The following is a 230,686-nucleotide window of genomic DNA, read 5'->3' as shown; positions in this document are numbered from 1 at the left end:
ATCGATTATTGGTGATGCGCTGGCGCGGCATCCGCAGGTACGCAAAATCTCCTTCACCGGCGGCACCGTCACCGGGCGTTATCTGGCGCACGTGGCGGCGGAAAAACTGATTCCCGCCTCGCTGGAGCTGGGCGGCAAATCCCCCACCATCGTGCTGGAGGATGCCGATATTGAACTGGCTGCGCGTGGCATCTGCTATGGCATTTTCAGTTCCGGCGGCCAGGCGTGCATCGCTGGTTCACGCTTGTTTATCCAGCAACAGGTCTATCCAGTGTTGATGGCGCGCCTGCTGGAACTGACGCGCGCGCTGCGCATCGGTCACCCCTTCGCCGCCGGTACGCATATCGGCCCGCTGATTAGCGCGCAGCATCGCCAGAGCGTAATGGAGTATGTGCAGCTGGCGCAGCGGGAGGGGGGCACGCTGTTGTGCGGCGGTGAGATCCCAGCCGATCCGACGCTGGCGGCGGGCAGTTATTTTCAGCCAACCATTATCGAAGGCCTCAATAACCAGACCCGCGTCTGTCAGGAGGAGATCTTCGGCCCGGTGCTGGTAGCGATGCCGTTTAGCGATGAGGCGGATTTAATTCGTCAGGCCAATGATTCGATCTACGGGCTGGCGGCGGGGATCTGGACGCGTGATACGGGGCGTGCCCTGCGCCTGAGCGAGCAGCTTGAGGCAGGTACGGTATGGATCAACACCTATAAAGTTTTTTCCGTCTCGACGCCGTTTGGCGGTTTTAAACAGAGCGGGCTGGGCCGCGAAAAAGGTATCCAGGGTTTGAAAGCCTGGATGCAGCAAAAAAGCATTTATCTGGCGACAGGTAATGGCATGAACCACTGGTGCGACTAACAGGAAAGGTGTGCAATGAGCGAGATGATTACCGTGGGCGAAGCCATCGCCAGAACCCTTGAGCAGTATCAGGTTGGTGCCCTGTATGGCGTGATTTCTATCCACAACCTGCCGATCGCTGATGCCATCGGCCAGCGCGAACAGATCCGCTTTGTTCCGGCTCGCGGCGAGGCGGGCGCGGTGACAATGGCAGACGCGCATGGGCGTTTTTCCGGCCTCGGCGTGGCGCTGACCAGCACCGGTGCCGGAGCGGGTAACGCGGTGGGCGCGCTGGTGGAGGCGATGAACGCAAGCACGCCGCTGCTGCATTTGACCGGCCAAGTGGAAAAAGCCTGGCTGGATGCTGATACCGGCTTTATCCATGAAACCCGCGATCAGCTGAGCTTTCTGAAGGCTGCCTCGAAACGCGCCTGGCGCGTCAGCAGCGCCAACCAGGCGGTAGCGATCCTGCATAAAGCGATTCAGGAGGCGCAGACGCCGCCCTGCGGCCCGGTTTCCGTTGAGATCCCGATCGATATTCAGAGCAGCCTGATTCCAGCCGCGCTGGTTACCACACCGGTAGCGCCGCTGTCGGGTATGACGCCGGATGCGGCGAAGGTGGACGCGCTGTGGCGTCAGCTAAAAGCGGCAAAGCAGCCGCTGTTGTGGCTGGGTGGCGGTGCGCTGAAGGCAGCAGACGCGGTGAAGAAGCTGGCTGATGCGGGGATGACGGTGATCTCCAGCACCCACGGACGCGGTATTCTGCCGGATACGCATCCCGCCAGCCTGCGAGCCTTTCATAACTCCCCCTCGACAGAGGCGCTGATCGCCCGTTGCGATCTGACGCTGGTGGCGGGATCGCGCCTGCGCAGCAACGAAACCCGTTCCTGGACATTGGGGTTACCGACGCCGCGTATTCAGATTGATATCGATGCGGCGGCGGCGAGCCGCAACTATTTGATGGACGAAACGCTGATTGCCGATTGTGCGGTGCTGTTGGGCGCGCTGGCGGAAAAAGTGCAGGGGCGAGAATGGGGCGATACGCGCTGGGATGCTCAGGTGCAGCAGGCGGTGGTGCAGGCGGAGCAGGGGCTGCGCGAACAGTGTGGCGTCTACGCGCAGCTTAGCGATGCCATCGATCGGGCGCTACCGGCGGATGGCATTCTGGTGCGTGATATTACCGTGTCGGGCAGCCTGTGGGGTAGCCGCTTGTTCCGTGCCAGCGGCCCGCTGTTGAATATTCATTCGCTGGCGGGAGCGATTGGCATGGGGCTGCCGATGGCTATCGGCACCGCCGTTGCTAACCCGCAGCGGAAGGTGGTAGGACTGGTGGGCGATGGTGGCCTGAGCCTTAACCTCGGCGAGCTGGCGACGCTGGCGCAGGAGCAGGCTAACGTGACGCTGCTGGTGATGAATGATGGCGGCTATGGTGTGATGCGCGGCATCCAGGATAAATATTTTGGTGGCCGACAGTATTATAACGAACTGCATACGCCCGATTTTACCCAGCTGGCACAAGCGGTGGGTCTACAGGCGTGGCGGGTAGAGGAAGCGGCAGCGTTTCAGGCGGTGATGACCGAGGCTCTGGCGACATCCGGGCCATCGGTAGTGGAAATCCGTATGGATAAGATCGGCGCGTTGCGTTTTGCCGGGCCGCCGCAAAAAACGCTGTACTGATGCGCAAAAAGCAGGGAGGCGCGTAGCCTCCCGGTAAGTTTATTTATCGGCGGCAATGCGCGCTTTAATGTGTTCGGCACGTGATTCTGATGACGGGTGCGAATCAAACATGCTGCTCTGTTGGCTGCCTTCCAGCTTTGCCAGCTTTTCGAAGCTGGTGACCAGACCGTTCGGATCGATGTTGCGTTTTTTCAGCAGATCGTATGAATAGTCATCCGCCTGTGACTCTTGTGTCTGAGAGAACTGTGCGTTGATCAGCTTTTCGCCGAGATCGCCCAGCTGGGACTGCGATAACGTTGCGGCAATACCGCCCGCTGAGGCCGCAGCGGTGCGTGCAGCGGTAGTGGCGTAAGCCAGCTGCATCGCCTTACGCGAGTGGCCCAGCGCGACGTGGCCCATTTCATGGCCCAGCACCGCTTCAACTTCATTATCGCTCATCATATCCATCAGGCCGCTGTAAACGCGGATGCAGCCGTTCGCCATCGCCCAGGCGTTAACATCTTTAGTGACGTAAACCTTGTAGTTGGCTGGCGTGCCGTTGATGTTGTTGCCCAGCGCCGCGGCGATTTTATCCAGGCGCTGCTGATATTTGCTACCGGCCTGGGCGATCTGCGCTTCGCTATCCATTTTCTGACAGGATTGCTCGCTCAGGGCTTTTACCTGTTCATCGCTTAGCGTTGCGGCCTGGAAAGCCTGTGCGCCAGACTGCATCAGCGCTGCGCTGTCAAAATTCTGGCAGCCGGAAAGTAACGTCGCGACGGAAAGCGCGACAAAACAAGCTCGGATTTTCATTCCTTTCTTATCCTTTAACAGTAACAGGGCAGTAAAAACAGACGTCTGATAAAAATACACGAGGCGATTTTTTCAGTCGCACCCTTTATAACGCTTTCGGTAAATAAAGCCCAGAGGACAAGGGATAATGCCCCGTTATCCGCCGATATTTTGCTGTTTACACCATGTACTTTTACCCCGCTTTTCATGTACATTGTTCGGCGACTTTCCTTTGGCTTTGCCTGATAACTCATTCATTACAATAGGTTAAGGACGGCGAAGCATCATAATCCGACCTGGAGTAAAACATGTCTTCTCGTAAAGAGCTTGCCAACGCTATTCGCGCTTTGAGTATGGATGCTGTGCAGAAAGCGAAATCTGGTCATCCGGGCGCTCCAATGGGTATGGCGGATATCGCTGAAGTACTGTGGCGTGATTATATGAACCATAATCCGTCCAACCCTCTGTGGGCCGATCGCGATCGCTTCGTCCTCTCCAACGGCCACGGTTCTATGCTGATCTATAGCCTGCTGCACCTCACCGGCTACGATCTGCCAATGTCCGAACTGCAAAACTTCCGTCAGCTGCACTCCAAAACGCCGGGCCACCCGGAATATGGCTATACCGCGGGCGTGGAAACCACTACCGGCCCGCTGGGGCAGGGTATTGCTAATGCGGTAGGTATGGCGATTGCTGAGCGTACGCTGGCCGCGCAGTTTAACCGTCCGGGTCATGACATCGTCGATCACCATACTTATGTCTTTATGGGCGACGGCTGCATGATGGAAGGCATCTCTCATGAAGTGTGCTCGCTCGCCGGTACGCTGAAGCTTGGCAAGCTGATGGCGTTTTACGATGACAACGGCATCTCCATTGATGGTCATGTAGAAGAGTGGTTCAGCGATGATACCGGCGCGCGCTTTGAAGCCTACGGCTGGCACGTGGTGCGCGGCGTAGACGGTCACGATGCGCAGGCCATTAAGAAAGCGATTGAAGAAGCGAAAGCGGTCACCGATAAGCCTTCTCTGCTGATGTGCAAAACGGTTATCGGCTTTGGCTCACCGAATAAGGCCGGTACGCACGATTCACACGGCGCACCGCTGGGTGAAGATGAAGTGGCTCTGACCCGCAAACAGCTGGGCTGGGAATATGCGCCGTTCGTTATTCCGCAGGAAATTTACGCCGAGTGGGATGCGAAAGAAGCGGGTAAGGTAAAAGAAGCTGCATGGCAGGAGAAATTTAACGCATATGCTCAGGCTTTCCCGGAGCTGGCGGCTGAATTCACCCGCCGCATGAGCAATGAACTGCCGGCAAACTGGCAGGAAGAGTCACAGAAATTTATCGAACAGTTACAGGCTAACCCGCAAAAAATTGCCAGCCGCAAAGCGTCGCAGAACGCTATCGAAGCCTTTGGCAAGCTGCTGCCGGAATACCTCGGCGGTTCCGCCGATCTGGCACCGAGCAACCTGACCATGTGGTCCGGTTCAAAAGGTATCAATCAGGACGCAGCAGGTAACTACATTCACTACGGCGTACGCGAATTCGGTATGACCGCTATCGCCAACGGTATCGCGCTGCACGGCGGTTTCCTGCCTTACACCGCAACCTTCCTGATGTTTGTAGAATATGCGCGTAACGCGGTGCGTATGGCGGCGCTGATGAAAGTGCGCCAGGTCATGGTCTATACCCATGACTCTATCGGCCTGGGTGAAGATGGCCCAACGCATCAGCCCGTTGAGCAAATGGCCAGCCTGCGCGTTACGCCGAACATGAGCACCTGGCGTCCGTGCGATCAGGTTGAGTCAGCCGTTGCCTGGAAATACGCTATTGAGCGTAAAGATGGCCCGACTGCCCTGATCTTCTCCCGTCAGAATCTTGAACAGCAGCCGCGTACCGCAGAGCAGTTAGCAAACGTCGCACGCGGCGCCTACGTGCTGAAAGATTGTGCAGGCCAGCCGCAGCTGATCCTGATCGCTACCGGCTCTGAAGTTGAGCTGGCGGTAGCCGCCTGCGAACGCCTGAGTGCGGAAGGCTATCGCGTTCGCGTGGTTTCCATGCCGTCAACCGATGTGTTTGACAAACAGGATGAAGCTTACCGTGAAGCGGTGCTGCCGAAAGCGGTCAGCGCGCGCGTAGCAATCGAGGCGGGTATTGCCGATTACTGGTACAAATATACCGGCCTGAACGGTGCGATTATCGGCATGACTACCTTTGGTGAATCAGCACCTGCCGATCAGTTGTTTAAACAGTTTGGTTTTACCGTGGATAACGTGGTAGCTAAAGCGAAAGCTATTCTGTAAATGGCATGGGATTCGTCGGGGCTACCGACGAATCCCTGATCCGTTAATGGCGTCCTGCCTGTTATTTATGGCAGGCACCATCATCAGCGTATTTATTAACTAATACGATGTGAATTAATATCCTGGCGGGATAGCTAATTACTCAGAATTATAATTTTTCCTGCACGTTATCTAACACCTGCTGAATCATGGTTAATTTTTCTACGCCGCTCTCTTTGTTAGCGCTTTTATTCTCCGACATCTCTTTTTTAGCCCCTCCCGGTTTTGATACCCCATAAAAGCGACCGTTTTTATTAATTGAAAGATCGTCACTTTCAATTGTGCCATCCATCAGGCCATTAGCATTAATTTCTACAATGGCGCTGGCGCACAGACCTTTAACCTTGCCGTCTACGACCACTTTAGCGGCATAGATTTCGCCCTCTACGGTACCTTGTCCCAGTACGTATACCGTTTTTTCCGCCATAATCTTACCGTCGATAGAGCCATTAATTTTCATATCGCCGGAGGCTTTAATTTCACCGTTAATATGACAGCTCGAAGGTATTATGGTGGCCTCGCGATCAACCACTATTGCTGCTGACACCGACTCTTTATTCGTAGGGGCTGGCGGTGGTTCCGGATAAATAATGCTTTCCGGTTTTTCAGGTTCATAATTATTTTCCGGGAAATTATCTTTTCGTTTAAACATAGTCAGTCCTTTGTCTGATTTCAGAGTGCGAATAAAAAATAAAGTAATGAAAAAGGCAATAACCGTTAGCGCTATTATTACCAGCCAGGTTAATAGCTCCCACGCATTTGCCCATTCAAGGCAATAGGCCAGCAGCGCCACAGCCCAGGACAACCAGATGCCCCAAAGCAGGTTATAGTTCATAACGTCCTTTTAAAAGAACCAGGAAAGGTCAATACCAAGCCGTCCAGGTGTTTCTCTTTTACCTACAGATAACCTTCGCTCTCAGGTTTCGGGTGCCCGGTTTTACCAGATAGTCCCGCGTTACCTGCGAAATAGTGCAGCGTTTTTCATCCTACGCTGCGGACTAAAGATAAAAAGAAACCATAAAGGCAAATTACCTTACTATGACGGAAGTCTGCAACTGTGCCGACAGTACCAAATTTTATGCAAAATTGTGATCTATGTCAGAATTTTGTTTTAAGGGTTGATCGCTGTCATTTTAATTATTCCTTGTAACGAATATTCTGGCTGAAGCGTTTCAGTAAAACGATTACCTCTTCACTTGTACAGCGCAATCACAGATTTTTTCCTCTGTACAAATCGAAGCGGCTGGCTCAGGCTATTGGCACGTTTTTATCAGGTTGTGACGCAGGAGAATTATGGCCCTTCGCGTAGCGATTAACGGCTTTGGACGCATTGGACGCAGCGTATTGCGTGCGCTGTATGAAACCGGGCGTCGGGCAGAAATGAACGTCGTCGCCATTAACGAGCTGGCGGAGTCCGCTGGTATGGCACACTTGTTGAAATATGACACCAGCCACGGTCGTTTTGCCTGGGAGGTGCGTCAGGAGCGCGATCTGATGTGGGTGGGCGAAGATACAATTCGTTTGCTGCATCAGAAAAATATCGCCGATTTGCCGTGGCGGGAGCTAAATGTCGACGTGGTGCTCGACTGTACCGGCCTGTGGGGTAATCGGGCAGATGGCGAAGCGCACCTACAGGCGGGAGCGAAAAAAGTGCTGTTTTCTCATCCTGGCGGCAGCGATCTTGATGCAACCATCGTCTTCGGTGTGAACGAGAGAGCGCTTAAGCAGACCGATCGCATTGTTTCCAACGCCTCCTGCACCACAAACTGTATTATTCCGATTATCAAGCTGCTGGATGACGCGTTTGGCATTGAATCCGGTGCCATTACCACCATCCACTCCGCGATGCACGATCAGCAGGTTATTGACGCTTATCACAGCGATCTGCGCCGTACGCGCGCCGCCAGCCAGTCTATTATTCCAGTAGATACGCGGCTGTCAGCGGGCATTGGACGTATTCTGCCGCAGTTTGCCGATCGCTTCGAAGCGATCGCCGTACGCGTGCCAACGATTAACGTGACGGCGATGGATTTGAGCGTCAGCGTGCGTGCAGCAGTAACGGCCAGTGAGGTGAACGCCGTGCTGCAAAATGCCTCAGTAGGGGCTTTTAGTGGTATAGTTGACTATACGGAAATACCGTTAGTCTCGATCGATTTTAATCACGATCCGCATAGTGCCATAGTGGACGGCACGCAAACGCGGGTCAGCGGTCACCACCTGATTAAGACTTTAGTCTGGTGTGACAACGAGTGGGGCTTCGCTAACCGGATGCTTGATACATCCCTGGCGATGGCCGCATGCGGTTTCAGGTAAGACGCGGATGCGTCTGACAAAACTTATGAGAATCAACGAGAGGGTTCACCATGTCTGTAATTAAGATGACCGATCTGGATCTTGCTGGTAAACGCGTTCTGATCCGCGCCGATCTCAACGTGCCGGTAAAAGAAGGGAAAGTGACGTCAGATGCGCGTATCCGCGCTTCACTGCCGACCATCGAAGCTGCCCTGAAACAGGGTGCTAAAGTGATGGTGACGTCACACCTGGGACGTCCGACCGAAGGCGAATATAACGAAGAATTTTCGCTGCTGCCGGTAGTTAATTACCTGAAAGAAAAACTGAATGGCACCAGCGTAACGCTGGCGAAAGATTATCTCGACGGCGTGGAAGTGGGCGCTGGCGAACTGGTTGTGCTGGAAAATGTCCGTTTCAACAAGGGCGAAAAGAAAGACGACGAAACCCTCTCTAAAAAATATGCTGCACTGTGTGATGTCTTTGTGATGGACGCCTTCGGCACCGCACACCGTGCGCAGGCTTCTACTCACGGCGTGGGTAAATTTGCCCCGATCGCCTGTGCTGGTCCGCTGCTTTCCGCCGAGCTGGAAGCGCTGGGTAAAGTAATGAACAACCCGGCTCGCCCGCTGGTGGCGGTCGTTGGCGGTTCTAAAGTTTCCACCAAGTTCGACGTGCTTAACTCACTGGTGAAAATTGCTGACACCGTAATCGTTGGTGGCGGTATCGCTAACACCTTCGTTGCTATCGACAACAACGTAGGTAAATCTCTTTACGAACCTGACTTCGTTGAAGCAGCGAAAGGTCTGCGCGATCAGTTTGGTATTCCGGTACCGACCGACTCCCGCGTTGGCACGGAATTTTCTGAAACTGCTGTCGCTACGGTGAAAAAGGTTAACGAAGTCGCCGATAACGAAGAGATTATGGACTTCGGTGACGAAACGGCGCAGGCGATGGCGAAATTGCTGAAAGAAGCGAAAACCATCCTGTGGAACGGCCCGGTAGGCGTGTTCGAGTTCCCGAACTTCCGTAAAGGCACCGAAATCATCGCTAACGCCATCGCTGATAGCGAAGCGTTCTCTGTAGCAGGCGGCGGCGATACGCTGGCAGCGATCGATCTGTTCGGCATTGAAGATAAAATTTCTTATATCTCTACCGGCGGCGGCGCATTCCTGGAATTCGTCGAAGGCAAAAAACTGCCGGCAGTTGCTATGCTGGAAGAGCGCGCTAAACAGTAAGTTTTAAGGCGGGGCGCAAGCCCTGCCAGAACGTTTGCCCAGCTTACGATATGGGCGAGAATCCGTAACACGGCCGACGAAACAGGACAAAACAGATGTCTAAAATTTTTGATTTCGTAAAACCAGGCGTTGTCACCGGTGATGACGTACAGAAAGTGTTCCAGGTAGCGAAAGAAAACAAATTCGCGCTGCCAGCAGTTAACTGCGTGGGCACCGATTCCATTAATGCTGTACTGGAAGCGGCCGCTAAAGTTAAAGCGCCGGTTATCGTTCAGTTCTCTAACGGCGGTGCCGCGTTTATTGCCGGTAAAGGTTTTAAATCTGATGAGCCGCAGGCTGCCGCTATCGCCGGTGCCATCGCTGGTGCGCATCATGTACATCTGATGGCTGAAAAATATGGCGTGCCGGTTATCCTGCACACCGACCACTGCGCGAAAAAACTGCTGCCGTGGATCGACGGCCTGCTGGACGCGGGTGAAAAACACTTCGCTCAGACTGGCAAACCGCTGTTCTCTTCCCACATGATTGACCTTTCTGAAGAGTCTCTGGAAGAAAACATCGAAATCAGCAGCAAATACCTGGCGCGCATGGCGAAAATGGGCATGACGCTGGAAATCGAACTGGGCGTAACCGGTGGCGAAGAAGATGGCGTGGATAACTCCCATCTTGACAGCTCTGCGCTTTACACCCAGCCGGAAGACGTTGATTACGCTTACACCAAACTGAGCGAAGTCAGCCATCGTTTCACCATTGCCGCTTCCTTCGGTAACGTGCACGGTGTTTACAAACCGGGCAACGTGGTTCTGACGCCGAAAATCCTGAAAAACTCTCAGGAATATGTTTGCCAGAAACACAACCTGCCGCACAACGCCCTGAACTTCGTGTTCCACGGCGGTTCCGGTTCTTCTGCCGAAGAGATCAAAGAGTCTATCGAATACGGCGTAATCAAAATGAATATCGATACCGACACCCAATGGGCGACCTGGGACGGTATTCTGCAGTATTACAAAAAGAACGAAGGCTACCTGCAGGCACAGCTGGGTAACCCGGAAGGCGACGATAAGCCGAACAAGAAATTCTACGATCCGCGCGTCTGGCTGCGTGCTGCTCAGTCCTCTATGGTAACGCGCTTAGAACAGGCGTTCAAAGAGCTGAACAACATCAACACGCTGTAATCAGCACGCTGTACAAAAAAGGCCCTGCGGGGCCTTTTTTTATGTCAATTTGGTTGAAAATGTAATCTTTATCACCGCTTCTTTGGCGAAGCGCGAAAACATTGTTTACCCTTTGTTAATGGTTCGTCAGTTCGCACTGGCGGTTTGGCTTACTTTATTGGGGAACCAACAACAGGGTGGATAAATGGAAGATTTGAATGTGGTTAACGGTATTAATAGCGCGGGTGGGTGGCTGGTGCATAACCAGGCGTTGCTGCTCAGCTATGCGGTCAATATTGTCGCCGCCATTGCCATCATTATTGTCGGGATGATTATTGCGCGCGTGATCGCCAACGGCATCAACCGCCTGCTACAGGCGCGACATATCGACGCCACCGTGGCTGATTTTCTTTCGGCGCTGGTACGCTACGGCATTATCGCCTTTACGCTGATTGCCGCACTGGGACGGGTTGGGGTTCAGACCGCCTCGGTTATTGCGGTACTGGGTGCCGCAGGCCTCGCCGTTGGCCTTGCGTTGCAGGGCTCGCTCTCTAACCTGGCAGCAGGCGTGCTGTTGGTCACCTTTCGCCCGTTCCGTACCGGTGAGTTCGTCGATCTTGGCGGCGTAATGGGAACGGTACTGCATGTACAGATCTTCTCTACCACGTTACGTACCGGCGACGGCAAAATCGTTGTGGTGCCGAACGGTAAGATTATCGCAGGCAACATTGTTAACTTCTCGCGTGAGCCGGTGCGTCGTAATGAGTTTGTCATTGGCGTTGCCTACGACGCCGATGTGGATCAGGTAATCGCCCTGCTGCGTGAAGTTGTGGATGCCGATGCGCGTGTGTTACAGGATCGCGGCGTACAGATCGGCCTGAACGAACTGGCGGCATCATCGCTTAACTTTATCGTGCGCTGCTGGAGCAACAGCAGCGATCTGCAGGATGTATACTGGGATCTGATGAAAAACTTTAAGCGCACGCTGGACGCGCACGGCATCGGTATTCCTTATCCGCAGATGGATGTCCATCTGCATCAGGCTGATGCAGAGGCGGCACCGACCGGAAACGTACCGGTCAGAGCTGAATAAGCGTAAGCGGGCGGGGGAAACCTCGCCCTTCTTCATTAGCGCCGCTGATGATCCATTAATTCTTTCCATTTCACCCCGCCTGGCTGCCGCTATACACTTCTCCACCATTATCTTTGGGGGAGAGAATTTTAATGCTGTCCGTTTATTTTCAGGGACTTGCTTTAGGTATTGCACTGATACTGCCGTTGGGCCCGCAGAATGCTTTCGTACTGAATCAGGGAATCCGCCGCCAGTACCATATGATGGCCGCTGCTATTTGTACGCTTAGCGATATTATTTTGATCTGCGCTGGCGTGTTCGGCGGCAGCGCGCTGCTTAATCAGTCTCCGCTACTGTTAAACCTGGTGACCTGGGGAGGCGTTGCTTTCCTGCTCTGGTATGGCTGGGGAGCGCTACGGGCTGCGTTTAGCGCCAATGTTGAACTGGCCAGCGCCGAGATTAAACAGCAAAGCCGCTGGCGTATTCTTGCCACGCTGATAGCCGTTACCTGGCTTAATCCGCACGTTTATCTGGATACCTTTGTCGTGCTGGGTAGTCTGGGAGGCCAGCTCCCGCAGGAGGCGCGCCGCTGGTTTGCGCTGGGCACCGTCAGCGCCTCTGTGTTTTGGTTCTTTAGCCTGGCGCTGCTGGCTGCCTGGCTGTCACCCCGGCTAAGCACCGTGGGCGCGCAGCGCGTGATTAATCTGTTGGTTGGTCTGGTGATGTGGGGCATCGCGCTGAAGCTGGCTTTACAGGCTATCTCCGGCTTCCATTAAGGCAACAGAACGTAAACGGGGCGGCAAAAAAGGAAACTTTTGCCAGAATAAAAACTCAGAGCAACACGCATGTTATCGGGCGTGAACTTATGTCAGGCTGACATTATTGTCAGGGCAGCGGTTTATACGACGCCCCGTTTATTGGTTTTGTCTCCAAGGAGGATCCTCCGTGAAATTGAAAGCACTGGCTCTGGCCGCAATGATGGGTTTAGGTTCTGCTCCCTTAATGGCGCAGGCTGATGAGCTGCCTAACGGGCCGCACATTGTGACTTCCGGTCAGGCCAGCGTTGACGCGCGCCCCGATATTGCCACGCTGGCAATTGAAGTTAACGTTTCTTCAAAAGATGCCGCTGAAGCGAAAAAACAGGCGGATACGCGCGTCGCGCAATATTTCGATTTCCTGAATAAAAACGGGATTGAGAAAAAAGATATCGATGCGGCCAATCTGCGCACCCAGCCGGAATATGATTACACCAAAGAAGGGAAGGCGGTACTGAAGGGATACCGTGCGGTACGCCAGGTACAGGTCACGCTGCGTCAGCTCGATAAGCTGAACGATCTGCTGGACGGTGCACTGAAATCGGGCCTGAATGAAATCCGCTCCGTTGAACTGGGCGTAGCTAATCCTGACGACTATAAGGCAAAAGCGCGTCAGGCGGCGATTGAAAACGCTACCCAACAGGCGGCAGCGTTGGCGCAGGGATTTAACGCTAAGCTGGGGCCGGTTTACAGCGTGCGTTACCACGTTGCCAACTATCAGCCGATGCCGATGGCGCGTATGTACAAGGCGGCGGACGCTGCACCGATGGCTTCAGCCGCGCAGACCTATGAACAGCAGAGCATTCACTTCGACGATCAGGTTGATGTGGTGTTTGAACTACAGCGCAACTGATCGAATAGCCCGGTGCGGCAATATTAGGTTCTCGCGCTTTCAAAATTTCAGGCGACGTAAGTCGCCTTTTTTACTGGCGTAGATTCAGTCTGGAAGCGTTTCTTCTTCCTGACGCAGCACGCGATGACCGTGCGCCAGCAGGGCGTCGGTGACGCGGCGCATCAGGCGGCTTTCCGGCGCAAAGCGATGCCAGTAGAGCATACGACGCTGATAAAGGCCGGGCGTTAGATCGATCAGCTCGCCGCTGGCAAGCTCCTTCTCAATTTGCAGGTGTGGGATCATGCAGCAGGTCGATCCCTGACGCGCCAGCTGCACAAACGCTTCAGAAGAATTAACGATATGGCAGGGTACGCTGCCCGGAGAGAGATCGAAATTCTGTTGCAGAAATGCCTGGTGCATATCGTCCAGATGGTCGAACGCCACCGCAGGCGCTTTCAGCAGCGCGGAACGGGTGACGCCATTGGGAAAGTAACGCGCGGCGAACTCCCGTGAGCCAACAAACAGGTAATCCAGCGCGCCGAGCCGATCGACCAGGCAGCTGGGCAGCGGCTGGGGTTGAATACTCACCGCGCCAACCACCTCGCCCCGGCGTAAACGCTCCTGGGTGCGGGTTTCATCCTCTACCTGTAAGTTCAGACGAACCGGTGAATCAGCCAGCACGTCTTTCAGTGCGGGCAGTAGCCAGGTTGCCAGGCTATCGGCGTTTACCGCCAGCGACAGCAGAAGCGGCGTGGTGCCGCCGTTTTCATCGCCAAGCCATTCATCTTCCAGCAATTCTACCTGATGTAGCAGGGCGAGCAGCTTTTGTCCCTGCTCGGTAGGGCGCGGTGGTATGGTACGCACCAGCAGCGGCTGACCGAACATATTCTCCAGCTGCTTGATACGTTGTGAAACTGCCGACTGGGTAATACATAATTTTTGCGCCGCGCGCTCAAAGCCGCGTTCACGGATCACAGCATCCAGGGCCTGAAGCGTTCGATAATCGGGTCTTTTCATTGTTATGTTGCTCTCATCCAGGAATGCCAGGGCACTATGCCATAAAATTACCGGGTTGCCCCTTATGTTGCGCTTGCTAATCTGTGGGCCACTTTGCAAAGCCATTAATCGTCACGTAGCGAATGCGCACTTTCACAGGTGCTTGTTTTATACTACGCGCACACCACTAGCACAGGTTTTAAACATACCATGACGCAGGATGAACTGAAAAAAGCAGTAGGCTGGGCCGCGCTGGACTATGTCACGCCGGGCACCATTGTTGGCGTGGGAACGGGTTCCACCGCCGCTCACTTTATTGATGCGCTCGGCTCCATCAAACATCAGATTGAGGGCGCGGTTTCCAGCTCTGAAGCTTCTACACAGAAGTTAAAGAGCCTGGGGATCCACGTTTTCGATCTCAACGAAGTGGATTCGCTGGCGGTCTATGTGGACGGCGCGGATGAAATTAACCCGCAGATGCAGATGATTAAAGGCGGCGGCGCGGCGCTGACGCGTGAGAAAATCGTCGCAGCAGTGGCGGATAAATTTATCTGTATCGCCGATGCTTCCAAGCAGGTGGATGTGCTGGGCCGCTTTCCGCTGCCGGTTGAAGTGATCCCGATGGCGCGTTCTTACGTGGCGCGTGAACTGGTGAAACTGGGCGGTCAGCCGGAGTATCGTCAGAACGTCATTACCGATAATGGCAACATTATTCTTGACGTGCATAATCTCAGCATCGTTAACCCTGCCGAGCTGGAGCGCACCATCAACGCGTTGCCCGGCGTGGTGACCGTTGGCCTGTTTGCCGCGCGCGGCGCGGATGTGGCGCTGATTGGCGGTGCGGATGGCGTAAAAACCATCACTAAATGATCTTTCTGGCGCGTTAGCGCGCCAGTTATTTCTCAGCGAAAATCATCTTTTCTTAGCTGGATGTAATTTAGTGACTTATGTCACATAAAGATCCCCCGGCGCGCTATCATACTGCCTGGCTTTATATTCGTACCATAATCTGTTGTATCCGTCTCACTCTCCATGCAGCCATGCTGATATGCAGGCAATCGGCTGTGTTGCCGCTCGCGTAGATTTTGTTATTTTGGCAGAAGGCTGGCTTATTACAGCCCCATCTGAAGTCCGTAAAATAGGGTCGGGAAATGGCAAAAGTATCACTGGAGAAAGACAAAATTAAGTTTCTGCTGGTGGAGGGCGTCCACCAGAGCGCGCTGGATAATCTGCGCGCGGCAGGTTACACCAATATTGAATATCATAAAGGCGCGCTCGACAGCGATGCGCTGAAAGATGCCATCCGTGATGCGCATTTTATCGGTATTCGATCCCGTACTCAGCTGACTGAAGAAATTTTTGCTGCGGCAGAGAAACTGGCGGCTGTAGGCTGCTTCTGTATCGGCACCAACCAGGTCGATCTGGACGCGGCGGCAAAACGCGGCGTACCGGTGTTTAACGCGCCTTTTTCCAATACCCGTTCAGTGGCGGAGCTGGTCATTGGCGAGCTGCTGCTGCTGATGCGCGGCGTACCTGAAGCGAATGCAAAAGCGCATCGCAGCGTCTGGAATAAACAGGCGGCGGGCAGCTATGAAGCGCGTGGCAAACGTCTGGGCATTATCGGCTATGGCCATATTGGTATGCAGCTGGGCGTGCTGGCGGAAAGCCTCGGAATGCACGTTTTCTTTTATGATATCGAAAACAAGCTGCCGCTGGGCAACGCAACCCAGGTAGCGCATCTTTCCGATCTGCTGAACATGAGCGATGTGGTCAGCCTGCATGTGCCGGAAACGCCTTCTACGCAAAATATGATGGGCGCGCAAGAACTGGCGCTAATGAAACCCGGATCGCTGCTGATTAACGCCTCACGCGGCACCGTAGTGGATATTCCGGCGCTCTGCCAGGCGCTGGGCAGCAAACATCTTGCTGGTGCAGCAATTGACGTCTTCCCGGAAGAGCCTGCTACGAATAGCGATCCTTTTATCTCTCCGCTCTGCGAGTTTGATAACGTGCTGCTGACACCGCATATCGGCGGTTCCACACAGGAAGCGCAGGAAAATATCGGTATTGAGGTGGCTGGAAAACTGGCGAAATATTCCGATAACGGCTCTACGCTGTCGGCGGTTAACTTCCCGGAAGTGTCGCTGCCAATGCATGGCGAACAGGTAAGCCGCCTGCTGCATATCCATGAAAACCGTCCCGGCGTGCTGACGGCAATTAACCAGATTTTCGCCGAGCAGGGCATCAACATTGCCGCGCAGTATCTGCAAACCACGCCGGTTATGGGTTATGTGGTCATTGATATTGATGCGGAGAAGGATGTGGCGCACAGGGCGCTGGCGTTGATGAAGGCGATTCCGGGCACGATTCGGGCGCGTCTGCTCTACTGATTGACGAAAAGGTTTTTTATTCTGCCAACGCCATCCTGCCTGCGGGGTGGCGTTTTATATTTCCCACTGCCAGAAGTGCGAAGGCGTCAGAATAGCCGGTAACGGGATATCCCATTCGGCGCTCGGCAGCTTTTCTACCCGCTGGCAGTCATGCGCCAGGCCAATCGGTAAAAAGCGATGCTCCTGCCAGTTTTGCAAGGTGCGATCGTAGAAACCGCCGCCCATGCCGAGCCGTTGCCCGTGACGATCGAACGCCACCAGAGGAACAAACATCACGTCCAGCTCGTCGAGAGGAATAATGTGCCTGACATCCAGCGGTGGCTCCGGGATGTGTACCCGGTTCGGTGATAAAATAGTTTCCGGCGTATAGCGCACAAAAATTAAATTACCCGGCGAGAAGGGGTGCAAAACGGGCAGGTAGACCTGCTTTTGCTGCTGCCAGAGTCGGGCAATCAGCGGGCGAGTATTAAGTTCACCATCAACGGAGAGAAATAACGCAATATGCTGCGCCCGATCTACCGGCTCAATATGCAGTGCGTGTTCAGCAATGCTGTCTGCCGCCAGCGTTTGCTGAGCGGTGCTTAAACCGCGTCGTAACCGGCGCACATGGTTACGAATTTCCTGACGATCACTTTGAGATAAAGCCATGGGGATTCCTGCGCCTGCGGATATGGTGCGACTATAACACACCAGGGGCGAGGGTTTTCAAGACGCCGACCGGGTCGGTATTGAGAAAACAGATATTAACTTAAGGATAAAGAAAGGAATCTCCGAGATGCCGCCGTAGGCTGTAACCCTTGAACCCTTGGTTCAAGGTGAATGTGTCGTCGTAACCATCAGGCTTCCCGGACGGGCCGGGCATGCACACAGGTTGCGGAGCGCCACATTCTGTGGTTTTGAAATATCGGCTCAGGGGACTGGCCCACTTGCAAACATCTCAGAGAAATTGTACTTCACCGCCACTGTATCTTGTATTACAGCAGGCCGTAAAGTTTTATTCGAACTTTGCGCCCTGGCGCTCAGTTATGCGACCTTGTTCAAGCAACGCCTGTTCAATAGTCTGCTGCAGCATACGAATGCGTTGTTCCATGTTAGCAGCGTAGTCGCGGGTTTTCACCTTTTCCTGCGCCAGCTCATGACAAATATTCAACGCAGCGATAAACACCAGCTGCTCTGTATTTGTGACTCTAGTGCGAACTTTCAGATCTTGCAACCGCTGATTAAGATCTTCTGCAGCTGCGTTCAGAGCATCTTGCTGTTCAGGCGGACAATTCACGCGCAATGAACGTCCAAAAATCTGAATATCTACCGGTTGTGCAGACATGCCACCTTCCTGACTGATTACTGCGCCCGCATCGCTCTGAACCTGCTCTGGCTCAGAAGGGGCGCCACTATATCTACCCTTGTATGAAGAAACAAGCCCTTTCTGGAAACCTCAAGGCACCTGGTGGTAGCATAACACGAACTTAATCCGCCAACGATGATGAATGCGTATGTCTACAGATAACACACAGCCGGGCTATCAGGCGCTGGCATCCGCCCTTAATCAGCAGGGCGTGGGAATGACACCGGCTGAAATGCACGGCTTGATCAGCGGCATTGTCTGCGGTGGCAATAGAGATTACAGCTGGAAAACGCTGGTACACGATCTGACCAACGAAGGCCTGGCCTTTTCTCAGTCTCTGGCGCAGCCGTTACAGATGTTGCATGCGCATATTCAGGATACGCTGGAAGAAGAAGGCTTTCTGTTCCAGCTAATGCTGCCTGAAGAGGAGGAGAGCAGTGTTTTTGACCGTGCCGATGCGCTGGCCGGTTGGGTGAACCATTTCCTGCTGGGGCTGGGCGTCACGCAGCCGAAACTTGATAAAGTGAAGGGTGAGGCGGGCGAAGCGATCGACGACCTGCGCACCATCGCCCAGCTTGGCTATGATAAAGAGGACGATCAGGAAGAGCTGGAGCAGTCGCTGGAAGAGGTGGTTGAGTATGTTCGTGTTGCCGCGCTGCTGTGCTACGAAACATTCAACCCGTCGGTAATGCCTACCGCGCCGGAAGTGAAAAAGCCGACGCTGCACTGATCGTTTTACTGGTGCCGCGTAACGGCCTCACTCAGGGAGAAGATACGGATGATAACGCTGGATACTTTTTTGCAGCGCCGCCAGGCGTTGCTGGCGCGTATGGCTTCAGGCAGTGCGGCGCTGATTTTCGCTGCGCCAGAGACGACGCGTAGCGCGGATACGGAATACCCTTTCCGCCAGAACAGTGATTTCTGGTACTTCACCGGCTTTAATGAGCCTGAAGCGCTGCTGATCCTGATTAAGAGCGATGAAACCCACAACCACAGCGTGCTGTTTAACCGCGTGCGCGATAAGCAGGCGGAAACCTGGTTTGGGCGTCGTCTCGGTCAGGAAGCGGCCCCTGAAAAGCTGGGCGTCGATCGGGCGCTGCCGTGGGATGCGTTAGATGAGCAGCTACATCAGCTGTTGAACGGTTTGGCTGTGGTTTATCATGCGCAGGGTGAATATGCGTTTGCTGACCGTATCCTGTTCAGTGCGCTGGATAAGCTGCGTCGCGGCTTCCGGCAAAATCTTCAGGCACCGGATACGCTCACCGACTGGCGTCCCTGGGTACATGAGATGCGCTTATTCAAAGGGCCGGAAGAGCAGGAGATCCTGCGCCGCGCCGGGAAAGTTAGCGCGATGGCGCATACGCGAGCCATGCAGGTCTGCTGTCCGGGTATGTTTGAATACCAGCTGGCCGGAGAAATCCATCATGAGTTTACCCGCCACGGCGCGCAGCATCCTTCCTATAACACTATCGTTGGCGGCGGTGAAAACGGCTGCATTCTTCACTACACCGAAAACGAGAGCGAACTGCGCGACGGCGATTTAGTGCTGATCGATGCTGGCTGCGAGCTTGACGGCTACGCGGGCGATATCACCCGTACCTTCCCGGTCAACGGTAAATTTACCGCGCCGCAGCGGGCGATTTACGACATCGTGCTGGCTTCACTTTATAAGGCGCTCGAGCTGTTTCGTCCCGGCACCAGCATCCGTGACGTTAACGAAGAAGTCGTGCGGATTATGGTCACCGGCCTCGTTAAGCTGGGTATTTTGCAGGGCGAGGTTGAACTGTTAATTGCGGAGAATGCGCATCGGCAGTTTTATATGCATGGCCTGAGCCACTGGCTGGGGCTGGACGTGCATGACGTCGGGCACTACGGTACGCCGGATCGGGGGCGCATCCTTGAGCCGGGCATGGTCTTGACCGTTGAGCCAGGCCTGTATATCGCGCCGGATGCTAAAGTCCCGGTGGAATATCGGGGTATCGGTATTCGTATTGAGGATGACATATTGATCACCGAGCAGGGCAACGAGAATCTTACCGATAGCGTGGTAAAAGATGCTGACGCAATCGAAGCGCTGATGGCGGCAGCGCGTCAGGCATGAGCGTAATCGTAGCGGGTGGCGGCATGGCTGGCGCAACTTTGGCGCTGGCGATTTCGCATCTGACTCAGGGTGCCTTGCCGGTCACGGTTATTGAGGCGGTAGCGCCGGGCGACCGGGCGCATCCCGGTTATGACGGGCGAGCAATCGCGCTGGCGGAAGGCACCTGTCGGCAGTTGACGGCAATCAATCTGTGGCCCGCGCTGGCGCAATGCGCCACGCCAATTACGCATGTACACGTTAGCGATCGTGGTCATGCCGGTTTCGTTAATATTGATGCCAGCGACTATGGCGTAAGCGCGCTGGGCAATGTGGTAGAACTGCACGAAGTGGGCAACCGCCTGTATCAGCTGTTGCGTAAAGCGCCCGGCGTGACTTTGCGCTGCCCTGAACGCGTTAGCAAGGTAGAACAACGTCAGGATGGTGTAAGCGTTACCCTGAACAGTGGAGAACGGCTGGAAGGGCAGCTGCTGGTAGCGGCAGACGGCTCGCGTTCACGTACCGCCGCGGCCTGTGGCGTTCAGTGGCGCAGCGAGGATTACCAACAGCTTGCCGTTATCGCCAATGTTACCACGCAAATTGCGCATCAGGGCCGGGCGTTCGAGCGGTTTACGCAGAACGGCCCGCTGGCGCTGTTGCCGATGTCTGACGGGCGTAGCTCGCTGGTCTGGTGCCATCCTCCAGAAGAAAAAGCGCGTATTGATGCCTGGAGCGATGCGGAGTTTTTAGCTGCGTTACAGCAGGCTTTCGGCTGGCGTTTGGGGCGTTTCACTCAGGTAGGACAGCGTCACAGCTATCCTTTAACGCTGCAAAAGGCCAGTCAAACAGTGGCGCACCGGCTGGCGCTGGTGGGTAACGCGGCGCAAACGCTGCATCCTATCGCCGGACAAGGCTTTAATCTTGGTATGCGCGATGTGATGTCGCTGGCTGAAACGTTGGCATCCGCCTGGCGTCAGCAGCAGGATCCCGGCAGCTTTGCCGTGCTGCAACGCTATAACCAACGGCGAATGCCGGATCGCAATGCCACGATCGGCATCACCGATGGACTGGTGCGTATCTTCGCCAATCGCTATCTGCCGCTGGTTGTTGGACGTAATCTTGGCCTGATGACAATGGACAATTTACCCTGGCTGCGTAACCGCCTGGCGGAGCGAACGCTGGGCTGGGTAGCGCGCTGAAAAGAGGATTTCAATGCAAACTTATGACGTGGTAATCGCTGGCGGCGGTATGGTCGGGCTGGCCGTTGCCTGCGGATTGCAGGGCTGTGGGCTGCGTGTCGCAGTGCTGGAAAAATCGGCCCCGAAAGCCTTTAATGCCAGCGAGCCGCATGGCCTGCGTGTTTCTGCGATCAACGCAGCCAGTGAACGCCTGTTACAGCATCTTGATGTCTGGTCGTCGATCCTGGCTCTACGCGCCAGTAGCTATCATGGTATGGAGGTATGGGATCGCGATAGCTTTGGACGCATTGAATTTGATGAGCCGCAGGGCATCAGTCATTTAGGTTACATTATCGAAAATCAGGTGATTCATCAGGCGCTGTGGCAGCGTGCGCAGCAGCTGAGCGATATTACCTTGCTGGCACCCGCTGAGCTACAGCAGGTCGCCTTTGGCGATAACGAAGCCTTTATCACTTTGCAGGATGGCAGCATGATGAGTGCTCGCCTGCTAATTGGCGCAGACGGTGCCCATTCCTGGCTGCGTAACAAAGCGGATATCCCGTTAACCTTTTGGGATTATGAACATCACGCGCTGGTAGCGAATATCCGCACCGCCCAGCCACATCAGGCGGTGGCGCGTCAGGTATTTCACGGCGAAGGGATTCTGGCTTTTTTGCCGCTCAGCGATCTGCATCTCTGTTCTATCGTCTGGTCCGTGTCACCTCAGGAAGCTACCCGTCTGCGCGATATGCCCGCTGCGTTATTTAATCAGCAGCTTTCAGTTGCCTTTGATATGCGTCTTGGCCTGTGCGAAGTGGAAAGTGAACGGCAGACCTTTCCACTGACGGCACGCTATGCGCGCCAGTTTGCTGCTCATCGGCTGGCGCTGGTTGGCGATGCGGCGCATACCATCCATCCGCTGGCCGGACAGGGCGTAAACCTGGGCTTTATGGATGCAGCTGAACTGACCGGAGAAATCCGTCGCCTGCATCAACAGGGTAAAGATATTGGTCAGCATCTTTATCTGCGTCGTTACGAACGCAGCCGCAAGCAAAGCGCGGCAATGATGCTGGCTGGGATGCAGGGATTCCGCGAGCTGTTTGCCGGCAATAATCCGGCAAAAAAACTGTTGCGCGATGTTGGCCTGCGGTTAGCCGATACTTTGCCGGGCGTTAAGCCGCGTCTGTTAAAACAGGCGATGGGGCTTCACGATTTACCTGAATGGCTAAGATAATGTCTGTTATTTAAAGGGCCGGAAGGCCCTTTTTTAATGGCTCAAATCCAGCATGATTATCGGAAAATAAAGAGAATTTCGTTCTTTCGTCTGGTTTTATCGTGATAACACAGGTGCAAAATTCATCGTAATAGCCTGTATATAGTATAAAAGTCTGAGTTTATCAGAAGCGCCAGATACTGACCTTTGGCACATTATAAGCCCCGACCTGGCGTTAGGATAAAGATATATCCGGTTTGTCCAGGTTATTACAGGGTCATATCAGGTATATTTAAAACTGCCTGCCGGTTTTTTACTGACTCTGACCCCGTTACTGGTACCACCTTTAGGGAATCGTGACGCTAACGTCCGTATGACGCATATAAGCTGACGTACAGCAAAGCGAAAGTGCTTTTATAAAAATCAGGGACTGCGGGAGTAAAGCCATGAACAGTTTCGAAATAGAAGAACAACTGGTTAAAAATGGATTTACCAGTAAGGATCTTGCCGTGATGCGGGAATATTTGAAGCGCGATGGTACAACCTACCTGAAGCTTCTGCATAAGCTCAGAAGCCGATTTACCGTGATGCTTATAATTACCTTGTTAATTCTGTCCGGCGTCATTTATACAATAAATTTCCAGAATGGAGAGATGATCTTCAGTTATCTCATCGCATTGATGGTTGTTGCGGTTGTATTTTGTTTTGCGAAGCAGGTAAAGCTCGGCTACAAGGCATTTATGTATAAAATAAAAGAGTAGATAAAATTATTGCTAAAATTTGAAATTATAACTAACTAAAGTTTATTAATTCACAAAGTTGAGTGTACGCTCTCACTGGATTATGCAACAGCTGTAAGCACGTTGTTTGGTTTACCTCACAACAGTCGGGGTTGTTACAGTTTGTTCGGTAGTAAACACGCCTACAATGTAACTGTTATTTATCTTTTTGTTCATATGGCAGGCAACGACTGCTCACAGCAATACTTTCTCCCAAACCAAACCAAACCAAACCAAACCAAACCAAACCAAACCAAACGTGAAACTCCGCTTGCACTACCAAAGTGCATCTGCACGCTTTCTGTTCGCTCGTTTGAAAAATTCTAATTTTACCCTCGTCTTCGCATTAGTTTTAGTTATGTTGGAGGCGATTCGTTGTCAGGCAAATTTTTCGTTATTTAGTGAATGACTGGTATTTAACCTGCGTTGTTACGTTTCTGTTGCTTGTTATGTGTCTTACTACGCATTTTTTTAGTGAAAAGTTCTGCACAATCCTCTGAGTCCTGAACGTCACCCGGCATGATTCGCCTTCGTTTAGCTTATGGTTAATCCTGCCGTTCAGTGGTAACGTCAGGGCAAAGACAACGTTTGCGTCGGACGTTTTAGCGACATTTAGCGTCTACTCAACCCGTTAACGCACAGGAATGTTATGAAGCAGACTCCTTTGTATGAACAGCATCAGGCCTGCGGTGCCCGCATGGTCGATTTCCACGGCTGGATGATGCCGCTGCATTACGGATCGCAGATGGATGAACACCATGCGGTACGTAACGATGCCGGTATGTTTGATGTTTCCCATATGACTATTGTCGATCTGCACGGCGAGCGTACCCGCGAGTTTCTACGCATCCTGCTGGCTAACGACGTCGCGCGTCTGACGCAGCCGGGCAAAGCGCTTTACAGTGCAATGCTGAACGCCTCCGGCGGCGTGATTGACGATCTGATCGTTTACTTTATGAGCGAAAACTGGTTTCGTCTGGTGGTTAACTCCGCCACGCGCGATAAGGATCTGGCATGGATTAACGAACATGCGCTTCCCTTCAGCGTTACGTTACAGGAACGGAATGACTTAGCGCTGATTGCCGTACAGGGGCCTGAAGCACAGCAAAAGGCACAGACGGCGTTTAGCGAGGCACAGCGTCAGGCCGTTAGCGGCATGAAGCCATTCTTTGGCGTTGAAGCCGATGGCTGGTTTATCGCCACTACCGGTTATACCGGTGAAAGCGGTTATGAAATTGCGTTACCCAACGATCAGGCTGCCGATCTGTGGCAGCGCCTGCTGGCGGCGGGGGTAAAACCGGCCGGACTGGGCGCCCGCGATACGCTGCGGCTGGAATCGGGAATGAACCTGTATGGGCAGGAGATGGATGAAGGCGTTTCGCCGCTGGCGGCGAATATGGGCTGGACTATCTGCTGGGAACCCAACGATCGACAGTTTATCGGCCGCGAGGCGCTGGAACTTCAGCGTGAAAAAGGCACCGATAAGCTGGTTGGCCTGATTATGACGGAGAAAGGCGTATTGCGTAACGAGTTGCCGGTTCACTTTACCGATGCGCAGGGCAATCTCCAGCAGGGGATCATTACCAGTGGTTCCTTTTCGCCGACGCTGGGTTGCAGCATCGCGCTGGCCCGTGTTCCGGCAGGCATCGGCGACCACGCCATTGTCCAGATTCGCAACCGGGAAATGCCGGTTAAAGTCACCAAACCTATTTTCGTTCGCGCCGGTAAGCCGGTCGCTCAGTAACTATTTCAGGAGATTGTAGCGATGAGCAATGTGCCAAGTGATTTAAAATACCGTGAAAGTCATGAGTGGGTGCGTAAGGAAGCTGACGGCACCTGGACCGTAGGCATTACTGAGCATGCGCAGGAGCTGCTGGGCGATATGGTGTTTGTTGACCTGCCTGAGGTGGGTGCCAGCGTTACCGCAGGTGATGACTGCGCGGTGGCGGAATCCGTAAAAGCAGCCTCCGATATCTATGCGCCGCTAAGCGGCGAAATCGTGGCGGTAAATGAAGAGCTGGAAGGCGCGCCGGAGCTGGTTAACAGTGACTCCTACGGTGCCGGCTGGCTGTTCCGCATTAAGGCCAGCGATGAATCCGAACTGGATCAGATGCTGGATGCAGAAGGCTACCAGGCCACGATCGACGAATAATCTCAACGGGCTATCTGCGCTGTTGCCTCGCGTGGATAGCTCTCCGGTGAGGCCAGCTGCGTCTGGCCCATTATCTCCATGTTGACTGCCGTAGCCAGCCCCTCAGGATTAACGATTCATGACTCAGACTCTCAGCCAGCTTGAACATACTGGCGCCTTTATTGAACGCCATATCGGTCCTTCTCCGGAGCAGCAGGAAAGCATGCTGCAAACTATCGGCGCTGCTTCGCTTAATGAATTAATTACCAGCATTGTACCGGCAGATATTCAGCTGCCGGGGCCGCCCGCTGTCGGTGATGCGTTGCCGGAACATCAGGCGCTGGCGGAGCTAAAAGCGATCGCCAGCCGTAATCAGCGCTTTAAATCTTATATCGGCATGGGCTATACGCCGGTGCTGATGCCGCCGGTCATTCTGCGTAACCTGCTGGAAAATCCAGGCTGGTATACCGCCTATACCCCTTATCAGCCGGAAGTGTCGCAGGGACGCCTGGAGGCGCTGCTCAACTTCCAGCAGCTGACGCTGGATTTAACCGGGCTGGATATTGCCTCCGCCTCGCTGCTGGATGAAGCAACGGCGGCGGCAGAAGCGATGTCAATGGCGAAGCGCGTAACCAGGCTGAAAAACGCCAATAAGTTTTTTGTCGCTGACGATGTGCATCCGCAGACGCTGGATGTAGTAAAAACCCGTGCGGAGACCTTCGGTTTCGAGCTGCTGATTGATAAAGCGGAGCGGGTGCTGGATCACGAAGGCGTTTTCGGCGTGCTGCTGCAACAGGTTGGCACCACCGGCGAGCTTCATGATTACAGCGCACTGATCGGTGAACTGAAGGCGCGTAAGGTCATTGTCAGCGTGGCGGCTGATTTTATGGCGCTGGTGCTGCTGACCGCGCCGGGCAAACAGGGGGCGGATATCGTCTTTGGCTCAGCCCAGCGTTTTGGGGTACCGATGGGCTACGGCGGCCCGCACGCCGCTTTCTTTGCCGCCCGTGATGAGCACAAACGCTCAATGCCGGGGCGCATTATCGGCGTGTCACGCGATGCAGCAGGCAATACCGCGCTGCGTATGGCGATGCAAACGCGTGAGCAACATATCCGCCGTGAAAAAGCGAACTCCAACATCTGTACGTCGCAGGTACTGCTGGCAAATATCGCCGGTTTCTATGCGGTGTATCACGGCCCGACAGGGCTGAAGCGCATCGCCAGCCGTATTCACCGCCTTACCGATATTCTTGCGGCGGGCCTGAAGCAGGGCGGCCTGACGCTACGCCACCAAAGTTGGTTCGATACCCTGACGGTTGAAGTCAGTGATAAAGCGGCGGTGCTGGCACGTGCGCTGAGCTTCGGCGTTAATCTGCGAACCGATATTCATCAGGCGGTGGGCATTACGCTGGATGAAACGACCAGCCGTGAAGATGTCGCCACGCTGTTCGCTATTCTGCTCGGCGACGATCACGGCCTGGATATCGATACGCTGGATAACAGCGTAGCGGGCAACAGCACTTCAGTGCCGCCTGCGCTGCTGCGCCAGCAGCCAATCCTGACGCATCCGGTATTTAATCGTTATCACAGTGAAACTGAGATGATGCGTTATATGCACAGCCTGGAGAAAAAAGATCTGGCGCTGAATCAGGCGATGATCCCGCTCGGCTCCTGCACAATGAAGCTGAACGCCGCCGCAGAGATGATTCCCATTACCTGGCCGGAGTTTGCCGAGCTGCATCCGTTTTGTCCGGCAGAGCAGGCGGCGGGCTACCTGCAAATGATTGGTCAGCTGTCGCAGTGGCTGGTGCAGCTCACCGGATATGACGCGCTCTGCATGCAGCCTAACTCCGGCGCGCAGGGGGAATATGCCGGACTGCTGGCGATTCGCCGTTACCATGAGAGCCGCAACGAGGGCGAGCGCAATATCTGTCTGATCCCCAGCTCCGCTCACGGTACTAACCCGGCTTCGGCGCAGATGGCAGGAATGGCGGTAGTGGTGGTCGCCTGTGACAAGCAGGGCAATATCGATCTGCACGATCTGCGGCAGAAAGCGGAGCAGGCGGGCAGCGCGCTTTCCTGCATTATGGTGACCTATCCTTCCACGCACGGCGTGTATGAAGAGACGATCCGTGAAGTTTGCCAGATCGTGCATCAGTATGGTGGTCAGGTTTACCTGGACGGCGCAAACATGAATGCGCAGGTTGGCATTACCACTCCAGGCTATATCGGCGCGGATGTATCACATCTCAACCTGCATAAAACCTTCTGTATTCCGCACGGCGGCGGTGGGCCGGGTATGGGGCCGATCGGTGTGAAAGCGCATCTGGCACCGTTTGTGCCGGGTCATAGCGTGGTGCAAATTGATGGCGTACTGACACAGCAGGGTGCCGTTTCAGCCGCACCTTTCGGCAGCGCCTCGATTCTGCCGATCAGCTGGATGTATATTCGCATGATGGGCGCGGAAGGGCTGAAGCAGGCCAGTGCCGTCGCTATCCTGAATGCAAACTATATCGCCAACCGTCTGCAATCGGCCTATCCGGTGCTTTATACCGGGCGCGATAACCGCGTGGCGCATGAATGTATCCTCGATTTGCGTCCGCTGAAGGAGCAAACTGGCATCAGCGAGCTGGATATCGCCAAACGACTGATCGATTATGGTTTCCATGCGCCGACGATGTCGTTCCCGGTAGCGGGCACGCTGATGGTTGAGCCGACGGAGTCGGAAAGTAAGATCGAGCTGGATCGCTTTATTGAGGCAATGCTGGCGATTCGCGCTGAGATCGATCGCGTCGCCAGCGGTGAATGGCCGCTGGAGGATAACCCGCTGGTGAACGCGCCGCATACGCAGCAAGAGCTGGCAGGCGATTGGTCGCATCCCTACAGTCGTGAGCTGGCGGTATTCCCGGCTGGCAGCGAAAACAAATACTGGCCGACGGTGAAGCGTCTGGATGATGTTTATGGCGATCGTAACCTGTTCTGTTCCTGCGTGCCGATGAGCGAATATCAGTAGCTATGCTACGAGAAACAGGCGTAGCCGAATAACATACGGCAGGTATAAATAAAAAGGGTTTGGTAACAAACCCTTTTTTCGTTAGCGCTTTTTTATTGTTCCTGCAATTCCAGTTCAGCGACTACGGGTAAATGATCGCTGGCCGCTGCCCAGTTAAAGTCATTTGTTACAGAGGGAACGGTAAGGTTTTTAACGTTCCATTTTTGACCTTTAAAGGTAAAAATGTGGTCAAGATCAAGTGCTGGATTAACGGCAGGCCAGGTGCGGGTATCTGTGCCATTTTTAACCACCGGGTTCCAGAAGTAATTAATTTCTTTAATCGGCTGTTCTTCAGCTGTGGAATTAAAGTCGCCAGCAAGTATTTTTATCGCAGAAGCGATATTAGTGAAATCAGAAGGCGCATCACCAATACTCAGATCGAGTAAATAGCGTGCCTGATTAATACGGACCTCCGGGTTTTTTTGCCAGTCCAGGTGCGCCGTCATAACAATAATCGGTGAATCGAAACCGGGTTTAGTGATTTGCGACAGAAGGACCACGCGCTGTTCTGCTGTTCCCGAAGGCAGATTAATTACCTGAGATTTATCGATCTTATATTTCGACAGCAATCCAACGCCATATTCTCCGCCATCGAAATCCAATGCCTTACCAAAGGCATAAAACAGGTGGTTTGCTTCAGCAATTTTGGCGAGTTGATTAATATTTCCGCTGCGATGTGTCTGATTATCAATCTCCGTCACGGCTATCACATCGGCATCTATTTTCTTTATTGCCTGATTCAGCTGGGTAAAATCCGTAACGTCATCTGACGCTTCGTTTTTGCCAATATTATAAGCGGCAACCTTTAGCGTTGGTTGATTATGCGTATATATTTTGTTCGCTGTGCCGCCTTTATTAACCGCAAGTATCTCCGATCCGGTCAGCGGTGTGCTGGCGTAAAGAGGAGAAGAAGTGATAATACAGCAAGCGAACAATAGCGGTGAATTTTTCAATTTCATATTTTTTGCCAGTTAAAAACAAACGATTTCATGTGGATCTTGTCATATTGGGAAAAATATTTTGTGACATAGCTTACAAACTTAATTTTAATGGTTAAAAAAGTAGGAGGGCGTAGAAAGAACAGAGAGTTATAACGGGTTAATTGTTGAATTTAAGTAGCTTACAAAATAATAATTAATTGATGGTTAGTTTTTTATTTAATTACGAGGGGCGATACGTTATTTTATTGTAACTTAATAAGGGCGTGCTTATTAATAAAGGCCGGATTGCGCCGGCCTGTCCGTTTACAGCTGCTCGCCGTTGCTGGCGATAACCCGCTGATACCAGCCAAAACTCTTCTTCTTCGAGCGTGCCATCGTGCCGCTGCCGTCATCATTTTTATCAACGTGAATAAAGCCGTAGCGTTTGTTGTACTGGCCGGTGGTGAAAGAGACGCAGTCAATACAACCCCACGGCGTATAGCCCATCAGCTCTACGCCATCTTCCAGCACCGCTTTTTTCATTTGCTCGATATGCGCGCGCAGATAATCGATGCGGTAATCGTCCTCAATCATGCCGTTAGCGTTCGGCTTATCGATAGCGCCAAAGCCATTTTCCACGATAAACAGCGGCTTCTGGTAACGCTCATAGAGCGCGTTCATTGAGTAACGCAGGCCAACCGGATCGATCTGCCAGCCCCAGTCGGAAGCCTTGACGTGCGGATTCGGCACGCTGCCTTCAAAACCGGTAATTGAGGCGCCTTCACCTTCAGCGTTGGCCTGCACCGCGTTGCTCATGTAATAGCTGAAGCCAATATAGTCGCAGCAGCCGTTGCGCAGCGTCTCTTCATCGCCCGCTTCCATCTCGATCTGATAGCCTTTACGCGCCCATTCCTGTAACACGTAGGCAGGATAGTAGCCGCGCATTTGCACATCGCTGAAGACATAGCGACGATGCATCGCTTCATGGGCGAACATCACATCGTCCGGATGGCAGGAGAAGGGATAAACCGGCACCATCGCAATCATGCAGCCAATCTGGAAATCGGGATTGATGCGGCGGCCCAGCGCCACCACCTGCGCACTGGCAACAAACTGATGATGCATTACCTGATACATCGTCTGCTCAGGATGTTCATGCTCGGTGAAGATCACGCCGGAACAGCAGTAGCCAAATAGCGGGTAGTTCCAGGTGCGCTGGTTATTGATCTCGTTAAAGGTCATCCAGTATTTCACTTTGTGCTGGTAGCGGCGCATGACCACTTCGCTGAAGCGCACAAAGCAATCGACCACTTTACGGTTCAGCCAGCCGCCATACTGTTTTACCAGGTGCCACGGCATTTCAAAGTGGGAAAGGGTGATCACCGGCTCAATGCCGTGCTTCAGCAGCTCATCGAACAGATCGTCATAAAATTGCAGGCCCGCTTCGTTCGGCTCCAGTTCATCACCATGAGGAAAAATGCGTGTCCAGGCGATAGAGGTGCGGAAGCATTTGAAGCCCATTTCGGCAAACAGCGCAATGTCTTCTTTATAGCGATGATAAAAATCGACCGCCTCATGGTTGGGATAGTTATAGCCGGGCTGCACGCCGTCGGTAATCACGCGGTCAACGCCATGTGCGCCGCCGGAAAGCACGTCACAAATGCTGATGCCTTTGCCGTCCTGATCCCAGCCGCCTTCGACCTGATGCGCGGCCACTGCGCCGCCCCACAGAAAATCTTTCGGTAACTGCTGCTGTTTTGACATAAAGCGATCCTTACTGATACGTAAAATAATGGTGTAATTAACATGCCGTGACGACGAAAATTAATATCGTTGGCACTGCGATAAGCACGTAATTCTAGCGGTTCAGCTATGAAGATTGACCGGAGTGTAGCAAAGCGCAGAGGAATGTCACGTTATAACGAAACGTGACAACGGTAATTTGTTACTTATAAAAAACAGGCTGTTTTATTTGGCTAAACGGCTGGCCAGTTTGCGGCCAATACTTTCGATAATATAAATGGTGGGCACCTGCGTGGTAATATCTAACCCGCCGTTCATGCGAATTAACGGCATATGATAAGAAATATTAAAATCGGCCAGCTTCGCCAGTGAACTGTTTTCGCTGTTGGTAATAGTAATAATTTTACAGCAGTGCAGGCTGAACTGGCTTGCCAGTCGCAGAATTTCTTCGGTTTCGCCGGAGACGGAAAGAATAATCGCTACCGCATCCTTATACATATCGCTACTGACTGGATAATAAGGATCGTCAATATAGTTACTGAATTTACCAACGTTAGAGAAAAATCGTGCGCCATATTTTCCTAACGTGCCCGAGGTGCTGGCACCGACAAAAATAATACGCTGCGCGGCAATAATATGCTCTACCGCCTGGCTAATCAGATGCTCAAACTCATCGTTATTAATGCTTTTGAAAAAGCTGATCATCTCATTAACGCCGTAATTAATTGGGCTCTGCTGCTCCTGTTCTAAATATAATTTAAAGCGGATGCGGAATTCAGAATAGCCATCACACTGCATTTTTCGGCAAAACCGCAGCACTGAGGTTGTGGAAACGCCCGCCGCGTCAGCCAGCTCGCGAATAGTCATATACATGACTTTATCACCGCTTTTGAGCACGGTGTTATACACCTGCATCTCGGTGTCATTGAGCGTTGAGATTATGCTGTGAGTAAACATGCTGTATCCGCGTCTGCTATTACCGTGCCTACTTTAGCAGATTTTCCTTTACCCGCCGATGGCTACACGCTGCTACCCATCGACATAAATTTATTTCAGCTTACAGGTGTACACTGAAATGGTTCTCAGCTACGCTGTGGATGTCTATGATTTGATGAAACCTGACAGCAGGATTTCCTTGCTTGCACAATGTATTACGTCGTTCCGGGAGCATTAAGGTGACAAAGAAAAACGGATTAGCGCAGGGATATACTCTGGCAGAGGAGATCGCCAACAGCCTCAGTCACGGCATAGGTTGCATCTTCGGTATTGTGGGCCTGGTGCTGCTCTTGAGCCAGGCGATTACGGCTAACGCTGGCACGCTGGCGATAGTGAGTTACAGCCTGTATGGCGGCAGCATGATCCTGCTGTTTCTCGCCTCGACGCTCTATCACGCTATCCCCTGGCCACGGGCTAAATTCTGGCTGAAAAAGCTGGATCACTGTGCGATCTACTTACTTATTGCAGGCACCTATACGCCGTTTCTGCTGGTGGGGCTTGATTCGCCGCTGGCACACGGCCTGATGGTGGTGGTCTGGTGCCTGGCGCTGGCGGGTATTATTTTCAAGCTGGTTTTCGCTCATCGTTTTAAGGCGTTGTCGTTGATCACTTATCTGTTGATGGGCTGGCTATCGCTGATCGTTATCTATCAACTGGCGATTAAGCTCGACCAAGGCGGCGTCTGGCTGCTGGCGGCGGGTGGGCTGATCTATACGCTGGGCGTAATCTTCTATGCGATAAAACGGATCCCCTATAATCATGCTATCTGGCACGGCTTTGTGCTGGGCGGCAGCATTTGTCACTTTTTGGCGATCTACTTTTACGTGCGGTAAAAAGGCGGCTTTACGCCGCCTGAGATATTTTATTCTGCCAGCGAGTAGGGCAGCGGCTGAATCGCCAGCTGTCCGCCTTCATCGCCCTGTACGCGCAGCACGCTTTCCGGCTCCAGATCGTTATTCAGCACCGCCTGTATCCAGGCATCGCCCGATTCTAACTGTACGGCGGCCAGAATGGTGCCGGTGCGCCGCCAGTTCTCGCCCATTTTTAGCTCCAGCGCGTCACCGGCCTCCGGGGTCCGGCCCGCTTTGCCAGCCAGCCAGTAAAGGGCGCGCTTATTGGCACCACGGAATTTAGCTCGCGCCACCATCTCTTGCCCGGTATAACAACCTTTTTTGAAGCTGATCGCTTCCAGCGCCTGCAAATTGGTCGCCTGCGGAATCAGCTGCGCGCTGGTTTTCTCATCCAGTACCGGCAGACCCGCTTCGATATCCAGCGCCAGCCATTGCTGACTGCCGTTAAGCTGGGCATCATCCGCCAGCGCCTGCTTCAGTTCCGCCGCTTTTTCGGCGGTGGTGATAAGCAGGAAGCGTTCGGCAGGAGAATCAAACCACAACAGCGTTGATTCGCCATCCTGCACCACCGGCGTTTGCGCATCGGGCAGGGCGGCGAAGCGGTTAGTCAGCGCGGCTCTGGCCTGGAAGCCCGCTACGCCCAGCAGAATCGCCTGATCATCGGCAGCGATGGTTACCTTAGAGAAAACGGCATATTTTTTCAGTTCATTGATTTGCGTATCGCGCAGGTTGCGGCGTACCAGATAGGCATAGCCTTCGCCGCGATGGAACAGACGCAGATTGCTCCACATTTTCCCTTTGGCATCGCAGTGCGCGCAGGGAAGATGTTTCTCTTTTGGCAGCGCCGTAACATCCAGCGTGAGCTGGCCTTGCAGATACGTTGTGCTGTCCGCACCTTCAACCGCAACCAGCGCCCAGTCTTCCAGCGAAATTAACGTCAGCGGCAGCCGTGAAGAGGCAACGGGCTGACGCGGTGGGAAAATAAAGTCAGGCATAGAGCGATCCTGAAAAGTCAGTTGAAAAAGTGACTTCATATTAAAAGAGCGGCCTGGCTTTGCAACCAGTTTCCCGATGCTGACGCACAAAACGCGCGCTAAAGTTGCAGGCTGTCGTTGCGCTCTGCGTGAAGGCGCGCAAGATAAGGAATTTGCTTTCAACAGGCCAGAGAAAAAGCGCTACACTAGCCATCATGTTTGAAATAACCGATGACAGAACACATGGATATCAACGATAAATCCCGTATTCACTGGGCTTGCCGCCGCGGTATGTTAGAGCTGGACATCGCCATCATGCCTTTCTTTAAATATGAATATGATTCGCTGAGTGATGAAGACAAAGCGCTGTTTATTCGTTTGCTGAAAAGTGACGATCCCGATCTGTTTAACTGGCTGATGAATCACGGTGAGCCAGCCGACGCCGAGCTGAAACGCATGGTGCAGTTGATTCAGACGCGCAACCGGCAGCGTGGCCCGGAACGTGGCGCGGTGGCAATCTGATCTGCGTCCTTCGGCGCGGGCGCGGCAGATAACGCTGATGCTGTATGGCCTGCTTATTGTCGGGCTGTTACCGTTTTATCACGGAACGCGGATGCCGTTTGCTGTAGGGCTGTTGTTCCTGCTGCTGGGTGAACTATGGCATCGCCTGCGCCTGCAACGTCGCTTCGGCGGCGTGCTGACGGCAGAAGAAAGCCGCCGCTGGCGCTGGCAGGATCGGGAATACTGGATTGCGCGTCCACCTTTCGTGCTGCCGTTTGGCGTGCTGTTTTCGCTGCGTGCAGAGCAGGGAAAGGGCGTTTCGCTATGGGTGATGCGGGATAGTATGCCGGAAGGAAACTGGCGTGCCTTGCGCCGTTTGCTGAAGGGGTATCAGTAACAGCGCATCGCAGCCATCTTGATTCATTCGCGTCGGGCGCGCGGCGTTTTAGTCGGTAGCGCGGTTTGCCGTAAAACGTGCCAGCCGTAGTGAACGCGGGTTATCTGTTACAGCAGCGCGGCAGTTTCGGTCAATATCTGTTCACACCACTGGGCGATGCGCTCATCGCTCACGTCAAACTGATTGACATCGTCCAGCGCCAGGCCAACAAACTGTTTACCGTCGGCGGTAAGCGGTTTCGGGCTGGTGAATTCGTAGCCTTCGATGGGCCAGTAGCCGACAAACTGCACGCCCATGGGTGCCAGTAGCTCGTGCAGCATGCCAAGGGCGTCCAGGAACCACTCGCCATAGCCGAGCTGATCGCCCATGCCATACAGCGCAACCACTTTGCCGCGCAGGTTAAGTTCCGGAAGCTCCTGCCAGATGGCTTCCCAGTCTTCCTGTAGCTCACCAAAATCCCAGGTGGGGATGCCGAGGATCAGCATATCGTACTGCTCCATCAGCTTCGGTGAATCATCTTTCAGGTTATGCAGCGTAACCAGATCCTCGCCGATAAAATCGCGAATTTTCTCGGCTGCCATCTCGGTATAACAGGTGCTGGAACCGTAAAAAAGGCCAATCTTCATACGGAACATCTACTCATTTAAATCAACAGATGGGCGCAATTGTATCAGAAGGTGGCGGCTTTCAGGCATAATGCGCATAAATTGACACCCTTGTGCAAAGAGGGAAAGGTGCCGGATAACGAACTTATTGAACAGTTTCTTGATGCGCTGTGGATCGAACGTAACCTGGCGCAAAATACGCTGACCTCTTATCGCCGGGATTTGCAATCGCTGGCTGGCTGGCTGGCGCACCATCAGCGCACGTTGCTACAGGCTGAGGCCGTGGATTTACAGGCTTTTCTTGCCGATCGCGTTGAGGGTGGTTATAAAGCCACCAGCTCAGCACGTCTGTTGAGTGCAATGCGGCGGCTTTTTCAGTATCTCTATCGGGAAAAGCTGCGTAATGACGATCCCAGCGCGCTGCTCTCTTCACCTAAACTGCCCCAGCGGTTGCCGAAAGATCTGTCGGAAGCCCAGGTAGATCGCCTGCTACAGGCACCCAGCGTTGAACAGCCTATTGAGCTGCGTGATAAGGCGATGCTGGAGCTGCTTTACGCTACCGGCCTGCGCGTATCGGAGCTGGTTGGCCTGACGGTCAGCGATGTCAGCCTGCGCCAGGGCGTTGTGCGCGTTATCGGTAAAGGCAATAAAGAGCGGCTGGTGCCGCTGGGTGAAGAGGCGATACACTGGCTGGAACAGTATATGGAACACGGGCGTCCGTGGTTGCTGAACGGACGGGTTATTGACGTGCTGTTTCCCAGCAGCCGGGCGCAGCAGATGACGCGGCAAACTTTCTGGCATCGCATTAAGCATTATGCCGTGCTGGCGGGAATTGATAGCGAAAAGCTCTCTCCGCACGTGCTTCGGCACGCCTTTGCTACGCATTTGTTGAACCACGGCGCGGATTTACGTGTCGTACAGATGCTGCTGGGACACAGCGATCTTTCCACCACGCAGATTTACACGCATGTCGCTACCGAGCGTCTGCGTCAGTTACATCAACAGCACCACCCGCGCGCCTGAAGGCGGCGGAGTAAAAAGGGAACAGGATGAAAAAAACTTTTGCCATCGTCGCTATGCTGGCTGCCACTTTCGCGGGCGCAGCCCAGGCGGATGACGCTGCGATTCAGCAATCTTTACGTAAGCTGGGTATAGATAAAACTGAAATTTATCCTTCGCCACTGCCAGGGATGAAAACCATACTTTCTGACAGCGGCGTGCTGTATGTCAGCGAAGATGGAAAGCACTTTATTCAGGGGCCGCTTTATGATGTTGGCGGTGCGCGTCCGGTTAACGTGACGAATCAGCTGTTGCAGAAAAAAGTTGATGCGCTAAGCAAAGATATGATCGTCTATAAAGCGCCGAAAGAGCAGTATGTCATTACTGTCTTCACCGATACCACCTGTGGCTATTGCCGTAAGCTGCATCAGGAGATGTCAGATTACAACGCGCTGGGCATCACCGTGCGCTATCTGGCCTTCCCGCGTGAAGGGATGAATGGACAGTGGCAAAAGAGATGAAATCCATCTGGTGTGCAAAAGATCGGAATAAAGCCTTTGATGCGGCGATGAAAGGCGATGCAGTTTCTCCGGCCGATTGTAAAACCGATCTGGCGCAGCATTACCAGCTGGGCATCCTGTTCGGTATTCAGGGCACTCCGGCCATTCTACTGGAAAATGGTCTGATGATTCCGGGTTATCAGGGGCCGCAGGAAATGAAGCAGCTTCTTGATAAACAAAAAAGCGGTAACTAATTAGCAGTGAATAAACCGATGCAACTTCGCCGCCGAGAAGCGGTAAACGATCCGGCGTTATCGCCGGATCTCCATCCGCTGCTGCGTCGTCTTTACGCCCAGCGTGGCATAAGCAATCAACGCGAGCTGGAGCGCGGCGCGAAATATCTTCATCCGTGGCAAGGTTTGAGCGGTATGCAGCAGGCGGTTGAGCTGCTACATCAGGCGCTGCGTGATGAAAAACAGATTATGATCGTCGGTGATTTTGATGCCGACGGTGCGACCAGTACCGCGCTGACCGTTTTGGCGCTACGCAGCATGGGCGGGCGCAATGTGCAGTATCTGGTGCCGAACCGTTTTGACGATGGTTATGGCCTTAGTCCGGAAGTGGTAGAGCAGGCTGCCGCACGCGGCGCGGAGCTTATTCTGACGGTGGATAACGGTATCTCTTCCCATGCGGGCGTTGAACGTGCGCATCAAAAGGGGATTCCGGTGCTGGTGACCGATCACCATCTGCCGGGGGAAACGTTGCCAGCGGCAGAAGCGATTGTTAATCCGAATCTCAATGACAGCACTTTCCCTTCACGTGCGCTGGCGGGCGTGGGCGTTGCTTTTTATCTGATGCTGGCGCTGCGGGCGCATCTGCGTACGCTGGGCTGGTTCGATAACGGGCTGGCTATCCCTAACCTTGCCGAACTGCTTGATTTGGTGGCGTTGGGCACGGTAGCCGATGTGGTGCCGCTGGACGCTAACAACCGTATTTTAGTCTGGCAGGGGATGGGGCGAATTCGCGCCGGGAAATGTCGTCCAGGTATCCGTGCGCTGCTGGAGGTGGCTAACCGCGATGCGCGTCAGCTGGCCGCCAGCGATCTTGGTTTTGCGCTGGGGCCGCGTCTGAACGCCGCCGGACGTCTGGATGATATGTCGGTAGGCGTGGCGCTGTTGTTGACGGATGATCTGGCGCAGGCGCGAATGTTAGCCAGCGAACTGGATGCGTTGAATCAGACGCGTAAAGAGATTGAGCAAGGGATGCAGGCGGAAGCGCTGGCGCTCTGTAATCAGCTGGAACGCAGTAGCGATACGCTGCCGCTGGGCCTTGCGTTTTATCATCCTGAATGGCATCAGGGCGTGGTAGGTATTCTGGCTTCACGCCTGAAGGAGCGTTTTCATCGTCCGGTTATCGCCTTTGCGCCTGCTGGCGACGGTACGCTAAAAGGTTCAGGACGTTCGGTAGCGGGGCTGCATTTGCGAGACGCGCTCGAACGCCTTGATACGCTGAATCCGGGGCTGATTATTAAGTTTGGCGGTCACGCGATGGCGGCTGGCCTGTCGCTGGAAGAAGCTAAATTTGAACAATTCAGTAGGTTGTTTAGCGATCTGGTGGGCGAGTGGCTGGATGCGGATGCGTTGCAGGGCGTTATCTGGTCTGATGGTGAGCTGTCGGCACCTGATTTGACGCTGCCGGTGGCTGAGATGCTACGTGATGGTGGTCCGTGGGGGCAATCTTTTCCTGAGCCGGTGTTTGATGGCAAGTTTAAGCTGTTGCAGCAGCGGCTGGTGGGTGAGCGTCATTTGAAGGTGATGGTGGAGCCGTTAGGCGGCGGGCCTTTGCTGGATGGGATTGCGTTTAACGTTGATACACGTTTGTGGCCTGACGCCAGCGTTCGGCACGTTGAGCTGGCTTATAAGCTGGACGTGAATGAGTTTCGCGGTAACCGTAGCGTGCAGTTGCTGATTGAGCATATCTGGCCGCTGTAGGTTTGTCTGGTTATAAGCGGAACCTGCTGCTGGTCGGTTAAGCGTGGTGGCTTAATGAGGGAATTATCCGCTGCTGGTTGGCCAGGTATGGTGGTTCGCTAAAGGATTATCCGCTGCCGGGCGCAAGAGGGGCTGTCCGTTCGGCGGGACGGTATAAACCCATCCATGGGGCCTCCGCCCGCGCCCTCCATGGCGCGGGAGGCCCGCCTCATCGTCCAGCCCCTCTTGCTCCCCTTGCTATTGCGCTCGCGTAACCTGACCTTTTCGGAAAATCCGGGAAAACGTTCTTAATCATGTCAGGAAAGTGAGCGTATTTGCTGATGTCGGGGAGGCGGGAAAGTATTTGCACGATGTTGGGAAGAGGGAAAGTATCCGCCTGATGTCGGGGGAAACGGGAAAGTATTTGCACGGTGTCAGAGAAGCGGGGAAGTATGCGCACGATGCCAGGGAGGGGGCGGGCGGAACGCGGAGTAAAGCCTCCGCGTCATGGATGACGCGGCGGAGTCTCCAGGGATGGATTGACGACGTCTTTACGTAGCGTCCGCCCGCCTCCTCTCGTTTCCGAACGCTAAACTCGCTTCCCGGAACTGCCTACTCAACCCACTTCCCGCCCCGAACCTCCAGCCCGCCTCTCAAAACCGCCCCCAAAACACAACCCTGCCGCATACAAAGCATCCGACAAAACTACAATCTCCTTGCCTTTTCAGTTAAACTGCCCGGTCATACCCATCGACACTTCCTAAAAAAGATTCGAAAGCCATGTTTGAAATTAATCCGGTGAAAAACCGTATTCAGGACCTCACTGAGCGCAGCGACGTTCTTAGGGGGTATCTTTGACTACGATGCCAAGAAAGAACGCCTCGAAGAAGTAAACGCCGAGCTGGAACAACCTGACGTCTGGAATGAACCTGAGCGCGCGCAGGCGCTGGGTAAAGAGCGATCTGCGCTCGAAGCTGTTGTCGACACGCTCGACCAGATGACCCAGGGCCTCGAAGATGTGGCGGGCCTGCTGGAACTGGCCGTTGAAGCAGAGGACGAAGAAACCTTCAACGAAGCCATCGCCGAACTTGACGTCTTAGAAAAAAAACTGGGCGAACTGGAATTCCGCCGCATGTTCTCCGGCGAATATGACAGCGCCGACTGCTACATCGACATCCAGGCGGGATCGGGTGGCACCGAAGCTCAGGACTGGGCCAGTATGCTGCTGCGTATGTACCTGCGCTGGGCGGAAGACAAAGGCTTCAAAACCGAAGTCATCGAAGTCTCCGATGGCGAAGTGGCGGGTATCAAATCCGCAACCATCCGCATCGCAGGCGACTACGCTTTCGGCTGGTTGCGTACCGAAACCGGCGTACATCGCCTGGTACGAAAAAGCCCGTTCGACTCCGGCGGCCGTCGCCACACCTCCTTCAGTTCCGCTTTCGTCTACCCGGAAGTGGATGATGATATCGATATCGAAATCAACCCGGCAGACCTGCGTATTGACGTCTATCGCGCATCTGGCGCGGGCGGTCAGCACGTAAACCGTACCGAATCGGCGGTGCGTATTACCCACATTCCGACCGGCACCGTCACCCAGTGCCAGAATGACCGCTCTCAGCACAAAAACAAAGACCAGGCCATGAAGCAGATGAAAGCCAAGCTTTATGAACTGGAAATGCAAAAGAAAAACGCTGAAAAACAGGCGCTGGAAGACAACAAGTCTGATATTGGCTGGGGCAGCCAGATCCGTTCTTACGTACTGGATGATTCACGCATCAAGGATCTGCGCACCGGCGTAGAAACGCGTAACACCCAGGCAGTGCTGGATGGCGATCTGGATCGTTTCATTGAAGCAAGTTTGAAAGCAGGACTATAAACATGTCTGAACAACAACCGCAGGGCGCTGATGCCGCGCTTGAACTTAACAATGAACTAAAAGCGCGTCGTGAAAAACTTAGCGCGCTGCGTGAACATGGCGTTGCGTTTCCGAACGATTTCCGCCGTGACAGCATCTCTGAGCAGCTGCATGCGCAGTACGACGACAAAGAAAACGAAGAGCTGGAAGCGCTGAACATCGAAGTCAGCGTGGCGGGACGTATGATGACGCGCCGCATCATGGGCAAAGCCTCATTTGTCACGCTTCAGGACGTAGGCGGACGCATCCAGCTGTATGTGGCGCGTGATGACCTGGCGGAAGGCGTTTACAACGAACAGTTCAAAAAATGGGACCTGGGCGATATCCTTGGCGCGCGCGGGAAACTGTTCAAAACCAAAACCGGTGAGCTCTCCATTCACTGCACCGAGCTGCGTCTGCTGACCAAAGCGCTGCGCCCGCTGCCGGACAAATTTCACGGCCTGGCCGATCAGGAAACCCGCTACCGCCAGCGCTATCTTGATCTGATTGCCAACGAAGACTCACGTAAAACCTTCCGCATTCGCTCCCAAATTATGGCGGGTATCCGTCAGTTCATGGTGGGCCGCGACTTTATGGAAGTAGAAACCCCGATGATGCAGGTGATCCCAGGAGGTGCATCTGCGCGTCCGTTTATCACCCATCATAACGCGCTGGATATCGACATGTATCTGCGCATTGCGCCGGAGCTCTACCTCAAGCGCCTGGTCGTGGGCGGTTTCGATCGCGTCTTCGAGATCAACCGCAACTTCCGTAACGAAGGTATCTCGCCGCGCCATAACCCAGAGTTCACCATGATGGAACTCTATATGGCTTATGCGGATTACAAAGATCTCATTGAACTGACCGAAAGCCTGTTCCGCACCCTGGCGCAGCAGGTGCTGGGGACTACCGAAGTGCCTTACGGCGAACATCTCTTCGATTTCGGCAAGCCGTTCGCTAAGCTGACGATGAAAGAAGCGATCCAGAAATATCGCCCGGAAACTAACCTGGCCGATCTGGATGACTTTGATAAAGCGGTTGCTATTGCGCAATCTATCGGCATCAAGGTAGAGAAAAGCTGGGGTCTGGGCCGCGTCGTTACTGAAATCTTTGAAGAAACGGCAGAAAGCCACCTGATTCAGCCGACCTTCATCACCGAATATCCGGCGGAAGTCTCTCCGCTGGCGCGTCGTAACGATATCAACCCGGAAATCACCGATCGCTTTGAATTCTTTATCGGCGGGCGTGAAATCGGTAATGGCTTCTCCGAGCTGAACGATGCGGAAGATCAGGCCGATCGTTTCCGTCAGCAGGTAGAAGCGAAAGATGCTGGTGATGACGAAGCGATGTTCTTTGATGAAGATTACGTGACCGCGCTGGAGCACGGCCTGCCGCCGACCGCTGGCCTGGGTATCGGTATTGACCGCCTGGTAATGCTGTTTACCAACAGCCACACCATCCGCGACGTCATTCTGTTCCCGGCGCTGCGTCCGTCTGGCAAGTAAGCTTTTTTCCTGTAGAAAGGGGCGCGCTGGCGTCCCTTTTTTATTCCTGCCATGCTGCCTTCCCGCGATCTCCCTGCGCCAGATTTATCTGCTTTACCGAAAGTAATCACCGTGGATTATTGCGTCTGACGCAAAATTCCCTTGCTGTTGCTGGGGTGTTTGCCGGGATAACACTGTGCTCTAATAGCCGCCACGACGCGACATATTAAACAGAACGACATAATGCGTCGTCCAGGTCGCTACTCAACAGCGGCCCGTTCTGGAGTCTGCAATCATCGTTTTTTGGAGAGTGTTATGCCTGTTTCACTATTGGCGCTGGCGCTGAGCGCCTTTGCCATCGGCACCACCGAGTTCGTTATTATGGGATTACTGCCGGAGGTGGCGGGCGATCTGCACGTTTCCATTCCCTCCGCGGGCTGGCTGATAAGCGGCTATGCGCTGGGCGTGGCGATTGGCGCGCCGGTCATGGCACTGCTGACGGCGAAGCTGCCGCGCAAGCGTACGCTGATGCTGCTGATGACCATCTTTATCATTGGCAATATCCTGTGTGCGCTGGCTTACAGCTACAACCTGCTGATGCTGGCGCGCGTGATCACCGCACTCTGTCACGGCGCTTTCTTCGGTATCGGCTCGGTGGTGGCCGCCAGCCTGGTCGCACCCAATCGTCAGGCTTCCGCCGTTGCGCTGATGTTTACCGGCCTGACGCTGGCGAACGTGCTGGGCGTGCCGCTCGGTACCTGGTTCGGTCAGCTGTTTGGCTGGCGCGCAACCTTCTGGGGCGTGGCGATCATCGGCGTACTGGCCTTTATCGCGCTGACTGTCAGCCTGCCGGGCAACAAAGATGAAAAGCCGGTACACCTTGCCAGTGAAATCAGCGCGCTGGCGAACGGCAAGCTATGGCTCTCGTTGCTGATGACCGTCTGCTTTGCGGCGGCGATGTTTGCGCTGTTCAGCTATATTGCGCCACTGCTGTTGCAGGTTACCGGCGTCAGCAATCGTGGTGTTAGCTGGACGCTGTTCCTGATCGGCGCTGGTTTAACCGTTGGCAATATTATCGGCGGCAAACTGGCGGACTGGAAAGTCTCTTTCAGCCTGATTCTCAGCTTTGCGTTGATAGCCATTTTCTCGCTGGCGTTCAGCTGGACCAGCCACGGCCTCTGGCTGGCTGAAATCACGCTGTTCCTGTGGGCGATGGCCACTTTCGCCACCGTACCAGGCCTGCAAATCAACGTGGTGCGTCATGGTAAAGAGGCTCCTAACCTGGTCTCGACGCTGAATATCTCCGCGTTTAACGTTGGCAATGCGCTCGGTGCCTGGGTTGGCGGTGCGGTCATTGACGGTGGCTATGGCCTGACGTCGGTGCCGGTTGCTGCCGCGGTGCTGGCCGCGCTGGGGCTGATCGTCTGCCTGATCACCTTCCGCCGCGCCGGAGGTCAGACGCAGCCGGTGCGCGCCTAAGCGAGCAGGGCGTTGAGGCGCGTCGCGAAATGCGCCGCCTCACGCTGTAAATGCTGGCTGAACGCGCTAACCAGCGAAGAGGCCGGACGATGCAGCGGGCGGATCAGGCTGACGGTAAAAGGCACCTCAACGCTAAAGCGCCGCATCACCACGCCGCTGGCGGCATAATCCAACGCCGTCAGCGGATTCACTACCGATATTCCCGCTCCCGCCCGCACCATCGCACAGACCGACGCCGCGCTGTGCGTCTCCACCACCATCCGGCGCTGGATGCCCTGCTCATGAAACAGCGCGTCCAGCAGCTGACGATAGCTGTCGGTACGTGAGAGGCTGATATAGTTTTCCCCGGCAAAATCCTGCGGCGTCAGCTGCCGTCGCGCCGTTAGCGGATGCCGGGCGGGTAAAACACACACTTCATTTAGCGTCAGTAGCTCGATGCGCTCGGTTCCGGCGGGCGTAATCCCGGTTTCGGTCAGGCCGAGATCGTGGCGCTGCGCCGACAGCCACTCTTCCAGCAGCGGCGACTCCTGCGGGATGATATTCAGGCTGAGATCGGGATAACGCTGTAAAAACGGCTGGCAGAGCGGCGGCAGCAGCGACTGGGAAAAAACCGGCAGGCAGGCAATGGAAAGCTCGCCCTGACGAAACTGCCGTAATCCTTCCGCCGCGTTGATAATGCGATCGAGGCCGTACCAGGAGCGCTGTACCTCTTCAAACAGGCTCAGCCCCTGCACGGTAGGATGCAAGCGCCCGCGCACTCGCTCGAACAGTTGCAGGCCGGTCAGCTTTTCAAAGCGCGCCAGTTCGCGGCTGACGGTGGGCTGCGATGTATGCAGCAACTCGGCGGCGGCGGTCAGGTTGCCGCTGGTCATCACCGCATGGAATATCTCAATGTGCCGATGGGTAATCTGCGCCATCGCCTTCTCCAGTAGCGAAAGCTATATCATATTTGCATAGACTCCGCAGAAACAGATATTTTTCAGCGGAAAATGGCTGTGGCGTAATAGCGTAAAGTTTAAGGAGAACCGTTATGCCACGTCCGCTAAATAATCCTGAGAGCGCCCTGAATACCGCTAATCTTCTCTCACTTGCTGCGCGTTACGACGGGCCATTCTGGGCCTACGATGCTGAGATTATTCGCCAGCGTATTGCTCAGCTAAGGCAGTTTGACGTGGTGCGTTTTGCGCAGAAGGCCTGTTCCAATATTCATATTCTGCGACTGATGCGTGCAGAGGGCGTTAAGGTTGATTCCGTTTCGCTGGGTGAAATTGAGCGGGCGCTGGCGGCTGGCTATCAGCCGGGTGGAGATGAGATCGTTTTTACCGCCGATCTGCTTGACAGGCCAACGCTGGCGCGCGTTACCGAACTGCGGATTCCGGTTAACGCCGGTTCAGTGGATATGCTGCATCAGTTGGGGGCCTGTTCGCCCGGTCATCCGGTCTGGCTGCGGGTTAATCCCGGTTTTGGTCACGGACACAGCCAGAAAACCAACACCGGCGGTGAAAACAGCAAGCATGGTATCTGGCATGAGGATCTGTCGCAGGCGGTGCAGGCGATTCAGCAGCATGGGCTGACGCTGGTGGGCATCCATATGCATATTGGCTCCGGCGTGGACTATGCGCATCTGGAGCAGGTGTGCGAAGCGATGGTGGAGCGCGTTATCGCGCTGGATCAGGATATCAGCGCCATTTCCGCAGGCGGCGGGCTTTCTGTTCCCTATCGTTATGGCGAAGAGGCGATCGATACTCAACATTACTACAGCCTGTGGCACCGTGCCCGCGAGCGCATCGCCGCGCATCTCGCGCATCCGGTAAAGCTGGAGATCGAGCCGGGGCGCTTTTTGGTAGCGGAAGCGGGCGTGCTGGTGACTCAGGTACGCGCGGTAAAAAATATGGGCAGCCGTCACTTTGTGCTGGTGGATGCGGGCTTTAGCGATTTAATGCGTCCGGCAATGTATGGCAGCTATCACCATATCTCTTTGCTGGCCGATGATGCCGGACAGCGCGAGCTGCGTGAGACGGTGGTGGCGGGGCCGCTGTGCGAATCGGGCGATGTTTTTACCCAGCTGGAAGGCGGCAAGGTGGAAACGCGCCAGCTTCCTGCGGTCAGCGCAGGCGATTATCTGGTGCTGCATGATACCGGCGCTTATGGTGCCTCGATGTCTTCCAACTATAACAGTCGACCGCTGATCCCGGAGGTGCTGTTCGACGGCGGAGAGGCGCGGGAAATTCGCCGTCGGCAGACCATTCAGGAGCTGCTGGCGCTGGAGTTGTAATCGCTGTCTGCTGACTAATCTCTGCGACGCGCTGGTCGCAGAGCCCTTCATACCTTGTCCTCACATCCTTATGCGCCGTCCCTAATCCTCTGCTTCCTGTCTGTTGTGCCAGCTGTCACTAAACAAGCGTCGGTGTCATCAATCAATTCGGTTAAATATTATTTGGCCCAACTGCTGCTGGTGCAGTAGTGAGAAATAAATTTATCCATGACAGGTTTATCTAATTAAAGGAATTAATTATGAGTAACATCAGGAAGGCATTGCTGTTCCCTTTATTATTTATGTTTAGCCCGCTGAGCTACGCGGTGGTCGCCGGTGGGATTGTTTCGATTCAACACACATGGCCTGCTAATTCAACGTTTAATAAGCTTACTTTCTTTCAGCAGGTAAATAACGATGGTGGAAAGGATTCTCACTATTATTGGGCGAACCAGTTCTTTTTGAAACAGGGAGACGGTGGTTATATTGGTTTACAGAATCGGGGGAATGGCGTTCATGCCTTTAATTTCTCTATCTGGAAAGCAAAAGGCTGGAAAAGCAACACCTGCCAATATTTCGATCATGAAGGCTCCGGCGTGCAGTGTCAGGTTGTTGTACCGTGGAAAACCGGGCATGTATATAAAATAGACGTCACAAAAAGCGGAAACCTGGTTACCGGTATGGTTACCGATATGATGGACGGCACCACCACCACCGTTGGCGTTATTGAAGTACCAGCTACTTTTGGCAAACTATATTCATCCTCCGGCTTTGTTGAAGAGTATTCACAGGGCAACGGCCAGCTTTCTTCCTGTTATGCGATGGGCGCACAAAGCTCCGTCTTTATGAATCCAATAGGCGATGACAGAACAAAAGCGAAACAGAGTAGCTATACCTACGGCAACTGTAAGGATGCTTATGTGGTGCAAGCCGCCTGTAATAGCGAGGCCTGCATCAATACGGTCAGCCATCTCGATTCAATGGCGTCGCCAAACGTGCCTAAAATAACCATCGTTAACGGCAGTGAACTGAAAGAGAAAACCATTTCTGATGCGCTGAGCAAAGTTAATTTAGCCGCTATTCGCTCTCAGGACGGGATCTGGTCACCGCGAATCTATTTTCCACAGCCCGCAGCGCTTAAGTGGAAATCTATTTTTATCGATCACCGCGCCAGCTATGACTCATCCATTTACGTGAATGGTGGAATCACGAAAGTGAGTAAGGGACAACAGCTAATGTATATGTCTGACGGTAGCCGTTGGAAACTTATCGAACAAAAATAAACAGCCCTGATAGCCAGTAAACTTCTTATACCGTCAATGCGCCTGCGATAAACAGTGGATTGACGGTATTATTTTATCCCGCTAAATGTGCCTGTTTGCATATCGAACTATTGTGCCGTATAGCCGCCTTCGGCCAGATGAAAACTGCCGGTAATAAACGAGGCGTCATCGGATAACAGGAACAATACCAGTGCGGCTACTTCGTCAGGGCGTCCGAGCCGCCCGATGGGATGCTGGCTTACCAGCCCGCGGTACTGCGCTTTCTCCAGCGGTGAAATCAACGGCGTATCAATATAGCCCGGCCCCACAGCGTTAATGCGGATACCCTGTGAAGCATATTCCAGTGCCGCAGACTTGGTCAGACCGATAACGCCATGCTTGGCGGCGACATAGCCTGAAAAGTTAGGGCGACTGACGGTGCCAAGAATTGAAGCCACGTTCACAATCGATCCGCCGCCTGAGCGGAGCAGGGCCGGAATCTGGTATTTCAGGCCATAAAATACGCCGTTAAGGTTAACACCGATTACGCTGTGCCAGTCGTCCAGGCTGTAGTTCGCCAGCGGCGCATTGCCGCCGCCGATGCCGGCATTGTTAACCGCATAATGCAGCGCACCAAACTGCTCCAGCGCGAACGCGACAGAATCGGCAACTGACTGCGCATCGCTGACATCCTGGCGAACCGCAACGGCGATACCGCCAGCCTCGGTGATTTCTGCTGTCACTCTGGTGGCGTTCTCTTCATTTAAATCTGCGACTATCACATGGGCACCTTCTGCTGCCAGCTGGCACGCAATCGCCGCGCCAATGCCGGAACCCGCACCGGTTACCATCGCAACTTTATTCTTAAATCTCTTTGTCATAAATCGATCCCACATTACGGTTGGCTTGCCAGGCACCATCCCACGCGCCCGGGTTTATGATACTTGAAGCAAAATTTCAACGTCCAGAACGGCCAACCGTAACATAGCGTCTCGCCACAGTTTGCATAGCGTGTCATTAGTGGCTGTATGCGAACAGCATTAACGTCGGTGAAAGTTGCGTATTGATTATCCTGGAGCGCTAACCGAATGCCTGCGAACCAGCGTTGGGTTAAAGGTATGGGTCACCTCCGGCAGCGGCCGATTATTCGCCAGCGCCAGCGCCAGTTCCGCCGCCTGCTGTGCCATAGTGACAATTGGATAGCGAACGGTTGTCAGCCGCGGGCGCACGTAGCGCGATACCAGGACATCATCGAAACCGATTAACGACATCTCCTCCGGCACGCGGATACCGTTATCACTTAATACCGCCAGCGCGCCCGCTGCCATCGAATCGTTGTAGCAGGCCACCGCGGTAAAGTTCTTGCCGCGTCCCAGCAGTTCGGTCATCGCCTGCTCGCCGCCAATCTCATCCGGCTCGCCGAAGGCGACCAGGCGATCGTTACACGGCAGATTATGCTCACGCAGCGCATCGTAATAGCCCTGAAGACGCTCTTCCGCGTCGGAAATGGTGTGGGTAGAGCTGATCCAGGCGATCTGGTCGTGACCTTGCTGAATCAGATGGCGCGTTGCCAGCCAGGCACCATAGCGGTCGTCCAGCGCGATACAGCGATGCTGCCAGCCGGGGAGGGAGCGGTTTATCAGCACCATGCCCGGCATCTGCTGCATCAGCTTTTCCAGCTCTTCGTCAGGGATCTTCTTGGCATGCACAACCAGGGCCGCGCAGCGGTGGCGCATGAGCTGTTCAATTGCCTGCCGCTCTTTTTCTTCATTATGATAACCGTTGCCGATCAGCAGGAAGTTGCCGGTCTGCCAGGCGATTTCATCAACCGCCTTTACCATTGCGCCAAAAAAGGGATCGGAGACGTCACCCACTACCAGCCCCAGCGTTTCCGTTGATTGCTGCGCCAGCGCTCGTGCGTTAGCGTTAGGGTGATACTGTAGCGCTTCCATCGCGCTAAAAACCGCCTGACGGGACGTTTCACTGGCTTTGGGAGAGTGATTAATAACGCGTGAAACGGTAGCAACAGATACACCCGCCAGTCTGGCGACATCCTTTATCGTAGCCATGAATAGAGCACCTTCCAGGGTAAACGTTTACATATAGGCAAAGTGTTGCGGAAAAGTCCTGCAACTTCAACCAGACAGAATGCCATACTCGTCGCAAAGCGCGCTGAATATTACCCTTTTCATCTGCGTTCCCGGCACGTTACCATAGCCGACTGTTTTTTGACTGCCTGCCCGATCTTCTGCCATGACCATAAAAAAAGTACCGCACCTGGCCCACTGGGGCGCTTTCAGCGCCGTAACGGAGCAGGGACGTCTGATCGATTGTGAACCTTTCTTTGCCGACAGCGATCCGTCGCCGATGCTGCAAAGTATTCCCCAGCTGGTCTATTCCGATAAGCGCATTCGTCAGCCGATGGTGCGTCGGTCATGGCTGAAAAAGCGTGAGAGCAGCGATCGCAGCCTGCGTGGGCGGGAAGATTTCGTCGCCGTGGATTGGGAAACCGCGCTCGATCTGATAGCGGAAGAGAACCGGCGCGTGCGCGATCGCTATGGTGCCAGCGGTATTTTTACCGGCTCTTATGGCTGGTCATCGGCGGGGCGCGTAAACCATGCCCGTAGCCTGGTGCGGCGCTTCTATTTCAGCGGTGGCGGCGGGGTGGATCAGCTGGGTAACTACAGCTGGGGCGCAGCGCAGTTCTTTCTGCCATACGTGATTGGCAGCTATATGCCGCTGACGGGCCGAGTGACCGACTGGCCAAGCGTAATTGACCATGCTGAAGTAGTACTGGCCTTCGGCGGCCTGGCGCTGAAAAATGCCCAGGTAGCCTCCGGCGGGGCAGGCGAGCACACGCTTAAACCGGCGCTGACGCAGCTGGCGGCGAAGGGAACTCGGATCATTAATGTCAGCCCCATGCGCGACGATTGTCCCGATTTTCTGCAAGCCGACTGGATCGCTATTCGCCCCAATACCGACGTGGCGCTGATGCTGGCGCTGGGCTACGAGATCGAGCGGCTGGGCGCGGCGGATAATGATTTTTTACAGAGCCACTGCGTCGGCTATCCGCAGCTGCGAGCTTACCTGCTGGGAGAAAGCGACGGCGTGGCGAAAACGCCCGCCTGGGCCAGCGCGATCACCGGTATTCCTGCGGCACGCATCGTTGAACTGGCGCGCCAGCTGATGGGGAAACGCAGTTTTATCACCTGTTCTTATGCGGTACAGCGCGCCCATCGCGGCGAACAGCCCTACTGGATGATGATTGCGCTCTCCGCCATGCTGGGGCAGCCGGGCCTGCCAGGGGCAGGCTTCTCTTTTGGGCATGGCTCGATGAACAGCGTCGGCAACCCGCGCATCGATACGCCCGCGCCGCAGCTGCCCGCCTGCGCTAATCCCGCCGGGCTGGCGATCCCGGTGGCGCGCATCTGCGATATGCTGCTGAACCCCGGTGCGGAATACCACTTTCAGGGTGAAACGCATCGCTATCCCGATATCCACCTGATGCACTGGGCGGGCGGCAACCCCTTCCATCATCATCAACAGCTTAACCGGCTGGTTGAGGGCTGGCAGCGCCCGGATACGGTGATTGTGCAGGATATCGTCTGGACACCGGCGGCTCAGATGGCGGATATCGTGCTGCCGGTGACCACCACGCTGGAGCGTAACGATATCGGCGGCTCGTCCCGCGATCGCTTTGTCTTTGCGATGCATCAGGCGATTGCGCCGCAGCATCAGGCGCGTAACGATTTCGATATCTTTGCTGACCTGGCGGAGCGGCTTGGTTATCGCGACCGCTTCACCGAAAATCGCAACGAGATGCAGTGGATCGCCCATCTTTATCAACGGTGCGCTGCCGCTCATCAGCGTCAGGGCGTGACATGGCCCGACTTTGAAACGTTTTGGCAGCGCGGCTATGTGGAAGTGCCAACAGGCAAAGATGATTACGTTTACATGGCTGATTTTCGCGCCGACGCGCAGGCCAATCCCATCGCCACCGCCAGCGGTAAAATAGAGCTGTTTTGCCAGACGATTGCTGATTATCAACTGGAGGATATGGCCGGACATCCGGAATGGCGCACGCCGCAGGAGTGGCTGGGCAGCGAGCTGGCCAGCGAGTTTCCGCTGCATTTGATTAGCATACAGCCCGCCGACCGCCTGCACAGTCAGCTGGACGCCACGGCAAACGTGCAAAATAACAAAACCGCCGGGCATGAAACGCTGTGGATGCATCCTGACGATGCCGCTGCGCGCGGCATTCATCATGGCGATGTCATTGAGGTCTATAACCAACGCGGCAGAATGCTGTCAGGCGTGCAGCTTAATGAGGGCCTGACGCCTGGCGTGGTGGTGACCTCAACCGGGGCCTGGTTCGATCCTGGCTTCGGTGAACGGTGGCAGCCGAGAGATCGTGCCGGGAATCCCAATGTTCTGACGCTCGATATCGGTACCTCATTGTTAACCCAGGGGCCGAACGCCATGTCCTGTCTGGTCGAGGTCAGATCGTGGCAATCATTGCAAAATGAGCGATAAATCACATAGCTGGTTACATTTTGCGGGTAACTGTTGCGAATGATTGATAGCGGCGCGGCGGTGCCCCTTGCTACATTCTTAGTCCCAGAGGTATTGATGGGTGAGCATCAACAAATTTTATTGATTACACCAACCTGCGCAGATGCGCAGGTTTTTTTTGCCTGACGTAAGGTCATGGACATGCCCCGCATACAGAAGTTTCTTGGTAAAGACCAAATAAAAGCGCCTTTTAATCCTTTTCGTTTTCGTCTGATCTGCCTGGGCGTATTAGCCTGTTTAGGCGTTCTGCTGGCCCGTGTCGCCGATCTACAACTGATTAATCATCCCATGCTGGAGCGTGAAGCGGATCAGCGATCGCTACGCACGGTAACCATTCCTACTAACCGTGGCACCCTGCTGGATCGTAACGGCGAAACCCTGGCGCTTAGCGTGCCTTCACGTGACATTATTGCCGATCCGCAGCGCGTGCTGGAAGCGAACCCGGTTTTTACCAGCGCCAAGTGGGAGTATCTCGCCAACGCGCTGAACGAGCGTCCGGAGCAGATAGCGCAGCAGATTACCGCCAATCCGCATCGACGTTTCCTCTACCTGGGACGAAAAATTGAGCTGGGTATCGCGAAAGATATCAGCCAGCTTCATTTGAAGGGCATCAGTACGGTCTATAACGACAGCCGTTTTTATCCAATGAGCGAGGCGGCGGCACCGTTGATCGGTATCGTCGGTGCCGATAATACCGGCCTGAACGGGCTGGAAAAGGGCTATGACAAAGTATTACAGGGGCAGCCGGGCATAGAGAAATATCGTCAGGATCGTGAAGGCAACATTATTGCCATGATCGACTATCAGCCGCCGAAACAGCCGCCAACGGTACAGCTCAGCATCGATAAGTTCGATCAATACACGCTCTACAGCAAGCTGCGCGACGGTGTTCTGCTGAATAAGGCAGACTCCGGCGCGGCAGTGCTGGTAAAAATCGATACCGGGGAGATCCTCGGCATGGCCTCTTATCCCTCTTTCAATCCAAATAACTATGCTGACGTCTCGCCTGCGCAGATGCGCAACGTGGCGATCAACGACAGCTTTGAGCCCGGTTCAACGGTGAAGCCACTGGTGGTGATGGAAGGGCTGGAGCGCGGGCTGGTGCGCCCCGACTCGGTACTGGATACCACGCCTTATCGCGTGAATGGTCACCTGATTCGTGACGTAGGCCACTGGCCACGCCTGACGATGACCGGCATTCTGCAAAAATCGAGCGACATCGGCGTATCGCATATTGCGCTGGCGATGCCCGCAGAGGCGCTGGTGAATACCTATCACGCTTTCGGCCTTGGCAAACCTACCGGGCTTGGCCTGACCGGGGAGAGCGTCGGTTATTTTCCGCTGCACCGTCAGCGCTGGGCGGATATCGAACGCGCCACTTTCTCCTTTGGCTACGGTCTGCGCGTTACGCCGCTACAGATAGCGCGTGAATACGCCACGCTGGGCAGCTTTGGTATTTATCGCCCGCTCTCTATTACTAAAGTGACGCCGCCGGTAATGGGGAAACAGGTGGCGAACCCGGAAACGGTTAAAACGGTGGTGCATATGCTGGAAAGCGACGTGCTGCCCGGCGGCACCGGTATTCGTGCGGCGGTGCCGGGCTATCGGCTGGCGACAAAAACCGGGACCGCAGAGAAAATGGGCAGCAGCGGGAAATATGATGGTGGTTACGTCAACTATACGGCCGGCATCGCGCCAGCCAGTAATCCGCAGGTAGCGCTGGTAGTAATGATTAACCATCCTACCGCGGGCGATCACTTCGGTGGATCGGTCGCTGCGCCAGTCTTCGGTAATATTATGGGACCGGTGCTGAAACATATGAATATTGCGCCCGATGCGCTGGTTAGCGGCGTGCATTAACCTGTTATGACGGCTATATAAGAGAGACGCTTTTATGTAGCCGTTTGATCATTAAATTTACGCTATGGTTTTTATCCCGTTCTTCCTGCTCTCCAACACGTTATTTATCTGCTCAACGTCCGGTCATTTATTGCAATACCGATCAATTAAATCAGAATTATTAAAAAATTCATCTATTAATCAATAAACTATTTTTTCGCAGCGGCAAGTAATCTGCCGCACCACGAGGCATAAATTTTTCATTGGTTAGCGTTGAGTTCAACCTTTCTTTGCTGCATGGTTATAGCCAGATTTTAACTGCTAAGGAGTTGGCATGTTTTTCAACCTGTTTCGTCTTCTGTTTCGACTGCTGTGGCGCGTGCAGCTACGCGGCGATCTCTCCGGGCTGCATAAAGAGAAGGTGTTAATTACGCCCAACCACGCCTCTTTTTTGGATGGCATACTGCTGGCGCTGTTCCTGCCGGTCAGGCCGGTATTCGCCGTTTATTCTGATATTAGTGATAAATGGTTTATGCGCCTGGTTAAGCCGCTGGTGGATTTTGTACCACTCGATCCCACCCGGCCTATGTCGATTAAATACCTGGTGCGCATCCTTAATGAAGGACGTCCGGTGGTAATTTTTCCGGAAGGACGAATTACCGTTACCGGCTCGCTGATGAAAATCTACAGCGGTGCCGGATTTGTAGCGGCAAAATCGCAGGCGACGGTAGTACCGATGCGTATTGAAGGCGCGGAATTTACGCCGTTCGGCCGTCTCGGCGGCGTGTTTAAGCGTCGTCTGTTTCCGCGTATTACCCTGACAGTGCTGCCGCCTACGCTGGTTCCGATGCCCGATGCGCCACGCGCACGCGATCGTCGGGAGCTGGCGGGTGAGCATCTGCATCATATTATGATGGAAGCGCGTATGGCAGTGCGTCCGCGCGAGACACTGTTTGAGGCGCTGGTTAATGCCCGCACGCGTTACGGCTGGTTTAAACCCTGTATTGAAGACGTGAGTTTCGCCCCTGACAGCTACACCGGGCTGCTGAAAAAATCGCTGGGCGTAGGGCGTATTCTGGAGCGCCATACGCAGCGTGGCGAATATGTCGGCCTGCTGCTGCCCAATACCACGGTAACCGCCGCCGCTATCTTCGGCGCTACCCTGCGCGCACGCATTCCGGCGATGCTGAACTACACCGCAGGCGTTAGCGGCCTGACCAGCGCCGTCACCGCCGCGCAGATCAAAACCGTATTCACCTCGCGGCAGTTTCTGGATAAAGGTAACCTTTGGCACCTGCCGCAGGGGATTCCGCAGGTGCAGTGGATCTATCTGGAAGATCTGAAAGACAGCCTGGACGCGAAGGATAAGCTGTGGATTCTGGCGCATCTGCTGGTGCCGCGTTGTGCGATGCTGCCGCAGCAGGCGGAAGATGCGGCGATGGTGCTGTTTACTTCCGGTTCCGAAGGCAACCCTAAAGGGGTGGTGCACTCCCATAAAAGCCTGCTGGCAAACGTTGAGCAGATTCGCACGGTAGCAGATTTTACGCCGCGCGATCGTTTTATGGCCTCGCTGCCGCTGTTTCACGCCTTTGGCCTGACGGTTGGGCTGTTCACGCCATTAATCACCGGCGCGCAGGTCTTCCTTTATCCCAGCCCGCTGCATTACCGCATCGTGCCGGAACTGGTATATGACCGTAACTGCACCGTGCTGTTTGGTACTTCAACTTTCCTCGGTAACTATGCCCGTTTCGCTAATCCTTACGATTTTGCTCGCCTGCGCTATGTGGTGGCCGGCGCGGAAAAATTACAGGAAGGCGTTCGGCAGATTTATCAGGATCGCTTTGGTATCCGCGTGCTGGAAGGGTACGGCGTGACCGAATGTGCGCCTGTGGTGGCGATCAACGTGCCGATGGCGGCGAGGCCGCATACCGTTGGGCGTCTGCTGCCGGGTATGGATTCGCGTTTGATGTCTGTGCCCGGTATCGAGCAGGGCGGGCGCTTACAGCTGCGCGGGCCTAACATTATGAAAGGCTACCTGCGCGTGGAGCGTCCCGGCGAGCTGGAGCCGCCGATGGCGGATAACGGCGAAGGTGTGATGGAGCCTGGCTGGTATGACACCGGCGATATTGTCAGCTTTGATGAAGGCGGCTTCTGTCAGATTCAGGGACGGGCAAAACGCTTCGCTAAAATTGCCGGGGAGATGGTTTCGCTGGAGGCGGTAGAGCAGATCGCGCTGAAGGCGTCGCCGGAGAAACAGCATGCCGCCGTGATCAAACCGGACGGCAACCGAGGCGAAGCGCTGGTGCTGTTTACTACCGATAACGAGCTGCAACGCGATCGCCTACAGCAGGCGGCGCGTGAGCTGGGCGCGGCGGAACTGGCGGTGCCGCGTGATATTCGTTTTCTGAAGCAGCTGCCGCTGCTGGGCAGCGGGAAACCCGATTTCGTCACGTTGAAAAAAATGGTGGATGAATGAATATGACCGGTAACGGCTCACCCCTGATGTCGCGCGGTATGGTGGCGGTTATCGTCGCTCAGTTCTTCTCCGCCTTTGGCGATAACGCGCTTCTGTTTGCCACGCTGGCGGTGCTAAAAAACCAGCACTATCCCGACTGGAGTCAGCCGGTATTGCAGATGGTTTTCGTCGCCACCTATATCCTGCTGGCACCTTTTGTCGGACAGATGGCCGATAGCTTTGCCAAAGGGCGCGTCATGATGCTGGCAAACGGCCTGAAGCTGCTGGGCGCGCTGACCATCTGTGTCGGGCTCGATCCTTTTGTCGGCTACGCACTGGTGGGTATTGGTGCCGCCGCCTATTCACCGGCGAAGTATGGCATTCTCGGTGAGATCGCCGATGGCGAGCAGCTGGTTAAGGCTAACGGCCTGATGGAGGCGTCCACTATCGCCGCCATTCTGCTCGGTTCGGTTGCGGGCGGCGTGCTGGCTGACTGGAGCCTGCTGGCGGCGCTTGGTGCCTGCGTTGTCACCTATGCGCTGGCGGTGATTGCTAATATTTCTATTCCGAAGCTGGCGGCGGCGCGTCCAGGCCAGAGCTGGCATCCGCTGGCAATGGTGCGCAGCTTTTTCCACGCTGCGCTGCTGCTGTGGCGTAACGGTGAAACCCGCTTTTCACTGGTCGGTACCAGTCTGTTCTGGGGGGCAGGCGTGACGCTGCGCTTCCTGCTGGTGCTGTGGGTGCCGGTGGCGCTGGGCATAACCGACAATAAAACGCCGACGCTGCTGAATGCGATGGTGGCCGTTGGGATTGTGATCGGCGCGGCGGCGGCGGCTAAGCTGGTGACGCTGAAAACCGTTGGGCGCTGTATGCCTGCCGGTGTGCTGATCGGTATCGTGGTGGCGATCTTTGCCCTGCAACATACGCAGATCAATGCCTATATGCTGCTGGTGGCAATTGGTGTGCTGGGCGGTTTCTTTGTGGTGCCGCTTAATGCGCTGTTGCAGGAACGTGGCAAGCAGACGGTGGGCGCAGGTAACGCTATTGCGGTGCAGAACCTCGGTGAAAACAGCGCCATGCTGCTGATGCTGGGGCTCTATTCGCTGGCGATTAAGCTGGGTGCGCCACCGGTAGCCACGGGTGTGGGCTTCGGCGTGCTGTTTGCGTTGGCGATTGCCATTCTTTGGGGCTGGCAGCTGATGCAAAAACGCCGCTGAGAAAAGGGATAACCTAAGCGCGGGTAACTATGCCCGCGCGATATACCTGCCGCCGCCAGTTTCTGGCGGCGGTTCTGTTTTAAGGCGCCGGATAAGTATAGCGGCGATGAATCGCTTCCAGCTTTTCCAGTATCTCGCTGCTCAGCGTTAGCTGATAGCTATCGATATTACTTTGCAGTTGTTCAAGCGTGGTTGCGCCCAACAGGGTGCTGGCAACGAAGGGCTGCTGACGTACAAAGGCCAGCGCCATCTGCGCCGGATCGAGTCCGTGCTGGCGTGCCAGATCGACATACTCAGCGATAGCCTGTTGCGCCTGCTCGCCGCTGTAGCGGGTAAAGCGGCTGAACAGCGTATTGCGGGCGTTAGCGGGGCGTGCGCCGTTAAGGTATTTACCGCTTAGTGTCCCGAAGGCGAGGCTGGAATAGGCCAGCAGCTCAACACCTTCATGCTGGCTGATTTCCGCCAGGCCTACCTCAAAGCTGCGGTTCAGCAGACTGTAGGGGTTCTGGATTGAAACGATGCGCGGCAGCTCATGTTTTTCCGCCAGTTGCAGATAACGCATCACGCCCCACGGGGTTTCATTTGAGACGCCGATATAGCGGATTTTCCCGGCGCGTACCTGCTCCGTCAGCGCTTCCAGCGTTTCCAGCAGCGTAACCGGCACGCTGGTATCGGTATATTGATAACCTAACTTCCCGAAACAGTTGGTCTGGCGCTGCGGCCAGTGAATCTGATAAAGGTCGATATAGTCGGTATTCAGACGCTTCAGGCTGTCTTCCACGGCGATACGAATATTTTTGCGATCCAGCACCTGAGCGGGGCGGATACCGGAATCGCTACCGCGTGAGGGGCCGGCGATTTTTGTTGCCAGCACGATTTTATCGCGGTTGCCGCGCGCTTTTAACCAGCTACCGATATAACGCTCGGTCAACCCCTGCGTTGCCGGATGCGGTGGAACCGGATACATCTCCGCGGTATCGATAAAATTGATACCGCAATGAATGGCCAGATCTAACTGTGCATGGGCGTCGGCTTCGCTATTTTGCTCACCAAACGTCATGGTTCCCAGGCCCAGCTGGCTGACTTCCAGCGTACTATGAGGGATACGGTGATAGTGCATTTGCCGGCTTCCTTTTATCGTTATGAAAAGAATCTTGGCGGCGCCGTTGGCACAAAAAAAGCGCGGCGCGCTGTTGCGACTATAGCGGGCGCCGAAGAGAGGGGAAAGAGCAGAATGATACTATTAGGGCGATAAGCGCCGCGCTGGGCGCTTACGGTTAACTAACGTTCAATGATAGAGGAGATCTCATCGCCGTTAATTTGCAGTTCATTGCCAGCCTGATCCGTATACTTAACCAGCCCGGTTTCTTTATCAATTTGCGGTTTGCCATCGGTCATGATCATATGACCATCTTTCGTCGCCATAACATAATTGCTGCTGCAACCGCTTAATACCATCACCATTGCTGCGGTAGCCGCGCCAGTTATCCATCTCATTGCCAGTTTTCTCCCGCCTGTTTAACTCAACTAAACAGTGTAGTAATAAAACATTGGCAGCCCGGCATTAATCGCACAATTCCGAAAAGTTAACTACTGAATAACCATCCGGCCTGGGCCGGATGGTAAAGGGAGGTGCTACTGCGCTGATTTTTTACTGCGGATCAGGTTGAGGCACTCTACCGCCATTGAGAAGAACATGGCGAAATAGATGTAGCCTTTTGGCACATGAATATCAAAGCTTTCCAGAATCAGCGTAAAGCCCACCAGAATCAGGAAGGAGAGCGCCAGCATTTTTACCGACGGATGGCTGTCAACAAACTCACCGATGGCTTTTGCCGCGAACATCATCACGCCCACGGCGATCACCACTGCGGCCATCATAATAATCAGGTGATCGGACAGACCAACGGCGGTAATAACCGAATCGAGACTGAAGATAATATCCAGCACCATAATCTGGGCGATAGCGCCGACGAAAGAGTGAACGTTGGTCTTATGCTCCTCTTCATTTCCCTCAATACTTTCATGGATCTCAATACTTGATTTCCACAGCAGGAACAGCCCACCTCCCAGCAAAATTAAATCGCGGGCGGAAAACGGGTGATCGAGCAGGGTGAACAGCGGCTGGGTTAACTTAACTATCCAGGCGATAGAGGCAAGCAGGGCAAGACGCATCAGCATCGCGCCCATCAGGCCGAGACGGCGTGCGCTGTTTTGCTGATTTTTCGGCAGTTTGGCAACCACCAGCGAAAGGAAAATAATATTATCGATGCCCAGCACCACTTCGAGAATGGTCAGGGTGCCGAGAGCCAGCCAGGCATTGGGATCTGCAATCCAGTCGAGCATTGTAACATCGCATCCTAAACGAAAAGTAAACGGTGATTATACGCACCGCCTTTAGCCTGGGAAAATGTTAAAGCAAAAAATGACGCGCCAGCAGCGGGGCAGTGAAGCTTTTCTTCAGATAAAAGCCGCGCGGCAGCGTCATGATCGGCTCACCGTGCTCACCAATACCTTCGGTCAGGGCTTTGCTGTTGGCCGCCTTTGGCCGGATTTGCAGCACCTCGCCATGGCGGGCGGTGATGCGCTCTACCTGGCCCAGCACGATCATATCCATGAGTTCTTCCCAGTCGCGCCGTAGCAGATCTTCCTCTTCCGGTGTCGGGCTCCAGAGGAGCGGGGCACCGACGCGCCGCGCCGCCAGCGGGATGGAGCGATCGCCTTCTACCGGCATCCACAGCACCCGCGCCAGCTTATGACGCACGTGGCTGCTCTCCCAGGTGACGCCGCTGTTGCCGGTGAGCGGTGCGACGCAGACAAAGGTGGTTTCTAACGGTCGCCCCTGCGCATCAACCGGAATGGTTTTTAGCTCCACGCCAAGGTGGACAAAATCACGCTCCGGCTTGCTGCCTGCGCTGGCGCCGAGGTGCATCTCCAGCAGCATGCCTACCCAGCCTTTATCACGCCGCAGATCGGCAGGTATGGCGATACCCGCCTGTTGCGCCAGCTCACCCAGCGTATAGCCTGCCAGCGACTGCGCGCGCGCCAGCAGCGTCGCTTCATCTTGCGGCGGTGTGACTAAGAATTGAAGCTCCATTCCGGCATCCATAAATTGCTCAAAAAATAACCACACCCATTTTGCACATTTAGCGCGGTGGTGCAGAGGAAACGGCGCAAAAATAATAGCATGATTAGCCTTGATTTTTTATCAGACCTGCCGATACACAGCCTGGTGTTCATGGGCGTTTTACCCACATTGTCACCGACAATGAACAGGATCTTACAGGTAGTTATCCACAGAAATATGGGATAACTCACCCATTTTGCCAATACTGGTTTCATTTACAGCCTTGACGGAGCCGATTTTTACTGGGTCAGCGCATTTTGTGCGTAACTTTATGGCATATTCTGTGGATAAAAACGCCGCTGATTGATCTTTCACCAGCAAAGGATCTTTCCGCTAAGTAGAAGCTGTTAACGATAACCGGAAAGGTTGATATGATGGGCTATTACTTTTATAAACAACCAATTAAGCTAAGGATCTTTGAACCTGGTCACAGATGTTTTTACGGTTTTTCCCGCTGGTTTACCATGTTCTGCACAAAGCTATCCACAGAAAAAGTGAATAAAATCGGTTGTTTTACCCAGTTCCTGTTTATAACTATGATGAAATCTGTGAGTTATCCCAATGTTATGCGTTATGCACAGCCACAAGCAGTGGTTTACCGCCTGTAAGGAGTATGAAACAATCAGACTATCTGAATTTCAGTTTGAGGTAGTCCCGTGATCGACGATGATGGCTACCGCCCAAATGTTGGTATTGTTATTTGTAACAGGCAGGGACAGGTATTGTGGGCCCGGCGCTTCGGACAGCACTCCTGGCAGTTTCCTCAGGGCGGTATCAATCCTGGAGAAACCGCAGAGCAGGCGATGTACCGTGAGCTCTTTGAAGAAGTGGGACTACACCGTAAAGATGTTCGCCTGCTTGCCTCTACCCGTAACTGGTTACGCTATAAGTTACCAAAACGTTTGGTGCGTTGGGACACGAAGCCGGTGTGTATCGGCCAGAAACAGAAGTGGTTTCTTCTGCAGTTGATAAGCAATGACGCCGATATCAACATGCAAACCAGCAGCACGCCGGAGTTTGACGGCTGGCGCTGGGTCAGCTTTTGGTATCCGGTCCGCCAGGTCGTCTCTTTCAAACGTGATGTTTATCGCCGCGTAATGAAAGAGTTTGCCAGCGTCGTGATGCCCATGCAGGAGAGTGCAACGCAGCGCAATACGCCTGCTTATCGACGAAAGAGAGGTTAAGCCACGCTGATGATGCTGACTCAGTTGCGTGAGATTGTAGAGAAAGTGGCTGGCGCGCCGCGCCTTGATGAGGCGCTGGAAATCCTGGTGAATGAAATCTGCTTCGCTATGGAAACCGAAGTGTGCTCCATTTATCTCGCCGATCACGAGCGTCGTTGCTATTACCTGATGGCGACGCGTGGGCTGAAAAAGCCGCGCGGCAAGATCGTCACGCTGGCTTTCGATCAGGGCGTCGTCGGGCTGGTTGGGCGGCTGGCGGAGCCGATTAACCTTGCTGATGCTCAGAGTCATCCCAGCTTTAAATATATCCCCTCGGTAAAGGAGGAGCGTTTCCGTTCCTTCCTCGGTGTCCCTATTATTACGCGCCGTCAGCTGCTTGGCGTGCTGGTTGTGCAGCAGCGCGAGCATCGCCAGTTCGACGAAAGCGAAGAATCCTTCCTGGTTACTCTTGCCACGCAGATGGCGACGTTGATCACCCAGTCCCAGCTTAGCCAGCTGTTCGGGCAGTTTCGTCAGAAGCGCGTGCGTGCGCTGGCGGCCGCTCCAGGCGTTGCGGTGGCTCCCGGCTGGGTGGATAACTCCCAGCCTTCGCTGGAACATGTTTTTGCCGCTTCAACGCTCGATGTCGGACGCGAACGCGAGCGGCTGTCGCTGGCGATGAGCGAGGCGAGCAACGAATTTCGCCGCTTCAGTAAACGTTTTAGCGCCAGCGTACAGAAAGAGAGCGCGGCGATCTTCGATCTTTACTCCCACCTGTTAAGCGATGCCCGCCTCAAGCAGGATCTTTTTGCCGAGATCGAGAGCGGATCGGTAGCGGAATGGGCAGTGAAGAAAGTGATCGAAAAATTTGCCGCCCAGTTTGCCAGCTTACAGGACAGCTATCTGCGCGAGCGTGCGGGCGATTTACGCGTGCTTGGTCAGCGGCTGCTGTTTCACCTTGATGATACGTTACAGGGCACCAATGCCTGGCCGGAGCGCTTTGTACTGGTGGCCGATGAGCTAACGGCGACTACGCTGGCGGAGCTGCCGCAGGAGCGTCTGGCGGGCGTGGTAGTGCGCGATGGCGCGGCGAACTCGCACGCGGCGATCCTGGTGCGGGCAATGGGGATCCCGACGGTGATGGGAGCCGATATCCTGCCGGATCTGCTCAACAAGCGGCTGCTGATCGTTGATGGCTATCGCGGCGAGCTGTTGATCGATCCTGAGCCGGTATTGATCCAGGAGTATCAGCGTCTGGTCAGCGAAGAAAACGCGCTGAGCAGGCTGGCAGAGGATGATGTAGAACAGCCGGTCGAATTAAAAAGCGGCGAGCGCATCCAGATAATGCTTAACGCGGGCCTTAGTGCCGAACATGAGCGGGCGATGGATAGCTGGGTGGATGGCATCGGCCTTTACCGCACCGAAATCCCGTTTATGCTGCAAAACGGCTTCCCCTCCGAAGAGGAGCAGGTGGCACAGTATCAGGGCATGCTACAGCTGTTTCTCAATAAGCCGGTAACGCTGCGCACGCTTGATATCGGTGCGGATAAACAGCTGCCCTATATGCCGATCAGCGAAGAGAACCCTTGTCTGGGCTGGCGCGGTATCCGCCTGACGCTCGATCAGCCGGAGATCTTTCTGGTGCAGGTGCGCGCCATGCTGCGTGCCAACGCCGCCAGCGGCAACCTCGGTATTCTGCTGCCGATGATCACAAGCATTGATGAGGTTGATGAGGCGCGGCGCCTGATCGATCGTGCGGCGCTGGAAGTGGAGGAGATGCTGGGCTACGCCATCCCCAGGCCGCGTATCGGCATTATGATAGAAGTGCCGTCGATGCTGTTTATGATCCCGCATCTGGCCTCTCGCGTCGATTTTGTCTCGGTTGGCACTAACGATCTTACCCAGTATCTGCTGGCAGTCGATCGCAACAACACCCGCGTGGCAAACCTGTATGACTCACTGCATCCGGCGATGCTGAAGGCATTGAAAGCGATCGCGGAAGCGGCGCGCGAGGCGAAGATCGATCTTTGCCTGTGCGGTGAAATGGCGGGCGATCCGATGTGCGTGGTGGTGCTGGTTGGGTTGGGCTATCACCATCTCAGCATGAACGGTAAAAATGTGCCGCGCGTGAAGTACCTGCTGCGCCATATTGATAGCGCAGAAGCGCAGGCGCTGAGCGAACGTAGCTTACAGGCGCAAACGGCTACCGAGGTGCGTAACCAAATCGCCGCCTTTATGGAGCGGCGCGGTTTAGGCGGCCTGATTCGCGGCGGTCTCTGAAGCGGTTTATCCGCGTTTACATTTCCATAGATCTGTCAGAAAACGGCTATGCTATCATGCCCGGCCGGTTTTTCCTGGCTGAGTAGCGCTGCGCTTTACGCGGCGCGCATGGAGTGAACTATCCAGCGTCCAGCCCGTGGACGGATGACTTAAATGGTGAAAGATGAATAGCTATCTGGCTTTCCCCCAATTCGATCCGGTGATCTTCTCCATCGGCCCCATCTCCCTGCACTGGTACGGTTTGATGTATCTGGTGGGGTTTGTTTTTGCGATGTGGCTGGCGGTACGTCGTGCCAATAAACCCGGCAGCGGCTGGAAAAAAGAGGAAGTAGAAAACCTGCTCTACGCGGGCTTTCTCGGCGTCTTTCTCGGTGGCCGTATCGGCTATGTGCTGTTTTATAACCTGCCGCTGTTTCTGGATAATCCGCTCTATCTGTTTAAGGTCTGGGATGGCGGCATGTCGTTCCACGGCGGCTTGATTGGCGTTATCGTGGTGATGTTGGTGTTTGCGCGTCGTACCAAACGCCATTTTTTCCAGGTGTCAGATTTTATCGCTCCGCTGATCCCATTTGGGCTGGGTGCCGGTCGTCTGGGTAACTTTATCAACGGCGAACTCTGGGGCCGCGTGGCACCCGATTTCTCCTGGGCGATGCTGTTTCCCGGTTCGCGTAGCGAAGATGTGGCGCTGGTGGCAACGCATCCTGAGTGGCAATCGCTGCTGGCAACCTATGGAGTTCTGCCGCGTCATCCTTCACAGCTGTATGAACTGCTGCTGGAAGGCGTGGTGCTGTTCATTATCCTGAACCTCTTTATTCGTAAACCGCGTCCGATGGGCAGCGTTTCCGGTCTGTTTTTAATCGGCTACGGTGCGTTCCGTATTATTGTGGAATTCTTCCGTCAGCCCGATGCCCAGCTGGGCCTGTTTGGTGGCATCAGCATGGGACAAATTTTGTCGGTTCCGATGATTCTGGCCGGCGTGATTATGATGATTTGGGCGTATCGTCGTCGTCCACAGTTACAAACAGGTGAACAAAAATGAAGCAGTATCTGGCGTTAATGGAAAAAGTGCTGAACGAGGGCACGCCGAAAAACGATCGTACCGGTACCGGCACGCTGTCGATTTTTGGTCACCAGATGCGCTTCAATTTGCAGGATGGTTTTCCGCTGGTTACCACCAAGCGCTGCCATTTACGCTCCATCATTCATGAGCTGCTGTGGTTCCTGAAAGGCGATACTAACATCGCCTACCTTAAGGAAAATAACGTCTCGATCTGGGATGAATGGGCCGATGAAAATGGCGATCTGGGGCCAGTATATGGCAAACAGTGGCGCAGCTGGGGAGCGGCGGATGGGCGTCAGATTGACCAGTTGGCAACGGTACTGAAGCAGCTGAAAAACGATCCCGATTCGCGCCGTATTATCGTTTCCGCCTGGAACGTCGGCGAGCTGGATGAGATGGCGCTGGCACCGTGCCATGCCTTTTTCCAGTTCTACGTGGCGGACGGCAAACTCTCTTGCCAGCTTTATCAGCGCTCCTGCGATGTGTTTCTCGGTCTGCCATTTAACATTGCCAGCTACGCGCTACTGGTGCATATGATGGCGCAGCAGTGCGATCTGGAGCCGGGTGATTTTGTCTGGACTGGCGGTGATACTCACCTCTACAGCAACCACCTGGAACAGGCGCGCTTACAGCTGACGCGTGAGCCGCGCCCGCAGCCGAAACTGGTGATCAAGCGCAAGCCCGCCTCGCTGTTTGATTACCGCTTCGAGGATTTTGAGATTGAAGGTTACGATCCGCATCCTGCCATTAAGGCTCCGGTAGCGGTATAACTCTGGCACGCCAGCCGCGTCATCCGCGCCGCTGGCGTTCTTCCTTTGCAGCTGTGCCTGCGCCTCTTGTCTGATTTTACCTTCCAGTTCCAGCTATCACGCTCTGCGATCGCTTCCGTGTCTTTAACCCGATGACTTACTCCAGGGTCAGCCAGCGCGCCGGAGCAGCTTTGCGAGCCTTATCGCATTCGCTATTAAGCGTTTTGTAACGGCGAAAAAATGTGGGAAGCCGCCACGCAAAGGAAGCCACAGGAGATAGCACGCTGAGATTAGTTCGGCACAATGTCGGTATGAAAAAGGACAAGTTTCAGGGATTTACCCTGCTGGAAGTGCTGATAACGCTAACCATTGTTGGGCTGCTAAGTATAGCGGCGCTCACTGGCTGGCAGCAGTGGCAGCAGCAGCAACGTATGCGTGATACGGCGTTACAGCTACAACAGTTTTTGCACAGTATGCGCGTTTGGGCTGGCTGGCATAACCAGGATCGCCCGTTATGGCTACTGGCAGGCGATCGCTGGTGTCTGGGCAGCGGAGCGGTGCCGCCGTCAGGCTGTCGCGCTGGGCAGCGAATGCAGCTGCTGGCGCCACATTCGCAGGTTCACATTTTCGCGATCGAAGGCAAACCGGGCTTCTATGGTCGACGTAATGTCGCCAGAGCCGGGCATATTCTCTTTGGTGAAGGCACATTGCGCTGGCGCATCATTATTTCCGCCCGCGGGCGAATCCGGCTGTGTAAGGCCAGCACATGCCTGTAAAAAGCGCTGGATTTAGCCTGCCGGAGATGCTGGTTGCGATGGCGTTGAGCGGCATACTGATGCTGGGTGCGTTGCGCCTGCTGCCGCAGCTACAGCGGCAGAATTTACAGCTGCAAAACCAGGTATATCTGCAAGAGGAGCTCCAGCAGATGGTGAACGTGCTGGAGAAAGCCGTGCGTCGCGCAGGCTATTGTCACGGCAGCTGTGAAGGCCCATCGCTGATTATACGCCCGCACTGCCTGCTGGTCAGATGGGACGAAAACAGCAATGGCCGCTGGGAAGGGCCGGAAAAGGAGGAAAGTGAATGGTACGGATACCGCTTGCGCAAACAGCGGCTGGAAATGCAGCGCGGCGTTGCCAGCTGCGAAGGCGGTGGATGGGAGAGCCTGTCCGACCCGACAACGCTCATTATCCATACGCTGGAAATGACCCAGGGCGATACACAGCTGGTGCTGACGCTTGGCGGTGCAGCGTTGCCATTTCCGCATGCGCCCGTTACGCTGCACAGCCTGATCAGCACCCACAATCAGCCCTGAGCCAGCGCGGCGGCATGGCGATAGCGATGGTTGTGCTGGTACTGCTGCTGGGTTCCGCATTGCTGCATGCCACGCGCCAGCAGCTTGACGCGTCACTGTCGCTGGTTGCGGATGAAAGAGGCTATCTGATTGATTATCATCAGGCTTTATCGGCGCTGGCCTGGGGAGAACGTCTTGACTGGCGGTTGCACAACGGCTGGCAATGTCAGCTGCAATCCCACTTTGGCTGGCGAGCCTGCCTGCTGATGCTGGACAATGACGAAGCACTATTGCGTGGATCGGCGCTGAGAGAGCCGGACGAGGCGCTGGCGCTGTGGCAGTGGTTACGGCGTAATGGAAAGACGCGTTGGCTACCGGTGGCACACGGCTGGCTTGATTTTTGCCCGCTTGCTACCGCTGAGGCCTGTACGCCCGATGCACGCTGAACAGGGTTTTAGCCTTACAGAAACGCTGCTGGCGATGCTGCTGTTAGCCATGAGTTTAACTGCGCTGTTGCATTATCAGCACAGGCTGACGGAGGGCTTTTATCGGCAATGGCAGCAGCGCGAGGCGTGGCGCGTTGCCGCCCGGCGTCTACAGGGCGACACGCCAGCGGGTTGGCAGAGCAGCCTGCAACAACAGCCCGGCCCGGAAGGTTGTCAGCTCTGGCAGACAAAGGTCTCACGTCCCGGCGTGCCTGCCGTGAAGCTGAGCCTGCTGCGCTGTAATGAGTGATTTCTGCGCTTTTTAAGCGTCGCGGTTGCATTAGTGAATGTAAGGGGTAGAGTGTCCCCGCGCTAACGCGCAGTAGCAGCACTGAACAGGAGCCAACATGTTTACGGTTTATCACTCCAACCAGCTCGATATTTTGAAGTCGCTGGCGGCGTATCTGATTGAGAACGAACCGTTACGCGATCCTTTTCAGTCTGAAGTGGTGCTGGTGCAAAGTCCCGGTATGGCGCAGTGGCTGCAAATGCAGCTGGCGCAGCAGTTCGGCATCGCTGCCAACATCGCCTTTCCGCTGCCAGCCACCTTTATCTGGGATATGTTTGTACGCGTACTGCCCGGCATTCCTAAAGAGAGCGCTTTTAATAAAGCCAGCATGAGCTGGAAGCTAATGACGCTGCTGCCGGGCCTGCTGCGGGAAGAGGCGTTTCGCCCGTTACAGCACTACCTCAACGACGACGATGATAAACGCAAGCTGTTCCAGCTTGCCTCACGTGTCGCCGATCTCTATGACCAGTATCTGGTTTACCGTCCGGAGTGGTTAAACAGCTGGCAGCAGGGCAAAATTATTGAAGGGCTGGGCGAAGCGCAGCAGTGGCAGGCACCGCTCTGGGCCAGGCTGGTGGAATATACCCGCGAACTGGGGCAGCCGGAATGGCATCGTGCCAACCTCTACGCCCGTTTCATTCAGAAGCTGGAAAACAGCAGTGAACGTCCGGCGGGCCTGCCCGATCGCGTCTTTATTTGCGGTATTTCGGCGCTGCCACCGGTTTATCTGCAGGCACTACAGGCACTGGGTAAACATATCGATATTCATCTGCTGTTTACTAATCCCTGTCGCCACTACTGGGGCGATATCCAGGATTACGCTTTCCTGGCGAAGCTGCAAAGTCGCCGTCGACGCCATCACCAACAACAGCAAGAAATCGCGCTGTTTCGCGATCCAGAGCAGGCGTCCTCGCTGTTTAACGATGCGGGCGAACAGCAGCTGACTAACCCGCTGCTCGCCTCATGGGGCAAACTGGGGCGCGATAACCTTTATCTGCTGGCGCAGATGGAGGCGCGTGAAATTGACGCCTTTGTTGAGGTGCCTGACGATACGCTGCTGCATGCGATGCAGCATGATCTGCTGGAGCTGGAGGATAACGCGGTCATTGGCCTGAGCGCCGAAGAGCTGAACAGCAGCCATAAAAAACGACGCCTCGATCCGCAGGATCGTTCCATTGTGGTGCATGTCTGCCACAGCCCGCAGCGCGAAGTTGAAGTGTTGCAGGATCGGCTACTGGCGATGATGGAAGCAGATCCGACGCTGACGCCGCGTGACATTATCGTTATGGTGGCCGATATCGATGCCTATACGCCCTATATCCAGGCGGTATTTGGCAATGCGCCCGCGGATCGCTACCTGCCTTTTGCTATATCAGATCGGCGCGCCAGCTTTGCCCATCCGGCAATTATGGCGTTTATCAACCTGCTTGGGTTGCCGGAAAGCCGCTTTGCCTGCGAAGAGGTGCTGGCGTTGCTGGAGGTTCCGGCGCTGGCGGCCCGCTTTGCCATTGATGAAGAGGGACTGCGTCGTCTGCGCATGTGGGTTGAGGAATCAGGTATTCGCTGGGGGCTGGATGATGACAACGTGCGAGAGCTGGAACTGCCGCCCACCGGCCAGCATACCTGGCGCTTCGGAATCACTCGTATGCTGCTCGGCTACGCGATGGAAAGCGAGCATGGGCACTGGGACGGTATTCTGCCTTACGATGAATCAAGCGGCCTGATCGCTGAGCTGGCGGGGAATCTGGCGGAGCTGCTGATGCAGCTTAACCACTGGCGTCAGATCCTCGCCCAGCCGCGAGCGCTCACTGACTGGCAGCCGCTGTGCCGTGAAATGTTACAGGTATTCTTTGCCGCTGACGTAAATACCGATGCGGCGCTGATGATAATTGAAGAGCAGTGGCAGCAGGTCATGGCCTACGGGTTACAGGCGCGCTACGACGATGCCGTACCGGCGACGCTGTTGCGTGATGAGCTGGCTGCACGGCTCGATCAGCAGCGGATCAGCCAGCGTTTTCTGGCGGGGCCGGTTAATTTTTGCACCCTGATGCCAATGCGTTCGGTGCCGTTTCGCGTGGTGTGTCTGCTGGGGATGAATGACGGCATTTATCCGCGTACGCTGCCGCCGCTGGGCTTCGATCTGATGGCGCAGCAGCCGCAAAAAGGCGATCGCAGTCGCCGCGATGATGACCGTTTTCTGTTTCTGGAAGCCCTGCTGTCGGCGCAGCAACACCTCTATATCAGCTATATCGGGCGATCGATTCAGGATAATACGGAACGATATCCCTCCGTGCTGGTCACTGAACTGGTGGACTACATTGCACAAAGCTTTCATCTGCCGGAGGATGAAGAACAGGATGTGGACAGTAGCGCTCAGCGAGTGTTGGCGCATCTGCACTGCCTGCACAGCCGTATGCCGTTCGATCCGCAGAACTTTGCGCCGCAGTCTGAATATCGCAGCTTCGCCCATGAATGGCTTCCGGCAGCACGCGGCAGCGGTGAACCCCATCCGCCGTTTATGCAGCCGTTGCCGCCGCTTGCCCTTAGTGAACTGAGCTTTGAGCAGCTGTTACGCTTCTGGCGTCATCCGGTGCGTGCCTTTTTTACTCTGCGTCTTGGCGTCAGCTTCGCGCTGGAGCAGACCGAACTGCCGGATGCCGAGCCGTTTGTGCTGGATGCGCTCGATCGCTACCAGATTAACGCGCAGTTGCTGAACGCGCTGATTGAAGAAGAGGATACGCAGCGGCTGTTTCATCATCATCGGGCGGCAGGCGTTTTGCCTTACGGTGCCTTTGGCGAACTGTTCTGGCAAACGCAACAGGAGGAGATGACGCCGCTGGCTGAACAGGTCAGGGAGCTACGCGATGAGAGCCGCAGCCTGGAGATCGATCTGACGGCGGCGGGTGTTCGGCTAAACGGCTGGCTACCGCAGGTACAACAGAGCGGATTGCTGCGCTGGCGTCCGGGCGTACTGAATTTTGCCGATGGTCTGGCGCTGTGGCTGGAGCATCTGACATGGTGCGCTATGGGCGGGCAGGGTCAGAGCCATATGCTGGGGCGTAAAGAGAGCCGATGGAGCTTTGACGCTATTGCACCGGAGCAGGCGCAAACCTGGCTGGCTGGTTATGTGGAAGGCTACCGCGACGGCATGTGCGCGCCGTTGTTGCTATTGCCGAAAACCGGCGGTGCCTGGCTGGAGGCAAGCTACGATGCCAAAAACGATCTGATGCTGATGGATGAGGCGACACAGGCTAAAGCAAAGGCGAAGCTGCTTACTGCATGGCAGGGTAACTACCAGCAGGAAGGCGAGGGGAGCGATCCCTATCTGCAACGGCTATTCCGTACGCTGGAAGCGCCCCAGCTGGATGCCATTTGTGCCGCCGCTGAACAGTGGCTGCTGCCGCTGTTGCGCTTTAACCGCAGCGATACGCGGAAAAACGATGAGTAGCCGGGCCGTCAGTGAGGGGAGGTAATACTGCGGTCCGGTAATAGTGAGCGTTAACCCGTTAATTTGTGATAGTTGCTTTGACCAGCGGAATGCGCGTTGGAAAAGGAAAGGATAAAACTCAAGGGGTATACATGCGAAAGTACGCTGTCTGGACAGCCAGTCTGCTATTGATGTTCACGATTTCCGGCCAGGTCGCCAGAGCCGAGCAGGGCTGGCAGCCGATCGAACAAACGATCAATAAAAGCGACAAAGATCCTCGTCACTATCAGGCTATCCGGCTGGATAATGCCATGACGGTATTACTGGTTTCCGATCCGCAGGCTACCAAATCACTGGCGGCGTTGACGTTGCCCATTGGTTCGCTGGACGATCCCGATAAGCAGCTTGGGTTAGCTCACTATCTTGAGCATATGGTCTTGATGGGCTCGAAACGCTATCCGCAGCCTGATAACCTGGCGGAATTCCTGAAAAAGCACGGCGGCAGCCATAACGCCAGCACCGCTTCTTATCGCACCGCTTACTATCTGGAAGTGGAAAATGACGCGCTGGCACCCGCCGTTGATCGCCTGGCGGACGCGATAGCGGAACCGCTGCTCGATCCGGTTAATGCCGATCGGGAACGCAATGCGGTTAATGCGGAAATGACCATGGCGCGTTCGCGTGACGGTCACCGTATCGGGCAGGTTGGGGCTGAGACCCTGAATCCGGCTCACCCCGCCGCTCGTTTTTCTGGTGGCAACCTGGAAACGCTAAGTGATAAACCTGACAGTAAACTGCACGGCGCGCTGAGTGCGTTTTATCAACAGCACTACTCGGCGAACCTGATGAAAGCGGTAATTTACAGTAACAAACCGCTACCTGAACTGGCTGCCATCGCTGCGCAAACTTTTGGTCGGGTAAAGAACCATCAGGCCAGCGTACCGGTTATTAACGTGCCGGTAGTTACTGATAAGCAAAAAGGCATCATTATTCACTATGTGCCTGCGCAGCCGCGCAAACAGCTGCGGGTTGAGTTTCGCATTGATAACAACAGCGATAGGTTCCGCAGTAAAACCGATACTCTTATCAGCTATCTCATTGGGAACCGCAGCAAAAATACCCTTTCGGACTGGCTGCAAAGTCAGGGGCTGGCTGACTCGGTAGATGCCGGTGCCGATCCGATGATCGTACGTAACGGCGGCGTATTCGCGATAAACGTCTCATTGACGGATAAAGGTCTGGCCCAGCGCGATCGCGTAGTGGCGGCAATTTTCAGCTATCTCGATCTGCTGCGTCAGCAGGGCATCGATAAACGCTATTTCGATGAAATGGCGCACGTGCTGGAAATTGATTACCGTTATCCCTCCATTACCCGCGATATGGATTATATCGAATGGCTGGTCGATACCATGCTGCGCGTGCCGATAGAGCATACGCTGGATGCGCCTTATCTTGCCGATCGCTACGATCCGGCGGAGATTCGCACGCGGCTGTCTGGTATGACGCCACAGAATGCGCGTATCTGGTATATCAGTCCCGACGAGCCGCATAACAAGACGGCCTATTTTGTTAATGCGCCTTACCAGGTGGATAAAATCAGCGCCGATCTGTTCCAGCGCTGGCAGCAGACCGCCGCGACTATTTCGCTGACGTTACCCACGCTGAATCCCTATATTCCCGATGATTTCAGCCTGATTCCAGCGTCAGATAAGCCGTTCACGCATCCACAGCAGCTGATAAACAAGCCCGGCCTGCGTGTGTTTTATATGCCGAGCCGCTATTACGCCAGCGAACCCAAAGCCAACATTACGCTGGCGCTGCGCAATAAGGCGGCGATGAATAGCGCACGTAATCAGGTGCTGTTCGCCCTGAATGATTATCTGGCGGGCGTGGCGCTGGATGAACTTAGCTCGCAGGCGGCGGTTGGCGGAATCAGCTTCTCAACCAGCCAAAATGATGGCGTCACTGTCTCTGCCAGTGGTTTTACTCAGCATTTGCCAAAGTTGCTGACGACGCTGCTGGATGGCTATGCCAGCTATACGCCAACGGAAGATCTACTGGAGCAGGCGAAATCCTGGTATAAAGAGCGGCTTGACGCGGCGGAAAAAGGCAAAGCTTTTGAACTGGCAATACAGCCGGTGCAGATGTTGTCACAGCTGCCCTATACCGAGCGCAGCGAGCGGCGTAAGCTGCTGGCCTCCATTAGTTTGCAGGAGCTAATCGATTACCGTCGCATGCTATTGGAACAGGCAACGCCGGAGATGCTGGTAGTAGGCAATATGACACCGCAGCAGGTGGAAACGCTGGCGCGTGAGGTCAAACGGCAGCTTAACTGCCAGGGAGATAGCTGGTGGCATAACGAGTACGTTACGGTGAAACAGCCGCTGCGTGCGAACCTGCAAAAAACGGGCAGCAGTAGCGATTCCGCGCTGGCCGCAGTGTATGTGCCGACGGGCTACAGCGAATATCAAAGCATCGCCAACAGCGTGCTGTTAAGCCAGATTATCCAGCCCTGGTTCTATAACCAGCTACGTACACAGGAACAGCTCGGTTACGCCCTGTTTACCTTCCAGATCCCGGTAGGGCGTCAATGGGGCATCGGCTTCCTGCTGCAAAGTAACAGCAAACAGCCTGCACTGCTGCTGCAACGCTATGAAGCTTTTTATCCTGAGGCCGAGCGGCGTCTGCGCGCAATAAACCAGCAGGATTTTGCTCAGTACCAGGCCGCGTTGATTAATGAACTACAGCAGCGTCCGCAAACGCTTGATGAAGAGGCGGGACGTTACAGCAAAGATTTTGACCGGGAAAACTACGCCTTTGATTCGCGTGACAAGGTCATTGAACAGATTAAAGCGCTGACGCCACAGAGCCTGGCGGATTATTTCCACCGGGCGGTGATTGCTAAGCAGGGCCTGGCGATGCTGTCACAGGTTTCCGGCAACCAGCATGATAAAGCTGACTACGCAACACCGCAGGGCTGGAAAACCTGGCCGAACGTCAGCAGCCTGCAACAATCGTTGCCGGTGACAAGCGAGAAAAAATGAGTGATACCAACCCGCAGCGGCTCGATCCGCTGACGCTGCCGCTCCGTCAGGAGCGGCTTATTGAGGCATCAGCAGGAACGGGGAAAACTTTTACTATTGGCATCCTTTATCTGAGGCTGTTGCTTGGCCTTGGGCAGGAACATGCCTTTCATCGTCCGCTCTCGGTTGAAGAAATCCTGGTGGTAACCTTTACCGAAGCGGCAACCGCTGAACTGCGCGGTCGTATCCGACAGAATATTCATGAGCTACGGCTGGCCTGCGTGCGCGGTAGCAGCAGTAATCCGATGCTGGCAGCGCTGCTGAACGAAATTAACGATCCCGCTGACGCCGCTGCGCTGCTGCTGGCGGCTGAGCGCCAGATGGATGAGGCGGCGATTTTTACTATTCACGGCTTTTGTCAGCGCATGCTGAATATGAACGCCTTTGAATCAGGCATGCTGTTTGAACAACAGTTGATTGAAGACGAGTCTGCGCTGCGCCGCCAGGCCGCAGCCGATTTCTGGCGGCGTCACTGTTATCCGCTGCCACTGGCGATTGCGAAAGTTATTGCGCAGGAGTGGGCCGGGCCGGAGCAACTGTTGGCGACTCTGACGCCCTGGCTGCATGGCGAATCGCCCGCGTTAAAATATGCGCCCAACGGTGAAGAAACCCTGGCGCAACGCCATGAGAAAATTGTGGCACGCATCGACGCGCTGAAGGCGCAGTGGCGTATGGCGGCAGGCGAATTGCGCGAGCTGATTGAAAAATCGGGCGTAGACAAGCGTAGTTATAGTAGCAAGCACTTACCTAACTGGCTGGATAACATCGCCGTCTGGGTTGCTGAAGAAACGCAGAGCTATACGGTGCCTAAGGATTTAGCGCGCTTTCGACAGAGTGTGCTGCTGGAGAAAACCAAAAAAGGCGAGCCGCCGCGCCATGCGTTGTTTGAGGCGGTTGACACCTTTCTCTCTGAGCCGTTGTCGCTACGCGACCTGGTCATTGCCCGGGCGCTGGAAGAAATTCGTCTGGCAACGCGCCGTGAGAAGAAACTACGTGCATTGCTGGGTTTTGACGATCTGCTGAGCCGCCTTGATGAAGCGCTACACCAGCCGGAGGGTGATATGCTGGCAGAGGCGATTCGTTCCCGCTATCCGGTTGCGCTGATTGATGAATTCCAGGATACCGATCCGCAGCAGTATCGTATCTTCCGCCGCCTTTACATGAGGCAGCCGGAAAACGCCCTGCTGTTGATTGGCGATCCCAAACAGGCGATATATGCGTTTCGCGGCGCTGATATCTTTACCTATATGCGGGCGCGTGGTGAAGTTAGCGCACACTATACTCTGGATACCAACTGGCGCTCATCGCCAGCGATGGTAGCCAGCGTAAACCAGCTTTTTTCCCGGCTGGATAACCCCTTTTTGTTTAATCAAATTCCCTTTATTGAGGTGAATGCCGCACCGCCTAATGAAACGCGTGCCTTTCAGCTTGACGGTGCGCAACAGCCTGCGCTGCGCTTCTGGCTGCGGCCCGGTGATGGCGTAGGGGTTAGTGAGTACCAACAATGGATGGCAAACCAGTGTGCCGCTGAGATTCTGCACTGGTTACAGGCGGGGCTGCGTGGTGAAGCGCTGATTGGCAAACAGGGCGAGCGCAGGCCGGTCAGCGCCGCCGATATTACCGTACTGGTGCGTAGTCGTAATGAGGCGGCGGTCATACGCGACGCGCTGAACCGACTTAATATTCCCTCGGTTTACCTTTCTAATCGCGACAGCGTTTTTACCACCCCCGAAGCACGCGAGCTACTGTGGCTGTTGCAGGCGGTACTGGCACCGGAACTGGAACGTACGCTGCGCAGCGCGCTGGCGACCAGTATCCTTGGGCTGGATGCTGCCACCATTGACGCCATGAGCCAGAATGAAGAGCGCTGGGATGCGCTGGTAGAAGAGTTTGCTGCCTATCGTCTGCGCTGGCAGCAGCGCGGCGTGCTGCCGATGCTGCGTGAACTCATGAAACAGCGACATATCGCGGAAAATCTGCTGGCATCGGAGAGCGGCGAGCGGAGGTTGACCGATCTGCTGCATCTGGGCGAGCTGTTACAGGAGGCTTCTGCGCAGCTGGACAGCGAACATGCGCTGGTGCGCTGGCTGGCGCAACAAATTGCGCAGCCTAATCATCAGGCAGCCAGCCAGCAGCTACGTCTGGAGAGCGATCGTCACCTGGTACAAATCGTGACGATCCATAAATCGAAAGGGCTGGAATATCCGCTGGTATGGCTGCCTTTTGCCGCAAATTTCCGTGAAGCGACGCAGGGGCTGTATCACGATCGTAAAACGTTTCAGACGTTGCTGGATCTCAGTGATGATGAAGAGAGCCTTGAATTAGCCGAGCAGGAAAGGCTGGCGGAGGATTTACGTCTGCTTTACGTGGCGCTGACCCGCTCTGTTTATCATTGCAGCATCGGTATTGCTCCGCTGATTAAGGGGAACCGTAAAAAAGAGGGTAACAGCGATCTCCATAAAAGTGCCATCGGCTATCTGATTCAGCGTGGAGAGGCGCTAAGTGCCAGTGCATTACAGCAGGCGCTGTATGCGTTAAGTAATGATGCGATAGCGGTAACCATGCCGGAAGGAGTGGAAGAAGGCAGCTGGCAGCCGGAGGGCGAAGGCCTGCCGGAGCTAACCAGCCCGGTCATTTCGCGTCCGTTACAGGATAACTGGCGCGTAACCAGCTACTCCGGTCTGCAACAGCACGGGCCGTCAGTGGCGCTCGATTTAACGCCGCGTTTTGATATTGATGCCGCAGGCGAGACGGCGGACGTTGCTGCACCTGCGTTAACACCGCACACTTTCCCACGCGGCGCTTCGCCGGGTACTTTTTTGCACGGCCTGTTTGAAACGATCGATTTCAGCCAGCCGCCGGATGAAATATGGCTGGCGGAACAGCTCCAGCTGGCAGGTTTTGGCGAGCAGTGGCTACCAATGCTTTGCGACTGGATCCAGCGCGTACTGCAAACGCCGCTGCATCAGAACGGCGTTAGCCTCGCACAGCTGGCGCCAGGGCGTTATCTGGTTGAGCTGGAATTTTATCTGCCGATGCATCAGCTGCTAACTGCGCCAGCGCTCGATGCGGTAATGCGCCAGCACGATCCGCTGTCGGCGCGCGCACCGGAGCTGAATTTTCAGCAGGTACAGGGCATGTTAAAAGGCTTCATCGATTTAGTCTTTTGCTGGCAGGATAAATATTATCTGCTCGATTATAAATCGAACTGGCTGGGCGAAGAGAGCGCGGCCTATACGCCGCAGGCGATGGGCGAGGCGATGATCAGCCACCGCTACGATTTGCAGTATCAGCTTTATACGCTGGCGCTGCACCGCTATTTGCGTCATCGTGTCGCAGATTACGATTATGAACGTCACTTTGGTGGCGTATTTTATCTGTTTTTACGTGGAATGGACGGTAGCGCCAGTGAAAACGGTGTGTTTCATCATCGTCCTTCCGCTGATTTTGTCATGGCGCTGGATAGCCTGTTTAGTGGAGACAAGGTGGAGGCGAAATGAGAAAAATGAGCGAGTTGTTGCGCGAAGCGGTAGAAAAACGTCTGATACGCGCGCTGGATTTACAGTTCGCCCATATGCTGGCGGATGATACGCAGCCCGCCTTAATGCTGGCAGCGGCCTGTGTCAGTGCCGAAGCGGGAGAAGGGCATGTCTGTTTGCCGCTCGATCATTTTCGCGATGGGCGGCTGTTTGACGGCCGTCAGTCGGAGCTGGCGGCGGAGATCTGGCAGGCAGCAGGAGAACCGGAAGACTGGGAGCGTTTGCTAAAGCAAAGCCATGCGGTAAGCGATGGCTCAAAACCGACGCCGCTGGTGCTGGCGCAGCAGCGGCTCTACCTGCACCGTATGTGGCGTGGCGAAGGCAGCGTGGCGCGCTTTATTGCTGCCGAACAGCCTGCGCCCGCGTTTGATCATGCCGATGTGCAGCGGGTGTTAAACGAGCTGTTTGGCGATCGTCCTGACGACTGGCAGAAAATCGCCGCCGCCGTAGCGATTACGCGCCATATCTCCGTCATTTCCGGTGGACCGGGCACAGGAAAAACCACTACCGTTGCTAAGCTGCTGGCGGCACTGATCCGGCTTTCGCAGCAAAAAATGCGTATCCGGCTGACAGCGCCTACTGGCAAAGCGGCGGCACGCCTGACGGAGTCGCTGGGCAAAGCATTGCACAGCCTGGGATTAAGTGAAGCGGAGCGCGCCGCGTTTCCCGAAGAGGCGACAACGCTGCATCGCCTGCTGGGAGCGCAGCCGAATAGCCAGCGCCTGCGTTACCATGCGGGTAATCCGCTGCACCTTGATGTGCTGGTGGTGGATGAAGCTTCGATGGTGGATCTACCGATGATGGCTAATCTGATCGCCGCTTTACCGCCGCATGCCCGCGTTATTTTTCTCGGCGATCGCGATCAGCTGGCTTCGGTAGAGGCGGGCGCGGTGCTGGGTGATATTTGCCGCTGTGCCGAAGCGGGCTACAGCGTGGCACGAGCCAGGCAGCTGCATCAGCTAACCGGCTGTGAGCTGGATGGTGCGGATGGCGAAGGGATGCCCAACGTGCGCGACAGCATTTGTCTGCTGCGAAAAAGCTATCGTTTCGATGCCCGCTCCGGCATTGGACAACTGGCGCAGGCGGTTAACGCCGGGGATGCACATGCGGCGGACAAGGTATTCCGTGCCGGTTTCGAGGATATTCGCCATAGCGAGCTGAGCAGCGCTGAACATTATCAGCTGCTGCTGGAGCAGGGCGTAGCGGGTTATGAAGAATATCTCTCTTTGCTCCAGCACGGTGCGGCGCCGGAAGCGGTGCTGGCCGCTTTCTCCCGCTACCGGCTACTGTGTGCGTTACGCGAGGGGCCGTTTGGCGTTGCGGGGCTCAATGAGCGTATCGAACGTTTATTGCTGAAGCTGCGGCGAATTCGCCGCCCGCTGGCGCAGAGCCGCTGGTATATCGGCCGTCCGGTAATGATCGCACGTAACGACAGTGCGCTGGGGCTGTTTAACGGCGATATCGGCGTGGCGATGAATGATGCCAGCCATACGCTGAAAGTCTATTTTCCGCTGCCGGATGGTTCGATTAAGGCGGTGCAGCCAAGTCGCCTGCCGCCACACGATACCGCCTGGGCAATGACGGTGCACAAATCACAGGGCTCTGAATTTGACCATACCGCGCTGGTATTGCCAAATCATTATCTGCCGGTGCTGACACGCGAGCTGGTTTACACCGCTATTACGCGTGCGCGCCGTCAGCTGACGCTTTATACCGATCGGCAAATCTTTGCGCGTGCGGTAGCGGTGCGTACGCAGCGGCGCAGCGGTTTAGTAGAACGGTTAAGTACGCCTGATTTTTAATGCTTTTGTGGCTCTGGCACGGAGCGCCAGAGCGTCAGGTCAGATCGGCCATCAGCACTTTTGAACGGCGCTGATAGTTATACATCTGCTTTTTGCTTTCCGGCAGCAGTTCAATATCCACCGGCGTGAAGCCGCGCTCCTGAAACCAGTGAATGCTGCGGGTGGTCAATACAAACAGTTTTTTCAGCCCCAGCTGACGTGCCTGTAACGCGATGCGCTGTAGCAGCGTTTCACCGCGCGATGAGCTGCGATAGTCGGGATGTACCGCTACACAGGCCATTTCGCCAATTTGTTCGTCGGGGAAAGGGTAAAGCGCCGCGCAAGCGATAGTCAGATTGTCGCGTTCGATAATCGTGAATTTATCGATCTCTATTTCCAGCTGCTCGCGCGAACGGCGTACCAGAATGCCCTGCTGTTCCAGCGGGCGAATCAGCTCCAGTATGCCGCCGATATCATTGATGGTGGCGCGGCGAATCTGTTCCGCTGATTCCATCACGATTTGCGTACCGATGCCGTCGCGCGAGAAGAGCTCCTGCAACAGGGCGCCATCTTCCTGATAACTGATAAGGTGACTGCGCCGCACGCCGCTACGGCAGGCTTTTACCGCGCCGCGCAGAAAGCGCACCGTGCCGGAAAGATAATCGCCCCGCTGCTCCAGCGTTTCAATACGCGCCTGCGCATCGTTGGGGAACAGCTCGGAAATAATATTGCCTTCATCATCGGTTGCGCCCTGTTCTGAGCAAAAACCGATCATTTTTTCCGCCTTGAGCTTAATCGCCAGCTGGGTTGCCACCTCTTCTGAGGTGAGATTAAAGCTTTCGCCGGTCACCGAGACGGCTACCGGGCCGATAAGTACGATGGCATTATTATCAAGCTGGCGGTGAATCGCCTCTTCATCAATGCGGCGAATGCGTCCGCTGTGGCAATAATCGATGCCGTCATCGACGCCCAGCGGCTGTGAGATAACGAAGTTGCCGCTAACGACATTAATATGCGCACCCTGTAGCGGCGTATTGCTCAGGCTCATGGAAAGACGTGCGGTGATATCGAGCTGTAGCTGACCAGCCGCCTGCTTCACCAGTTCCAGCGATTGCGCATCGGTAACACGTGTATGTTTGTGATAAACCGGCTCCAGCTGATGCTCCGCCAGGCTGGCATCAATCTGTGGCCGGGCACCGTAAACCACCACCAGCCGGATACCGAGGCTGTGCAGCAGTCCAATATCGTTCACAATGCCGGAGAAGTTTTCATGCTCAATGGCTTCGCCGCCAAGCATAATGACAAATGTCTTTCCCCGGTGGGCGTTGATCCAGGGAACGGAATGACGGAAACCCTGAACCAGTGCAGTGCTACGTTCCTTCACGGCAGACCCTCTTTGCATGAATATTCGGTTTTTTTGTATTTTTATTCTTTTGCTGCGAAGAGTGCAAGCGGCTTTTACCGCAATTTAACACCTTATACAATCTGCCGATAAGGTTAACAGGCTGCATTTTATGGCTTTTTCCGGGTGACAGTGCAAAAGTGAATAGGTTAAAGTTTTCGCCACATTTTTTTTCCCTGGCTTTTTTTTAGACAGAACACAGTATCTGGAGCGGCATGTCCGAGATAAAACCCGTTATCAGCCGTCGTCGGCTGTTGCAAGGCGCTGGAGCGATGTGGTTACTGAGCGTCAGTCGGGTAGGGCTGGCGGCCAATAGTCATATTGTGGCGGTGCGTATCTGGCCCTCTTCCAGCTATTCTCGCCTGACGATTGAATCCAGCGTGCCCCTGAAATATAAGCAGTTTGCGCTCAGCCATCCCGATCGGGTGGTGATTGATATTGAGCACCTGCAGCTGAATCACGTGCTGAAAGGCGTTGGGCAACTGGTACAGAAAAACGATCCCTTTATTAAAACGGCGCGTGTCGGTCAGTTCGATCGCAACACGGTACGCATCGTGTTGGAACTGAAACAAAATGTAGCGCCGCGCCTGTTTACGCTCTCTCCGGTTGCCGGTTTTAAACATCGTCTGGTCATCGATCTTTATGGTGCCTACGACAGTCAGGACGATCCGCTGCTGGCGCTGCTGAAAGATTACAACCAGGGCGATCTGGGGCGCACGCAGCCTGCGGAAGCGCCGTTGCCTGGCAGAGCAGGGCGCGATCGCCCCATCGTTATCATGATCGATCCGGGCCATGGCGGTGAGGATCCCGGCGCGCATGGTCTGCATAAAACCAAAGAGAAGGATATCGTGCTGCAAATCGGGCGTCGTCTGAAGGCGCTAATCGATAAACAGCCGAATATGCGTGCTTACATGACGCGCAATGAAGATGTCTTTATTCCGCTTAAGGTACGTGTGGCAAAAGCACGTAAACAGCGGGCGGATCTGTTTGTCTCGATACATGCTGACGCCTTTACCAGCCGTGCGGCGCGTGGCTCTTCGGTGTTTGCGCTTTCAACCAAAGGGGCTACCTCGGCGGCGGCGCGTTTTCTCGCCCAGACGCAGAATGAATCTGACTTAATTGGCGGCGTCAGCAAAAGCGGCGATCGCTATCTTGATCATACGATGTTCGATATGGTGCAGCGTCAGACTATCAGCGACAGCCTGAAATTCGGCAAAGAGGTGCTGACGCGGATAGGGAAAATTAACCATCTGCACAAGAACAGCGTCGATCAGGCGGGATTTGCGGTATTAAAAGCGCCAGATATCCCCTCGATACTGGTAGAGACCGCGTTTATCAGTAATCCGGCAGAGGAGCGCAAGTTGCGTACTGCCCGCTATCAGCAGCAGGTAGCAGAGGCGATTTTGAGCGGGATTAAGGCTTATTTCTCAAAAGGGGCGGCGCTGGCGCATCATAAATAGTTTACCGGGCCGGAGAGGAGGCTTACCATTCGCTCCGGTTCGCTTTAATAAACGCCAGATACAAAAAAACACCCTGAAGGGTGTTTTAATGATTGGTTGCGGGAGCCGGATTTGAACCGACGACCTTCGGGTTATGAGCCCGACGAGCTACCAGGCTGCTCCATCCCGCGTCCGGATGTTGTCGCTTCCGTCACGACAAGCTTACTGTGTACTGCTTAATTGGTTGCGGGAGCCGGATTTGAACCGACGACCTTCGGGTTATGAGCCCGACGAGCTACCAGGCTGCTCCATCCCGCGTCCGTGGATGCGCACTATACTCTTACCGATTTATGATGCAACCCTTTTTTGGGTATTAGTTAGGAAGTTTCTACTGTCTGTTGAATATTTCCCCGAACTGTTGTTTTCTTAAACAATATCGATGACTCTTTTTCTGACAACGCATTTCATTCTCATAACCCCTTTGCTATCTTGCCCGGCAGGCAGCTGAGGTGAGAAGAGAATGAAAGGACGTTGGGCAACGTATGTGACAACCGGCGCGCTGTTGGCGCTGCTGGCAGGATGTTCCTCTAAGCCGACCGATCGCGGTCAGCAATATATAGATGGTAAAATCGATCAGCCACTGACGCTGGTGAATCAGCCGAACGCTAAAGGGCGTCCGGTAAACGGTAAAGATTTTGGCGATCAGGTCAGTGAAATCCGCTTCGCCTCTTCTTCTTTATATCGCAAGCAAAGTGATACCTACAGCGCGATTGAAAACTGGCTGCTCTCCGGCGGAGACACGCGCCAGCTACGGCTGTTTGGTCTCGATGCGTATCAAATGGAAGGCGTGGATAACTACGGTAACGTACAGTTTACCGGTTATTACACGCCGGTGATTGAGGCGCGCTATACGCGACAGGGCGAATTTCAGTATCCACTTTACCGCATGCCACCGCGCAGTAAAGGGCGCAAGCTGCCGAGCCGGGCGCAAATCTACGGCGGCGCGCTGGACGATCGCTATATCATCGGCTACAGCAATTCGCTGATGGATAACTTTATTATGGACGTGCAGGGCAGCGGCTACGTTGACTACGGCGATGGGCGTCCGCTAATGTTTTTCGGTTATGCGGGTAAAAACGGCTGGGCCTATCACAGCGTGGGCAAAGAGCTGATCGATCGCGGTGAAGTGAAACGGGAAGATATGTCGATGCAGGCGATTCGCGCCTGGGCTGACAGACACAGCCCGCAGGAAGTGCGCGAACTGCTGGAAACCAATAACTCTTTCGTTTTCTTCAAACCGGAAAACTTTACGCCGGTACGTGGTGCCAGCGCGGTGCCGCTGATTGCCAAAGCAGCGGTGGCGGCGGATCGTTCGCTTATCCCGCCGGGAACGGTGCTGTTGGCGGAGGTGCCGCTGCTGAATCAGGACGGCAAATTTACCGGCAAGTATGAAATGCGTCTGATGGTGGCGCTGGATGTGGGTGGCGCAATTAAAGGCCAGCACTTCGATATCTATCAGGGCATCGGTCCGGAAGCGGGCCATATGGCAGGGTTCTTTAATCATTATGGGCGTGTCTGGGTATTGCGCGCTGCGCCCGGTACGGGCAGCACGCTGTTCAGTAATGCGCAAAATGGCCATAATGGTGCGATGCTGGTTAACGCCAGCCAGTAAACTTCTCGTCGCGGGCCGCTCTGGCCCGCCGACAGTAAATCAACAAAGGTTAATTGATGAGAGTTCTCTCTGACGCCTGGCGGCAGCGCTTTGGCGGAACGGCGCGTCTCTACGGTCAGGACGCATTGCAGCTTTTTGCCGACGCGCATATTTGCGTTATTGGTATTGGCGGCGTTGGCTCATGGGCAGCGGAAGCGCTGGCGCGTACCGGCATCGGCACCATTACGCTGATCGATATGGACGATGTCTGCGTCACTAATACCAACCGGCAGATTCATGCGTTGCAGGGTAACGTCGGCAAGGCGAAGACGGAAGTGATGGCGGAGCGCATGCTGGCGATCAATCCGGAATGCACGGTGCACTGCGTGGATGATTTTATTACGCCCGATAATACCGCCGAGCTAATGGGCGCAGGCTACAGCTATGTAATCGACGCCATTGACAGCGTACGACCTAAGGCGGCGCTGCTCGCCTGGTGTCGGCGTAATAAGATCCCGGTAGTGACCACCGGTGGTGCAGGTGGGCAGATCGATCCGGGGCAGATCCAGGTTGCCGATCTGGCGAAGACCATTCAGGATCCGCTGGCGGCTAAGCTGCGTGAACGCCTGAAGCATGACTTTGGCGTAGTAAAGAACAGCAAAGGCAAACTGGGTATTGATTGCGTGTTCTCTACCGAAGCGCTGGTTTATCCGCAGCCGGACGGCAGCGTGTGCGCTTCACGCAGCACGGCGGAAGGACCAAAACGGATGGACTGCGCCTCCGGCTTCGGGGCCGCTACCATGGTAACGGCCACCTTTGGCTTTATGGCGGTGTCGCACGTGCTTAAGAAGATGATGGCGAAGGCGGCACGTCAGCGCTAGCCGCTGCGCGCACCGCCTGCGCCAGTGCATCCAGCCCGCTGCTGCGTGAGGCGCTGAGCTGCTCGCGCAGACCCAGCTCATCAAACAGCCGTAGCGGGTCCTGTGCCAGCAGCACATCAGCAGGCTGCCGCTCCACCGCGGTGAGCAATACCGCCAGCAGGCCGCGCACAATGCGGCCTTCACTGTCGCCATAGAAATGCAGCGTGCCGTCGCTCAGGCGCTGATGTCCAAGCCAGACGCGGTTTTCACAGCCGCTCAGCTCAATTTCAGCGCTTTTTAACGCCTCCGGCAGCGGCGGCAGCTGTTTCCCCAGCAGAATCAACTGGCGATAGCGCTCTTCCCAGCCGTGACAGGCGGCAAACTTCTCTTTCAGCGACGTTACGGTAATCAGTTCAGCAAAGGGATGCGGGGCGATAAGCGTCATAATCGTTACTCGGCCAGTAGAGTGACAGCATTCTGGATGGCGCGCACCAGCGCATCGACATCCTGTAAATTGTTATAGGGCGCAAAAGAGGCACGCAGCGTGCCGCTGACGCCCAGCGCCGCCATTAACGGCTGGGCGCAGTGCTGACCGGCGCGCACCGCTACGCCACTTTCTGCCAGCAGCGTGACGATATCGCTGTGGTGCAAACCGGTGATATCAAAAGAGAGCAGACTGGATGCGCCACAGCGGAAGCTACGGAAGCCGGGAATCTGCTGTAACTGTTCCTCCGCCAGCGTCGCCAGGCTACCGCTCCAGCGTTCCGCCGCCTGCATATCGATATTTTCCAGCCACTCCAGCGCCGCGCTCAGGCCGATAACGCCCGCCACGTTCGGTGTGCCCGCCTCGAATCGCCAGGGAACCGGCTGCGGCGTAAAGCCAGAGAAATCGACCTGGCTCAGCATCTTGCCGCCGCCCTGCCAGGGCGACATCGCTTCCAGCAGCTCCGCTTTACCATACAGCGCACCAATACCCATCGGGCCGTAGAGTTTGTGAGCGGAAAAGGCATAGAAATCGATATCCAGCGCCTGCACGTCAGGCGGACAGTGCACCACGCCCTGTGCGCCATCTACCATTACTTTTGCGCCTGCGGCATGAGCAAGGCGTATCGCCTGCGCCAGATCGGGCAGGCCGCCGGTGACGTTAGACATTTGCCCCAGCGCCAGCAGGCGCGTTTTTTCATTCAGCAGGGCGGGGAGCTGGGCCATATCGGGCAGCCGATCCGCGCCCAGCGGCCATTTCACCACGCGCGCACCGCTCTGTTGGGCCACCATCAGCCAGGGGACCAGGTTGGCATGATGCTCCGTTTCGCTGACCAGAATTTCATCGCCTGGTTGTAACAGAGGACGTAACGCGCTTTGGGCTACCAGATTAATCGCTTCGGTCGTGCCGCGCGTCCAGATGATGTTGTGTGCATCAGGCGCGTTGATCAGCCGGGCAACCTGGGTGCGGGCGCTTTCGTAGCGTTCGGTGAGTTTACGCGCGGCGGCATACTGGCTGCGGTGAACGGTGCCGGCGCTCAGGCTGTAATAATGCTGCGTTGCGTCAATGACCGCCTGCGGCTTTAGCGCGGTGGCGGCGCTGTCCAGATAGACGCCCGCATCGGCCAGCGCCGGAAACTGCTGGCGAAACTGTGCAGGATTAAATAGGGTCATGCTGTTCTCATTCGATAAGTGTATGGCTTTAGCGCCCCAGGAGCAGAACGAAATTCGGCTAAGCTGCTGGCGATACAGCAAAAACCCGTTATGCTCAATAGGCAAGGTTTAAACTGTTTACCCTCTGCCGCGTCATACTATCCGCTGCAAAAGAGACGTTAATGACCCAGGCGGAGGGGTTATCGCATTTGATCTGCAAGGAGATGAAAATGAAAAAACTCGCCGCAGTACTGACCGCTTGCGCCATGACTTTTACTTTAGCAGCCTGCTCCAGCAATTACGTGATGCACACCAATGACGGTCGCACCATTGTTGCCGATGGTAAGCCTATGGTAGATGACGATACCGGTATGATCAGCTATAAAGACGCCTATGGCAATGAACAGCAGATTAACCGCGCTGATGTGAAAGAAATGGTTGAGATGGGACAGTAAATCACAGCCAAAAAAAAGCACCGCAGTTTGCGGTGCTGTTAAAATCACTATGGACAGACAGGGTAAATCTACAGGAATAAATGGTAGCTGCGCTACCCGATCCGAAAAGCGTCAGATCAAATTGCAAACACAACATCACGACCACAAGCCAAAAGCCCTCCGAACTCAGCAGTTCCCTGCTTATTCTGAAAACTTTTCGTTCCGGCTCAGGAAGTGCGGCAACTATAGGTATTTGCTGGAGCTTACTCAACGGACAATTTATAATGGCTCGGATAAAAAAATCTAATACGTAAACCATCCTTAAGCGGTTGCGTCAAACTATTTCAGTCAAGACCTGGATACCATGTCAAAACGTCTTCCACCACTTAATGCCTTGCGCGTTTTTGATGCTGCAGCGCGTCATCTCAGCTTTACCAAAGCGGCTGAGGAGCTGTTTGTTACGCAGGCCGCTGTCAGCCATCAGATCAAATCTTTGGAAGATTTTCTTGGTCTGAAGCTCTTTCGGCGGCGAAATCGTTCGCTTCTGTTGACTGAAGAAGGCCAAAGCTACTATCTCGATATCAAAGAGATTTTTTCTGCGCTCAATGATGCTACGCGCAAGCTACAGGCGCGCAGCGCTAAGGGAGCATTAACCGTGAGTTTGCTGCCGAGCTTTGCTATTCAGTGGCTGGTGCCGCGCCTTTCCAGCTTTAACTCAGCTTATCCGGGGATCGATGTGCGTATCCAGGCGGTAGACCGTGAGGAAGAGAAGCTGGCTGACGACGTGGACGTGGCGATTTTCTATGGGCGCGGCAACTGGCCGGGGTTGCGCGTAGAAAAATTGTACGCTGAATATTTGTTGCCGGTCTGCTCACCTCAGTTACTGACCGGAGATAAGCCGTTGAAAACGCCCGCCGATCTTGAGCATGTCACTCTGCTGCATGATGCGTCGCGGCGCGACTGGCAATCCTATACCCGTCAGCTAGGCTTGCAGCACATTAACGTGCAGCAGGGGCCGATTTTCAGCCATAGTGCGATGGTATTACAGGCAGCGATTCACGGGCAGGGCGTGGCGCTGGCTAACAACGTGATGGCGCAAAGTGAAATCGAAGCGGGCCGCCTGGTTTGCCCTTTCAATGATGTGTTGGTAAGTAAAAACGCTTTTTATCTGGTTTGTCATGACAGCCAGGCAGAACTGGGTAAAATAGCCGCCTTTCGACAGTGGATCCTGGCAAAAGCCGCAAGCGAACAAGAAAAATTCCGCTTCCGCTACGCCAGCTAACCTATTTGACCGCGACGGAGTGACCCGGCGCGTTATGCTAACGAGGATCGTTCGATGTCCAGTCGTGCAATGTTAATTTTTTCAGCCATCAGCGGTTTCTTCTTTGTCGCTTTTGGCGCATTTGGTGCGCACGTACTTAGCCAGTCTCTTGGCCCGACTGAAATGGCCTGGATTCATACCGGGCTGGATTACCAGGCCTGGCATACGCTGGCGATTATCGGCCTTGCTGCCGCGATGCTGCGTCGTGCGAATATCTGGTTTTACTGGAGCAGCGCTTTTCTCGCCCTCGGCGTCGTGCTGTTCAGCGGCAGCCTTTTTTGTCTGGCGCTCTCCCATTTGAAAATGTGGGTGTTTATTACCCCGGTCGGCGGCACCTGCTTCCTGATCGGCTGGATTTTAATGTTAATTGGCGCACTGCGTCTGAAGAGAAAGGCAGATCGCCATGAATAAAGTGTTGTTGTATTGCCGTTCCGGGTTTGAGAAAGAGTGTGCGGCAGAGATTACCGATAAGGCGGCGCAGCGCGAAGTGTATGGCTTTGCCAGGGTAAAAGAGAACGCGGGTTATGTACTGTTCGAATGTTATGAGGCGACGGATGCCGATAAGCTGGCTCGCGAACTGCCCTTTAGCGAACTGATTTTTGCCCGGCAGATGGTGGTGGTAGGCGAGCTGCTGCGCGATTTGCCACCTGAAGACCGTATTGCGCCCGTCGTGGCGATGCTGAACGGCGCGGTAGAGAAGGGCGGCGAGCTGCGCGTCGAGGTACCGGATACCAATGAAGCCAAAGAGCTGCTGAAATTTTGCCGTAAGTTTACCGTTCCGCTACGTGCGGCGCTGCGCCAGCAAAATATCCTGCTGAACTATGAGAGCGCGAAACGGCCCGTAGTGCACGTTTTCTTTATCGCTTCCGGCCACTGTTACGTAGGGTATTCGTATCCTGACAATAATTCGCCATTCTTTATGGGCATCCCGCGTCTTAAATTTCCGGCTGATGCGCCAAGCCGCTCCACGCTGAAACTGGAAGAGGCGTTTCACGTCTTTATTCCTGCTGATGAGTGGGATGAACGGCTGGCGAGCGGTATGTATGCGGTCGATCTGGGTGCCTGTCCCGGCGGCTGGACTTATCAACTGGTAAAACGCAGCATGATGGTGCATGCGGTAGACAATGGTCCAATGGCACCGAGCCTGATGGAGACCGGTCAGGTAATGCATCACCGTGAGGATGGCTTTAAGTTTCGCCCGACACGCAGCAATATCAGCTGGCTGGTGTGCGATATGGTGGAGAAGCCGGTGCGCGTTGCCAGTCTGATGGCGGAGTGGCTGATCAACGGCTGGTGCCGTGAGGCGATTTTTAACCTGAAGCTGCCGATGAAAAAGCGCTACGAAGAGGTATCGCAAAACCTGGCGATGATTCAGGAGAAGCTGCAAGAAAACGGGATTAACGGTCAGATCCAGGCGCGCCAGCTCTATCACGATCGTGAAGAGGTGACGGTACATATTCGGCGCATTTGGGGTGCCGTGCCGGGGCGTCGTGACGAACGTTAAATTGTAATCGTACCGGGTAAAATTATCGGCGTAGACAAGGAATGCTGCGCCATAAATAAATTAGTTTGTCAGGTAATTATATTTATAATCGTTTTTCCGCTGATATTTATCGTCGCTTTACATTTCAGATTATACAATTAATCGTTAATGTAAATTAACCCAGTCATTTTTGTTGTCTTTCTGCTGAATTAAATATTAACAATGAAGATTATCTTGTTCTGTGGCAAGTTTCTGGTTGTTCTGTGGCAAGTTTCTGGGTTTATTGAGTTGACACTTTTTTCTGTTTGATGTTTTATTATCTACGCTGGCACTTTATGTGTCATCCCTCTGTTTTTGATGGAATTATTTTCCCAAAAAGGAACTCATAATGAATAAGGCTATTAAAGTTGCTGTTCTGGCAGCCGTTCTGGCTACCCTGACGGGCTGCACCGGCAGCGTTTATAATAAAGAGAAGAACTGTGATTATGATTATTTACTGCATCCAGCCATTTCCATTTCTAAGATAATTGGCGGCTGCGGTCCTGTCTCTCAGTAATCGTCTCACATACTCTTTATAATTTAGCTGCATGGTATGCTGGCTTTTTTCGCAGACTTTTTATCCGTTAAGATAAATGCTCGCGAATTTATTGCGGTGCGAATTATGTAGAGTATATTATCTGTATAGCCTGATGCTGGTCTGTCTTGACCAGCATTTTTTATTGCCGCTGATTTGCTGGCAAAGCGCGTAATATATCCTTCCCGCAGTAATTAATCATTGAGGCACATTAGCTGTGGAATAGCGTAGATCCTTCAGGTTACCGTTGAGGTGTAAATCGGTGCGCAGCGTCGCGACCTGCTGGCTGATAAAGGCGATATCGCGGTGCTCCACCAGCTTTTTACGCCACTTATCCGGTACGGCATCAAGCTGCTGATAAATCGCATTAAGCGATCCGAACTGTTGCAGCAGCTGGCTGGCGCTTTTAGGCCCGATGCCCGCGACGCCTGGAATTTTGCTGCTGCTGATACCGGCTAATCCCCAGTAATCAGTCAGCTGCTGTGGTGAAACGCCGAACTCGCTATCGATAAAGGGCTGATCGAGCCAGCGCTTCTGAAAATAGTCACGAATACGAATTTCCGGTGTCAGCAGCTGACAGTAACCCTTATCGGTGGAAACGATGGTGGCCTGATGTCCACTTTGCGCCACTTTTACCGCCAGCGTGGCGGCTAAATCATCGGCCTCATCACCTTCTGCGGCCCAACAGGCTACGCCAGCCTGACGAAAAGCGTCCTGCAGCGCAGACATCTCCAGCCGTAGGTCATCTGGCATCGGTGGACGCCCCGCTTTGTAGTCAGGCAGGAGTTGATGACGCCAGCCTTCGCGGCGTAGCTCATCATCAAAAACCGCAACGGCATGGCTGGGATGCGTATGAGCCAGCAGCTGGTGCAGCGCGGCGACGCAGCGATCCCGGCACGGGCTGCCCTGTACGGCATGAATACGGCGAATAAGGTTCAGTGCATCAACAATCAATAAATGAATAGTCATAATAAAAGACGGGCAGCGTCATGCCGCCCGTACCGCAGTTATTTAATGATTTCGTAGCAGGGAATATAGGCAGTACCCGGCAGCTTCATGCGGTGCTGGGCGACAAAGCCCTGTAGCAGGTCATCCATGCGGCGCATGATCGCCGGATCGCCGTGCAGTTTATAACGGCCTTTCTGTCTGATCTCCCGAATGCCGATTTCTTTCACATTGCCCGCCACAATGCCGGAAAATGCACGACGCAGCGCGGCGGCCAGTTTCTCCGGCGACTGGTTGGGGTACAGGTTCAGATTTGCCATATTTTCATGGGTTGGCAGGAAAGGAACCTGTAAATCGGGTTCAATGCGCAGCGACCAGTTAAAGCTGTAAGCATCGCCGCTTTCACGCCGGTTCTCTTTTACCTGCGGCATCGCTTTTTTCATCAGGCGTGCCACTTCCGGCGCATCGTCAATAATGATGTGATAATAACGGCGGGCCTGTTCGCCAACGGTATTAACAATAAACTCATCCAGCACGCGGAAGTAATCGGCGCTCTCTTTCGGCCCGGTAAGAATCAGCGGTAACACCTGATCGCTGTTTTCCGGGTTCATCAGAATACCCAACAGGTAAAGCAGTTCTTCCGCCGTACCGACGCCGCCGGGGAAAATAATGATGCCGTGGGCGATACGCACAAAGGCTTCCAGACGCTTTTCAATGTCCGGCATGATGATCAGTTCGTTCACCAGCGGATTAGGCGGTTCCGCCGCGATGATAGACGGCTCGGTTAAACCAATAAAACGCCCTTCGCGGTAGCGCTGCTGCGCATGACCTACGGCGGCACCCTTCATCGGCGCTTCCATGACGCCCGGCCCGCAGCCGGTACAGATATTCAGTTCACGCAGCCCCAGCTGAGTACCAACATTACGGCAGTATTGATATTCGGTAGCGTTAATCGAGTGACCGCCCCAGCAGACCACCATGTTCGGATCTTCGCCGATATGCAGCGCACGCGCGTTGCGCAGGATAGAAAAGACCAGGTTAGTGATATGCGCAGACTTTTCCAGATTGAGCTGATGAAAACGCCCAGCGGTGGAGAGTTGACCGTTAACAAACAGAATATCGCGCAGTACGGCAAACAGGTTGGCCTGTAGGGAGCGAATGATACGCCCGTCAACAAACGCCTCTTCCGGCGGATTAATCAACTCCAGCTTAACGCCGCGCTCGCGACGTAGCACATTAATGTCGAAGTTTTCAAAACGGGAGAGCAGTTCATGGCTGCTGTCAGTCTGGCTGCCGGAGTTCAATACCGCGAGGGAACAGTTACGAAATAGCTGGTAGAGGTCACTGCTGGCCGTACGCTTCAGCATGTCGACTTCCAGCTGCGAGAGCAAATCCATCGAGCCGAGTGGGCTGATATGTGTAATCAAGTGAGCTCCTTTACACCCGCCGGGGTGATAAGTGACACCGTGCCGCCTGTCGCGCCGCACGGTGACGAGAAAATCCCTGGGCGGAGGCATAATGCCGCCGCTGTTCGTCAGAGTAGCCTTCTCCTGCGTGGTTTCTCAACTGATTCCGATAACAGAAGAACGTCCTGCGAGCCGTGCCGCAGTTTACTGGCGTACCAGGCGAGAATGGGCCGGCTGAAAATCGGTATTGCTGCGCCACGGATTGATATCCAGCCCGCCGCGCCGCGTATAGCGTGCGTAGACCATCAGCGTCTCCGGGCGGCAGAAGCGCAGCAGATCGTTAAAAATGCGCTCAACGCACTGCTCGTGGAACTCATTATGATGACGGAATGAGACCAGATAACGCAGCAGCGCCTCACGGTTAATGCGCGGGCCACGATAGCGGATTTGTACTGAGCCCCAGTCCGGCTGATGAGTAATCAGGCAATTGGACTTCAGCAGATGGCTGGTCAGCGTCTCTTCCACTATCTCTTCGCCAGCGGCATCAGCGAGGTAATCGGCATTGAACTCATAGTTGTCGATACTGATATCCTGCTCGTCGATGCAGATACCTTCGAACTGGCCTGGCGGCTGGCCTTCGAGCTCTTGCAGGCGAAACAGCGAGACGCTGACCTCACCCTGGGCGCAGGCGCTGAGATCGCGTTGCAGCGTCTGGCGTACTTCTTCCCGGTCGGCAAAGCGCGTCTGGTTAAAGCTGTTAAGATAGAGCTTGAAACTCTTTGATTCGATCAAATTAAGGCTGTCAGCACGCAGCGAGATTTCGCCGATGGCAACCTGCGGTACGCCTTTCGCGTTCAGCCAGGAGAGCTCATACAATGTCCAGATATCGGCCCCATGAAAAGGCAGATTGTCGGGATAAAGCCCCAGCGGTTCGCGATTAAGCGAACGGGGAACCGCCTGCAACAGGCCTGGCTCATAGCAATCCTGATAGGCGGTGGGTTTTCCCAGAGTCAGGCCGGCAAGCGCCTGATGTTGTTCATAAGAAGACATAGCGTAACCTCAAAACCACCCGAAAAGGCGAGTGCGTCTTTTCCTGTAAAAAGAAACGATAAATAAAGGCTGTAAGTGTAACCCAGACAGCCTGGAGTGAAAAAATGAATGATCAGACCGCCATTGCGCTCAAGACGTTTACTGAGCGTTACTGTCAGCAGTGGCAACAGCAGCACGGGCATCTTCCTTTCAGCGAGGAGCTTTATGGTATACCTTCCCCCTGCGTAGTTGAGAATCGCGAAGAGGGCGTTTTATGGCAGCCACGGCCTTTTGACGCTGAGCCACAGCTTGCGGCAGTAGAGCGGGCGCTCGATTTGCAGTTGCAGCCTGCGGTGGTGGATTATTATACAACGCAATATGCGGGCGATATGCAGGCAATGTTAGACCAACAGCCGATCACATTACTTCAGGTCTGGAGCGAAGCCGACTTTGTTCGTGTACAGGAAAACCTGATTGGGCACCTGGTGATGAAAAGGCGTTTAAAACAAACTCCGACACTTTTCATTGCAACCACAGAATCTGATCTGGATGTGATTTCTGTATGCAATCTAAATGGAGAAGTTATTCTTGAAACGTTGGGAACGCCAAAGCGCCAAATTTTGGCACCAAATATTCAGACATTTCTCAAGAATTTACAACCGTTTAGTGGCCGTTTTTAAGAGATCGTCTTACATGTTTGTGAGATATGTCTCACAACGACTGTGAGAGATCGCCAGGATAAAAAGCAGAAAATCAGAAGTTCTTTTTGTGAAAATAATGTAAATCATAAACTTAGTGATATCAGGGGCTTCAGAATCACGCCAGGAGGAGTTGTTAAAGGAAAAGGTAGCTTGTTTCCTACAAGGGCCAGGGCAAAATAGGCCACATCGGAAAGGGAATCCGAGGATTGGAAAACGTCATGGATGGCGTTCATCAGGATGATGGTTCCGCAAAGGATGTGCGTTTAAGGGATAGCTTCAGGATGAAGCAGTAAGTTCCAGGATGGAACGACAGGGACACCTCCAGGATGGAGAATGGGAGCCGGTCAGGATGACTGGTGGGCCAGGAAAGCCAAAGGAGCATCGCCAGGAAGGCGATAATGTCAGGAAGACAAAAGGGAAAAGTTTTCAAGGAAGAGCAGGGAGCGTCGAAGTAGCAGGATAGCTGCAAACGAACCGGGAGCACTGTAAAACAGTGCTCCCTTTTTTTGTGCCGCGCGTTCTCCCCGCCGCCCGCCAATGCTATGCTTGCCGCCCTGAAAATTTCACCCGTTGTGAGGATGTCCATGCACCGAGAACATCAGGTCCGCCAGGGGTTGCTGGCAGTTGAAGCCCTACTGAAAGCGCAGGCGCTGTGGCAGAATGAAGCGCCCGATGCCTCTGCCTTTGCCAGCACGCAGCCCTTTTTTCTCGATACCATGCAGCCGCTGGAGTGGCTTCAGTGGGTGCTGATTCCACGTATGCATGCGCTGCTGGACGCCGGGGCCGAGCTGCCGCAAAACTTCGCTATCGCCCCCTATTATGAGATGTCGCTGACGGCAGATGTGGCCTGCCGGGAAGAACTGCTGGGTCACCTTAACGCGCTTGATGCGCTGTTTGTTGTGGCAGGCCACTAATGCTGGACATTATCTATCAGGATGAGTGGCTGGTCGCGGTCAATAAGCCCGCTGGCTGGCTGGTACATCGCAGCTGGCTGGATCGCAAAGAAAAAGTTGTCGTGATGCAAACGGTACGCGATCAGATTGGTCAGCATGTTTTTACCGCTCATCGGCTCGATCGGCCTACCTCCGGCGTGTTGCTGATGGGGCTTTCCAGCGAGGTTGGCCGCCTGCTGGCGCAGCAGTTTGAACAACATCAGATGGTGAAAACCTATCACGCCGTGGTACGCGGCTGGCTGGAAGGAGCCGATCGGCTCGATTATCCGCTCACTGAGGAGCTGGATAAGATTGGCGATAAATATGCCGCGCAGGATAAAGGACCGCAGGAGGCCGTTACCGACTGGCGCGGGTTGGCTATAACGGAACAGGCGGTTGCCATTGGTCGCTACGCCACCGCGCGTTACAGCCTGATTGAGCTACAGCCTGCCACCGGACGTAAGCATCAGCTACGTCGTCACCTCGCACACCTGCGTCATCCGATTATTGGCGATACCACGCATGGCGATCTGCGCCAGAATCGCGGCGCGGCCCGGCATTTCGGCTGTGGACGCCTGATGCTGCACGCCAGCAGCCTGGCGCTTAATCATCCGGTAACCGGCGAGCCGTTAGTGATTCGTGCCGGGCTGGACGCTATCTGGCAGCGGATGATGCAGCAGTTTGGCTGGCAGCACTGTCTCCCCGATCTTCCCAGGGTTGAGTTTGATTCACAGCCAGGTCAGGATAGGGCATCACAATAAGGGAGAAGGTTATGGCGCAAATAGGTATTTTCGTCGGCACCGTTTACGGCAACGCGTTGCTGGTAGCGGAAGAGGCTGAGCCCATCCTGCAACAGCAGGGGCATCAGGTGGCGATTTTTGAAGATCCCAGCCTTGACGACTGGCAGCAGTACAGCGATAAAGTGGCGCTGATCGTTACGTCTACCACCGGACATGGCGATTTTCCTGACAGTATCGCCGGTTTATACCACGCGGTTAAGGATAAGCTGGGCCATCAGCCTCAGCTGCGCTACGGCGTGATTGCGCTGGGCGACAGCAGCTATGAGAATTTCTGCGGCGCGGGAAAAACGTTCGATGCGCAGCTGCAGGAGCAGGGCGCATCGCGTATTGGTGACGTGCTGTTAGTGGATGCGATGGAAGCACCGGAGCCGGAAAGCGTCACCTCACCCTGGGTGGAAAGCTGGGGCAAGCTGCTCTGACTTTCTCCGCTCCGGTAGCTGGCATCAGGTGACCGGGGCCGGGTTAAATACCGCCAGCGCGTTACGAATCCCCCAGCGGTCGGACCAGGTTTGCTGCCGTCCGCTGGCGATATCCAGAATCATTTCAAACAGACGCCAGCCCACCTGCTCAATGGTTTCTTCGCCTGTGGCGATAGTTCCCGCATTGATATCCATTAAATCGTGCCAGCGCGTTGCCAGCGCGGTGCGCGTCGCCATTTTTATTACCGGAATCGCCGCGAGGCCATAAGGCGTGCCGCGTCCGGTGGTGAACACCTGTAGCGTAATGCCGGAAGCCATCTGCTGCGTGCCGCAGACAAAATCGCTGGCGGGCGTTGCCGCATAGATCAGGCCGCGTTTAGTGGGACGCTGACCGGGTGATAACACTTCGACGATGGCGCTGCGTCCTGATTTGGCGATAGAGCCGAGCGCTTTTTCCACCACGTTTGCCAGGCCGCCTTTTTTGTTGCCCGGAGACGGGTTGGCGCTGCGATCGGTTTTGCCCTGGCTCAGGTAGTCATCATACCAGGCCATCTCTTCCAACAGGCGCTTGCCGGTCGCTACATCTGCCGCACGCGGCGTAAGCAAATGAATGGCATCGCGCACTTCGGTAACTTCAGAGAACATTACCGTCGCACCGCAGCGCACCAGCAGATCGGAGGCGAAGCCGACCGCCGGGTTAGCGGTAACGCCGGAGAAGGCATCGCTGCCGCCGCACTGCATGCCGACAATCAGTTCGGAGGCCGGGCAGGTTTCGCGCTGGCGCTGATTCAGACGCTGCAAATGACGATCTGCCACGCGCAGGATCTCCTGCACCATGGCTTCAAAGCCCACATGGCGTTCATCCTGCAAACGCACAATATCTTCTTCACCGACAGAAATCGCCTGCACATCGTCGCCGCTGGCGGCCAGCAGTTTTTCCGGCTGGAGCTTCTCACAGCCGAGGCCGACCACCATCACCTCGCCACCGAAGTTAGCGTTCAGCGCCAGGTTATGAATTGTGCGGATCGGTACTACCGCCGCAGGCGCATTGATTGCCACACCGCAGCCGTAAAGGTGATTAAGCGCGACCACGCCATCCACGTTTGGATAACGCGGCAGCAGTTCGCGTTCGATAATGTTAACCACATAATCGACTACGCCCGCTACGCAGTGGACGCTGGTAGTGATCCCCAGCAGGTTACGGGTGCCGACGCTGCCATCCGCGTTGCGATATCCTTCAAAGGTGTACCCTTCCAGCGGCGGCAGCGGTTCAGGAACGCGTGTCGCCAGCGGCAGACTTTCCAGCGGCGGCGCTTCGGGCAATTCCACCAGGGATTCATCAATCCAGCTGCCCTGCGGAATATCCCGCAGCGCATAGCCGATCACTTCGCCGTAGCGGCGTATTGCTGCGCCACGGGCGATAGGCGTCAGCGCCACTTTATGTCCCTGCGGAATATGCTCTGTCAGTTGCAGCCCACATGGGAAAACGGCGCCTGCAGAGAGGCCGTTATCATTCACCACGATCGCGACATTATCGTCTTCGTGTACCCGAATATAACGCGGTGTTTCTTCACGAATCGTTTTCATTGCTTTGGTTTCCAGTAAACGGAAAAGTCAAAAGGGGAAACGGCGCAGGCGAATGCTGCATTACTGTTTTTGCTGACGGTAAGTATAAAGAGGGGGAACCCCGCCAGCACTATGCATATGAACGATTTTATCCGCCTGATACGTCTTCTTTTCTGGCTTCAGTACAAGTGCAAGTGAAGAGGCTCACAAACCCAACCCACAGCCCTCCTGGCTTCCCGTTAACGCCCCTGAAAAAGATGATTTCGTGAGCAGTGCCGCAGGTGGTTAGGCAATTGCATTAATTTAAACGTATAACCCGCGTAAATGTGGGGCGTTCGTCCAGTGAATTGGCCGTGCCCGCTCCATATACTTTCCCCAAGTTCGACGACAGGTGAATCAGCTGCGCTGCATATAACCGTTTTTGCTAACGAATAATAATCACCGTGTTTAACCCAACCTCATTCTGATACTCAACATGTTGTGTATGCAGTCAGAGTGGAAAGTAGCGTACCGCTATATTTCAGGAGTGCATCATGAATTCATACAGCCAGGCGGAAAGTGCCGTAGAAAAAAGGACTAACGCACGATACTGGATCGTGGTGATGCTGTTTATCGTCACCTCATTCAACTATGGCGACCGTGCCACCTTATCCATTGCCGGTTCTCAAATGGCAAAAGATATCGGGCTCGATCCGGTCGGCATGGGCTATATCTTCTCTGCGTTCTCATGGGCTTACGTTATCGGACAAATCCCCGGTGGCTGGTTGCTCGATCGTTTTGGTTCAAAACGCGTTTATTTCTGGAGTATCTTCATTTGGTCGCTGTTTACCCTGTTACAGGGATTCGTCGATATCTTTGAAGGCTTCAGCGTCATTATCGCGCTCTTTACGCTGCGCTTTCTGGTGGGGCTGGCAGAGGCACCCTCTTTCCCCGGTAACAGCCGTATTGTCGCCGCCTGGTTTCCCGCGCACGAACGCGGTACTGCCGTGGCGATTTTTAACTCGGCGCAATATTTTGCCACCGTTATCTTCGCACCAATCATGGGCTGGCTGACCGCGCAGGTAGGCTGGGCGCATGTGTTCTGGTTCATGGGCGGCCTCGGCATCATTATCAGCTTTATCTGGCTGAAAGTGATTCACGATCCAAACGATCATCCGGGTGTTAACCGCGCTGAACTGGAGTACATGGAGAAAGGCGGCGCGCTGATCAACATGGATGCGAAGAAAGAGAAGACGAAACTGAGCAGGGGTGAAAAGTGGGCGCAGATTCGCCAGCTGATTACTTCTCGCATGATGCTCGGTATCTATCTCGGCCAGTACTGCATTAACGCATTGACCTACTTCTTTATTACCTGGTTCCCGGTTTATCTGGTGCAGGCGCGCGGCATGTCAATTCTGAAAGCGGGCTTTATCGCCTCTATCCCGGCCATCTGCGGTTTTATGGGCGGCGTGCTCGGCGGCGTGATTTCCGACTGGCTGATGCGTAAAACCGGCTCGCTGAATATCGCCCGTAAAACGCCAATCGTACTGGGTATGCTGCTCTCCATCTCGATGGTGACCTGTAACTACGTCGAAACCGAATGGGTGGTGGTGTTCTTTATGGCAACCGCATTCTTCGGTAAAGGCATCGGTGCGCTGGGCTGGGCGGTGATGGCGGATACTGCGCCGAAAGAGATCAGCGGTCTGAGCGGCGGCCTGTTTAATATGTTCGGCAATATCTCCGGTATCGTGACGCCTGTTGCTATCGGCTACATCATTGCTTCAACCGGCTCCTATAACGGCGCGCTGATTTATGTCGGTATCCATGCGCTGGTGGCGGTGTTGAGCTACCTGGTACTGGTGGGCGATATCAAACGTATCGAACTGAAAAAGACAGCGTAAGGAGCGATTATGAGTACGCAAAGCACGCCCGTAATTACTGATATGAAGGTAGTGCCGGTCGCTGGTTACGACAGCATGCTGCTCAACATCGGGGGCGCGCATAGCGCCTTCTTTACCCGCAACATCGTGGTGTTGACCGACAGCGCCGGACATATCGGTCTGGGGGAAGCGCCGGGTGGAGAAACCATTTACCAGACGCTGACCGATGCCATCCCGCAGGTGACAGGCCATGAAGTAGGCCGTATGAACCGACTGGTGCAGCAGGTGCACAAAGGTAATCAACACGCCGATTTTGATACCTTCGGCAAAGGTGCCTGGACTTTTGAACTGCGTGTTAACGCGGTTGCAGCGCTGGAAGCGGCGCTGCTTGACCTGCTCGGCCAGTTCCTCAACGTGCCGGTGGCGGAGCTGCTTGGCCCCGGCCAGCAGCGCAGTGAGGTAACGGTATTAGGCTACCTGTTCTATATCGGCGACCGTCGGAAAACCGATTTGCCTTACCTCAGCGGCGAGCAGGCAACGCATGACTGGTATCACCTGCGCCATCAGGAAGCGCTGAATAGCGATGCGGTGGTGCGGCTGGCTGAGGCGGCGCAGGATCGCTACGGTTTTAAAGATTTCAAACTGAAAGGCGGCGTATTGCCGGGCGAACAGGAGATTGAAACGGCGCGTGCGCTGAAAAAACGTTTCCCGGACGCGCGCATCACCGTCGATCCCAACGGAGCCTGGCTGCTTGATGAAGCTATTCAGCTCTGCAAAGGCACGCAGGATATTCTGACCTATGCCGAAGATCCCTGCGGTGCCGAGCAGGGCTATTCCGGGCGCGAGGTGATGGCGGAGTTTCGTCGTGCTACCGGCCTGCCGGTCGCCACTAACATGATCGCCACCAACTGGCGTGAAATGCAGCATGCGGTCATGCTGAACGCCGTCGATATTCCGCTTGCCGATCCGCATTTCTGGACGATGAGCGGAGCAGTACGCGTGGCGCAGCTCTGCGACGACTGGGGTCTCACCTGGGGCTGTCACTCCAATAACCACTTCGATATTTCGCTGGCGATGTTTACCCACGTCGGTGCGGCTGCACCGGGTAAACCCACCGCCATTGATACGCACTGGATCTGGCAGGAGGGCGATCAACGCCTGACCAAAGCGCCGTTGCAGATTCGTCAGGGTAAGATTGCCGTGCCTGAAAAACCCGGCCTGGGGATTGAGCTGGACTGGGCGCGCCTGGAGCAGGCGCATGAACTTTATAAAACGTTGCCGGGTGGCGCACGCAATGATGCGACCGCAATGCAGTATCTTATCCCCGGCTGGAAATTTGATCGCAAGCGCCCGGTGTTCGGGCGTAAGTAAGCATAAGGAATCGACCATGAGCCAACAGAACGCTACGCCAAAAATTACTGAAATGCAGGTAATCCCGGTTGCCGGTCACGACAGCATGCTGCTAAACCTGAGCGGTGCCCACGCGCCATTCTTTACCCGCAACATTGTGATTATCAAAGATAACGCAGGTCACACCGGCGTGGGTGAAATCCCCGGCGGCGAAAAAATTCGCAAAACGCTGGAAGAAGCCGCGGCGCTGATTATCGGTCACACCATCGGTGAATATAAAAACCTGCTGGGTAAAGTACGCACAACTTTTGCCGATCGTGACGCAGGTGGACGCGGTAACCAGACTTTTGACCTGCGCACCACCATTCATGTGGTCACCGGTATTGAAGCGGCGCTGCTCGATCTGCTGGGACAGTTCCTTGGCGTTAACGTCGCCAGCCTGCTCGGTGACGGCCAGCAACGCGATCAGGTCGAAATGCTGGGCTATCTGTTCTACATAGGCGATCGTCGTAAAACCACGCTGCCTTACCAGAGCGAGACGGACGCCAGCTGTGACTGGTATCGCCTGCGCCATGAAGAAGCGCTGACCCCGGATACGGTGGTGCGTCTGGCGGAAGCGGCCTACGAAAAATATGGCTTCAACGATTTTAAACTGAAAGGCGGCGTACTGGCCGGTAGCGAAGAGGCTGAAGCGGTAACCGCGCTGGCGAAGCGTTTCCCGGACGCGCGCATTACCCTCGATCCTAACGGTGCCTGGTCGCTGGAAGAGGCGATTCGCCTCGGCAAACAGCTGCGTAACGTGCTGGCCTATGCGGAAGATCCGTGCGGTGCTGAACAGGGCTACTCCGGTCGTGAAGTGATGGCGGAATTCCGTCGCGCTACCGGGCTGCCGACTGCAACCAATATGATTGCCACCGACTGGCGTCAGATGGGACATACGCTGTCGCTGCAATCGGTCGATATCCCGCTGGCCGATCCGCACTTCTGGACGATGCAGGGTTCGGTTCGTGTGGCGCAGATGTGCCATGAGTTCGGCCTGACCTGGGGTTCACACTCCAACAATCACTTCGATATTTCGCTGGCGATGTTTACCCACGTTGCCGCCGCCGCGCCGGGTACTATCACGGCGATCGATACCCACTGGATCTGGCAGGAAGGCAATCAGCGCCTGACCAAACAGCCGCTGGAAATCAAAGGCGGTATGGTACAGGTGCCGCAGAAACCGGGTCTGGGCGTCGAGCTGGATATGGATCAGGTAATGAAAGCGAACGAGCTGTATAAGCAGCACGGTCTGGGTGCGCGCGACGATGCTCAGGCGATGCAGTTCCTGATTCCGAACTGGACCTTTAACAATAAACAGCCATGCCTGGTGCGCTAAGCGCACCTAACTGAGAGGTAACAGAATGAGTCACTCATCCTATCCCAACCGTTTTCGCCAGCGTCTGCTGAGCGGTGAAACGTTGATCGGCAGCTGGTGTGCGCTGGCTAATCCCATTACAACGGAAGTGTTGGGTCTGGCGGGTTTCGACTGGCTGGTGCTGGATGGCGAGCATGCGCCGAATGACGTCACCACGTTCGTGCCGCAGCTGATGGCGCTGAAAGGCAGCAGCAGCGCGGCCGTGGTCAGGCCGCCCTGCAACGAGCCGGTGATTATCAAGCGTTTGCTGGATATCGGCTTCTATAACTTCCTGATTCCGTTTGTGGAAAGCGAAGAAGAAGCGCTTCAGGCGGTGGCTTCCACCCGTTATCCGCCTGCCGGTATTCGCGGCGTATCGGTTGCGCATCGCAGCAATATGTATGGCACCCTGCCGGACTATAACCGCGATATCAACAGCAATATCAGCGTGCTGGTGCAGATTGAAAGCCAGAAGGGCGTGGACAACCTTGACAGCATTATTGCCGTTGACGGTGTGGACGGCATTTTTGTCGGTCCGGGCGATCTCTCCGCCGCGCTCGGCTATCTGGGACAGCCGTCCCATCCTGAAGTACAGAAGGTGATTCAGCATATTTTTGCACGCGCCAAGGCTGGCGGTAAGCCGAGCGGCATTTTGGCTCCGGTAGAGGCAGATGCACGCCGCTACCTGGAGTGGGGCGCGACCTTTGTCGCCGTAGGCAGCGATCTGGGCGTCTTCCGTGGTGCAACGCAGGCGCTTTGCGATCGTTTCAAAAAATAATTTACGAGGAGAATGATGATGAAAGTTGGATTTATTGGCCTGGGCATCATGGGCAAACCGATGAGTAAAAACCTGCTGAAGGCGGGCTATTCACTGGTGGTACGCGACTTCAGCGCGGAAAACGAAGCTGAGCTGGTTAAGCTGGGCGCTACCACAGCGAAAACGCCGAAAGAAGTTGCTGAACAGTGTGACGTCATCATTACCATGCTGCCGAACTCACCGCATGTGAAAGAAGTGGCGCTGGGTGAAAACGGCATCATCGACGGTGCGAAAGCCGGTACGGTATTGATCGACATGAGCTCTATCGCTCCGCTGGCCAGCCGTGAAATCTCTGAAGCGCTGGCGAAAAAAGGCATCAAGATGCTGGATGCGCCGGTCAGCGGCGGCGAACCAAAAGCGATCGACGGCACGCTTTCCGTAATGGTTGGCGGTGATAAAGCGGTGTTCGACGCCCATTACGATCTGATGAAAGCGATGGCCGGTTCCGTGGTGCATACCGGGGAAATCGGTGCGGGTAACGTGACCAAACTGGCTAACCAGGTCATCGTAGCGCTGAATATTGCCGCGATGTCTGAAGCGTTAACGCTGGCGACCAAAGCGGGCGTTAATCCGGATCTGGTTTACCAGGCTATCCGTGGCGGTCTGGCGGGCAGCACGGTGCTGGATGCTAAAGCACCGATGGTGATGGATCGTAACTTCAAGCCGGGCTTCCGTATCGATCTGCATATTAAAGATCTCAGCAACGCCCTCGATACCTCGCACGGTGTTGGCGCTCAGCTGCCGTTAACCGCCGCGGTCATGGAAATGATGCAGGCGCTGAAGGCTGATGGCATGGGTACCTCCGACCACAGTGCGCTGGCCTGCTATTATGAAAAATTAGCGAAGGTTGAAGTTTCACGCTAGTCAGCCGCCCGGTTATGTTGCCGGTCAGATTGACCGGCTTCGTTCTCTGGCTGCGGCCAGCTCAACAGCGCTCGGACTATTTATGAAAATCGTTATTGCACCGGATTCGTATAAAGAAAGTTTATCCGCCCTGCAGGTCGCTTCGGAGATTGAAAACGGCTTTCGTGCGATCTTCCCCGATGCCCAGTACGTCAAGCTGCCGGTGGCAGATGGCGGTGAAGGGACCGTGGAGGCGATGGTGGCGGCGACGCAGGGAAAAATCGTCAGGCTAACCGTCACCGGGCCGCTGGGCGAACCGGTAGAGGCGTTTTACGGCTTGTCCGGCGATGAGAGCTGCGCGTTTATTGAAATGGCTGCGGCCAGCGGGCTGGAGCTGGTGCCGTCGGCGCAGCGCGATCCGCTGGTAACCACCTCGTGGGGAACCGGCGAGTTGATCCGCAACGCGCTGGATCGCGGCGTTCAACGTTTTATTATCGGCATCGGCGGCAGCGCAACCAACGACGGTGGCGCTGGCATGATGCAGGCTTTAGGCGCGCAACTGCTCAATAAAGACGGCGAGCAGATTGGTTATGGCGGCGGCGCACTGGCGCAGCTGGCGCGTATTGATATCAGCACGTTAGATGCACGTTTGCAGCAGTGTCGCTTTGAAGTGGCCTGCGATGTGACTAACCCGCTTACCGGAAAAGAGGGTGCTTCTGCCGTATTCGGCCCACAGAAAGGGGCGACGCCTGAACTGGTGACGCGTCTCGATGCGGCGCTGGAACACTACGCAGCGATTATCCAGCGCGATCTGGATATTGATGTCCTGCATGTTCCCGGCGGCGGTGCGGCAGGTGGTATGGGCGCGGCGCTGCACGCTTTCTGCCGGGCAGAACTGCGTCGCGGTATTGAAATCGTTACCGAGGCGCTGGGCCTGGATGCGCTGGTCAGGGATGCTGCGCTGGTGATTACCGGCGAAGGGCGTATCGATAGCCAAACCGTACACGGTAAAGTGCCGATCGGTGTAGCGAAGGTAGCGAAACGCTACAACAAACCGGTGATCGGCATTGCCGGTAGTTTGACCGCAGATGTAGGCATTGTGCATCAGCACGGGCTGGATGCGGTTTACAGCGTTATCTACTCTATCTGTACGCTGGAAGAGGCGCTGGATAACGCTGCGCAAAACGTGCGTATGACGGCGCGTAATATCGCCGCCACCTTAAAAATTGGCCGGATGCTCGATCAGGCCTGACTCAATATGTGGCGCGCTTCCTGCGCCACATTCTCCATCTCATCCAGCAGTTCTAACAGCTCCGGCTCCAGCGAGGCGACATCGCCACTTAGCCGCAGGCTCTGTTCAATTTGCCGGCAAAGTTGCTTCATGCGTGGGACGCCGCTGTAGCTGGCGCTGCCGTGCAGCTTATGAATAATTTCCCGCAGTCCGTGCTGACGATTTTCCGCCAGGCTCTGTTCCACCTGTTCACGCACTTCCGGCAGGAAATCGAGCAGCATTTGCAGCAGATCGCGCGCCAGTTCAGGTTTATTAGCGGCCTGGTGCAGCGCCAGCTGCCAGTCTAGAGAGGGAGAAATCACCGGTGCCTCCAGCGTTGGCTGCTGGAGCGGAGAGGAGTAACGCGCCAGCAAATGGCTTAGTTTGACCTCATCAATCGGCTTGGCGAGGTAATCATTCATGCCTGCTTTAATTAAACGTTCACGTTCACCGTCAATGGTGTGGGCGGTGACGGCGATAATCGGCGTATTTACGTGCTCGGGCAGTTCGCGAATCAGTTCGCTGGCGCGGATGCCATCGATTTCCGGCATCTGAATATCCATCAGGATGATATCCAGCGCCTGCTGCTTCGCCAGCGCTATAGCTTTTTCACCGCTGTCACACAGCACGATATTTTCTACCTGTTCTTCCAGCAGTGCGCCGATCAGTTTCAGATTGGCAGGATTATCATCCACCGCCATCACCGTGAGCGGCAGACGGGCACGAGCGGGCAGGTCATACAGCTTGCGTGCATGCAGATCGAGCATAATCGGGATAAGCCGTGTACGGGTGACCGGTTTGCACAGGCAGGCGTCGATGCCGTTACTTTTTAGCTGTTCCGCCTGCAGCAATATCTGGCTGGGTAGCGCCATGATTACGCAGTCGGCGCGCGCGGTCAGGCTGTTGATAAACGCCTGCGAAGTAATGCTCTCGGCGCGCTGGCTGACAGGCAGCCCCACCAGCAGTATGTCATAGCGTGGTTCCGTCAACCCTTCCAGCGTCAGGCTGTAGCTGACCTGCAATGGCGTGGTGCTCAGCATATCCAGCGCCGCCTGCGCCGCCGCCGGATTAGCTTCAACATAGGCGAGCCGCTTACCGCGCAGATCGTCCAGCGCGCGCGGATCGCTGGCAGCGTTAGGGTTTAGCGACAGGCTGACGTGGAACCAGAAGGTCGATCCCTGATTCAGGCGGCTGTGAAAGGCAATTTCGCCGCCCATTTCGTTGACCAGTTTTTGCGTAATCACCAGGCCAAGCCCGGTGCCGCCGTGGCGACGCGAAATGCTGGCGTCGGCCTGACGGAATGCCTGGAACAGCTGCGACTGCTGCCGTTCCGCAATACCAATACCGCTGTCATGTACCTGAACTTCCAGTTCGACGCTGTTGTTGCTCAGGCTGCGTTTTTCAACGCGAATATCGATATTGCCGCGTTCGGTAAACTTCACCGCGTTGCCGATCAGGTTGGTCAGTATCTGCTGTAAACGTAGCGGATCGCCAATCACATTGTCCGGTACTTCACTCTGAACGTTGATGGTCAGCTCCAGCCCTTTATCGTGGGCCGAAGGGGCCAGCAGGACCAGGGTTTCATCCAGCGTGGCGCGCAGCGGGAAAGGCGTTGACTCCAGCACCAGCTTGCCCGCCTCCAGCTTGGAGAAATCGAGCACGTCATTAATGATGCTGAGCAGATTATTAGCTGAGCGCTCAATGGTATGCAGATAGTCGCGCTGGGTAGAGGTGAGCGGCGTTTTCAGCGTCTGGCGCGTAAAGCCGATAACGCCGTTAAGCGGGGTACGTAGCTCGTGCGACATATTGGCGAGGAACTCGGACTTGATGCGCGCCGCTTCCTGAGCGCGTCGTTTCGCCAGATCCAGCTCGACGTTTTGGATCTCCATTTGCTCCAGCGTTTCGCGCAGATCGGAGGTCGCCTGATCGATATTTTGCTGCATCTCTTCGTGGTAGGCGGTTAACGACATCGCCATGGCGTTGATGCCGTTTTTCAGCATATCCAGCTCACCCAGCATATAGCCCTCCACCCGGCTGTCGAGCTGACCACGACGAATGCGATCTACGGTGCTGACCATATTGCGGATCGGCCCGGTGACATCGCGCATCAGCCGATAGGCGAACATCATGGCGATGCAGAGACAGAACAGCAGCAGCAGGGTGGAAACAAAGATCTCTTTATATTGCTGTAGTCTGACCGACTGTAAATCCAGCTCGATCGCCACATAGCCCAGCGGATTGCCGGTTGGCTTGGCATCTCGCCCCGGTGATTCATCGGGATAGTAGCTTTCAGAAACTACCGGCGTGCGCAGCACCATCGCATTGCCGTGGCGCTCAATCATCGTCAGGCTTGGCAGGCTGGTGCCATCGGGCAGGCGCAGTTGGTTTTGATTAAGGTTATAGTTGGAGGTAACGAAAATCTGATTTTTATCGTCAAATACCGTAATGGCGCGCACGATATCGGAATGACGACGATGCAGCAGGCTGACCAGCTGCCGTACCGATTCGCGACTGTGGAAGGTCATGCCGTATTCACTGGAAACGGCCAGCGGCTCGATAATATTCGCGCCCGCATCCACCAGCTGTCGCTGTAGCTCATTATAGCGATGCACTACAAAAAATGTACTGAGCAGCAGACCAATCATCAGGGTCGGTGCCAGTATTAAAATCATCATCCTTGCCCGCAGGCTGTATTTGGTCATGATAGTCCGGTATGAGACAATTCCCTACGGGCGGTGATGCGGCAAAGCAGGCGTCACTTCGCGTAGCAATTATTCAGAGATCTTATTCCACTATGGCGCAATTCTACTCTGCAAAACGGCGTGTGACGACCCGGCAGACAATAACCGTCACTATTCACGAACTTGATGCCTTCGGGCAGGGTGTGGCACGTCATCAGGGCAAAACGCTGTTCGTCAGCGGTGCGCTGCCGGGCGAGCAGGTAGAAGTGGTATTGCAGGAGGATAAACGGCAGTTCGCTCGCGGACGGGCGCAGCGTATTTTGCAGCCCAGCCCGGAGCGGGTGACGCCGCGCTGCCCCTGGTTTACCACCTGTGGCGGCTGCCAGCAGCAGCATGCCTCTCAGGCGCTACAACAGCAGAGCAAGGCCAACGCGCTGGCTCATCTGCTGACGCGTGAAACCGGGCAGCAAACCACGGTGGATGAAATTATTGGCGACAGCGCCTATGGCTATCGCCGCCGCGCTCGTCTCGGCCTGCAATATCAGGCAAAAACGCAAACCTTGCAGATGGGGTTTCGTAAAGTTGCCTCTAACGACCTGGTTTCGATCGACTGTTGCCCCATTTTGCAGCCTGAACTGGAAAAGTTGCTGGTGCCGTTAAGGGATTGCCTTTCATCACTACAGGCGGTACGGCGGCTGGGGCACGTTGAGCTGGTGCGGGCAGATAACGGCCCGCTGATGGTGCTGCGCCACCTCGATCCGCTAAGCGCCGCAGATCGGCAAAAACTGGAACAGTTTTCGCATCAGCACGGTCTGGCGCTGTTTCTGGCACCAGACAGCGATCGGACGGAACAGGTAAGCGGTGAGCAACCCTATTATCTTTCCCATCAGCTTACGTTAACCTTTAACCCGCGCGATTTTATTCAGGTTAACGACGCGGTAAACCAGAAAATGGTGGCGAAAGCGCTGGAATGGCTCGATTTACAGCCGCAGGATCGCCTGCTCGATCTCTTTTGCGGCATGGGCAATTTCACGCTTCCGGCTGCAAAAATTGCAACAAATGTTGTGGGTGTGGAGGGCGTAGCAGCTTTAACTGCACGAGGTGCGTATAATGCCCAGCTGAATGGTCTGGAAAACATCATTTTTTTTCATGAGAACCTGGAAGAAGATGTAACGCGTCAGCCCTGGGCGGCGCACGGTTTTGATAAGGTGTTACTGGACCCCGCGCGTGCGGGTGCGGGCGGCGTAATGCAACATATCGCTAAACTTGCGCCACAACGCGTGGTCTATGTTTCCTGTAACCCAACTACACTTGCCCGGGACAGTCAGGTGCTGCTGTCAGCCGGTTATCGCCTGGAAAGGGTGGCGATGCTCGATATGTTTCCGCAGACGAGCCACCTGGAATCCATGGTGTTATTCAGTAAAACGTAAGTATTTTTACAGGTTGCCAGGAGAGGTTATGGTTGCGGTAAGAAGCGCACATTTGAATACGGCTGGCGAGTTCGCGCTCGATCAATGGATCACCAGCCTGGGGATCGTTAATCCGCAATCAAGTGAACGTCTGGCCGATACCTGGCGCTACTGTGAGGCTGCCACGCAGTCGCATCCTGAGCAGTCGCTGCTGTTATGGCGCGGCATTGAGATGGTGGAAATTCTCTCAATGCTCAGTATGGATAACGATACTCTGCGTGCCGCGCTGGTGTTCCCGCTGGCGGATGCCAATGTGGTTTCTGAAGAGACGCTGGAAGAGACCTTCGGCAAGGCGATCGTTTCGCTGGTGCATGGCGTGCGCGATATGGACGCCATCCGCCAGCTGAAAGCCATTCATAACGATTCGATGGCCTCTGAGCAGGTGGATAACGTCCGCCGGATGCTGCTGGCGATGGTGGAAGATTTCCGCTGCGTGGTGATCAAGCTGGCAGAACGTATCGCCCATCTGCGTGAGATGAAGGATGCGCCGGAAGATGAGCGTGTACTGGCGGCCAAAGAATGTACCAATATCTATGCGCCGCTGGCTAACCGTCTCGGTATCGGTCAGCTGAAGTGGGAGCTGGAGGATTTTTGCTTCCGCTATCTTCATCCTGACGAATACAAGCGCATTGCCCGGCTACTGCACGAGCGCCGCATCGATCGCGAACAGTATATTGAATCTTTCGTCGAGAGCCTGCGGGCGGAAATGGCGCGTGAAGGCGTGAAGGCGGAAGTTTACGGTCGTCCAAAACATATCTACAGCATCTGGCGCAAGATGCAGAAGAAGTCGCTGGCATTCGATGAGTTGTTTGACGTGCGTGCGGTGCGTATAGTTGCCGAGCGCCTGCAGGATTGCTACGGCGCGCTGGGCATTGTGCATACGCTTTATCGCCATCTGCCGGATGAGTTTGATGATTACGTAGCAAACCCGAAACCAAACGGCTATCAGTCGATCCATACCGTGGTATTAGGGCCGGGTGGTAAAACGGTGGAGATACAGATCCGTACGCGGCAGATGCATGAAGATGCGGAGCTGGGCGTTGCCGCGCACTGGAAATATAAAGAGGGTTCCGGCGGTCAGACGCGCGGCGCTCAGGGACACGAGGAACGCATTGCCTGGCTGCGTAAGCTGATCGCCTGGCAGGAAGAGATGGCGGATACCGGTGAGCTGCTGGAGGAAGTGCGCAGTCAGGTCTTTGACGATCGTGTCTACGTGTTTACGCCAAAAGGCGACGTGGTCGATCTTCCGGCTGGTTCGACGCCGCTTGATTTCGCCTATCATATTCACAGCGATATTGGTCACCGCTGTATCGGTGCCAAAATCGGCGGGCGCATCGTGCCCTTTACCTATCAGCTGCAAATGGGCGATCAGATTGAGATTATTACCCAGAAGCAGCCGAACCCCAGCCGCGACTGGCTGAACCCCAATCTTGGCTATGTGACCACCAGCCGCGGGCGCTCAAAGATCCACGCCTGGTTCCGCAAGCAGGATCGCGATAAGAATATCGTGGCGGGGCGTCAGATCCTCGATAACGAGCTAAGCCATCTGGATATCAGCCTGAAAGAGGCAGAGAAGCTGCTGCTGCCGCGCTATAACGTGACCACGCTGGATGAGCTGCTGGCGGCGATCGGCGGCGGCGATATTCGTCTTAATCAGATGGTGAATTTTCTACAGGCAAAGCTGAATAAGCCGAGCGCCGAGGAGGAAGATCGCGAGGCGCTGCGTCAGCTAACGCAAAAATCCCATACGCCACCGCGCTCTGGTAAAGAGAGCGGGCGTGTGGTGGTCGAGGGCGTAGGTAATCTGATGCACCATATTGCCCGTTGCTGTCAGCCGATTCCGGGCGACGATATCGTGGGCTTTATCACCCAGGGGCGCGGTATTTCTATCCATCGTGCCGATTGCGATCAGCTGGCGGAACTGATGTCGCATGCGCCGGAGCGTATTGTTGATGCGGTATGGGGTGAGAGTTACTCCAGCGGATATTCGCTGGTGGTGCGCGTGACAGCTAACGATCGCAGCGGGCTGCTGCGCGACATTACCACCATTCTTGCCAATGAGAAGGTTAATGTTCTGGGCGTATCGAGCCGCAGCGATACGCGTAAGCAGCTGGCAACCATTGATATGGATATTGAGATTTACAATCAGCAGGTACTGGGGCGCGTGCTGGCGCGTCTGAATCAGGTGCCTGATATCATCGACGCCCGGCGTCTTCATTAATTGACCGGCATGAACGCGCCTGTTACGTTCATGCCGGTATCCGCTTATTTTCATTAAGGTTTTACTATGACTGCTCTTGACCGTCTGCTGACGATTATGCAGAACCTGCGCGATCCGCAGCATGGCTGCCCCTGGGATCGTCAGCAAACTTACGCCACTATCGCCCCTTATACGCTGGAAGAAACCTATGAGGTACTCGACGCCATCCAGCGTGAGGATTATGAAGATTTGCGTGCTGAGTTAGGCGATCTGCTGTTTCAGGTGGTGTTTTACGCCCGGATGGCAGAGGAGGAGGGGCGTTTTAATTTCGACGATATCTGTCGCGGCATCGCCGATAAGCTGGAGCGGCGTCATCCACATATTTTTGCCGATGCGCAGGTGGCGGGAAGCGAGGAGGCGCTGCGTAACTGGGAAGACATTAAGCAGCAGGAGCGGGCGGAGAAGGCGCAGCATTCAGCGCTGGATGATATTCCGCATGCGCTGCCCGCGCTGATGCGCGCCCAGAAGATTCAGAAGCGCTGTCATAATGTCGGTTTCGACTGGACCTCGCTGGGGCCGGTGGTGGATAAGGTGCATGAAGAGATTGATGAGGTGATGCACGAGGCGCAGCAGGCGGTAGTCGATGAGGCCAGGCTGGAAGAGGAAGTCGGCGATTTGCTGTTCGCTACTGTGAATCTGGCGCGGCATTTGGGCACCAGGGCGGAGACGGCTTTGCAGAAGGCGAACGTGAAGTTTGAGCGTCGTTTTCGTCAGGTTGAGCAGATTATTGCCGCGCAAGGGTTGGCGATGAACGAGGCGTCACTGGATCAGATGGAGGCCGCCTGGCAGCAGGTGAAAGCCGGTGAGAAGGCGTCCGGTAAGTAATTTAGGGATTATTGGGTTTAAAAACCGCTCCTCGAAAAACCGCTCCGTTGCCGTCAGCGGGAGAAAGGCCGCGACGTAAAGACGTCGTCAATCCATCCCTGGAGCCTCCGCGTCATCCCTGACGCGGAGGCTCCAGGACGGATTTATGCCGTTCCGCCGTTGGCCCGTGATTTGCCAGCATAAAATATTACATCACCCCGGCAAAACAGCTTTTCGCTTACTCGTTTCAGCTTTTGATGAAAAATGCGTATCGCTCATGATGCAAATCAACCCTTTTTGCGATCGGCTTCGTTAAGGTATGCCGTCACGAGCAGTCGCGGCGGCGGAGAATGATCAATTGTAGGGGGGAGGTGAATCCGGTATACTGTTTTCCCGTCCTGGTTATTCCACCGTCTTTAAACCTCAACTCTCAGGTTCAGCATGACAACGAACTATATTTTTGTGACCGGCGGGGTCGTATCCTCTCTGGGTAAAGGCATTGCCGCAGCCTCCCTCGCAGCCATTCTTGAGGCGCGTGGCCTGAACGTGACCATCATGAAGCTGGACCCGTACATCAACGTCGATCCGGGTACCATGAGCCCCACTCAGCACGGTGAAGTATTTGTTACCGACGATGGCGCTGAAACCGATCTCGATTTAGGTCACTACGAACGCTTCATTCGTACCAAAATGACGCGTCGCAATAACTTTACCACTGGCCGCATCTATTCTGAGGTGCTGCGCAAAGAACGTCGTGGCGACTACCTTGGCGCGACCATTCAGGTCATTCCGCACATCACTAATGCCATCAAAGAACGCATCATCGAAGGCGGCGAAGGCCATGACGTCGTGCTGGTGGAAATCGGCGGTACCGTCGGTGACATCGAATCGCTGCCGTTCCTTGAGGCTATCCGCCAGATGGCGGTTGATGTAGGACGCGAACACACTCTCTATCTGCATCTGACGCTGGTTCCCTACATGGCCGCGGCGGGTGAAGTAAAAACCAAGCCTACTCAGCACTCGGTAAAAGAGCTGCTCTCTATCGGGATCCAGCCGGATGTACTGATCTGCCGATCCGATCGTGCCGTACCGGCCAACGAACGCGCAAAAATTGCACTGTTCTGTAACGTACCGGAGAAAGCGGTTATCTCGCTGAAAGACGTTGATTCTATCTATAAAATTCCTGCACTGTTGAAATCACAGGGGCTGGACGATTATATTTGTAAACGATTCAGCCTGAACGTGCCGGAAGCGAATCTCGCCGAATGGGAGCAGGTCGTCTACGAAGAGGCTAATCCGGGCGGTGAAGTTACCATCGGTATGGTGGGTAAATATGTTGAACTGCCGGATGCGTACAAATCAGTCATCGAAGCGTTGAAGCATGGCGGCCTGAAAAATCGCGTTACGGTAAACATCAAGCTAATTGATTCGCAGGATGTAGAATCTCGCGGTGTGGAAGTATTAAAAGGCCTGGATGCGATTCTGGTGCCAGGCGGCTTCGGCCCGCGCGGTATTGAAGGCAAAATTTTGACCGCTCAGTACGCACGTGAAAATAACATTCCCTATCTCGGCATCTGCCTGGGAATGCAGGTAGCGCTGATGGAATTTGCCCGTAACGTTGTCGGCATGGCGGACGCCAACTCCACCGAATTTGTGCCAGACTGTAAATATCCGGTGGTGGCGTTAATCACCGAATGGCGTGATGAAAACGGCAATGTGGAAGTACGCAGCGAACAGAGCGATCTGGGCGGCACCATGCGTCTCGGTAGCCAGCAGTGCCAGCTGACGGAAAACAGCCTGGTACGCCAGCTCTACGGCTCCGAAACCATTGTTGAGCGTCATCGTCATCGTTACGAAGTCAACAACATGCTGCTGAAACCTATCGAAGCGGCCGGTCTGCGTATCGCAGGGCGCTCCGGTGATAATCAGCTGGTTGAAATTATTGAAAATCCGAACCACCCGTGGTTTGTTGCGTGTCAGTTCCATCCGGAATTTACCTCAACGCCGCGTGATGGTCACCCGCTCTTTGCTGGCTTTGTTAAGGCGGCAAGCGAGTACCAGAAGCATCAAGTGAAGTAAGAGTTTCATAACGGTGCGCGCAGATCCGCGCGCTGTTTGTCTGAGTTTTAGCTTAACTTGTACTGAGGAAAAACTAATGTCCAAAATCGTTAAAGTCATCGGTCGCGAAATCATCGACTCACGTGGTAACCCGACTGTTGAAGCTGAAGTTCATCTGGAAGGCGGTTTTGTCGGTATGGCTGCTGCGCCGTCAGGCGCTTCTACCGGTTCTCGCGAAGCGCTGGAACTGCGTGACGGCGACAAATCACGTTTCCTGGGCAAAGGCGTCACTAAAGCAGTTGCGGCAGTAAACGGTCCGATCGCTGAAGCCATTCTGGGCAAAGATGCCAAAGATCAGGCGAACATCGATAAAATCATGATCGACCTGGACGGTACTGAAAACAAATCTAACTTCGGTGCTAACGCGATTCTGGCAGTTTCTCTGGCTAACGCCAAAGCTGCAGCCGCAGCGAAAGGCATGCCGCTGTATGAGCACATTGCTGAACTGAATGGTACGCCGGGCAAATTCTCTATGCCGCTGCCGATGATGAACATCATCAACGGTGGTGAACATGCCGACAACAACGTCGACATCCAGGAATTTATGATTCAGCCGGTTGGCGCGAAAACCGTTAAAGAAGCCATCCGTATGGGTTCTGAAGTCTTCCATCACCTGGCAAAAGTGCTGAAAGGCAAAGGCATGAACACCGCTGTGGGCGACGAAGGTGGTTACGCGCCGAACCTGGGTTCCAACGCAGAAGCGCTGGCTGTTATCGCTGAAGCAGTTAAAGCAGCAGGCTACGAGCTGGGCAAAGACATCACCCTGGCGATGGACTGCGCGGCTTCTGAGTTCTACAAAGATGGTAAATACGTGCTGGCTGGCGAAGGCAACAAAGCGTTCACCTCTGAAGAGTTCACTCACTTCCTGGAAGATCTGACCAAACAGTATCCGATCGTTTCCATCGAAGATGGCCTGGACGAATCTGACTGGGAAGGCTTTGCTTACCAGACCAAAGTGCTGGGCGACAAAATCCAGCTGGTGGGTGACGACCTGTTCGTAACCAACACCAAAATCCTGAAAGAAGGTATCGAAAAAGGTATCGCTAACTCCATCCTGATTAAATTCAACCAGATTGGTTCTCTGAGCGAAACCCTGGCTGCAATCAAAATGGCGAAAGATGCTGGCTACACCGCCGTTATCTCTCACCGTTCAGGCGAAACCGAAGACGCTACCATCGCTGACCTGGCGGTAGGTACTGCGGCTGGCCAGATCAAAACCGGTTCTATGAGCCGTTCTGACCGCGTTGCTAAATACAACCAGCTGATTCGTATCGAAGAAGCGCTGGGTGCTAAAGCGCCGTTCAACGGTCGTAAAGAAAATCAAAGGTCAGTAATTGACCCGCTAAGCGGCGAAGTGATTCGTCGCTGTGCCAGCAGGCCCCGTTTCGACGGGGCTTTTTTGTTTTCAGTTTGTGTCTTTTTAGTCAGTGACATTTGGCGTCCCTCCTTTCATCTGCCATAATCTGCGGCCTTATTTTCCAGCGCGAGAGCATCATGCAGTACCCGATTAATGAAATGTTCCAGACGTTGCAGGGCGAAGGATATTACACCGGCGTTCCGGCAATCTTTATCCGCCTGCAAGGTTGCCCGGTAGGTTGTAGCTGGTGCGATACCAAACATACCTGGGACAAGCTGGCCGATCGGGAAAGCTCGCTGGGCGATATCCTGATTAAAACGGTGGAAGGCGATGCCTGGGGTGCCGCCGATGCCGATGCGCTGCTGCGTACCATTGCTGAGCAGCAGTGGACCGCCCGCCACGTGGTGATTACCGGCGGTGAACCCTGCATTCACGATCTCACGCCGCTGACCGGTGCGTTACAGCAGGCGGGCTTCAGCTGCCAGATTGAAACCAGCGGCACCCATCCGGTACGCTGCACGTCAGAAACCTGGGTAACGGTCTCGCCTAAAGTAAACATGCGCGGCGGCTATGACGTGCTGGAGCAGGCGCTGACGCGTGCCGATGAGATTAAACATCCGGTTGCCCGCCAGCGTGATATTGATGCGTTGGATGCGCTGCTGGCCGGTTTAACGGACAGTAAAACGCGTATCGTTGCGCTCCAGCCGATCAGCCAGAAAGAAGATGCCACGCGGCTTTGCATTACCACCTGTATCGCCCGCAACTGGCGTCTCTCAATGCAGACGCATAAATACCTTAATATCGCCTGATTAACGCCCCTGCCTGCGGGTGGTACACTCCGGTTCTGGAGTAACCTCACCAAAGGAAGGGCTATGAACGCGATACCGATTAATCAGAATATATCCGGCTGGCTGAGCCAGCATCCACAACCTGCACAGTTTCCTGCACTGACCACCGCCGTTGATGCCGACTGGGTGGTTATCGGTGCCGGTTTTGCCGGTCTTGCTTTTGCCCGGCGGCTGGCAACGCTTCATCCTGAAATGAAGATCGTGGTGCTGGAGGCCGGTACGGCTTATGAAGGCGCCTCCGGCAGAAACTCCGGCTTTATCATCGGCCTTCCGCACAATATCGGCAGCTCAACCGCAGAACTGCAAAAGGCCCATGCCTGGCGTAAGCTATTGCAGGCGGGCAAGGCGCGCCTGAAAGCGCTGGTGGATGAACACCATATCGCCTGTGACTGGGAAGAGGCCGGTAAATATCACTGCCAGGCGGCAGTAGGGCAGGAGCGGATATTGCAGGACTATTGCACCAGTCTGGAGCAGATGGGCGAAAGCTATCAGCGGCTGGATGCGGAAGCGCTGCAAAGTCGGCTGGGAACGCAGTTTTATCAGCAGGGCATTTTTACTCCGGATACGGTGCTGGTTAATCCAGCGCTGCTGGTGGCGGGCCTGGCGCAGACGCTGCCGGAAAATGTCAGCCTTTACTATCATAGTCCGGCCATGGACATTACCTGCGATCGTCTCGCCACGGTCTACACGCCGACGGGCCTGGTACGGGCACCGAAAGTGATGTTAGCGACCAATGCGCTCTCGGCGAAGCTATTACCTGGAATCAGACGCCAGGCAGCGATGGCAACCTTCGCCAGCCTGACGCCGCCGCTTAGTGAACAACAGCTGGCGCGGCTGCCGCAGATGGAAAGCTGGGGCCTGACGCCGGTTAACGCCATCGCGGGCGCTACGTTGAGGTTGACCGCAGATCGCCGCTTCCTGCTGCGTCAGTATGTGGTTCCAGCGCTGCGCGGACGCGTAACCGCTGCCCAAACCGAGCGGGCCATTCGTTCACATCACCAGTTCTTCAATAAAGTCTATCCGCAGCTCAGTGATGTTAGCTTCAGCCACTGCTGGTCCGGCACCATTAGCGTCACCCGCAACGGCGCGCCGCTGTGGGGCAAGGTGAATAATTTTATCTACACGGCGGGTGGCTGTAACGGCGCGGGCATTACCAAGCAGACGATCGCCGGAGAGCTACTGGCAGATTTTATTTTCGGCGAGGATAATCCGCTACTGGCTGAGATGCAGTCGCTGGGCAAAGCCAACTGGCTTCCCCCTTCGCCGGTGCTGGATATCGCCATTGAAGCCGCGCTGCAAAAAGAGCGCTGGCTTGGACGAAAGGAATGCTAACCGTCCCTGCTGAATAAAGGACTATTCGCCGCGATACACGCAGCCGGCGGTGCAGGTCTCTTTGACCGTTACCGCGCTCAGCAGTGGCACAACCGGCTTCATTTGCTGCCAGATCCACGCCGCCAGCACTTCGCTGGTGGGGTTTTCCAGCCCCGGAATATCGTTCAGATAGTAGTGATCGAGGCGATCGTATACCGGTTTAAACGCGGCCTTCAGCTCGGCGAAATCCATAATCCAGCCGGTATGGGGATCGACATCGCCGGTGATTTCAAGACGCACCAGAAAGGAGTGCCCATGTAAGCGTCCACATTTGTGGCCCTCAGGTACGTGCGGCAGATGATGTGCGGCTTCGAACTGGAAATCTTTAAAAAGCGTGGTGGCCATGATGGTGTCTCAATTGTTGCAAAAACCGGCGAAGTCTACCGGAAAATAAGTTTTTTCGCACCCGTTTCCCCCTGTTTCGCCGCTAACGGCACCCTTTTAACCCGATATTTCGTCTAATTTATTGATAAGCCTGATCATTTAAAAACTGTTAAAGCAATAAGCTTTACCGTTAAAAGTGTTTAGTCATTTTTGTTATTTGTTATTGCCAACCTTTATTTACCGCTTGTCAGGTGACTCGGTAACCTACCTGCTCTCCCGTCTTTGAACGGTTTGGAACCTTTGATACTGGAAATTTCAAAGCAATGACGACTCAGGCCCCCCCAGGTTCTTTGCTCCCGCTGAATGCGGAGCAGCTGGCCCGCTTACAGGCGGCGACCAATGATTTATCAAACACGCAGCTGGCATGGATTTCTGGCTATTTCTGGGGGCGGGTCAATCAGACCCCTGAAGCCGCCGTGGCTTCCGCTCAGCCAGCTGCTCTCCCTGCTGAGATGCCAGCCATCACGCTACTTTCCGCCTCACAAACCGGTAATGCCCGGCGGGTGGCGGAACAGCTACGCGACGATCTGCTGGCAGCAAAGCTTAACGTGAAGCTGGTGAACGCCGGTGACTATAAGTTCAAGCAAATTGCGCAGGAGAAGCTGCTGCTGGTAGTCACCTCAACGCAGGGCGAAGGCGATCCGCCGGAAGAAGCGGTGGCGCTGCATAAGTACCTGATGTCGAAAAAAGCGCCGAAGCTGAACGACACGGCGTTTGCGGTGTTTGGTCTTGGCGATACCTCCTATGAATTTTTCAGCAAGGCGGGCAAAGATTTTGACCACCGCCTCGCTGAGCTGGGAGGCGAGCGCCTGCTGGATCGCGTGGATGCGGATGTGGAATTTGCTGCCGATGCAGAGCAATGGCGCAAGGCGATCGTCGCGCTGCTGCAACAGCGTCTGCCGACACAAACCCCTGCGCAGGCGGCGGTAACGGCAAGCGGCAGCGTTAACGATCTGTTTTCCACACCCTATACTCGTGATAAGCCGCTGAGCGCCACGCTGGCGGTCAACCAGAAAATCACCGGACGCCATTCCGATAAAGATGTACGCCATATTGAAATCGATCTGGGGACAGCCGGGCTGCGCTACCAGCCGGGCGATGCGCTTGGCATCTGGTATGAAAACGATCCGGCGCTGGTTAAAGAACTGACCGAGCTGCTCTGGCTGCGCGGCGATGAGAGTGTTGAAGTAAAAGGACAGACGCTACCGTTAGCGCTGGCGCTGCAACAGCATTTTGAACTGACGGTCAATACGCCGCAGATTGTCGAGCAGTACGCGAAGCTGGTACGCAATGAAGCGCTGCTGGCGCTGGCGGCGGATAAAGCTCAGCTACAGCACTACGCGCAGACGATGCCGATCGTGGATATGGTACGTCATGCACCCGGCGAGCTGAACCCGGAACAGCTGTTATCGCTGCTGCGCCCGCTGACGCCGCGCCTTTATTCCATCGCCTCGTCGCAGGCGGAAACGGAAAACGAGGTACACATTACCGTTGGCGCGGTGCGCTATGAAATTGACGGACGCCCGCGTGCTGGTGGTGCCTCCAGCTATCTGGCCGATCGGCTGGAAGAAGAGGACGAAGTGCGCGTCTTTATCGAGCACAACGATAACTTCCGTCTGCCCGCCGATCCCAGTGCGCCGGTCGTTATGATCGGGCCGGGCACCGGCATTGCGCCTTTCCGCGCCTTTATGCAGCAGCGTGAAAATGACGGAGCCAGCGGTAAGAACTGGCTGTTCTTTGGCAATCCGCACTTCACCGAAGATTTTCTCTATCAGGTTGAGTGGCAGAAGTATGTCAAAGAAGGCCTGTTGACCAACATCGATCTGGCCTGGTCACGCGATCAACCGCATAAAGTTTACGTACAGGACAAGATTCGTGAAAAAGGCGCGGAACTCTGGCGCTGGCTACAGGAAGGCGCCCATATTTATGTGTGTGGGGATGCTAACCGCATGGCGAAAGATGTAGAGCAGGCGCTGCTGGACGTGGTGGCAGAACAGGGCGGTATGGATCATGAATCTGCCGATGAATTTTTAAGTGAGCTGCGCATTGCGCGCCGTTATCAGCGAGACGTTTACTAATGAGTGAAAAATATCCTGGGCCGCTGGTCGTTGAAGGAAAACTCTCCGATGCGGAGCGCATGAAAAAAGAGAGCCGTTTTCTGCGTGGCACCATTGCGGAAGATTTACAGAATGGCCTCACCGGTGGTTTTAACGGCGATAACTTTCTGTTGATCCGTTTTCACGGTATGTATCAGCAGGATGACCGTGATATTCGCGCCGAGCGCGCCGCGCAGAAGCTGGAACCGCGTCACGCCATGATGCTGCGCTGCCGACTGCCGGGCGGTATTATCACGCCGAAACAGTGGCTGGCGATTGAAAAATTCGCCACGGAAAACACGCTGTATGGCAGCGTGCGTCTGACTAACCGCCAGACCTTCCAGTTTCACGGCATTCTGAAGAAAAACGTTAAGCCAGCGCACCAGATGCTGCATGAAGTGGGGCTGGACGCCATCGGCACCGCAAACGACATGAACCGTAACGTGCTGTGCAGCTCGAACCCGATAGAGTCGGCACTGCATCAGGAAGCCTGGGAGTGGGCGAAGAAAATTTCTGAGCATCTGCTGCCGCGCACCCGTGCCTATGCGGAAATCTGGCTGGATGAAAAGAAAGTCGCGACGACCGAAGAGGAGCCGATCCTCGGTGCTACCTATCTGCCGCGTAAGTTTAAAACTACCGTGGTGGTGCCGCCGCATAACGATGTCGATCTGCACGCTAACGATATGAACTTTATCGCCATTGCGGAGAACGGCAGGCTGATCGGTTTTAACCTGCTGGTCGGCGGTGGGCTTTCCATCGAGCACGGCAATAAAGAGACCTATGCCCGTACCGCCAGCGAATTCGGCTTCCTGCCGCTGGATAAAACCCTGGCGGTGGCGGAAGCGGTGCTGACTACCCAGCGTGACTGGGGTAACCGTACCAATCGTAAAAACGCGAAGACCAAGTATACGCTGGAGCGCGTTGGCGTTGAGACCTTTAAGGCCGAGGTGGAGAGGCGCGCCGGTATCACCTTCGGCCCGATCCGTCCTTACGCGTTTACCTCGCGCGGCGATCGCTTCGGCTGGGTTAAAGGCATCGACAACAAATGGCACCTGACGCTGTTTATTGAAAACGGGCGTCTGCTTGACTATCCGGGCCGCCCGCTGAAAAGCGGTATCGCTGAGATAGCGAAGGTACACCAGGGCGATTTTCGCCTTACCGCCAACCAGAACCTGATTGTGGCGGGCGTGCCGGAAAGTGAAAAAGCGCGTATTGAAGAGATCGCTCGCGCGCATGCGCTGATGGAAAACGTCACCGCACAACGCGAAAATTCGATGGCTTGCGTGGCATTTCCTACCTGCCCGCTGGCGATGGCGGAGGCGGAGCGTTTTCTGCCAGCCTTTGTTACCCGCGTGGAAGAGATTATGACGCGGCACGGTGTCGGCGATGAGCATATCGTACTGCGTGTCACCGGCTGTCCGAACGGCTGCGGGCGTGCGATGCTGGCGGAGCTGGGGCTGGTGGGTAAGGCACCGGGGCGCTATAACCTGCATCTCGGCGGCGACCGCATCGGCACGCGCATTCCGCGCCTGTATCGCGAAAACATTACCGAAGATGAGATTCTGACCCATATCGATGAGCTGGTAGGTCGCTGGGCGCTGGAACGTGCGCCGGATGAAGGCTTCGGTGATTTCACTATCCGTGCGGGCATTGTCAGACCGATTGTCGATCCGGCGCGGGATTTCTGGGAATAAACGGAGGAGAAGATGTCTGAACTCGATCTTGCCGCTTTAAATGCGTTGCCGAAGGTAGAACGCGTCATGGCGTTGGCCGCAGTGAATACGCAGCTGGAAGCGCTTTCCGCCGAAGATCGGGTGATCTGGGCGCTGGAAAATCTGCCGGGCGAGTTTGTGCTCTCCTCCAGCTTTGGTATCCAGGCGGCGGTATCGCTGCACCTGGTCACGCGACAGAAGCCGGATATTCCGGTCATTTTGACCGATACCGGCTATCTGTTTCCGGAAACCTACCGCTTTATTGACGAACTGACGGAAAAGCTGGATCTGAATCTGCATGTCTTTCGCGCCGCGCAGTCACCGGCGTGGCAGGAAGCCCGTTATGGCAAGCTGTGGGAGCAGGGTGTGGAAGGCATTGAGCGCTACAACGAGATCAATAAGGTAGAGCCGATGAACCGGGCGCTGCAAACGCTGGGCGCGCAAAGCTGGTTCGCTGGCCTGCGGCGCGAGCAGTCCGGCAGTCGTGCCCATCTGCCGGTACTGGCGATACAGCGCGGCGTGTTTAAAATCCTGCCGATTATCGACTGGGACAACCGACAGGTTTACCACTATCTGCAACAGCACGGCCTGCACTATCATCCGCTGTGGGAGGAAGGCTATCTTTCCGTGGGTGATACTCATACCACGCGCAAGTGGGAGCCGGGTATGGCAGAGGAAGAGACGCGCTTCTTCGGGCTGAAACGCGAATGCGGCCTGCACGAATAACGGCTTTACGGCTTGTGCAATATAATCAGCGGCAGCGATGCCGCTTTTTTTATGCCGCGCTTCAGTTATCGCTGAGCGCCTGCAACGCTTCCGTGGTCATGGTGATATTGACTTTAGTCACTTCGTAATGCGCAACCGCGACAAAGGGATCTTCGCCCAGAATGGTATCCAGCCGGGCGCGATCGATATCTTTTGCCATGATCACACCGCCGCTACGCGGATCTTTTCTGCCTGCGGCAATAAATACCTCAGCGGCGAAATAGCGCTTTAGCCACGCGATGTGCGCGTCATGCAGTGCTTCAACTTCTTCTATCGGGCGATGGTAACTCAGGCTAATGATATACATCAGGTTTCCTTTTTGGACGGAGCAGGATTAGCCAGCTCGCTAATCAGAGGCAGCAGAATACGCACGCTGTCGCGGGTGCGTGCGGTAATGCGCCCCGGCAGCCATCGATCAAGATAGTCCAGATTATCCAGGTCGGTTTGATGATGGCTGGTGCCCTGCGGAAAATGTGGCGATATGGCGCGTTGCTGGCTGCCATCTTTCTTACCCAGTGCCCAGTTGGTGGCCTCTACGGTCAATAACGGAAACGCAGCTTGATCAAACGCGTTGAGTTCAGGCTCGACGGCGCTATGCTGCGGACGAGTGGCGGCGTTAATTCCGGCGTGCCAGGCAATATTCAGCGCCCGATCGCGGGTCTGTTTGATGACCGCAGAAGCGGTATGCTGGCCGCTGTTAAAATAGAGCTTATCACCCACAATCAGGCTATTGAGATCGATCACCAGCAGCGTATTTTTGCGCTCGGCAGGCTTCATGCGTGCGATATAATCTTCGCTGCCGTGCAGCTCATGCTGTGACGCGCTCAATGCGACAAAACGCACGCCATAGTGCAGCGGAATATTGCTCAGCTGCTGCGCCAGTTCCAGCATCACGCCCAGGCCGGAAGCATTATCATCCGCGCCCTGTAAACGCAGGCCGCCGAGATTATTTTCGGCGTCAGCCTCGCTAAGCGGGCGCCAGGTATCAAGATGGGCAATCACCAGAATTTCCTGCGGCACCTCACCGGCACGGGCGGCAATAACGGAGGTGGCAGTCAGGTTGCGCCACTGCATCTGACCATCGCTGCTGCGCCAGGGCGCTCTGGTTTTGAAATCACGTCTGTTGCTTTTATACCCCATCGCGACAAACTGCTGCTGGAGATAATCGGCGGTGAGCAATTCGGCCGGACTGCCCGCCATACGGCCAGGAAACAGGACGGCGATGTGACGTAACTGCTGTTCGGCAAACTGTCCGGGGGCCGGCGAATGGGCAGCGGCCGGCAGGCTGATACCGCAGCTGAGCAGCGTGGCAAGCGCAGTCAGGCGGAGTGCGGAAAACATACCAGTATCCTTAAACGTCATCCGGTGACGCTGAAGAGAAAAAATTTTGCCCCGCTAGTATGAAATTGTGATGCGTATTACACAATTTCAATCGCTCTTAAATACCCGAAATCTCGTCGGTTAAGCATCTTTTGTGCGAAGCTTTGCCATAGCGTTATTCCATTCAGTAACTACTCATTCCAATTCGTAATTTCATCTGCCTGAAGCAGCAGTCGTATAGTCGCGTTAACTTTTTGTTATTCAATGTAAGGCCGACGTGGACTATCTCCCTATATTTGCCGATCTGAATGCGAAGCCGGTGCTGGTGGTTGGCGGCGGCGACGTGGCGGCACGAAAAATTGAGCTGCTGCGACGTGCCGGTGCCGAGGTACAGATCGCCGCCCGTGAACTCTGCGTCGAACTTCAGTCGCTGGCGGATAACCAACAGGTGACCTGGCTGGCGCGGCAGTTCGATGTCGCTCAGCTTGATCACGTCTACCTGGCGATTGCTGCTACCGACGACAGTGAGCTAAATGCTCGCGTCTCTGAAGCCGCGCAGCAGCGTCGGCTGCTGGTTAATGTGGTGGATGACCAGCCGAAATGCTCCTTTATTTTCCCGTCGATTGTCGATCGTTCACCGCTGGTGGTGGCGATCTCCTCCAGCGGCACCGCGCCGGTTCTGGCGCGTCTGCTGCGTGAAAAGCTGGAGGCGTTGCTGCCCGCTAATTTGGGGCAGATGGCGCAGGTAGCGGGAGAGTGGCGCGATAAGGTTAAACAGCGCTTTAGCAAAATGTCCGACCGCCGCCGCTTCTGGGAGCGCGCCTTTAACGGGCTGTTTGCCAGCCAGATGGCGGCGGGCAATGTGCAGGGCGCTAAGCAGACGCTGGATGCCCAGCTGACGGAAACGGCGGCGACGCAGGGCGAAATTATTCTGGTAGGTGCCGGACCGGGCGATGCCGGACTGCTGACGCTGCGTGCGTTACAGGTGATGCAGCAGGCGGATGTGGTGCTGTATGACCATCTGGTAAGTGACGAAATTCTTGATTTAGTGCGGCGCGATGCCGATCGCCTGTGTGTCGGCAAGCGTGCTGGTGCGCATTCGGTGGCGCAGGAGGAGACCAATCGCCTGCTGGTTGAGCTGGCGCAGCGAGGAAAACGCGTGGTGCGTCTGAAAGGCGGCGATCCCTTCATCTTCGGGCGCGGTGGCGAAGAGCTACAGGCAGCGCAGAAAGCGGGCATTCCCTTTCAGGTCGTGCCGGGCGTGACCGCCGCCGCCGGTGCCACCGCCTATGCCGGTATTCCGCTCACCCACCGCGATTACGCGCAGAGCGTGCTGTTTATTACCGGACACTGCCGCGCAGAAGGCGACGCCATTGACTGGGCTTCGCTGGCGCGCGCGCGTCAGACGCTGGCGATCTATATGGGAACGGTAAAAGCGGCAGAAATCGCCCAACAGCTGATCGCCCACGGGCGGGCGGCAACCACGCCGGTGGCGGTGATTGGACGCGGTACGCGCCAGGATCAGCAGGTGCTGACCGGAACGCTGGACGACCTGGAGCGGCTGGCGCAGCAGGCACCGACACCCGCGCTGCTGGTGATTGGCGAGGTGGTAAACCTCCATGCGCAGCTGGCCTGGTTTCAACATTCAGCGCAGCAGGCGGGACGTGACTCCGCCGTTGTGAATTTGGCTTGAGGAACAATTATGGATCAAAAACGACTGACTCACCTGCGTCAACTGGAGGCGGAAAGCATCCATATTATCCGCGAAGTGGCGGCTGAATTCAGCAACCCGGTAATGATGTACTCCATCGGCAAAGACTCCTCGGTAATGCTGCACCTGGCGCGCAAAGCGTTCTGGCCCGGCACGCTGCCGTTTCCGCTGCTGCATGTGGATACCGGCTGGAAATTTAAAGAGATGTATGCGTTCCGCGACCGCACGGTGAAAGAGATTGGTGCGGAACTGATCGTACACCGCAACCCGGAAGGGCTGGCGATGGGGATTAATCCCTTTGTACACGGTAGCGCCAAGCATACCGATATTATGAAAACCGAAGGGCTGAAACAGGCGCTGAATAAATATGGCTTTGACGCAGCCTTTGGCGGCGCGCGGCGCGACGAAGAGAAGTCACGTGCGAAAGAGCGTATTTACTCCTTCCGCGATCGTTTTCACCGCTGGGACCCGAAAAATCAGCGTCCTGAGCTGTGGCATAACTACAACGGTCAGATTAATAAAGGCGAAAGCATCCGCGTTTTTCCGCTATCTAACTGGACCGAACTCGATATCTGGCAATATATCTTCCTGGAGAATATCGATATCGTGCCGCTTTATCTGGCGGCGGAACGTCCGGTGCTGGAACGCGACGGCATGCTGATGATGATCGATGACGAGCGTATCAATCTACAGCCGGGCGAAGAGATTGTGCCGCGCATGGTGCGCTTCCGCACCCTGGGCTGCTGGCCGCTGACCGGCGCGGTGGAGTCCTCGGCGCAGACGCTGCCGGAAATTATTGAAGAGATGCTGGTTTCCACCACCAGCGAGCGACAAGGGCGCGTTATCGACCGCGACCAGGCTGGCTCAATGGAGCTGAAAAAACGTCAGGGTTATTTCTGAGGAGAAGCCGGATGAATACCGTTATTGCACAACAGATCGCCGAACAGGGCGGGGTAGAAGCCTGGCTGCATGCGCAGCAGCATAAAAGTTTGCTGCGTTTCCTCACCTGCGGCAGCGTAGACGATGGCAAAAGTACGCTGATCGGGCGTCTGCTGCACGATACGCGTCAGATTTATGAAGATCAGCTCTCTTCGCTGCACAACGACAGCAAACGTCACGGCACCCAGGGCGAGAAGCTCGATCTGGCGCTGCTGGTGGATGGACTACAGGCGGAGCGCGAGCAGGGTATTACTATTGATGTCGCTTATCGCTATTTTTCTACGGAAAAACGCAAATTTATCATCGCCGACACGCCGGGACATGAGCAGTACACGCGCAATATGGCCACGGGTGCTTCCACCTGCGATCTGGCGATCCTGCTGATTGATGCGCGTAAGGGCGTGCTGGATCAGACGCGCCGCCACAGTTTTATCTCCACGCTGCTGGGCATTAAACATCTGGTGGTAGCGATCAACAAAATGGATCTGGTGGAGTACAGCCAGCAGCGCTTTGAGCAGATTAAGCAGGACTATTTCGATTTCGCCGCGCAGCTTCCGGGCGATCTGGATATTCGTTTTGTGCCGATGTCGGCGCTGGAAGGCGACAACGTGGCGACACAGAGCGTTCTGATGAGCTGGTACAGCGGCCCAACGCTGCTGGACGTGCTGGAAACGGTAGAGGTAAACCGCGCGGTGGAAAGTCAGCCGATGCGCTTTCCGGTACAGTACGTTAACCGGCCTAATCTCGATTTTCGCGGCTACGCGGGAACGCTCGCCTCAGGTAACCTGCGTGTCGGACAGCGCGTGAAGGTACTACCGTCTGGTGTGGAATCGACCGTGGCGCGTATCGTCACTTTCGATGGCGATCTGCCGGAAGTGGGAGCGGGCGAAGCGATAACCATCGTGCTGAGCGATGAGATCGATATCAGCCGTGGCGATCTGCTGGTGGCGGCGGAAGAGACGCTGACCGCAGTGCAGAGTGCTTCGGTGGATGTAGTCTGGATGGCGGAGCAGGCGCTGACGCCAGGGCAGAGCTTTGACGTGAAAATTGCCGGTAAGAAAACCCGTGCGCGCGTTGAGAGCATCGATTATCAGGTTAATATCAACAACCTGACCCATCACCACGAGATTGAAGCACTGCCGCTGAACGGCATCGGGCTGGTCAATATAACCTTTGACGAACCGGTAGCGATCGATCCCTATCAGCACAATCCGGTGACCGGTGGAATGATCTTTATCGATCGCCTGACCAACGTTACCGTTGGTGCGGGTATGATCCGCCAGCCGCAGCAGGAGACCATCAGCAGTGGACGCGGTGATTTTTCCGCTTTTGAGCTGGAGCTGAACGCCCTGATTCGTCGGCACTTCCCGCACTGGGAAGCGCGCGATCTGCGCAGTCTGGGTACGAAATAAGATGGCGGCGCATGATGAGAACGTGGTCTGGCACGCCCATGCGATAGCGCGGGCCGATCGCGAGCGACAGCACGGTCATCAGGGCGTGGTGCTTTGGTTTACCGGGCTTTCCGGCTCCGGTAAATCAACGGTGGCGGGCGCGCTGGAGCAGGCGCTGTATCAGCTGGGCGTCAGCACTTATCTGCTCGACGGCGATAATGTGCGCCACGGTCTTTGCCGCGATCTGGGCTTCAGCGATGCCGACCGCAAAGAGAATATCCGCCGTGTCGGTGAAGTGGCGCGACTGATGGTGGATGCCGGACTGATAGTGCTGACCGCTTTTATTTCCCCTCATCGCGCCGAGCGCCAGATGGTGCGCGAGATGCTGGCTCCGGGCCAGTTTATTGAGGTATTTGTTGATACGCCGCTGGCGATCTGTGAGGCGCGCGATCCCAAGGGATTGTATAAAAAAGCGCGTGCCGGCGAGCTGCGTAATTTTACCGGTATCGATGCGGTTTATGAGGCGCCTTCGCTGCCTGAAATTCACCTTGATGGTGAACAATTGGTAACAATATTAACGGCGCAACTGTTAGATCTGCTACGCGGGCGCGATATTATCAAAGCCTGAGATTGCAGCGGCGAACCGCCTGAGAGCGGGCCGCTATGCGCAACAACAGGATACCTATGCATAATGTTACGCCCCTGCTGGCCCGTAAAAATGAGCATGACCAGGACGATCGCGCTTGGTCTTTCCCCGGCGGCGTTATCGGTTTCGTCTCTTACTGGTGCGCGCTGGCTATCCCTTTTCTGCTGTATGGTTCTAACACACTGTTTTTTCTACTCTATACCTGGCCGTTCTTCCTCGCTCTGCTGCCGGTTGCGGTGCTGACGGGCATTGTCTTTGGGCTGTTGCTGCGCGGTCAGCTTATCTGGACGTTGCTGTTAACACTGGCGACGGTGATTTGTTTATTCTGGATGCTTTTCTCCTGGCTCACCGGCTGGTAACGTCCGGCGTGGCTTTCTGACGATCGCTGCCCGTCGTAATCCACGGCGGCTGAGCGATATCAACTGATGATCAAACGCGACCGCGCGTTACAAAACTTTACCCGCTGCGGCTTTTCCAGGCACCCTGGAGAGAAAGCGGTGCAATTTCGCCTGTACAGTGGAGTCCGGCGAAAAGTTATGGGATGATTGAGCCGTTTTTCAGGGGGCGGGGATGGGAAAACTGACGCTGCTGTTACTTGCATTGCTGGTCTGGCTACAGTATTCGCTGTGGCTGGGCAAGAACGGGATTCACGATTATACCCGCGTCAACGACGACGTCGCGGTACAACAGGCGAGTAATGCCAAACTAAAAGCACGTAACGATCAATTGTTTGCTGAAATCGACGATCTCAACGGCGGTTCAGAGGCGATTGAGGAACGCGCACGCAATGAGCTGGGAATGATTAGGCCCGGCGAGACCTTCTATCGCCTGGTGACGGATCAAAATAAACGTAACGGGCAGCAGACCCTGCCGAACCAACAACGATAGCAATGACCACACTAACTGACTCCTGGCCGGATATTATCGCCGTAGTGCCTGCTGCCGGTATCGGCAGCCGCATGCAGTCCGAACGGCCCAAGCAGTACCTGACTATTGGTCACGCCACTATTCTGGAACACAGCATCGCCAGCCTGCTGGCGCATCCGGCGATTAACCGGGTGATCGTGGCGCTCGGCCCGGATGACGACTATTTTCAACAGCTGCCGCTCACCAGCGATAGCCGCATTGAGACGGTTACCGGCGGCAAACAGCGCGCTGATTCGGTACTGGCCGGGCTGTCGGCGGCGGGCAATGCGGCGTGGGTGCTGGTGCATGACGCGGCGCGCCCTTGTCTGGCGGCAGAAGATTTGAACCGCCTGCTGGCTATTTGTCGACACAGCCGGGTCGGTGGCATTCTTGCCGCACCGGTGCGCGATACCATGAAACGCAGCGAGCCGGGCAAAGATGCAATTGCCCATACGGTCGAACGCGAAGCGCTATGGCATGCGCTGACGCCGCAACTGTTTCCGCTGGCGCTGCTGCGCCAGTGCCTGACGCGCGCGCTGCATGAAGGTGCCACCATTACCGATGAAGCCTCGGCGCTGGAATATTGCGGTTATCATCCCGAACTGGTGACCGGTCGTAGCGATAATATTAAAGTCACGCGCCCGGAAGATCTGGCGCTGGCGGCGTTCTATCTCACTCAATTACATAACAAGGAGTACGCATGATGCGTATTGGTCACGGTTTTGACGTCCATGCTTTCGGTGGCGAAGGCCCGTTGATTATTGGCGGCGTGCGGATTCCGTTCGACAAAGGTTTTATCGCCCATTCAGACGGTGATGTAGCGCTGCACGCGCTAACGGATGCGCTGCTGGGGCGCTGCCGCAATGGGTGATATTGGCAAGCTGTTTCCCGATACCGATCCCGCGTTTAAAGGTGCCGACAGCCGCGGCCTGCTGCGTGAAGCGTGGCGACGTATTCAGGCGAAGGGTTATCGCATCGGCAACGTTGACGTTACTATTATTGCCCAGGCACCGAAGATGCTGCCGCACGTGCCGCAGATGCGTATCCATATTGCAGAAGATTTAGGCTGTCATATGGATGAGGTCAACGTAAAAGCCACCACTACGGAAAAGTTGGGCTTTACCGGACGCGGCGAAGGTGTCGCCTGCGAAGCGGTGGCGCTGCTGGTTAAGGCGGAGGCGTAATGGCATTACCAGAATGGCGGTGGCTGTACGGCAAACCGGAAATTCAGGGGCAGCTTAAGGCCAGTCCGGAAGATTTTGTGGTAATCGAAGATTTAGGCTACCAGGCCGATGGTGAGGGTGAACATCTGCTGGTACGCCTGCGTAAAACCGGCTGCAATACCCGTTTTGTCGCGGATGCGCTGGCGAAATTCGCCGGTATTCCGCCGCGCGAGGTGAGCTTTGCCGGGATGAAAGATCGTCACGCGGTAACCGAACAGACGTTCTGCCTGCGTCTGCCGGGTAAAGAGACGCCAGATTTTTTCACTTTTTCACTCGAAGGCTGTGAAATTTTGCAGCAGGCTCGTCACAAGCGTAAGCTGCGCACCGGCGCGCTGGCGGGGAACGCTTTCCAGCTGGTTCTGCGTCACATCAGCGATCGCGCCGCGCTGGAGGAGCGTCTGCAACGTATTGCCAGCGGCGGCGTGCCGAACTATTTCGGTCAGCAACGCTTTGGTATTCAGGGCAATAACCTTGAGCAGGCTAAACGCTGGGCGAGCGATGCGATTCGCATTCGTGAACGCAGCAAGCGTAGTTTTCTGCTCTCCGCCGCCCGCAGCGCGCTGTTCAACCAGGTTGTCAGCGATCGGCTGGGGCAGCAGGGGAGCTTAACGCAGGCGCTACCCGGCGATGCGCTACAGCTTACCGGACGCGGCAGTTGGTTTGTGGCAGCAGAAGAGGAGCTGCCGCAGTTGCAGCAGCGTATCGATAATAATGAGCTGCGTATTACCGCACCGCTGCCCGGTCGTGGAGAGTGGGGAAGCCGGGATGCCGCGCTGGCCGTGGAACAGCAGAGTCTGGCAGACGGCGCGGATTTAATCGCCCTGTTGGAGCGCGAGCGCGTAGAGGCCGCCCGGCGGGCAATGTTAGTGATTCCGCGTGATATGCGCTGGAGCTGGCGCGATGACGCCACGCTGGAACTGAGCTTCTGGCTACCGGCAGGCAGCTTCGCCACCAGCATTGTCCGGGAGCTTTTCGAACAGGAAGGTAACGATGCGGATATTGCTGAGTAACGATGACGGAATTCATGCGCCAGGTATTCAGGTGCTGGCAAAAGCGCTGCGCGAATTTGCCGATGTGCAAATCGTCGCTCCCGATCGTAACCGAAGCGGTGCTTCTAACTCACTGACGCTGGAAACGCCTCTGCGCACGTTCGATTACCCCAACGGGGACATTGCGGTGCAGATGGGTACGCCGACCGATTGTGTCTATCTCGGTGTGAATGCGCTTATGCGTCCGAGGCCCGATATTGTGGTCTCTGGTATAAACGCCGGACCTAATCTTGGCGACGATGTTATCTATTCCGGGACGGTAGCGGCGGCGATGGAAGGACGTCACCTTGGTTTGCCTGCGCTGGCGGTATCTCTGGATGGGCAGCAGCATTATGAAACGGCCGCTGCCGTTACCTGTGCCATTTTGCGCGGGCTGGAGCGTGAGCCGCTGCGCACCGGACGCATTCTTAATATCAACGTTCCCGATCTGCCGCTTGAGCAGATTAAAGGTATTCGCGTTACCCGCTGCGGCAGCCGTCATCCTGCTGATAAAGTCATTCCGCAGCAGGACCCGCGCGGCAATACGCTTTACTGGATTGGTCCGCCGGGCGATAAGCATGACGCCGGGCCAGATACCGATTTTGCCGCAGTGGATGAAGGCTATGTTTCGGTTACCGCTCTGCATGTTGACCTGACCGCGCATCCGGCGCAGGAGGTCGTTGCCGGTTGGTTAGTTAAAGCCGGAGTCGAGGCGCTATGGTAAGCAAACGCATCGAAGCCCTGTTAGAGCAGCTGCGCCAGCAGGGCATTGAGGATGAGCTGTTGCTCAAAGCTATCGGTGAAGTGCCGCGCGAGCGCTTTGTTGATGAGGCGCTGGAGCATAAGGCGTGGGAGAATATGTCGCTGCCTATCGGCTCAGGGCAGACAATTTCGCAGCCCTATATGGTGGCGAAAATGACTTCCCTGCTGGAGCTGAAGCCTGCATCACGCGTGCTGGAGATCGGGACCGGATCCGGTTATCAGACGGCGATTCTTGCGCATTTGGTTGATCATGTCTGTTCCGTTGAGCGCATCAAGGGGTTGCAGTGGCAGGCAAAACGCCGCCTGAAGCTGCTTGATCTGCACAACGTTTCTACACGTCATGGCGATGGCTGGGAGGGATGGCCCGCCCGCGCGCCTTTTGACGCTATTATTGTTACCGCGGCACCGCCGGAGATCCCAACGGCCCTGATGTCACAGCTGGATGACGGCGGCATTATGGTTCTGCCGGTAGGGGAGGAACTTCAGCAGCTTAAACGCATTCGGCGTAAAGGCGGCGAGTTTATCGCTGATACCATCGAGCCGGTGCGTTTTGTGCCGCTGGTAAAAGGCGATTTAGCCTGAGGCCTTCAAAGGCGAACTACGCATTTCTTCACAACTGATAAATGGCAACACGATTAGGTTGTTGTTAGTATCAGCCTTTTCAGCTGCCAACAGCAGATGGTCGGGCGCAGCAGGCTGCGTCCGGAGTTTCAGAGCGCGTCACAGGTTTGTTATCACGGGGGATAAATGAGCACGGGAAGCCCACTTTTTACATTGAGCCGTATTGCGGCTGTTTCACTGGTTGGATTTTGGCTGGCGGGCTGTACTTCTGATGATAACACTCAAGCCCCGATTAGTACGGTTGGCAGCCGTTCGCAGGCGAGTAGCAATACCGTCCCATCCGGCGGCATGCTGAACGGCTCAGTACCATCCAGACCTGTATTAGCCTCCGGTAATAACAGCAATAACGCTAATGTAATTACGCAAAACGGTCGCATTATCTATAACCGTAGTTATGAGAATATTCCCAAAGGCAGTTACAGCGGTGATACTTATACAGTAAAACGCGGCGATACTCTGTTTTATATTGCCTGGATTACCGGCAATGATTTCCGCGATTTAGCGCAGAGAAATAATATCGCCGCACCTTACAGCCTTAACGTAGGTCAGACTTTACAGGTGGGCAACGGTTCCGGCTCGCCAATTACTGGCGGAAATGCCATTACCGTAGCGGATGCTACCCAGGGCGGTGTTCCGAATTCTCCTGGTTCTTCACAAATAAAATCTCCTACAGTTGCGCAGCAACCTGTTATTACGTATTCTGATGATTCAGGAAAATCAGGCGGGGGCAAAATGCTGCCTTCAACGGGGGCTACAACTGTTGCAACGACGACAGCCCCGGTTACCGCACCACCGACAGTAAGCAGTACGACATCCAGTTCCACTCCGGTGGCGGGTTGGCGTTGGCCTACTGACGGTAAGATTATTGATAACTTCTCTGCCGCCGAAGGCGGTAATAAAGGTATTGATATCGCCGGTTCACGTGGACAACCTGTGGTTTCTACGGCGTCCGGGCGCGTAGTGTATGCAGGTAATGCGCTGCGTGGTTACGGTAACCTGATTATCATCAAACACAATGATGACTACCTGAGTGCCTACGCCCATAACGACACAATGCTGGTCCGGGAACAACAAGAAGTTAAGGCGGGGCAGAAGATAGCTACCATGGGTAGCACCGGAACCAGTTCAGTTAGATTGCATTTTGAAATTCGTTACAAGGGGAAATCCGTCAACCCGTTGCGTTATTTACCGCAGCGATAAACGGGCAGAGCCTTGAAGTTCTGCCCAGGGATCACGGGTAGGAGCCGCTTATGAGCCAGAATACGCTGAAAGTTAACGAGTTACACGAAGATGCGGAATTCGACGAGAACGGAGCTGAGATTTTTGACGAGAAGGCTCTTGTTGAAAATGAACCTGGTGATAATGAACTGGCTGAAGAAGAGTTGTTGTCACAGGGTGCGACGCAACGCGTTTTAGATGCGACGCAGCTGTATCTTGGCGAGATTGGTTATTCACCGCTGTTAACGGCAGAGGAAGAAGTTTTCTTTGCTCGCCGTGCGCTGAAAGGGGATGTACCTTCTCGTCGCCGTATGATCGAAAGTAACTTGCGACTGGTGGTGAAGATTGCTCGTCGTTACAGCAATCGTGGTCTGGCGCTATTGGACCTGATTGAAGAGGGCAACCTTGGCTTAATTCGTGCCGTTGAGAAATTCGACCCGGAACGCGGGTTCCGTTTTTCAACATACGCCACGTGGTGGATTCGTCAGACGATTGAACGGGCAATTATGAACCAAACCCGTACCATCCGTCTGCCGATTCACATTGTTAAGGAGTTGAACGTTTATCTGCGTACCGCACGTGAACTGTCGCACAAGCTCGATCATGAGCCGAGTGCGGAAGAGATCGCCGAGCAGCTGGATAAACCGGTTGATGACGTAAGCCGTATGTTACGTCTCAACGAGCGCATTACCTCAGTTGATACGCCTTTGGGCGGTGATTCTGAGAAAGCGCTGCTGGATATCCTGGCCGATGAGAAAGACAACGGCCCGGAAGACACCACTCAGGACGATGATATGAAACAGAGCATCGTCAAGTGGCTGTTTGAACTGAACGCCAAGCAGCGCGAAGTGCTGGCGCGTCGTTTCGGCCTGCTGGGCTATGAAGCGGCAACGCTTGAGGATGTGGGCCGCGAAATCGGTCTGACCCGCGAGCGTGTACGTCAGATTCAGGTTGAAGGCCTGCGTCGTCTGCGTGAAATCTTGCAGGCACAGGGTCTGAGCATTGAAGCACTGTTCCGTGAGTAACAGTCAGTTGCACTAAGGTAATGCGAAAAGCGGTGGTTATAGACCACCGCTTTTTTATTGCCTGGTGTTTGAGGGTAACTCGCTGGAAAAGCAGTAAAAAGGCTGTATTAAAGATGGGCATCGAATTAAAAAAATCCGATGCCCGATGAGTAGAAACGATTAGAGCAACGACTTCAGCCGGTAAATCCACTCCAGCGCCTGACGCGGCGAAAGCGTATCGGGATCCAGCGCTTCGACGGCTGGTGAGGTTTCTTCCACCAGCAGAGGAAGCTGCGGGCCGTCGGCATTGCTGGTCGCCGCGCTGCCTGAGAGCGCTTCCAGTTCTTTTAGCTTCTGACGTGCGCGTTTAATCACTTCTTTCGGTACCCCAGCCAGCGCGGCGACCGCCAGACCGTAGCTTTTGCTGGCGGCTCCTTCCTGTACGCTGTGCATAAAGGCGATGGTGTCGCCATGCTCTACCGCGTCCAGGTGCACGTTAGCAACGCCTTCCATTTTCTCTGCCAGCGTGGTCAGCTCAAAATAGTGCGTGGCGAACAGCGTCATCGCTTTGATACGGCTGGCGAGGCTTTCGGCGCAGGCCCAGGCCAGCGACAGGCCATCGTAGGTAGAGGTGCCGCGTCCGATCTCATCCATCAATACCAGGCTCTGCTCCGTTGCGTTATGCAGGATATTGGCGGTTTCGGTCATTTCCACCATAAAGGTGGATCGTCCGGAAGCGAGATCGTCCGCCGCGCCGACGCGGGTAAAGATGCGATCGACCGGCCCGATAGTCGCCTGCTCGGCGGGAACGAAACTGCCGATGCAGGCCAGCAGCACAATCAGCGCCGTCTGGCGCATGTAGGTACTTTTACCGCCCATATTTGGCCCGGTAATAACCAGCATACGGCGCTGTGGAGAGAGCGAAAGCGGGTTGGCGATAAACGGCTCTTTTAATACCTGTTCGACGACCGGGTGACGTCCGCCGACCAGTTTAACGCCAGGCTTATCGCTTAAGGTGGGGCGCGTATAGTTTAAGGTCCAGGCGCGCTCCGCCAGGTTGGTTAATACATCCAGTTCCGCCAGCGCCGCCGCGCTTTGCAGCAGCGCTTCCAGATGCGGCAGCAGCAGATCGAACAGCTCATCGTAGAGCGCTTTCTCCAGCGCCAGCGCTTTGCCCTTAGAAGTAAGTACTTTATCTTCGTACTCTTTCAGCTCAGGGATAATATAGCGTTCGGCGTTTTTCAGCGTCTGACGGCGTACATAATGCATCGGCACCAGATGGCTCTGTCCGCGGCTGACCTGAATGTAATAGCCATGCACCGCGTTAAAGCCAACTTTCAGCGTATCCAGCCCCAGCTTCTCACGTTCACGAATCTCCAGCCGATCGAGATAGTCGGTTGCGCCATCGGCAAGCGCGCGCCATTCATCCAGTTCGGCGTTATACCCCGGCGCAATCACGCCGCCGTCACGAACCAGTACCGGCGGTGCCTCAATTACCGCCCGTTCCAGCAAATCGCGCAGCTCATCAAATCGGCCCATCTGCTCACGCAACACAGGCAGATGTCCCGCGTCGCTATTTTCCAGTAGCGCATGCAGTTCAGGGAGCTGCTGGAAAGCGTGGCGCATACGCGCCAGATCGCGAGGACGAGCAGTACGCAGCGCCAGACGCGCCAGAATACGTTCCAGGTCACCGACCTGACGCAGTACCGGCTGTAGATCGCCGCTTAAATCCTGTAACGCAGCGATGCTCTCCTGACGTTGGGTTATGACTTTGCTATCCCTCACGGGCGTATGCAGCCAGCGTTTCAACATACGGCTGCCCATCGGCGTGACCGTTTTATCCAGCACCGCCGCCAGGGTGTTATCCACGCCTCCCGCCAGATTTTGCGTGATCTCCAGGTTACGGCGTGTAGCCGCATCCATAATGATGCTGTCCTGCTGGCGTTCCATGGTCAGGGAACGAATATGGGGCAGGGAGGTGCGCTGCGTGTCTTTAACATATTGCAGCAGGCAACCGGCAGCACGTAGCGCCAGATGCGCGTTTTCAACGCCGAAGCCGCTAAGATCGCGCGTGCCGAATTGCAGGTTAAGCTGCTGACGAGCGGTATCCAGTTCATATTCCCATAGCGGGCGACGACGCATACCACGACGGTTTTCAATGAGATCCATCGCGGCGAAATCTTCAGGGTAGAGCAGCTCTGCGGGATTGGTGCGTTGCAGCTCAGCTGCCATCGCTTCGCGATCGGCTGGCTCGGTAAGACGGAAGCGCCCGGAGCTGATATCCAGCGTTGCGTAGCCGAAGCCGCGTGAATCCTGCCAGATCGCCGCCAGCAGATTATCCTGGCGCTCATTAAGCAGCGCTTCATCACTAATAGTACCTGGCGTAACGATACGTACCACTTTGCGCTCTACCGGACCTTTGCTCTGAGCCGGATCGCCAATTTGTTCACAGATAGCCACCGATTCGCCCAGCTGTACCAGCCTCGCCAGATAGTTTTCTACCGCATGATAGGGCACGCCCGCCATGGGGATTGGCTCACCGGCGGAGGCTCCGCGCTTGGTCAGGGAGATATCCAGCAGCTGCGAAGCGCGTTTGGCATCATCGTAGAATAGTTCGTAGAAATCACCCATGCGATAGAACAGCAGGATGTCAGGATGCTGCGCCTTCAGACGCAGATATTGCTGCATCATGGGAGTGTGCGAATCCAGATTTTTATTCTCAATGGTTGACATAGTGTAATTAATCCGTTGAATTTAAAGATTATTGTGATTTTAATTATTCTTATTAAGTATCACATTGCCCGGTAAGCAAACATTACATTCCACCTCTGGCAGAGAAGCGCAACGCAGACAACGAGCGTGTGCAATTACCTCACTGCCTTTTACTGAAACTACCTCTATTTTTGTTAAGCCAAACGCCGATCTTACCGGGTGGTGAAAGCAACAGGCAAATTCAGGTCATGCGAAGCGGCTGCCAGCATGGCAGGCAACAAGCAAAGCTAAAAGACGATACCGATGAAAACCGGGGAGTCTACAGGTAACCGGCGGTGCTGTGGATATCAGCATTTTTGCCAGCGCTATACTATCCCAGTGACTGACAGGCTGTCACAGGTAAAATCTGGAGGCTTACCGCAAACTTCACCAGTTGTGAGATCGTATTGTCCGAAAACGATTTGAGCAGATTTTCTGCTATAACGCTCAGAGACTGCTCTGTCTGCGCCTGTTGCAAAGGGTTAGCCTGATGGCAGTGCATTGATAATCAACAGAAAAACAACCACAGACGCGCCTGAAGTGCGTCTGTGGTGAGGCAGGGCGAGGATTAATGTACTAAGCCGAAAGTATATTTAATGATAGCGGACAGGAAGGTGAAGTCCTGGTCAGCGAAGGTAACGCCGTTAACGCCAAGGTGACTAAACAGCGGCAGTACCAGCGCCGGAAGAATACAGAGCAGCAGGCCATTAACGAAACTGGCAATTAATGCGCCGCGCAGGCCGCCCGTTGCGTTACCAAAGATAGCCGCGCTGCCGCCGGTAATAAAGCTGGCCATAATACCCGGAACAATAATAGGCAGACCGATAAGCGGGAAGCTCGCGACACAGAACAGTTCCGCAACGAAGCTAACAATAAAACCGATCAGCACCGCATTTGGGGATTTATCAAACAGAACCATAGGGTCTACCGCCGGGATAGAGCCTGGGGCTACGACCTGAGAGAAACCACGGAATGCAGGCACGATTTCTTCAGTAAACATAACCACACCTTTCTTCGCGATATACAGCCCGCCCGCGAAGGTAGCCGATTTTTCCAGCAGCCATACCAGATAAGGTTTATTCGCCAGTACTTTATTAAGGAATTCCTGCTCAGCAAAAATTGAAGAGATCCCCAGCAGGAAGAACATAGTAATAAAAGTGGCTACATCTGGGTTTTTCAGAAAACTAAGCTTTCCGCTAACTTTTACTTCTTCTACGTTAACGGCGCGATTACCGAACCATTTACCGAGGTATGAACCAATAATATAAGAGCTGGATGCTGCGTGAGCGATACAATAGTCATTATGCCCGATAATATTACGGCTAAAACGTGACAGGATGGTAGGGAAAACGGCCATATAGGTACCAATTACCACCGAACCAAAAATGATGGCGAACTGTTCGCTATAGCCCAGACCCACCAGTGCCGCGGTAACTGAGAAAGACATAAAGACAATCAGGTGCAGAGAGAGATAAATAGATTTAAATCGGGTAAAGCGGGCTAACAGCACATTTATAATCATTGCGAAGAACAGAATAAATGCGGCTGGACGCCCCAGCGTATCAATCGTCAGCGCCATAATAGCTTCGTTGCTGGGCACCACGCCCTGCAAACCAAAGGCATTCGTAAATATATCGCTGAACATGGTTAATACGCCGCCAAGAATGCCGCCGCCGGTTTTAATTAAAACAAAACCTACAAAGGCGAGCAGCGTGCCTTTAATAATATCGGTAATGGCACTTCTTTGTAGAACCAAGCCCAAAAAAGCGATTAAAGCAATAATAATCGCCGGTGTGCCTAATAAGCTGATGATATGATCCATGTTCAATCCCTGTTAAGATATTAATTTGAAAGAAAATAAAAAAGAATAGCTATCGTCATGCTGCGTCATTTTTATTAGAATACAGGCATAAGGAAGCCTGTAGCTGAAAGAGCAACAGAGCCAGTTATTTTATTTACAGTTGAGCTATTTTCTTAGCTGCTATTAATTTAGATATGCCATATGGATGACATCCCTGGTTTGTTCTGAGGTGCTCAATTTTAACAAACGGCTTCGGCAAAAATTGTGATGTAAGTAGATAAAACACTGTTTTGTTTAATTTGAAATGATATATTCTATTAACAAGTTTTATCTCATGGCAATAACATCTCACCACCTGGCTGAATAAATTTCTAGTTAATTGTTTGAAAAATAAGGCTTGTCTTCGGAAGCGGGTAGTTCCATAAAGTTTAAGTGAAAAGGTTGTTTTCGTTTCCAGCGTATAACCTTGCGATAGCCCGCTTAATGAAGCGTCGAAACGCGATAACGCCCCGTAAGTAATAAAAACTACCCCCAGCAAAGATAAGGTTATAGAATAGCCGCCTTTTTTATTTACCCGTCTGGGTACTGACTTATGAGGTTGTAATGCAGACTTTACCTTCTTGTCCCGAATGTCATTCTGAATATACCTGGCAGGATGGCGATGCCCTGAACTGTCCTGAATGTGGACATATCTGGTCGCTGCAGGCGGCAGATGCAGCACAGGATGAGGGGCTGGTTGTGCGCGATGCAAACGGGACGTTGCTGGCGGATGGCGACAGCGTAACGGTAATCAAAGATCTTAAAGTAAAAGGCAGCTCGTCGGCGCTGAAGATCGGTACGAAAGTGAAAGGGATCCGTCTGGTTGAAGGCGATCATAACATCGACTGTAAGATCGATGGCTTCGGTGCGATGAAGCTTAAATCTGAGTTCGTGAAAAAGATCTAACTGATTATCAGGCGAGAGCGGGCGCTGCGTGAATAGCAAAAAAGCAGCTTGGCGTGGCCCGCTTCGCTGCCCTTCAGGTTATTAACTAAACAGCATATCAATAGCCTCGCACTGCGCTTCGTTGAGCGCGCCGCCGCTATTGCGTGAGCGCGGGGTCATATAGCCAAATTTACGTGCCACTGCGGTTTTAATGGTGGTAACAAAATCGTCGCCTACCGTGTAAATAGCCATCAGCTTGCCGATACGCTGCTGGAAGTGGGTAAGCGCGGTAAGATCGCCCGCCTGCCATGCGCGCATTGCCTCAGCAAACATCGCCGGCACCAGATTGTTCAGACCGCTGATGACGCCAGCACCTCCGGCCAGCAGGTTGGGCAGCAAATATTCATCATAGCCGGAGAGAACGGCGAAATCAGATCGCACCTTTTTCGTTTCTTCTATTAATGCGCGGTTGTGGGACAGGCAGTCCGTCGTATCCTTTATACCGATAAACTGTGGCAGTTCGGCGGCCAGCTCCGCAACCAGCGCCGCATCTAAATCACAGCCGGTGCGGGCCGGGAAATTATAGGCAAACCATTTGCCGCCCAGTTCAGCATCCAGCTGACGATAATAGCTCAGCAATTGTTGACGGGTTTGCCCGTAATACCACGGCGGCAGTACCATAACAGCATCGTAGTCGCACTCCCAGGCCAGATGGGCCAGTTCCAGCATATCGGTACGGCAGAGGCTTGAGACATTTGCCACCATATTGAGCCGCGACATGCTGCGCGCTTCTCTTAATAATGTTTTACGCTCCGCCTGCGTTAATGAAGCGAATTCACCAATGCTGCCCATCAGCAAAATGGTATCGATGCCGGAAGCATCCAGTCGGGCAAAGTGAGCGCCCAGCGCCGCTAAATCTAACTGATTATCGTGAGTAAAAGGCGTCACCGAAGGACACCAGACGCCAGAGAATTCAGGCTTTGACTCCATATTTTCTCTACCTCCTAAAATGAAACGACGTTTTAACTAAAGCACTCTTCCAGAAAGTGTCATAACGGGCAGCACAATAATCCAACCACGATCGCAATTTTCATTTTTAGCGGACGGCATAGCAGCGTGTGCATACTGATAAGAAATAACGACATAAAAAGATAACTGAGGCAGTGAGGCGAGGGCGGAGGCGAGCTGGCCTTAACAATATATTTTTTATCGTCTTGCTAACCCGCTTTTAGCCCTTATATAACCAGGGAAGCTATCTCGCAAAATTACACTTCGGGCTGCGTTAAAATAGAAAAATGGTACGCCTGGTATCAGGTTTATTGCTAACGTTGAGAGACAGCGGCAAGACGGAAAGGACAATGAACGACGATCGGCTAAAGCAGTTAAGTATCCTTACAGGGCAGCAGCTACGGCAACATGGGGCGACGGTAACTACCGCTGAATCCTGTACCGGCGGTTGGATTGCCAAAGTATTAACCGATGTGGCAGGCAGTTCCGCCTGGTTTGAACGTGCCTTTATTACCTACAGTAACGAGGCGAAGCAGCAGATGGTCGGGGTTTCGCAAGCCAGCCTGCAACAGTGGGGTGCGGTAAGCGAACAGGTGGTTAAAGAGATGGCTACCGGCGCGTTGAAAGAGGCAAACGCCGACTTTGCTATCGCGGTAAGCGGTATTGCCGGGCCGGACGGCGGCAGCGCTGAAAAACCGGTGGGTACAGTTTGGTTCGGCTTCGCAACTGCCACGGGGCAGGTGGTCACAAAATGCCATATATTTCAGGGGGATCGCGATGCGGTTCGTCGTCAAACTGTGGCATTAGCATTACAAATATTACATGACGATTTTCTTAAAATTTGACTTGATACTGTATGATTATACAGTATAATTACTGTCCAACGAATGAGAGCATTGTCCACCACCGTGGCGTGCTTTACCCCAGCATGATTAGGAGTAGAAATGGCTATTGACGAAAACAAGCAAAAGGCTCTGGCTGCAGCGCTGGGCCAAATTGAGAAACAATTTGGTAAAGGCTCCATCATGCGCCTGGGTGAAGACCGCACTATGGATGTTGAAACCATCTCTACCGGTTCACTTTCGCTTGATATCGCCCTTGGCGCAGGCGGCCTGCCGATGGGCCGTATTGTTGAAATTTATGGGCCGGAATCGTCCGGTAAGACAACGCTGACGTTGCAGGTCATTGCTGCCGCTCAGCGCAAAGGTAAAACCTGTGCCTTTATCGATGCGGAACATGCGCTTGACCCGGTTTACGCTAAAAAACTGGGCGTAGATATCGATAACCTGCTCTGCTCGCAGCCTGACACCGGTGAGCAGGCGCTGGAAATCTGTGATGCGCTGGCTCGTTCCGGTGCGGTTGACGTTATCATCGTCGACTCCGTTGCGGCGCTGACGCCGAAAGCGGAAATTGAAGGTGAAATCGGTGATTCGCACATGGGTCTGGCCGCACGTATGATGAGCCAGGCAATGCGTAAGCTGGCCGGTAACCTGAAACAGTCCAATACGCTGCTGATCTTTATCAACCAGATCCGTATGAAAATCGGCGTAATGTTCGGTAACCCGGAAACCACTACCGGTGGTAACGCGCTGAAGTTCTATGCCTCTGTTCGTCTTGATATCCGTCGTATTGGCGCTATCAAAGAAGGCGATAACGTGGTGGGTAGCGAAACCCGCGTTAAAGTTGTGAAGAACAAAATTGCTGCACCGTTTAAACAGGCTGAATTCCAGATCATGTACGGTGAAGGCATTAACGTCTACGGCGAGCTGGTAGACCTCGGTGTGAAACACAAGCTGATCGAAAAAGCAGGTGCCTGGTATAGCTACAATGGCGACAAGATCGGCCAGGGTAAAGCGAATGCCAGCAACTACCTGAAAGAGAACAGCGCTGTGGCTAACGAAATCGAGCAGAAGCTGCGTGATATGCTGCTGAACAACCCTGATGAAGGGAAAATGGATTTCTCTGCGGACGATCGTGAAGATGCCGCCAGCGAAACCAACGAAGATTTCTAATCGCAATCCCGGTCAGCGCAAACTGACCGGGGTTTTTTCTCTTATCCTTTGTATCCCGCCCCAATTCTCGTTACCCTCACTCTTTACTTCTTATCCTAAATTTCAGATCTGACGGAAACTTCATGACTGAGAAATCCGCACCGCCTGTTACTTTTGCTCGCCTGCTGGACCGCGCCACGCGTATTCTGGCGATGCGCGATCACAGCGAAGCGGAGTTTCGTCGTAAAATTACGCAGTCTGTAGCGCGAGCGGCGACGTTTCGTCCCGGCGAGCAGGCCGAAGAGATTCCTGCGGAGCTGCTGGAGCAGGTTGTCGCCTGGTGCTATGAGCATCAGTGGCTCGACGATGTGCGCTTTGCCCAACGTTTCGTTGCCAGCCGCAGCCGCAAAGGCTATGGTCCGCAGCGCATCAGAATGGAACTGGCGCAAAAAGGCATCGGGCGTGACTTGGCCGAGAACGCGCTGGCCGAAGCGGATATTGACTGGGCCGCCAGAGCGTTTGATGTAGCCGAGCGTAAGTTTGGTTTGCCGCTGCCGCAGGAATGGAAGGAAAAGGCCAAAGTACAGCGTTATTTGCAGGCTAAGGGCTTCTTCATGGAAGATATTCAGTCGATTTTTCGAAATTATAGCGATTGAGTCGAGATGGGATTTTACTTCCCACTGAAGAAAATTTATCTTATTCCCACTTTTTGTTGGTAACTCTTCACGCAGCCGTGTGGAACGCCCGCCCGGTGCAAAGGGAAGAACCTTCGTTAGCGTATTCCAGGATATTTATGAGCAAGAGTACTGCTGAGATCCGTCAAACGTTTCTCGATTTTTTCCATAGCAAGGGACATCAGGTTGTTGCCAGCAGCTCCCTCGTACCTAATAACGATCCGACGTTGCTGTTTACCAACGCCGGGATGAACCAGTTTAAAGACGTTTTCCTTGGTCAGGATAAGCGCAGCTACTCGCGCGCCACCACCTCGCAGCGCTGCGTGCGTGCCGGTGGTAAGCATAACGATCTGGAAAACGTAGGTTATACCGCTCGTCATCACACATTTTTTGAAATGCTGGGCAACTTTAGCTTCGGCGACTACTTCAAAAAAGAAGCTATCAATTTCGCGTGGGAACTGTTGACCTCTGCGTCGTGGTTCAACCTGCCGAAAGAACGGCTGTGGGTGACGGTTTATGAAACCGATAACGAAGCTTATGACATCTGGGCTAAAGAAATCGGCGTGCCGACAGAGCGTATTATTCGAATCGGCGATAATAAGGGTAGCGCTTACGCGTCAGATAACTTCTGGCAGATGGGCGATACCGGCCCGTGCGGTCCGTGCACCGAGATTTTCTACGATCATGGCGATCATATTCAGGGCGGACCTCCGGGCAGTCCTGAAGAGGATGGCGATCGCTATATTGAGATCTGGAACATCGTCTTCATGCAGTTTAACCGTCAGCCTGACGGCACCATGCTGCCGTTGCCGAAGCCTTCCGTTGATACCGGTATGGGGCTGGAGCGTATCTCGGCCGTTCTGCAGCATGTGAATTCCAACTATGAAATCGACCTGTTCCAGACGCTGATTAAAGCCGTTGCTGATGTTACCGGTGCTGCCGATCTGAGCAATAAATCGCTGCGCGTGATCGCTGACCACATTCGCTCCTGCGCTTTCCTGGTTGCTGATGGTGTTATCCCGTCTAACGAGAACCGAGGCTATGTACTGCGCCGCATCATTCGTCGTGCGGTACGTCACGGCAATATGCTGGGCGCGAAGGGCAGCTTCTTCTATAAGCTGGTAGGGCCGCTGATTGAAGTAATGGGCAGCGCCAGTGAAGATCTGAAACGTCAGCAGGCGCACGTTGAGCAAATTCTGAAAAATGAAGAAGAGCAGTTTGCCAAAACGCTGGAGCGTGGCCTTGCGCTGCTGGATGAAGAGCTGGCAAATCTTCAGGGGGATACGCTGGATGGGGAAACGGTATTCCGTCTCTATGATACCTTTGGTTTCCCGGCGGACTTAACCGCTGACGTCTGCCGTGAGCGCAATCTGAAGATCGATGAGCAGGGCTTTGAAGCCGCGATGGAGCAGCAGCGCCAGCGTGCGCGTGAAGCCAGCGGTTTCGGCGTTGATTACAGCAATGTCATCAGCATTGATGCGGCTTCTGCGTTTAAAGGTTATGACCGCCTGGAGCTGAAAGCAGCGATCACCGCTATCTACGTTAACGGTCAGCCTGCAGAAGAGATGTCCGCCGGTCAGGAAGGCGTCATCGTGCTGGATGAGACGCCGTTCTACGGTGAATCTGGCGGTCAGGTAGGCGATACCGGGCTGTTAAAAGGCCAGAACGCCGAATTTAGCGTCAGCGATACGCAGAAATATGGTCAGGCTATCGGCCATATCGGCAAGCTAACTTCTGGACATCTGCGTGTTGGCGATCGTCTGGATGCGCAGGTTGACGAGACGCGTCGTGCCCGTATTCGCCTGAACCACTCCGCTACGCACCTGTTGCATGCGGCGCTGCGTCAGGTACTGGGCGAGCATGTCGCGCAGAAAGGCTCTCTGGTAAACGATAAGTATCTGCGCTTTGACTTCTCACATACTGAAGCGATGAAAGCGCAGGAAATTCGCCAGGTTGAAGATATTGTTAACGCACAGATTCGCCGTAACCTTCCTGTAGAAACCAGTATCATGGATTTGGAGGCGGCGAAAGCGAAGGGCGCGATGGCGCTGTTTGGCGAGAAGTATGATGCGCGCGTGCGCGTGCTCAGCATGGGCGATTTCTCTACCGAGCTGTGCGGCGGTACGCACGCCAGCCGCACCGGTGATATCGGCCTGTTCCGTATCACTTCTGAATCTGGCACCGCCGCAGGCGTGCGCCGTATCGAAGCGATCACCGGTGAGGCAGCGCTGGCGCAGGTGAATGCCCAGTCTGAGCAATTGCAGGATATTGCTCACTTGGTGAAAGCCAACAGCAGCAATCTGAACGAAAAAGTGCGTGCGGTGATCGAACATGCGCGCGCGCTGGAAAAAGAACTGCAGCAGTTAAAAGATCAGCAGGCGGCGCAGGAAAGCGCTTCGCTGAGCAATAAGGCACGCGATATCAACGGCGTTAAGCTGCTGGTTAGCGAGCTGAGCAACGTTGAACCTAAACTGTTGCGCACCATGGTTGATGATCTGAAAAACCAGCTGGGCTCAGCGGTAATTGTGCTGGCCACGGTAGCAGAGGGGAAAGTCTCTCTGATTGCCGGGGTGACGAAGGATCTTACCGACCGCGTGAAAGCAGGAGAGCTGATTGGCTCTGTAGCCCAGCAGGTCGGCGGCAAGGGCGGCGGACGTCCGGATATGGCGCAGGCAGGCGGTACTGATGCACAGGCGCTGCCTGCAGCATTAGCCAGCGTTGAATCCTGGGTCACAGCCAGGCTGTAAGTTATAAAAAAGCAGTACGGAAGCGCCGTGGACCCGTTCCGCTGGCGCTTTTTAATGCAATCCGTACTCTGTAATAACAAAGTCAGGATGAGGGTTATGATTTCGGCTAAACTAACTATCAGCAGAATGTACTGGCGTGACAGGATGCTTTGAGCTGTTTGTCATCATCTACGTTTAGCGCTATATGATGGATAATGCCGGGGACCCGACAGGCCCGACTCTTTTAATCTTTCAAGGAGCAAAGAATGCTTATTCTAACTCGTCGAGTTGGTGAAACCCTCATGATTGGTGATGAGGTGACGGTAACGGTACTGGGCGTTAAAGGTAACCAGGTGCGCATTGGTGTGAATGCGCCAAAAGAAGTTTCCGTACACCGTGAAGAGATCTATCAGCGCATACAGGCTGAAAAGAGCCAGCCGCAATAAAGCCAGCCATATCGAATCGCGCGCCTCACTACTCCTGCACGGGCAGTGAGGCGCAATGTAAATTTTTCCCTCCTGTTTTTTTCCCTGCGTTTATCTTTGTTTTGTGATTTTTTCCCTGTTCTGCTGTTGATAAATCACTCCTTTTGTCGGCAAAATATGCGAATTGCGTGGCTTTTGTGCAAACAAACATTTGTTGGGAAAAATTGTTTGACTTATAAGTCCGGGAAAGTAATATGTGCGCCACGCAGTGCCGATGAGCGGAAACAAAGTTCAGCAGCACAGTTCGCAAGAACGCGTTAGGTGAGATGGCCGAGAGGCTGAAGGCGCTCCCCTGCTAAGGGAGTATGCGGTCAAAAGCTGCATCGAGGGTTCGAATCCCTCTCTCACCGCCATTTAATGATGCATCCGTAGCTCAGCTGGATAGAGTACTCGGCTACGAACCGAGCGGTCGGAGGTTCGAATCCTCCCGGATGCACCATCTCAAGGTTGTGGTAGTAAATTGATACAGTATTAGCAGCCTGTGTCACGGTGAGTTGTTAGCACCCTGCGTTATACAAGAATTTGTTATGCATCCGTAGCTCAGCTGGATAGAGTACTCGGCTACGAACCGAGCGGTCGGAGGTTCGAATCCTCCCGGATGCACCATCTTCTCAGAAGAACGGATTATCTTCTCGCGTATTTCCTCAGGTAAGTTGCAGTACCCCCTTGTTTTTCCGATGCATCCGTAGCTCAGCTGGATAGAGTACTCGGCTACGAACCGAGCGGTCGGAGGTTCGAATCCTCCCGGATGCACCATCTTCTTCCTGTCAGTAATCACTTTACTTTTTCTCCAGTTCTACTTTTCCTTACTGCATTCTCCCTGCCATCTATTTCTGATTTATCCCCTTCAGTTAGCTGTTTTATTGATTACGATGTCCCCATTTGTGCTTTATCCTGACCTGCTAACCCTCTGACCTTTTTCTGATTCCTGAATTTCTCAATAGATTCAAAGCATTTGCTGTTCATAGCTACCGGCGACAACCTGCGGACTTTGCGTTAAAGTATTGGTGCACGAATCCACAGCGGGAGAGGGTATGTACGATAGTTATGACGGACTGATTTTCGATATGGACGGTACTATCCTGGATACCGAGCCAACACATCGAAAAGCATGGGCGCATGTACTGGCTGGCTATGGTTTGTCTTTTGACAGAAACGCCGTTATCGGCTTAAACGGTTCGCCGACATGGCGCATAGCGCAGTTTATTATCGACAGCCACCAGGCGGATCTCGACCCTCATCAGCTGGCGGCAGAAAAAACTGCCGCGGTGGAAGCGATGCTGTTTGACAGCGTACGTCCACTGCCGTTGATTGAGGTAGTTAAGGCATATCACGGACGCAAACCGATGGCGGTAGGAACCGGTAGCGAACATAAGATGGCTGAGGCGTTATTAACGCATCTGAATCTGCGTCACTACTTTACGGCTATTGTCGGTGCGGATGATGTTCAACGTCATAAGCCTGAGCCCGATACCTTCCTGCGCTGTGCCGCACTGCTGAACGTAGCTCCGGAAAAGTGCGTAGTGTTTGAAGATGCCGATTTCGGTTTACAGGCTGCGCAGGCCGCCGGTATGGATGCGGTAGACGTGCGTCTGTTGTGAACGACATGCTGAGCTACGGCTCGTTATTTACCAGCAGTTTTTTGAGCGCTACGCTGCTTCCTGGCAGCTCCGAAATTCTGCTGGTGACCTTGTTACTGGCGGGAAAAACATCGGCATTAGGGTTAGTTTTTGTCGCAGCCGTAGGGAACACGCTCGGCGGATTAACAAACGTGGTTATTGGACGCCTGCTGCCGTTACAGCGTGGGCGATGGCATGACACAGCAATAGCGTGGTTGCGTCGGTTGGGTCCTGCAGCGCTGCTCTTCAGCTGGTTACCGCTGATTGGCGATCTGCTGTGCGTTCTGGCTGGATGGTTGCGTTTCTCATGGCTGCCGGTAGTGCTGTTTCTGGCTATCGGGAAAACCCTGCGTTACGTGGTGGTTGCGACCGCAACTTTACAGGGCATGGCGTGGTGGCATTGATTCACACAGAATCGGGGCTACGGTTAACATTATGCTGAACAAAAATAAATTATTCTCTGAGCGGGAGGTCATTTTGATCCCGGACGTATCACAGGCGCTTTCCTGGCTGGAAGCTCACCCTGACGCCCTGAAAGGTATTGGTCGCGGCATTGAGCGTGAAACGCTACGTGTCAGGCCAGACGGTAAAATTGCCACAACGGGCCATCCAGCGCACCTTGGTGCAGCGCTGACCCATAAATGGATTACCACAGACTTCGCTGAATCGCTGCTGGAATTTATTACGCCGGTCGATCGGGATATCGATCATCTGCTGGCTTTCCTGCGCGACATACATCGTCACGTGGCGCGTGAGCTGGGCGAGGAGCGTATGTGGCCTTTCAGTATGCCTTGCATCATCGAAAACAGCGATGATATCCAGCTGGCGCAATATGGCAGCTCGAATATCGGGCGGATGAAAACGCTGTACCGTGAAGGGCTGAAGAACCGCTATGGCGCGCTAATGCAGACCATCTCCGGCGTGCATTATAATTTCTCGCTGCCGCTCTCTTTCTGGCAGGCCTGGGCGGGCGTAAAAGATGAGGAAAGCGGCAAGGCGGTGATTTCTGCTGGCTATCTGCGCCTGATCCGTAACTATTACCGCTTTGGCTGGATTATTCCCTATCTGTTTGGTGCCTCGCCCGCCATCTGCTCTACCTTTCTCCAGGGCAAAGAGAGCACTCTGCCTTTTGAGCGCAACGAGCGCGGCATGCTTTGGCTGCCTTATGCGACCTCGCTGCGTCTAAGCGATCTTGGCTATACCAACAAGTCACAAAGCGGCTTGGGCATTACGTTCAATACGCTGGAAGGCTATGTTGATGCGCTGAAAAAGGCGATCAAAACGCCTTCTGAAGAGTATGCACGCCTGGGCGTGAAGGATGAAGAAGGCAACTGGTTGCAGCTTAATACCAATGTGCTGCAAATCGAGAATGAGCTTTACGCGCCTATTCGTCCCAAACGTGTTACCCGTGCGGGTGAAGCGCCCTCTGATGCGCTGGCGCGTGGCGGTATTGAATATATTGAAGTACGCTCGCTTGATATCAACCCGTTTTCACCGGTTGGCGTAGATGAAACCCAGGTGCGTTTCCTCGATCTCTTCCTGATTTGGTGTACCCTTGCTGATGCGCCGGAAATGAGCAGCGCCGAGCTGCTGTGCGCACGCAAGAACTGGAATCGAGTGATTCTGGAAGGGCGTAAGCCGGGTCAGACTATCGGCATAGGCTGCGAAGATGCGCGCCAGCCGTTAACGGAGGTGGGTAAGGCGCTGTTTGCCGATCTCAGCCGCGTGGCGGAAGTGCTCGATCGTCAATCCGATACGCCGGAATATCAACAGGTATGCGATCGGCTGGCTGCCTCTTTTGACGATCCTTCGCTAACCTATTCTGCCCGTATTCTGCAGGCAATGCTGGAGAACGGCATCAGCGGCACCGGCCTGGCGCTTTCCGAGCAGTATCGTCAGATGCTGACGGAAGAGCCGCTGGAAGTGCTGAAGCCGGAAGATTTTACCCAGGAAGCGTTACGTTCGCGTAATGCGCAGCAGGAGCTGGAAGCGGCGGATACGCTCAGCTTTGAGGCGTTTCTGGCGGGGAAAAAAGGGTAGAAAAGAAAAAGGCCACATCGCTGTGGCCAAATTAACATCTCTGTTGTCAGGGATGATGATAACAAATGCGCGTCTTTCATACATTCAGACGCACGGCGAATGGAAAAGTTTCATCATTCATAAAAAATTTTTTAGCTGAGGTAACAATATGCCATTGCTGGACAGTTTTACCGTCGACCATACGCGCATGGCCGCACCGGCGGTACGCGTTGCGAAAACTATGAATACGCCTCATGGCGACACTATCACCGTTTTCGACCTGCGTTTCTGCGTGCCGAATAAAGAGGTAATGCCGGAGCGTGGCATCCATACGCTGGAGCACCTGTTTGCTGGCTTTATGCGTAATCACCTGAACGGCGATGGCGTAGAAATCATCGATATTTCCCCGATGGGCTGCCGTACCGGTTTCTATATGAGCCTGATTGGTACGCCAGCCGAGCAGCGTGTTGCTGATGCCTGGAAAGCGGCAATGAATGACGTGCTGAAAGTAGAGGATCAGAACCAGATCCCGGAACTGAACGAATATCAGTGCGGTACTTATCAGATGCACTCGCTGGATGAAGCGAAGGATATCGCCCGTCATATCATTGAGCATGACGTGCGCGTCAACCACAATGACGAGCTGGCGCTGCCGCAGGATAAGCTGAAAGAGCTGGAAATTCACTGATCGTGAAGTATAAAAAAGGCCGCGTAAGCGGCCTTTTTTATCCCTGCGTCAGGAGCCAATGGTAGATTTTAGCGGCTGTTGCGGCATTATCCGCACCTGCTTCACCATATTGTCCTGGACGTCAAGAATATCGATATCGTAGTTTCCTACCTGGATACGAGTGCCTGCCTGAGGGATCTCCCCCAGCTCTTCCAGCAGCATACCGTTAATGGTACGCGCTTCTTCCTGGGGCAGCTGCCAGTTAAAGGCTTTATTAATTTCTCGCACGTTGGCACCGCCTTCAATTAACACTGAACCGTCGCTCTGCGGCATGACCTCTTCCGCCAGTGACGGAGACATCGAGGTAGTGAAATCCCCCACGATCTCTTCGAGGATGTCCTCAATGGTTACCAGACCTTTAATATCGCCATATTCATCCACCACCAGGCCCACTTTTTTCTTGTTGCGCTGGAATTTCACCAGCTGCACGTTAAGCGGCGTTCCTTCCGGCACGTAGTAGATTTCATCGGCGGCGCGCAGCAGGTTCTCTTTAGTGAACTCGCGTTTCTCCGTCATCATGCGCCAGGCCTCTCGTACCCGTAGCATGGCAACCGCATCATCCAGGGAATCACGAAACAGAACGATACGGCCATGCGGTGAATGCGATACCTGCCGCTCGATCGATTTCCAGTCATCATTAATATTGATGCCAACAATCTCATTGCGCGGCACCATGATGTCATCAACGTTAACCTTCTCCAGATCGAGTACTGACAGCAGCATATCCTGATGGCGGCGCGACATCAGTGAGCGTGACTCGTAGACGATGGTACGCAGCTCATCTTTGCTCAGCGCGGCGCTAATTGAACCGTCAGCCTTGATACCCACCATGCGCATCAGCAGGCGCGTAATAGTGTTCAGCAGCCATACCAGCGGCATCATGATAATTTGCAGCGGCCCCAGCAGCAGGCTGCTTGGGTAAGCTACTTTTTCCGGGTAGAGGGCCGCGACCGTTTTCGGTAACACTTCGGCAAAAATCAGCACCGCAAAGGTCAGTATGCCGGTGGCGATAGCCACGCCCGCATCGCCGTACAGGCGCATACCGACGATGGTAGCCAACGCGGAGGCGAGAATATTGACCAGGTTATTGCCGATCAAAACGAGGCTTATCAGACGATCGGGGCGGCGCAGCAGTTTTTCGACGCGCCGTGCGCTACGGTTGCCGCTGCGGGCCTTGTGGCGTAGCCGGTAGCGATTCAGGGTCATCATGCCGGTTTCGGAACCGGAAAAGTAGGCAGAGACCAGAATCATCACAACCAGGGTAATAATCAGGGTGGTGGTTGAAATGTGCTCCAACGCAAGATCCTTGTATTTGCCAGTTAGTGAGTAAGCAGATGCTGTAGAACGCGGCTGCCGAAATAGGACATGGTTAGCAGCAGCGCACCGCCACAGTTAAACCAGACGACGCGACGACCGCGCCAGCCTTCATGATAGTGTCCCCAGAGCAGAACCACATAAACAAACCAGGCAAGAATCGACAGCACCGCCTTATCAATATTTTCAGGCGCAAACAGCTTATCCATATAAAACAGGCCGGTACAAAGCACCAGCGTTAGCAGCACCATGCCAACCTGGGTGATATGAAACATTTTCCGCTCAATGGTCATCAGCGGGGGCATATCGTTACTGAAGGCCAGACGCTTATTCTTCAGCTGGTAGTCGATCCATGCCAGCTGTAGCGCATAGAGCGCGGCAATCATTAGCGTGGCATAGGCGAACAGCGCCAGGCCGATATGGATCATCATGCCGGGCGTGGTTTCCAGATGGGTGATAAAGGCATTAGGCACAAAAGTGGCGAAAGCCAGATTGATCAGCGCGAAGCTATACACAATCGGCAGCAGCAGCCAGCCGCGATTGCGCGACGCCACAATGGTCATAATAGCGCCGATCAACAGGCTAACCAGCGAGCCGATGTTAAGCAGGCTCAGGTTCTGACCGCCATTGACGAAGATGCGCTGCTGTAGCGCTACCGCATGGGCGATCAGCGCCAGCGTCGCGCAAAGCACGGCTATGCGTCGCCAGGCGCCGTTATTCCTCAGCAGGCTGGGAATAATCAGCGCGAGGCTAAATGAGTAGGCAAAAAGCGCCAGAATCGCAAAAGCAGACATAGAATGTGGTCAAATATCGGGAAGATGAAGAAAAAAGCAGTATAGCGCCAGCCGCAGCTTGCTCCAAACGATCTCATTGTCGATAGCAGAGATCGGCCAGGCTTCGTGTTATAATCCGCCGCATTCTATGTCGCCCAGGCGGCTCTGTTTTATCGTGAGCGAGAGACAATGTTTGATAACTTAACCGATCGATTGTCGCAAACCCTGCGCAATATCAGCGGCCGCGGAAGGCTGACCGAAGAAAACATCAAAGAAACCCTGCGTGAAGTGCGCATGGCGCTGCTGGAAGCCGACGTGGCGCTGCCGGTAGTGCGCGACTTCATCAATCGCGTGAAAGAGAGCGCGGTTGGGCATGAGGTGAACAAGAGCCTGACGCCGGGTCAGGAATTCGTCAAGATCGTGCGTAACGAGCTGGTTGAAGCGATGGGTTCGGAAAACCATGCGCTTAACCTCGCCGCGCAGCCGCCAGCGGTGGTGCTGATGGCGGGCCTGCAGGGTGCCGGTAAAACGACCAGCGTGGGGAAACTGGGTAAATTTCTGCGCGAAAAGCATAAGAAGAAAGTGCTGGTGGTTTCTGCAGACGTTTATCGCCCGGCGGCGATCAAACAGCTGGAGACGCTGGCGCAGCAGGTGGGCGTCGATTTCTGCCCGTCAGACGTCACTCAGAAACCAGTCGATATCGTTAATCATGCGCTGAAAGAAGCGAAGCTGAAGTTTTATGACGTGCTGCTGGTGGATACCGCCGGTCGTTTGCACGTTGATGAAGCGATGATGGACGAAATCAAACAGGTGCACGCCGCGATTAACCCGGTGGAAACACTATTTGTCGTCGATGCCATGACCGGCCAGGATGCGGCGAATACCGCGAAGGCGTTTAATGAGGCGCTGCCGTTAACCGGCGTAATCCTGACCAAAGTTGACGGTGACGCGCGCGGCGGTGCGGCACTCTCCATTCGCCATATCACCGGTAAGCCGATTAAGTTTATGGGCGTGGGCGAAAAGACTGAGGCGCTGGAGCCGTTTTACCCGGACCGTCTCGCTTCGCGTATCCTCGGCATGGGCGATGTGCTGTCGCTGATTGAGGATATCGAAAGCAAAGTCGATCGCGCGCAGGCTGAGAAGCTGGCGAACAAGCTGAAAAAAGGCGACGGCTTCGATCTGAACGATTTTCTTGAGCAGCTGAAACAGATGCGCAATATGGGCGGCATGGCCAGCTTGATGGGTAAACTGCCCGGTATGGGGCAGCTGCCGGACAACGTGAAGTCGCAGATGGATGACAAAGTGCTGGTGCGTATGGAGGCGATGATCAACTCCATGACGCGCAAAGAGCGCGAAAAACCTGAGATTATCAAAGGGTCACGCAAACGCCGTATCGCCGCTGGCTCTGGCATGCAGGTGCAGGATGTGAACCGCCTGCTGAAGCAGTTCGATGATATGCAGCGCATGATGAAGAAAATGAAGAAAGGCGGCATGGCGAAAATGTTGCGCGGTATGAAGGGGATGATGCCGCCAGGCTTCCCTGGGCGTTAAGACGTTTCATAGAAAAGTCCGCGAGGTTACTCAGTTTAGATTGCTTTTTGCGCCAAAATGAGTAAAATTTTCGGGCTTTTTATATACGACACCCGGGCCCCGTTCCTCGATGGGGCCCGGTTGTTTTATTAACTGAAGAGGATGTTATGGTAACAATTCGTTTGGCACGTCACGGCGCGAAAAAGCGTCCGTTCTATCAGGTTGTCGTTACTGACAGCCGCAACGCACGCAATGGTCGTTTCATTGAGCGCGTAGGTTTCTTCAACCCGATCGCATCTGGTCAGGCTGAAGCACTGCGTCTGGACCTGGACCGCATTGAGCACTGGGTTGGCCAGGGCGCAACGCTGTCAGATCGCGTTAACGCGCTGATCAAAGAAGCTAAAAAAGCAGCTTAATCTGTCACGGTGGTTAGCATGAGCAAACAACTCGCCACACAGCCTCCCGTTAATCCAGTTACGCTGGGTAAGATGGGAGCCGCATACGGCATTCGGGGTTGGCTCAAAGTGTTTTCTTCCACCGAAGATGCCGATAGCATCTTTGACTACCAGCCCTGGTTTATTCAGCGCGCCGGAAAATGGCAGCAGATCGAGCTGGAAGGCTGGAAGCACCACAATCAGGACATAATCATCAAAGTCAAAGGCATTGACGATCGTGATGCGGCGGCTCAGTTGACCAACTGTGAAATTTTGGTCGACTCCTCGCAATTGCCTGCGCTGGAGGAGGGTGATTACTACTGGAAAGACCTTATGGGTTGCCAGGTAGTTACCATCGACGGCTACGAAATGGGTAAAGTCATTGATTTGATGGAAACCGGCTCGAACGACGTACTGGTCGTTAAGGCAAACCTGAAAGATGCGTTCGGTGTGAAAGAGCGGTTAATTCCGTTTCTTGATGAACAGGTTATCAAGAAAGTCGATCTCACTACGGGCACTATTGAAGTAGATTGGGATCCTGGTTTTTGACCTCCGAACAAAACGGTAATACAACGGCGAGCGCTATGTGGATCGGTGTTATCAGCCTTTTTCCAGAGATGTTTCGCGCGATTACCGATTACGGGGTAACTGGCCGGGCAGTAAAAAATGGCCTGCTCAGCATTCAAAGCTGGAGTCCTCGCGACTTCACTTATGACCGACACCGTACCGTGGACGATCGTCCTTACGGCGGCGGACCGGGAATGCTGATGATGGTGCAACCTTTACGGGACGCCATCCACGCAGCGAAAGCGGCGGCGGGAGAGGGCGCTAAGGTGATTTATCTGTCACCTCAGGGGCGCAAACTCGATCAGAACGGAGTTTGCGAACTGGCGACGCAGCAGAAGTTAATTCTGGTATGCGGACGCTATGAAGGGATCGATGAGCGCGTGATCCAGACTGAAATCGATGAAGAATGGTCGATTGGGGATTACGTTCTCAGCGGTGGCGAACTGCCAGCAATGACGTTGATTGATTCGGTCGCCCGGTTTATACCCGGCGTGCTGGGCAAGCAGGCGTCAGCCGATGAAGATTCGTTTTCTGATGGTTTGCTGGATTGTCCGCACTATACCCGCCCTGAAGTGTTGGAAGGGCTGGAAGTTCCGTCAGTATTGCTGTCGGGCAACCATGCTGAAATTCGCCGCTGGCGCCTGAAACAGTCGCTTGGCCGTACCTGGCTTAGAAGACCTGAACTTCTGGAAAACCTGGCTCTGACTGAAGAGCAAGCAAAGTTGCTCAGCGAATTCCAACGGGAATTCAATGCGCAACAAAACGATGATGCGGAAGGTTAATCTTCCGGTACGATCAGTTTACCCAGGATAAGAGATTTAATTATGAGCAACATTATCAAGCAACTTGAACAAGAGCAGATGAAGCAGGACGTACCTTCTTTCCGTCCGGGTGACTCGGTGGAAGTGAAAGTATGGGTCGTTGAAGGTTCTAAAAAGCGTCTGCAGGCATTCGAGGGCGTGGTTATCGCTATTCGTAACCGCGGTCTGCACTCTGCATTCACTGTTCGCAAAATTTCCAACGGCGAAGGCGTTGAGCGTGTATTCCAGACTCACTCTCCGGTCGTTGACAGCATCACTGTGAAACGCCGTGGTGCCGTGCGTAAAGCGAAACTGTACTACCTGCGTGAGCGTACTGGTAAAGCTGCTCGTATCAAAGAGCGTCTTAACTAAGAGCTCGCGTAAGCGACATCTTAAAGTTAATAGCAAACAAGGGGTTGGCGTGATGCCAGCCCCTTTTTTATGAATAGTAAAATGTTTCAGAAAATATAGGCCGAATGAGAAAGAGAAAACCTTATGGTTAAAACCAGTCGCCGTAGTATCAGAAGCTGCGCCTGGGCGGGACTATTACTTGCACCTCTTATGCCGCACAGAACGCTTATCTGTCAGGGGGCCAAATCAAGTCGCTTAAGGAGCAAAGGTTTATGCCTTTCACTGGTTTCAGACATAAAATTTTCTGACAATAATCCGCTCAGGAGAAAATTTTATTCATCATTAGAGGCTGATCTGGTACGAAAAAATCTTTCCGCAATAAATAAGGTTAAAATAGCCAGCAGAATTGAAATACATATCATAAAAATTGTTACTGACAGAAGCGGATTTAGTGCTCCTCCTAAACTTGTTATATGGCTCAGCCATAAAATATAATCCGATTTAATCGTGCGAATAATAAATTCTGGTATTATTAGAATATAAATACTCATTGTTAATGAGTAAATTAATATTTTCTTTCTTTTTGTCATGATGACTCTTGTCCTTTAATCCTGTAATGATAAATTATTGAACAATACTAATTTTTCGGGAAGTGGTGAATATGCCACAAACCTACCTTCAGTTACAAATGCAAGCCAAGAAACGCTTTGCTTTAGCTTTAACAAGAGGGATGGCACAAGTCAATAAAAATCTGATATCTACAATTAATAATGTCAAAATGGGAGGGGAGAGAGTCATTAATTATGGGGCATGCCTTATACCTGATGAAGACTATCGTAATGTTTGCCAGAACATGGGAAAGGTCGGTTATCGCTTTTTGCTGAAGTATTGAGCTAAGATAGCGTTAACCATATATAGCACAAATGAAATAATAGATTAGCCCGCTTAATTCATCAAAACTTATGCAGGCATAGTGTTTAAGAGTAAAGTCAGTTTAGGATTTTACTGCCATGTTTTTTTTGCTGCTATTGTCATGCTTTTTATGGGAGTAGATGTGTTTTTCTAAGTTAATACATTTGAAGTTAATAATTATTAACTTTGTTTTTGTAATATTTATCCTCTGAAAAAATATTAGTCATAATCGCGGCCGATTTGGCTAAGGCGCATTATTCATTAATTTAATCAGCGTGATGTCATCTGTTAAATGATGTAGAAGAATAATGTTGCTACTGAAGGACTATCCAATAGTTATCCGATAATGTACACCAACTGCCAGAGCTATAATCGAGTTAAAATTTTGTCATTTTGATAACTTGCTATCATATTGATATCTGGATGATAAAACAGAATCGTTTCCGCATTTTTTGATTATTTTTTATCCTGAATCACCTCACAAAAATTATCTGTGTTTCCAGTAATGGTACAGATATTGCCTTGCTATAGCTGCGAAAACACGCATCAAAACATTAGCATTATCATTTGGAAGAAAAATTATTCACCAGGAGATGTTTAATGGATAAAAATATAGATCAACAGCGAAAGCGTTTTTGGGCGAAAGAAACCATTGTTGCATCGAAACACTATAACCGCTGGCTGGTACCACCAGCAGCGCTTGCCGTGCATTTATGCATCGGTATGGCGTATGGTTTTTCTGTTTACTGGCTACCAATGTCAACACTGATTGGTCAGCAGCAGCCGCTATTTTGCCCGGCGACCCTGTCGTTTTGGCAATTATTAATTACGGATACCTGTGACTGGAGAATTGCTCAGCCTGGCTGGATATATACGCTGTTCTTTATTTTCCTGGGCTGTTCAGCCGCACTGTGGGGCAGCTGGCTGGAAAAGGTCGGGCCGCGAGTCGTTGGGGTGATTGCTACCTGTTGCTGGTGCGGCGGTTTGCTTATTGCCAGCCTGGGTGTGTTTATTCACCAGCTCTGGCTGCTTTGGCTGGGGGCAGGGGTTATTGGTGGCATAGGCCTGGGTTTAGGCTATATCTCACCCGTTTCGACACTGTTACGCTGGTTTCCTGATAAACGCGGCATGGCCGCAGGTATGGCAATTATGGGATTTGGTGGTGGGGCGGTTATTGGCGCGCCGCTGGCTGATTTCCTGATGCGCTATTTTTCTGAGGGACCCACGGCTGGCGTAGGGCAAAGCTTGTTAGTGCTGGCGGCTATCTATTTTTGCTATATGCTGATTGGCTCGCTGAGCTATCGTATACCCGCTGACAGCTGGCGGCCTGCAGGCCAGGTGAAGCGGACTACTTATCATGGTGTCCAGATTGATGTCTCTGCCGCCGTCAGAAAACGTCAGTTCTGGCTGCTCTGGCTGGTTCTCTGCCTGAATGTCTCTGCTGGCATCGGTATTTTGGGTATTGCTTCCCCGCTTTTCCAGGAAGTGCTGGGCAGTAACCCGGCGATAAAGCAGATAGATATTGCCACACTGGCAGCGGGTTTTATTGGCTTGCTGAGCCTGTTTAATATTCTGGGGCGTTTCTTTTGGGCTACGCTTTCTGATTATCTGGGAAGAAAGCTGACCTTCACCCTGTTTTTTATCCTGGGAGCCGCTTTCTATATTTTGATCCCCTGGATAGTTCAGGTGGGAAATATCCCTCTGTTCCTGATTGCTTTCTGTATCATTATTTCTATGTATGGTGGCGGTTTTGCAACGATACCTGCATACCTTGCTGATATTTTTGGGCATAAATGGGTAGGCGCGATTCACGGGCGTTTGCTTACGGCATGGTCGGTTGCCGGTATTACCGGACCCGTTTTGATTAACTATCTGCGTGAATATCAGTTGGCATCGGGTCTGGTTGGTGGACAGGTTTATCAAATGAGCCTTTATCTACTTGCAGGACTGCTGGTTATCGGGCTGATAAGTAATTTGCTGGTGAAGCCGCTAAAAAATAGTAGTCAGAACGATTGGGTACAGTCGCTGGAAGACACTTTGCAGACTGAATCGCGAGAATCATTACCTGCTGAAGTAGCAATAAGTCCGCTTCAGTTAACGATTAGCTGGGGGATCGTGCTTATCCCTTTATTATGGGGAATCTACATTACTATTAAGCAGATGCTTCTTCTCTTTATTTAGTTACGATGTATTATGAAAGGAAAATCGCCATATTGGTTGACCCTCATTCTATTATGCACCGGTCAATTTTTATGCTGCCTGATTTATCTGAGATTATTTGCTCCTGATGAATGGGATCGGGAAACAGAAATCATTCTGGCGCTGCTAATTTTTATTTTAACCAGCTGGTGGCTGCGCTCAAAAATGTAATCAAGTCCCTCCGTTTTGAACGGGGGGACTTAATCGCCGAGCATATCTTCACGGCGTAAATGATAGATAGCTGTCATCACTGGCCCGTCCGCCAGTACTATCAGCCCATAGCGCATTTCGCTTAAATGGGCACCACAGCTACGTGCTACGGCACGACTGGCGATATTCGTTTCCGCCGCCAGAATTTCGATCGTATCAATACCGGGATGGCTGAATCCTTCCTGAGCCAGTTGCCGTACCGCATTATGCGCTACGCCTTTACGTTGTTCCCTGGCTCGTACCCAATAGCCAATAGCGCTCAGTTCCATGGGATCTTGCGCGTAGCGGATACCTGCGGCTCCGAGAAAGCGATCATCTTCTTTGGAAAAAATTCCCATTTCATTTGCTTCACCTTTTTCGCGTTGTTGATCGAGCCAGCTGAACCACGCTACCGCTTCCTGTGCAGAATAATTTTCGTGTGCCCATACCATCCATGGCTGTAGCTGTAGCAAGGTTTCCTGTACGGCATCGGCATAGTCCTGAGCATCAGAAGCTCGTAGAGGGCGCAGGTAAATTTCCATGATTTCTCCTTCAGGTATGGCCGCAGATCCGCTTTTGTTGCCGAAATTTTGGGGCCATCAAATGTATTGTCGCTGATTTTTGTTATATCCGCTTTAGTAAGGCGTTTCTTGTTCGGTTATACTTGTCTATGTAAACTTATGTTTACAAATTAAGAATTCTCTTTTTCTTGTTTTATTTTTAAAATAATTAAAAAACAATACATTATAAATAAACCCAATCTAACCGTAATTTATATGGTAAAAAATATGTACATATTGGTGTTCAACTGTACTTTACGTGTTACATTGACCTCACCGCTATGACGAAGATGCCCAGGACGAGATGAGGATCGTAAAATGCAGAAAGACGCGTTGAACAATGTGCATATCGCAGAAGAACAGGTTTTGATTACTCCAGCACAGCTGAAAGATAAATTTCCGCTTAACACACAGCTTGAAGCACAGGTGTCTGCCGCACGGCAAACCATCGCCGATATTATTGCTGGCAGGGATCATCGACTGTTAATCGTTTGTGGTCCCTGTTCTATTCACGATCCGGAAGCCGCTCTTGCCTATGCGCGTCAATTGAAAGATCTCTCTGAGCAGTTGAAGGATCAGCTCTATATCGTCATGCGTGTCTACTTTGAAAAACCCCGTACCACCGTTGGCTGGAAAGGGTTGATCAACGATCCTTATATGGACAACTCCTTTGACGTTGAAGCCGGGCTGCATATCGCGCGTCAGCTGCTGTTAAGCCTGGTTGAAATGGGGCTGCCATTAGCGACGGAAGCACTCGATCCTAATACGCCGCAATACCTTGGCGATCTGTTTAGCTGGTCTGCTATTGGTGCACGCACCACGGAATCACAGACCCATCGTGAAATGGCGTCGGGGCTTTCGATGCCGGTAGGATTTAAAAATGGCACCGATGGTAGCCTCGGTACGGCGATTAACGCGATGCGTGCCGCCGCCATGCCGCACCGTTTTGTTGGCATCAATCAGGGCGGCCAGGTTTGTCTGTTACAGACGCAGGGTAACCCTAACGGTCATGTGATTTTACGCGGCGGCAAAGCGCCAAACTACAGCCCGGAAGATGTGGATCAGTGCGAAAAAGAGATGGCGAAAGCGGGACTCCGTCCGGCGCTGATGATAGATTGCAGCCATGGTAATTCAAACAAAGATTACCGCCGCCAGCCCGGCGTGGCTGAATCCGCCGTAGCGCAAATCAGGGACGGTAACCGATCTATTATTGGTCTGATGCTGGAAAGTCATCTGTACGAAGGCAATCAGTCTTCCGAGCAGCCGCGTAGCGAAATGCGCTACGGCGTGTCGGTGACCGATGCCTGTATCAACTGGGAAAGTACCGAGCAGCTGCTGCGCCGGGTGCATCAGGATTTAAGCGGCGTGCTGGCGGCGCGTTTGTCACAGGAGAAGTAACACCGATGGTGGCTGAATTAACCGCGCTGCGCGATAAAATTGATGATGTTGATAAGGCTCTGCTGGATTTACTGGCGCAGCGGCTGAAGCTGGTCGCTGAAGTTGGCGAAGTAAAAAGTCGCTATGGTTTACCGATTTATGTACCGGAGCGGGAAGCATCGATGCTGGCTTCGCGGCGCAAAGAGGCGGAGGCGCTCGGCGTACCGCCTGATTTAATTGAAGATATATTGCGTCGCGTGATGCGTGAGTCCTACTCGAGCGAGAATGATAAAGGCTTCAAAACGCTCTGCCCGGAGATGCGCCCGATTGTTATCGTTGGTGGTAAAGGGCGTATGGGGCAGCTGTTTGCAAAGATGCTGACCCTCTCAGGCTATCAGGTAAAAATTCTTGATAAAGAGGAGTGGGCGCAGGCACCTACATTGCTGGCGGATGCCGGTATGGTGATCGTCAGCGTGCCGATACATCTTACCGAACAGGTTATTGCCCAGCTGCCGCCGTTGCCTGAAGAGTGCATTTTGGTTGATATCGCTTCGGTGAAAAATCGTCCGTTGCAGGCGATGCTGGCGGCGCATTCCGGGCCAGTGTTAGGCCTGCATCCTATGTTTGGGCCGGACAGCGGTAGCCTGGCAAAGCAGGTGGTAGTCTGGTGCGACGGGCGTCAGCCGGAAGCCTACCAATGGTTCCTGGAACAGATTCAGGTATGGGGTGCTCGTCTGCATCGTATCAGCGCCGTTGAACACGATCAGAATATGGCGTTTATTCAGGCGCTGCGCCATTTCGCGACTTTTGCCTATGGTCTGCATCTGGCGGAAGAAAATGTACAGCTTGAGCAGCTACTGGCGCTTTCGTCGCCGATTTACCGTCTGGAGCTGGCGATGGTAGGGCGGTTGTTCGCTCAGGATCCGCAGCTGTATGCCGATATCATCATGTCTTCTGAAAGTAATCTGGCGCTGATTAAGCGCTACTATCAGCGCTTCGGTGAGGCTATCACTCTGCTGGAACAGAATAATAAGCAGGAATTTATTGCGAGTTTCCGTAAAATTGAGCGTTGGTTTGGCGACTATGCGCCGCGCTTTATGCGTGAGAGTAGCTCGCTGCTGCGTTCCGCAAACGATAACCGCATCTGAAGATAAAAGACGACCCGTGACGGCACGGGCCGTTGACTGTCAGGCCTGTGGCGGCTGCCCGTTTGAAGCGGTAATGCCGCCATCAACCGGTAAATTGACGCCGGTAATGTAGCGTGCATCATCGCTGGCCAGGAATGCGATTGCCGCTGCAACTTCTTCCGCCGCGCCCATTCGTCCCAGCGCGATACGTTCATTAAATTTCGCCATCAGCTGCTCGTTTTGCTTCATCTCTGCCGTCATATCGGTAAGCGTCAGACCGGGGCAAATAGCATTCACCCGCACGCCATCCTTACCGTAATCCAGCGCTAACGCGCGAGTGAAGTTGGTGATAGCGCCTTTGGCAGTATTGTAAATACTCATGCCCCAGTCGCCGCCAAGGCCGGATACGGAAGAGATATTTACAATGTTGCCGCCGTTTTTCAGCAGGGCAGGGAGAAAAGCGCGCGTACAATAAAACACGCCGTCCAGATCGGTGGACATAACTTTTCTCCAGTCCTCATCGCTGGCCTGGTGTATTTTTCCTGAGATATTTACTCCGGCGTTATTAAGCAGTACGTCGGCACGTCCGTAATGTTGATCGACCTGCTTAGCCAACGCTTCTACTTCTTCGCGTTTAGCGACGTCAGCTACGACAACCAGATGATCGCCCGCTTTTAGCCTGGAGAAGGTATTGTTCAGCTTCTCCCTGGTTCGGCCAACCAGCACTACGCTGGCTCCTTCGTCAGCAAAACGCTGCGCGCTTGCTGCGCCAATGCCTGAACCCGCACCGGTAACGATAACCACTTTGTTACTGAAACGTTCCATTCCGCCTCCTTATTACCGATCGCTAATCCCTATGATTAGCAGCCTGTTAAGTCTGGCATAACCATGGCGGAAGGCGGGAATAATCCTCGCTATGATGTTTAACTTACTGTTTTAAATTAAATTTTAAGTTTTAAAAAATATTAATGAGCGTAACGGTTGAGCCGATACGCTAAGTGGAGATCAGCGCATACCTGAATGGCAGAAACGCCGGTATCCGCTGTCTATCCATTGCCGGATTACTATCGAGGCCAGTCGAAAAAGCTGGCGCATCGAGCTATTGTGGATCGACCGGCACCACATTCTCGCTGGGATAACAGCCCAACACCTTCAGCGAGCGGGTAATGGCACGCAGCTCCTGCAGTGCCTGTTGTACCTTCTGGGTACGCAGGTTGCCCTGTACGTCCAGATAAAACATCTCTTCCCAGGGATTGCCGTTAATTGGACGAGATTCCAGCTTGCTCATGATCAGGTTATGCTGACGCAGCACCAGTAGCGCCTCTACCAATGCGCCTGATTGCTGACCGGTGGCCATAATCAGCGTCGTTTTCGCTGGTACCTGCTCAGAAACATCAATTGGCTTACGCGCCAGAATAATGAAGCGGGTGATATTTTGTTGCTGGTTAGCCAGATTACGTTCCAGGACCTGAAGTTGATAAAGCGCGCCACCAGCTTCACTGCCCAATGCTGCCGCTTTCGGTGAGTTGAGCGCCGCGACTTTTTCCATCGCCGCTGCCGTGCTCTCGGTATAGATGATTTTCCATTGAGGGAAGCGGTTTATAAACTGGCTGCATTGCTGAAAGGGCTGAGGATGGCTGTAAACCGTTTCGATCTGGTGTAGATCGGTAGACCCCGCTACCAGCACGCAGTGATCGATTGGCACCGTCATCTCACCGACGATGGAGAGGCTGGTTTGCTGTAGCAGATCGTAAACTTCATTAATGGAGCCGGAACTGGTGTTTTCGATCGGCAGAACTGCATAATCCGCCTGACCGCTTTCTACTTCCTGAACAATATCCTGGAACTTCTGACAGCCGCTTTCGATCACATGAGTAAAGTGACGGGCACCATATTTACGTGCCGCCAGATGAGAATAAGATCCCTTCGGGCCAAGAAAGGCGATGCGTGCCGACTGCTGGTCAGTTTGATTAAGATGCTTTTGCAGCAGTGCCTGCTGCGTCAGAACAGAGTCTTCAATAATCAGCTGAAACAGGCGGGTAATGTAATGGGCGTCCAGCTGGTGGGCCTGGCCTAACGTAATCAGGTGCTCCAGCAGATCGCGTTCACGATCGATATCGCGTACGGGCCGATGGATGGCCATTTTTGCTTTCGCTACCTCAATAGCCAACGAGCGTCGCTCAGAAAGCAGCCCCAGCAATTTTTCATCGATAGCGCTGATTTTATCACGCAGGGCCAGTAGCGGATTTTCTGGTGTCATAGCTTTACCTGTCAGATGTCCATAATAAAAAAACCTCCCGGTTGGGAGGCTTTATAGTTCGTCTTCGCTTTCTTTTTTTCGCGACGAAACGCCTCCCGGTCAGGGGAAGGTAAAAAAGAAAGCGAAGAAAAACGTTGGGTTCATAGCGATGCCTGTTTTATGCGAATGCTGTTAAAGTAACCGTAGCGTTTTACTACTGTCAATAAAAAACGCGCCGGGTGGCGCGTCGTACGGTGAGAACGCCCGTCAAAAAACGGGCGTCGGGAATTACTCTTCGTTAAGTGGCGCTAAATCTTTTACGCTAACGGCGGCGCGGCGCGCTTCACCTTTGTGCTGAACCTTATTCAGCTGGCGTTCCAGTTTATTTAATAACTCATTAATCGCGGCATACATATCGACATGCCTGGCGCTGGCAACCAGCGGGCCGTTAGGCGTATTGATTGTCGCATCAGCAACGTATTCCTTCGGCTCTTTTGACAGAACGATATGGGGATTAATCAGATGAGTTTGCCACTTTTCTAGCTTGGATAGACGGTCTTCGACATGCTGGCGGATGGCCGGGGTGATTTCCATTTGTTTGCTGGTAATATTCACAATCATCATGTTTACCTCACTGTCATTTCCGTCGTAGTAACTTCAGCATACCTTGAAACTAGCTTATTTTTGTGATCATTGTCACATTAAATTGTCACTTTTTGTCAAGGAAACGAAATCTGTGAGGGGTCACGGTAAATGTACCAAATCAGCTTGTCGAATAGCGTTTCAGGCGTCAGACTTGATAAGTTAACTTAACGCAAAAAAGCTAATTTTGCTGGTTTTATCAACAAAAAAGCAGCGCAAAGGCTGCTTTTTTAATGGTCAATGTCATAGGCCGGATAGCGGGAAGATCAGGCCTGATTAGCAGCGATGATCTGCGCCACTTTATCCGCCTGCGCATCCAGCTGCAGTTTACGGTAGGCATTTTCCATCAGCGGCAGCGCCGTACGCGTTGCCTGCGTATCCGGATAATCTTTCAGCATCTGCTCCACACGTTTGACGACCGCGACATAAGCTTCGCGTTTCGTGTAGAATTGCGCCACGGAGAGCTCATATTTCGCCAGACGATCTTTCAGATAGACCAGGCGCTTGCGTGCATCGGTCGCATACTGGCTGTTTGGATAGTTGCGCAGCAGCTGAGAAAAATCGCGGAAGGCGACACGTGCATGCTCCGGATCGCGATCGGAACGATCGATGCCGAAAAAGCCCTGCAACGCAGAATCGTCTAACGCCATATCCGTCAAACCTTTCATATACAGAACATAGTCGATGTTCTGATGTGTCGGGTTCAGGCGCATAAAGCGGTCAATGGCGGCCTGTGCCATCGGCAGATCGGCATTTTTATAGTAGGCGTAGATCAGATCCAGCTGAACTTGTTGGGCGTAAGGGCCAAATGGATAGCGGTTATCCAGCGCTTCCAGTTGCGTTATTGCGCCTTTAAAGTTACCGTCCTGCAGTTTTTGCTGAGCCGTTGCATAAAGCTCAGAAGGCGGACTGTCAGGCACTTGATCCTTAGAGCTTGAACAACCCGCAAGAGCCAGGCTCAACGTGGCTGCAGCCACCAGATATTTCATACGCGTCATGACGATTTGATTATCCTCAGAGTGTGTTATTGCGAAAGCTGTCCATTAAGCTTCCAATAGTGACCAGGTACGATAGCACATTATATTAAACGGCACCGCCGTGAAAACCCAACGTTAACGAAGAAGCTGTTTATGGCACAACAAGTAAAACTCACCGCAACGGTTTCCGAATCGCAACTCGGACAACGCTTAGATCAGTCTTTAGCAGAATTGTTCCCTGATTATTCGCGTTCGCGCATAAAAGAGTGGATTCTCGACCGCCGGGTGAGCGTCAACGGTAATATCGTTGATAAGCCGAAGGAAAAAGTGTTGGGCGGCGAAGCCGTGGCAATACAGGCTGAGATAGAAGAAGAGATGCGCTGGGAAGCGCAGGATATCCCGCTGAATATTGTCTATGAAGATGCAGATATTCTGGTGATCAATAAGCCGCGCGATCTGGTAGTGCATCCCGGCGCCGGTAACCCTGATGGCACAGTGCTCAATGCACTGTTGCACTACTACCCGGAAATTGCCGATGTGCCGCGAGCCGGTATCGTGCATCGCCTCGATAAAGACACTACCGGGCTGATGGTGGTAGCGAAAACCGTACCGGCACAAACGCATCTGGTTGAGTCGCTACAGCTGCGTGAAATTACCCGTGAGTATGAAGCGGTGGCGATCGGCAACATGACCGCAGGCGGTATCGTTGATGAGCCGATCAGCCGTCACTCGACCAAACGTACCCACATGGCCGTCCATCCGATGGGAAAACATGCGGTAACGCACTATCGGGTAATGGAACACTTCCGTGCGCACACGCGTTTGCGTCTGCGTCTGGAGACCGGACGTACTCACCAGATTCGCGTGCATATGGCGCACATTAACCATCCGCTGGTGGGCGATCCGCTTTACGGTGGGCGTCCACGTCCGCCGAAGGGCGCTTCCGATGCGTTTATTGCCACGCTGCGTGGTTTCGATCGCCAGGCGCTGCACGCTACCATGCTGCGTCTTTACCATCCAATTACCGGTATTGAGATGGAATGGCACGCGCCGCTGCCGCAGGATATGGTCGATCTGATCGACGCATTGAAAGCGGATACCGAGGATTTTAAAGATCGGCTGGACTGGCTATGAGTGAATTGATTGTTCCCGACTGGCCTGCGCCAGCGTCGGTGCGCGCCTGTAGCACGACGCGTCTCGGTGGCGTCAGTGCCGCACCCTGGGACTCGCTTAATCTGGGCGATCACGTTGGCGATCGCCCCGAAGATGTAGCGGCCAACCGTCAGCGATTAATTACGCTGGCCGGTTTACCAGCCATGCCTTACTGGCTGGAGCAGGTTCATGGCACCGATGTGATCCGGCTTGATGAGGCATCATCAACGGAACGCCGTGGCGATGCCGTTTGGAGCAATCAGGCTGAAACCGTCTGTGCGGTAATGACGGCGGATTGCCTGCCTGTGCTGTTCTGTTCATTTGATGGCAAAGAGGTGGCGGCGGCCCATGCAGGCTGGCGTGGCCTTTGCGCTGGCGTGCTGGAAAATACGCTAAAGCAGTTTTCCGCGCCGCCGCAGGAAATCCATGCCTGGCTGGGGCCTGCAATAGGGCCAGAAGCATTTGAAGTCGGCCCGGAAGTCAGAGCGGCGTTTATCGCTCACGATCCGGCAGCCGATCTGGCTTTTCGCGCCAGCGGTGAGAAATACTACGCCGATCTTTGGCTGCTGGCATGCCAGCGCCTGAGCGCACAGGGCGTCGCCTCGGTTAGCGGCGGTGGGCGCTGTACCTGGCACGACGAGGCTCATTTTTTCTCCTGGCGACGCAGCGGTACTACCGGTCGTATGGCAAGTTTGATCTGGCTGATATAACCTTACGCAACAAGACGATCCAGGGATGCGCTTTTTTTCACCATAATACAGGTCAAACATCTTGAAATTCTGAGGGCCGACCTCATTTTATCTCCAGTAGCATTTTGACCTGTATTGGGAGGAATCATGCGTCTGGATCGTCTTACTAACAAATTCCAGCTTGCGCTCGCCGATGCTCAATCCCTCGCCCTTGGGCGCGATAACCAGTTCATAGAACCTCTTCACTTGATGAGCGCGCTGCTCGGTCAGGAAGGCGGCACCGTTCGCCCGTTACTGACTACCGCAGGCGTGGATGTTGCAGGATTACGTAACAGCGTAGAGCAGGCTATCAGCCGTTTGCCGCAGGTAGAAGGGGCCGACGGCGACGTCCAGCCTTCCGCCGATTTAGTGCGGGTGCTTAACCTGTGCGACAAACTGGCGCAAAAGCGCGGTGACAACTTTATCTCATCTGAATTATTTGTCCTGGCTGCCCTCGATTCGCGCGGTTCGCTGGCCGATCTACTCAAATCCGCCGGTGCGACTAACGACAAGCTGACCAAGGCTATCGAACAATTGCGTGGAGGGGAGAACGTGAACGATCAAGGGGCTGAAGATCAGCGCCAGGCATTGAAAAAATATACTATCGACCTTACCGAACGTGCCGAACAAGGCAAGCTTGATCCGGTTATTGGGCGTGATGAAGAGATTCGCCGTACCATTCAGGTGCTGCAACGCCGTACTAAAAATAACCCGGTGCTGATCGGTGAGCCAGGGGTAGGTAAAACCGCCATCGTTGAAGGTCTGGCGCAGCGTATTGTTAACGGCGAAGTACCGGAAGGGCTAAAAGGCCGTCGCGTACTGGCGCTGGATATGGGCGCGCTGGTGGCTGGCGCTAAATATCGCGGTGAGTTTGAAGAGCGTCTGAAAGGGGTGTTGACCGACCTGTCCAAACAGGAAGGTAATGTCATCCTGTTTATTGACGAACTGCATACCATGGTTGGCGCGGGTAAAGCCGATGGCGCAATGGATGCGGGCAATATGCTGAAACCTGCGCTGGCACGCGGTGAGCTGCACTGTGTAGGTGCAACCACGCTGGATGAATATCGTCAGTACATCGAAAAAGATGCGGCGCTGGAACGTCGTTTCCAGAAAGTGTTTGTCGCCGAGCCGAGCGTGGAAGATACCATCGCCATTTTGCGCGGTTTGAAAGAGCGCTATGAGCTGCATCATCACGTACAGATTACCGACCCGGCTATTGTCGCTGCGGCAACGCTGTCGCATCGTTACATTGCCGATCGTCAGCTACCCGATAAAGCGATCGACCTGATTGACGAAGCGGCATCCAGCATTCGTCTGCAAATCGACTCCAAGCCGGAACCGTTGGATCGCCTGGAACGACGTGTTATTCAGCTGAAGCTGGAACAGCAGGCGCTGAAAAAAGAGTCTGATGAAGCCAGCCAGAAGCGTCTTGAGATGCTGGAGGATGAGCTTAACCAGAAAGAGCGCGAGTATGCTGAACTGGAAGAAGAGTGGAAGGCAGAAAAAGCCTCGCTCTCCGGTACCCAGACGATAAAAGCGGAGCTGGAACAGGCAAAAATCGCGCTGGAACAGGCGCGCCGCTCCGGCGATCTGGCGCGTATGTCTGAACTGCAATATGGACAGATCCCTGAGCTGGAAAAACAGCTGGCAGCGGCAACGCAGTCTGAAGGGAAAACCATGCGCCTGTTGCGTAATCGCGTTACCGATGTGGAAATCGCTGATGTGCTGGCGCGTTGGACCGGGATCCCGGTTGCCCGCATGATGGAGGGCGAACGTGAGAAACTGCTGCGTATGGAGCAGGATCTGCATCAACGCGTCATCGGCCAGGATGAAGCGGTCGAAGCGGTTTCGAATGCGATTCGCCGTAGCCGAGCCGGTCTGTCCGATCCGAATCGTCCTATTGGCTCTTTCCTGTTCCTGGGGCCAACCGGTGTCGGTAAAACCGAGCTGTGTAAAGCGCTGGCTAATTTCCTGTTCGACAGTGACGATGCGATGGTGCGTATCGATATGTCGGAATTTATGGAAAAACATTCCGTTTCGCGGCTGGTGGGTGCGCCTCCGGGATATGTTGGCTATGAAGAGGGCGGCTATCTTACCGAAGCGGTACGCCGTCGGCCTTATTCCGTCATCCTGTTGGATGAAGTAGAGAAAGCGCATCCGGATGTGTTCAACATTCTGCTGCAGGTACTGGATGATGGACGTCTGACCGATGGGCAGGGACGAACCGTCGATTTTCGCAATACCGTGGTGATTATGACGTCGAATCTGGGTTCCGATCTGATTCAGGAACGTTTCGGCGAGCTGGATTACGGTGCGATGAAAGATGTGGTCATGACGGTTGTCGGTCACCATTTCCGTCCGGAATTTATCAACCGTATCGATGAAGTCGTCGTGTTCCATCCGTTAGGTGAAAAACACATTGCTTCCATTGCTAATATCCAGCTGCAGCGGTTGTATAAACGCCTGGAAGAACGTGGTTACAGCGTTCATATGTCGGAGGAGGCGCTTACGCTGCTTGGACAGAATGGCTATGACCCGGTATATGGTGCACGTCCGTTAAAACGCGCCATCCAGCAGCAGGTAGAAAACCCGCTGGCGCAGCAAATCCTCTCTGGCGCGCTGGTTCCGGGTAAAACCATCGAGATCGATGTTAGCGATGGCACTATCGTTGCTCATCAATAAAGAGGGAGAAATGGGCCGTAAGGCCCATTTCTTCGCTTTGAAGAGTGAAAACGTCTGGTTTATCGCCGTTCAGGATGAAATTTGAACGGTTGCGTCATTTTTTTAAATTAGTACTTGTCAGGCGAAAAGAACTCCCTATAATGCGCCTCCATCGACACGGCACAACGGCTTACGCCACGCGGTGTTGAGCGGTTCAGCGGTTCTGAATCGCCGGAGAAAAACTTCCCGAAAAAGGGGTTGACTCTGAAAGAGGAAAGCGTAATATACGCCACCTCGCAGCACGGCGAAGCGCCCTGTTGCACTGCTCTTTAACAATTTATCAGACAATCTGTGTGGGCACTCACGGAACGGATATCGCAAACTAATTGCAGTATCAAAGACTCTGAGTGAACACGTAATTCATTACGACGTTTTTCTCTGAGCATCAGACTTTAATTGAAGAGTTTGATCATGGCTCAGATTGAACGCTGGCGGCAGGCCTAACACATGCAAGTCGAACGGTAACGGGAAGCAGCTTGCTGCTTCGCTGACGAGTGGCGGACGGGTGAGTAATGTCTGGGAAACTGCCCGATGGAGGGGGATAACCACTGGAAACGGTGGCTAATACCGCATAACGTCTTCGGACCAAAGTGGGGGACCTTCGGGCCTCACGCCATCGGATGTGCCCAGATGGGATTAGCTTGTTGGTGGGGTAACGGCTCACCAAGGCGACGATCCCTAGCTGGTCTGAGAGGATGACCAGCCACACTGGAACTGAGACACGGTCCAGACTCCTACGGGAGGCAGCAGTGGGGAATATTGCACAATGGGCGCAAGCCTGATGCAGCCATGCCGCGTGTATGAAGAAGGCCTTCGGGTTGTAAAGTACTTTCAGCGGGGAGGAAGGGATGAGCCTTAATACGGTTCGTTATTGACGTTACCCGCAGAAGAAGCACCGGCTAACTCCGTGCCAGCAGCCGCGGTAATACGGAGGGTGCAAGCGTTAATCGGAATTACTGGGCGTAAAGCGCACGCAGGCGGTCTGTCAAGTCGGATGTGAAATCCCCGGGCTCAACCCGGGAACTGCATCCGAAACTGGCAGGCTTGAGTCTCGTAGAGGGGGGTAGAATTCCAGGTGTAGCGGTGAAATGCGTAGAGATCTGGAGGAATACCGGTGGCGAAGGCGGCCCCCTGGACGAAGACTGACGCTCAGGTGCGAAAGCGTGGGGAGCAAACAGGATTAGATACCCTGGTAGTCCACGCCGTAAACGATGTCGACTTGGAGGCTGTGAGCTTGACTCGTGGCTTCCGGAGCTAACGCGTTAAGTCGACCGCCTGGGGAGTACGGCCGCAAGGTTAAAACTCAAATGAATTGACGGGGGCCCGCACAAGCGGTGGAGCATGTGGTTTAATTCGATGCAACGCGAAGAACCTTACCTGGTCTTGACATCCACGGAAGACTGCAGAGATGCGGTTGTGCCTTCGGGAACCGTGAGACAGGTGCTGCATGGCTGTCGTCAGCTCGTGTTGTGAAATGTTGGGTTAAGTCCCGCAACGAGCGCAACCCTTATCCTTTGTTGCCAGCGCGTAATGGCGGGAACTCAAAGGAGACTGCCGGTGATAAACCGGAGGAAGGTGGGGATGACGTCAAGTCATCATGGCCCTTACGACCAGGGCTACACACGTGCTACAATGGCGCATACAAAGAGAAGCGACCTCGCGAGAGCAAGCGGACCTCACAAAGTGCGTCGTAGTCCGGATCGGAGTCTGCAACTCGACTCCGTGAAGTCGGAATCGCTAGTAATCGTGGATCAGAATGCCACGGTGAATACGTTCCCGGGCCTTGTACACACCGCCCGTCACACCATGGGAGTGGGTTGCAAAAGAAGTAGGTAGCTTAACCTTCGGGAGGGCGCTTACCACTTTGTGATTCATGACTGGGGTGAAGTCGTAACAAGGTAACCGTAGGGGAACCTGCGGTTGGATCACCTCCTTACCAGCGGATACCATTCAGTGAAGTGCTCACACAGATTGTCTGATAGAAATAACGAGCAGTAAAACCCCGGCAGGCTTGTAGCTCAGGTGGTTAGAGCGCACCCCTGATAAGGGTGAGGTCGGTGGTTCAAGTCCACTCAGGCCTACCAATTCCTTCCAGCACTGCGTTATGGTTCCGGCTCGCATAGTTCACTATGCTTCGCGAAACCATGCCTTGTTCTGAAAGGAATGTTGGTTGCGGGTTTTACCGAAATATCTGGGGCTATAGCTCAGCTGGGAGAGCGCCTGCTTTGCACGCAGGAGGTCAGCGGTTCGATCCCGCTTAGCTCCACCATCAACGCCCAGGTTGATGACCACTTCAGAATGCATTTACGAATGTATTGTGAAGTATTGCTCTTTAACAATCCGGAACAAGCTGAAAATTTGAAAGAGCGGCTTTTTTTACAGAAGCCGTTCAGAGTCTCTCAATTTCTCGCACCGGTAAGTGTCTCACGAGACGCTTGCGGGTTGTGAGGTTAAGCGACGAAGCGTACACGGTGGATGCCCTGGCAGTCAGAGGCGATGAAGGGCGTGCTAATCTGCGATAAGCGCCGGCAAGGTGATATGAACCGCAATAACCGGCGATACCCGAATGGGGAAACCCAGTGCAATCCGTTGCACTATCATGTCATGAATACATAGTGGCATGAGGCGAACCGGGGGAACTGAAACATCTAAGTACCCCGAGGAAAAGAAATCAACCGAGATTCCCTGAGTAGCGGCGAGCGAACGGGGAAGAGCCCAGAACCTGAATCAGCGCGTGTGTTAGTGGAAGCGTCTGGAAAGGCGCACGGTACAGGGTGACAGTCCCGTACACAAAAGCGCATGCGCTGTGAGTTCGACGAGTAGGGCGGGACACGTGGTATCCTGTCTGAACATGGGGGGACCATCCTCCAAGGCTAAATACTCCTGACTGACCGATAGTGAACCAGTACCGTGAGGGAAAGGCGAAAAGAACCCCGGCGAGGGGAGTGAAACAGAACCTGAAACCGTGTACGTACAAGCAGTGGGAGCCTACTTGTTAGGTGACTGCGTACCTTTTGTATAATGGGTCAGCGACTTATATTCTGTAGCAAGGTTAACCGCATAGGGGAGCCGAAGGGAAACCGAGTCTTAACCGGGCGCTAAGTTGCAGGGTATAGACCCGAAACCCGGTGATCTAGCCATGGGCAGGTTGAAGGTTGGGTAACACTAACTGGAGGACCGAACCGACTAATGTTGAAAAATTAGCGGATGACCTGTGGCTGGGGGTGAAAGGCCAATCAAACCGGGAGATAGCTGGTTCTCCCCGAAAGCTATTTAGGTAGCGCCTCGTGAATTCATCTCCGGGGTAGAGCACTGTTTCGGCTAGGGGGCCATCCCGGCTTACCAACCCGATGCAAACTGCGAATACCGGAGAATGTTATCACGGGAGACACACGGCGGGTGCTAACGTCCGTCGTGAAGAGGGAAACAACCCAGACCGCCAGCTAAGGTCCCAAAGTCATGGTTAAGTGGGAAACGATGTGGGAAGGCCCAGACAGCCAGGATGTTGGCTTAGAAGCAGCCATCATTTAAAGAAAGCGTAATAGCTCACTGGTCGAGTCGGCCTGCGCGGAAGATGTAACGGGGCTAAACCATGCACCGAAGCTGCGGCAGCGACACGTAAGTGTTGTTGGGTAGGGGAGCGTTCTGTAAGCCTGCGAAGGTGTGCTGTGAGGCATGCTGGAGGTATCAGAAGTGCGAATGCTGACATAAGTAACGATAAAGCGGGTGAAAAGCCCGCTCGCCGGAAGACCAAGGGTTCCTGTCCAACGTTAATCGGGGCAGGGTGAGTCGACCCCTAAGGCGAGGCCGAAAGGCGTAGTCGATGGGAAACGGGTTAATATTCCCGTACTCGGCGTTACTGCGAAGGGGGACGGAGAAGGCTATGTTGGCCGGGCGACGGTTGTCCCGGTTTAAGCGTGTAGGCTGAGCATCCAGGCAAATCCGGATGCTTAAGGCTGAGGCGTGATGACGAGGCGCTACGGCGCTGAAGCAACAAATGCCCTGCTTCCAGGAAAAGCCTCTAAGCTCCAGGTAACGCGGAATCGTACCCCAAACCGACACAGGTGGTCAGGTAGAGAATACCAAGGCGCTTGAGAGAACTCGGGTGAAGGAACTAGGCAAAATGGTGCCGTAACTTCGGGAGAAGGCACGCTGGCGCGTAGGTGAAGGGACTTGCTCCCGGAGCCGAGGCCAGTCGAAGATACCAGCTGGCTGCAACTGTTTATTAAAAACACAGCACTGTGCAAACACGAAAGTGGACGTATACGGTGTGACGCCTGCCCGGTGCCGGAAGGTTAATTGATGGGGTTATCCGTAAGGAGAAGCTCTTGATCGAAGCCCCGGTAAACGGCGGCCGTAACTATAACGGTCCTAAGGTAGCGAAATTCCTTGTCGGGTAAGTTCCGACCTGCACGAATGGCGTAATGATGGCCAGGCTGTCTCCACCCGAGACTCAGTGAAATTGAACTCGCTGTGAAGATGCAGTGTACCCGCGGCAAGACGGAAAGACCCCGTGAACCTTTACTACAGCTTGACACTGAACACCGGTCCTTGATGTGCAGGATAGGTGGGAGGCTTTGAAGCGCGGACGCCAGTCCGCGTGGAGCCGCCCTTGAAATACCACCCTTTAATGGCTGGTGTTCTAACGTAGGCCCGTAATCCGGGCTGCGGACAGTGTCTGGTGGGTAGTTTGACTGGGGCGGTCTCCTCCCAAAGCGTAACGGAGGAGTACGAAGGTCAGCTAATCACGGTCGGACATCGTGAGGTTAGTGCAATGGCATAAGCTGGCTTGACTGCGAGAGTGACGGCTCGGGCAGGTGCGAAAGCAGGTCATAGTGATCCGGTGGTTCTGAATGGAAGGGCCATCGCTCAACGGATAAAAGGTACTCCGGGGATAACAGGCTGATACCGCCCAAGAGTTCATATCGACGGCGGTGTTTGGCACCTCGATGTCGGCTCATCACATCCTGGGGCTGAAGTAGGTCCCAAGGGTATGGCTGTTCGCCATTTAAAGTGGTACGCGAGCTGGGTTTAGAACGTCGTGAGACAGTTCGGTCCCTATCTGCCGTGGGCGCTGGAAGACTGAGAGGGGTTGCTCCTAGTACGAGAGGACCGGAGTGAACGCACCGCTGGTGTACGGGTTGTCATGCCAATGGCACTGCCCGGTAGCTACGTGCGGAAGAGATAAGTGCTGAAAGCATCTAAGCACGAAACTTGCCTCGAGATGAGTCTTCCCTGAGGCCTTTGAGCCTCCTGAAGGGACGTTGAAGACGACGACGTTGATAGGCCGGGTGTGTAAGCGCAGCGATGCGTTGAGCTGACCGGTACTAATGACCCGTGAGGCTTAACCTTACAACGCCGGAAGCGTTTTGGGGAAAGAGAGAGACGCGAGAATTTTCAGTTTGTTCACCGGATTAAAGCATCAAGCGGGAGCGGGTAAAAGCGCGTTCCGGCGACAAGAATTTGCCTGGCGGCGAGAGCGCGGTGGTCCCACCTGACCCCATGCCGAACTCAGAAGTGAAACGCCGCAGCGCCGATGGTAGTGTGGGGCTTCCCCATGCGAGAGTAGGGAACTGCCAGGCATCAAACAAACGACGGAGCCCCGGCGAAAGCCGGGGCTTTTTCGTCTCTGCAACATCCAGGTTTTCCTGTGCGTCCCGATGTTTTCAAAACGGAGCCGCCCGCTTCAGATTCGCTTTATCGTTTCCGCCTGCCCGTAACAAACGCTTTCCCTTCTCCTGCCTTTATCACCCCGTTTAATTTATCGGCTGCAATAAAACCTGTCTGTTTTCAGCCACTTTTCATTACATAATGGCTGTTGCTTCACAAAAACCATCCCCTGAATATAAAAGTTTTCCTTAACTCTCATCTTTAATGCTTTACTGAATTTTTGTCTTTTTTAACGGTAAGGATCAATCGTGAGGCATAATATGGCTGATGTGTTAACCAATAAGAAACAATCGGAACTCGCCAGGGCATCGGATAAAAAGCGCATTAGCGCTATTATCGGCGCATCTTCCGGTAATTTAGTCGAATGGTTTGATTTTTACGTCTACTCTTTCTGCTCCCTTTATTTTGCCCATATCTTCTTCCCGGCGGGCAATCCGACTACCCAGCTGGTACAGACCGCAGGCGTCTTTGCTGCCGGATTTTTGATGCGCCCCATCGGTGGCTGGCTATTCGGCTGGATTGGCGATCGCCATGGGCGTAAAACCTCAATGCTAATTTCTGTTTGTATGATGTGCTTTGGTTCACTGGTCATTGCCTGCCTGCCGGGTTATGCCACGCTGGGCGTTTGGGCACCGATACTGCTGCTACTGGCACGACTGTTTCAGGGGCTGTCGGTTGGCGGCGAGTATGGTACCAGCGCAACCTATATGAGTGAGGTAGCCGTAGAAGGACGCAAAGGTTACTACGCTTCATTTCAATACGTTACGCTGATTGGCGGGCAGCTGTTAGCGTTGCTTACCGTGGTGATATTGCAACACCTGTTGCCTGTTGAAGCGCTGCGCAGCTGGGGATGGCGTATTCCTTTTGCGCTGGGAGCGCTGCTGGCAATTGTGGCGCTGTTTTTAAGGCGTTCGCTGGATGAAACCACTGACAGCAAAACACGCCAGCACCAGGATGCCGGACGCCTGGGCGGGCTATGGAAACATCGTCGCGCCTTTTTGATGGTGCTGGGGTTCACCGCCTGCGGTTCGCTAAGTTTTTATACCTTCACCACCTATATGCAAAAATACCTGGTAAACAGCGCGGGGATGGATGCGAAAACTGCCAGTGGATTGATGACGCTGGCGCTGTTTGTCTTCATGCTGATTCAGCCAGTTATTGGTGCGCTTTCCGACAGGATCGGGCGTCGTAACTCCATGCTGATTTTTAGCGTGGGCGCTATGTTCTGTACGGTTCCAATTCTGACGCTCTTACAGTATGTAGAAAGCGGATGGCTGGTCTTTGCGCTGGTGATGCTGGCGCTGCTGATTACCAGTTTCTACACCGCGATTAGCGGTATCCTGAAAGCGGAAATGTTTCCACCTGAAGTGCGGGCAATGGGTGTTGGGCTTTCCTATGCCGTAGCGAATGCGATTTTTGGCGGTTCGGCGGAATATGTCGCCCTGTCGCTCAAGGCTGCGGGCCACGAAACGCACTTCTTCTGGTATGTCTCAGTGATGGGGGCGGTCGCGCTGCTGGTTTCGCTGATGCTGCATCGTAAGGGGCAGGGTATAAAGCTATAGCCTATTGACCGATATTCCACAGGGCAAAGCCGGTCGCCGCACCGGCTATATCCCAGCCCAGATCCTTCCAGCTCCAGCCGCTCCCCTCGGCGCGGCTGTCGTATACTTCCTTAGCCACGCCGAAGCTGAGCGCAAACATCAGGCCGAATTGATTGCTGCGATGCGTTGTCCAGCCCTGCTGCTGTCCATACTCATTACCAGCAGCGGAGAGCACCGCGGAGGCGATAAAATGCTGTGCTTTATCCTGACCGGTCCAGCTATCCTGAGCGCTGTGGCTACAGCCAGCGCAGCACAGACAGAGTAAAATCAGCACAACTCGCATCGCAGCTCCTGCTTCCAGAGATCAGAAAGGCGCTTTAACTTACAGAATACGACTGATCAGGCGGTCGATCCTGATACGACGCAGGCGTCGAATAAGCTTACGAACTTTCACCGGGTAGTCAGCGATACTTTCGAGATCGCGGAAATGCTTCACTACGCTGGTATGCTGACGAATCAGCGTCAGCTCGCGATCCCGTTGATCGGCCAGCTGTTGCAGCGGATCGTGGATCAACACGGCGTTTTCCAGATCCAGACGCCAGGCGCGTGGATTAAGGTTATTGCCGGTAATCAGCATCCATTCATCATCCACCCACATTCCCTTCAGGTGATAGCTGTTATCGTTATCTTTCCACAATCTTACGGTCAGCTGCCCGTTGCTGACGTAATATTGCAGCCTGCTAAGAAAACGTCGCAGATTAATTTCATACAGATAGGGTAGAGCGCCAATAATTTTAAACGGCTGATCCTGCGGGATATAGAAATCATTGGCAGTTTTATCGCCGACAATAATTTCCACTTCCTTACCCTGACGCAGCAGCCAGATAATATTGCGCACCAGAATCGCGGGCAGATTAAAGTAAGGCGTACAGAGCGTCAGCTTCCGTTCCGCGCAGGGCATCAAATGATAGATGGTTTTATTCAGCAGGCTGCGTTTGCCCAGCCCGACCAGCGGCGTAACCGCCAGCTCTTCATTACCGGCGTTCGGCGTAAAGTGGTAATCAAAGCCGCGCAGATCCTGACGGAACTGACGGGTTTCGTTCTTAATTTCCGGACTTCTGGGACGCTCACGACGATTGAGCCGATGCACCGCGACTGCATTTTTCAGGTTACGATCAATCCACTCGAACATAGTGTCGGCCAGCTGCGGATTGCGGATCAGCTGATAGCGATCGTAGCGATATTTATCGTGCTGGTGCAGATAGACATCGTTCAGGCTGGCACCGCTGTAAAGCAGCGTATCGTCGATAATAAAGCCTTTCAGGTGTAGCACGCCCAGCGCTTCACGGGTATTAACCGGGATACCATACACCGGAATAGCGATATCGGGATGCTGGCTGGCCATATCGCAATACCAGTCGGCGTTGGTACTACCTTTGGCGTCGCCAATACGGCCACGCTGCGCCCGATGCCAGTCAACCAGCACGCTAATATCCAGCGTCGGACGTGCGCGTTTAGCGTCGTACAGCGCGGAAAGCACCGCTCGTCCGGCGTCATCATTTTCCAGATAAAGCGCCACAATGCAAATGCGCTGCGTCGCGCCGGCAATTTTTTCCAGCAGCGTTGTGCGAAACTCTGAAGGCGAGTAAAGCGTGTTCACATCAGCAACGGACTGGGACAGTTTGGGCAGCTGTGCAAGGTGTTGTTGATGTTTATTGCGCTTAAATTTAGACAACATCACAGTGCGCTTCTTCTCTATGTATTGAGTGGTCTTTCGCCATGAAATCATGGTCCTAACCGACAATATTAACATTAACTGCGCGTAAAGGGCGATCTTCGCAGGTTAATGTTGCTCGCCAGCGTGATGAAGGGGCAAATGTAAGCTAACAATGCCGTCCTCCAGCTGCACATCCACGCTGAATCCTAACTTCCTTGCCAGGGTAATCATGCCTTGGTTGCCGGGCATAGTAATACCGTTTAGCTGCTGGAGACCATGATTACGCGTATAGATAATCATCTTTTCCAGCAGGCGTCTGCCCAGCCCCAGACCTTTCAGATCGGAACGCACCAGAACGGAGAATTCAGCATCGGTGTTATCCGCATCGGAAATCGCGCGGGTCACGCCAATAATCTCCGCTTCACCGCGTTGCTCACGCACCGCCACAAAAGCCATCTCTCGATCGTAGTCGATTTGCGTCATATTGGCTAAATCCTCATGGGTAAACTCATTGATCTCGCTAAAGTAGCGATAGTAAAGATCCTCTTTGGTTACCTGAGCGATAAAGCGCTGCAGCAAGGGTTCATCTTCCGGCAGAATAGGGCGAAACTGGCAGACTGCGCCGTTTTTCAGCGTAACGTTTTCTTCCAGCGTATGCGGATAAGGACGAATAGCCAGCCTTGATTCATTTACTCCGCTAAACTCCGCCAGCGTCAGGGTGACATCCAACAGGGTAAACTCATCGCCCGCCGCCAGCAGGGGATGGATATCCAGACGCTGAATTTCCGGGCAATCAACAACCAGATTGGATACCTGCACCAGCACCGCACTTAATGCCGGAATATCCAGCGGCCTCAGGGCGCTGCGACCGCGAATTTTGCCGGTTTTTATCGCCTGGATAACCAGATAGCGCGCGAGAGCCATATTCAGCGGCGGTAGCGCCACCGCTGCATGACGGTCTGCCTGCCACTCTACGCCGCTTTCGCCCAGCATAATTACCGGCCCGAACAGCGGATCCTGCTCAACCACAATCCGTAGTTCCTGAGCACCAGCACGGTTCGCCATGCTTTGTACCAGCAGCCCATGAATACGCGCCTGGGGCCAGGTCAGCTTCACCCTGTCGATAATAGCCTCTGCCGCCTGTTGTACTTCGCTGGCGGTACGCAGATAGAGCATCACCCCCTGTACATCAGATTTATGAGGAATATCCGGTGAGCGCAGCTTCAGCGCTACGGGGTAGCCTATTTGTCCGGCAATATGCACCGCCTCCACGCTGTCTCCGGCGATCCAGGTCGGCAGCGTTGTCAGGCCATAGGCCTGTAAAATTGCCCGTACCTCATGCGTATCCAGCTGTGTTGTCCCCTCCTGTAAAGCCTGCTGGATAAGCTGGTGAGCGTGCGCGGTATCCTGTTTCAGCGTGGCGGGTAGCGCAGGCGTCTCGCGTAGCTGTTTCTGGTTGCGCCGGTATTCCACCATATGCATAAAAGCGGTTACCGTTCCTTCTGGCGTGCGATAGGTAGGGATCGCCGCATCGCCAAAGGCGCGACGCGCCTCCTGTGATGAGAACTCACCGCACCAGTTAGTCAACAGCGTCAGGGATTTGCCGCGCGGGTGCTGCTTTACCAGTTCAATCAGGCGCTGTGCGGTTTCCGTCGCCGGAGCGACCGCGCTCGGCGCATGAATAACCATCAGCGCATCCAGCTCATGGCTGTCGAGTAATAACGCTACCGTCTGGAGATAGCGTTCTGGCGTGGCATCATCCTTTAAATCCAGTGGATTACCGGGGACGATTGCCTCAGGTAAGAGGGCTGTTAGTGCAGCAAGCGTGGCATCGCTGAGCTGGGCCAGCTTTCCGCTGCGTGCCTGTAGCGCATCCAGCGCCAGCGCAGCAGGTGCGGCACCGTTACTGATCATCATCAGCCGATCGCCGCGCAGCGGGCGCATATGGCTCAAGGTCTCTACGGCGGAAAACAGTTCATGGGTATCCTGTACCCGCAGCAGGCCTGCGCGCTGAATCGCTGCGTCCCAGGCGGCGTCCAGCCCGGCATGGGTTTTCAGCAGCGCCTGCGCCTGGGGACTGCGCCCGCTTTTAATCACCAGTATGGGTTTATTACGCGAGGCGCTACGGGCGGCAGAGACAAAGCGTCTGGCATCGCTGAGGTGTTCCAGATAGAGCAGGATGGCGCTGGTTTTGCCATCACGTGCCAGAAAATCGAGCAGGTCGTCGATATCGGTATCCAGGCTGTCGCCCAGCGCGATAAACCAGGAGAATCCCAGCTGGCGCTGCTGCGCCCAGTCAAGGATGGTATTGGAGACGGCGGCGGACTGCGAGACGAAAGCCAGTTTGCCTTTCAGGATCGGCACGGGTGAAAAGCTGGCGTTCAGCCCTTGCCAGGGGGCCAGCAGCCCCAGGCTGTTCGGCCCCAGCAGGCGGATCTGCCAGCGGCTGGCGCAGGCTTTCAGCGCCTGTAACTGACCTTCCGGCGCGGAGAGAATAATGCAGGCCTTACAGCCTTTCTCGCCGAGCTGCTGCAACAGGCTGAGGTTGCGGCTGGCATTGGTGCAGATAATCGCCAGCTCCGGTGCGAAAGGCAGGCTATGGATATCGGGCCAGGCCAGCACGCCGGATACCGCCTTATATTTGGGTGTCACCGGCAGAACCGGCCCGCTAAAGCCGCCTGCCAGCAGATTACGCATCATCAGATAGCCCGCGCGCCCCGGTTTTATTGAGGCACCGATAACGGCAATAGATTTCGGTCTTAACAGCGCTTCCAGTCCACGTTGACTCATTTCCCGCTCCTGAAACCTTGATGCGTTTGAGTGTAACCGTTTTTGCCGCTTTTGTTACGCGCGGCGCGTCTGGCGACGTAATCCGAGAATATCCGCCACGTTCCAGCGTTTTAAATGACCCACGTAGGTTAGCGACTGCTTATGGCGATAGGAGGAGACGTCACCCGCGCGCATATGCAGTAAATCCGCCGGACTGAGCCAGCCAGGTTGACCATCGAACAGCGGATGACCGGCATAGGCGTAGGCGGCGGCAACAAACTGTGAACAGAAGAAGCTGGTGGAGGTTTCGTCTTCCGCCATCTGCACCGAGGCGAGCATCGAGAGACACTGATGGCGCAGCGAGGCGTAAAACAGCGGAAGCTCGCAGAGGCGGCGGGAAAGCATAAACGGCGCCAGCATCACGATACCTTTATAGTTATATTTTTCTCCCTGCCGGGCCAGCGCATAATCGCGCAACCGGCTGGCATCTTCAGCGCTAAAGTTTTCCAGGCGTAGCGCCAGCAGATTATTACTTTCTGCTATCGCCTCGCTTAGCGGAATAATCCCGACGCCTTTGCCGGTAGCCTCTGCTACCAGATTATCGCCGAGATAAATCGCCGCATGGCTGACGCCGGTCATGCTGACCAGCCGGATAGCCTGTGATGTCATTGAGGTTGCGGATGAGAGCAGCATATCGCCGGGCTGTAAATCAGAAGCGGTGATTGGCGTCACCGCCTGCACGGAGGAGGTGCGGCTGGACTGAAGACGCAGCGGCACGCTTTGTGGTGTGTTAACAATATCCATACTGCAACCTGCCGACAGCAGGCAAAACAGCAAAATAAATAAGGCTTTCATTGTCCCTTTAGCTCTGTAACGATCCATCGTGGCAGCAGGATAAAATAAAAGCCTTGTGATTTCAGTGGTTATTTTTGTGCAGGAAACATATCGTTATTTAACGACGCCGGATGATGGGGTTTGCCTGCCAGATAGCGTTGACGAAACAGCGTAAAATGATCGCTAAGCGTCTGGCCCGCGGCGGTATCGCCCGCCTGACGCAGCAGTTCGGCGGCAATCTCGGCGGTGCAGTGCTGGCCGGGGCCGTGCGCCTCGCGCAGCGTATAGGCGGAAGGCGTGGTAACCCGCAGCGACATTACCGGCAGTGCATCCAGCCAGGGGCTTTTGCGAAACATTTTACGCGCTTCGGTCCAGGTGCCATCCAGCATAATAAACAGCGGCGGTTTGCCCTGTATCGGTGGTGCATTGAGTACCGGACGATCGCCATCAGCATACGATTCAGGGAAAACAACCATCGGCTGATAATCGTCGTTAGCAACCGCCGCCAGCAATGCCGGATCGGGTTCGGTGCGTGACCAGCCAAAAGCGAGCGTATCGGGTAGTACATCGGCGATTAAACGCCCGGTATTGCTGGGCTTCATCGGCTCCGTATCGAACATCACCAGGCAGAAACGGCTGCGTGCGTGCTGGGGAACAATTTCCGCACACAGGCAGAGCTTTTGTGGTAGCAGACAGCCCTGGCAACGGCGGACGCGGTTGCCGCGCGCTAAAAAAGGGCGGGTGGCACGCGCCAGGCGCTCGGCGCGCAGGCGTAAAACGGCATTATGGCTCATGGAATCGCACTGGCAAAAACGCCATTGTAGCGGGAAGCGGCTGGGAAGCGTAGTGCGGCTGGCATTGCCAGCCGCGTGGATTACAGCGTTTCATCCAGCCATTCGTTAAACGGGGCCTTCGGCATGGCACCGTTCAGCATATCCGCCAGCTGACCCTGTTTGAACACCATAATGGTAGGGATGCTGCGGATACGAAAACGTGCGCTCAGCTCCGGCTCCGCTTCGGTATTGACCTTCAGGAAGCGCACCTTACCGTTACGTTCGGCGGCGACATCTTCATAGATCGGCGCAAAGTTAACGCAGGGGCCGCACCAGGGCGCCCAGAAATCCACCACCACCGGCAGGTCGTCTTGTAAATATTTATCCAGCGTGGCGCTGGTGGCGTTAATCACTTCGCCATCAAACAGCTCGCTGCCACAGCGGCCACATTTTGCGCCATCGGCCATGCGCTCTTCCGGAACGCGGTTGGTTGCCTGGCAGGATGCACATACCGTATTCATTTAACACCTCAGGTTTTATCGTTACCGGCTTAGATAACCGCGAAATTAATGCATAAGCTTAATTATCAATCGGCTCTGATTGAGCAACAACATGGAATACTCAATGAGTGCAATAGTTGGCGACTTTTAGCCGAAGTTGATGGCATACAGCCTGTGCTTCAGGTAATCTTCGCGCTTCGCGCTCAGCAGGTGGAGGAACAGATGAACGACGAATTCAAAGGTAAAAGCGGCAAGGTCAAAGTGATGTATGTTCGCGGCGACGATAACGGAGATAAACGCGGACAGAATCCCCGAACGGGCAGAGGCAGCAGGCCCGGCGCCGATCGCCAGGAAGGTAGCCGTCGTCCATCTCGCCAGTCTGACAGCGCGGCGCGCGGCGGACGTGATGGTAAATTCCGCGGCAATCGCGATCGTGATGCGCAACCGCGCAGTGATTCACCGTGGCGCACCGTTTCCCGCGCGCCGGGTGAAGAAACGAAGCCCGATCATGGCGGCATTAGTGGTAAAAGTTATATCGATCCAGAGCAGCTACGTCGTCAGCGTATGGAAGAGACGCGCGTGTACGGCGAGAACGCCTGTCAGGCGCTGTTTCAAAGCCGCCCGGAATGTATCGTGCGCGCCTGGTTTGTACAGAGCGTAACGCCGCGCTTCCGTGATGCGTTGCGCTGGCTGGCGGCCAACCGCAAAGCCTATCACGTGGTGGAAGAGGCAGAGCTGGAAAAAGCGTCCGGCACCGAGCATCACGGCGGCGTTTGTTTCCTGATTAAGAAACGTGTTGGTACACCGGTAAGCGAGTGGCTGGCAACGGATCGCGAGCAGGATTGCGTACTGGCGCTGGAAAATATTGGCAACCCGCATAATATCGGCGGCATTATGCGCAGCAGCGCACATTTTGGCGTTAAAGGCCTGTTGGTAGATGATGCCGCCGTGCTGGAATCAGGCGCGGCAGTACGTACCGCGGAAGGCGGTGCCGAACATGTGCAGGCGCTCAGCGCAGAGAGCTTTGTCAAAGGTCTGGAAGCGTTCCGCAAGGCGGGTTATACCATCGTAACCACTTCCAGTCACAAAGGCAGCACGCCCCTGACGCAGGCGAAACTCCCGGCGAAGATGGTGCTGGCGCTGGGGCAGGAGAGCGATGGCCTGAGTGAATCTGCCCTGAAGCAGGGCGATATGAGCGTGTCGATTGACGGCACCGGTAAGGTGGAAAGCCTTAACGTTTCCGTCGCAACCGGCATTCTGCTGGCGGAGTGGTGGCGTCAAAACCACTAAGCGTGACAGAGATAAAAAACGGGCGAATGCCCGTTTTTTTGTGCCTGAGAAAAGCGTCGTTCAGGTTTCTGGTGATTTAGCGGATGCTACGCGGGATAGCCTCAACCTCCCGCGCTTTAGCCGCACCTGACTAATGCGCACCGCCACCGCCACCACCGGAACTGAACGGTGGACGTGCAAACCAGACCATCACCACCAGCAGCAGGAAAATTCCCGCTGACATCCAGAACACTTCGTTAGCTGAGATAATCAATCCCTGATTCGTGATCTGCTGGGCAATATAGATGGGAGCCTGCTGGTGGTTCATACCCAGCTGCTCCAGCTGCCGATAAGTCTCTTGCGCATTGCTGTTATAAGGCGTAATCGACTCGCTGAAATAGCTGTGATGCATTGATTCACGATTGGTCCACATGGTCGTGGTAATCGAAGTCCCGATCGATCCCGCCAGGGTACGCATAAAGTTCGACAGGCTGGAGGCGGCAGCCAACCGCTCCGGCGGCAGGCCAGACAGGGTAATGGTGGTTAGCGGCATAAAGAAGCAGGCCACCGCCAGACCCTGCACAAACTGCGGCCATGCCGAAGCGCCAAAGTCCATTCCCGGTTCGAACGTCCAGGCACGCCAGTAGAAACAGACGGCGTACATAATAAAGCTGAAAGTGACCAGGTAGCGCATATCGATCCGATGCGCGAAGCGACCGATTATCGGCGACAGGATGACCGGGAAAATCCCTACCGGCGCGGAGGCCAGCCCAGCCCAGGTTGCCGTATAGCCGAATACCTCCTGCAACAGCTGCGGCAGCAGAACAATTGAGCCGAAATAAAGCATGTAGGCGAGGCTGATCGACAAACAGCCGATGGTAAAGTTACGCGACTTAAACAGCGTCAGGTCAACGACCGGATGGTCGTCCGTCATCTCCCAGACAAACAGAATCGCCAGCGCCACTACCGCCACCACCGTCAGCACGATAATCTCGGTTGAACTAAACCAGTCCAGCTCGCGTCCACGGTCGAGCATAATTTGCAGTGCCCCGATACCCACGATCAGCAGAACCAGCCCTACCGTATCGATCGGGCGGATCTCCGTTTTGGTTTCACGGTTACGCAGCGTCTGTAACGTCAGGATAGTCACCACGATACCGATCGGTACGTTGATGAAGAAAATCCATCCCCAGTGATAGTTGTCGCTGATCCAGCCGCCCAGAATCGGACCGCAGATCGGCGCGACAACCACCGTCATCGCCCACAGCGAGAGGGCAACGCTGCGTTTAGCGGGAGGATAGTTGCTTAACAACAGACTTTGCGACAGCGGAATCAGCGGCCCGGCAACCAGCCCCTGCACCACGCGGAACAGAATCAGCATCGGGAGGCTTTCTGCGATACCGCAGAGAAAGGACGCCAGCGCAAAAGCGACGGTTGACCAGACAAACAGTTTCACCTCGCCCACGCGCTTCGCCAGCCAGCCGGTAATCGGGATGGAAATAGCATTAGCCACGCCGAACGAGGTGATAACCCAGGTACCCTGCGAATTCGAAGCGCCCAGGTTACCGGCGATAGTCGGAATGGCAACGTTGGCGATGGTGGAATCCAGCACCTGCATAAAGGTCGCCAGCGACAGCGCGATGGTCATCAGGACCAGCTGAGCGCCTTCAAGCGGTTTTTGTGCCATGACAGTCTCCCGCGTTACTCGCTCGCATTGGCGCGAATGATCTCGCTGATTAACTGATTGACCGGCGCCAGATCGATCGCCAGCGCATCGCTCTGATAAGCGGGGCTCTGACGTACCTGAGAAGCCAGCACGCTGCCCTCTTTATTGCTGGTATCTATTTTAACCAGCGTGGACAGGCCGATGCGCAGCGGATGATCCGCCACTTCTTTGGCATCCAGCTCAATACGTACCGGCAGACGCTGGACGACTTTGATCCAGTTGCCCGTTGCGTTCTGCGCGGGCAGCAGCGAGAAGGCGCTGCCGGTGCCCATATCCAGGCCGACGACTTTACCGTGGTAAACCACATCATCACCATAGATATCGCTGATCACCGTCGCCGGTTGGCCGATGCGCACGCCTGCCAGCTGCGTCTCTTTAAAGTTGGCGTCGACCCAAATGCCGGTAGCGGGTACTACCGCCATCAGCGGCGTGGTGGGAGAGATCTGCGCGCCTACCTGGACGCTGCGGCGGGAAACGTAGCCGTCAATCGGGCTGCGAATGTCGGTACGCTGCAACGCCAGCCAGGCGTCACGCAGCGCGGCGGCGTTCTGTTTTACCGCAGGCTGGTTTTCCAGCGAGGTATCCAGAATTACCGCCTGATTGGCATTATATTGCTGCACCGCCACGTCCAGCTGTGCTCTGGCGGTAGCGACGGCGTCGCGCGCGTGCTGTAATTCTTCACGCCCAATCAGGTTTGAGGCACCCAACGGCTCGCGGCGTTTAAGATCCGCTTCCGCCTGCGCCAGCGCGGTTTTTCGCAGGGCAATCGAGGCCTGATATTGCTTGCTGTTAATCATCAGCTGATGCGTCTGGCGCACACTGGTAGCCAGTGCGGTTTGCGCTTTTTCAAATGCCTGTTCCGCATCGGTTTTATCCAGCGTGACCAGCACATCACCTTTCTTCACGAAGTCGGTATTATCAAACCAGACCCTGTTCACGCTACCGGTGACCTGGGCCATTATCTGCACCTGGTTACCTGCCACATAGGCATCATCGGTTTCTTCAAAATGACGCAGCACCAGCGCCCAGTAAATCAGATATGCAATGCCAGCCAGAATAAACAGCACCGCCAGGATAATTAATGCTTTTTTACGCGTTTTCTTTTTCCCGGCAGGCTTCTGGGGGGATTGCGTTTCCGCATTCGCACTCATGGTTTTCTCCACGTATACACCTATTCGGGGTGCGTTGATCCCTTGTACGCAGCGGCCCGAGCCTAAAAAGCCAGCAATACGGTGCTGGCATGGACAAAAGCGGATTAAAATATCGATTTCTGAGTGTGATTGTTTCGCAGGAATTGCTATTGATGTGAAAGAGAAGAAATAACTTCCTCTTCATCCATCTGATCCAGACGGTTCAGCAGCTTGCGCGTCAGGCTCTCCAGCTGTACTTTTTCGCTGTTGCTGAGCGAGGACCAAAGATACTGCAGGCTCTGATGCTGCGGCGGGAGCACCTGGCGCAGAAACGCGTTGCCTTTTTCCGTTAAGTGCAGATGCAGGCAGCGACGATCGTTATCGCTTTCGCGTCGTTCAATCCAGCCGCGTTTTTCCAGTTCATCGGCAATGCGCGTCGCGTTGGTACGGGATGAACCCAGCGCCGCGCTCAGTTCTGATGGCTGAATACTCTGGTTTTCCTGTGCATCCAGCGTAATCAACGCCATAAACAGTGTCTCGTTAATCCCCTGAGCTTTCAGCATCTTATTACGATTATCCAACAGCTTGCTCTGCATATGCATGCACAGACGCGTCAGCATAATTTCCTGGAGTGGGAAATCTTTATGGCGAGTAGCGCGAATGTTCAGCATCTGTTCAATGGGAGTAAACGAACTTTCCATCTTAAAGGAACCTCATTAGTTGCAACTGGTATAGTAATGGTGATGACGAAACAGGCGTAAACAGCGCTACCAGCGGGTCTGTTCACGCGATCGCTACGTCACCATTCAATATTTCCGGCTCACTCCATAAACCGAAACTGCAGACTGCCGGATTAAGGCGGTCGCGGGTCTGATAAATCCATCGCCACGGAATACGCAAAAACGCTACGCGGTAGTGCTGTTGCACGCTGGCGGCTGCCGCGGAAAACATGCCTGACGCTAATATAACAGGCGTATGGCTGACATGAATAGCATTGTTGTTTAGGCCTGTATTATCGCGATACTCTTTCTATAGTTTAAATAATTGCTTGTGAAAATATAACCTTTATGAATAAATTCCTGGCTAACCATATCAGAGTGATCAACGGCTTTATAGCATGGCTTTACTGAAAGGAACGCTATTTACACTTCGTTGGTTAATTATTGTGATCTTCATAGCGATAGCCTGCCCACCAGCTTAACAGATTAAGTAAAGTTAATAGCGAACCGGCAGCGCATACGCCATACCAGCCCGCAAAATGATAAGCGTTAGCGGAGAGCAACGAGCCTGCCGCGCCGCCGATAAAGTAGCTGGTCATATACCCGGCCGTCAGGCGGTTACGCGCTTCAGGCATACGCCGATAGATCACGCTCTGGTTGGTAATGTGTACGCCCTGTACTGCCAGGTCGAGTAGGATAATCCCGGCAATCAAAGCCAGCAGCGAGTGGGCACCCAGCGCGGTTAATGCCCAGGAAGCCAGCATAATCAGCAGGCCAAGGGTGGTTGTCAGGCGCGCCTTGCCCCGGTCGGCCAGCGCGCCCGCCTGACGTGCAGCCAGAGCACCGGCGGCACCAGCCAGACCCAGCAGGCCAATCTCGCCTTCGCTGTAGTTCCACGGCGGCGCCGCCAGCAAAAACGCCATTGAGGTCCACAAAATGCTGAAGTTAGCGAAAGAGAGGCAGCCGATAACGGCACGCGTTCGTAGCACACGTGTCGCGGCATAGAGATGAAAAATAGAGCCGAGTAGCTGCGGATAGTTTAAATCTACCGTCTGCCGATAGCGCGGCAGACCACGCCACAGCGCCAGCGCCATTAATGCCATCAGAACGCTGGCTACCCAAAACACGGCGCGCCAGCCGCCAAGCTGTGCCAGCGCTCCGGCGACGGTGCGCGCCAGTAAAATGCCAAGCAGCAGGCCGCTCATTACCGTGCCGACTACCTTACCGCGCTTCTCCGGTGCGGCCAGCGTTGCTGCCAGCGGCACCAGCAGTTGGGCAACCACCGAGAAAAGTCCGGTCAGGGCGGTGCCCAGCAGCATCATGGCAAGATTGGTGGAAAGGGCGGTAATCACCATGCCGCCTGCCGCCAGCAGGCTCATGCCCACAATTAACGCACGACGCTCAACGCGATCGCCCAGCGGCACCAGCAGCAGCAAACCGGCAGCGTAGCCGAGCTGCGCCGTGGTAACGATAAAACCGGCCTGGCTTACCGACAGGTTAAAGCCATGGGCAATCGTATCCAGCAAAGGTTGTGCATAGTAGTTGCAGGCCACTGCCAGTCCGGTAGCGATGGACATTAACGCCACCAGCATCGGACTAAGTCCGTGAGTCGTTGAATTCATGAGCAATAAGTATGGTTGATAATTCGTCGGAACTAATAGTAACTCAAAAAACTATTTCGTTGTTGAAAGCATTTAACAGGACATACCAGTTTTGTTTACTATTTCATCGGCAGCAAGCGGGCAGGGAGGCGGCATTTCCAATGGAATGGCAAAAACAAGGTAACAATTCCCGGTTTGTTTTTTAACATTCCAACCACTTATTTTCACCCTTGATCGGCTTTTTTTACTCCCAGAATGTGCCTTATTTACTCAGAGTCGAGCGCTTTACGTATCGTGGTATTCATCGTTGGCGCTGAAGTTTAACGCTGGGTATCGTAACGGTAGAAAAATATCGGGATGGTAGAAAAAGAACGCGTAGGCAGGATAATCCCCGCGCAGGCGGGGAGAGGAGTCAGCGAAGAGGTTAGCGACGAGAAGCGAGCAATGCCCCGATAAAAATACCGACCGCAGCGCCAACGCCTGCACCCTGCCACGGCTTATCATGGATCCAGCTATCCACCTGCTGCCCGGCATCGCGTGCCGCCTGGCTGACGCGGTTACGCCCGTGCATTTTGGCACGCGTCTCTTTTAGCAGCGCTTCCGCTTTACTGCGCGCTGCGTCAATGTCATCCTGGGCTTTACTGCCGTAAGATTTCAGCAAATCGTCCAGCGTATCTGCCAGCACTGAAATATCCTGATTAAAGTCGGTCTGGTCGTTTTTCGTTGATTGTTTGAACATTTTTCTTTTCCCTTTGCTAAATAACCTAATACTTAGTGTAGACCATCCACCGCAAGCGCAGCGCGAAGCGGTCTCCGTAGCTGGCTTTCTGGATAATTCTGAATGCCCCTGGCCGCCGCGCTGTTGTAAGGTTGCGAAGCTTTATAAGAATGAGAGGATTGAGCATGTATTTACGACCAGATGAGGTGGCACGCGTTCTGGAAAAAGCGGGTTTTGAAATGGATGCCGTGACGCCGAAAACCTATGGCTACCGCAGGGGCGATAACTATGTTTACGTCAACCGTGAGGCGCGCCTGGGAAGAACAGCCCTGGTCATTCATCCGACGCTGAAAGAGAAAAGCCTGAACTATGCCGATCCTGCGTCGGAGATCAAAACCTGCGATCACTATACGCAGTTCCCTATCTACCTGATGGGCGATACCCAGGATCACTACGGCATTCCGCACGGATTCAGCTCCCGCGCCGCGCTGGAACGCTATTTACAAAGCATGTTCGATTAAGTTCGTCTGCGTTGCGCGTTTTTTGTTAACGCCGCCATCGTGTTCACGATGGCGTCTCCTTCCGGTCACTGAGTGCTGTCCGGCCCTTCTTGCATTGCAATCTGCTGCCAGGGCAGGTATAAAACTTGCCTCATATAGAAGTTTAGACGTCCATACGGATAGACCCATGCAGTCAGAACAGCCGCAAGGCGGCGAATTTAAACGCAGTATGAAAACGCGTCACCTGGTGATGCTTTCCCTGGGCGGGGTGATTGGCACCGGCCTGTTTTTCAACACCGGTTATATTATTTCCACTACCGGCGCGGCGGGTACGCTGCTGGCTTACCTGATCGGCGCGCTGGTCGTCTGGCTGGTTATGCAGTCGCTGGGCGAGCTGTCGGTGGCGATGCCGGAAACCGGCGCGTTTCACGTCTACGCCAGCCGCTACCTCAGTCCGGCTACCGGCTATACCGTTGCCTGGCTTTACTGGCTTACCTGGACGGTGGCGCTCGGCTCCAGCCTGACGGCGGCGGGTTTCTGTATGCAGTACTGGTTCCCGCAAACTCCGGTCTGGCTCTGGTGCCTGGTATTCTGTATCGCGATCTTTTTACTGAACGTCATTTCGACGCGCTTCTTTGCCGAGGGCGAATTCTGGTTCTCGCTGATCAAAGTGATCACCATCCTCGCCTTTATCATCCTGGGCGGCTGTGCGGTATTTGGCGTGATTCCGTTAAAAGATGGCACCCCCGCGCCGTTCTTCCATAACCTCACCGCCTTCGGCTGGTTACCGCACGGCGTGCTGCCGATTTTAATGACGATGGTGGCGGTAAACTTCGCTTTTTCCGGCACCGAACTGATCGGCATCGCTGCCGGAGAGACGGAGAATCCACAGAAAGTGGTGCCGCTGGCGATTCGTACCACCGTGGCGCGGCTAATCATCTTTTTTATCGGCACGGTGCTGATTCTTGCGGCGCTGATCCCGATGGATCAGGCGGGCATCGTCAAAAGCCCCTTCGTGCTGGTGTTTGAAAAGATCGGCATTCCCTGGGCGGCGGATATTATTAACTTTGTTATTTTGACGGCGATTCTGTCCGCGGCGAACTCCGGCCTGTACGCATCGGGGCGTATGCTCTGGTCGCTCTCCAATGAGGGCACGCTACCGCGCTGCTTCGCACGCCTGACGCGACGCGGCATTCCGCTGTTCGCCATTAGCGCCAGCATGCTGGGCGGGCTGCTGGCGCTGTGCTCCAGCATCGTCGCGGCGGATACCGTTTATGTGGCGCTTTCAGCGATTTCCGGCTTTGCGGTGGTGGCGGTCTGGCTCAGCATCTGCGCTGCGCACTATGTGTTCCGCCGTCGCTATCTGCGTGAAGGGCATTCTCTCGCTGAACTGAAATATCGTGCGCCCTGGTTCCCGCTGACGCCGATATTGGGTTTCGCGCTCTGCCTGCTGGCCTGCGTTGGGCTGGCGTTCGATCCTGAACAGCGCGTCGCCCTCTGGTGCGGTCTGCCATTTGTCGCGATCTGCTACGGCGTATACTGGCTAACACAACGAAACAAGCGGGAAAGCGTTAAGGAAACGAAACATGCTGTTTGATCCCATTGCCGATCTGCTCCAGCGTAACGGTACGCTGATTCTTGATGGTGCGCTGGCGACGGAGCTGGAGGCGCGCGGCTGTCAGCTGGCTGATGCGCTCTGGTCAGCGAAAGTGCTGCTGGAAGATCCGCAGCTGATTTATCAGGTGCATTACGACTATTTCGCTGCCGGGGCGCAGTGCGCCATCACCGCCAGCTATCAGGCAACGCCGCTGGGTTTTGCCGCGCGCGGGCTGAATGAGGCGCAGGCGTGCGAGCTGATTGCCCGCAGTGCGGCGCTGGCGTTACGGGCGCGCGAAGATTATCTGGCGCAGCATCCGCAGAGTGCACCGCTGCTGGTTGCAGGTTCGGTAGGGCCCTATGGCGCTTATCTGGCGAACGGCGCTGAATATCGCGGCGACTATGCGCTGCCGCAGACGGAAATGATGGCCTTTCATCGCCCGCGTATCGAGGCGCTGGCGGCGGCAGGCGTCGATCTGCTCGCCTGCGAGACATTGCCCTCTTACGCTGAACTGGAAGCGCTGGTGGCGCTGCTGGCGGAGTTCCCGCAGCTGCCTGCCTGGTTCTCCTTTACCCTGCGCGACAGCGAACACCTTTCCGACGGCACGCCGCTGACGGCGGTCACGGCGCTGCTGAACCGCTGCCCGCAGGCGGTGGCGCTGGGAATCAACTGTATTGCGCTGGAGAAAGTTACTCCGGCGCTGGCAACGTTACGTCGTCTGACCGATAAACCGCTGCTGGTTTATCCCAACTCCGGTGAGCAGTATGACGCGGTGAGCAAAACCTGGCACAGTGCGCCCGCAGGCTGTTCGCTCCAGGATAAGCTGACAGAGTGGCAGGCTGCGGGGGCGCAAATCATCGGCGGCTGCTGTCGCACCACACCGCAGGATATCGCCGCGCTGTCCCGCCGCTGTCAACATGCCCGGCGGTAAAATGGCGGACTGCCGGGCCTAAGGAAATATGCGCCGCTGCCGATTAGACTAACTACCTAACCGTAAAAATCAGGAACGCGTATGAAACGCCTGTTACTGGCGCTGGCAGCCGCCTCGCTGCTCGGCGGCTGCGCCACCATTGTCGGCTCGGAAACGCAAAGCGTACGTATTGATTCAATTCCACAGGGCGCGGCCTTTGTGGTGCAGGATGAAACCGGACGCCCCGTGGCGGAAGGCGTGACGCCGAAAACTGTCGAACTGGCAAAATCTAACGGCAGCTACTTCGGCAAAAAGAGCTATCTGGTGATGCTGGAGCGGCCCGGCTATGTGCCGCTGACGCTGCCGCTAAAAGAGAAAGCGAACCTCTGGTATATCCTCGGCAACATTCCGCTGGGCGGCTTCCCCGGCTGGCTGCTGGTCGATCCCTTTTATGGCGGCATGTATAACATTGCGCCAGCGCAGGTGCGACCGGTCATCAACCCGGTTGGTGCGCGCGGCGGTTAAGTTTACGCCGACGCGCTATCGGGTTACTGGGCGGTGGGCTTCACCATCGCCCCGGTTTGCGTTTTATGCTTTTGCAGATACTGGTGCTGGAAAATGCACATGCGAATAGTGTTGCGGTATTCGCCGTTAATAAAAAATTCGTGGCGCAGCACGCCCTCAATTTCAAAGCCCAGCTTGCTGTAGATATGAATCGCCTTTTCATTCTCCTGATCGACAATCAGATAGAGTTTGTAGAGATTCAGTACGGAAAAACCATAATCCATTGCCAGCTTCGCCGCCTGGCTCGCCAGCCCTTTGCCCTGATGGGTGGGATCGATGATGATCTGGAATTCGGCGCGGCGGTGTACATGATTAATCTCTACCAGCTCCACCAGACCCACTTTTTCGCCTTCGTTTTCTACCACGAAACGGCGCTCGCTCTGGTCGTGGATATGTTTGTTATAGAGATCGGAGAGTTCGACAAATGCCTCGTAGGGTTCTTCAAACCAGTAGCGCATTACGCTGGCGTTGTTATCCAGCTGGTGAACGAAGTGCAAATCTTCGCGTTCAAGCGGACGTAGCTTCACGTTCATAAAAGCATCCTTGTGATAAAAACTTAACCTTCTGTACTGATTAATTCGCACCCTCCGTGGCGCTCTCAATGAATCCCTTCGCGCTCCGGCCTAGCAGACGCCGAAATCGCCCTCTTCGCGATAAGGATTAACGGAACTGGCCGGGATTTCGATCTCTTTTTTGTCCGCGTCGTCAATACGGGCGCACCACAGCATATCGCCTTCCACGCGCAGTACCTGCATTTTCGGGCCGCCGGTTTTCGCCTGCACCAAATCATCTTTCTGAAACATGGTTTCTCCAGGGGTTGCTGTTAGTTACATTTTTTTCCGGCCCGGCAGCGAAGCCGTGGCGCGGGTTAACCGCTTTTATCTGCAAGAGGAAGCGGTTGCCGGCGGGTGACACTCAGCAGGCTAACTATACTGATAGTACATTTCAGAAAAACGGGAGGAAAGATGACCATTCATAAAAAAGGGCAGGCGCATTGGGAAGGCGATCTGAAACGCGGTAAAGGCACCATCTCTACCGAAAGCGGCGCGCTCCAGCAGCAGCCGTATGGTTTTAATACCCGTTTCGAAGATAAACCCGGTACCAACCCCGAAGAGCTGATCGGTGCTGCGCACGCCGCCTGCTTCTCTATGGCGCTATCAATGATGCTGGGGCAGGCGGGTCATACGCCGCAGAGCATCGATACCACGGCGGATGTGTCGCTGGATAAGCAGGGCGAAGGCTTTGCCATCACTAAAATCGCTCTCGACAGCACCATTAAGCTGCCGGGCATCGACAGCACGGCTTTTGATGAAATCATCAATAAAGCTAAAGCGGGTTGCCCGGTGTCACAGGTGCTGAACGCGGAAATCACGCTTAACTACCGCCTGGAAAACTAAGCCGTCGGTTGTCAACGCTGCCCCGTCAACGCGGGGCGGCATAAATCCCTCCTCTGTTTCTGCGCATCTGAACCTGTGCGATTAGCATAATTTGCCACCCTTCAAAGAAAAAATCCTTGTAGCAGGCTATGTTACGCGCTGGTCAATCACGCGCGGTTGTCGGCATGTATGAATTTAATCTGGTGCTGCTGTTACTCCAGCAGATGTGTGTCTTTCTGGTTATTGCCTGGCTGATGAGCAAAACGCGGCTGTTTATTCCGCTGATGCAGGTCACGGTGCGGCTGCCGCATAAATTTCTCTGCTACGTGGTTTTCTCGGTATTTTGTCTGCTGGGTACCTGGTTTGGGCTGCATATTTCTGACTCGATCGCTAATACGCGCGCGGTGGGCGCAGTAATGGGCGGGCTGCTCGGCGGCCCGCTGGTTGGCGGGCTGGTGGGACTGACCGGCGGCCTTCATCGCTATTCGCTGGGCGGCATGACCGACGTAAGCTGTATGGTTTCCACCATTATGGAAGGGCTACTCGGTGGCCTGGCGCATCGCGTATTAGTCAAGCGGGGCCACAGTCGCCAGGTTTTCAGCCCGCTGACCGCCGGAGCGGTAACGCTGGTGGCGGAGGTCATCCAGATGGCAATTATTCTGCTGCTGGCGCGCCCCTTTGACGATGCGCTAAAGCTGGTTTGCAGCATCGCCGCGCCGATGGTGGTGACCAATACCGTCGGTGCCGCGCTCTTTATGCGTATCCTGCTCGACAAACGCGCAATGCTGGAAAAATACAGCTCCGCTTTTTCTGCTACCGCGCTGAAGGTGGCAGCGTCAACCGAAGGTATTCTGCGCCAGGGATTTAACGAAGAGAACAGCATGAAGGTGGCGCAGGTGCTGTATCGTGAGCTGGATATCGGCGCGGTGGCTATTACTGATCGCGATAAGCTGCTCGCTTTCACCGGTATCGGCGGCGATCATCATCTGCCTGGGCGGCCTATCTCCTCGGTCTGGACGCGACGCGCCATTGAACAGGGTAAGGTGGTGTACGCCGATGGTAATGAGGTGCCTTACCGCTGCTCGCTGCATCCACAATGTAAGCTGGGTTCGACGCTGGTTATTCCGCTGCGTGGTGAAGATCAGCGCGTTATTGGTACCATTAAGCTTTACGAGGCGAAGAACCGCCTGTTCAGTTCCATTAACCGCACGCTGGGTGAAGGCATCGCACAGCTGCTTTCGGCGCAGATTCTGGCGGGGCAGTATGAACGCCAGCAGGCGCTGCTGGCGCAGTCGGAGATCAAGCTGCTGCATGCGCAGGTAAATCCGCACTTCCTGTTTAATGCGCTGAATACGCTAATGGCGGTCATCCGGCGCGACAGCGAACAGGCGGGGCAGCTGGTGCAATACCTCTCCACCTTCTTTCGCAAAAATCTCAAGCGCCCCAGCGAGGTGGTCACGCTGGCGGACGAAATTGAGCATGTAAACGCCTATCTGCAAATTGAGCAGGCGCGCTTTCAGTCGCGGCTACAGGTATCGCTGAGCGTGCCGGAGACGCTGGCGCAGGTGCAGCTGCCCGCTTTTACGCTACAGCCCATTGTAGAAAACGCCATTAAACATGGCACTTCGCAGCTGCTGGGCGTGGGTGAAATCAGGCTTAGCGCGACACAGCAGCAGGATCGGCTGCTGGTGAAAATTGAAGATAACGCCGGGCTTTACCGGCAACCTGAGGGTGCAGGCGGGCTGGGAATGAGCCTGGTGGATAAACGCCTGCGCGCCCGTTTCGGCGACGACTGCGGCATCAGCGTAAGCTGCATCCCGGAGCAGTTTACCTGTGTGACCCTGCGCCTGCCGCTGGAGGAGAAGACGTGTTAAAGGTATTAATTGTCGATGATGAGCCGCTGGCGCGAGAGAATCTGCGCGTACTGCTGGAAAAGGAAGAGGGCATCGACATCGTGGGTGAGAGCGCTAATGCCGTGGAAGCGATTGGCGCGGTGCACAGGCTGCGCCCCGACGTGCTGTTTCTCGATATTCAGATGCCACGTATTTCCGGTCTGGAGATGGCGGGTATGCTGGATATGGATCGGCGTCCGCACATTGTTTTTCTGACCGCCTTTGATGAGTACGCTGTGCAGGCGTTTGAGGCACATGCCTTTGACTACCTGCTCAAACCGGTTGAGGCCGGACGGTTACAGAAAACGCTGACGCGGCTGCGTCACGATCGCGGCGAGCAGAACCTGGCGCTGCTGCCGGAAAATCAGCAGGCGCTGAAATTTATTCCCTGTAGCGGTCACAGCCGTATCTGGCTGTTACAAATGTCAGAGGTGGCCTACGTCAGCAGCCGCGTAAGCGGGGTTTTCGTCACCGGCGTGGACGGTACGGAAGGCTTTACCGAGCTGACGCTACGCACGCTGGAGTACCGTACTCCGCTGATACGCTGCCATCGACAATATCTGGTGAATATGACACAGCTGAAAGAGATTCGTTTTATGGAAAACGGCCAGGCCGAGCTGCTATTGCGTGCCGGACAGAAAGTGCCGGTCAGCCGCCGCTATCTGAAGAGTCTGAAAGAGGCGCTGGGGCTGAAAAGCGCGTAGTTTTACTCGTCAAGCGCGCAGAGATCGCTATACTGCCCGCTTTGTACGCCGGAAGAATAAAGAGAGAGCGATGCTAAACAACGATGTGCTGCGCAGCCTGCGCTATATGCTGAAGCTAAACAACAACGACATAGTCGCTATTATGGCGCTCGCCGATACGGCGGTAACGGCGGAGCAGGTCGCGGGCTACGTGCTGAAAGAGGAAGAGGAAGGCTTTGCCGCCTGCCCGGACGTGGTGATGAGCTGCTTTCTTAACGGCCTGATTTACCATCGGCGCGGTAAGGATGAGAGTATGCCGCCGCTAAAAGTAGAGCGTCGGCTTAATAACAATATCATTCTTAAGAAGCTGCGCGTTGCTTTCGCACTAAAAACGGATGATATTCTGACTATCCTGACTGCCCAGCAGTTCCGTATTTCAATGTCGGAAATTACCGCCATGATGCGTGCGCCGGATCATAAAAACTATCGCGAATGTGGCGATCAGTTCCTGCGCTATTTCCTGCGCGGCTTAACCAGCCGCCTGCGCCCGGCTTAATAAGGCTGACTCGTGCCGGGGCAGGGAAGGGTTTCCGGCACCGCCTGTTATAACCCAGGCCTGATATTTCGGTGACGTAAAATCCGTAGAGCAGGCTTTTTTCGCCTGCTGTGCATACAGAGACCGCTATTTAAATGATGTGCTGCTATCTGCTTGCTATTCGTTTTTAATTAATCATTTTTTTACAAACTAACCTCCTGTTTTACGTGCCAGCCCGCATAACTCCCTTGCCACGTTAGTTTTTCTTACCGTCAGTAATAGCCATTTACAGTGTGAATATAAATGATTAAAGTTCTCATTCGCAATCTTGGGGCGGAGCTCATCCTCGTAGCCGGGTTGCGATCAGGGAAGGGTTTACACGTCGGCAGTGGCTGTTGACGCAGGGAATACCGCATTCGTATCGCTTGCCAGCCTGACGGCGGCGAGGGTAGGGATAGCAAAAAATAAAAAAATTTCGCGAAGGTAAAACATGCTCGCACTTTTAACAAACAACAGGGAAAGACGCGTCCGTGCGTCTGTATCAGTAAAAAATGCGGCGCTGATCCTGACGCCTCTGGCTACGCTGGTGGCCGCCGCACTTTATCTTCCCGGCGCTGCGGCAGCACAGAAAGAGGAGATGCTGGTCGTTGAGGCTTCAGATGACAGCACCAATGAGACCCAGCAAAGCGACTACAGCGTGCCGGTCACCCAGGCGGGCACCAAAATGACCATGACCGTGCGTGATATTCCACAATCCGTCAGCATCATCAGCAAGCAGCGTATGCAGGATCAGCAGCTGCAAACGCTGGGCGATGTGCTGAAAAATACCACTGGCGTCAGCGAAAGCGTGGCGGATTACGATCGCAGCACCTTTTACTCACGCGGTTTCCTGATCGATAACTATATGGTGGATGATATTCCTACCGTATTCGAAGAACGCTGGAATCTGGGTGACTCCGCCGCCGATACCGCGATTTACGATCGCATTGAGGTAGTACGCGGTGCTACCGGATTGATGAGCGGAACAGGCAACCCCTCGGCAGCGGTTAATATGGTGCGCAAGCACGCCGACAGCCGCGAATTTACCGGCAACGTCTCCGCCACCTACGGCAGCTGGGATAAGCAGCGTTACGTGCTCGATCTCTCCGCGCCGCTAACCGCATCCGGTAACGTGCGCGGACGCATGATTGCAGGCTACCAGGACAATGACAGCTATATCGATCGCTACAGCGCCAACAAGAAATTTATTTACGGCGTGGTGGATACCGATCTGACCGATTCCACGACCTTATCAGTTGGCTACGACTATCAGGAAATCAATGCTGACAGCCCGCCGTGGGGCGGCCTGCCGCGCTGGTATCGCGACGGCGGTAAAACTGACTATCACCGCAGCTTCAGTACCGCGCCTGACTGGGCCTGGAGCGATAAACAGTCGAGAAAAGTGTTTGCTACCCTGAAGCAGCGTTTCGACAATGGCTGGCAGTTCACGCTGAACGGCACCCATACGGAAACCGAACTTGACAGTAAAATGCTTTATATCGATGGCTACTTTGACCGTAACACTGGACAGGGCGTAAGCGGCTACGCCGGTTATCCGGTTGTTGGTGGCACCGGCTACAACACCGGCAAGCGCAAAGTCCATGCGATCGACGCTTTCGCCAGCGGTCCTTATCAGCTGTTTGGTCGTCAGCACGAGCTGATGGCGGGCGTCAGCTACAGCCGTCAGCACAACCGCTATATGAGCGCTTTCGCCAACCTCTCGCCAGAGGATGTCGGCAACTTTAATAATTGGAACAGCAGCTTCCCGGAAACCAACTGGAACGCGCTGAGCCTGGCGCAGGAAGATACCATCCATCAGAAATCAGCCTATACCGCCACACGTATTTCGCTGGCCGATCCGCTGCATCTGATTGTCGGGGCGCGCTATACCCAGTGGAGCACCAGCACGCTGTCGCAGAACCTGGAGAAAAGCAAAGCCGCGCCTTATGCCGGCCTGGTTTATGACATCAATGATGCCTGGTCCGCCTACGCCAGCTACACCTCGATTTTTAATCCGCAAACCTACCGTGATATCAACCGTCACTACCTGTCGCCGGTCACCGGTAAAAGCTATGAGGCGGGGGTAAAAGCGGACTGGCTGAACAGCCGTGTAACAACCTCTGTGTCGGTGTTCCGCATCGAACAGGATAACGTGGCGCAAACCACCGGCGAGATGATTCCGGGCACCACCGAGAGCGCTTACTATGCCACTCAGGGTACGGTGAGCAAGGGCGTGGAGTTTGAAATCAACGGTGCGGTGACCGATAGCCTACAGATGACGCTCGGTGCGACGCGCTATGTGGCGGAGGATAGCGAAGGTCATGCGGTTAACCCGACGCAGCCGCGCACCACCGTTAAGCTGTTTGCTGCCTGGACGCCACCGGCGCTGAGCGATCTTACGCTGGGCGGCGGAGTTAACTGGCAAAATACGGTCTGGCAGAACGTCAGCGCGCCGGAAGGCAACGGCACCTGGCATGCCGAGCAGGGCAGCTATGCGCTGGTAAATCTGTTTGGGCGTTATCAGGTGACGAAGCAGCTTTCGTTGCAGGCCAACCTGAATAACCTGTTGGATAAAAAGTATGACACCAGCGTCAGCCAGTATGTGGTATATGGCGCGCCGCGTAACTTCTCAGTCAGCGCGAACTATCGCTTCTGATTCTTAATCGGTTAATCTGTGCTTCAGGGCGCGGCGGGGAATGAATAGCCGCCGCGCCGCTAAGGAGACAGATGGTGAAAGCATCCGATGAGTTAATCCATTTTATTCTCGATCAGCTGGCCCCACTGGGGCGGTTTACCACTCGGCGCATGTTTAACAGCACGGCGCTGTTTCAGGATGGCCTGATGGTGTTATTAATTGACCACGCGGGCGTCGTGTTTTTAAAAACCGATGCTCTTAACCGCGATCGCTTTATCGCCGCTGGCTGTTCACCTTTTACCTATACCCGACGTAGCGCCAACGGCGCGTTAAAAACGGTGGCGCTGTCGTTTTACACGCTGCCCGATGGCCTGCTGGAGGAGCAGGAGGCATTGACGAAGTGGGTGCGATCGGCGATTGACGCCGCAAAACGCGCCGGTAAGGGGAAAAAACGGATCCGCCGGGCAAATTAACCGGTCGGGCTTTATTATTCAGTACCGCCTGTAAAAACTCAGCCAGTGTATTGCAGCAAATGAAAAAATTTTGATATTGCAGCTTTTTATATGATTTCCACTTATTGGTTTTCCCATCGTAAAGAAATATATCAAAGAAAGATCCTGTTTCTGCCCCCTGAATCCGGTACAAAAATATTCTTGCGCCTGCGCCGGTGGAAACCTCCGGCAATATTGCATTCGCATGGTAAGTAAAGCCCCAATGGCTTTATTTGAAATAAATATTTTCCGTTTAGTGCGCCTGTCATCTTAACTGGCATTTATTAACTGAAAAGATAGAAATAGCGAGATGTTAATTTACCCTTATTAAATTAATTTTATACTATATCTTATAGGTGAAATTTTGTGGGGTGTTGCATTCCTGCTATTTATTCATCATGCCTTTCTGTAATCCTTTTATCGGCAAAACGTCTGCATAATGATGATCCAGAAATGAAAAAATTTTTGGCTCAGTGTCAAAGCGCGGATGAGCGGTGCTGACGCTTCAGTCGGTACTGGTAAAATAATTATAAAACACAACCGGCCTGCCGGAGTTTATAAAAAACCTGGCGGATAGCGTTAATCAGAATAGATAATTTTCGATTGTTAAAAAAGGGGAGGGTTCTGTAATCTCAATACTGGCGGAGCGCCTGTTGTCGGCAGATTGTCCTTGTCGAGAATAACGGAAAAATGCATCTTTTTGACGAAAGACAAACGGCGCAGGTGTCCGGCAGCTCTGGTGTAAAATAATGGTGAATTGATTTCGGTTTAGGAAAACTCTGTGTTTTATCCCGACTTTTGGCAAAAATTTTCCCCAAAAGGGTTTGATGAAAGCTATTCCCCAGCAAATTAATAGGTCTGTAATTTCGGTATGGTCGGAGGGTAGTATACTGCTTTGCGGTAAGGGTTGACAAAAGAGGATAGAATATGTATTTACTGAGCGAAATAAAAACAACAAGCTTTGCTGGTGAGAAGGCAACAACTATACCAGACTATATCTAAAAATACGGGCCGATAACCGTAAATTTGCCGGGTATTATTAATAAGGAAACCGAATTCATCTCATATTATTTTAAAATTTCCTGTAGTGATAAGTGGCGGTCGCTTAATTATGGGCGTGGATGGAAACACAAAGCAACCGTAAGTTAAAACAGACTGTTTTGAACGCCGCATGACGGCAGGAGAATTTATCCCTGCCACTCATAACATGAGCCAGGGATAAATAATGTGTTCACTTAGCAATAAACAAATAGTGTAAGCGTCCGGTGCTGTTAGTTTCGAGAATGTTTGTAATAAACTAAAAGATGGCCCATGAAAAGAGTTTATAGCAACTCTGTGGGGATGGGAAGGGAACTGTGCCAGCCAGTGGTAGCAGTATTTCCTCCCATATATATTAATGGTATTGGCGTAATGCTGTGGTAAACTTTAATTAAAAAGGATGATTTATGTATTTACTTAACAAACAACAGTTGGTGCGAATTTCCGGTGCGGGTAATGCTGCGGCAGTAGGTGCTTTTTCTGTCAGAGAATTTCGCCGGAGAATTGCTGGGAAGTATTGTGTTGAAACCGACTCCGCTCTCCAGGGAACAGGCGATACGGTTAGTTAACGTACTTATAGAATCTTATAAAATAAATTCTCAGGAAATACCTCCTTTCTTGACTGACTGGCTTTGCAAGCAGATTTGAGTATTGTGAATCAGCGGACAAAGTCCTGGCCGTAAGGCCAGGACTTTTATTATCACTCCCTTCGGTGGAAGTGGCATCTCAAAGTGCGTTTTACTGTAATTAAAGTCTTTGCAAGAAAGCCAGCAGATCGTTATTCAGCCGATCCTGATGTGTCACCGCGAAACCGTGTGGGGCATTGTCATACACCTTCAGTTCCGCGTTGCGGATGGTTTCCGCCGCTACCTTGCCGGTAGTTTCAAACGGCACCACCTGATCGTTGCTGCCGTGAATCACCAGCGTCGGCACATCAATTTTCGCTATATCGCTGCGGAAATCGGTTTCAGAAAAGGCGGTAACGCAGTCAAGGGTTCCCTTCAACGAAGCGAGCAGAGCGATATTCAGCGTCTGCGTCAGCACGCCTTCGGAAACGGTCTGTCCGGCGTTGGTGCCGTAGAAAACCGAGGAGAAATCGCTGATAAACTGCGCGCGATCTTTCAGCAGCCCGTCGCGAATACCGGCGAAAACGCTTAAATCAACGCCCTGCGGATAGTCGTCTGCCTTGCCGAAGATCGGCGTAACCGCGCCGAGCAGCGCCAGCGCTGAGACGCGCGCGCTGCCGTAACGACCAAGGTAACGCGTTACGTCGCCACCGCCCATGGAGAAACCGACCAGCGTCACATCATGCAGATCCAGATGCTCAATCAGATCGTTGATATCAGAAGCGAAGGTATCGTAATCGTAGCCCTGCCACGGCTGATCCGAGCGGCCAAAGCCACGGCGGTCGAAAGCGATGGCACGATAGCCGCGCTCGGCAAGGAAATTTAGCTGGCTGTCCCACATATCGGCATCCAGCGGCCAGCCGTGGCTAAAGAGCACCGGCTTGCCTGTACCCCAGTCTTTGTAATAAAGCTGAGTGCCATCCTGCGTCCTGAACATACTCATATCTACATCCTCATTTTTATGATTGAACAAGGTTAACGGGCGCGGGTCACGCTTTACCGGGCGCGATAAAATAACGTGCTGCGGGCGGCTGCCCGCCCCGGTGAAAAGCCTGTACGCGATTTTGGATCTTTAAATCGTTCATCGTATGGCGTTCATGCTGCCTGAGATGTTCGATCCATGAACCGACAACAAAGGTTTCTACAAACAGGCCGGGACGTTGAACATCCTCATAGACTGACCAGCTGAGCGCGCCGCCGCGCCGCCGTACCCGGCGAATCTCCTGTACGCAGAGCGTAAAGGCGTGCGCGTCCTGCGGATCGATCTGATATTCATACATCACCATCACCGGGCCGCGCTGATGGGCGATAGCATCCTGCGGTGCGTTTTCCGCGATCCCGCTGATCTCCAGATTAAGATCGGGATCTTTATTCAGCCGCCAGCGGAAGACCGTGAGGCAGCCGAGCACCATACCGAGGGTGGCGATGCTCAGTGAAACGGAGATGGAAAAGTGCGCGGCGAGCTGTCCCCAGATAGCGCTACCTACCGTCATCGCACCGAAGAAAACGGTCAGGTAGACCGCTAACGCCCGCGCCTTAACCCATTTCGCCGCGCTGCGCTGTGCGCCAAGGTTTAATGTCGAAAGCACCGCAATCCAGGCGAAGCCGGTAAAAAACTCACAGGCGTTCAGCAGCCAGAAGTGGCGCACAAAGGCCAGCGCCAGCATCGTCGCGGCGAACAGCAGGCTGGCCAGCACCATCAGGCGATCGGGATCGAAGCGCTGTCGCAGTCGCGGTAGCAGCACGGCACCGCAAATAGCTCCGAGGCCGATACAGGCGAGCATAATGCCGTAACCGCCGGGGCCGAGGCCGAGCTCGCGGCGTGCCACCAGCGGCAGCAATGCCCAGCCTGCGCTGCCGAACAGGAAGAACGTTACGGTGCGTACCAGCACGTTGCGCAGCACCGGCGCGGCATGTACATAGCGTAATCCGGCACGCACCGCCGGGAAAAAGTGCTCCGGCGGCAGGCGCTGAATGGTTGGCTCCGCTTTCCAGCGCCACAGTACCCAGGCCACGCCCAGCACCGACAGCGCGTTAAGCAAAAACACCATCCACGGGCCGGAGAGCGACAGAATCAGACCGCCCAGCGCCGGGCCGATGGCACGGCTGATATTAATCCCCAGCGAATTCAGCGCGATCGCTGCACCCAGCTCATTTTTCGCCACCAGATCCGGCACGATCGCCTGAAACGGCGGCGAGCTCATTGCGGCACCGGTGCTGAGCAGGAAGGCTGCCACCAACAGCACCAGCGGCGTTACCATGCCGAGCAGCGACAGCACGGTCAGCCCGGCGGCGGCGATAAATACCCACAGCTGTGAAAAGAGCAGATATTTACGGCGGTCAACGATATCGGCCATTACGCCGGAGGGCAGGGCAAACAGAAACATCGGTAGACTGCTGGCAGCCTGCACCAGCGCCACCGACAGCGGATTGGCGCTGAGCGTCAGCATCGCCCAGTTCACCCCGACGTCGTTCATCCATGAACCGATATTTGATACCACCGTGGCGATCCACAGCATACGGAACACCGGCTGGCGCAGCGGCTGCCAGGAGGAGGCGGAACCGGACGGCGCGGGCGCGGCGGCCTGAGCGCTGACCTCATGAATATCATTAACCTGCGCCATAGCGATATCCTTTAGTTTGTGTGTCGGGGCGAGAGATCGCATTAATCTTCATCGGTGTCAGAAAGCGAAGCAGCTACAGCCGAGGGCACCCCAGAAGGCGTTATCGTCGGAAACCGGCACCGACGAGCCACGTGCGGTATCGTGCTGATGCTGATGCACCCCACACGGGCCGCTACAATGATGTGCCATCGGCATCATTCCGACGCGATTAGCCTGCGGCGGCGCGCTGCGATAGTGCCCCGGCACCTTCACTACCGGCGACCATTCCGGCAGGATCGGGATGGCAGGCGGCGCTTCTGCATTAAACGCGCCTGTTGCGTAGACAATCTCGCCGCCAACCACCGTCAGCACTGACTCGATGCCTTTGATCTCTTCTTCCGGCACGCGGAAATAATCTTTGCTCAGCACCGCAAGGTCAGCGAGCTGGCCCGCTTTCAGCTGGCCTTTTTTACCCTGTTCGTTAGAGAACCAGGCGCTGCCCTGCGTCCAGAGCATCAGCGCGGTATCGCGATCGAGGCGCGCATTCACGTCATACATCTGCATGCCGCCCACGGTGCGCCCGGAAACCAGCCAGTAGAGCGCCGTCCAGGGGTTATAGCTGGCAACGCGCGTGGCGTCGGTGCCGAGACCGACCGGCACGCCGGTTTCCAGCATGCGCGCTACCGGCGGCGTATGGCGGGTGGCTTCGATACCGTAACGCTCGGCAAAATATTCGCCCTGGAAGGCCATGCGGTGCTGCACTGCGATACCACCGCCCAGCGCCTTGATGCGATCGATATTGGCCTGGGTCACGGTTTCCGCATGGTCGAAGAACCAGTGCAGGCCGTCGAAAGGAATATCGCGGTTGACGCGCTCAAAAACATCAAGCATGCGGCTGATGGATTCGTTATAGGTGGCATGCAGGCGGAACGGCCAGCGATGCTCCACCAGATGGCGCACCACGCGCTCCAGCTCATCCTCCATACCTGGAGCCAGATCGGGGCGCGGCTCCAGAAAATCTTCAAAGTCGGCGGCGGAAAATACCAGCATCTCGCCCGCACCGTTGTGGCGGAAGAAATCGCTGCCCTGGCCCGGCGTCAGCATATCGGTCCACTTTTCAAAATCTTCCAGCTCATGTCCGGGGCGCTGGGTAAACAGGTTGTAGGCGATGCGGATGGTCATCTGCTTCTTCTGGTGCAGCTCTGCGATGACTTCATAATCTTCCGGGTAGTTCTGGAAACCACCGCCCGCGTCGATAGCGCTGGTCAGACCGAGACGATTCAGCTCACGCATAAACTGGCGCGTTGAGTTGATCTGCTGCTCCAGCGGCAGCTTTGGCCCTTTCGCCAGCGTAGCGTAGAGGATCATGGCGTTGGGGCGTGCAATAAGCATCCCGGTCGGATTGCCGTTAGCGTCACGCTGGATCTCGCCGCCCGGCGGATTAGGCGTCTCTTTGGTGTAACCCACCACCTTCAGCGCGGCGCGGTTCAGCAGAGCGCGATCGTAAAGGTGCAGGATAAATACCGGCGTATCGGGTGCCGCCTGGTTAATTTCATCCAGCGTCGGCAGACGGCGTTCGGCAAACTGAAACTCGGTCCAGCCGCCGACGACGCGTACCCACTGCGGCGAGGGCGTGCGCAGCGCCTGCTCTTTCAGCATGCGCAGCGCGTCTGCCAGCGACGGCACGCCTTCCCAGCGCAGTTCCAGGTTGTAGTTAAGCCCGCCGCGAATCAGATGCAGGTGAGAGTCGTTCAGGCCGGGAATTGCGGTGTGGCCTTTCAGATCAATCACTTTGCTTCCTTCGTCGTGATATTCCATCACTTCGGCAGTGCTGCCAACCGCCAGGAAGCGCCCGTCACGAATGGCGGCTGCCTCGGCGACCGGGTTTTCCCTGTCGACCGTATGCAGGCGTCCGTTAATAAATATAAGATCTGCTTTACCGAGCGAAACCATAAATCCTCCTGTCTGAAACATCCGAATAAGGCGGCAAGGCCCCGGAAAAAAGGCGCGCTGCATGAAGTGAACAGGGCGCGGAAGTTGGCGGGATTATGGTCAGCGCTTGAAAGCAGCGTCTAGTTATACAAGCGTATAGTTATACACAGAGATAATAGCCCGGTCTGCAAACTCCTTTTACTATCCGCCCTGACAGCGAAGTTCGGCCCGGCGTGGTCAGCGGCGTCAGCACAATGTGGCGCTCTCCTCCTGTGTCGCTATCGGCAGCGTAACGCACTGTCATTATGTTTCCGCCACCTCTTTTGCGGACCCTTTTACTTAAACCTCATTAATGGGTACTCTCATGACCAACGCTAAGCTTGAAGTTCTGACTCCCGCTAACAGCCAAATTATTTTTATCGATCAGCAACCGCAGATGGCCTTCGGCGTTCAGTCGATTGATCGTCAGGTGTTGAAAAATAACGTCGTAGGCCTGGCGAAAGCGGCTAAGGTCTTCAACATTCCGACAACCATCACCACCGTTGAAACGGAAAGCTTTTCCGGGAATACCTTCCCTGAGCTGCTGGACGTATTCCCGGAACATGACATTCTTGAGCGTACCTCTATGAACTCCTGGGATGACCAGAAGGTGCGTGACGCGCTGGCGAAAAATGGCCGTAAGAAAGTGGTGGTTGCCGGACTGTGGACCGAAGTGTGTAACAACACCTTCGCTCTGTGCGCCATGCTTGAGGGCGATTATGAGATCTATATGGTGGCGGATGCGTCTGGCGGCACATCGAAAGAGGCGCACGATTACTCTATGCAGCGCATGATCCAGGCGGGCGTGGTGCCGGTCACCTGGCAGCAGGTGTTGCTGGAATGGCAGCGTGACTGGGCCCATAAAGAGACTTACAACGCGGTGATGGATATCGTTAAAGAGCACTCCGGCGCTTACGGTATGGGCGTCGATTACGCCTATACCATGGTACATAAAGCGCCGGCGCGTTCGAAAGGCGTGCACCGTACGCTGGCCCCGGCTCCGGCCAACAAGTAATGTCTCGCGGGCCGGAGCGCCGCTGCGGCCCGTCTGAGGCGTGATTAATGGGAGAAGCAACATGATGACAGGCGCTATCTCACTTGCCGCCGGGATCGTGATTGGGCTGCTCTATGCGCTGCTTAAAGTACGTTCGCCCGCGCCGCCCGCCATTGCGCTTATCGGACTGCTGGGCATGCTAAGCGGTGAAAAGCTGGTGGCGATGGTCGCCGCCCGGCCGACAATCGCCGCGGAACCCGTTACGGCACATCCCGCAACGGCAGCCTCTGCCGCCCTCTATACACGGAGTGGCTGATTATGATGAAATCCTCTCTTCTTTCGCTGGCGGTGGGTCTGCTGGCGGGCGTGATTTATGGCATGGTCAATATTCATTCGCCCGCGCCGCCGGTTATCGCTCTGCTGGGGCTATTCGGGATGTTGATTGGCGAACAGCTGATCCCGCTCTTCCGTCGCCTGCTGGCACGCCAGCCGGTCACCCTGGCCTGGTTTCGCCATGAATGCGTGCCTAAAATCAGCGGCGCGCCGCCCCCGGATAGCAAAAACGCCCCCTGAGGCGTGCCGTTCACGCCAGTGTGAACGCATACAGAGGATTACAGCATGGCGCCGTCACCGCGCATCGTCATCGTTGACGATGAACGCTCCGTCCGTAGCGGGTTAAGCAATCTATTGCAGTCGGATGGCTATGAAACCGACGCGTTTGAATCCGCAGAGGCGTTTCTTGATGATAAAAGCGCGCTGGCTAACGCTTCCTTGCTTATTCTTGATGTAAAGCTGAAGGGCATGAGCGGCTTCGATCTCTATCGGCAGGTGGTATTACAGCTGATGCCGCCGCCGGTTATTTTTATTTCCGGGCACGGCGACGAAAATATGCTGTGGTACGCCATTAATCTGGGCGCTGTCACTTTCTTGCGCAAGCCGATCAACGTCGATACGCTGCTGGATACCATCCGCCGTGAACTCTCTTCCCGTGAGGCGCAACGCAACGATGAGTGAGAAACTGTCTGCCGTCAGCAACGGCCTGGAGGATAAGGTTTTAACCTTAACCGACGAGTTTATTTTCACCCCGCTGGCGCAGGAGGGCGGTATCGCCTGGACGCTGTGCCAGCCGCTTCATGCGGGCGAAACCTTTATCCTTGCCAGCCCGGTCAGCGAAGAGGCGACCTTTCAGGCGACGCTGCTGCTGAAAAACGAATTTTCCCTGCGCACACAGCTGGCTGACAGTTGGGCGATCAGACCGCTCAGCTGCACGCTGCATCACGGGCGTTACGCGCTGGTCTATGCCGCTTTCCCGTTTAAAACCCTTGCTCAGTCGGTGCGCGGTGCGGCGTATAGTTGCGATGAATTTCTGTCGCTGGCGCTGCGTCTTTGTACGCCGCTGCGACAGCTGCATGCGCTGGGGCTGACGCACAGCGATATCAAACCTGGCAACGTCTTTATCGCCCCGGACGGCAGCTGTCGTCTTGGTGGCTTCGGGCTGACCACCGCGCCTGCGGAAAACACAACGCCGACGCGCCTGAGCGTATCGGGTGGCACGCTGGCCTATATGTCGCCGGAACATACCAGCCGTACCCGCGATGCGGTGGACAGCCGCAGCGATCTCTACAGCCTGGGCATTGTGCTGTATGAGCTGTTGACCGGCACGTTGCCCTTCGATCTGAGCGAAGGCGGGCAGGCGGAATGGGCGCACCATCACATCGCTTCAGCTCCCCGTTCACCTCATGAAATACGCGCCGGGATCCCGGCGATGCTTTCGACGATTATTTTGCGTCTGCTGGAGAAATCCCCGGCGAGGCGTTACCAGACGGTGGAAGGGCTGTTGGCGGATCTGCGCCGCTGCCAGGCGAACCTGTCTGAAGAGGGGCGGATCGCTGATTTTACCCCTGGCCTACAGGATCGGGTGCCGACGCTGTCGCAGGCGGAGCATCTCTGGCTGGCCCATCCACAGAGCGGTCAGCTGCTGGCGGCGTTTGAGCAGGTAAGGCAGAAAGGTACGCCTGTGCTGGTGACCATCAGCGGGCCGCTGGGAATCGGCAAATCTTCATTGATCGCCTCGGCGTTAAAAAATATCCAGCATCGTTCCGCGCTGCTGGCGGTCAGCAAGGCCGATCAATATTCGCCGGTATTACCTTATGCGGTGATTACCGCCGCCTTTCGTTCGCTGACGCTCTGGCTGCTGGGCCTGGCGGCTCCTGAAGTAGCGCGCTGGAAGCAGCGTCTGACGCAGGCGCTGGGCAGTTATGCGGGGCTGGCGGTAAATCTGGTGCCGGAGCTGGGGCTGTTGCTGGAAAGCAAAGCGCGGCTTCCCGCCGATATGCATTCCGCTGATGCGCGGGTGCGCTTCAACCAGATGGCGCTCTGCCTGGCGAAGGCGTTTGCCACACCGGGACGCCCGCTGGTGCTGTTGATAGAAGATATTCACTGGATCGATCAGGCCAGCCTGCAACTACTGGAGCATCTGGCCCATAACGGCACCTCGCTGCCGCTGCTGATGGTGGTCTCATACTGCGATGCGGAGGCATTTCCGAAAGGTTTTGCCGCGCCGCAGCTCGAGGCGTTAATGTCCAGCGCCAGCGAGCGGCTGGATATTCGCCCGGCACCGCTTAGCGTGAAAGCGGTTGCGCGCTGGCTGGGCGCGCGCTTTCAGAGTCGCGCCTCCGGGTTAGGTGAGCTGGCAACGCTCATTCATGAAAAAACGGGCGGCAATCCGCTGTTTACGCAGCAGTTTTTTTGCCGCATCGTCAAAGACGGGCTGATCACACATCATCCGCAGCACAACAAATGGCATTACGATTTGGCTGCCATAGAGGCGCGTAACTATACCGAAAATGTCGCCAGCCTGATGCTACAACAGCTTGCCGATTTGCCTTCAACCACCCGTAAACTGCTGGGTGGCCTTGCCAGCGTCGGCGGAAGCGGCAGGCTGGCGCTGCTCAGCCAGATGCAGGATATCTCCCCCGCGCACCTGCTGGAACAGCTACAGCCAGCTATCGCCGCCCGTCTGATTACGCTTGCCGGTGATGAATACGCTTTTACCCACGATCGGGTACATAAAGCGGCGCAGGCGCTGCTGGAGCCGGAAGAGGCGTGCCGTCTGAACGTTGCCGCCGCCGCCCGCCTGACGGAAGCGGCACGTCATAATGACAGCAACGACACGCTGTTTCTTGCCGTTCACCATATTACCGCCGCGATTGATGCGGTGCGCTTCTCGCCGCAGCGCGACAGCTACCGCGCGATCTGCCGCCGCGCCGCGGCACGGGCGAAAAGCACCGGTGACTACGCTTCAGCGGTGCGTTATCTGCATACGGCAAAATCACTGAAGCAGGATGCGCTGCAAAAGGCGGCGGATGAAGATTTTCTGCTGGAGTTCGAGGAGGCGGAATGTGAATTTTTGCAGGGAAATCTGCCTTCCGCGCTGGCGCTCTGCAATCGGGCTATGGGGCTGCCGGGCAGCCTGGAGCAGAAAGCGGTAGCCGCCTGCATGATGGCAGAATTGCATATGCGTCAGTCCGATATGTCGCTGGCGCTGGAAACCGCGCTGGCATGGCTGGCGGTGTTTGGTATCCATTTCAGCCGCGATCCGGAGGCGAGCGACTGCGATCGTGCCTGGCAGGTGCTGGAGCAGCGCGTCGGTGACGATCCGCAGCGCCGGTTTACCACGCTGGCGATTACCTGCGATCGCGAGGCCGAAGCGATCATGAGCCTGATGCTCAATGCCAGCATGTTTGCAGCGTTCGCCAGCCCACGTCTGCATTTCCTGCTGCTGTGTAAAATTATGCATATGACGCTCGATCGCGGCCTGTGCGGTGCCGCTACCGGCGCACTGGCCTGGTATGGCGTGCTGATCGGACGGCGCTATGATGAATATCAGCGCGGCTGGATCTACAGCCAGCTGGGGCGCGATCTGGTTATGCGCCATCACTTTAACGGCTTCAAAGGACGAACGCTGCTGGCGGTCGATCTCGCCAGTGCCTGGGTTGCGCCGCTCAGCGTGGCGGTGGAAAACGCTAAAACCTGCTTCACCGTCGCGGTCGATCACGGTGATTTAACCGTGGCCTGCTTTATTATCCGGCATCAGACGATGAATTTTTTACTGCGCGGCGATCATCTTGATGGCGTACTGACCACCATCGAGCGCGGGCTGGCGTTTATTCGCAAACGGCGCTTTCCCGATGTGGAGATCCTGCTGCTGATCCAGCGCCTGTACGTTACCCATTTGCGTAACGCCTCGTCGGGCAGTTTTTCCGGCATGGAGGTGTTTCCTGATACGCTGCTCGCTACCGGGACGGGCGAGGGCGGCAGGCCGATACCTTTAACGCTGTTCTGGTACTGGCTCTACCGGGCAAAAGCCTGCTTTATGGCCGGCGAATATGCCCAGGCCACCGACTATTTACTCGAGGCAACGCCGTTCGTTAGCGCGGTGCCGGGCTATCTGCACCTGCTGGATTACCATTTTTACAGTGCGCTGGCGCTGACGGCAGGTATGGCGCCTGACGAGTTCAGCGCGCAGCAACGTCAGACGGTAACCGCGCACCACGCCAGAATCGCCCGCTGGGCGCAGCATAATCCGGCAACCTTTGCCGACAGGGAAGCGCTGATCGCAGCGGAACTGGCACGGCTGGATAAACAGAATGAGGCGGCGGTCGGGCTGTATGAGAAAGCGATTCGTCTCTCCGGCGAAGCGGAGTGTCATCCGATTAACGGCCTGGCGTGCGAGCTGGCCGGGCGCTTCGCCAAATCCTGTGGCTATGCGGTTGCCGCCGACGCCTACTTTAAAGGCGCGTTCAGTGCCTGGCAGCGCTGGGGCGCGCTGGCAAAGCTGCGCCAGCTGGAACGGCTCTATCCTCATCTTGCCTCTTCCGGGCGCAGCACGCCTTATGACACCATCGCTTTCGCGCCGAATGAGGTGATTCGCGACCTGGAGAGCGTGCTGCGGGCGGTGCGGGCGCTTACCGAAGAGATCAACCTCGATCGCCTGATCCATATTTTAATGACCATGCTGCTGGAGCGCGCAGGTGCCCAACGCGGTCTGCTGATTCGCATCCTGGATGACAATACGCCAGAAACCCAGGCCTGGGCGGAAACCACCTCTGACGGCGTGAAGGTCAGAATTGTCAAAGAGACGCCTTCGGTAAACGATATGCCGCTCTCGGTGCTGGCGGCGGTGATGCGCACTGGCCAGGAGATTCGTACCAGCAAGCCGGAGATCTTCAGCCCGTTCAGCCAGGATGCCTATCTGGTCACCTCCGGCGCGGCGGTGCTCTGCGTCCCGATGTATAAGCAGGCCCGTATGGTCGGCGTGCTCTACCTGGAAAATCGTCTGATGCCGGAAATCTTTACGGCGGAGCATTCGCGTATCGTCAGGATGCTGGCGGCGCAGGCGGCGGTATCGCTGGAGACGGCGCGACTCTATGCGGAGCTGCTGGAAGAGAACATCCAGCGACGTCGCGTAGAAAAAGAGCTGCGTGCCAGCCAAACTTCGCTAATGCTGGGGGAGCGAATCAGTAATACCGGCACCTGGCGCTGGGAGCTGGAGCAGGACTTAATGTACGTTTCCGATCAGTATGCGCGCATCCTCGGCCTGCCGGAGGGGCAGCGCACGCTGTCGATGGCTGATTTCCTGACGCTGGTGCATCCTGAAGATTATCCGCGCATCAGCCGGCTGGTAACCGACAGCGTGCGTAACGGCGTTTCGATGCGTGCGGAATTTCGCATTTTCCGCGCCGACGGGGACTGCCGCTATCTGCTGGGCGTCGGTAATCCTATTGGCGAAGAGGCGAGCATCGCGGAATATTTCGGCACCATTACCGATGTTACCGCCCGACGCCAGTCGGAAGATGCCGTGCGTGTCGCCCAGGCTGACCTGGCGCGGGTAGCGCGTGCTACCACCGTTGGGCAACTGACGGCTTCGATTGCCCATGAGATCAATCAGCCGCTGATGTCGATAGTAGCGAACGCCGGGGCCAGCCTGCGCTGGCTCAACCGTGAACCGGCGATGTTGATTAACGCACGCGCCAGCCTGGAAGAGATTATCAGCGAGGGGGAACGCGCCGGAAATATCATTCGCGGGCTACAGGCGCTGACGCGCAATCAGCAGTCAAGCTGGGCGCGGGTTAATCTGCATCACCTGGTCTGGCATATCATGGCGCTGTCGCGCAGCGAGCTGGAGCGGCGGCAGGTCACGCTGGAATATGCGCTGAAGGCGGAGAAGGCGTTTATCTATGGTGACAGCGTACAGATTCAGCAGGTGCTGCTAAATCTGGTGGTGAATGCTATTGATGCCATGGCGGAGATTCACGATCGTCCACGCACCATTACCGTCAGCTCCACCAATCCGACGCCGCAGACAATCCGCCTGGAGATTGCCGATACCGGCATTGGTCTGAGCGCGGAAGTTCAGGCACGGCTGTTTGATTCTTTCTACACCACCAAAGAGCAGGGGATGGGGATGGGGCTGACCATCAGCGCCGGCATCATTGAAAAGCATCTTGGTGCGTTAACGGCAGAACCACGCCTGCCACACGGCAGCCTTTTCACCTTTACGCTGCCAACGGAAGGTGGCGAAGAAGAGAATTTCTGATTATCGCTGACGCGGGTGGACAAAATAACGTCCGCTAGCGTCCCTGGGTTTTCGTGATATTCAGCCGCTCGGCGGCCCTGACCAGATCGGTCAGAGAGCGTACCTCCATCTTCTCCATAACCCGCCTTTTATGTACCTTGGCGGTGATTTCACTGACGTCCAGCGCGGCGGCAATTTGCTTATTCAGCAGGCCGCCAATTGCCAGCTGTAGCACCTCGCGCTCGCGGGGCGTCAGGGATTCATAGCGCGCGGTCAGCGTTTGCAGCTCCTGTGAAGCGCTCAGGTTTTTAGTCGCCAGCTGTAACGCCTCGGAAACCGCTCTCAGCAGCAGCTGCGGCACGGCGGGCTTGGTCATAAACTCGCAGGCACCCGCTTTCATCGCCTTTACCGAAAGCGGAATGGTGCCGTAGCCGGTCAGAAAGATCGTGGGGATGAGGTAGCCGAGCTTTGTCAGCGCTTCGGTAACATCGAAACCGTTGCTCTCCGGCATGTTCATATCAAGGATCAGGCAGCCCGGAGCGGGGCTGAAAGGATGATCGAGAAACGCCTGCGCGGAAGGGAAATCAGCCACCTGATAATCCTCAGAGGTGAGAAGACGCACCAGCGATTGCCTGACGGAGTGATCGTCATCCACCACGTAAACAATAGGATCCATAATGTGCTCCTGTTATCTCTGTATGCCACCGCAGGCGTTGATTAAAAACGGGCGGCGATTTTCTGGTTAACTAATGGCAACATTAAGTTAAATGTTTCTAAACATACCGGATGTTATCACAATAATTATCATTACCATGTTTGAAATAAAAATGACAAAGTACGATGGTTAATCCCTTGAGATAAAAAGGATAAAGGGAACAGCTGGCCAACGGGATGCGTTGGTCAGTGGTGTAGTTTTTTTTGCACAGCGATCGCATGCCGCTTACCCCGCTTTTTTGACCGCTTAATCTGTTATAGCGCCGCTAACTTTCTTACCCGCCGCTTTCATTTCGCGCACGTGACAGGATAGCCCTGAATTTTTTTATTTTGGGAGTGGGCTATGTCACACGCATTGACGTTTGTTATCGCGACGCTGTGTATCCTCGCCATCTGCTACCGCCTGTACGGCGTATTTTTCGTGCGTAAGGTGCTGAATGCCGATGACAGCGAGGTTACGCCGTCGCATCTGCTGGAAGACGGCAAAGATTACGTACCAACCAAAAAATGGGTAAATTTCGGCAGCCACTTTGCCGCCATTGCCGCAGCGGGGCCGCTGGTCGGGCCGGTGCTGGCGGCGCAGTATGGTTACCTGCCCAGCTTTCTCTGGCTGCTGATCGGCTGCGTTATCGGCGGGGCGGTACACGATACCGTGGTGCTGTTTGCCTCGATGAAGCATCAGGGTAAGTCGCTGTCGGAGGTGGCGAAATCGGAGCTGGGGCCGGTGGCGGGCTGGTGTACCGGGCTGGCGATGCTGTTTATTATCACCATTACCATGGCAGGCCTGTCGATGGTGGTGGTGCATGCGCTGGAGCGCAACCCCTGGGGCACTTTCGCGGTGTTTATGACCATTCCGGTAGCGATTGGCGTGGGGCTGTGGGAGCGTTTTACCGGCAGCATGCGCGGTGCTACCTGGGTTGGTATCCTGGTCATTTTCGGCTGCGTTATTGCAGGCCCCTATATCCAGGATTCTGCCTTTGGTAGCTGGCTTAGCCTGCGTGCTTCCACCGTTAGCCTGGTACTGCCGTTCTACGCTTTCTTCGCGACGGCGCTGCCGGTCTGGATGCTGCTGACGCCGCGCGGCTATCTTTCCAGCTTTATGAAGATTGGCGTGTTCGGCGCGCTGGTGATCGGCGTGGTGTTTATTAACCCGGAAATTCAGTTCCCGGCGGTAACGCAGTTTATCCACGGCAACGGGCCGGTGCTGGCGGGGCCGGTCTGGCCGTTTATTTCGATTACCATCGCCTGCGGCGCGATTTCAGGTTTCCACGCCTTTATCGGTTCCGGCACCACGCCGAAGCAGATCGATAAATGGAGCGATATTCTGCCGGTCGCCTTTGGCGCTATGCTGGCGGAGTGCGTGGTGGGCGTGATGGCGTTGATTGCCGCTACCGCGCTGCATCCGGCGGACTATTTCGCCATTAACTCCACGCCAGAGGTGTTCGCCGGGCTGGGAATGGAGGTGGTTCATCTGCCGCAGCTCAGCGAGTCTATCGGGCTCGATCTTTACGGACGTACCGGTGGCGCAGTGACGCTGGCGGTAGGGATGGCGGATATTTTCACCCGTATTCCCTGGTTCAGCCACCTGGCTTCCTATTTTTTCCAGTTCGTAGTGATGTTTGAGGCAGTGTTTATCCTGACGGCGGTCGATTCCGGTACGCGTGTGGCCCGCTATCTGTTACAGGATTTTCTGGGCGATCTCTGGGCACCGCTGAAGCGTACTAACTGGATGCCCGGCGCGGTAGGTTGCAGTATCGTCGCCTGTTTGCTGTGGGGATATTTGCTCAATTCCGGCGATATTAACTCCGTCTGGGCGCTGTTCGGCGTTTCTAATCAGCTGATGGCATCTATTGGTTTGATGATCGGCGCGACCATTATTCTGCGCATGGCGCAGAAGCGCCGCTATATGCTGACCTGTCTGGTTCCGCTGGCTTATCTGTATGTGACGGTCAACTATGCGGCCTGGTGGATGGTGAAGTATGTCTATTTCAACCCGGCGGCGAAGGGATATAACCTGTTTAACGGCACCATTTCGATCATTATGGTGGCGCTGGGGCTGATTATTATGATCGCAGCCATACAGCGCTGGGTGGTGCTGTGGCGCGTGCGCACGCAGACGCCAACGGTTGAGGCGGTTTCCTGAGGCTATTACTGTGAACAGGCTGGTGCAAACCGGCCTTTTTTACTGGCTTTGCTCTCCGGTTCATACCATCCGCTGTTAGGGCCGGTGAGTGTGCGGCTGATATGACCGGTTCGCAAAGACGCAAAATGTCATCCATGACGGCTCGGCCCGCGCCGTCCGTGGCGCGGGACGCTTTGCACCCCGGTTCTTACCATCCGCTATTAGGGCCGGTGGATGTGCGGCTGACTGGATCCGCTCAGGTTGCTAAAAAGTGTTCAGTTATTAACGAAAAATTAAAAAAATCTGTACAGATTTTGCATTTTTGTATAGTTTAATCGGCAGAACTTTTTCGCCTGTTTTTTGATCTGACCAGAAGGGGCCGATGATGCAGCAGCAACGATGGACACCTGAAGCTGGATGTAAACCAGTACAGCCGTATGCGATGGCAGACAGCACGATCCCAACCCGGCAGGAGACGCTGGGCCAGGTTGTAGAGGACATTTTGCGTGCCGGGCAAAGCGTGAATCGCAAGGCGATCTGCTCCAGGCTGTTGGTGAAGCTGGATGGCGCGGCTGGCACGGAGATGGAGACGCACTATCATGGACTGCTTGCTTTAGTGTTGGGCCGGGAATAATTCATTATTTGTTGTGCAGGCTGACATCAGCCTGCCAGCACATCACACCGTTATTTTCATACGCTATGTCTATCTGCAGTAAACCTCTCCTGATTTTGGCGTCGTTGTTACCTGACGGAACAGCTAACGCCTGAAAAATGTCTGGTGACCTTGAGATATGTACAGGCAGCCTGTTCTGTGAGCGCTGTTACGCATATCTCCTGAATTGCCGGTTTTCGTCAACATCAGCACAGGAGAGAAATTGGATAAAGACGATTTAAAAAATATGCACGTGGCCCTGGGAGAAGCGGTGATGTCCCTTCTCGATAGCCAGAGCGCTTTAAGTAATCACACCATTCTGGAGCGATTACAGCAGTTTGCCGAACAGGAGACGGATGAAGAAAAAGTCATGTCTTACTGGCAGGCAAGGAAGGCATTCCGGCATATACCGCAGTCAGTGAGCGGGCACCGTCTGAAAGACGTTAACAGCACTGACAGCAGAACGGTCAAAATGCCGCAGAACCGTTTTGGGTTCCGGCGACCGCGAAACGACGATCGCGGAGAGAGTGACTGATTAACTGACCGGCAGAATTGCGGCTGATAGCGCATTCTGCCGGTTTTTTATTGTCCTGATAACGGCGTTATTGCTGTTTCTGCCGCCGATCGGCCCGCCGTTGCGTTACGGATAATTTTCATTGGCAAACCTCATAAGCGCTCCGCAGGCAGAGCAGCGATAAACTGGGTTAGTGACCTTTCCGGCGAGCGGTACATAACACTCTGCCTTGCGGTTCACGTTGTACTAAGCATAGCGCCAGGTTATTGTTTCGATTATATGACCTGGCGGAACGAGTAATAACGCCCGCCAGACAGTTTTGCTGTTAACTGCGTGGCCTTAAATAGCGCCGATGGGCTATCAGCGTTGCGATCACGAAGAGAGTTTCATCATCACCAGCCCGCAGACGATCAGTGCCGCGGCAGCGATGCGCATTGGCGTGGCGGGTTCGCCAAGCACTAAAAGGCCAACCAGGAAAGCGCCCACGGCACCGATGCCGGTCCAGATGGTATAGGCGGTGCCCAGCGGCAGCGACTTCATCGAAACGGCCAGTAACACAAAGCTGACGATCATCGCCACGATGGTAATTACTGAAGGGCCGAGCCGGGTGAAGCCGTGCGATTGCTTCATGGCGAAAGACCAGACAACTTCAAACAAACCTGCAATGGTTAAGAGGATCCAGGCCATGCTGGCTCTCCTTTTTTAAGAGCCGGGCCGTCCCGGACGTGACTGAGAAGAAGCCGGGGCCGTCCCCGGTTCGAATGTAGATAATCAGTATAATATTACGTGCGACCCGCGTAAAAGCGATCGCTCAGGAAATTAATATGATTCGTATTGCTGACAAAAAGGAATATCCATTACTGACCGCGATCTGGGGACGGGCGGTGCGGGCCACGCATGATTTTTTACCGGAAGAAAATCTTCAGGCGCTAAAGCCGCTGGTCCGCGACTGCTATTTGCCTGCGATTGCTCCCTACGTCTGGCTTAATTCAGCCGGGGAGCCGCAAGGGTTTATCGGCGTGGCAGAGGGAAAAATTGAGATGCTGTTTATCGATCCCGATTACTGCGGGCAGGGCGTGGGGACAGCGCTGATCGCCTTTGCCCGACAGACGCTGGCGGCAGACAGCGTAGACGTTAACGAGCAGAATCATCGGGCGGTGGCGTTTTACCTGAGCCGGGGCTTTACCCTTTGCGGGCGATCGGAGCTGGATGGCGAAGGCAATCCTTTCCCGCTGCTGCATATGCGCTGCCCGTCAGCGGATTGCTGAGTGTGACAGGCCATCAACGTTTGTTTTGCCGGTGAGCCAGAATTTTTTATAGCGGGCAGGCGGCACGCCAACCAGGTTATGAAAGATACGATGGAAATTATTAACGTTATCGTAGCCAACGGCGTTCGCCACCTCCGTGACCCCTAAATCGGAGCTGAGCAGCAGCGACTGCGCTTCACCAATACGGCGGCGGGTTTGATACTGTTTCGGGGAATAGCCGGAAAACGCCTTAAATACGTGCGCCAGATAGTAGTGATTCATATTCAGCGCGGCGGTTAGCGACTTCAGCGCAATCTCATCTTTATAGCGCCGGTCGATATAATCTTTGATGCGCTGCCCCAGCCCGGATTCGCTGTTGTCCTGCTCCTGTTCCGCCTCAGGCCAGATATCGCGACAGAGCAGCAGCAGGGCGCTAAGCAACGCATTAGCAATTTCAGCGCCATAGCGGGTTTTCCCGCTGGCGTGCCGCCACATTTGTTGAAATAAGGTGGCGATCTCCTGATAAAAAACGCCGCTCGGCATCACCGCACGCTGCGATGGTGCGGTAAAGGTGTCTGGCGGCAGCCCGGCAAATTTTAACTGCTCTACGCCGCAGCTGAAAATGCGCAGATTATCCGAGACGTAGGGCTGCTCATCATGCAGCACGCCTGCGTTAAACAGCAGCAGATCGCCGCGTTCTACATGGTAGCTGCGCCCATCAATGTTATAGATGCCGCCGCCTTCCTGAATGAACATCAGCTCAAACCGGCCTTCATGTTTATGCATAATACGTGGGAGCGCCGCCGCTTTGCCTTCAGCCCGGCAAATAAACATCAGCTGCGGGTGCGTGCCATGCCCGAAGCCGTGCCGTGAAACCGGCTCATTCAAACACCTGGTCAGCATAAACTCTCCTTCGCCTTTCGCACGATTATCGCACTGCGATAAGGCAGCGTAATCATCAAAGTTGCTTTTTATCAGCAGCTAAGCGTTTGTTTTATCACTGGCTGAAAAAATCATTGCTCGATTAATTGGCTTTTATCGCGAAATATACGGGCTGCCTAACCGAATATAGCGGTGCAAATAGCCATCAGGCAACAGGTAGCTATGGGAAAATTAGGGTTAAGGCTGTTGTTTATCACTTTCTCATCAAACTGGCGATATTAGCTGAGGATGAAAATAATTATTTATTCCAGGCCGATCGGGAGAAAACCAGCAATAACGCGCTGGCAGACCATTATTATTTTTCGATTAATTGTCTGGTAAAAAATAACGGCTGAAGGTTAATTTTCATCTCTCTTGATTCTTGCTATGTCAATCGAACCAGGTTATAGCTGTGACGCCACGCGCGTTTCTTCCCGTTTTTTATCCTGAAATTTTGATCGGCAGCACAGCGTAAAATGTTATCGCATCGGACGCATGGTGTTTTACATTTACTTTGATATATGTTTGCCGCAAGCGATCGCGAAACGTTTCCACCTGTTATATCCGGGCGGAAATAATCTTTTTGTTTATCGAAAAATCAGATTAACCGATCTGAATATTCTCTTTGCGACAAAAAGGAGCGAGGAATGACGGTGAATATTGGCGTCATTGGGCTGGGCATGATGGGGCGCGATCATCTGCGGCGTTTCAGCGAGGTTATCAGCGGCGCAAAAGTTTCGGCGGTTTGCGATATTCAGCGTGAAACGGTGGATGAGATGGCGAAAACCTTTGCTGCCACGCCATTTTATGATGCCGATGCGCTGATTAATTCACAACAGGTGGACGCGGTGGTGATTTGCTCCATCGGCCCGGCGCATAAAGAACAAATCCTGGCGGCATTTAAGGCGGGTAAACCGGTGTTTTGTGAAAAGCCGCTGACGCCCGGTGCAGATGAAGCCAGGCAGATTATCGACGCCGAGGTAAAAACGGGAAAAAGGCTGTTACAGCTTGGTTTTATGCGCCGTTTTGATGCGGGCTATCAAAAATTAAAGCAGACGATAGAAGCGGGTGAGCTGGGTGACATTTTGCTGATGCACTGCGCCCATCGCAATCCGACGGTGCCGGAAAGCTACACGCTGGAGATGGCAATTAATGACTCTGCTACCCATGAGATAGATATTATCCGCTATCTGCTGAATGAGGATATCGTTGCGGTACGCGTGGACAGGCCGGGCAAAAAAACCAGCCGCGCCTGCCCGCATTTACAGGATCCGCTGATAGTGATTTTTGAAACGGAATCGGGCGTGCGCATTGATGATGAACTGTTTGTGAACTGCGGTTACGGCTATGACATTCGCTGTGAGGTGGTGGGAGAACAGGCTATCGCCGGGCTTACGGGGCAGGCGCTGACTTACGCCCGCGCACCTTATGGTTACGGTCAGAATATCGCCCACTCCTGCATGGAACGGTTTGCCGTGGCCTACGACAGGGAGGTGCAGCACTTCGTTAACCGCGTGCGTGACGGAAAAGCGCTATCCGGCCCGTCCAGTTGGGATGGTTACGTGGTGGCGCTGGTCTGCGATGCCGGACTGGCGTCGCTAAAGGATGGTGAGAAACACCGCGTGATCATTCCACCGCGTCCTGCACTTTATCAGGACTAAGACGCATCGCAGGGAGGCCGCTTGCGTCAGGGAATCCGCATCAGGGTTCGCGGCGCAATCAGCCACAATCTTTCCCGTTCGGATAAGGAAGAGTTATGAAGCTGGCATTATGTACCGATGTTTTGGCGGATCTTGCGCTGCCGCAGATGCTGGACCGCGTGAAACAGTATGGCATTTCCGGCGTTGAGTTAACCGCTGGCGGCTGGTCGCCATGTCCGCATGTCGATCGTGAGGCGCTGCTGGCCTCGCCGGAGAAACTGTCGCGCTTTCGCAGCGAGTTGTCCAGCCGTGATATGACGATTGTTGCACTGAACTGTTCCGGTAACCCGCTGGCACCCGGCGCGCTGGGCGAGGCGCATACCCGGAGTAGCTATCGCACCATTGAACTGGCGGCCAGGCTTGGCGTGAAGAAAATTGTCATGATGAGCGGTCTGCCGGGCGGTGGCCCGCAGGATCGGGTGCCAAACTGGATTACCTCGACCGTCTCCTGGCCTGACTACATGCCGGGCGTGATTGAGTATCAGTGGCATGAGGTAGCGATTCCGTGGTGGCAAAAATTTGTGCAGCATGCGCGACAGCACGGTATTGAACAGATTGCGCTGGAAGCCTTCCCCTGCCAGCTGGTTTATAACCCGTCAACGCTGCTGCGCCTGCGCGAGGCGGTTGACGATACGATCGGCATCAATCTCGATCCTTCGCATTTGATTGCGATGGGGGCCGATCCGATTGCGGCGGTACGTAAGCTGGAAGGGGCGATTTTTCACGTACACGGTAAGGACGCACGTATTGAACGTGGCCTGGCAGACGTTGATGGTCTGATGGAGTACCAGCCGGTGACGGCGACAAAAACGCGTGCCTGGAACTATGTCGCGGTGGGATGCGGGCAGGATCTGCGCTGGTGGAAAGAATTTTTCTCGGTGTTGCGCATGTGCGGCTATAACGGCGACGTTTCGCTGGAGATGGAGGATTTAACCATGAGCGTGGAGGCCGGTCTGCAAACTTCTATCGATGCGCTTAACGCCTGTCTGAGCCGCTAGCGTCATTTCATCAACTGCCCGTCGGGAAAGTCGCTACCCGGCGGGCAGCGTGCGGCCTTTCATCCGCCTGTTTTTACGCAACGTTCGGAATAGTGATTAGACTTAACGGACGTGTATTAACAGGAGCTATCATGAAGCTTGGTTTTGCTTGTAAATTTCTCACCCCGGACGCGCAGCAGCCTTATCCTTTTAAATCGCCGACCCGTAAGCGCTTTCTGGGATTATCTGATGAAGAACGAGTGAAGCTGGTTTATGACTGCGCCACCTTTAATCTGACCAACCTGCTGGCGGTTTTTGAGCAGCTGGCGCGGCTACCGGATGCGCTGCGCATGATGCGTATCGGCAGCGATCTGCTGCCTCTGTATACCGTGCCCGAAGCGGCAGTAGTTTATCGGGAGTGTCTGCCCGATCTGTATGCGTTGTTCGACGCCTGCGGCGCAAGCGCCAGACGGCATAATATCCGGCTCTCTTTCCATCCGGGACAATATTCCGTGCTGGCGTCAGATAACCCTGACGTGGTGGATCGGGCGCTGGAGGATGTGGAATATCATGCGCTGTGCGCAACGCTAATGGGCTACGGCAAAACCTTTCAGGATTTTAAAATCAACGTTCATATGAACGGCAGACGGGGCTTTGCAGGGTTTCAGGCTGCTTTCAGCAGGCTCAGTCCGCAGGCACGTATGATGCTTACCGTTGAGAATGACGAAATTTCCTGCTCGTTAGATGAGGTCTTGCAGGCACAGAAGCTCTGTCCGGTAGTGCTTGATATTCATCATCACTGGGTAAAAGAAAACGCCTTTATCAGGCCTGACGATGAGCGGATTGCGCAGATAAAAGCGTCGTGGCGCGACGTCAGGCCGGTTTTACACTATTCGATTTCGCAGGAAGGGCTGATTCCGCCGCAGGGGTTTCCCGATCAGGAGCGTCTCGGTCTGGCTAAATCAAAGCTGCGTGCGCACTCGGACTACTATTTTAACGATACGCTGAACGACTGGGCGCTCTCGTTTGATGAGTTCGATATTATGTGCGAGGTAAAAATGAAGAATCTGGCGCGGGATCGGCTTTATCACTATGCGACGAAGCGCTGCTAAAAAGCCGTAAGCCAGAGGTTAACCTGCTCAGGCGTGATGAATCGCACGCAGAAAAAAGGCCGCAGTTAGCTGCGGCCCTGATAAACGTTACCGGCGACGTTAGTCGGTCACTTTGTTTTTCAGCTCGCTGGCACCTTCTTTGGTTTTGTTCCAGCCTTTTTCCGTGCCTTCTTTCGTTGCATCCCAGCCTTTCTCGGTGCCTTCTTTGGTTTTATGCCAGGCTTTTTGCGTGCCTTCGCTGGCACGGCTGCTCAGATTGTCGCGTTTGCCTTCGGCGGCATGTTCAGATTTGAGTTTTAGCTCTTCACCTTCATGCTGGCTCTGATGCAGTTTCTCTTTAGCGGTGTTCGCTCCTTCATGCGCGGTAGCGACGGTATCATCAGTTGCGTGTGTGGTTGCGGCGAAAACAGGCGTAGCCAGCAGCAGTGCGGATAGTGCGATAATTGTCTTTTTCATACTTCCCTCTTTAATTATTAGTAACCTCATCAGTGTAGTAAAGAATGGCACGACCGATCGCCGATCGCCTTAGGAATATGCCGTAAAGTGCTTCAGGGGCAGAGTAGCCCGGGAGCGACGCTTTTACCCACATGCGCCTGCTGACACGGTGCTGCCGTTTAACAGGCTATTTATCGTGTAAAAAAACACGTTGCCGCTGGCGACATTATTTGTCGCGGTAGTTGGGGTTAATAAATGAAAGATAAGATAACTGCATGAAAAAGAATTTTTCTGGAATCGAATTCTTCTCAATTATTTAATAATTCGCCACTTTAACTATTCTTTTCGTTTGCTGTCTTTTATTTTTCAATTATTGCTTTAAGCCGGAATTTAATGCGGTGTCATTTTGGCGTTGTGGCAGGGTGAAAACTATTGTCTCCTCTGGATTGAGTAAGCTTTTGTGTCTTTCTTGTTGTTTTTACTGATATTGTTTTAATGGAAATAAGTATTTTTTCGATAATTTATTCAGGCCAGCAGGCCGTTTGTCCAATAAATAATTTGAAAGAATAATAGTTGGATTAAGATATTGATAAATAATAATAATACTATAGACCATGAAATTGAGGAAATAACGACGAGCCTCACATTTTGACGGATTAATGTTTGTTTCAATGAAGAGACTAAAGAAAAATAAATTTAAATTATCAAAATTGGCCGTAAAACAGAGCTGATATCACATGATTTACTGGCTTATTAATAAGGGAATATATGATCAGCCACTTCAATTTTAATAAATTAAGTCTGGCCGTGATGGTGTGTCTGCCGGTGACGTTAAACGCAGGGGC

Annotated in this window: 194 protein-coding genes, 8 tRNA genes, 3 rRNA genes, 1 other RNA gene, 3 pseudogenes and 1 other annotated feature (2 of these 210 running past the window's edge); of the genes and pseudogenes, 145 read left to right on the top strand and 64 right to left on the bottom strand. The window is 54.5% G+C overall.

The window, feature by feature from the left end:
• Positions 1-850, top strand: the 3' portion of a protein-coding gene (locus C7M51_RS13205) for an aldehyde dehydrogenase (RefSeq protein WP_160622211.1). The gene continues 620 nt to the left of window position 1, outside the view; 850 of the gene's 1,470 nt are visible here — the last part of the coding sequence; its start codon lies beyond the left edge, outside the window; the stop codon is at positions 848-850.
• Between the two features lie 15 nt (positions 851-865).
• Positions 866-2,506: a thiamine pyrophosphate-binding protein gene (locus C7M51_RS13200; RefSeq protein ID WP_160622210.1), complete on the top strand. Its 1,641-nt coding sequence runs from the start codon at positions 866-868 to the stop codon at positions 2,504-2,506.
• Between the two features lie 39 nt (positions 2,507-2,545).
• On the opposite strand, the gene loiP is transcribed toward C7M51_RS13200, so the two are convergent.
• On the bottom strand, positions 2,546-3,298 hold the full coding sequence (loiP, locus tag C7M51_RS13195; RefSeq protein WP_160622209.1) for a metalloprotease LoiP: 753 nt from the start codon (positions 3,296-3,298) through the stop codon (positions 2,546-2,548).
• Between the two features lie 287 nt (positions 3,299-3,585).
• Between loiP and tkt the strand changes: the two genes are divergently transcribed.
• On the top strand, positions 3,586-5,577 hold the full coding sequence (gene tkt / locus C7M51_RS13190; protein ID WP_160622208.1) for a transketolase: 1,992 nt from the start codon (positions 3,586-3,588) through the stop codon (positions 5,575-5,577).
• 148 nt (positions 5,578-5,725) lie between these two features.
• On the opposite strand, the gene C7M51_RS13185 is transcribed toward tkt, so the two are convergent.
• Positions 5,726-6,409, bottom strand: a complete 684-nt coding sequence (locus C7M51_RS13185; protein WP_160622207.1) for a bactofilin family protein — start codon at positions 6,407-6,409, stop codon at positions 5,726-5,728.
• Between the two features lie 500 nt (positions 6,410-6,909).
• On the opposite strand from C7M51_RS13185, the gene epd reads away from it, so the two are divergent.
• The 6 genes from epd (at position 6,910) to C7M51_RS13155 (ending at position 13,037) form a co-directional block, all read left to right on the top strand.
• On the top strand, positions 6,910-7,929 hold the full coding sequence (epd, locus tag C7M51_RS13180; RefSeq protein ID WP_160622206.1) for an erythrose-4-phosphate dehydrogenase: 1,020 nt from the start codon (positions 6,910-6,912) through the stop codon (positions 7,927-7,929).
• A gap of 50 nt (positions 7,930-7,979) precedes the next feature.
• Positions 7,980-9,143 (top strand): phosphoglycerate kinase, encoded by a 1,164-nt coding sequence (gene pgk / locus C7M51_RS13175; RefSeq protein WP_160622205.1) that lies wholly within the window; start codon positions 7,980-7,982, stop codon positions 9,141-9,143.
• 95 nt (positions 9,144-9,238) lie between these two features.
• Positions 9,239-10,318 (top strand): class II fructose-bisphosphate aldolase, encoded by a 1,080-nt coding sequence (gene fbaA, locus C7M51_RS13170; RefSeq protein WP_160622204.1) that lies wholly within the window; start codon positions 9,239-9,241, stop codon positions 10,316-10,318.
• A 184-nt stretch (positions 10,319-10,502) separates the two neighbouring features.
• The gene (mscS, locus tag C7M51_RS13165; protein WP_160622203.1) at positions 10,503-11,390 is read left to right on the top strand and encodes a small-conductance mechanosensitive channel MscS; all 888 of its coding nucleotides are present in this window, start codon (positions 10,503-10,505) and stop codon (positions 11,388-11,390) included.
• A gap of 131 nt (positions 11,391-11,521) precedes the next feature.
• Positions 11,522-12,145, top strand: a complete 624-nt coding sequence (gene argO, locus C7M51_RS13160; RefSeq protein ID WP_160622202.1) for an arginine exporter ArgO — start codon at positions 11,522-11,524, stop codon at positions 12,143-12,145.
• 169 nt (positions 12,146-12,314) lie between these two features.
• A complete protein-coding gene (locus C7M51_RS13155) occupies positions 12,315-13,037 on the top strand; it encodes an oxidative stress defense protein (RefSeq protein WP_160622201.1) in 723 nt (240 codons plus the stop codon).
• An 84-nt stretch (positions 13,038-13,121) separates the two neighbouring features.
• Here the strand turns inward: C7M51_RS13155 and C7M51_RS13150 are convergent, their stop codons facing one another.
• Entirely contained in the window at positions 13,122-14,033 is a 912-nt protein-coding gene (locus C7M51_RS13150) for a LysR family transcriptional regulator ArgP (RefSeq protein WP_160622200.1), read from the bottom strand.
• A gap of 189 nt (positions 14,034-14,222) precedes the next feature.
• Between C7M51_RS13150 and rpiA the strand changes: the two genes are divergently transcribed.
• Both rpiA and serA read left to right on the top strand, forming a co-directional pair.
• Complete coding sequence (rpiA, locus tag C7M51_RS13145; protein WP_160622199.1) at positions 14,223-14,882, top strand: ribose-5-phosphate isomerase RpiA; 660 nt, start codon at positions 14,223-14,225, stop codon at positions 14,880-14,882.
• A gap of 281 nt (positions 14,883-15,163) precedes the next feature.
• Positions 15,164-16,402, top strand: a complete 1,239-nt coding sequence (gene serA, locus C7M51_RS13140; RefSeq protein ID WP_160622198.1) for a phosphoglycerate dehydrogenase — start codon at positions 15,164-15,166, stop codon at positions 16,400-16,402.
• A gap of 54 nt (positions 16,403-16,456) precedes the next feature.
• Here the strand turns inward: serA and C7M51_RS13135 are convergent, their stop codons facing one another.
• The 3 genes from C7M51_RS13135 to zapA form a co-directional block, all read right to left on the bottom strand.
• Entirely contained in the window at positions 16,457-17,050 is a 594-nt protein-coding gene (locus C7M51_RS13135; protein ID WP_160622197.1) for a 5-formyltetrahydrofolate cyclo-ligase, read from the bottom strand.
• A gap of 115 nt (positions 17,051-17,165) precedes the next feature.
• Positions 17,166-17,349, bottom strand: a non-coding RNA gene (gene ssrS / locus C7M51_RS13130) — 6S RNA.
• Positions 17,350-17,396: 47 nt separating this feature from the next.
• On the bottom strand, positions 17,397-17,726 hold the full coding sequence (gene zapA / locus C7M51_RS13125) for a cell division protein ZapA (protein WP_038624303.1): 330 nt from the start codon (positions 17,724-17,726) through the stop codon (positions 17,397-17,399).
• 169 nt (positions 17,727-17,895) lie between these two features.
• Here zapA and C7M51_RS13120 point away from each other — a divergent pair, with 169 nt between their 5' ends.
• The 8 genes from C7M51_RS13120 (at position 17,896) to gcvP (ending at position 28,138) form a co-directional block, all read left to right on the top strand.
• Positions 17,896-18,477: a YecA/YgfB family protein gene (locus C7M51_RS13120; protein ID WP_160622196.1), complete on the top strand. Its 582-nt coding sequence runs from the start codon at positions 17,896-17,898 to the stop codon at positions 18,475-18,477.
• A 48-nt stretch (positions 18,478-18,525) separates the two neighbouring features.
• The gene (gene pepP / locus C7M51_RS13115) at positions 18,526-19,848 is read left to right on the top strand and encodes a Xaa-Pro aminopeptidase (RefSeq protein WP_160622195.1); all 1,323 of its coding nucleotides are present in this window, start codon (positions 18,526-18,528) and stop codon (positions 19,846-19,848) included.
• Positions 19,845-21,023, top strand: a complete 1,179-nt coding sequence (gene ubiH / locus C7M51_RS13110) for a 2-octaprenyl-6-methoxyphenyl hydroxylase (RefSeq protein WP_160622194.1) — start codon at positions 19,845-19,847, stop codon at positions 21,021-21,023. The genes pepP and ubiH overlap by 4 nt, the downstream gene beginning before the upstream one ends.
• A 13-nt stretch (positions 21,024-21,036) precedes the next feature.
• Complete coding sequence (ubiI, locus tag C7M51_RS13105) at positions 21,037-22,236, top strand: FAD-dependent 2-octaprenylphenol hydroxylase (protein ID WP_160622193.1); 1,200 nt, start codon at positions 21,037-21,039, stop codon at positions 22,234-22,236.
• A gap of 425 nt (positions 22,237-22,661) precedes the next feature.
• Positions 22,662-22,976, top strand: coding sequence for a hypothetical protein (locus C7M51_RS13100; RefSeq protein WP_160622192.1), 315 nt, complete (start codon positions 22,662-22,664; stop codon positions 22,974-22,976).
• A gap of 667 nt (positions 22,977-23,643) precedes the next feature.
• Complete coding sequence (gene gcvT, locus C7M51_RS13095; protein ID WP_160622191.1) at positions 23,644-24,738, top strand: glycine cleavage system aminomethyltransferase GcvT; 1,095 nt, start codon at positions 23,644-23,646, stop codon at positions 24,736-24,738.
• 21 nt (positions 24,739-24,759) lie between these two features.
• A complete protein-coding gene (gene gcvH, locus C7M51_RS13090; protein WP_160622190.1) occupies positions 24,760-25,146 on the top strand; it encodes a glycine cleavage system protein GcvH in 387 nt (128 codons plus the stop codon).
• 118 nt (positions 25,147-25,264) lie between these two features.
• Positions 25,265-28,138, top strand: a complete 2,874-nt coding sequence (gene gcvP / locus C7M51_RS13085) for an aminomethyl-transferring glycine dehydrogenase (protein ID WP_160622189.1) — start codon at positions 25,265-25,267, stop codon at positions 28,136-28,138.
• Between the two features lie 92 nt (positions 28,139-28,230).
• On the opposite strand, the gene C7M51_RS13080 is transcribed toward gcvP, so the two are convergent.
• From C7M51_RS13080 to C7M51_RS13070, 3 genes are all read right to left on the bottom strand, one after another.
• A complete protein-coding gene (locus C7M51_RS13080) occupies positions 28,231-29,130 on the bottom strand; it encodes an endonuclease/exonuclease/phosphatase family protein (RefSeq protein ID WP_425281013.1) in 900 nt (299 codons plus the stop codon).
• Positions 29,131-29,421: 291 nt separating this feature from the next.
• Positions 29,422-30,861 (bottom strand): 6-phospho-beta-glucosidase, encoded by a 1,440-nt coding sequence (locus tag C7M51_RS13075; protein WP_160622187.1) that lies wholly within the window; start codon positions 30,859-30,861, stop codon positions 29,422-29,424.
• 204 nt (positions 30,862-31,065) lie between these two features.
• The gene (locus tag C7M51_RS13070; protein ID WP_160622186.1) at positions 31,066-31,797 is read right to left on the bottom strand and encodes a MurR/RpiR family transcriptional regulator; all 732 of its coding nucleotides are present in this window, start codon (positions 31,795-31,797) and stop codon (positions 31,066-31,068) included.
• Between the two features lie 218 nt (positions 31,798-32,015).
• Here C7M51_RS13070 and trhA point away from each other — a divergent pair, with 218 nt between their 5' ends.
• Complete coding sequence (gene trhA / locus C7M51_RS13065; RefSeq protein ID WP_160622185.1) at positions 32,016-32,669, top strand: PAQR family membrane homeostasis protein TrhA; 654 nt, start codon at positions 32,016-32,018, stop codon at positions 32,667-32,669.
• A 29-nt stretch (positions 32,670-32,698) separates the two neighbouring features.
• On the opposite strand, the gene ygfZ is transcribed toward trhA, so the two are convergent.
• Complete coding sequence (ygfZ, locus tag C7M51_RS13060; protein WP_160622184.1) at positions 32,699-33,682, bottom strand: tRNA-modifying protein YgfZ; 984 nt, start codon at positions 33,680-33,682, stop codon at positions 32,699-32,701.
• Positions 33,683-33,904: 222 nt separating this feature from the next.
• Between ygfZ and sdhE the strand changes: the two genes are divergently transcribed.
• Positions 33,905-34,183 (top strand): FAD assembly factor SdhE, encoded by a 279-nt coding sequence (gene sdhE / locus C7M51_RS13055; protein ID WP_160623649.1) that lies wholly within the window; start codon positions 33,905-33,907, stop codon positions 34,181-34,183.
• Positions 34,164-34,559: a protein YgfX gene (locus C7M51_RS13050; RefSeq protein WP_160622183.1), complete on the top strand. Its 396-nt coding sequence runs from the start codon at positions 34,164-34,166 to the stop codon at positions 34,557-34,559. Before sdhE ends, C7M51_RS13050 begins: the two co-directional genes overlap by 20 nt.
• 107 nt (positions 34,560-34,666) lie before the next feature.
• Here C7M51_RS13050 and fldB read toward each other — a convergent pair whose 3' ends face one another.
• Positions 34,667-35,185 carry a flavodoxin FldB gene (gene fldB / locus C7M51_RS13045; RefSeq protein WP_160622182.1) on the bottom strand — a complete coding sequence of 173 codons (519 nt, stop codon included), beginning with the start codon at positions 35,183-35,185 and terminating at the stop codon, positions 34,667-34,669.
• 108 nt (positions 35,186-35,293) lie between these two features.
• Here fldB and xerD point away from each other — a divergent pair, with 108 nt between their 5' ends.
• The 6 genes and pseudogenes from xerD (at position 35,294) to C7M51_RS13015 (ending at position 43,493) form a co-directional block, all read left to right on the top strand.
• The gene (gene xerD, locus C7M51_RS13040; protein WP_160622181.1) at positions 35,294-36,187 is read left to right on the top strand and encodes a site-specific tyrosine recombinase XerD; all 894 of its coding nucleotides are present in this window, start codon (positions 35,294-35,296) and stop codon (positions 36,185-36,187) included.
• A gap of 26 nt (positions 36,188-36,213) precedes the next feature.
• Positions 36,214-36,917 (top strand): annotated as a pseudogene (gene dsbC / locus C7M51_RS13035) (bifunctional protein-disulfide isomerase/oxidoreductase DsbC).
• 18 nt (positions 36,918-36,935) lie between these two features.
• Positions 36,936-38,654, top strand: a complete 1,719-nt coding sequence (recJ, locus tag C7M51_RS13030; protein WP_160622180.1) for a single-stranded-DNA-specific exonuclease RecJ — start codon at positions 36,936-36,938, stop codon at positions 38,652-38,654.
• A 759-nt stretch (positions 38,655-39,413) separates the two neighbouring features.
• Positions 39,414-40,512, top strand: a protein-coding gene (prfB, locus tag C7M51_RS13025) for a peptide chain release factor 2 (protein WP_160622179.1) whose coding sequence is annotated in 2 segments (ribosomal slippage) — positions 39,414-39,488 and positions 39,490-40,512 — 1,098 coding nt in all. Because the reading frame shifts where the segments join, the coding sequence is not laid out codon by codon here.
• Positions 40,513-40,514: 2 nt separating this feature from the next.
• Positions 40,515-42,035 (top strand): lysine--tRNA ligase, encoded by a 1,521-nt coding sequence (gene lysS, locus C7M51_RS13020; protein WP_160622178.1) that lies wholly within the window; start codon positions 40,515-40,517, stop codon positions 42,033-42,035.
• A gap of 294 nt (positions 42,036-42,329) precedes the next feature.
• Positions 42,330-43,493, top strand: a complete 1,164-nt coding sequence (locus C7M51_RS13015; RefSeq protein WP_160622177.1) for an MFS transporter — start codon at positions 42,330-42,332, stop codon at positions 43,491-43,493.
• On the opposite strand, the gene C7M51_RS13010 is transcribed toward C7M51_RS13015, so the two are convergent.
• Positions 43,490-44,410 (bottom strand): LysR family transcriptional regulator, encoded by a 921-nt coding sequence (locus C7M51_RS13010; protein WP_160622176.1) that lies wholly within the window; start codon positions 44,408-44,410, stop codon positions 43,490-43,492. The two genes, C7M51_RS13015 and C7M51_RS13010, sit on opposite strands and share 4 nt — an antisense overlap.
• A gap of 113 nt (positions 44,411-44,523) precedes the next feature.
• Between C7M51_RS13010 and lysA the strand changes: the two genes are divergently transcribed.
• Positions 44,524-45,768, top strand: a complete 1,245-nt coding sequence (gene lysA / locus C7M51_RS13005; protein ID WP_160622175.1) for a diaminopimelate decarboxylase — start codon at positions 44,524-44,526, stop codon at positions 45,766-45,768.
• A 239-nt stretch (positions 45,769-46,007) separates the two neighbouring features.
• The gene (locus C7M51_RS13000; RefSeq protein WP_208852098.1) at positions 46,008-47,030 is read left to right on the top strand and encodes a DUF3472 domain-containing protein; all 1,023 of its coding nucleotides are present in this window, start codon (positions 46,008-46,010) and stop codon (positions 47,028-47,030) included.
• Positions 47,031-47,137: 107 nt separating this feature from the next.
• Here C7M51_RS13000 and C7M51_RS12995 read toward each other — a convergent pair whose 3' ends face one another.
• Together C7M51_RS12995 and galR are read right to left on the bottom strand one after the other, a co-directional pair.
• On the bottom strand, positions 47,138-47,890 hold the full coding sequence (locus tag C7M51_RS12995; RefSeq protein WP_160622174.1) for an SDR family NAD(P)-dependent oxidoreductase: 753 nt from the start codon (positions 47,888-47,890) through the stop codon (positions 47,138-47,140).
• A gap of 186 nt (positions 47,891-48,076) precedes the next feature.
• Positions 48,077-49,078, bottom strand: a complete 1,002-nt coding sequence (galR, locus tag C7M51_RS12990) for an HTH-type transcriptional regulator GalR (RefSeq protein WP_160622173.1) — start codon at positions 49,076-49,078, stop codon at positions 48,077-48,079.
• Between the two features lie 184 nt (positions 49,079-49,262).
• On the opposite strand from galR, the gene C7M51_RS12985 reads away from it, so the two are divergent.
• The 4 genes from C7M51_RS12985 to lplT all read left to right on the top strand — a co-directional run bounded on the left by C7M51_RS12985 (position 49,263) and on the right by lplT (position 57,092).
• On the top strand, positions 49,263-51,542 hold the full coding sequence (locus C7M51_RS12985) for a molybdopterin-dependent oxidoreductase (RefSeq protein WP_160622172.1): 2,280 nt from the start codon (positions 49,263-49,265) through the stop codon (positions 51,540-51,542).
• Positions 51,543-51,722: 180 nt separating this feature from the next.
• The gene (locus C7M51_RS12980; protein ID WP_160622171.1) at positions 51,723-53,441 is read left to right on the top strand and encodes a penicillin-binding transpeptidase domain-containing protein; all 1,719 of its coding nucleotides are present in this window, start codon (positions 51,723-51,725) and stop codon (positions 53,439-53,441) included.
• Positions 53,442-53,754: 313 nt separating this feature from the next.
• Positions 53,755-55,896 (top strand): bifunctional acyl-ACP--phospholipid O-acyltransferase/long-chain-fatty-acid--ACP ligase, encoded by a 2,142-nt coding sequence (gene aas / locus C7M51_RS12975; RefSeq protein ID WP_160622170.1) that lies wholly within the window; start codon positions 53,755-53,757, stop codon positions 55,894-55,896.
• The gene (lplT, locus tag C7M51_RS12970; RefSeq protein ID WP_160622169.1) at positions 55,893-57,092 is read left to right on the top strand and encodes a lysophospholipid transporter LplT; all 1,200 of its coding nucleotides are present in this window, start codon (positions 55,893-55,895) and stop codon (positions 57,090-57,092) included. The genes aas and lplT overlap by 4 nt, the downstream gene beginning before the upstream one ends.
• A gap of 79 nt (positions 57,093-57,171) precedes the next feature.
• Here lplT and C7M51_RS12965 read toward each other — a convergent pair whose 3' ends face one another.
• From C7M51_RS12965 to C7M51_RS12945, 5 genes are all read right to left on the bottom strand, one after another.
• Complete coding sequence (locus C7M51_RS12965) at positions 57,172-58,212, bottom strand: NADP(H)-dependent aldo-keto reductase (RefSeq protein WP_160622168.1); 1,041 nt, start codon at positions 58,210-58,212, stop codon at positions 57,172-57,174.
• Positions 58,213-58,373: 161 nt separating this feature from the next.
• Positions 58,374-58,589, bottom strand: a complete 216-nt coding sequence (locus tag C7M51_RS12960) for a YgdI/YgdR family lipoprotein (RefSeq protein ID WP_160622167.1) — start codon at positions 58,587-58,589, stop codon at positions 58,374-58,376.
• A 138-nt stretch (positions 58,590-58,727) separates the two neighbouring features.
• On the bottom strand, positions 58,728-59,438 hold the full coding sequence (locus C7M51_RS12955; protein WP_160622166.1) for a TerC family protein: 711 nt from the start codon (positions 59,436-59,438) through the stop codon (positions 58,728-58,730).
• Positions 59,439-59,505: 67 nt separating this feature from the next.
• Entirely contained in the window at positions 59,506-60,189 is a 684-nt protein-coding gene (mutH, locus tag C7M51_RS12950; RefSeq protein WP_160622165.1) for a DNA mismatch repair endonuclease MutH, read from the bottom strand.
• A gap of 183 nt (positions 60,190-60,372) precedes the next feature.
• The gene (locus tag C7M51_RS12945; RefSeq protein WP_160622164.1) at positions 60,373-60,540 is read right to left on the bottom strand and encodes a hypothetical protein; all 168 of its coding nucleotides are present in this window, start codon (positions 60,538-60,540) and stop codon (positions 60,373-60,375) included.
• Positions 60,541-60,875: 335 nt separating this feature from the next.
• Between C7M51_RS12945 and rppH the strand changes: the two genes are divergently transcribed.
• From rppH to recD, 12 genes are all read left to right on the top strand, one after another.
• A complete protein-coding gene (gene rppH, locus C7M51_RS12940) occupies positions 60,876-61,403 on the top strand; it encodes an RNA pyrophosphohydrolase (protein WP_160622163.1) in 528 nt (175 codons plus the stop codon).
• A gap of 12 nt (positions 61,404-61,415) precedes the next feature.
• A complete protein-coding gene (gene ptsP, locus C7M51_RS12935) occupies positions 61,416-63,662 on the top strand; it encodes a phosphoenolpyruvate--protein phosphotransferase (RefSeq protein ID WP_160623647.1) in 2,247 nt (748 codons plus the stop codon).
• A 163-nt stretch (positions 63,663-63,825) separates the two neighbouring features.
• Positions 63,826-64,701, top strand: a complete 876-nt coding sequence (gene lgt / locus C7M51_RS12930) for a prolipoprotein diacylglyceryl transferase (RefSeq protein WP_160622162.1) — start codon at positions 63,826-63,828, stop codon at positions 64,699-64,701.
• Positions 64,698-65,492 carry a thymidylate synthase gene (thyA, locus tag C7M51_RS12925; protein ID WP_160622161.1) on the top strand — a complete coding sequence of 265 codons (795 nt, stop codon included), beginning with the start codon at positions 64,698-64,700 and terminating at the stop codon, positions 65,490-65,492. The genes lgt and thyA overlap by 4 nt, the downstream gene beginning before the upstream one ends.
• A gap of 290 nt (positions 65,493-65,782) precedes the next feature.
• Positions 65,783-66,247 carry a prepilin-type N-terminal cleavage/methylation domain-containing protein gene (locus C7M51_RS12920; RefSeq protein ID WP_160622160.1) on the top strand — a complete coding sequence of 155 codons (465 nt, stop codon included), beginning with the start codon at positions 65,783-65,785 and terminating at the stop codon, positions 66,245-66,247.
• Positions 66,238-66,783, top strand: coding sequence for a prepilin peptidase-dependent protein (locus C7M51_RS12915; protein WP_160622159.1), 546 nt, complete (start codon positions 66,238-66,240; stop codon positions 66,781-66,783). Before C7M51_RS12920 ends, C7M51_RS12915 begins: the two co-directional genes overlap by 10 nt.
• A 14-nt stretch (positions 66,784-66,797) precedes the next feature.
• Positions 66,798-67,208 carry a DUF2509 family protein gene (locus C7M51_RS12910; protein WP_160622158.1) on the top strand — a complete coding sequence of 137 codons (411 nt, stop codon included), beginning with the start codon at positions 66,798-66,800 and terminating at the stop codon, positions 67,206-67,208.
• A complete protein-coding gene (locus tag C7M51_RS12905; protein WP_160622157.1) occupies positions 67,198-67,497 on the top strand; it encodes a prepilin-type N-terminal cleavage/methylation domain-containing protein in 300 nt (99 codons plus the stop codon). The genes C7M51_RS12910 and C7M51_RS12905 overlap by 11 nt, the downstream gene beginning before the upstream one ends.
• Before the next feature lie 97 nt (positions 67,498-67,594).
• On the top strand, positions 67,595-70,984 hold the full coding sequence (gene recC / locus C7M51_RS12900) for an exodeoxyribonuclease V subunit gamma (RefSeq protein ID WP_160622156.1): 3,390 nt from the start codon (positions 67,595-67,597) through the stop codon (positions 70,982-70,984).
• 131 nt (positions 70,985-71,115) lie between these two features.
• A complete protein-coding gene (gene ptrA / locus C7M51_RS12895) occupies positions 71,116-74,007 on the top strand; it encodes a pitrilysin (protein WP_160622155.1) in 2,892 nt (963 codons plus the stop codon).
• Complete coding sequence (gene recB / locus C7M51_RS12890) at positions 74,004-77,546, top strand: exodeoxyribonuclease V subunit beta (RefSeq protein WP_160622154.1); 3,543 nt, start codon at positions 74,004-74,006, stop codon at positions 77,544-77,546. Before ptrA ends, recB begins: the two co-directional genes overlap by 4 nt.
• Positions 77,543-79,387 carry an exodeoxyribonuclease V subunit alpha gene (gene recD / locus C7M51_RS12885; RefSeq protein ID WP_160622153.1) on the top strand — a complete coding sequence of 615 codons (1,845 nt, stop codon included), beginning with the start codon at positions 77,543-77,545 and terminating at the stop codon, positions 79,385-79,387. The genes recB and recD overlap by 4 nt, the downstream gene beginning before the upstream one ends.
• 34 nt (positions 79,388-79,421) lie before the next feature.
• On the opposite strand, the gene argA is transcribed toward recD, so the two are convergent.
• Entirely contained in the window at positions 79,422-80,750 is a 1,329-nt protein-coding gene (gene argA, locus C7M51_RS12880; RefSeq protein ID WP_160622152.1) for an amino-acid N-acetyltransferase, read from the bottom strand.
• A gap of 233 nt (positions 80,751-80,983) precedes the next feature.
• Here argA and amiC point away from each other — a divergent pair, with 233 nt between their 5' ends.
• On the top strand, positions 80,984-82,228 hold the full coding sequence (gene amiC / locus C7M51_RS12875) for an N-acetylmuramoyl-L-alanine amidase AmiC (protein WP_160622151.1): 1,245 nt from the start codon (positions 80,984-80,986) through the stop codon (positions 82,226-82,228).
• A gap of 93 nt (positions 82,229-82,321) precedes the next feature.
• Here the strand turns inward: amiC and C7M51_RS12870 are convergent.
• Together C7M51_RS12870 and C7M51_RS12865 are read right to left on the bottom strand one after the other, a co-directional pair.
• A tRNA-Met gene (locus C7M51_RS12870) sits at positions 82,322-82,398 on the bottom strand.
• Between the two features lie 50 nt (positions 82,399-82,448).
• Positions 82,449-82,525 (bottom strand) — tRNA-Met (locus tag C7M51_RS12865).
• A 202-nt stretch (positions 82,526-82,727) separates the two neighbouring features.
• Between C7M51_RS12865 and mltA the strand changes: the two genes are divergently transcribed.
• Both mltA and tcdA read left to right on the top strand, forming a co-directional pair.
• Positions 82,728-83,879 carry a murein transglycosylase A gene (gene mltA, locus C7M51_RS12860; protein WP_160622150.1) on the top strand — a complete coding sequence of 384 codons (1,152 nt, stop codon included), beginning with the start codon at positions 82,728-82,730 and terminating at the stop codon, positions 83,877-83,879.
• A 56-nt stretch (positions 83,880-83,935) separates the two neighbouring features.
• Positions 83,936-84,739, top strand: a complete 804-nt coding sequence (gene tcdA, locus C7M51_RS12855; RefSeq protein WP_160622149.1) for a tRNA cyclic N6-threonylcarbamoyladenosine(37) synthase TcdA — start codon at positions 83,936-83,938, stop codon at positions 84,737-84,739.
• Here tcdA and csdE read toward each other — a convergent pair.
• Both csdE and csdA read right to left on the bottom strand, forming a co-directional pair.
• Positions 84,702-85,163: a cysteine desulfurase sulfur acceptor subunit CsdE gene (csdE, locus tag C7M51_RS12850; protein ID WP_160622148.1), complete on the bottom strand. Its 462-nt coding sequence runs from the start codon at positions 85,161-85,163 to the stop codon at positions 84,702-84,704. The two genes, tcdA and csdE, sit on opposite strands and share 38 nt — an antisense overlap.
• A 5-nt stretch (positions 85,164-85,168) precedes the next feature.
• A complete protein-coding gene (csdA, locus tag C7M51_RS12845; RefSeq protein ID WP_160622147.1) occupies positions 85,169-86,374 on the bottom strand; it encodes a cysteine desulfurase CsdA in 1,206 nt (401 codons plus the stop codon).
• A 209-nt stretch (positions 86,375-86,583) separates the two neighbouring features.
• On the opposite strand from csdA, the gene C7M51_RS12840 reads away from it, so the two are divergent.
• The 5 genes from C7M51_RS12840 to C7M51_RS12820 all read left to right on the top strand — a co-directional run bounded on the left by C7M51_RS12840 (position 86,584) and on the right by C7M51_RS12820 (position 90,147).
• On the top strand, positions 86,584-86,808 hold the full coding sequence (locus C7M51_RS12840) for a YgdI/YgdR family lipoprotein (RefSeq protein WP_160622146.1): 225 nt from the start codon (positions 86,584-86,586) through the stop codon (positions 86,806-86,808).
• A gap of 343 nt (positions 86,809-87,151) precedes the next feature.
• Positions 87,152-88,069: a glycine cleavage system transcriptional regulator GcvA gene (gene gcvA, locus C7M51_RS12835; RefSeq protein ID WP_160622145.1), complete on the top strand. Its 918-nt coding sequence runs from the start codon at positions 87,152-87,154 to the stop codon at positions 88,067-88,069.
• A 54-nt stretch (positions 88,070-88,123) separates the two neighbouring features.
• Positions 88,124-88,519 (top strand): DUF423 domain-containing protein, encoded by a 396-nt coding sequence (locus C7M51_RS12830; protein ID WP_160622144.1) that lies wholly within the window; start codon positions 88,124-88,126, stop codon positions 88,517-88,519.
• Positions 88,512-89,612, top strand: a complete 1,101-nt coding sequence (gene rlmM / locus C7M51_RS12825; protein WP_160622143.1) for a 23S rRNA (cytidine(2498)-2'-O)-methyltransferase RlmM — start codon at positions 88,512-88,514, stop codon at positions 89,610-89,612. Before C7M51_RS12830 ends, rlmM begins: the two co-directional genes overlap by 8 nt.
• 367 nt (positions 89,613-89,979) lie before the next feature.
• A complete protein-coding gene (locus C7M51_RS12820) occupies positions 89,980-90,147 on the top strand; it encodes a YhfL family protein (RefSeq protein WP_160622142.1) in 168 nt (55 codons plus the stop codon).
• Between the two features lie 216 nt (positions 90,148-90,363).
• Here the strand turns inward: C7M51_RS12820 and xni are convergent, their stop codons facing one another.
• The 3 genes from xni to queF all read right to left on the bottom strand — a co-directional run bounded on the left by xni (position 90,364) and on the right by queF (position 93,566).
• Entirely contained in the window at positions 90,364-91,134 is a 771-nt protein-coding gene (gene xni / locus C7M51_RS12815) for a flap endonuclease Xni (protein WP_160622141.1), read from the bottom strand.
• Between the two features lie 38 nt (positions 91,135-91,172).
• Positions 91,173-92,537, bottom strand: coding sequence for a nucleotide 5'-monophosphate nucleosidase PpnN (gene ppnN, locus C7M51_RS12810; RefSeq protein ID WP_160622140.1), 1,365 nt, complete (start codon positions 92,535-92,537; stop codon positions 91,173-91,175).
• 183 nt (positions 92,538-92,720) lie between these two features.
• Positions 92,721-93,566, bottom strand: a complete 846-nt coding sequence (gene queF, locus C7M51_RS12805) for an NADPH-dependent 7-cyano-7-deazaguanine reductase QueF (protein ID WP_160622139.1) — start codon at positions 93,564-93,566, stop codon at positions 92,721-92,723.
• A 104-nt stretch (positions 93,567-93,670) separates the two neighbouring features.
• Here queF and syd point away from each other — a divergent pair, with 104 nt between their 5' ends.
• From syd to C7M51_RS12785, 4 genes are all read left to right on the top strand, one after another.
• Positions 93,671-94,225 (top strand): SecY-interacting protein, encoded by a 555-nt coding sequence (syd, locus tag C7M51_RS12800; RefSeq protein ID WP_160622138.1) that lies wholly within the window; start codon positions 93,671-93,673, stop codon positions 94,223-94,225.
• Between the two features lie 599 nt (positions 94,226-94,824).
• Complete coding sequence (locus tag C7M51_RS12795) at positions 94,825-95,160, top strand: YqcC family protein (protein ID WP_244323729.1); 336 nt, start codon at positions 94,825-94,827, stop codon at positions 95,158-95,160.
• Positions 95,160-95,939: a tRNA pseudouridine(65) synthase TruC gene (gene truC / locus C7M51_RS12790; RefSeq protein ID WP_160622136.1), complete on the top strand. Its 780-nt coding sequence runs from the start codon at positions 95,160-95,162 to the stop codon at positions 95,937-95,939. Before C7M51_RS12795 ends, truC begins: the two co-directional genes overlap by 1 nt.
• 11 nt (positions 95,940-95,950) lie before the next feature.
• Positions 95,951-96,397, top strand: a complete 447-nt coding sequence (locus C7M51_RS12785; protein ID WP_160622135.1) for a flavodoxin — start codon at positions 95,951-95,953, stop codon at positions 96,395-96,397.
• Positions 96,398-96,421: 24 nt separating this feature from the next.
• Here the strand turns inward: C7M51_RS12785 and garD are convergent, their stop codons facing one another.
• Complete coding sequence (gene garD, locus C7M51_RS12780) at positions 96,422-97,984, bottom strand: galactarate dehydratase (RefSeq protein WP_160622134.1); 1,563 nt, start codon at positions 97,982-97,984, stop codon at positions 96,422-96,424.
• Between the two features lie 512 nt (positions 97,985-98,496).
• Between garD and C7M51_RS12775 the strand changes: the two genes are divergently transcribed.
• The 6 genes from C7M51_RS12775 to C7M51_RS12750 all read left to right on the top strand — a co-directional run bounded on the left by C7M51_RS12775 (position 98,497) and on the right by C7M51_RS12750 (position 105,480).
• The gene (locus C7M51_RS12775) at positions 98,497-99,843 is read left to right on the top strand and encodes an MFS transporter (RefSeq protein ID WP_160622133.1); all 1,347 of its coding nucleotides are present in this window, start codon (positions 98,497-98,499) and stop codon (positions 99,841-99,843) included.
• A 9-nt stretch (positions 99,844-99,852) separates the two neighbouring features.
• Positions 99,853-101,193, top strand: coding sequence for an enolase C-terminal domain-like protein (locus C7M51_RS12770; RefSeq protein WP_160622132.1), 1,341 nt, complete (start codon positions 99,853-99,855; stop codon positions 101,191-101,193).
• A gap of 16 nt (positions 101,194-101,209) precedes the next feature.
• On the top strand, positions 101,210-102,550 hold the full coding sequence (gene gudD / locus C7M51_RS12765) for a glucarate dehydratase (RefSeq protein WP_160622131.1): 1,341 nt from the start codon (positions 101,210-101,212) through the stop codon (positions 102,548-102,550).
• A 25-nt stretch (positions 102,551-102,575) separates the two neighbouring features.
• Positions 102,576-103,346 (top strand): 2-dehydro-3-deoxyglucarate aldolase, encoded by a 771-nt coding sequence (gene garL / locus C7M51_RS12760; protein WP_160622130.1) that lies wholly within the window; start codon positions 102,576-102,578, stop codon positions 103,344-103,346.
• A gap of 12 nt (positions 103,347-103,358) precedes the next feature.
• Entirely contained in the window at positions 103,359-104,249 is an 891-nt protein-coding gene (gene garR, locus C7M51_RS12755) for a 2-hydroxy-3-oxopropionate reductase (protein ID WP_160622129.1), read from the top strand.
• Positions 104,250-104,331: 82 nt separating this feature from the next.
• Positions 104,332-105,480 carry a glycerate kinase gene (locus C7M51_RS12750; protein ID WP_160622128.1) on the top strand — a complete coding sequence of 383 codons (1,149 nt, stop codon included), beginning with the start codon at positions 104,332-104,334 and terminating at the stop codon, positions 105,478-105,480.
• Here C7M51_RS12750 and barA read toward each other — a convergent pair.
• Entirely contained in the window at positions 105,471-108,200 is a 2,730-nt protein-coding gene (gene barA, locus C7M51_RS12745) for a two-component sensor histidine kinase BarA (RefSeq protein WP_160622127.1), read from the bottom strand. The two genes, C7M51_RS12750 and barA, sit on opposite strands and share 10 nt — an antisense overlap.
• A 92-nt stretch (positions 108,201-108,292) precedes the next feature.
• On the opposite strand from barA, the gene rlmD reads away from it, so the two are divergent.
• The 7 genes and pseudogenes from rlmD (at position 108,293) to C7M51_RS12710 (ending at position 118,367) form a co-directional block, all read left to right on the top strand.
• Positions 108,293-109,609 carry a 23S rRNA (uracil(1939)-C(5))-methyltransferase RlmD gene (gene rlmD, locus C7M51_RS12740; RefSeq protein ID WP_160623646.1) on the top strand — a complete coding sequence of 439 codons (1,317 nt, stop codon included), beginning with the start codon at positions 108,293-108,295 and terminating at the stop codon, positions 109,607-109,609.
• Positions 109,610-109,637: 28 nt separating this feature from the next.
• Positions 109,638-111,869, top strand: a complete 2,232-nt coding sequence (gene relA / locus C7M51_RS12735) for a GTP diphosphokinase (protein ID WP_160622126.1) — start codon at positions 109,638-109,640, stop codon at positions 111,867-111,869.
• Positions 111,870-111,935: 66 nt separating this feature from the next.
• On the top strand, positions 111,936-112,733 hold the full coding sequence (gene mazG, locus C7M51_RS12730) for a nucleoside triphosphate pyrophosphohydrolase (protein ID WP_160622125.1): 798 nt from the start codon (positions 111,936-111,938) through the stop codon (positions 112,731-112,733).
• A gap of 420 nt (positions 112,734-113,153) precedes the next feature.
• The gene (gene pyrG / locus C7M51_RS12725) at positions 113,154-114,791 is read left to right on the top strand and encodes a glutamine hydrolyzing CTP synthase (RefSeq protein WP_141176541.1); all 1,638 of its coding nucleotides are present in this window, start codon (positions 113,154-113,156) and stop codon (positions 114,789-114,791) included.
• A gap of 76 nt (positions 114,792-114,867) precedes the next feature.
• Positions 114,868-116,148, top strand: a pseudogene (eno, locus tag C7M51_RS12720) (phosphopyruvate hydratase); the annotation flags it as partial.
• Between the two features lie 176 nt (positions 116,149-116,324).
• Positions 116,325-116,996 (top strand): 7-carboxy-7-deazaguanine synthase QueE, encoded by a 672-nt coding sequence (gene queE, locus C7M51_RS12715; protein WP_160622124.1) that lies wholly within the window; start codon positions 116,325-116,327, stop codon positions 116,994-116,996.
• A 63-nt stretch (positions 116,997-117,059) separates the two neighbouring features.
• Complete coding sequence (locus C7M51_RS12710; RefSeq protein ID WP_160622123.1) at positions 117,060-118,367, top strand: NAD(P)/FAD-dependent oxidoreductase; 1,308 nt, start codon at positions 117,060-117,062, stop codon at positions 118,365-118,367.
• Between the two features lie 21 nt (positions 118,368-118,388).
• Here C7M51_RS12710 and queD read toward each other — a convergent pair whose 3' ends face one another.
• Positions 118,389-118,751, bottom strand: coding sequence for a 6-carboxytetrahydropterin synthase QueD (queD, locus tag C7M51_RS12705; protein WP_141176537.1), 363 nt, complete (start codon positions 118,749-118,751; stop codon positions 118,389-118,391).
• Between the two features lie 302 nt (positions 118,752-119,053).
• Here queD and cysJ point away from each other — a divergent pair, with 302 nt between their 5' ends.
• Genes cysJ through C7M51_RS12690 form a run of 3 tightly spaced genes read left to right on the top strand, consistent with a single transcriptional unit; the run spans position 119,054 to position 123,324 of the window.
• Positions 119,054-120,868: an NADPH-dependent assimilatory sulfite reductase flavoprotein subunit gene (cysJ, locus tag C7M51_RS12700; RefSeq protein ID WP_160622122.1), complete on the top strand. Its 1,815-nt coding sequence runs from the start codon at positions 119,054-119,056 to the stop codon at positions 120,866-120,868.
• Entirely contained in the window at positions 120,868-122,580 is a 1,713-nt protein-coding gene (gene cysI / locus C7M51_RS12695) for an assimilatory sulfite reductase (NADPH) hemoprotein subunit (RefSeq protein WP_160622121.1), read from the top strand. Before cysJ ends, cysI begins: the two co-directional genes overlap by 1 nt.
• Positions 122,581-122,592: 12 nt before the next feature.
• On the top strand, positions 122,593-123,324 hold the full coding sequence (locus C7M51_RS12690) for a phosphoadenylyl-sulfate reductase (protein ID WP_160622120.1): 732 nt from the start codon (positions 122,593-122,595) through the stop codon (positions 123,322-123,324).
• A gap of 61 nt (positions 123,325-123,385) precedes the next feature.
• On the opposite strand, the gene C7M51_RS12685 is transcribed toward C7M51_RS12690, so the two are convergent.
• A complete protein-coding gene (locus C7M51_RS12685) occupies positions 123,386-123,670 on the bottom strand; it encodes a YciI family protein (RefSeq protein WP_160622119.1) in 285 nt (94 codons plus the stop codon).
• A complete protein-coding gene (locus C7M51_RS12680; protein ID WP_160622118.1) occupies positions 123,670-124,704 on the bottom strand; it encodes an aminopeptidase in 1,035 nt (344 codons plus the stop codon). Before C7M51_RS12680 ends, C7M51_RS12685 begins: the two co-directional genes overlap by 1 nt.
• Positions 124,705-124,960: 256 nt before the next feature.
• Between C7M51_RS12680 and cysG the strand changes: the two genes are divergently transcribed.
• The 13 genes and pseudogenes from cysG to rpoS all read left to right on the top strand — a co-directional run bounded on the left by cysG (position 124,961) and on the right by rpoS (position 136,153).
• Entirely contained in the window at positions 124,961-126,376 is a 1,416-nt protein-coding gene (cysG, locus tag C7M51_RS12675; protein WP_160622117.1) for a siroheme synthase CysG, read from the top strand.
• A gap of 9 nt (positions 126,377-126,385) precedes the next feature.
• A complete protein-coding gene (cysD, locus tag C7M51_RS12670) occupies positions 126,386-127,294 on the top strand; it encodes a sulfate adenylyltransferase subunit CysD (RefSeq protein WP_160622116.1) in 909 nt (302 codons plus the stop codon).
• Positions 127,295-127,305: 11 nt separating this feature from the next.
• Positions 127,306-128,745, top strand: a complete 1,440-nt coding sequence (cysN, locus tag C7M51_RS12665; RefSeq protein ID WP_160622115.1) for a sulfate adenylyltransferase subunit CysN — start codon at positions 127,306-127,308, stop codon at positions 128,743-128,745.
• Position 128,746: 1 nt separating this feature from the next.
• Positions 128,747-129,352, top strand: coding sequence for an adenylyl-sulfate kinase (cysC, locus tag C7M51_RS12660; protein WP_160622114.1), 606 nt, complete (start codon positions 128,747-128,749; stop codon positions 129,350-129,352).
• A gap of 56 nt (positions 129,353-129,408) precedes the next feature.
• Positions 129,409-129,729, top strand: a complete 321-nt coding sequence (locus C7M51_RS12655; protein ID WP_160622113.1) for a DUF3561 family protein — start codon at positions 129,409-129,411, stop codon at positions 129,727-129,729.
• Positions 129,730-129,940: 211 nt separating this feature from the next.
• A complete protein-coding gene (gene ftsB, locus C7M51_RS12650) occupies positions 129,941-130,258 on the top strand; it encodes a cell division protein FtsB (RefSeq protein WP_160622112.1) in 318 nt (105 codons plus the stop codon).
• 2 nt (positions 130,259-130,260) lie between these two features.
• Positions 130,261-130,980 carry a 2-C-methyl-D-erythritol 4-phosphate cytidylyltransferase gene (gene ispD / locus C7M51_RS12645; RefSeq protein WP_160622111.1) on the top strand — a complete coding sequence of 240 codons (720 nt, stop codon included), beginning with the start codon at positions 130,261-130,263 and terminating at the stop codon, positions 130,978-130,980.
• Positions 130,980-131,460 (top strand): annotated as a pseudogene (gene ispF / locus C7M51_RS12640) (2-C-methyl-D-erythritol 2,4-cyclodiphosphate synthase). Before ispD ends, ispF begins: the two are co-directional and overlap by 1 nt.
• A complete protein-coding gene (gene truD, locus C7M51_RS12635; protein ID WP_160622110.1) occupies positions 131,460-132,509 on the top strand; it encodes a tRNA pseudouridine(13) synthase TruD in 1,050 nt (349 codons plus the stop codon). The pseudogene ispF and the gene truD overlap by 1 nt, the downstream one beginning before the upstream one ends.
• The gene (gene surE / locus C7M51_RS12630) at positions 132,490-133,251 is read left to right on the top strand and encodes a 5'/3'-nucleotidase SurE (protein WP_160622109.1); all 762 of its coding nucleotides are present in this window, start codon (positions 132,490-132,492) and stop codon (positions 133,249-133,251) included. Before truD ends, surE begins: the two co-directional genes overlap by 20 nt.
• Complete coding sequence (locus C7M51_RS12625; protein ID WP_160622108.1) at positions 133,245-133,871, top strand: protein-L-isoaspartate(D-aspartate) O-methyltransferase; 627 nt, start codon at positions 133,245-133,247, stop codon at positions 133,869-133,871. The genes surE and C7M51_RS12625 overlap by 7 nt, the downstream gene beginning before the upstream one ends.
• Positions 133,872-134,036: 165 nt before the next feature.
• Complete coding sequence (gene nlpD / locus C7M51_RS12620; protein ID WP_160622107.1) at positions 134,037-135,110, top strand: murein hydrolase activator NlpD; 1,074 nt, start codon at positions 134,037-134,039, stop codon at positions 135,108-135,110.
• Between the two features lie 50 nt (positions 135,111-135,160).
• On the top strand, positions 135,161-136,153 hold the full coding sequence (gene rpoS, locus C7M51_RS12615) for an RNA polymerase sigma factor RpoS (protein WP_141176520.1): 993 nt from the start codon (positions 135,161-135,163) through the stop codon (positions 136,151-136,153).
• 159 nt (positions 136,154-136,312) lie between these two features.
• Here the strand turns inward: rpoS and mutS are convergent, their stop codons facing one another.
• Together mutS and C7M51_RS12605 are read right to left on the bottom strand one after the other, a co-directional pair.
• A complete protein-coding gene (gene mutS / locus C7M51_RS12610) occupies positions 136,313-138,865 on the bottom strand; it encodes a DNA mismatch repair protein MutS (protein WP_160622106.1) in 2,553 nt (850 codons plus the stop codon).
• 586 nt (positions 138,866-139,451) lie between these two features.
• Positions 139,452-140,705: a PTS ascorbate transporter subunit IIC gene (locus tag C7M51_RS12605; RefSeq protein WP_160622105.1), complete on the bottom strand. Its 1,254-nt coding sequence runs from the start codon at positions 140,703-140,705 to the stop codon at positions 139,452-139,454.
• A 582-nt stretch (positions 140,706-141,287) separates the two neighbouring features.
• Here C7M51_RS12605 and C7M51_RS12600 point away from each other — a divergent pair.
• A complete protein-coding gene (locus C7M51_RS12600) occupies positions 141,288-141,629 on the top strand; it encodes a zinc ribbon domain-containing protein YjdM (RefSeq protein ID WP_160622104.1) in 342 nt (113 codons plus the stop codon).
• A gap of 81 nt (positions 141,630-141,710) precedes the next feature.
• On the opposite strand, the gene C7M51_RS12595 is transcribed toward C7M51_RS12600, so the two are convergent.
• Positions 141,711-142,598, bottom strand: coding sequence for a dihydrodipicolinate synthase family protein (locus tag C7M51_RS12595; RefSeq protein WP_160622103.1), 888 nt, complete (start codon positions 142,596-142,598; stop codon positions 141,711-141,713).
• A gap of 368 nt (positions 142,599-142,966) precedes the next feature.
• Between C7M51_RS12595 and pncC the strand changes: the two genes are divergently transcribed.
• From pncC to luxS, 13 genes are all read left to right on the top strand, one after another.
• The gene (gene pncC, locus C7M51_RS12590) at positions 142,967-143,461 is read left to right on the top strand and encodes a nicotinamide-nucleotide amidase (protein ID WP_160622102.1); all 495 of its coding nucleotides are present in this window, start codon (positions 142,967-142,969) and stop codon (positions 143,459-143,461) included.
• 99 nt (positions 143,462-143,560) lie between these two features.
• Positions 143,561-144,628, top strand: a complete 1,068-nt coding sequence (gene recA / locus C7M51_RS12585) for a recombinase RecA (RefSeq protein ID WP_160622101.1) — start codon at positions 143,561-143,563, stop codon at positions 144,626-144,628.
• A gap of 122 nt (positions 144,629-144,750) precedes the next feature.
• Positions 144,751-145,263, top strand: coding sequence for a regulatory protein RecX (locus tag C7M51_RS12580; protein WP_160622100.1), 513 nt, complete (start codon positions 144,751-144,753; stop codon positions 145,261-145,263).
• Between the two features lie 137 nt (positions 145,264-145,400).
• Positions 145,401-148,028, top strand: a complete 2,628-nt coding sequence (gene alaS, locus C7M51_RS12575) for an alanine--tRNA ligase (protein WP_160622099.1) — start codon at positions 145,401-145,403, stop codon at positions 148,026-148,028.
• A gap of 245 nt (positions 148,029-148,273) precedes the next feature.
• Positions 148,274-148,453: a carbon storage regulator CsrA gene (gene csrA, locus C7M51_RS12570; RefSeq protein ID WP_038624529.1), complete on the top strand. Its 180-nt coding sequence runs from the start codon at positions 148,274-148,276 to the stop codon at positions 148,451-148,453.
• 299 nt (positions 148,454-148,752) lie between these two features.
• Positions 148,753-148,845 (top strand) — tRNA-Ser (locus C7M51_RS12565).
• Between the two features lie 9 nt (positions 148,846-148,854).
• Positions 148,855-148,931 (top strand) — tRNA-Arg (locus tag C7M51_RS12560).
• Between the two features lie 90 nt (positions 148,932-149,021).
• Positions 149,022-149,098, top strand: a tRNA-Arg gene (locus tag C7M51_RS12555).
• Positions 149,099-149,171: 73 nt separating this feature from the next.
• Positions 149,172-149,248 (top strand) — tRNA-Arg (locus tag C7M51_RS12550).
• A 278-nt stretch (positions 149,249-149,526) separates the two neighbouring features.
• Positions 149,527-150,093 (top strand): fructose-1-phosphate/6-phosphogluconate phosphatase, encoded by a 567-nt coding sequence (yqaB, locus tag C7M51_RS12545; RefSeq protein ID WP_160622098.1) that lies wholly within the window; start codon positions 149,527-149,529, stop codon positions 150,091-150,093.
• A gap of 5 nt (positions 150,094-150,098) precedes the next feature.
• Complete coding sequence (locus C7M51_RS12540) at positions 150,099-150,515, top strand: YqaA family protein (RefSeq protein ID WP_425281012.1); 417 nt, start codon at positions 150,099-150,101, stop codon at positions 150,513-150,515.
• Between the two features lie 31 nt (positions 150,516-150,546).
• Positions 150,547-152,151 carry a glutamate--cysteine ligase gene (gshA, locus tag C7M51_RS12535; protein ID WP_160622096.1) on the top strand — a complete coding sequence of 535 codons (1,605 nt, stop codon included), beginning with the start codon at positions 150,547-150,549 and terminating at the stop codon, positions 152,149-152,151.
• A gap of 148 nt (positions 152,152-152,299) precedes the next feature.
• Positions 152,300-152,818, top strand: a complete 519-nt coding sequence (gene luxS, locus C7M51_RS12530; protein WP_160622095.1) for an S-ribosylhomocysteine lyase — start codon at positions 152,300-152,302, stop codon at positions 152,816-152,818.
• A 48-nt stretch (positions 152,819-152,866) separates the two neighbouring features.
• Here the strand turns inward: luxS and C7M51_RS12525 are convergent, their stop codons facing one another.
• Positions 152,867-154,153: an HlyC/CorC family transporter gene (locus C7M51_RS12525; RefSeq protein ID WP_160622094.1), complete on the bottom strand. Its 1,287-nt coding sequence runs from the start codon at positions 154,151-154,153 to the stop codon at positions 152,867-152,869.
• Between the two features lie 23 nt (positions 154,154-154,176).
• Entirely contained in the window at positions 154,177-154,965 is a 789-nt protein-coding gene (locus C7M51_RS12520; RefSeq protein ID WP_160622093.1) for a cytochrome C assembly family protein, read from the bottom strand.
• A 168-nt stretch (positions 154,966-155,133) separates the two neighbouring features.
• Here C7M51_RS12520 and ffh point away from each other — a divergent pair, with 168 nt between their 5' ends.
• From ffh to C7M51_RS12485, 7 genes are all read left to right on the top strand, one after another.
• Positions 155,134-156,495: a signal recognition particle protein gene (ffh, locus tag C7M51_RS12515; RefSeq protein ID WP_160622092.1), complete on the top strand. Its 1,362-nt coding sequence runs from the start codon at positions 155,134-155,136 to the stop codon at positions 156,493-156,495.
• A gap of 146 nt (positions 156,496-156,641) precedes the next feature.
• Positions 156,642-156,890: a 30S ribosomal protein S16 gene (gene rpsP, locus C7M51_RS12510; RefSeq protein WP_033739514.1), complete on the top strand. Its 249-nt coding sequence runs from the start codon at positions 156,642-156,644 to the stop codon at positions 156,888-156,890.
• Positions 156,891-156,908: 18 nt separating this feature from the next.
• Positions 156,909-157,457, top strand: a complete 549-nt coding sequence (gene rimM / locus C7M51_RS12505) for a ribosome maturation factor RimM (RefSeq protein ID WP_160622091.1) — start codon at positions 156,909-156,911, stop codon at positions 157,455-157,457.
• 35 nt (positions 157,458-157,492) lie between these two features.
• Positions 157,493-158,257 carry a tRNA (guanosine(37)-N1)-methyltransferase TrmD gene (trmD, locus tag C7M51_RS12500; RefSeq protein ID WP_181407935.1) on the top strand — a complete coding sequence of 255 codons (765 nt, stop codon included), beginning with the start codon at positions 157,493-157,495 and terminating at the stop codon, positions 158,255-158,257.
• 42 nt (positions 158,258-158,299) lie between these two features.
• Positions 158,300-158,647 carry a 50S ribosomal protein L19 gene (gene rplS, locus C7M51_RS12495; protein ID WP_141176502.1) on the top strand — a complete coding sequence of 116 codons (348 nt, stop codon included), beginning with the start codon at positions 158,300-158,302 and terminating at the stop codon, positions 158,645-158,647.
• Between the two features lie 640 nt (positions 158,648-159,287).
• A complete protein-coding gene (locus C7M51_RS12490) occupies positions 159,288-159,518 on the top strand; it encodes a hypothetical protein (protein ID WP_160622089.1) in 231 nt (76 codons plus the stop codon).
• Between the two features lie 620 nt (positions 159,519-160,138).
• Positions 160,139-161,719: an OFA family MFS transporter gene (locus tag C7M51_RS12485; protein ID WP_160622088.1), complete on the top strand. Its 1,581-nt coding sequence runs from the start codon at positions 160,139-160,141 to the stop codon at positions 161,717-161,719.
• Positions 161,720-161,937: 218 nt separating this feature from the next.
• On the opposite strand, the gene C7M51_RS12480 is transcribed toward C7M51_RS12485, so the two are convergent.
• Positions 161,938-162,468: a GNAT family N-acetyltransferase gene (locus tag C7M51_RS12480; protein WP_160622087.1), complete on the bottom strand. Its 531-nt coding sequence runs from the start codon at positions 162,466-162,468 to the stop codon at positions 161,938-161,940.
• Between the two features lie 336 nt (positions 162,469-162,804).
• Between C7M51_RS12480 and C7M51_RS12475 the strand changes: the two genes are divergently transcribed.
• Positions 162,805-163,884: a 3-deoxy-7-phosphoheptulonate synthase gene (locus tag C7M51_RS12475; RefSeq protein WP_160622086.1), complete on the top strand. Its 1,080-nt coding sequence runs from the start codon at positions 162,805-162,807 to the stop codon at positions 163,882-163,884.
• Between the two features lie 5 nt (positions 163,885-163,889).
• Positions 163,890-165,011 (top strand): bifunctional chorismate mutase/prephenate dehydrogenase, encoded by a 1,122-nt coding sequence (gene tyrA / locus C7M51_RS12470; protein WP_160622085.1) that lies wholly within the window; start codon positions 163,890-163,892, stop codon positions 165,009-165,011.
• Positions 165,012-165,050: 39 nt separating this feature from the next.
• On the opposite strand, the gene budC is transcribed toward tyrA, so the two are convergent.
• The 5 genes from budC to bamD all read right to left on the bottom strand — a co-directional run bounded on the left by budC (position 165,051) and on the right by bamD (position 168,869).
• Positions 165,051-165,815: a meso-2,3-butanediol dehydrogenase gene (budC, locus tag C7M51_RS12465; RefSeq protein ID WP_160622084.1), complete on the bottom strand. Its 765-nt coding sequence runs from the start codon at positions 165,813-165,815 to the stop codon at positions 165,051-165,053.
• Between the two features lie 274 nt (positions 165,816-166,089).
• Positions 166,090-167,250: a bifunctional chorismate mutase/prephenate dehydratase gene (pheA, locus tag C7M51_RS12460; RefSeq protein ID WP_160622083.1), complete on the bottom strand. Its 1,161-nt coding sequence runs from the start codon at positions 167,248-167,250 to the stop codon at positions 166,090-166,092.
• Positions 167,251-167,273: 23 nt separating this feature from the next.
• Positions 167,274-167,395, bottom strand: a sequence feature (Phe leader region).
• Positions 167,350-167,394, bottom strand: a complete 45-nt coding sequence (locus C7M51_RS22760; RefSeq protein WP_373996400.1) for a hypothetical protein — start codon at positions 167,392-167,394, stop codon at positions 167,350-167,352. It overlaps the preceding feature by 45 nt.
• A gap of 122 nt (positions 167,396-167,517) precedes the next feature.
• Positions 167,518-167,850, bottom strand: a complete 333-nt coding sequence (gene raiA, locus C7M51_RS12455; RefSeq protein ID WP_160623645.1) for a ribosome-associated translation inhibitor RaiA — start codon at positions 167,848-167,850, stop codon at positions 167,518-167,520.
• 287 nt (positions 167,851-168,137) lie between these two features.
• On the bottom strand, positions 168,138-168,869 hold the full coding sequence (gene bamD / locus C7M51_RS12450; RefSeq protein WP_160622082.1) for an outer membrane protein assembly factor BamD: 732 nt from the start codon (positions 168,867-168,869) through the stop codon (positions 168,138-168,140).
• Positions 168,870-169,001: 132 nt separating this feature from the next.
• Here bamD and rluD point away from each other — a divergent pair, with 132 nt between their 5' ends.
• The 9 genes from rluD to C7M51_RS12405 all read left to right on the top strand — a co-directional run bounded on the left by rluD (position 169,002) and on the right by C7M51_RS12405 (position 180,681).
• Entirely contained in the window at positions 169,002-169,982 is a 981-nt protein-coding gene (gene rluD, locus C7M51_RS12445) for a 23S rRNA pseudouridine(1911/1915/1917) synthase RluD (protein ID WP_160622081.1), read from the top strand.
• Positions 169,979-170,710: a purine nucleoside phosphorylase YfiH gene (gene yfiH / locus C7M51_RS12440; protein WP_160622080.1), complete on the top strand. Its 732-nt coding sequence runs from the start codon at positions 169,979-169,981 to the stop codon at positions 170,708-170,710. Before rluD ends, yfiH begins: the two co-directional genes overlap by 4 nt.
• A gap of 114 nt (positions 170,711-170,824) precedes the next feature.
• A complete protein-coding gene (gene clpB / locus C7M51_RS12435) occupies positions 170,825-173,410 on the top strand; it encodes an ATP-dependent chaperone ClpB (protein ID WP_208852097.1) in 2,586 nt (861 codons plus the stop codon).
• Positions 173,411-173,842: 432 nt separating this feature from the next.
• Positions 173,843-175,385 (top strand): 16S ribosomal RNA (locus C7M51_RS12430).
• Between the two features lie 71 nt (positions 175,386-175,456).
• A tRNA-Ile gene (locus tag C7M51_RS12425) sits at positions 175,457-175,533 on the top strand.
• A gap of 109 nt (positions 175,534-175,642) precedes the next feature.
• A tRNA-Ala gene (locus C7M51_RS12420) sits at positions 175,643-175,718 on the top strand.
• Between the two features lie 179 nt (positions 175,719-175,897).
• Positions 175,898-178,801: ribosomal RNA gene (locus C7M51_RS12415) — 23S ribosomal RNA — on the top strand.
• A 114-nt stretch (positions 178,802-178,915) separates the two neighbouring features.
• Positions 178,916-179,031 (top strand): 5S ribosomal RNA (gene rrf, locus C7M51_RS12410).
• The 16S, 23S and 5S rRNA genes sit together here with 2 tRNA genes alongside, the layout of an rRNA operon.
• 348 nt (positions 179,032-179,379) lie before the next feature.
• The gene (locus tag C7M51_RS12405; protein WP_160622078.1) at positions 179,380-180,681 is read left to right on the top strand and encodes an MFS family transporter; all 1,302 of its coding nucleotides are present in this window, start codon (positions 179,380-179,382) and stop codon (positions 180,679-180,681) included.
• Between the two features lies 1 nt (position 180,682).
• Here C7M51_RS12405 and C7M51_RS12400 read toward each other — a convergent pair whose 3' ends face one another.
• From C7M51_RS12400 to trxC, 6 genes are all read right to left on the bottom strand, one after another.
• Positions 180,683-181,003, bottom strand: a complete 321-nt coding sequence (locus C7M51_RS12400) for a YfiM family lipoprotein (RefSeq protein WP_160622077.1) — start codon at positions 181,001-181,003, stop codon at positions 180,683-180,685.
• Positions 181,004-181,042: 39 nt separating this feature from the next.
• Complete coding sequence (gene pssA, locus C7M51_RS12395; RefSeq protein ID WP_160622076.1) at positions 181,043-182,398, bottom strand: CDP-diacylglycerol--serine O-phosphatidyltransferase; 1,356 nt, start codon at positions 182,396-182,398, stop codon at positions 181,043-181,045.
• A 105-nt stretch (positions 182,399-182,503) separates the two neighbouring features.
• Positions 182,504-185,167 carry a bifunctional acetate--CoA ligase family protein/GNAT family N-acetyltransferase gene (locus C7M51_RS12390; RefSeq protein ID WP_160622075.1) on the bottom strand — a complete coding sequence of 888 codons (2,664 nt, stop codon included), beginning with the start codon at positions 185,165-185,167 and terminating at the stop codon, positions 182,504-182,506.
• Between the two features lie 54 nt (positions 185,168-185,221).
• Positions 185,222-186,001, bottom strand: coding sequence for a YaeF family permuted papain-like enzyme (locus tag C7M51_RS12385; protein ID WP_160622074.1), 780 nt, complete (start codon positions 185,999-186,001; stop codon positions 185,222-185,224).
• A 68-nt stretch (positions 186,002-186,069) separates the two neighbouring features.
• Complete coding sequence (locus C7M51_RS12380; protein ID WP_160622073.1) at positions 186,070-186,774, bottom strand: tRNA-uridine aminocarboxypropyltransferase; 705 nt, start codon at positions 186,772-186,774, stop codon at positions 186,070-186,072.
• 80 nt (positions 186,775-186,854) lie between these two features.
• The gene (gene trxC / locus C7M51_RS12375) at positions 186,855-187,274 is read right to left on the bottom strand and encodes a thioredoxin TrxC (RefSeq protein WP_160622072.1); all 420 of its coding nucleotides are present in this window, start codon (positions 187,272-187,274) and stop codon (positions 186,855-186,857) included.
• Positions 187,275-187,475: 201 nt separating this feature from the next.
• Here trxC and C7M51_RS12370 point away from each other — a divergent pair, with 201 nt between their 5' ends.
• Entirely contained in the window at positions 187,476-188,543 is a 1,068-nt protein-coding gene (locus C7M51_RS12370; protein ID WP_160622071.1) for a tRNA/rRNA methyltransferase, read from the top strand.
• Between the two features lie 130 nt (positions 188,544-188,673).
• Here C7M51_RS12370 and emrB read toward each other — a convergent pair whose 3' ends face one another.
• The 5 genes from emrB to C7M51_RS12345 all read right to left on the bottom strand — a co-directional run bounded on the left by emrB (position 188,674) and on the right by C7M51_RS12345 (position 194,437).
• Complete coding sequence (gene emrB, locus C7M51_RS12365; protein WP_160622070.1) at positions 188,674-190,209, bottom strand: multidrug efflux MFS transporter permease subunit EmrB; 1,536 nt, start codon at positions 190,207-190,209, stop codon at positions 188,674-188,676.
• A 14-nt stretch (positions 190,210-190,223) separates the two neighbouring features.
• Positions 190,224-191,399 (bottom strand): multidrug efflux MFS transporter periplasmic adaptor subunit EmrA, encoded by a 1,176-nt coding sequence (emrA, locus tag C7M51_RS12360; protein WP_160622069.1) that lies wholly within the window; start codon positions 191,397-191,399, stop codon positions 190,224-190,226.
• 146 nt (positions 191,400-191,545) lie between these two features.
• Positions 191,546-192,079 carry a transcriptional repressor MprA gene (gene mprA, locus C7M51_RS12355; RefSeq protein ID WP_160622068.1) on the bottom strand — a complete coding sequence of 178 codons (534 nt, stop codon included), beginning with the start codon at positions 192,077-192,079 and terminating at the stop codon, positions 191,546-191,548.
• A 455-nt stretch (positions 192,080-192,534) separates the two neighbouring features.
• Positions 192,535-193,719 (bottom strand): MFS transporter, encoded by a 1,185-nt coding sequence (locus tag C7M51_RS12350; RefSeq protein WP_160622067.1) that lies wholly within the window; start codon positions 193,717-193,719, stop codon positions 192,535-192,537.
• A gap of 403 nt (positions 193,720-194,122) precedes the next feature.
• Entirely contained in the window at positions 194,123-194,437 is a 315-nt protein-coding gene (locus C7M51_RS12345; RefSeq protein WP_160622066.1) for a DUF883 family protein, read from the bottom strand.
• Between the two features lie 164 nt (positions 194,438-194,601).
• On the opposite strand from C7M51_RS12345, the gene C7M51_RS12340 reads away from it, so the two are divergent.
• The 4 genes from C7M51_RS12340 to C7M51_RS12325 all read left to right on the top strand — a co-directional run bounded on the left by C7M51_RS12340 (position 194,602) and on the right by C7M51_RS12325 (position 197,948).
• Positions 194,602-194,937, top strand: a complete 336-nt coding sequence (locus C7M51_RS12340) for a DUF2002 family protein (RefSeq protein ID WP_160622065.1) — start codon at positions 194,602-194,604, stop codon at positions 194,935-194,937.
• Between the two features lie 166 nt (positions 194,938-195,103).
• Entirely contained in the window at positions 195,104-196,513 is a 1,410-nt protein-coding gene (mmuP, locus tag C7M51_RS12335; RefSeq protein ID WP_160622064.1) for an S-methylmethionine permease, read from the top strand.
• Positions 196,503-197,444: a homocysteine S-methyltransferase gene (gene mmuM, locus C7M51_RS12330; protein WP_160622063.1), complete on the top strand. Its 942-nt coding sequence runs from the start codon at positions 196,503-196,505 to the stop codon at positions 197,442-197,444. The genes mmuP and mmuM overlap by 11 nt, the downstream gene beginning before the upstream one ends.
• 81 nt (positions 197,445-197,525) lie before the next feature.
• Positions 197,526-197,948 carry a hypothetical protein gene (locus tag C7M51_RS12325; protein WP_160622062.1) on the top strand — a complete coding sequence of 141 codons (423 nt, stop codon included), beginning with the start codon at positions 197,526-197,528 and terminating at the stop codon, positions 197,946-197,948.
• Between the two features lie 23 nt (positions 197,949-197,971).
• Here the strand turns inward: C7M51_RS12325 and speG are convergent, their stop codons facing one another.
• Together speG and C7M51_RS12315 are read right to left on the bottom strand one after the other, a co-directional pair.
• A complete protein-coding gene (gene speG, locus C7M51_RS12320; RefSeq protein ID WP_160622061.1) occupies positions 197,972-198,520 on the bottom strand; it encodes a spermidine N1-acetyltransferase in 549 nt (182 codons plus the stop codon).
• Positions 198,521-198,610: 90 nt separating this feature from the next.
• Positions 198,611-198,790, bottom strand: coding sequence for a DUF2158 domain-containing protein (locus C7M51_RS12315; RefSeq protein WP_160622060.1), 180 nt, complete (start codon positions 198,788-198,790; stop codon positions 198,611-198,613).
• Between the two features lie 162 nt (positions 198,791-198,952).
• Between C7M51_RS12315 and C7M51_RS12310 the strand changes: the two genes are divergently transcribed.
• The 7 genes from C7M51_RS12310 to C7M51_RS12280 all read left to right on the top strand — a co-directional run bounded on the left by C7M51_RS12310 (position 198,953) and on the right by C7M51_RS12280 (position 207,245).
• Positions 198,953-199,384, top strand: coding sequence for an OsmC family protein (locus C7M51_RS12310; RefSeq protein ID WP_160622059.1), 432 nt, complete (start codon positions 198,953-198,955; stop codon positions 199,382-199,384).
• A 164-nt stretch (positions 199,385-199,548) separates the two neighbouring features.
• Positions 199,549-201,237 (top strand): sensor histidine kinase, encoded by a 1,689-nt coding sequence (locus tag C7M51_RS12305; protein ID WP_160622058.1) that lies wholly within the window; start codon positions 199,549-199,551, stop codon positions 201,235-201,237.
• On the top strand, positions 201,231-201,959 hold the full coding sequence (btsR, locus tag C7M51_RS12300; RefSeq protein ID WP_160622057.1) for a two-component system response regulator BtsR: 729 nt from the start codon (positions 201,231-201,233) through the stop codon (positions 201,957-201,959). The genes C7M51_RS12305 and btsR overlap by 7 nt, the downstream gene beginning before the upstream one ends.
• A 70-nt stretch (positions 201,960-202,029) precedes the next feature.
• Positions 202,030-202,494, top strand: coding sequence for a YehS family protein (locus tag C7M51_RS12295; protein ID WP_160622056.1), 465 nt, complete (start codon positions 202,030-202,032; stop codon positions 202,492-202,494).
• Between the two features lie 469 nt (positions 202,495-202,963).
• The gene (gene fhuE, locus C7M51_RS12290) at positions 202,964-205,168 is read left to right on the top strand and encodes a ferric-rhodotorulic acid/ferric-coprogen receptor FhuE (protein ID WP_160622055.1); all 2,205 of its coding nucleotides are present in this window, start codon (positions 202,964-202,966) and stop codon (positions 205,166-205,168) included.
• A gap of 71 nt (positions 205,169-205,239) precedes the next feature.
• Positions 205,240-205,620 carry a TfoX/Sxy family protein gene (locus tag C7M51_RS12285; protein WP_244323728.1) on the top strand — a complete coding sequence of 127 codons (381 nt, stop codon included), beginning with the start codon at positions 205,240-205,242 and terminating at the stop codon, positions 205,618-205,620.
• Between the two features lie 1,463 nt (positions 205,621-207,083).
• Positions 207,084-207,245 carry a hypothetical protein gene (locus C7M51_RS12280; protein WP_160622054.1) on the top strand — a complete coding sequence of 54 codons (162 nt, stop codon included), beginning with the start codon at positions 207,084-207,086 and terminating at the stop codon, positions 207,243-207,245.
• A 178-nt stretch (positions 207,246-207,423) separates the two neighbouring features.
• On the opposite strand, the gene C7M51_RS12275 is transcribed toward C7M51_RS12280, so the two are convergent.
• From C7M51_RS12275 to C7M51_RS12260, 4 genes are all read right to left on the bottom strand, one after another.
• Positions 207,424-208,245, bottom strand: coding sequence for an alpha/beta fold hydrolase (locus C7M51_RS12275; protein WP_160622053.1), 822 nt, complete (start codon positions 208,243-208,245; stop codon positions 207,424-207,426).
• A 46-nt stretch (positions 208,246-208,291) separates the two neighbouring features.
• Entirely contained in the window at positions 208,292-209,926 is a 1,635-nt protein-coding gene (locus tag C7M51_RS12270; RefSeq protein WP_160622052.1) for an MFS transporter, read from the bottom strand.
• A gap of 57 nt (positions 209,927-209,983) precedes the next feature.
• The gene (locus C7M51_RS12265) at positions 209,984-211,858 is read right to left on the bottom strand and encodes an amidohydrolase (RefSeq protein WP_160622051.1); all 1,875 of its coding nucleotides are present in this window, start codon (positions 211,856-211,858) and stop codon (positions 209,984-209,986) included.
• 139 nt (positions 211,859-211,997) lie between these two features.
• Positions 211,998-212,141 carry a hypothetical protein gene (locus tag C7M51_RS12260; protein WP_160622050.1) on the bottom strand — a complete coding sequence of 48 codons (144 nt, stop codon included), beginning with the start codon at positions 212,139-212,141 and terminating at the stop codon, positions 211,998-212,000.
• Between the two features lie 60 nt (positions 212,142-212,201).
• Here C7M51_RS12260 and C7M51_RS12255 point away from each other — a divergent pair, with 60 nt between their 5' ends.
• The 5 genes from C7M51_RS12255 to C7M51_RS12235 all read left to right on the top strand — a co-directional run bounded on the left by C7M51_RS12255 (position 212,202) and on the right by C7M51_RS12235 (position 219,468).
• Positions 212,202-212,891: a hydrolase gene (locus C7M51_RS12255; protein ID WP_160622049.1), complete on the top strand. Its 690-nt coding sequence runs from the start codon at positions 212,202-212,204 to the stop codon at positions 212,889-212,891.
• A 61-nt stretch (positions 212,892-212,952) separates the two neighbouring features.
• Entirely contained in the window at positions 212,953-213,186 is a 234-nt protein-coding gene (locus tag C7M51_RS12250) for a DUF1427 family protein (protein ID WP_160622048.1), read from the top strand.
• 2 nt (positions 213,187-213,188) lie between these two features.
• Entirely contained in the window at positions 213,189-213,443 is a 255-nt protein-coding gene (locus C7M51_RS12245) for a XapX domain-containing protein (RefSeq protein WP_208852096.1), read from the top strand.
• A 45-nt stretch (positions 213,444-213,488) separates the two neighbouring features.
• Positions 213,489-213,884 carry a response regulator gene (locus C7M51_RS12240; protein ID WP_160622047.1) on the top strand — a complete coding sequence of 132 codons (396 nt, stop codon included), beginning with the start codon at positions 213,489-213,491 and terminating at the stop codon, positions 213,882-213,884.
• On the top strand, positions 213,877-219,468 hold the full coding sequence (locus C7M51_RS12235; protein ID WP_160622046.1) for a trifunctional serine/threonine-protein kinase/ATP-binding protein/sensor histidine kinase: 5,592 nt from the start codon (positions 213,877-213,879) through the stop codon (positions 219,466-219,468). The genes C7M51_RS12240 and C7M51_RS12235 overlap by 8 nt, the downstream gene beginning before the upstream one ends.
• Before the next feature lie 34 nt (positions 219,469-219,502).
• Here C7M51_RS12235 and C7M51_RS12230 read toward each other — a convergent pair whose 3' ends face one another.
• Positions 219,503-220,123: a response regulator transcription factor gene (locus C7M51_RS12230; RefSeq protein WP_160622045.1), complete on the bottom strand. Its 621-nt coding sequence runs from the start codon at positions 220,121-220,123 to the stop codon at positions 219,503-219,505.
• A gap of 381 nt (positions 220,124-220,504) precedes the next feature.
• On the opposite strand from C7M51_RS12230, the gene C7M51_RS12225 reads away from it, so the two are divergent.
• From C7M51_RS12225 to C7M51_RS12215, 3 genes are all read left to right on the top strand, one after another.
• On the top strand, positions 220,505-222,304 hold the full coding sequence (locus C7M51_RS12225; RefSeq protein WP_160622044.1) for a carbon starvation CstA family protein: 1,800 nt from the start codon (positions 220,505-220,507) through the stop codon (positions 222,302-222,304).
• Between the two features lie 421 nt (positions 222,305-222,725).
• Complete coding sequence (locus tag C7M51_RS12220; protein ID WP_167522370.1) at positions 222,726-222,917, top strand: biofilm development regulator YmgB/AriR family protein; 192 nt, start codon at positions 222,726-222,728, stop codon at positions 222,915-222,917.
• 241 nt (positions 222,918-223,158) lie between these two features.
• Complete coding sequence (locus C7M51_RS12215) at positions 223,159-223,470, top strand: hypothetical protein (RefSeq protein ID WP_160622042.1); 312 nt, start codon at positions 223,159-223,161, stop codon at positions 223,468-223,470.
• Positions 223,471-223,821: 351 nt separating this feature from the next.
• Here the strand turns inward: C7M51_RS12215 and sugE are convergent, their stop codons facing one another.
• The gene (gene sugE / locus C7M51_RS12210) at positions 223,822-224,136 is read right to left on the bottom strand and encodes a quaternary ammonium compound efflux SMR transporter SugE (RefSeq protein WP_160622041.1); all 315 of its coding nucleotides are present in this window, start codon (positions 224,134-224,136) and stop codon (positions 223,822-223,824) included.
• Positions 224,137-224,273: 137 nt separating this feature from the next.
• Between sugE and C7M51_RS12205 the strand changes: the two genes are divergently transcribed.
• Complete coding sequence (locus C7M51_RS12205) at positions 224,274-224,717, top strand: GNAT family N-acetyltransferase (RefSeq protein WP_160622040.1); 444 nt, start codon at positions 224,274-224,276, stop codon at positions 224,715-224,717.
• Here the strand turns inward: C7M51_RS12205 and C7M51_RS12200 are convergent.
• Positions 224,703-225,599: a helix-turn-helix transcriptional regulator gene (locus C7M51_RS12200; protein ID WP_160622039.1), complete on the bottom strand. Its 897-nt coding sequence runs from the start codon at positions 225,597-225,599 to the stop codon at positions 224,703-224,705. The two genes, C7M51_RS12205 and C7M51_RS12200, sit on opposite strands and share 15 nt — an antisense overlap.
• Positions 225,600-225,724: 125 nt before the next feature.
• On the opposite strand from C7M51_RS12200, the gene C7M51_RS12195 reads away from it, so the two are divergent.
• The 4 genes from C7M51_RS12195 to C7M51_RS12180 all read left to right on the top strand — a co-directional run bounded on the left by C7M51_RS12195 (position 225,725) and on the right by C7M51_RS12180 (position 229,406).
• The gene (locus C7M51_RS12195; protein WP_160622038.1) at positions 225,725-225,973 is read left to right on the top strand and encodes a hypothetical protein; all 249 of its coding nucleotides are present in this window, start codon (positions 225,725-225,727) and stop codon (positions 225,971-225,973) included.
• Between the two features lie 291 nt (positions 225,974-226,264).
• A complete protein-coding gene (locus C7M51_RS12190; RefSeq protein ID WP_160622037.1) occupies positions 226,265-227,278 on the top strand; it encodes a Gfo/Idh/MocA family protein in 1,014 nt (337 codons plus the stop codon).
• Positions 227,279-227,373: 95 nt separating this feature from the next.
• The gene (locus tag C7M51_RS12185; protein WP_160622036.1) at positions 227,374-228,315 is read left to right on the top strand and encodes a sugar phosphate isomerase/epimerase family protein; all 942 of its coding nucleotides are present in this window, start codon (positions 227,374-227,376) and stop codon (positions 228,313-228,315) included.
• Between the two features lie 131 nt (positions 228,316-228,446).
• Positions 228,447-229,406: an apurinic/apyrimidinic endonuclease family protein gene (locus C7M51_RS12180; protein WP_160622035.1), complete on the top strand. Its 960-nt coding sequence runs from the start codon at positions 228,447-228,449 to the stop codon at positions 229,404-229,406.
• Positions 229,407-229,505: 99 nt separating this feature from the next.
• Here C7M51_RS12180 and C7M51_RS12175 read toward each other — a convergent pair whose 3' ends face one another.
• Positions 229,506-229,862 (bottom strand): hypothetical protein, encoded by a 357-nt coding sequence (locus C7M51_RS12175; RefSeq protein ID WP_160622034.1) that lies wholly within the window; start codon positions 229,860-229,862, stop codon positions 229,506-229,508.
• Positions 229,863-230,609: 747 nt separating this feature from the next.
• On the opposite strand from C7M51_RS12175, the gene C7M51_RS12170 reads away from it, so the two are divergent.
• Positions 230,610-230,686, top strand: partial view of a glycoside hydrolase family 3 protein gene (locus C7M51_RS12170; protein ID WP_244323727.1) — the beginning only. 1,897 nt of this gene lie beyond the right edge of the window; the window shows 77 of its 1,974 coding nt (coding positions 1-77); it begins with the start codon at positions 230,610-230,612; its stop codon lies off the right edge, out of view.

The organism is Mixta intestinalis, assembly GCF_009914055.1.
In the GTDB taxonomy this organism is placed as follows: Bacteria; Pseudomonadota; Gammaproteobacteria; order Enterobacterales; family Enterobacteriaceae; genus Mixta; species Mixta intestinalis.
Note: the sequence above shows the minus strand (reverse complement) of the source record. Positions and strands in the feature narration are given on the sequence as shown.

Excerpts from the sequence above, each read along its gene's own strand:
- C7M51_RS12380 (WP_160622073.1), bottom strand. The coding sequence starts at position 186,774 with ATGAGCCATAATGCCGTTTTACGCCTGCGCGCCGAGCGCCTGGCGCGT.
- C7M51_RS12910 (WP_160622158.1), top strand. The coding sequence starts at position 66,798 with ATGGCGATAGCGATGGTTGTGCTGGTACTGCTGCTGGGTTCCGCATTG.
- C7M51_RS12220 (WP_167522370.1), top strand. The coding sequence starts at position 222,726 with ATGGCAGACAGCACGATCCCAACCCGGCAGGAGACGCTGGGCCAGGTT.
- C7M51_RS12750 (WP_160622128.1), top strand. The coding sequence starts at position 104,332 with ATGAAAATCGTTATTGCACCGGATTCGTATAAAGAAAGTTTATCCGCC.
- C7M51_RS12770 (WP_160622132.1), top strand. The coding sequence starts at position 99,853 with ATGAGTACGCAAAGCACGCCCGTAATTACTGATATGAAGGTAGTGCCG.
- C7M51_RS12915 (WP_160622159.1), top strand. The coding sequence starts at position 66,238 with ATGCCTGTAAAAAGCGCTGGATTTAGCCTGCCGGAGATGCTGGTTGCG.
- C7M51_RS12785 (WP_160622135.1), top strand. The coding sequence starts at position 95,951 with ATGGCGCAAATAGGTATTTTCGTCGGCACCGTTTACGGCAACGCGTTG.
- gcvH (WP_160622190.1), top strand. The coding sequence starts at position 24,760 with ATGAGCAATGTGCCAAGTGATTTAAAATACCGTGAAAGTCATGAGTGG.
- garL (WP_160622130.1), top strand. The coding sequence starts at position 102,576 with ATGAGTCACTCATCCTATCCCAACCGTTTTCGCCAGCGTCTGCTGAGC.
- C7M51_RS12600 (WP_160622104.1), top strand. The coding sequence starts at position 141,288 with ATGCAGACTTTACCTTCTTGTCCCGAATGTCATTCTGAATATACCTGG.
- C7M51_RS12230 (WP_160622045.1), bottom strand. The coding sequence starts at position 220,123 with ATGGATCCTATTGTTTACGTGGTGGATGACGATCACTCCGTCAGGCAA.
- csrA (WP_038624529.1), top strand. The coding sequence starts at position 148,274 with ATGCTTATTCTAACTCGTCGAGTTGGTGAAACCCTCATGATTGGTGAT.
- C7M51_RS12305 (WP_160622058.1), top strand. The coding sequence starts at position 199,549 with ATGTATGAATTTAATCTGGTGCTGCTGTTACTCCAGCAGATGTGTGTC.
- cysC (WP_160622114.1), top strand. The coding sequence starts at position 128,747 with ATGGCGGCGCATGATGAGAACGTGGTCTGGCACGCCCATGCGATAGCG.
- tyrA (WP_160622085.1), top strand. The coding sequence starts at position 163,890 with ATGGTGGCTGAATTAACCGCGCTGCGCGATAAAATTGATGATGTTGAT.
- C7M51_RS12520 (WP_160622093.1), bottom strand. The coding sequence starts at position 154,965 with ATGTCTGCTTTTGCGATTCTGGCGCTTTTTGCCTACTCATTTAGCCTC.
- C7M51_RS12315 (WP_160622060.1), bottom strand. The coding sequence starts at position 198,790 with ATGTTTCAGAAAGATGATTTGGTGCAGGCGAAAACCGGCGGCCCGAAA.
- gcvP (WP_160622189.1), top strand. The coding sequence starts at position 25,265 with ATGACTCAGACTCTCAGCCAGCTTGAACATACTGGCGCCTTTATTGAA.
- C7M51_RS12980 (WP_160622171.1), top strand. The coding sequence starts at position 51,723 with ATGCCCCGCATACAGAAGTTTCTTGGTAAAGACCAAATAAAAGCGCCT.
- cysI (WP_160622121.1), top strand. The coding sequence starts at position 120,868 with ATGAGTGAAAAATATCCTGGGCCGCTGGTCGTTGAAGGAAAACTCTCC.
- sugE (WP_160622041.1), bottom strand. The coding sequence starts at position 224,136 with ATGGCCTGGATCCTCTTAACCATTGCAGGTTTGTTTGAAGTTGTCTGG.
- barA (WP_160622127.1), bottom strand. The coding sequence starts at position 108,200 with ATGACCAAATACAGCCTGCGGGCAAGGATGATGATTTTAATACTGGCA.
- C7M51_RS12255 (WP_160622049.1), top strand. The coding sequence starts at position 212,202 with ATGACCAACGCTAAGCTTGAAGTTCTGACTCCCGCTAACAGCCAAATT.
- queF (WP_160622139.1), bottom strand. The coding sequence starts at position 93,566 with ATGTCTTCTTATGAACAACATCAGGCGCTTGCCGGCCTGACTCTGGGA.
- C7M51_RS12480 (WP_160622087.1), bottom strand. The coding sequence starts at position 162,468 with ATGGAAATTTACCTGCGCCCTCTACGAGCTTCTGATGCTCAGGACTAT.
- C7M51_RS12175 (WP_160622034.1), bottom strand. The coding sequence starts at position 229,862 with ATGAAAAAGACAATTATCGCACTATCCGCACTGCTGCTGGCTACGCCT.
- pepP (WP_160622195.1), top strand. The coding sequence starts at position 18,526 with ATGATAACGCTGGATACTTTTTTGCAGCGCCGCCAGGCGTTGCTGGCG.
- C7M51_RS12370 (WP_160622071.1), top strand. The coding sequence starts at position 187,476 with ATGAACGACGAATTCAAAGGTAAAAGCGGCAAGGTCAAAGTGATGTAT.
- budC (WP_160622084.1), bottom strand. The coding sequence starts at position 165,815 with ATGGAACGTTTCAGTAACAAAGTGGTTATCGTTACCGGTGCGGGTTCA.
- C7M51_RS12655 (WP_160622113.1), top strand. The coding sequence starts at position 129,409 with ATGCATAATGTTACGCCCCTGCTGGCCCGTAAAAATGAGCATGACCAG.
- fldB (WP_160622182.1), bottom strand. The coding sequence starts at position 35,185 with ATGAAGATTGGCCTTTTTTACGGTTCCAGCACCTGTTATACCGAGATG.
- C7M51_RS12295 (WP_160622056.1), top strand. The coding sequence starts at position 202,030 with ATGCTAAACAACGATGTGCTGCGCAGCCTGCGCTATATGCTGAAGCTA.
- C7M51_RS12235 (WP_160622046.1), top strand. The coding sequence starts at position 213,877 with ATGAGTGAGAAACTGTCTGCCGTCAGCAACGGCCTGGAGGATAAGGTT.
- C7M51_RS12400 (WP_160622077.1), bottom strand. The coding sequence starts at position 181,003 with ATGCGAGTTGTGCTGATTTTACTCTGTCTGTGCTGCGCTGGCTGTAGC.
- loiP (WP_160622209.1), bottom strand. The coding sequence starts at position 3,298 with ATGAAAATCCGAGCTTGTTTTGTCGCGCTTTCCGTCGCGACGTTACTT.
- C7M51_RS12340 (WP_160622065.1), top strand. The coding sequence starts at position 194,602 with ATGTATTTACGACCAGATGAGGTGGCACGCGTTCTGGAAAAAGCGGGT.
- cysJ (WP_160622122.1), top strand. The coding sequence starts at position 119,054 with ATGACGACTCAGGCCCCCCCAGGTTCTTTGCTCCCGCTGAATGCGGAG.
- syd (WP_160622138.1), top strand. The coding sequence starts at position 93,671 with ATGAATGATCAGACCGCCATTGCGCTCAAGACGTTTACTGAGCGTTAC.
- C7M51_RS12245 (WP_208852096.1), top strand. The coding sequence starts at position 213,189 with ATGATGAAATCCTCTCTTCTTTCGCTGGCGGTGGGTCTGCTGGCGGGC.
- garR (WP_160622129.1), top strand. The coding sequence starts at position 103,359 with ATGATGATGAAAGTTGGATTTATTGGCCTGGGCATCATGGGCAAACCG.
- C7M51_RS12960 (WP_160622167.1), bottom strand. The coding sequence starts at position 58,589 with ATGAGATGGATAACTGGCGCGGCTACCGCAGCAATGGTGATGGTATTA.
- recA (WP_160622101.1), top strand. The coding sequence starts at position 143,561 with ATGGCTATTGACGAAAACAAGCAAAAGGCTCTGGCTGCAGCGCTGGGC.
- C7M51_RS12920 (WP_160622160.1), top strand. The coding sequence starts at position 65,783 with ATGAAAAAGGACAAGTTTCAGGGATTTACCCTGCTGGAAGTGCTGATA.
- C7M51_RS12690 (WP_160622120.1), top strand. The coding sequence starts at position 122,593 with ATGTCTGAACTCGATCTTGCCGCTTTAAATGCGTTGCCGAAGGTAGAA.
- C7M51_RS12710 (WP_160622123.1), top strand. The coding sequence starts at position 117,060 with ATGAACGCGATACCGATTAATCAGAATATATCCGGCTGGCTGAGCCAG.
- alaS (WP_160622099.1), top strand. The coding sequence starts at position 145,401 with ATGAGCAAGAGTACTGCTGAGATCCGTCAAACGTTTCTCGATTTTTTC.
- C7M51_RS12280 (WP_160622054.1), top strand. The coding sequence starts at position 207,084 with ATGTATTTACTTAACAAACAACAGTTGGTGCGAATTTCCGGTGCGGGT.
- queD (WP_141176537.1), bottom strand. The coding sequence starts at position 118,751 with ATGGCCACCACGCTTTTTAAAGATTTCCAGTTCGAAGCCGCACATCAT.
- C7M51_RS12775 (WP_160622133.1), top strand. The coding sequence starts at position 98,497 with ATGAATTCATACAGCCAGGCGGAAAGTGCCGTAGAAAAAAGGACTAAC.
- rplS (WP_141176502.1), top strand. The coding sequence starts at position 158,300 with ATGAGCAACATTATCAAGCAACTTGAACAAGAGCAGATGAAGCAGGAC.
- pyrG (WP_141176541.1), top strand. The coding sequence starts at position 113,154 with ATGACAACGAACTATATTTTTGTGACCGGCGGGGTCGTATCCTCTCTG.
- C7M51_RS12680 (WP_160622118.1), bottom strand. The coding sequence starts at position 124,704 with ATGTTTTCCGCACTCCGCCTGACTGCGCTTGCCACGCTGCTCAGCTGC.
- C7M51_RS12965 (WP_160622168.1), bottom strand. The coding sequence starts at position 58,212 with ATGCACTATCACCGTATCCCTCATAGTACGCTGGAAGTCAGCCAGCTG.
- C7M51_RS13120 (WP_160622196.1), top strand. The coding sequence starts at position 17,896 with ATGTCTACAGATAACACACAGCCGGGCTATCAGGCGCTGGCATCCGCC.
- rlmD (WP_160623646.1), top strand. The coding sequence starts at position 108,293 with ATGGCGCAATTCTACTCTGCAAAACGGCGTGTGACGACCCGGCAGACA.
- ffh (WP_160622092.1), top strand. The coding sequence starts at position 155,134 with ATGTTTGATAACTTAACCGATCGATTGTCGCAAACCCTGCGCAATATC.
- C7M51_RS13135 (WP_160622197.1), bottom strand. The coding sequence starts at position 17,050 with ATGGCTTTATCTCAAAGTGATCGTCAGGAAATTCGTAACCATGTGCGC.
- C7M51_RS12240 (WP_160622047.1), top strand. The coding sequence starts at position 213,489 with ATGGCGCCGTCACCGCGCATCGTCATCGTTGACGATGAACGCTCCGTC.
- truC (WP_160622136.1), top strand. The coding sequence starts at position 95,160 with ATGCTGGACATTATCTATCAGGATGAGTGGCTGGTCGCGGTCAATAAG.
- rimM (WP_160622091.1), top strand. The coding sequence starts at position 156,909 with ATGAGCAAACAACTCGCCACACAGCCTCCCGTTAATCCAGTTACGCTG.
- C7M51_RS13010 (WP_160622176.1), bottom strand. The coding sequence starts at position 44,410 with ATGGCGCAGATTACCCATCGGCACATTGAGATATTCCATGCGGTGATG.
- C7M51_RS12260 (WP_160622050.1), bottom strand. The coding sequence starts at position 212,141 with ATGACAGTGCGTTACGCTGCCGATAGCGACACAGGAGGAGAGCGCCAC.
- pgk (WP_160622205.1), top strand. The coding sequence starts at position 7,980 with ATGTCTGTAATTAAGATGACCGATCTGGATCTTGCTGGTAAACGCGTT.
- C7M51_RS12605 (WP_160622105.1), bottom strand. The coding sequence starts at position 140,705 with ATGGATCATATCATCAGCTTATTAGGCACACCGGCGATTATTATTGCT.
- csdE (WP_160622148.1), bottom strand. The coding sequence starts at position 85,163 with ATGACGCTTATCGCCCCGCATCCCTTTGCTGAACTGATTACCGTAACG.
- C7M51_RS12540 (WP_425281012.1), top strand. The coding sequence starts at position 150,099 with ATGCTGAGCTACGGCTCGTTATTTACCAGCAGTTTTTTGAGCGCTACG.
- C7M51_RS13150 (WP_160622200.1), bottom strand. The coding sequence starts at position 14,033 with ATGAAAAGACCCGATTATCGAACGCTTCAGGCCCTGGATGCTGTGATC.
- C7M51_RS12475 (WP_160622086.1), top strand. The coding sequence starts at position 162,805 with ATGCAGAAAGACGCGTTGAACAATGTGCATATCGCAGAAGAACAGGTT.
- C7M51_RS12200 (WP_160622039.1), bottom strand. The coding sequence starts at position 225,599 with ATGCTGACCAGGTGTTTGAATGAGCCGGTTTCACGGCACGGCTTCGGG.
- rpiA (WP_160622199.1), top strand. The coding sequence starts at position 14,223 with ATGACGCAGGATGAACTGAAAAAAGCAGTAGGCTGGGCCGCGCTGGAC.
- C7M51_RS12820 (WP_160622142.1), top strand. The coding sequence starts at position 89,980 with ATGAATAAGGCTATTAAAGTTGCTGTTCTGGCAGCCGTTCTGGCTACC.
- C7M51_RS12285 (WP_244323728.1), top strand. The coding sequence starts at position 205,240 with ATGGTGAAAGCATCCGATGAGTTAATCCATTTTATTCTCGATCAGCTG.
- gudD (WP_160622131.1), top strand. The coding sequence starts at position 101,210 with ATGAGCCAACAGAACGCTACGCCAAAAATTACTGAAATGCAGGTAATC.
- C7M51_RS13015 (WP_160622177.1), top strand. The coding sequence starts at position 42,330 with ATGCCTGTTTCACTATTGGCGCTGGCGCTGAGCGCCTTTGCCATCGGC.
- C7M51_RS12985 (WP_160622172.1), top strand. The coding sequence starts at position 49,263 with ATGACCATAAAAAAAGTACCGCACCTGGCCCACTGGGGCGCTTTCAGC.
- luxS (WP_160622095.1), top strand. The coding sequence starts at position 152,300 with ATGCCATTGCTGGACAGTTTTACCGTCGACCATACGCGCATGGCCGCA.
- mscS (WP_160622203.1), top strand. The coding sequence starts at position 10,503 with ATGGAAGATTTGAATGTGGTTAACGGTATTAATAGCGCGGGTGGGTGG.
- rpsP (WP_033739514.1), top strand. The coding sequence starts at position 156,642 with ATGGTAACAATTCGTTTGGCACGTCACGGCGCGAAAAAGCGTCCGTTC.
- csdA (WP_160622147.1), bottom strand. The coding sequence starts at position 86,374 with ATGACCCTATTTAATCCTGCACAGTTTCGCCAGCAGTTTCCGGCGCTG.
- ispD (WP_160622111.1), top strand. The coding sequence starts at position 130,261 with ATGACCACACTAACTGACTCCTGGCCGGATATTATCGCCGTAGTGCCT.
- queE (WP_160622124.1), top strand. The coding sequence starts at position 116,325 with ATGCAGTACCCGATTAATGAAATGTTCCAGACGTTGCAGGGCGAAGGA.
- emrA (WP_160622069.1), bottom strand. The coding sequence starts at position 191,399 with ATGAGTGCGAATGCGGAAACGCAATCCCCCCAGAAGCCTGCCGGGAAA.
- cysD (WP_160622116.1), top strand. The coding sequence starts at position 126,386 with ATGGATCAAAAACGACTGACTCACCTGCGTCAACTGGAGGCGGAAAGC.
- fhuE (WP_160622055.1), top strand. The coding sequence starts at position 202,964 with ATGCTCGCACTTTTAACAAACAACAGGGAAAGACGCGTCCGTGCGTCT.
- ubiH (WP_160622194.1), top strand. The coding sequence starts at position 19,845 with ATGAGCGTAATCGTAGCGGGTGGCGGCATGGCTGGCGCAACTTTGGCG.
- C7M51_RS12345 (WP_160622066.1), bottom strand. The coding sequence starts at position 194,437 with ATGTTCAAACAATCAACGAAAAACGACCAGACCGACTTTAATCAGGAT.
- tcdA (WP_160622149.1), top strand. The coding sequence starts at position 83,936 with ATGAGAGTTCTCTCTGACGCCTGGCGGCAGCGCTTTGGCGGAACGGCG.
- C7M51_RS12350 (WP_160622067.1), bottom strand. The coding sequence starts at position 193,719 with ATGAATTCAACGACTCACGGACTTAGTCCGATGCTGGTGGCGTTAATG.
- mltA (WP_160622150.1), top strand. The coding sequence starts at position 82,728 with ATGAAAGGACGTTGGGCAACGTATGTGACAACCGGCGCGCTGTTGGCG.
- zapA (WP_038624303.1), bottom strand. The coding sequence starts at position 17,726 with ATGTCTGCACAACCGGTAGATATTCAGATTTTTGGACGTTCATTGCGC.
- lgt (WP_160622162.1), top strand. The coding sequence starts at position 63,826 with ATGAATAGCTATCTGGCTTTCCCCCAATTCGATCCGGTGATCTTCTCC.
- C7M51_RS12180 (WP_160622035.1), top strand. The coding sequence starts at position 228,447 with ATGAAGCTTGGTTTTGCTTGTAAATTTCTCACCCCGGACGCGCAGCAG.
- C7M51_RS12830 (WP_160622144.1), top strand. The coding sequence starts at position 88,124 with ATGTCCAGTCGTGCAATGTTAATTTTTTCAGCCATCAGCGGTTTCTTC.
- ygfZ (WP_160622184.1), bottom strand. The coding sequence starts at position 33,682 with ATGCCTGACTTTATTTTCCCACCGCGTCAGCCCGTTGCCTCTTCACGG.
- relA (WP_160622126.1), top strand. The coding sequence starts at position 109,638 with ATGGTTGCGGTAAGAAGCGCACATTTGAATACGGCTGGCGAGTTCGCG.
- C7M51_RS13200 (WP_160622210.1), top strand. The coding sequence starts at position 866 with ATGAGCGAGATGATTACCGTGGGCGAAGCCATCGCCAGAACCCTTGAG.
- mmuP (WP_160622064.1), top strand. The coding sequence starts at position 195,104 with ATGCAGTCAGAACAGCCGCAAGGCGGCGAATTTAAACGCAGTATGAAA.
- trmD (WP_181407935.1), top strand. The coding sequence starts at position 157,493 with ATGTGGATCGGTGTTATCAGCCTTTTTCCAGAGATGTTTCGCGCGATT.
- C7M51_RS12795 (WP_244323729.1), top strand. The coding sequence starts at position 94,825 with ATGTCCATGCACCGAGAACATCAGGTCCGCCAGGGGTTGCTGGCAGTT.
- ubiI (WP_160622193.1), top strand. The coding sequence starts at position 21,037 with ATGCAAACTTATGACGTGGTAATCGCTGGCGGCGGTATGGTCGGGCTG.
- amiC (WP_160622151.1), top strand. The coding sequence starts at position 80,984 with ATGTCCGAGATAAAACCCGTTATCAGCCGTCGTCGGCTGTTGCAAGGC.
- C7M51_RS12325 (WP_160622062.1), top strand. The coding sequence starts at position 197,526 with ATGAAACGCCTGTTACTGGCGCTGGCAGCCGCCTCGCTGCTCGGCGGC.
- mazG (WP_160622125.1), top strand. The coding sequence starts at position 111,936 with ATGACTGCTCTTGACCGTCTGCTGACGATTATGCAGAACCTGCGCGAT.
- lysA (WP_160622175.1), top strand. The coding sequence starts at position 44,524 with ATGCCACGTCCGCTAAATAATCCTGAGAGCGCCCTGAATACCGCTAAT.
- C7M51_RS12390 (WP_160622075.1), bottom strand. The coding sequence starts at position 185,167 with ATGAGTCAACGTGGACTGGAAGCGCTGTTAAGACCGAAATCTATTGCC.
- bamD (WP_160622082.1), bottom strand. The coding sequence starts at position 168,869 with ATGACGCGTATGAAATATCTGGTGGCTGCAGCCACGTTGAGCCTGGCT.
- raiA (WP_160623645.1), bottom strand. The coding sequence starts at position 167,850 with ATGATTGTGAATATTACCAGCAAACAAATGGAAATCACCCCGGCCATC.
- C7M51_RS12190 (WP_160622037.1), top strand. The coding sequence starts at position 226,265 with ATGACGGTGAATATTGGCGTCATTGGGCTGGGCATGATGGGGCGCGAT.
- mutS (WP_160622106.1), bottom strand. The coding sequence starts at position 138,865 with ATGTCAACCATTGAGAATAAAAATCTGGATTCGCACACTCCCATGATG.
- C7M51_RS13075 (WP_160622187.1), bottom strand. The coding sequence starts at position 30,861 with ATGTCAAAACAGCAGCAGTTACCGAAAGATTTTCTGTGGGGCGGCGCA.
- cysN (WP_160622115.1), top strand. The coding sequence starts at position 127,306 with ATGAATACCGTTATTGCACAACAGATCGCCGAACAGGGCGGGGTAGAA.
- C7M51_RS12225 (WP_160622044.1), top strand. The coding sequence starts at position 220,505 with ATGTCACACGCATTGACGTTTGTTATCGCGACGCTGTGTATCCTCGCC.
- yqaB (WP_160622098.1), top strand. The coding sequence starts at position 149,527 with ATGTACGATAGTTATGACGGACTGATTTTCGATATGGACGGTACTATC.
- xni (WP_160622141.1), bottom strand. The coding sequence starts at position 91,134 with ATGACTATTCATTTATTGATTGTTGATGCACTGAACCTTATTCGCCGT.
- C7M51_RS13000 (WP_208852098.1), top strand. The coding sequence starts at position 46,008 with ATGAGTAACATCAGGAAGGCATTGCTGTTCCCTTTATTATTTATGTTT.
- galR (WP_160622173.1), bottom strand. The coding sequence starts at position 49,078 with ATGGCTACGATAAAGGATGTCGCCAGACTGGCGGGTGTATCTGTTGCT.
- rluD (WP_160622081.1), top strand. The coding sequence starts at position 169,002 with ATGGCACAACAAGTAAAACTCACCGCAACGGTTTCCGAATCGCAACTC.
- gcvA (WP_160622145.1), top strand. The coding sequence starts at position 87,152 with ATGTCAAAACGTCTTCCACCACTTAATGCCTTGCGCGTTTTTGATGCT.
- pssA (WP_160622076.1), bottom strand. The coding sequence starts at position 182,398 with ATGTTGTCTAAATTTAAGCGCAATAAACATCAACAACACCTTGCACAG.
- argO (WP_160622202.1), top strand. The coding sequence starts at position 11,522 with ATGCTGTCCGTTTATTTTCAGGGACTTGCTTTAGGTATTGCACTGATA.
- rlmM (WP_160622143.1), top strand. The coding sequence starts at position 88,512 with ATGAATAAAGTGTTGTTGTATTGCCGTTCCGGGTTTGAGAAAGAGTGT.
- C7M51_RS12265 (WP_160622051.1), bottom strand. The coding sequence starts at position 211,858 with ATGGTTTCGCTCGGTAAAGCAGATCTTATATTTATTAACGGACGCCTG.
- C7M51_RS12905 (WP_160622157.1), top strand. The coding sequence starts at position 67,198 with ATGCACGCTGAACAGGGTTTTAGCCTTACAGAAACGCTGCTGGCGATG.
- lplT (WP_160622169.1), top strand. The coding sequence starts at position 55,893 with ATGAATATGACCGGTAACGGCTCACCCCTGATGTCGCGCGGTATGGTG.
- C7M51_RS12270 (WP_160622052.1), bottom strand. The coding sequence starts at position 209,926 with ATGGCGCAGGTTAATGATATTCATGAGGTCAGCGCTCAGGCCGCCGCG.
- C7M51_RS12385 (WP_160622074.1), bottom strand. The coding sequence starts at position 186,001 with ATGAAAGCCTTATTTATTTTGCTGTTTTGCCTGCTGTCGGCAGGTTGC.
- emrB (WP_160622070.1), bottom strand. The coding sequence starts at position 190,209 with ATGGCACAAAAACCGCTTGAAGGCGCTCAGCTGGTCCTGATGACCATC.
- gshA (WP_160622096.1), top strand. The coding sequence starts at position 150,547 with ATGCTGAACAAAAATAAATTATTCTCTGAGCGGGAGGTCATTTTGATC.
- epd (WP_160622206.1), top strand. The coding sequence starts at position 6,910 with ATGGCCCTTCGCGTAGCGATTAACGGCTTTGGACGCATTGGACGCAGC.
- trxC (WP_160622072.1), bottom strand. The coding sequence starts at position 187,274 with ATGAATACGGTATGTGCATCCTGCCAGGCAACCAACCGCGTTCCGGAA.
- C7M51_RS12595 (WP_160622103.1), bottom strand. The coding sequence starts at position 142,598 with ATGGAGTCAAAGCCTGAATTCTCTGGCGTCTGGTGTCCTTCGGTGACG.
- garD (WP_160622134.1), bottom strand. The coding sequence starts at position 97,984 with ATGAAAACGATTCGTGAAGAAACACCGCGTTATATTCGGGTACACGAA.
- C7M51_RS12185 (WP_160622036.1), top strand. The coding sequence starts at position 227,374 with ATGAAGCTGGCATTATGTACCGATGTTTTGGCGGATCTTGCGCTGCCG.
- C7M51_RS12995 (WP_160622174.1), bottom strand. The coding sequence starts at position 47,890 with ATGACAAAGAGATTTAAGAATAAAGTTGCGATGGTAACCGGTGCGGGT.
- mprA (WP_160622068.1), bottom strand. The coding sequence starts at position 192,079 with ATGGAAAGTTCGTTTACTCCCATTGAACAGATGCTGAACATTCGCGCT.
- C7M51_RS12275 (WP_160622053.1), bottom strand. The coding sequence starts at position 208,245 with ATGAGTATGTTCAGGACGCAGGATGGCACTCAGCTTTATTACAAAGAC.
- C7M51_RS12250 (WP_160622048.1), top strand. The coding sequence starts at position 212,953 with ATGATGACAGGCGCTATCTCACTTGCCGCCGGGATCGTGATTGGGCTG.
- C7M51_RS12955 (WP_160622166.1), bottom strand. The coding sequence starts at position 59,438 with ATGCTCGACTGGATTGCAGATCCCAATGCCTGGCTGGCTCTCGGCACC.
- sdhE (WP_160623649.1), top strand. The coding sequence starts at position 33,905 with ATGGATATCAACGATAAATCCCGTATTCACTGGGCTTGCCGCCGCGGT.
- ptrA (WP_160622155.1), top strand. The coding sequence starts at position 71,116 with ATGCGAAAGTACGCTGTCTGGACAGCCAGTCTGCTATTGATGTTCACG.
- C7M51_RS13070 (WP_160622186.1), bottom strand. The coding sequence starts at position 31,797 with ATGTTTACTCACAGCATAATCTCAACGCTCAATGACACCGAGATGCAG.
- recB (WP_160622154.1), top strand. The coding sequence starts at position 74,004 with ATGAGTGATACCAACCCGCAGCGGCTCGATCCGCTGACGCTGCCGCTC.
- ptsP (WP_160623647.1), top strand. The coding sequence starts at position 61,416 with ATGCTGACTCAGTTGCGTGAGATTGTAGAGAAAGTGGCTGGCGCGCCG.
- C7M51_RS12405 (WP_160622078.1), top strand. The coding sequence starts at position 179,380 with ATGGCTGATGTGTTAACCAATAAGAAACAATCGGAACTCGCCAGGGCA.
- C7M51_RS12625 (WP_160622108.1), top strand. The coding sequence starts at position 133,245 with ATGGTAAGCAAACGCATCGAAGCCCTGTTAGAGCAGCTGCGCCAGCAG.
- rpoS (WP_141176520.1), top strand. The coding sequence starts at position 135,161 with ATGAGCCAGAATACGCTGAAAGTTAACGAGTTACACGAAGATGCGGAA.
- mmuM (WP_160622063.1), top strand. The coding sequence starts at position 196,503 with ATGCTGTTTGATCCCATTGCCGATCTGCTCCAGCGTAACGGTACGCTG.
- aas (WP_160622170.1), top strand. The coding sequence starts at position 53,755 with ATGTTTTTCAACCTGTTTCGTCTTCTGTTTCGACTGCTGTGGCGCGTG.
- C7M51_RS12840 (WP_160622146.1), top strand. The coding sequence starts at position 86,584 with ATGAAAAAACTCGCCGCAGTACTGACCGCTTGCGCCATGACTTTTACT.
- pncC (WP_160622102.1), top strand. The coding sequence starts at position 142,967 with ATGAACGACGATCGGCTAAAGCAGTTAAGTATCCTTACAGGGCAGCAG.
- speG (WP_160622061.1), bottom strand. The coding sequence starts at position 198,520 with ATGAACGTGAAGCTACGTCCGCTTGAACGCGAAGATTTGCACTTCGTT.
- truD (WP_160622110.1), top strand. The coding sequence starts at position 131,460 with ATGGCATTACCAGAATGGCGGTGGCTGTACGGCAAACCGGAAATTCAG.
- recJ (WP_160622180.1), top strand. The coding sequence starts at position 36,936 with ATGCAACTTCGCCGCCGAGAAGCGGTAAACGATCCGGCGTTATCGCCG.
- lysS (WP_160622178.1), top strand. The coding sequence starts at position 40,515 with ATGTCTGAACAACAACCGCAGGGCGCTGATGCCGCGCTTGAACTTAAC.
- mutH (WP_160622165.1), bottom strand. The coding sequence starts at position 60,189 with ATGGAGCTTCAATTCTTAGTCACACCGCCGCAAGATGAAGCGACGCTG.
- ftsB (WP_160622112.1), top strand. The coding sequence starts at position 129,941 with ATGGGAAAACTGACGCTGCTGTTACTTGCATTGCTGGTCTGGCTACAG.
- C7M51_RS12490 (WP_160622089.1), top strand. The coding sequence starts at position 159,288 with ATGCCACAAACCTACCTTCAGTTACAAATGCAAGCCAAGAAACGCTTT.
- surE (WP_160622109.1), top strand. The coding sequence starts at position 132,490 with ATGCGGATATTGCTGAGTAACGATGACGGAATTCATGCGCCAGGTATT.
- pheA (WP_160622083.1), bottom strand. The coding sequence starts at position 167,250 with ATGACACCAGAAAATCCGCTACTGGCCCTGCGTGATAAAATCAGCGCT.
- serA (WP_160622198.1), top strand. The coding sequence starts at position 15,164 with ATGGCAAAAGTATCACTGGAGAAAGACAAAATTAAGTTTCTGCTGGTG.
- C7M51_RS12485 (WP_160622088.1), top strand. The coding sequence starts at position 160,139 with ATGGATAAAAATATAGATCAACAGCGAAAGCGTTTTTGGGCGAAAGAA.
- recC (WP_160622156.1), top strand. The coding sequence starts at position 67,595 with ATGTTTACGGTTTATCACTCCAACCAGCTCGATATTTTGAAGTCGCTG.
- C7M51_RS12685 (WP_160622119.1), bottom strand. The coding sequence starts at position 123,670 with ATGTATATCATTAGCCTGAGTTACCATCGCCCGATAGAAGAAGTTGAA.
- C7M51_RS12580 (WP_160622100.1), top strand. The coding sequence starts at position 144,751 with ATGACTGAGAAATCCGCACCGCCTGTTACTTTTGCTCGCCTGCTGGAC.
- fbaA (WP_160622204.1), top strand. The coding sequence starts at position 9,239 with ATGTCTAAAATTTTTGATTTCGTAAAACCAGGCGTTGTCACCGGTGAT.
- recD (WP_160622153.1), top strand. The coding sequence starts at position 77,543 with ATGAGAAAAATGAGCGAGTTGTTGCGCGAAGCGGTAGAAAAACGTCTG.
- thyA (WP_160622161.1), top strand. The coding sequence starts at position 64,698 with ATGAAGCAGTATCTGGCGTTAATGGAAAAAGTGCTGAACGAGGGCACG.
- C7M51_RS12310 (WP_160622059.1), top strand. The coding sequence starts at position 198,953 with ATGACCATTCATAAAAAAGGGCAGGCGCATTGGGAAGGCGATCTGAAA.
- yfiH (WP_160622080.1), top strand. The coding sequence starts at position 169,979 with ATGAGTGAATTGATTGTTCCCGACTGGCCTGCGCCAGCGTCGGTGCGC.
- tkt (WP_160622208.1), top strand. The coding sequence starts at position 3,586 with ATGTCTTCTCGTAAAGAGCTTGCCAACGCTATTCGCGCTTTGAGTATG.
- C7M51_RS12205 (WP_160622040.1), top strand. The coding sequence starts at position 224,274 with ATGATTCGTATTGCTGACAAAAAGGAATATCCATTACTGACCGCGATC.
- nlpD (WP_160622107.1), top strand. The coding sequence starts at position 134,037 with ATGAGCACGGGAAGCCCACTTTTTACATTGAGCCGTATTGCGGCTGTT.
- gcvT (WP_160622191.1), top strand. The coding sequence starts at position 23,644 with ATGAAGCAGACTCCTTTGTATGAACAGCATCAGGCCTGCGGTGCCCGC.
- C7M51_RS13100 (WP_160622192.1), top strand. The coding sequence starts at position 22,662 with ATGAACAGTTTCGAAATAGAAGAACAACTGGTTAAAAATGGATTTACC.